This window comes from Streptomyces sp. CA-251247 (assembly GCF_050952975.1).
Taxonomy (GTDB): Bacteria; Actinomycetota; Actinomycetes; order Streptomycetales; family Streptomycetaceae; genus Streptomyces; species Streptomyces achmelvichensis.
The window spans coordinates 2,438,657-2,668,267 of sequence record NZ_CP191861.1 but is presented as its reverse complement, the minus strand read 5'-3'; the positions used below and the strand labels follow the sequence as shown (position 1 = coordinate 2,668,267).

The following is a 229,611-nucleotide window of genomic DNA, read 5'->3' as shown; positions in this document are numbered from 1 at the left end:
CACCGTCCCCAACCTGGCGGCCGCTTGGGTGCCTCCCCCCAAGGCCCGCCGCAGCAGAGGGTCCTCGCCCGCCGCCGAACCGTGCGCTCTTGGCTGCCGTGCTCTGCATGGGATTCCGCGCGTTCGCCGGCGCGCTTCGTTCCTTGGAGCCGCTCCCTCGCCGGGACGGGTCCGGACGCCTCCGGCGTCCTGGAGCGCCGCGCCCGCCGCCTGCGGCCGGCTTGTGCGCCCTCAGGGCCTGTCGCGCGCAGCGGTGTGCCTGCCCGCCCGCCCCGGGGTCGGTCGGCTCGCGGCCGACCTGTGACTCGCACCCGGCCCGCCCGGCCGTCAAGGCCTGGCGGCAGGCCCAAGCGCCCCGCCCCCGCGGGCTCGGTCCGCTCGCGGCCGAACATGCGCCACGACGCCCCGCCGGCCGCAGGCCAGAACACGCCCGCCCCCGCCCGCTTGACCTCAAGCAAGCTTGAGGTACCACCCTCGTGCCCATGGACCTCATCACGCAGCAGAACCCGCAGGCAGACCCGTACACGGACGCCTCCCGCGCCGTCCCCCTCCGGCTCGCCGTCATCCTCGCCAGCAACCGCCACGGGCGCTTCGGGCCCGTCATCGCCGAGTGGTTCCTGGGCAACGCCCGGCAGCGGGAGGACTTCGCCACCGAGCTCGTCGATCTCGGTGAGGTGGACCTCCCCACCGCCATCTCCCACGATCCCTCGCCCGCCGTCCGCGCCGAGCTCGCCAAGGTCTCGCCCGTCCTGGACGGCGCGGACGCCGTCGTCGTCCTCACCCCCGAGTACAACCACTCCTTCCCCGCGTCCCTGAAGGCGCTCGTCGACTGGCACTTCACCGAATGGCAGGCCAAGCCCGTCGGCTTCGTCTCGTACGGCGGCATGTCCGGCGGGCTGCGCGCCGTCGAGCAGCTGCGGCAGGTCTTCGCCGAGATGCACGCCGTGACCGTCCGCGACACGGTGTCCTTCCACAATGCCCGCGGCCACTTCGACGACGAGGGCCGGCACCGGGACCCGGCGGCCCCCGACGCCGCCGCCAAGGCGATGCTGGACCAGCTCGCGTGGTGGGGCCGCGCCCTGCGGACGGCCAAGTCGGCGCACCCGTACACGGGCTGACCCCGGCGGGTGGCGGGGCGCGGGCGGGGCTCCCGTACGGTGGGCCGGACCGGCCGGCAGGGGCCGTGAGGCCCCGCCCGTGAGTACCCCCGAAGCGATCGGAGTCCGCCTGTGGCCCTGGCACTCACCGTTCTGACCACCACCGACAGCGCGGCCAGGGCCGAGGAGCTGGCGCGCGGAGCCGTGGAGGCACGGCTCGCCGCCTGCGCGCAGATCTCCTCGCCCGTCACCTCCGTCTACCGCTGGCAGGACACGATCGAGACCGCGCAGGAGTGGCAGATCCTGTTCAAGACGTCCGAGGAGCGCTACCCGGAGCTGGAAGCGCATCTGCGGGCGGCCCACGACTACGAGACGCCGGAGATCATCGCCACGCCGGTGGTGGCCGGCAGCGCCGCCTACCTGTCGTGGATCGACGCGGAGACCTCGGCCCGATGAACGGCCAGGGCCTGCCCTTCTTCGTCTACGGCACCCTCCGGCCGGGGGAGTGCAACCACGACCTGTTCCTGCACGGCCGCACCGCCGCCGAGGAACCGGCACGGCTCCCCGGAGCGGAGCTCTACGACGGCCCCGGCTACCCGTACGCGGTCGAGTCGTCCCGCACCCGCGGTGACTCCGGCGTCGTGGGCGACCTGCTGACGGCCGCGCCGGGGGAGTACGCGGATCTGCTCACCGTGCTCGACCGGCTGGAGGAGTACGTCTCACCCGGCCACCCGCGCAATCTGTACGAACGGGTCGCACTCGACGTGCTGCGCCCGGACGGCACGGCGGTACGGGCATGGGTGTACGTGGCGGCCCCGGACGTGGCGGGCAGGCTCCGCGCGCACGGCACCGCCATCCCGGGCGGCGACTGGTGCGCCCGCCCGGTCGGCTGACCCGGGCCCCCGTCGGGGCGCCCGCCCGGTGGGCTGACCCCGGCTCCCGTCGGGGCGCCCGCCCGGTCGGCTGGCCCCGCCCCGTAGACACGGCCCGGCCGAAGGGAGCTACCCCGCTTCCAGTGCCCCGGGCCCGGCGTCCGCCCGCTCCACCCGTACCGCGCACACCTTGAACTCCGGCATCCGGGACGTCGGGTCGAGCGCCGGGTTCGTCACCGAGTTGACCCGGCCTTCGCCCGGCCAGTGGAAGGGCATGAACACGGTGTCCGGCCGGATCCCCGTGGTGATCCGCGCCGGCCCGACCGCCCGCCCCCGCCGTGAGACGACGGCGATCCGGTCGCCCTCGGCCGCCTCCAGGCGCTCGGCGAGCAGCGGATGCAGCTCCACGAAGGGCCCCGGGGCCGCCGCGTTGAGCTCGTCGACGCGCCGGGTCTGGGCCCCGGACTGGTACTGGGAGACGACCCGGCCGGTCGTCAGCAGCACCGGGTAGTCCTCGTCCGGTTCCTCAGCCGCGGCCCGGTGCGTGACCGGTACGAAGCGGGCCCGCCCGTCAGGCGTGGCGAACCGGTCGAGGAACAGCCGGGGCGTGCCCGGGTGCCGGATCTCCGCCGAGTCCTCCGGGCAGGGCCAGAACACCCCGTCCTCCTCCGCGATCCTGCGGTACGTGATGCCCGAGTAGTCCGCGGGTCCGCCCGCGGACGCCCGCCGCAGCTCCTCGAACACCTCCTCGGGGTCCGCCGGGAAGCCCTTCTCGTGACCGAGCAGCGCGGCCAGTCCGCCGAGGATCTCGAGATCGCTGCGGACACCCGGCGGCGCGGACACCGCGCGGCGGCGGAGCAGCACCCGGCCCTCCAGGTTCGTCGTCGTCCCCGTCTCCTCGGCCCACTGGGTCACCGGGAGCACCACATCGGCCAGCGCGGCCGTCTCGGAGAGCACCACGTCCGCGACCGCGAGGAAGTCCAGCGACCGGAGCCGCTCCTCCACATGGGCGGCCCGCGGCGCCGACACCACCGGGTTGGAGCCCATCACCAGCAGCGATCTCACCTCGGTGCCGAGCGCGTCGAGAAGCTCGTACGCGCTGCGGCCCGGCCCCGGGAGCGACTCGGGCGCCACACCCCACACCTCGGCCACATGCGCCCGGGCCGCCGGGTCGTCCAGCTTGCGGTAGCCGGGCAACTGGTCGGCCTTCTGGCCGTGTTCGCGGCCGCCCTGGCCGTTGCCCTGTCCGGTCAGACAGCCGTAGCCGGACAGCGGGCGCCCGGCCCGGCCCGTCGCGAGGCACAGATTGATCCAGGCGCTCACCGTGTCCGTGCCCTTGGACTGCTGCTCGGGGCCGCGGGCGGTGAGGACCATCGACGACGAGGCGTCGCAGAACAGGGAGGCCGCCGCGCGCAGTTGGGGCACACCCACTCCCGTGATCCGTTCCACCAGCTCCGGCCAGTACGCCATGGCCGCGGACCTGGCCTCCTCCCAGCCGGTCGTGCGGTCCGCGATGAACGCCTCGTCCGTGCGGCCCTCGGCCACCACCAGATGCAGCAGACCGAGTGCCAGCGCCAGATCCGTGCCGGGCCGGGGCGCGAGATGGAGGTCCGCCTGCTCGGCGGTGCGGGTGCGGCGCGGGTCGATGACGATCAACGTGCCGCCGTTCTCCCGCAGTTCGGTGAGGAAGCGCAGGGCCGGGGGCATGGTCTCGGCAAGATTGGAGCCGACGAGCACCACACAGCCCGTCCGGGGAATGTCCTCCATCGGGAACGGCAGCCCCCGGTCCAGTCCGAACGCCCGCTGATGCGCGGCAGCGGCCGACGACATGCAGAAGCGCCCGTTGTAGTCGATCTGCGAGGTGCCGAGCACCACCCGGGCGAACTTCCCGAGCGTGTACGCCTTCTCGTTGGTCAGCCCGCCGCCGCCGAACACCCCGACCGCGTCCCGGCCGTGGGCCGCCCTGGTCCGCAGCAGCCCTTCCGCGACCCGCTCCAGGGCCTCCTCCCAGCCGGCCGGCTCGAGTCTGCCGGTGGCAGCGGACCTGACCAGGGGTTCGGTCAGGCGTACCCGGGAGGAGAGCAGCGCGGGCGCGGTACGGCCCTTGCCGCACAGCGCGCCCCGGTTCACGGGGAAGTCCGGCCGCTCCACGACCTGCACCGTCTCCTCGCCCGGCCCGGGACCGCGCAGATTCATGCCGCACTGGAGGGCGCAGTACGGACAGTGCGTCGCGGTGAGCGGGGCGGCGGGGGCGGTGAGCTCGGGCATACGGCCAGCGTGCGCGGCCTCTGTTACGCCGGCCCTCGTGCCCCATTACGGCCGGGGTACGCGCCCCTCCGCCTGCCCTGCCGCGCCCTGTGAGGCGCCGCGATCCCGGGCGCCCTCGTCCGATCAGGCGCGGCGGCCCAGCAGTGCGAGCAGTCTGGCCTGGTGGCTGTGGGCCGGCGGCGGCTCGATCGGCGGAGCGAACAGCCCGGACGCCTCCAGCTCCGACGCGTAGGGACTCACCTCGTCGAGCGCGAAAGCCACCAGCGCCTCCGGCAGCTGCTCGGAGGCGCCGATCGCACGGGACAGGTCCCAGGTGTGCACGACCGCGTCCGTCGTCATCTGCGCGCAGTAGGCCACCGCGGGCGTCTCGCCGTAGGAGAGCTGCACCGTCCGCTCCAGCGCGCCGGGCTCCGCGAACGCCTCCCGGGCGGCGCGCGCCGCCGCGTCCCAGCTCCGGCGCGGATGCGCGCCGAGGACATCGCCGTCGTATGCCTCGCCCACCTCGTCGAGATCCGCTTCCTCGACCACCAGATGGGGCACCCACAACTGTTCCGCGGTCAGATGGTTCACGAGATCACGCACCGACCACTCGGTACAGGGTGTCGGATCGTCCCACTGCTCCTGGCGCACCGCGTGCACCCGGTCGGAGAAGAGCGCGAGCGCCTCGGTGTGCCGGCTGAGCAGGGTCGCCACGTCGTTTTCCATACCGATCACTGTCGCGCGCCGCGCATCCCGAAGCGAGCGGCCCGCCGCGTGTCACCCGGAGACGATCACCGTCCGGACGCGGCCAGCGCCTCGTGCACACCCTTCTCCTCGGCGCCCAGGAACCGCGGATCGGGCTCGACCGCCGCGTCCAGCGCCGCCTTGCCGGCCGCGGCCATCTCGCGGACCCCGCCGTAGTACCAGGTCGCGTCGTGCGGTTCGGAGACCCCGACGCCGTACGACTCGACCCCGGCCGAACGGCACAGCGCGACGGCCCGCCGGATGTGGAAGCCCTGCGTCACGAGCACCGCCCGGTCCACGCCGAAGATCTTCTTGGCGCGCACACAGGAGTCCCAGGTGTCGAACCCGGCGTAGTCGCTGACGATCCGCCCGTCCGGCACGCCCCGGGCGGTCAGATAGGTGCGCATGGCGTCCGGCTCGTCGTACTCCACCCGGCTGTTGTCCCCGGTGACCAGGACGACCCGCACCTTGCCCGCCCGGTACAACTCGGCGGCCGCGTCCAGCCGGTGCGCGAGATAGGGCGTGGGCCGGCCCTTCCACAGGCCCGCCCCGAAGACCACGGCCACATCCTGCGCGGGCACCTCCGCGACGGTCCTCACCCGGCTGTCGGCCACGGCGTGCATCCAGGTCGCCGGGGCGAGAGTGAGCACACAGCCGAGCATCGCGGCCTGCACGAGGCGCCGCCGTGAGCGGCGCGAGCGGGGCAGTGCGGGCAGGCGAGGTCTGAGTCGTGATCGCTTCACACCCGGTCAGACGCGGAACGGACCGGATCGGTTCGTTCGACCGAGGGCCGTCCTGCCGGGGCAGACGGGGCAGCCCTCGGTCCGGCACGCGGTCCTGACACCGGCCGCGGGGCGGCGGTGAGGCCGCGGTAAACACCTGTCACCGCCGTGCAACGGCCTCGCAATGTCGATCCGCCAGGATCTGTTCATGACGGAGCAGGTACAGGTACCAGACGGCCGGCCACTGCCCCTCGACACCACCGCTCAGCTGCTCTCACGGATCACCGACCAGCTGGGCACCCAACTCAGCCATGTGCGACTGAACGGAACCCGCAGCCCATGCCTCCGAACGAACGGCCCACCCTCGTCGCCGTCGCCCACGGCAGCCGCGAGCCCCGTGCCCTCCACACCGTCATCGAGCTCCTCGACCGCGTCCGCGAACTGCGCCCCGGCCTCGACGTACGGCTCGGCCACATCGAGCTGAACCAGCCGCTGCTCGACGACACCCTCGCCGGTCTCGCCCCCGCACCGCACGCCCGGGACGGCGCGGCCGTCCTCGTACCGCTGCTGCTCGGCCGCGGGTACCACATCAAGCACGACCTGCCGCAGGCGGCGGCCGCCGTCCCCGGTGCGGACATCCGCATCGCCGCCCCGCTCGGCCCGCACCCCCTGCTGGTGGAGGCGCTCTGCTCCCGGCTCGCCGACGCCGGCTGGCGGCCGGGCGACGGCGCCGGCCGCAGCGCCGGTGTCGTCCTGGCGGCCGCCGGCTCCCGCGACCCCGACTCGGCGGCCGACGCCCGCACCACGGCGGCGATGCTCAGCGAGCGCCTCGGCGGAGTGCCGGTCGTCGCCGCGTACGCCTCGGCCGCGTCCCCCACGGTCCCGGCGGCCGTCCGCGCGCTCACCGCCCGCGGCCGGCACCGCATCGCCGTCGCCTCCTACTTCGCGGCCCCCGGCCTGTTCGCCGCCCGCAGCGCCGCCGCCACACCCTGGATCGCCGCCGCCCCGCTCGGCGCGCACCCCGCGCTCGCCCGGCTGCTGCTCCAGCGCTACGACGACGCGCTGACGGTCCCGTACGCAGCTCAGCGGCGCGAACTCGCCTCCGCGTAGACCACCGGGTCGACCGTCGCCCGGCCGCTCCGGTTACCTTCGGTGCATGGCAGGCACCACCAGCACCACTCCGCCCGGGCCCGGCACGTACGACGGAAACGGCCTCCACGACGACGGCTACGACGACGCGGCCTCCGCGCGCTGGGCGCCCGAGCCCGACAAGCGTCCGGGGCGCACCGCGTTCCAGCGCGACCGCGCGCGTGTGCTGCACTCCTCCGCGCTGCGCCGTCTCGCCGGCAAGACCCAGGTCGTCACCCCGGGCACCCGCAACCAGGCGTGGGACGCCAGCCCGCGCACCCGGCTCACCCACTCGCTGGAGTGCGCCCAGGTCGGCCGCGAGCTGGGCGCCGCACTCGGCTGCGACCCCGACCTCGTCGAGGCCGCCTGCCTCGCCCACGACATGGGCCATCCGCCCTTCGGGCACAACGGCGAGCAGGCGCTCAACACGTTCGCCAAGGACTGCGGCGGGTTCGAGGGCAACGCCCAGTCGCTGCGTCTGCTGACCCGTATCGAGCCCAAGAGGTTCGTCCCCACCGACGGCGGCGGTGTCGTCAGCGTCGGTCTGAACCTCACGCGCGCCACGCTGGACGCCGCCACCAAGTACCCCTGGCCGCGCGGCGGTCACCCCACCGACCCCGCCTCGGTCAAGTTCGGTGTGTACGAGGACGACCTGCCCGTCTTCGAGTGGGTCCGCGAAGGAGCGCCGGACCACCGCAAGTGCTTCGAGGCCCAGGTCATGGACTGGGCCGACGACGTCGCCTACTCGGTGCACGACTTCGAGGACGGACTGCACGCCGGACACCTCGACCCCGGCCTCCTGCTCGCCGAACCGGAGCGCAGCGACATCTGGCAGGTGGCCATCGGCCGGTACGTGCCCTCCGACACCGACCCCGAGGAGCTCGCCGAGGCCCTGGACCGCCTCCTCGAACAGGAATGGTGGCCGCACCACTACGACGGTTCGGCCGTCGCGCAGGCCCGCCTCAAGGACGCCACCAGCCAGCTCATCGGCCGTTTCGCCCTCGCGGCCGAGGGCGCGACCCGCCAGGCGTACGGCACCGGCCGGCTCACCCGCTACGCCGCCGAACTCGTCGTCCCCCGCGAGGCACGCAACGAGTGCGCCGTTCTCAAGGCGGTCGCCGACCGCTATGTGATGCAGCGCGCCGAACAGGAGACGCTCCGCGCCGACCAGCGCATCGTGCTCGCCGAACTGGCCGAGGCCCTCACCGCCCGTGCACCCGACACCCTCGACCCGCAGTTCCGCGCCCTGTTCGCCGCGGCCGGCGACGACCGGGCCCGCGCCCGGGTCGTCGTCGACCAGCTCGCGTCACTCACCGACGCGACCGCCCGCAGTCTGCACGCGCAGCTCACGGCCCGCCGCTGAGCGGCCGGAGCGGCCCGCGCGGGATGTCCGGGATGACACGCCCGAAGGTCACCCCCTCTTCCGCCATCACGCTGCGTGCGGGACGCTCGCTGAAGGCTGCGCAGCGTACAAGCAAAAGGGAGGCATCAAGTGGTCGACGCACATCGGACGTTCGTCATCGTCGGTGGTGGTCTGGCCGGGGCCAAGGCCGCCGAGACCCTCCGTGCGGAGGGTTTCACCGGACGCGTGATCCTCATCGGTGACGAGCGCGACCACCCCTACGAGCGTCCGCCGCTCTCCAAGGGCTTTCTCTCCGGCAAGGAGGAGCGCGACAGCGTCTTCGTCCACGAGCCCGGCTGGTACGCGCAGGCCGATGTGGAGCTGCATCTCGGCCAGACCGTCGTCGCCGTCGACCGGGAGACCAAGTCGGTCCGGCTGGGCGACGGCACCGTCCTCCACTACGACAAGCTGCTGCTGGCCACCGGCTCCGAGCCGCGCCGGCTCGACATCCCCGGCACCGGGCTCGCCGGCGTCCACCATCTGCGCCGCCTCGCCCACGCCGACCGGCTGCGCCGGGTCCTCGCCGCACTCGGCCGCGACAACGGCCATCTGGTCATCGCGGGCGCCGGCTGGATCGGCCTGGAGGTCGCCGCCGCGGCCCGCGGCTACGGCGCCGAGGTCACCGTCGTCGAACCCGAGCCCACCCCGCTGCACCAGGTCATCGGCCCCGAACTCGGCCAGGTCTTCGCCGAACTGCACAAGGAGCACGGCGTCCGCTTCCACTTCGGCGCCCGCCTCACCGAGATCACCGGACAGGACGGTGTCGTCCTCGCGGCCCGCACCGACGACGGCGAGGAGCACCCGGCCCACGACGTGCTCGCCGCGATCGGCGCCGCGCCGCGCGCCGCCCTCGCCGAAGCCGCCGGCCTCGCCCTCGCCGACCGGGCACACGGCGGCGGCATCGCGGTCGACGCGCAGCTGCGCACCTCCGATCCGGACATCTACGCCGCGGGCGACGTCGCCGCCGCGCATCACCCGCTGCTCGGCTCCCGGCTGCGGGTCGAGCACTGGGCGAACGCCCTGAACGGCGGCCCGGCGGCCGCGCGCTCCATGCTCGGCCAGGACGTGAGCTACGACCGCATCCCCTACTTCTTCTCCGACCAGTACGACCTGGGCCTGGAGTACTCGGGCTGGGCACCGGCCGGCAGCTACGACCAGGTGGTGCTGCGCGGGGACGCCGGCAAACGGCAGTTCATCGCCTTCTGGCTGAAGGACCGCCGGGTGCTCGCCGGGATGAACGTCAATGTGTGGGACGTCACCGGACCCGTCCAGGACCTCATCCGCTCCGGTGTCCAGGTGGACCCGGACGCCCTCGGCGACCCGGGCGTCCCCCTCACCACGCTCACGGGATGACGGGAGCAGGCAGGAGTGTCACCACGCCACCGTAGACTTCACGCGTGGCAGGCAGGATCAACGATGACGACGTGAAGGCGGTGCGGGACGCCGTCCCGATCGACGCCGTCGTGTCCGAGTACCTCCAGCTGCGCAATGCGGGCGGCGGCAATCTCAAGGGCCTCTGCCCCTTCCACGACGAGAAGTCCCCCTCCTTCCAGGTCAGCCCGAGCAAGGGCCTGTTCCACTGCTTCGGCTGCCAGGAGGGCGGCGACACCATCGCCTTCGTGATGAAGATCGACCATCTCACCTTCTCGGAGACGGTCGAGCGGCTCGCCGCGACGGCGGGCATCACCCTGCGCTACGAGGAGGGCGGGTACAACCCGAGCCACCAGCGGGGCGAGCGGATCCGGCTGGTGGAGGCGCACAAGATCGCGGCGCAGTTCTACATCGAGCAGCTGGAGAACAGCCCCGAGGCGGAGACCGGCCGTGCCTTCCTCGCCGAACGCGGCTTCGACCAGGGCGCCGCCCAGCACTTCGGCGTCGGCTACAGCCCGCAGGGCTGGGACCACCTCACCCGCTTTCTGCGCGGCAAGGGCTTCAGCGACAAGGAGCTGATCCTCTCCGGCCTCTCCCAGGACGGCCGCCGCGGCCCCATCGACCGCTTCCGCGGCCGGCTGATGTGGCCCATCCGCGAGATCTCCGGCGACGTCGTGGGCTTCGGCGCCCGCAAGCTGTACGAGAGCGACAACGGCCCGAAGTACCTCAACACCCCCGAGACGGGGATCTACAAGAAGTCCCAGGTGCTGTACGGCATCGATCTGGCCAAGAAGGAGATCGCCAAGGCCAGCCGCGCGGTCGTCGTCGAGGGCTACACCGATGTGATGGCCTGCCATCTCGCGGGTGTGACCACCGCGATCGCGACCTGTGGCACGGCGTTCGGCGGCGACCACATCAAGATCCTGCGCCGGCTGCTGATGGACAATGCCACCGCCGAGGTGATCTTCACCTTCGACGGGGACGCGGCAGGTCAGAAGGCCGCGCTGCGCGCCTTCGAGGACGACCAGAAGTTCGCCGCCGAGACGTCGATCGCGATCACCCCGGGCGGGATGGACCCCTGCGAGCTGCGGCTCGCGCAGGGCGACGACGCGGTGCAGAAGCTGGTCGAGACCCGCACCCCGCTCTTCGAGTTCGCGATCCGCCAGGTCGTGCTGCGCCACAACCTGGAGACCCCGGCCGGCCGCGCCGCCGCGCTCGACGAGGCCGCGCCGATCGTCGCGGGCATCAAGAACGTCGCGATCCAGCACGAGTCGGCCGTGCAGCTCGCCGGCATCGTCGGCATTCTCGACACCCAGTTCGTCGTCAAGCGCGTGGCCCAGCTGGCCCGTTGGGCCCGTGACCGCGGCGGCCGCGGCCCGGCCCCCACGCGCCCCTCCGCCCGGCAGCAGGAGCCCCAGGCCCCCGCGGTCCCGTCCGGGCCGGCGCTCAACCTCCGCAGCCCGGCCCACCGCACCGAGCGGGAACTGCTCAAGCTGGCGCTCCAGCACCCGGGCCTGGTGTCCCCGGCGTTCGACGCGTACGGCGTGGACGAGTTCACCGCTCCTCCGTACGCGGCGGTCCGCCAGACCATCGCCGAGGCGGGCGGCGCGGACCAGGGCACGCAGGACAATTCCGGCTATATCGCCCGCGTCCGCGACGCCGCCGCCAACGACACGGTGCGTGCGCTGGTCACCGAACTGGCCGTCGAGGCCGTGCACTCGAAGATCGTCGACGAGACGTATGCGGGGGTCCAGCTCGTCTCGGTCCGGCTGCGCGCCGTGGACCGCCGCATCAGCGAGGTGCAGGGCACGCTCGCGCGCCTCGGCCAGCACGCCGACCCCGAGCAGCACACCGCCGTGGCGAACGAACTCTGGGTCCTGCAGCAGTACGCCCGCTCCTTGCGCAACCGCGGCGCCGACGCCCTCTAGGCCGTGGCCCCAGGGCCTGCCGCGGACCGGCCGGCGCAAGCCCTCGGACGCCGTCCCCGTAACCGCCCGGTCACGCACGGGACTCAAAAAGTCGTCGCACGCCCCTCGTGGCAGCTGTGTGTCGTACCCCACACTGGGGGCGGTGCCTGAGTCCTCGGAGCGCGGCCGGTCCACACCGAGTGGGCCGCACGACCCCGCGGATCCGCTCAACGTGTACGGGACGGAAAGCGGCCCGGCCGCCCCCGTCCCGCTGCCGTACGCCCCCGATCCGGCAGCGATCACCCTGGAGGTCGCCCCCGTGCAGACCCAGACCCTGACCGAGACCGAGGCTGCCGCCGACGTCTCCGCGCAGGTCCCCGCCCAGAGCCTGCCCGCACACCATCCCGAGGCCGTTCCCGAAACGGTCACGGAGACCGTCGTCGAGGACGCAGTGGAAGTACCCGACCCGCCCGAACCCGTCCGCGCCGCCCGAGCAGACTCCGGCGGGCCGTCCTCCGACCTGTTCCGCCAGTATCTGCGGGAGATCGGCAGGATCCCGCTGCTCACGGCGGTCGAGGAGGTGGAGCTCGCGCGGCGGGTCGAAGCGGGCCTGTTCGCCGAGGAGCGGCTCGCGGGCACCCCCGACATCGACGACTCCCAGCTCGCCGTCGACCTCGACAAACTGGTCGTGATGGGCCGGATGGCCAAGCGCCGGCTGATCGAGGCGAATCTGCGGCTCGTCGTCTCGGTCGCCAAGCGCTACGTCGGCCGCGGGCTGACCATGCTCGACCTGGTCCAGGAGGGAAACCTCGGCCTGATCAGGGCGGTCGAGAAGTTCGACTACGCCCGCGGCTACAAGTTCTCGACGTACGCGACCTGGTGGATCCGGCAGGCCATGTCCCGCGCGCTGGCCGACCAGGCCCGCACCATCCGCGTCCCGGTGCATGTCGTCGAACTGATCAACCGTGTCGTGCGGGTCCAGCGCCGGATGCTCCAGGAGCGCGGCTACGAACCCACCGCCGAAGAGGTCGCCGCCCAGCTCGACCTGGCGCCCGAGCGGGTCGGCGAGGTGCTGCGGCTCGCCCAGGAACCGGTCTCGCTGCACGCGCCGGTGGGGGAGGAGGACGACGTCGCCCTCGGCGACCTCATCGAGGACGGCGACGCCGCGTCCCCCGTGGAGTCCGCCGCGTTCCTGCTGCTGCGCGAACACCTCGAAGCGGTGCTCTCCACCCTCGGTGAGCGCGAACGCAAGGTCGTGCAGCTGAGGTACGGCCTGGTCGACGGCCGGCCGCGCACGCTCGAGGAGATCGGCCGGATCTTCGGCGTGACCCGCGAACGCATCCGCCAGATCGAGTCCAAGACCCTCAACAAACTGCGCGACCACGCCTTCGCCGACCAGCTCCGCGGCTACCTGGACTGACACCCCGGACCTCCGGGCAGCCGCGGGGCTCCCGCTCTCACTCCACCTCGACGACCGCCTGCGCGAACTGCGCCGAATACAGCCGCGCATAGGCGCCCTCTGCCGCCAACAGGCCGTCGTGCGTGCCCTGTTCGACGATCGACCCGTTCTCCATCACCAGGATCACGTCCGCGTCCCTGATGGTGGAGAGCCGGTGGGCGATCACAAAGCTCGTACGGCCGTGGGCGAGGCGCGCCATCGCCTTCTGGATCAGGACCTCCGTACGGGTGTCGACCGAACTCGTCGCCTCGTCGAGCACCAGGATCACCGGGTCGGACAGGAACGCCCGCGCGATGGTGATCAGCTGCTTCTCGCCCGCGCTCACACCCGCGCCCTCGGCCCCGTCGTCGCCGAGCACCGTGTCGTAGCCCTCGGGCAGCGTACGGATGAAGCGGTCGGCGTGCGCGGCGCGCGCGGCCTCCTCGATCTCCGTCCGCGTCACGTCCCGGGCGGCGCCGTAGGCGATGTTGTCCGCGATGGTGCCGCCGAACAGCCAGGTGTCCTGGAGCACCATGCCGATACCGGACCGCAGTTCCTCCCGCGACATGTCCGCTATGTCGACGCCGTCGAGGCTGATCCGCCCCGCCGTCACCTCGTAGAACCGCATCAGCAGATTGACCAGTGTGGTCTTGCCGGCGCCGGTCGGGCCGACGATCGCGACCGTGTGGCCCGGCTCCACCGTCAGCGACAGATCCTCGATGAGCGGCTTGTCCGGGTCGTAGCGGAAGGCGACCTTCTCCAGGGCGACCCGGCCGAGGCGCGGCTCCGGGCGTCCGGCGGACGGTGCGTCGGCCTCCTGCTCCTCGGCGTCCAGCAACTCGAAGATCCGCTCGGCGGACGCGACACCCGACTGGATCAGGTTCGCCATGGAGGCGACCTGGGTCAGCGGCATCGAGAACTGCCGGGAGTACTGGATGAAGGCCTGCACATCACCGATCGACAGGGCGCCGGACGCGACCCGCAGTCCGCCGACGACCGCCACGAGCACATAGTTGAGGTTCGAGACGAAGAACATCAGCGGCTGCATCACACCGCTGTTGAACTGCGCCTTGAAGCCGGCCTCGTACAGGGCGTCGTTCTGCTCGGCGAAGTCCCTGGCCGACTCCTCCTGCCGTCCGAAGACCTTCACCAGTGCGTGGCCGGTGTACATCTCCTCGATGTGGGCGTTGAGCGTGCCGGTGGACTTCCACTGCTGCACGAAGTGCGGCTGCGACCGCTTGCCCACCTTCGTCGCCACGAACACCGACACCGGGACGGTCACGAGGGCGACCAGCGCCAGCAGCGGCGAGATCCAGAACATCATCGCCAGCACACCGACGATGGTCAGCAGCGAGTTGACGAGCTGGCCCATCGACTGCTGAAGGGTCTGCGAGATGTTGTCGATGTCATTGGTGGCCCGGCTCAGCACCTCGCCGCGCTTGGCCCGGTCGAAGTACGACAGCGGCAGCCGGGACAGCTTGGCCTGGACGTCCTCACGCATCCGGTACACGGCCCGGTTGATCACCCGGATCGAGAGCCGGGTGGAGACCAGGGCCAGCAGCCCGGAGATCACGTACAGCGCGAGCGCCACCAGCAGCACATGACCGACAGCGGTGAAGTCGATGCCCTCACCGGGGGTGAAGTCCACCCCGGACAGCATGTCCGCGAGCCCGCCCTGGTCCTTGTCCCGCAGACCGTCGATCGCCTGGGACTTGGTGGTCCCCTCCGGCATGCCCCGGCCGACGACACCCGCGAAGACGAGGTCGGTCGCCCGGCCCAGCACCAGCGGCCCGACCACCGAGAACGCGACGCTCAGCACACCCGCCGCGAGCATCACCCACAGCAGCTTCCGATCGGGCGCGAGTCGCTTCAGCAGCCGCTTTCCCGAGCCCTTGAAGTTCATGGACCGCTCGACCGGGCCCATCATCATGCGTCCACCCGGCCCGCTCATGCGGCTTCAGCCTCCGTCAGCTGCGAGAGCACGATCTCCCGGTAGGTCTCGTTTCCTGCCATCAGCTCGCGGTGGGTCCCCGCCCCCACGACCTGCCCCTCGTCCAGGACCACGATCCGGTCCGCGTCACGGATGGTGGACACCCGCTGGGCGACGATGACGACCGTCGCCTCCGAGGTCTCGAGCGACAGCGCGGAGCGCAGCGCCGCGTCGGTCGCGTAGTCCAGCGCCGAGAACGAGTCGTCGAACAGATAGATCTCCGGGCGCTGCACCAGCGTCCGGGCGATCGCGAGCCGCTGGCGCTGACCGCCGGAGACGTTCGTGCCGCCCTGCGCGATCGGTGCGTCGAGCCCGCCCTCCAGTTCGCGCACGAAGTCGGCGGCCTGCGCGACCTCCAGTGCCTGCCACAGGTCCTCGTCGCCGGCGTCGGGCTTTCCGTACCGCAGGTTCGTCGCCACCGTGCCGGAGAAGAGGAACGGCTTCTGCGGTACGAGTCCCACGGTCCGGGCCATCAGTGCCGGTTCGAGTTCGCGGACGTCCACCCCGTCGACGAGCACCTCGCCGCCGGTCGCGTCGAACAGCCGCGGCACCAGCCCGAGCAGCGTCGACTTCCCACTGCCGGTGGAGCCGATGATCGCGGTCGTCTCGCCCGGCCGCGCCGACAGCGAGACATCACGCAGCACCGGCTCCTCGGCCCCGGGGTAGCGGAACTCGGCGCCGCGTACCTCCAGATACCCCCGCCGGTGCAGCTGCCGCACCGGCGCGGTGGGCGGCACCACACTCGACTCCGTCGCCAGGACCTCGTCGATCCGCTCGGCACAGACCTCGGCGCGCGGCACCATCATGAACATGAAGGTGGCCATCATCACGGCCATCACGATCTGCATGAGATATGCGAGGAACGCGGTCAGCGCGCCGATCTGGATGGCGCCGCTGTCGACGCGGTGCGCACCGAACCAGACCACGGCGACGGACGAGACGTTCACGACCGTCAGGACGGTCGGGAACATCAAGGCCATCAGCCGGCCGGTGGCCAGCGACACATCGGTCAGCTCCGTGTTCGCCCCGCGGAAGCGGTCCTTCTCGTAGCCGTCCCGGACGAAGGCGCGGATCACGCGGTTGCCGGTGATCTGCTCCCGCAGCACCCGGTTCACCGTGTCCAGCCGCTCCTGCATGGTGCGGAACAGCGGCCGCATCTTCTTGACGATCAGCGACACGGCGATACCGAGCACCGGCACCACCGCCAGCAGCACCGTGGACAGGGTCACGTCCTGGCCGAGCGCCAGCACGATGCCGCCGACGCACATGATGGGAGCCGACACCATCAGGGTGAACGCCATCAGGACCAGCATCTGCACCTGCTGGACGTCGTTGGTCGTCCGTGTGATCAGCGACGGTGCCCCGAAGCGCCCCACCTCGCGGGCGGAGAAGCTCTGCACCCGGTCGAAGACGGCCGCCCGCACGTCCCGTCCGAGGGCGGAAGCGGTCCGGGCCCCGTAGTAGACGGCACCGATGTTGCAGACGACCTGCACGAGGCTGATGCCGATCATGAGTGCGCCGAGCCGCAGAATGTAGCCCGTGTCACCCTTCACGACACCGTTGTCGATGATGTCGGCGTTGAGGGTGGGCAGATACAGAGTGGCGCTGGTCTGCAGCAACTGCAGCGCCACCAGCAGGGCGATGGGTCGTGTGTACGGACTCAGATGGGTCCGCAGCAGTCGTATCAGCACGCGCTGTCTCTCGGGCTCGGCAAGATCGGGGGTCACCCCATCTTGCGGCACTCCACCCCCCGAACCCCACGGGTTTGATTCAAAGCAGGGTCAAGATGTCGGGCCGAAGGCTCCGGGGTGCAACTGCTCCCGCGTCGCGCTGTACTGCTGGCGCACCGCCTGACCCACCGCCAGGTCGTCGCCCGGCTCGAAGAGCTGCGCCGCGGCGTCCTGCCAGACCGGCGGGGACGCGGGGGACAGCATCCCCTGCGAGGCCCCGAGCGCCCAGGCCGCCTGCCGTGCCGCGCCGAGCGCCGCGTAGTCGGCGGGCTGCGGCACGACCACCTGGGCGCCGAAGATCCCGGGGGCCGCGGACTGCACGGCCGGCAGCCCGGCGCTCGCACCCAGCAGAAAGACCCGGCGCACCTCGACGCCGCGGGCACGCAGGACGTCCATCGCGTCGGCGAGCGAGCAGAGCATGCCCTCGAAGGACGCCCGCGCCAGATGCTCGGGCCGCATCGACTCCCGGCGCAGACCGGTCAGGGTGCCCGCGGTGTGCGGCAGTTGGGGGGTCCGCTCGCCCTCCAGATACGGCAGCAGGACCAGCCCGGAGGAGCCGGGCGTGGACTTCATGGCCAGCGCGGAGAGTTCCTCGAGGCCGTCGAGCCCCAGCAGCTCGGCGGTGCCGCGCAGCGCCCGCACGGCGTTGGAGGTGTGCACCACCGGCAGATGCATACCGGTCGCGTCCGCGTACGACGTGATCATTCCGCTGGGGTCGGCCAGTGCCTCGTGGTGCACGGCCATCACGGAGCCGGAGGCCCCGAGCGAGACCACCGCGTCGCCGACGCCGACGCCGAGACCGAAGGCGGCGGCCATCGTCTCGCCGGTGCCGGCGGAGATCAGCAGACCCTCGGGAGTGGTGCCCGCGGCTTCGGCCGGGCCGAGCACCTCGGGGAGCGCGCACTGATGGCCGAGAGCCAGCTCCACCAGGTCGGGACGGTAGGAACCGGTGCCCGCCGACCAGTACCCGGTGCCGGAGGCGCCACCGCGGTCGGTGGTCCGGCGGACCGGCCGGCCGAGCAGCTGCCACACCAGCCAGTCGTGCGGCTGGAGCACCGCGGCCACCCGCTGGGCTGCCTCGGGTTCGGAGCGCGCCATCCAGCGCAGCTTCGCCACCGGGTGAGCGGCCTGCGGCACCGAGCCGACCGCCTCGGCCCAGGGCTGCCGTCCGCCGAGCGCGTCGATCAGATCCGCCGCGGCGACCTGCGCGCGCTTGTCGTTGCCGAGGAGCGCGGGCCGGACGAGTCCGCCCTGACGGTCCAGCGGGACCATGCCGTGCTGCTGCGCGGAGACGCCGATGGCCTGCACACCTTCGAGCAGGCCACCGGCCGCCGCCTCGCCGAGCGAGAGCAGCCACGCCTGCGGATCGGCCTCGGTGGCTTTGGGCTCCACCGGGTGCGGGGCATAGCCCTGCCGCAACACGGCACCCGTGTCCGCGTCACAGACGACGATGCGGGTGAATGCAGACGAACTGTCCAGACCGGCGACTATCCCCATGGGGAAAGATTCTGCCGCACATGTGGAGCGGCGGCGTCACGTGTTGGTCGTTCCCCATTCGTCCTCCCTGCCGGAGCTGCGCTCCCGCAGGGACCTGACCCGCTCGGAAACCGAGTCCGGCATCCGGTCCCCGACCTTGTCGCTCACCGCGTGGAAGGCCTTGCCGGCCACCTCGCGGCCGCCCAGCGCCGCTGACTCCGCGGCGTTGCGCACGGCGGGGTTCTGCGACAGCTGGCGCATGGACTTCTTCAGCTGCTCGTAGCGCTCACGGCCGGCACGTGTGCCGATCACATAGCCGACAGCCAGTCCGACGACGAACGTGACCTTGTACCGCATGTCTGCCACCCTTCCCTTACGTCGGTGCTGGGCGCCTACCCGTGATCGCCCCTGATCACCCGGGGGCATACCGATTGGCGGAGCACCCCCCTGCTTGCGCTAATGTATGTGTCGCAGCGAGCGCACGCCCTCCGGGACGCCCGGGTTGGGTACGTTCGGTGCACACGCAGCAATCCCCTGTAGCTCAATTGGCAGAGCAGCCGGCTGTTAACCGGCAGGTTACTGGTTCGAGTCCAGTCGGGGGAGCGCGATCCCCTGTAGCTCAATTGGCAGAGCATTCGGCTGTTAACCGGAGGGTTGCTGGTTCGAGTCCAGCCGGGGGAGCAGATACCGGAACAGGACCCCCTCGAGGGGTCCTTTTTCGTGTCCCCGGCGGCTGATCGACAGCTCCTGGAACCGGGCAGCACGCAGCACAGTCCTCATGATTGGGCGTTGCCGACCATCCGAGGCAGGAGATCGTATGAGCGGCTATGCTGCGGCAGACGGCGCGCACATTTGTGCGCGACGCGCCGTTAGGGGCGGTAGCTCAGCCGGTTAGAGCAGCGGACTCATAATCCGTCGGCCGTGGGTTCGAGTCCCACCCGCCCCACCGAACACCGCAGGTGCAGGAACGTTCTCACCTGCTGTCCTGCCGGTCGATCCCAGAGGATCTTTCCCCATCACGGGGCTAAGGTCGGCGGGTGAGCCGAACCGAGGAGCACGTCGAGGGTGCGGGGCCGTTCACCACCCGCCTGACCTGGCGCCTGTTGGACGGCGGCACCGCGGTCTGGGAATCGCGTCCGGCACGCAAGCGCGGTCTGCTCACCGTACGGGCCGCGGGCGAGCAGGAGGGCCGTTCCAGAAGAGCGGACCGTGTGTCCGTCGGCCGCTTGCGCAGGCTGAATGCCCTTGCCGCGGGTGCTTTCACCGTCGGTGGCGCCCTTTTCGCCCTCGGGGCGGGGATCGCCCAGTTCGGCCCGGCCGACGCGATGGGCGCCTGGGTCTACTTCGTCGGCGGGCTGTTCTTCACCACCGGCGGCTACGCCTCACTGCTCCAGGCGATCAACGCTCCCCGCCGGGACAGCCGGGCCGGTGCGCTGGCCGCACAGCGCTGGACATGGTGGAGCTACGAGCCCCAGCGGATCGATTGGCTCAGCACCTTCCTGCTCTTCGTGGGAACGCTCGTGTTCGATATCAACCTGCTGAACTCTCTGCTGCAAGGGCTCTCGGTCCACCAGGTGAACAGGCTGATCTGGGCCCCCGACATGGTCGGGTGCATCCTGTTCCTGATCTCGGGGCACCTTGCCCTGGCCGAGGTCTGCCATGGCCGGCTCGGCGTCCGTCCCCGGGACCTCGGGTGGTGGATCGTCGCCATCAACCAGTTCGGATCCGTCCTCTTCCTGGTGTCGGCGCTGGCTGCCTTCACGCATCCCTCGACGGGAAGCGTGGTGAACATCGTCGTCGCCAACTGGGGAACGCTCACGGGAGCGGCGTGCTTCTTCGTCGGAGGCGTGGTGCAGTTCTTCGAGCGTCCCTGACCGGCACAGCACCTGCGTGCCGGGCCTTCGGCCGTCGCGACTGTGTGGGTGGAACCACTCGCCCATGGGTCCGCACGTCCTGCCGGGCAGCTCACTGCCAGCTGTCGGAACCGGGATTCCCGCCCGCCGCCAGCGTCGCGAGCCGGTCCACGTAGTGCGCCCACCCCTCCTTGTGCGCGACGCATGCCTCGGGGGTGGGCAGGCCGCTGTGGACCAGGCGGAGCAGGGTGCCTTCGGGCACCGGTTCGAGCGTGATGTCGACCGTCGAGGAGCCGGGTGGGATGGACAGTGAGCCCTCGGTCCAGCCCCAGGTGAAGACGAGCCGTTCGGGCGGGTCGATCTCGACGAAGCGGCCCTCGGCGACGTTGTCGCCGGCGATGTTCGTCCGGTAGGCACCGCCCGGCTCGAAGCTGAACCGGCCGTCCTTGCCCATCCAGAGCAGCCACTTGTTCCGGTCGGTGAAGAAGGAGAACACCGTCTCGGGCCGGGCGGCGATGGGTCGTTCCAGGGTGACCACGTCAGTACTCACGGCCTCGCCCCTTCGGACGTGTCGGACATGTGCCGTCTTGACGCAGCGTAACGAGGCCTCGGCCCCCGGGCACCTTCGGACGGCCGGGGCGGTCACGCCTCCCCGCCCTTGGGGCGTCCTCCAGGAATGGTGGCATTTGCCAGAAAAAGGGAGATCATGCCTTGTGGGTGCAGGGTTCTGCTGCCCAATGTGGCGCACATGCAGTTCCGCACCATCGGCCGGGCGGCCCGTCATCGACGGCCGGGACCCGGCCGCGGTCTCGATCGAGGTCGCCCGGAGCGACGCCGCCGAGGTGGGCGTCCCCTCCGCGTCGGCTATCGGGCGACATCGCCGTCCGGGTCGGCATTCCGTGCACCCGGAAATGCCGGGCGGCCGTCCCCGGAACGTGGGGCCCGGCACGGCCCCGGAAATCACCGCGACAGGCAGCCATTTGCGCATTCTCGTCACTTCTTCTCGGGCCCCGGACCCGGTGGCGGAGATCACCCCCGGGCGGCCGCCGAACTCGGGGCCGGCGGACGGCACTTCCGTTTGAACAAGCGTCAAGGCGGCCGCGGCAGTCGTCGTCACTTTGTGACCCTCTCCGATCTGCCGAGCCACATCCCAACCGCCTTGAGTTCGCCCGAACGGCCAGTAGTACCAAGGCAGTTGGCGGGAAGCCGACGTGTTGTCGGTATTCGACAACTCGATGCTCGAACGAGAGGACCGCTGCACTCTTGTCGTCGGGGAAGCAGTCAACTCCGCGCAAGACCGGAGCAGTTCTTTTCATTGCCGTCGAGGCCTGAATGGCCGCGGTTCGGGAACTCTTGTTCAGCGCCCGGCGGTTGTGCCAAGGTGAGCTTCCTCACGTCCGAACATGGCAACTTTTGTTCAACCGTTCGAATGGACTGCGGTACAGACCAAGTAGGCGCGCACCACCTTTCACCAACCGGAATCCCCGGCCGATTACGGGCCGGGGACGGCACTGCTCAACCCCCCACCGCATTGCCCTGGATGGAAAGACGTCTCATGCAGAAGCCCCGCACTCAGGGTCCCGTCCCACCTGCCCGCACCGGTCTCGACCCCGGGGACTCCGACGAAGGCCTCGCGTCCGCGCTGCGTACCGGCGACGGCGATGCCGAGACCCGCACGGTGGCCGTGCTGCTCGCGAGGCACTGGCAACCCGTCTTCGACTACACCTCGATCGGCACCCCGTCGGCCAAAGCGGCGTCCATGCTGGCCACGGCGGCATTCACCAAGGTGCTCGACAATCTGCGGCACGCGCGTACGACCGCCGCTCTGCGGCCCCTTCTGCTGCTCACGGCACGGCAGACCGCCAAGGCGTGGGCGGCCGACGAGCGGGTCACCGCACTGCCCGAACTCCGGAATCCCGAGACGGGCCGCACCGTCCCGGTCGACATGTTCACTCTGGCCGAAAACCGGGCCCTGGTCGCCAGGTCTTTCCAGGCAATGCCCGGCCCCGCCCAATGTCTCCTGTGGCATGTCGAGGTGGAGGCCGAGGGCATATCCGTACCGGCTGGTTTGCTGGCAACAGATGCGCGTACCGCGGCCGGGCAGCTCGATCAGGCGCGGGAAATCTTCCGGGTGGGCATCCTGCGGTCCCATCTCGAACTCGCGCAGGACAAGGAATGCCGCCACTACAACCGGCTGCTCGATGTATCCCTGCGCCGCGGCGGCACTCTGATACCCGACATCCAGGCGCACCTGGCCACATGCCGGCACTGCCGATTCGCCGCCGAACAGCTCGACCACGGCGGCGGCCGGATCGCCCTTCTGCTGGCCGAGGGACTGCTCGGCTGGGCCGCCCAGCCCTATCTCGATTCCCGGCCCGCCCGGAACAACGCCCGCTACCAGGCCCGGGCGGCCGCCGTGCACGGCCCGGTACGCGGCCCCGGCCGGCACTCGCGCGGCGGACACGCCCGCACCCTGTTCCCCCTCACCTTCCGGGGCCGCCGGATCACCCTGCCGCAGCGCGGCCGGGGCGCCGTCCTCACCGGGCTCGGCGTCGTCGCCGGTCTTCTCGTCGTCGCGACCCTCGTCACCCAGCTGTGGGCGGACGACGGCAGCACCGCGGGTCCGCCGGCCCCGAGCGGCTCCGTCTCCGCGCCCCCCGCACCGGGAGGCCAGGCCCCGACCGCCCCCGGCCCGCAGCCGTCGACGACCTCGGCCGCCCACCCGACCGGGCCCTTCAGCACACGGCTGCGCAACACCGTGGCCGGGCTGTGCCTCGACATCCGCGACCGCCGCGCACAGTTCGGCACGGAGGCCACGATGGCCGCCTGCACCACCTCGGTCACCCAGCAGTGGGTCTACGAGAACGACGGCCTGCTGCGCAGCGGTGCGGCCCTCGAACTGTGCCTGAACTCCCACGAGCTCGACGGTGTGCTCGTGCTCGGCTCCTGTCCCGAGACCTCGGCGCCCGACGCGTCCGACGTCCGGTACGACCTGACCATCCAGGGCCATGTGGTCCCCCGCTGGAACGAGTCGCTTGCGGTCGTCCCGAGCTCCGCCGAGGCGGGGGCACCGGTCGTGGTCAAGGTCCGCGACGGTTCGGCGGCGCAGCAGTGGGCGACGGACAACGTTGCCGTCGGCACGCCCAGGATGCGCCCGAGCGCCGACGCCCCGAACACGCAGGAGGTCAACGGGCCCACGGGGCGCGGCCGTTCGTCCTCGCCCGCGGACGGCGAGCAGCACACCTCCGAAGGGCGGACGCGCCAGGACGTGCCGGACGCCGATCTGCGCAGTGTCAGCGACGACGGGGGAGCGGCGGCGCCGGACGGCACCGCCCAGGACGTGCCCCTCCCGGACCTGGAGCCCGCTCTCCATCAGGTGCCCGCCGCCGTGGGCGGCCTCGTCGAAGCGGTGGACCGCGACCTTCTCGAACCGGCCGGATCCCTCCTCCGTACGGAGGAGGCCACTCCTGCCGGCGGATGACGAGCGACGGGCCCCGGCCGGGCAGAGTGGTTCCCGCAGGTACCGGGGGAATGCGCGAGCCGGGGCCCCACCTCGGGGGCGGGGTCCCGGCTCGCGCATCCACACGGACTGATGACCCTCGCGCGACGGCCGCTGCGTGACGGCGGCCGGACGGCCAGAGCCGGTCCGGTCAGGAGAACGTGGGCATCTCACCCTTGGCGTTCTGAAGGTCGATGACCGAGAACACCGCGCCCTGCGGGTCCGCGACCGTCGCCGAGCGGCCGAAGGGGCTGTCCATCGGTTCGCTCAGCAGCCGTCCGCCGAGTTTGACCGCGGTGGTCACCGCCGTGTCGCAGTCGGACACGGCGAAGTAGACGTTCGCGAACGGCGGCAGTCCGTCGGACGCGTCCTCCTCCGTCTTCTGCCGCCCCGCCACCGGATCACCGCCGATGCTCCAGAGATGGAAGTCCACGTCGTCGACGTCCATGCGCTGGACCTCGAAGGGAAAGACGGACGGGAAGAAGGAGTCCGCCTTGCGCGCGTCACGGGTGTGGACGTCGACCCAGGCATAGGCGCCGGGCTCCCCGGTCTTCTCGAAGCCCTCATGGGCGGCCGCCTGCCAGGCGCTGAAGAACACTCCGCTCGGGTCCTGGGCGCTCACCATGGTGCCGAACCCGCCGACCTCCATGGGCTCCATCATCAGGGTGCCGCCGTACTCCCGGATCCTCGCGGCGGTCGCGGCCGCGTCCGGGGTGGCGAAGTAGAGGTTCCAGGCCGCGGGGCTGTCCATGCCCGGCATCTGCGGGGAGAGCGCGGCCACCGCCTTCCCGTCCGAGTAGGCCTGGGTGTAGTTGCCGTACTCCTCCTGGCCCTCGCCGAAGGTCCAGCCGAGGAGCTCGGCATAGAAGCTCTTCGCGGCCTCCAGATCGAGGAACATCGCGTCCGCCCAGCAGGGCGTGCCTTCCGGTCGTACGGCCATGGGGTCCCAGCCTCCCGGTCGAAGGGCGTGATGGCCCTCACGCTATTCGTCCCCGCGGACCCCCGCGCGCCGAACCGCGAACGGAACGCCTCCCCAAAAAATGTAAGGGGCCAGCCGGGCCGCGGTCATAGACTTCCCGCCATGCCGCAGACCAGCCCCGCCCCTTCCGTGCGCCCGCGAATACTCGCCGACCTCACCCCGCTGCGCACCTCCGTCCACTACCGGCGGCTCTGGTTCGGCAACACGATCTCCTGGATCGGACAGGGGATGACCACCCTCGCGATCTCGCTCCAGGTGTACGACATCACCCGCTCCACGTTCGCGGTGGGTCTGGTCGGACTGTGCTCGCTCGTGCCGCTGCTGGCCTTCGGGCTGTACGGCGGCGCGATCGCGGACACCGTGGACCGGCGCCGGCTCGGCCTCATCAGCGCGAGCGGTTCCGCGGTGCTGTCGGCGGCGCTGGCCGCCGCGGCCTTCGCGGACTTCCACCATGTCTGGTTCCTGTACGGCGTGGTCGCGTTCCAGTCCGTGTGCGCCGCCGTCAACTCCCCGGCGCGCAGCGCGATGATCCCCCGGCTGCTGCCGGTCGAGCAGTTGCCCGCGGCCAACGCCCTCACCTCGATGACCATGACGTCCGGGACACTCGTCGGCCCGATGCTCGGCGGGCTCGTCGTCGGGTTCGCCGGCTACCAGACCGCGTACGCCATCGACGCCGTCGCCTTCTCCGCGTCCCTGTACGCGATGTGGCGACTGCCGTCGATGCTGCCGGACCGTGCCGAGGGCGCGAAGAAGGCCTCCGTCCTGGAGGGGCTGCGGTTTCTGGCGACCCGGCCGAATCTGCGGATGACGTTCTTCTCCGACTTCTGCGCCATGATCCTGGCCCATCCGCGCGCGCTGTTCCCCGCCGTCGCCGTCATCTGGTACGACGGCGACGCCCGCACCGCCGGCCTGCTGGTCGCGGCCCCGGCCCTCGGCGCGGTGCTCGGCGGGGTGTTCTCCGGATGGCAGGGGCGGATCCGGCGGCAGGGGCTCGCGATCCTGCTGGCCGTCGGGGCCTGGGGCGCGGCCATCGCGGTCTTCGGGCTCACCCGCAATCTGTGGCTCGGGCTGCTCTTCCTCGGCCTCGCCGGTTTCGCGGACGCCATCTCGATGGCGTTCCGCAGCACCATGCTCCAGGCCGCCGTGCCCGACGAGTTGCGCGGCCGGCTCCAGGGTGTGTTCCTCGTGGTGGTCGTGGGCGGGCCGCGGCTCGGCGACTTCCTCGCGGGCAGCGCCGCGGATCTCACCTCGCCGTCGGTGACGGTGACCGGCGGCGGGATCGCCTGTGTGCTGGCCGTCTCGCTGCTGGCACTGCGCTGGCGCGGCTTCGCCCGGTACGACGCACGGGACCCCCAGCCGTAGGGCCACCCCGGCTTGAGAGCGGGGCTTCACTCCTGCGGGGCGACGATCCCGCGGACGACGCCGAGTTCGACCAGGTCCTGCGGGCGCAGCCGCAACTGGTCGGCGGTCCCGGGCACCTGCTCGGGCCGGCGCTTGAGGATCGCGGCGGCGAGCTCGGGTGCGATGACGGAGAAGTAACTGTCGGGCGTGGCCCAGGTGTTGCCGGGCGCGGCCAGCGCGAGGGCGCCGCCCGAACCGCCTTCACCGACGAGGAGGCTGGTGACCGGCGTCCGGGCGCCGGCGACCGCGGCGAACAGCTCGGCGATGGCGGCGCCCGCGCCGGAGCGCTCGGCCGCGGCGTCGTTGGCGGCGCCGGGTGTGTCGATGAGGGTGAGCACGGGGAGCCCGAGCCGGCCGGCCATGTGCACGATGCGTGCGGCGGTGCGGTAGCCGGCCGGAAGGGTGGCGGTGCCGCACTGCGCGACAAAGGCGACGGCCCGCCCGTCGTGCATCCCGACCCCGCAGAGCATCCCGGGGTCGACCCCGCCGCACCGGTCGCCGCTGAGGGTCCTGCGCCGGCCGAAGTACGCGTCGAGATAGGCCCGGGCGTGGGGCCGCCCCGGTGCGCGAGCCTGGGTGACGGCGTCCCATCCGGTGCGGGGGAGGGACGGCGCGCCGAGCGCGAAGGGGGGAGGCACGGGGCCGGACCCGGAGGCCGCGCCCTCCGCCTCTGCTCTCCCGCTGTCGCCGAGAGGTTCCACCGTGCCCGAGTGGTCCTCGCCTGCGCCGTCGAAGCGGGTGCCGCTGTCCCCGCCGGTCGCGTCGAAGCGGGTACGGGTGTCCCCGGCAGCCGCAGCCGCCCAGAACGACACCGCCTCCCGCAGGTCCTCCGGTGCCACGATCTCGTCGATCTGGCCCGCGGCCAGCTGTGCCTCCGCCGTATACGCCGACGGGTCCGCGTCCAAGGGCCGGACACGGGAGCCCGCGAAGCCGACCTGGGCCGACGGGAGGGCCAGGATCACATCCGCCCCCGCGCCCAGCGTCGCCCAGCCGCCGCCCGTCGTCGGGTCGCGCAGGACCGCGATCTGCGCCACTCCCGCGTCGCGCAGCCGCACCGACGCGGCCGCCACCCGCTGGAGCTGGGTCAGCGCGATCATGCCCTCCTGCATCCGGCTGCCGCCCGTCGCGATCAGCGACACCAGCGGCCGGCCCAGCTCGCGGGCCCTGTCGTACGCCGCCTCCAGCCGGTCGCCGGCCCGGCTGCTCAACGAGCCGCCGAGGAAGCCGAATTCGAAGGAGATCACCACACACGCACGGTCGCCCACCGTCGCGTCGCCGTACACCACGGACTCGGTCGACCCCGTGCGCCGGGCCGCCGCCGCGCGCTGGGCGCCGTACCCCTCCCAGCCGATCGGACCGTCCGGTGCGTGCTGCTGCTCGTCGAGCGCGCCCTGTCGTTCGACCGGCACCGTCTCGGTGAAGTCGTCGCATATCAGCGCGATCGCCGCCCGTGCGCTCAACCGGTCAGCCATGCAGCGCCCGCTTCATGATCTTGCCCATGTCGTTGCGCGGCAGCGCGTCGAGGAAGCGGACCGTCCGGGGCCTCTTGTGCGGAGCGAGCTGGGCCGCCACATGGTCCGCCAACTCGCCCTCGGTCGGCGGCGACTGGCTGTCCACCGGCACGATCCAGGCCACCACCCGCTCGCCCAGATCGGCGTCGGCCTCGCCGGTGACGGCGGCCTCGCGGACGCCCGGGTGCTCCAGCAGCGCGTTCTCGATCTCGCCGGCGCCGATCTTGTAGCCGCCGCTCTTGATCAGGTCCGTGGCCCTGCGGCCGACGATCCGCACATACCCGTCCGGGTCGCGCACCGCCATGTCCCCGGTGCGGAACCAGTCGCCGTCGAAGGCCGCCGCCGTGGCGTCCGGCCGGTTCAGATACTCCGTGAACAGGTTCTCCCCGCGCACCTGGATCTCGCCGATGGTGGCGCCGTCGTACGTCGTGACCGGCGTGCCGTCCTCCTCGACGAGCCGCAGTTCCACGCCCCGCAGCGGCACCCCGACGGAACCCGGCCGCGGCTCGCCGTCGACCCGGACGCTCGTGTTCATCAGGGTCTCGGTCATGCCGTACCGCTCGATCACCGGGCGCCCCGTCGCCGTACGGATGCGTGTCTGATCGTGCACGGGCAGCGCCGCCGAGCCGGACACCAGCAGCCGCGCGCCCGCCAGCGCCTTCGCCAACTCCCGGTCCTCGTCCAGTGATTCGGCCAGCCGGTGGTACATCGTCGGCACCCCGAACAGCATCGTGCCGCCGTCCGTCAGCTCACGGATGACGCCCTCCACCGAGAACCGGCCCAGGTGGCGCACCTGTCCGCCCCGGCGCAGCGGGCCGAGGATGCCGAGGATCAGCCCGTGCACATGGAACAGCGGCAGCCCGTGCACCAGCACATCGGCGTCCGTCCACTCCCAGGCGTCCTCCAGGGCGTCCAGGCTCGCCGCGATCGCCCGGCGCGGGAGCACGGCGCCCTTGGGCGCGCCGGTGGTCCCCGAGGTGTAGACGATCAGGGCCGGATCGGCCGGGGACGGCACCGCGGGCGGCGGGCCCGCGTCACCCGTCACCGGGATGTCGATGCGCTGCAACCGGTCCAGCCCGTCCGGCAGTTGCTCTCCCGCGGCCGCGAGGACGGCCGCCGGTTCGCTGTCCGCGAGGATGTGAGCCAGCTCGCGCTCTCCCGTCCTCGGGTTCAGCGGCACGACGGGCACCCCGGCCAGCAGTGCGGCCACCACTCCCACCGCCGTCTCCAGCGTCGGCGTGGCCCACAGCGCGAGCCGGGACGCCCCGCCGATCCGTACGGCGAGCGATCCCGCCGCGCCGAAGAGTTCCCCGTACGTCAGACCGCGGTCGCCGAAGTGCAGGGCGGGCCGGTCCGAACCGGCGGTCAGCGCCGGGAAGAGGTCAGTCACTCGTCGTCCTCCGTCTGATGCAGCGTGTCTGTGCCGCGCCGTGCCGCGTGCTGTCCTGACGTCCGCCGTCGCACGTGCCTGCGCACGGTCCGGTCCTCGCACACACCATTGTCCCCCGCCGGATCACGGCGCGGGCGGTGGGACGCCCCCCGGACCGCGCACGGCGCGGCCGGCCCGATGCGGGTGTCGCGGACTCCCGTACCCCGGATCCCTACCGGGGCGCCTGCCAGGTGACCGTCGTGCCGTGCCCGCCGTCATCGCCGTCCCGGCCGTTGTCGGGCCGCCCGTCGTCCGCCACCACCAGCCGCACCCCGGGCCGGCCGTCCGGCAGCAGCACGGTGGCGTCCACCTCCACGTCGATCGCGGTGACGTCCGGGCGCCGGTGCGCCGCCGCCAGGGCACCGCGCAGGGCGGCCAGCAGCTGCTGGTCCGCCGGCTCCCGTACGAGAGCGTCGACCGGGCCCCGGAACTGCACGGACGGCTGGAAGCCGAGGAGGGCGGACGCCCCCGAGGTCTCCCGCAGCACCCGGTCGCGGAAGCCGGCCGGAGCCTCGGCGGGCGGCTGCTGGAGTGCGAAGATCGTGGTCCGTACCTCCTGGATCGTGGAGTCCAGCTCGTCCACGGCCCGGCCGAGAAGTTCGTCGCTCTCGTCTCCCGGTGCGCGCCGCCGCGTCGACTCCAGCATCATCTCGGTGGCGAACAGCCGTTGCACGACCAGATCGTGCAGGTCCCGGGCGATACGGTCACGGTCCTCGTAGACCGCGAGCTGCCTGCGGTTGTGCTGGGCGTCCGCCAGGACCAGCGCCAGCGCGGCGTGCGAGGCGAACCGGGTCGCCAGCAGCTGTTCGGCCGCCGTGTAGGCAGGGCCGTGTCGCCGGCGCGGCAGCGCGAGGGTGCCGATCAGCCGGCCACCACTTTGCAACGGCAGCATCATCGACGGTCCGAACCGGCTGCGCACATGGGTGGTCATCCGTGGATCGGTCGCCGAGTCCTCGATGAACACCGGTTCGCCGCCGAGGAGTTGGACGAGCACCGGCGACCCGGGCGCGATGGTGGTGCCGACGATGTCACCGGGGTCGTCGGCCGTGGACGCGGCGACGATCTCCATACCGCCGTCCTCGGTGGGCTGGAGCACGACACCCGCGGAGGCGTCGGCGAGGACGCGGGCCTGTTCGGCGACCGTCTTCAGGGCGTCCTGGGCGCTCTCGCCGGTGAGCAGCGCGGTCGTGACGGCGGCCGCGCCCTCGATCCAGCGCTCCCGCTGCCGTGCGCTCTCGTACAGCCGGGCGTTGCCGATCGCGATACCCGCCTGTGCGGCGAGCATCCGCAGCAGCGCGACGTCGTCCTCGGTGAAGGAGCCGTCACGCCGGTCGGTCAGGCACAGGAGCCCGAAGTCCTGGGTGTGCACCCGGATCGGAAGCCTGAGATACGTGTACGTCCCGGGACGGCCGCCGGGAGCGCCGGGCGAGGGGGCCCCGTCGGGGTCGGCAGGGTTGTCGGGGCTGGGCAGCTGCGGATCCCGCATGAAGGCGCTGATGAGGCCGTCGTCCCCGGCCGGCAGGGGGCCGGGCCGGCCGCCGTCGGACGGGAGGCAGTCCTTGTCGTCCTCCGTCCGGGCGGCCGCGCCGGCGGTGTAGAGCTCGGTGATCGTCCCGCTCTCGGGGTCGAGGACCCCGAGAGCGCCGTGGCCCGCCCGGGTGAGACCGGCCGCGGAGTCGACGATGTGCTGGAGGGTCGTGTGCAGTTCGAGGTCGGTACCGACACTGAGCACGGCCTCCAGCAGCATCGTGAGACGCCGTGCAGGCTCCGCCTCGCCCACCGCGGGCCGCGCCCCTCGTCCCGCTCCCTGCCTCAGCCGGCCTCGGCCTCGGCCAGCGGGTTGAGGACCAGCGGCTGGACCTTGCCCTCCAGCATCGCGCCGAGGCCCAGTACGGCACAGATGTCGGGGCGTTCGGCGATCTGCACCGGCATACCGGTGGCCTCGTGCAGCATCTCGTCCAGGCCCGGCAGCAGCGCCGAACCGCCGACCATCATGATGCCCCGCTCCGCGAGGTCGGCGACCAGATCGGGCGGGCAGTCCCGCAGGACCTTGCCGATCCCGTCGAGCACCGAGGTCAGCGGGGTGTGGATGGCGTCCCGTACGGCGGCGGTGTCGACCCGCACGGAACGCGCGAGGCCGGTGGCCACGTCCCGCCCGTGGATCTCGGTCGACTTCGGCCCCTGAGGGGTGAGCCCGTTGCCGCGCAGGGCGAGTTGCAGGGGGCGTACCGACTGGCTCGGCAGCATCAGCTCGTGCTGGTGGCGCAGGTGCTGGATCACCGCGTAGTCGATGGCGTTGCCGCCCACGGGGATCCGCTCGGCGGTGACGATCGCGCCGAGCGAGAGCACGGCGATCTGGGTGGTCGCCGCGCCGCACACGATGATCATGCTCGCGGTCGGCTGCTCCACGGGCAGCCCGCAGCCGACGGCGGCTGCGATCAGGGTGTCGACGAGCTCCACCCGGCGGGCACCGAGGCCGACCAGGGTCTCGACCGCGGCGCGCTGCGCCAGCGGGTCGCTGTCGTGCGGTGTGCAGGCGGCGGCGCGCAGCCGCGGCTTGCGGCGCAGCTGACGGCGCAGCTTCTCGCCCAGAAGGTGACGGAGCATCCGCTGGGCCATCTCGATGTCGACGACCGTGCCGCCGGAGACGGGCCGCACGACGCGGATGTAGTCGGGCGTACGGCCCGTCATCTTCTCGGCGAGCGCGCCGACCGCGATCAGCGCGCCTGTACGGGTGTTCACGGCGGCGACGCTCGGCTCGTCGACGACGAGTCCGGCGCCCTTCACGAAGACCCTGGTCCGTGCGGCTCCCAGGTCGACGGCGACATGGCAACGGCGCAACTGCTCAAGACTGACGGTCACGGCAGATCCTCCCGAGTGCGGTTCGTGATGGCATCGTGCGGTCGCCGGGAGCAGTGCGCGCGCTGGGTGAGCCGGTCGGGGGTACGAAGCTGACGATCCGCCAGATCTGTGCGGCCATTCGGGGGGTGGGCGTTGCCGGGCGGGGCGGCATCGGCGCGCAGGCTAGAGCAAACGCTGAAGCAGCCCCCAGCAGAACTCCGCCACACATGTCTGTCCGTCAGGAAGCGTCAGCCGCAGCTGCCAGCGGGTCGGGGCCGATCCCTCCATCGGGCGGGCCGGGGAAAACGCGCGGGCCGCCTCGTCCACCGTGCACGACCAGGCCGTGAGGTCCTCCAGGGTCCGCAGCTCGGGGCCCGGGGCGCCGGGGGCGCGGACCAGCCACTCGTTCCACACCGCTCCGCCGTCCGCGGCCATCACCTCGAAGCGCAGGTCCGGCCAGAGCGGTACCGGCCACTGAATGGCGTCGCACTCCAGGTCGCCGATGCGGCGGCGTTCGGTGCGCTCGGCAGGTCCGAGCACCGAGCGATAGCGGGCGAGGGCACCCCGTCCGCGCGGTGAGCGCACCATCGCCTGCCAGCGGCGGTTCGCCTCACGCATGTCGGCGATCGACGCGCCCAGTTCCTGGCGCGCCGCCTCCACCAACTCCGGCTGGTGGTCGGCCATCCGGCGCAGAAGGACCAGTTGGAAGTCGTGAGGCCCGAAGGGTGCGGCTGCGGTCATGTCCGACATCCTGCCCCGCGGACCGGACACGACGCGTCGTCAACCGGGCGACCGGACGCGCCGCGGAAGTGAAGATTCCACACAAGATCCTCACAGTCTCATTCACCTCTGGCCCACCCTCGCCGCATAATCTGCGGGCGCCATGGATTACTGCTACCAGTGTCGACGGCACCTCAACGGCGCCCTGGCCTGTGCAGGCTGCGGCACGCCCGTCGAGGAGCTCAGGCATCGAAGCCCCAGCGCCCCCGCGGCCGACCACGTCCTCGAGTTGGACGAGGTGTCCGCGCCGGCGGGTCATCGGCGTTCGCGCCGCCAGGCCCCTCCGCGTCCGAAAACCTCGGGCCGACGGGGGCGCAAGCGGCGTGGCCGCAAGGTGCTCATCGGCGTCGTCGGACTGGTGCTCGCCGCCGGTGCGCTGAGCCTCGCCGAACTGGCCCTGGAGGACCCGGGCGACGACGGAGCGGCGACGGCCGTGAAGGAAGCGGACAGCGAGGAGACGGAGTTCGCGCCGCAGCCTCCGGAGGCGAACGAGACCCCGGAGGGTCCCGACGGCGTCACCGAGGCACCGGTCGAGACCTCGGCCACGTCCGCACGTCCCACCTCCACCGTCACCGTCGCGGGGACCGCCGGCACCGGCAGTCCGGCCGACGAGGATCCGGACGAGGGGAACGGCCCGCCGCCCTCGTCGCGCGCCGACGAGCCGTCCGATCCCGACGAGTCGCCCTCGTCCTCGGCACAGCCGAGCGAGTCGTCCGGCCCCGGCGGCGGGTCGCCCACGACTCCCGCGCCCGGCGCCCCCACGCCGTCGCCGACCCCCACGCCGACCTGCAACCGGTTCCTCTTCTGGTGCCTGTGAGCCGTGTTCCGGTCCCGGTGGGCTGTGTTCCGGTGGCTGTGACCCGTGCGCCGTCCGCGCGTCGAGGGTCCGGGCGCCGCCATTCTGCGCCCCGGGTTTGCGGGCCCCGCGACGCTGTATCCCGGGTTTCCGTGCCCCGGGTTCCCTGACCCGCGACTCTGCGTCCCGGGTTTCCGTGCCCCGCGACTTCGCGCCCCGAGACGTCGCGCCCCGGGATCCCGCCCGGCGCGCGCTCAGCCCGTCGCCGCGATGTCCTCGCCGAGCATCCGCCTGAGCAGGTCCCGCAGGACGGTCCGCTCCTCGTCCGTCAGTTGCGCCAGCGGCTCGCGGGCGAAGTCCAGGGACTCCCGCAGCCGCCGTGCCGTCTCCAGGCCGTCGTCGGTGGGCGCGGCGAGCTTGACCCGGCGGTCGTGCGCGTCCGGCCGGCGCTCCACCAGCCCGCGGCTCTCCAGCCGGTCCACGATGCCGGTGATGTTCGACGGCTCGCACTTCAGCTTCACGGCGATACGCCGCATCGGCATGGGCTCCAGCGTGAGCAGCCCGAGGACGCGCGCCTGCGCGCCGGTCAGCGAGTGCTGGGCTGCGACCTGCTCGTACTCCGTGTAGTACCGGGCCACGACGGAGCCGATGAGGTCGACGACCTCGACGGTCAGGGGGTCGGTACGTGGGGTGGCCATGGACACCAGGGTACCCGGTTACTTGACAACATGAAATATCGCTGCGCATGGTTGTTTCAGGTAGTGAAGCTTTTCTAGGAGGAACGCAGCATGTCCGCACTTCCGGAGACCAGCCGTGAATGGCACCTCGTCGCCCGCCCGCACGGCTGGCCCAAGGCGGAGGACTTCGCCCTGCGTGAGGTACCGGTGTCGGAGCCGGGCGAGGGCCGCGTCCTCGTCCGCAACCTGTACTTCTCGGTCGACCCGTACATGCGCGGCCGGATGAACGACGTGAAGTCGTACACCCCGCCCTTCCAGCTCGACCGGCCCATGGACGGCGGCGCGATCGGCGAGGTCATCGCCTCGAACGCCGAGGGCTTCGCCGTCGGCGACCACGTCCTGCACGGCCTCGGCTGGCGCGAGTACGCGGATGTCCCCGCGAAGCACGCCACCAAGGTCGACGGCTCCGTCGCCCCGCTCTCGGCCTACCTCGGCGTCCTCGGCATGCCGGGCCTCACCGCCTACGCCGGTCTCTTCGATGTCGCCTCCTTCAAGGAGGGCGACGCCGTCTTCGTCTCCGGCGCGGCCGGAGCCGTCGGCAGCCAGGTCGGCCAGATGGCCCGGATCAAGGGTGCCTCCCGCGTCATCGGCTCGGCGGGCTCCGACGAGAAGGTCAAGCTCCTCGTCGAGGAGTACGGCTTCGACGCCGCGTTCAACTACAAGAGCGGCCCCGTCGCCCAGCAGCTGAAGGAAGCCGCCCCCGACGGCATCGACGTCTACTTCGACAACGTCGGCGGCGAGCACCTCGAAGCCGCGCTGTCCTCGTTCAACGTGCACGGCCGCGCCACCATCTGCGGCATGATCGCCCAGTACAACAACACCGAGGCGGCCCCCGGCCCGCGCAACCTGGCCCTGGTCATCGGCAAGCGCCTGCGCCTCCAGGGCATGCTCGTCAACGACCACAACGACCTCGCGCCGCAGTTCGTGAAGGACGTCGCCGGCTGGATCGCCTCCGGTGAGCTCAAGTACAACGAGACCGTCGTCGAGGGCATCGAGCACGGCTACGACGCCTTCGTCGGACTGCTCCGCGGTGAGAACACCGGAAAGATGATCGTTTCCCTCACCCGCTAGTGCACCCGCTAGTGCGGTGACCGGCAATGTCTGCCGGTCCGGGCGAGACGCTAGTCTCGTGCTGAGCCGTCGCGGTCGTGGGCGCGAGTCGCGGCGAACCACAGGAGGAAACCTCTTCATGTCCATTCAGCAGTCCGACGTCCTGTACACCGCTGTCGCCACCGCGGAGAACGGCCGTGACGGCCGCGTCTCCACCGATGACGGCAAGCTCGACGTGGTCGTCAACCCGCCGAAGGAGATGGGCGGTTCCGGGGCCGGCACCAACCCGGAGCAGCTCTTCGCCGCCGGTTACAGCGCCTGCTTCCAGGGTGCGCTGGGCGTTGTCGCCCGTCAGGAGAACGCCGACATCACGGGCTCGACGGTCACCGCCGAGGTCGGCATCGGCAAGAACGACGAGGGCTTCGGGATCATCGTCAAGATCACGGCGTCGATCCCGAACGTCGACGCCGCCACGGCCAAGGCCCTGATCGAGAAGGCCCACCAGGTCTGCCCGTACTCCAAGGCGACCCGCGGCAACATCACGGTCGACCTCGCGGTCTGAGTCCTGCCTCAGGCACGTCAGGCCGCAGCAGTACGCACGGCCGAGGGCCGCACCCCGTTTCCGGGGTGCGGCCCTCGGTGCATGGTCAGCGGGTCAGCAGTGCCCGGCCGACCTGCGCGAACACACCCTTCGGGTGGTCACGGAACAACGGCTCCGTGCCGAACAGCACGACGGGCTTGCCCTTCGCCGTCGTACCGCTGACGACCGACGCCCGGCCCGCGGCTGCCTGCGGCCCGCCGCTGCCGTCCTCGGCCGCCCGCCAGTGGCCGGCCACCAGCGGATTGCCGGTGCCGTACGACTGCTCCGCCCGCACGCCGGCGCCGAGGCCGGTGAACCAGAGCGGGGAGTAGACGAAGGTGTGGGCCGGGGCGCCGCCGGTGATCGCGCCGCCCTTGTTGGACACCCGCACCACGCCGTTGGCGTCGCCGTTGCCCTCGACCGCCGTCGCCGGGATCAGTCCGGCGGCCGCGTTGAACGCCGCACCGGCCGACCCGAGGCCGACCACGCCGACACCGCTCCTGGCGAACGCCTCCCGCGCGGCCGGAGTCAGCCGGCCGTGGTCGAGGCCCGTCGACACGTACAGGACATCGGCGCGGGACCAGTCGAAGCCCGCGTTCAGGGTCGCGGTCGACACCGGCACCACGTCGAAGCCCATCTCGCGCAGCGCGAACTGCTCGCCTGCCGTCACGGCGGCCGCGACCCGGGTGCGGGCGAGCGGCGCGGCCCCGCGCTCCTTCGTCGCCGAGAAGACGACGCCGAACCGGTCGGCGAGCACGGCGGCCGCCTTGCGCGCCGACCCCGGCACGATCGCCGCACCGTCGGAGGTCCGGCGCACCGCGACCCCCTGGGCCAGCAGCGTGTTGAGGGCCGCGAGCTCCTTCGGGTCGTCCATCCGCAGCTTCAGATCACCGCGCGGCGCGACGTGCCCGGTCGGCGCGGCGGCAGTGACCGGACGCGAGACCAGGTGCAGATCACCCCGGGCGGCCTTCTCCACCGTCGCGCCCCACAGCAGCCCGAGGCTCCAGCCCGAGATGTCGTACATGGTGGAGACGTCGGCGCTGATGTCCCGCCCCTCGGCCAGGATCACATTGGCGATCCCGCGCTTCGGCTGCCGCAGATCGACGACGTACGACCCCGCCGGATAGCTACGGCCGGCCAGCCGGAACGGGCGGACGGCCCGCTCCACCCGGACGTCGTTGGCGACCAGATGGTCCACCAGACGGCCCGCGGCGACCGCCGAGCGCTGTCCGCGGCCCGCCGGGATCACATACGCCCGCGGGAACGTCGTCGTGTAGACGTCCTCCGGCCCGATACCGGGCACGCCGGGCACGGTCTCGGACGAGACCGGACGCTGGGCCTCGCCCGCCGCACCGCGCCGGAACGTCTCGATCTGGTCGGCGATCACCGAGGCGCGGTGGCTGTTCGTGTACTCCAGGGTCGCGCGCATCGCCGCACCCGCGATCGCCGTGTTGATCACTGCCCGGCGGCGCAGCTCGGCGACCGGCAGGCTGTCGTACTGGGCGTTGTTGACGGTCATCGGGAACTCGATGGTGTGCGAGGCGACCGCGCCCTGGAAGGGCATGTACTGCGGGGTGAAGATGGGCGGCCAGTCGTCCCAGCCCTCCTTCTCGTCCCGGAAGGGGATGACGGCGGGCTGCACGCCGTCGGCGGCGGGGGTGTAGCCGAGGCCGTTGACGGCCTTCTCCATGCCCAGCGCGTTGGCGTACGCGTTCTTCAGGAACAGGTCGTACTCGTAGTTCTCGCCGTGCGGCGGTGTCGTCGGCTCGATCAGCGTGCCGTTGACATAGCCGTGCAGGTCGAGCATCACGGCGGGCTGCTTGTCGATGGCGATCCGCCGGATCGCCCGCGCCTCCGGCTGGGTCGCGGTGATGAAGTCGCGGTTCAGGTCGAAGCCGTTGGCGTTGGCGCGGGTTCCCGCGATCCGGCCGTCCGGGTTGGCGGTCACGTTCAGATAGACACGGTTCTTCGCGAGCAGCCCGGCGGTCTTCGCGTCCTTGGCCTTCGCCAGCTCCTCGATGAGCTTCAGGGCCGCGTCCGTGCCCTCCCACTCATTGCCGTGGATGTTGTTGTTGATGAACAGGGGCGTCTTGTACGAGGCCTTGATGTGCTTGTCGCGGGCGGCCGCGGCCGGGCTGTTCTCGATCCGTTCCCGCATGCGTTCCTGGTCGCGGGCCTGCCCGGAGCTCTCCGGCGCGGTGACGGTCACCAGATAGAGCTCGTGCCCGCCGGCGGAGTGCCCGGCGACCTCCACGCTCACCCGGTTGCCCAGCTTCTGGAGGGCGTTGAGCCGCGGTGCGAGCGAGTGGTACGGGGCGAGCCCCAGCTTGATCGACTTGTCGGCGGGGTTGACGGGCGGCGCGTCGAGGACGGTGCGCCGCGGGTAGCCGGCGTCCTTCCGCAGCCCCGGCGTCGCGCGCTCCAGCGCTCGCAGCGCACCGGCTCCCACGGGTGTGGAGTCCCGCACGGTGTCCCGCCCGGCCCCTTCGCGTACGGGGTGCGGCCGCGGTTCGTCGCGCCCCGGTGCCGCGGACGCGGACAGCGGGCTGAGAAGTAAGGCTCCGAGGACGGCGGTACTGGTGGTGAACAGGACTGGTCTGAGGAGTGCCATGAACGGAGGGTCTACCGTGTCGCCGTGCCGGGGGCAACAGATGTCCGGAAGAAGATCGGCCGTTCGCCCTCTTCGTCGCGCCCCGACCGGCCGGCCTGTCCCTCCCGGCGGCCCGTTAGGCTGGGCGTATGCGTGATCTGGTGGTCGGCTTCGGCTATTTGATGAAGGGCCAGCGCTGGGTCGCCGGACACGGCCGCTGGTTCGGCTTCGGGCTGCTGCCCGGCCTGGTGACCCTGGTGCTGTACGTGGGCGCCCTCGTCGGCCTCGGCTACGGCGCCGACAATCTGGTGGGCTGGGCGACGCCGTTCGCCGACGGCTGGTCCTCGCCGTGGCTCGGGCTGCTGCGCGGCTTTCTGACCGCCCTCGTTTTCACCTTCGGCCTGTTCGTCGCGGTGATCACCTTCACGGCCGTGACCCTGCTGATCGGTCAGCCCTTCTACGAGTCGCTCTCCGAACAGGTCGACCGCAGCGAGGGCGGCCGGGTTCCCCGGTCAGGGCTGCCGCTCTGGCGCGAGCTGTGGATCTCCGCGCGCGATTCGCTGCGGGTCGTGGCGCGTGTGGTGTTCTACGGGATTCTGCTGTTCGCGGCCGGCTTCCTGCCGGTCGTCGGCCAGACCGTCGTCCCCGCGCTCGGCTTCGCGGTCTCCGGGTTCTTCCTCGCCGAGGAGCTCACCGCCGTGGCCCTCCAGCGCCGCGGCGTCGAACTGAAGGAGCGGCTCGTCCTGCTGCGGGGCCGCCGGATGATGGTCCTCGGCTTCGGCGTGCCGCTCACGCTGGCGTTCATCGTGCCGCTCGTCGCGGTGTTCCTGATGCCGGGCGCGGTGGCGGGCGCGACGCTGATGGTGCGCGACCTGGCGGGCACGGAGTCCGACGAGCCGTCACCGCAGGCCCCGGCGCCGTACAGCCTCGACAAGGACCGGGGCCTGAACGACGCCGGACGGGGCGGGTTCCGCGCCTGACGGCTGCGGGCCCTGAGGGTTCCGCGCCTGACCGCTGCGCGCCCTGAGAGTTCGGCTCCCGGCCCCCGTGGGCCCCTCAGGTCTTCGGCTGGGTGAAGCGGATGCTGTTGCCGAACGGGTCCCGCAGGCCGCAGTCGATGCCGTACGGGCGCTCGGTGGGTTCCTCGGTGAACTCGACGCCCTTGTCCCGCAGCGTCTTGTACGTCCCGCGGCAGTCGTCCGTGCTGAAGATGAGGGAGCCGCCCATAGCGCCCTTGGTCACCAGCTCGCGGACCTGCTGAGCCGTCTCCTCCGACATCGCCGGAGGGCCGGGCCGCTCCAGCAGGATCTGCCGCTCCGGGTGACCGGGGACGCTGACGGTCAGCCAGCGCATGAAGCCGAGGTCGACATCGGCGCCGACCTCCAGGCCGAGCGTGCCGACGTAGAAGTCGAGGGCCTCGTCCTGGTCGAGGACGTAGATCTGTGAGTGCGTGATGGCGTTGAACATGTCCCTCACGCTACGGGCCTCGGCGGACGAAAACTTATCCAGAACTGCTCGGTCCGGGGACGCACGGACCGGACTGCCGGGCAGGGCCGCCGCTCAGAGCACCGGCCGCGTCCACGCCTTCGTGAAGCACGTCGGTACGTCCGCTGCCGCGGCCACCTTGCGGTACGCCCTCGGCGGCCGGCCGACGATGTCACGGAACGTACGGCTGAAGGTCCCCGGGCTGCCGAAGCCGACCTCGAAGCAGATGTCCGTCACACTGCGGTCGGTCTCCCGCAGCAGGTACATCGCCCGCTCCACGCGGCGGCGCTGGAGGTAGCGGTGCGGCGTCTCGCCGAACGTGGCCCGGAAGGTGCGCGCGAAGTGCGCCGGGGACACATGGGCGATCCGGGCCAGGGCGGGGACGTCCAGCGGCTGCGCGTACGCGCGGTCCATCGCGTCCCGTGCCCGCAGCATGCGGCGGTTGGTCTCTTCCACGGCGCGGCTCACGGCGCCCTCACCCCGCTCACCACGGTCCGCGGCAGGGCACACGAGCCGGGCGGGATCGCTACGGCGTTCACGGGGCCACCGTCCGCAGCGACAGCTCGGCGAGCGCGAGCCCGGGAGCGCTCGACGCCGCCGTGGCCAGCAGTGCGCCGTCCGGGCCCCACACCGCGCTGTCGCCCGGGCACTCCCCGACGCCGCAGCGACCCACCGCGTTGGCGAGCACCACATACAGACCGTTGTCCCGCGCGCGGACGGGATAGACCGTCGCGAACGAGTCGTTGCCCGTCTCCAGCGCCGAACTCGCCACGTACACCTGGCAGTCGTCCGCCCGCGCCCGCTCGGCGAGCTCCGGGAAGCGGTTGTCGTAGCAGACCGCCGTCGCGAAGCCGATGCCGTCCAGGGTGAACCGGCCGTCCTCGGAGCCCGCGTCGAAGACGTCGTTCTCCGTGCCGTGCACATGCTGCTTGTCGTAGCGCGTGAGCAGCTCGCCGTCCGGCCCGAGGACGAGCGAGGTGATGGCGGGCCTGCCGCCGGCCGTCCGGACCGCGGCGTTGAGCACGGCGGCCGTGCCGCCCGTCCGGCACGCCTCCCGTACGGGGTCGAGCCGCGCGTCGTCCTCCGCGAGCACCAGCGCGGGGTCGGCGGCGATGAGATCCGGCTCGTACCCCGTCACCGCCAGCTCGGCGAAGACGACCAGCCGTGCGCCCTGTCCGGACGCCGCGTCGACGAGGTCCCGCACGGCGCGCACATTCGCGTCGATGTCACCGGGAGCGGAGCGGAACTGTGCGGCGGCAATCCTCATACGGTCATCATCACCGCCCGGCAGCGGCCCGCACCACGCCTTTCCCGCACCCGGGCAGCCCCCGCGCCCGCCCCGCCCCGGCAGCCGGGGCGGGCGAGGGACCGTGCCTCAGGAGGCGTCGGCCGCGACCCGGATGATCTCCCGCACCTGCGCGATGATCTCCAGCCGGTTCTTCACGAACACCGGGTCCGTGATCTCCGTCGTGTTGGCCGCGTCGAACTGCAGGACCGGGGTGTGCACATGCCCGCCGGGGATCTTCAGCCCCAGCCTGTCCCGCAGCAGCGTCGCCCGGTACGCGATCTCGTTCGAGAGGTAGTCGCCGCCGCCGCCCGCCCGCGCGGTCGAGCCCGGCGTCGGGCCGTCCGGCCGGGCCACGGGTGTCGTGGAGCCCGCCGGGATCTCGGTGACCGCCGTGTTGTCGAAGACCGGGAAGGGCCCGGTCTTCGCGGCCACGATCGCCGCGTACGGCAGGGTCGTCGTCGTCCACTGCGGCTGCGTCGCCGGATCGCTCACCGGCACCGTCTCGGTGCGCGAGACGTTCAGGTTGTCGCCGAAGCCTCCCCGCCACGCCCCGTTGGTCCGCTCGATGTCGATCCGGCCCACGCGTCCCTGGCTGACCGTGGTGAACAGGTCCGCCTGCGGCAGCTGCTTGCGCAGGGTGCGCTCGACCGTGCCGTCCGCGAAGTCCTGCCAGCGCACCGGGAAGACCGCCGTCTCGATACGGGCCGGTCCGTCCGCCGTACGGATCCACGTCCCGTCCAGCGCGAGCGCCGTGGCACCCGACGGGTTGCTGATCCGGATGTCCCGGTCGAGCGTGAAGGGGTCGAAGCCCGTCATCACGATGCGCTTGACGCCCTTGCCCGCCGGGAGGTTCATCGAGTCCTGACCGCGCGAGGCACGCTCCAGCCGGTCGACGAGCCGGTCGCGCTGCCCCGTGGTCAGCCCGAACCCGTCTTCCCACTGCCGCAGTTCACGCGTCATCGCGAGCCGCGCCCAGTACAGCGGCCGGTCGTCGTCCCGGCTCAGATCACCGCGTACCGGTCCACGCCCCTGCGCCCGGTCGACCGCGCGGTCCCAGAGCGAGGAGGCGTGCCGTACGACGGCCCGCTCGGCCTGCTGGTAGGTCCGCACGTGGCCCAGCGCCCCGGCGAACTCCGGTGCCACCGTGTCGAATCCGCTGCGCCGCAGAATCTCCTGGGGCACCGCCCGGTCGAGCCGGGCCTCCTCCACGGTGACCGGCGCCGGAGCGCCCGGTTCGGCGGCGACGAGCGGCGGGGCCGCCAGCGCGAAGGTCAGGGCGGCGGCGCCAACTACGGTCACACGCGCACGTATCCGGGACACGGCAATCCTTCCGTCGGGGGGTCGCGGAAATACCACCACAGGAGGGCTGCCCTGGCTACCGCCTCATTCCGGTCGCACCGGCCCCAACAGCCTCACGCCCTACCCCGGCCGGTCAGACCGGCGGACGCACCGCGGTGATGTTGCGGTACGCGATCTCGGCGAGCCGCCCCTGGCCGTTCTTGCTCGGGTGGAACCAGTCCCAGCGGCTCAACTGGTCGCCGCTGAACCGGTAGTCGAAGACCGCCCCGCCGTCGTAACGGCAGCGCCGGTCCTTGGCGCACACGTCCCGCAGCACGCCGTTGTACGCCTTGACCCGGTCCTGCACCTCGGTCCGCCGCTGCTGCGCCTGCACACTCTCGTCCTCGGCGTCGCCCAGCATCGTGGCGCAGATCCCCAGCTTCCAGATCTGCCGGCCCAGCGGATTGCCCCGCCCGGTCGACCACAGCCGCTTCAGGTCGGGCACGCTGGAGACATAGACCTGGGACTTGGGCGCGGTGCGCCGCAGTTCCCGCAGCGCGCCGGTGAAGGACGTACGGAACTCCTCGACCGGCGTCATGCTCGCGGTGGTGTCCGCGCAGGCATCGTTCGCGCCGACCATCACCGTCACCAGTTCCGGCTTCCTGGCCGCCGCCTGGGTCATCTGCGCGGGCAGATCGGAGACCTCCGCGCCGGAACGGGCGTAGTTCCAGGCGCGCTCGGCGACGGCGGGCGCGCCCATCAGCCGCAGCGCGAGGCTGTTCACCGTGGCGTCGGAGCCGGTCGCCCACGAGACCTCGGGGCAGTCGGAGAGCACCACACAGGCGTCGAAGCCCCGGGTGATGGAGTCGCCCACGGCGGCGATCGAGTCAGGGCTGCGGTCCCACACAGGGGTGGGTGAAGGCCGCCGTTTGGCGGGTGAACCGTTCGCCCGGTTGTCCGACGAGGAGTCACATCCCGTCAGGACGCCGGTCGCCAGGAGCGCGACGGCCGTCAATGCCGCGGCCGCCGTACGCACACGGCGGCCTCGTACGGTCTCGCGCATCCCCGTTTCCCCTCCGTATCACCCGTACATGGCGTCCTCGCGGGTGAAAGCTTGGTGCGTACGGCCCCCAGGACCGACATTACGTCACCCCTCGGCCACCCGCTCGCGGTAGCTTTTCCCCGTCGACCAGAGGCCGCGTGCCCATCGGCCCCGGTAAATTACATCACGTCACATGGTGTCCCTTTTGTGGAGATTAACTCCTGATGCTGTTTACTGAGGCCGCTGGGAATGGCGATCCTCGTCCCACTCTGGAGGTCCCGGTGACGACACGTGGCGTTCTGTACGTTCACTCAAGCCCCCGCGCACTGTGCCCGCACGTCGAATGGGCGGTCGCGGGTGTGCTCGGTGTACGGGTCCAGCTCGACTGGATCAGACAGCCCGCATCCCCCGGCACCTGGAGAGCCGAGTTCTCCTGGCAGGGCGAGGTGGGAACGGCATCCAAGCTGGCGTCCGCGCTGCGGGGCTGGCGGCTGCTGCGCTTCGAGGTGACGGCCGAGCCGTGCGCGAAGGCGGAGGGCGAGCGGTACAGCGCCACGCCCGACCTCGGCATCTTTCACGCCGTGACCGGGATGCACGGCGACATCCTGATCCCCGAGGACCGGCTGCGGGCGGCGCTCGCGCGATCCGTCCAGGGCGAGACGGATCTGGAGGCGGAGATCGCGAAGCTGCTGGGCAAGCCGTGGGACGACGAGCTGGAGCCGTTCCGGTATGCGGGTGAAGGTGCCCCGGTCCGCTGGCTGCACCAGGTGGTCTGAGCCCGCGGCGCACCCGTCCGCGCGGGAGGAAGCCCCTCGCGGCCGTCCGCACACGAGAACGTCCCGCGCGGCCGTCCGCACACGAGAGCGCCCCGCGCGGCCGTCAGCGCACGAGAACACTCCGCGCACGAGAACGACCGAGGCCCGGCCCCCGAGGGGGACCGGGCCTCTTGGCTGTGACGGGCGGTCAGACCGTACGGAACGCCAGGACCACGTTGTGGCCGCCGAAGCCGAACGAGTTGTTGATCGCCGCGATCGTGCCCTCCGGGAGCGCACGCGGCTCGCCGCGCACGATGTCCGCGTCCACCGCCTCGTCCAGGTCGTCGACGTTGATCGTCGGCGGGGCCGTGCGGTGGTACAGCGCCAGGACCGTCGCGACGGTCTCGATGCCGCCGGCGCCGCCCAGCAGGTGACCGGTCATCGACTTCGTGGCGGACACCGCCACATGGTCGAGGTCCGCGCCGAGGACCTGGCGCAGCGCCTTGACCTCGGCCACGTCGCCCTGGGGCGTCGAGGTGGCGTGCGCGTTCAGGTGCACGACCTCCGCGGGCTTGAGGTCCGTCGTCTCCAGCAGGTTGCGCATGGCGGCGGCGATACCGCGGCCCGTCGGCTCCGGCTGCGCGATGTGGTGGCTGTCCGCGGACAGACCCTGGCCCAGCACCTCGCAGTAGACCTTGGCGCCACGCTTCGCGGCGTGCTCCGCCGACTCGAGGATGACGACGCCGGCGCCCTCGCCGAGGACGAAGCCGTCACGGGCCGTGTCGTACGGACGCGACGCCTTCTCGGGCTCGTCGTTGTTCTTGGACATCGCCATCATGTTGGCGAACGCCGCGATCGGCAGCGGGTGGATCGCCGCCTCGGTGCCGCCGGCCACCACCACGTCGGCGCGGCCGGTGCGGATCATCTCCACGGCGTAGCCGATCGCCTCGGCGCCCGACGCACACGCGGACACCGGGGTGTGCACGCCCGCCTGGGCGTTCACCTCCAGGCCGACGTTGGCGGAGGGCCCGTTGGGCATGAGCATGGGCACGGTGTGCGGGGAGACGCGGCGTACGCCCTTCTCCTTGAGCACGTCGTACTGGTCCAGCAGAGTCGTTACGCCGCCGATGCCGGAGGCGATCACGGTGCCCAGCCGGGCGGGTTCGATGTTCTCGTCCTCGCCCGCCTGAGCGGTGAAGCCGGCGTCCGCCCATGCCTCGCGGGCCGCGATCACCGCGAACTGCGCGGAGCGGTCCAGCTTGCGGGCGAGCGGGCGCGGCAGGACCTCGCCGGGGTCGACCGCCGCGGGCGCGGCGATCCGGACCGGGAGTTCGGCGAAGCGTTCGCCTTCGAGCGGCTTCACTCCGGAGCGCCCGGCGAGCAGACCTTCCCAGGTCGATGCGCTGTCGCCACCCAACGGTGTGGTTGCGCCGATACCGGTGACGACCACGGTGCGATTGGTCGAGCTCACAGGAATTCTTTCTCCACGTGTAGGGGGTGCTGAATGTTCACGACGCCACGGTCAGGTGGCGACAGGCGCGTCTCAGGCTCAGGCCTGGTGCTTCGCGATGTAGTCCGCGGCGTCGCCGACGGTCTTCAGGTTCTTGACGTCGTCGTCCGGGATCTTGACGTCGAAGCGCTCTTCGGCGGCGACGACGACCTCGACCATGGACAGCGAGTCGACGTCCAGGTCATCGGTGAAGGACTTGTCCAGCTGGACGTCCTCGACCGGGATGCCGGCGATCTCGTTGACGATCTCCGCGAGACCGGAAACGATCTCGTCCTGAGTGGCGGCCATGTGGCGCTCCTTCGGTGTTAATCAGAGGGTTGATCTGGTGCCCGGAAGATCCGGATGCCTAGGGGAGGGTAACGACCGTGGCTGCGTAGACGAGACCCGCCCCGAAGCCGATGACGAGCGCCGTGTCGCCGCTCTTGGCCTGCCCGGTCGCCAGAAGCCGCTCCATGGCGAGCGGGATCGAGGCGGCCGAGGTGTTGCCGGTGGTCTCCACGTCACGGGCGACCGTGACGTGCTCCGGCAGCTTGAGGGTCTTCACCATCGAGTCGATGATCCGCATATTGGCCTGGTGCGGGATGAAGACGTCCAGGTCGGCCGAGGTGATCCCGGCGGCGTCCAGCGCCTGCTGGGCGACCTTCGCCATCTCGAACACGGCCCAGCGGAAGACCGCCTGGCCCTCCTGCGTGATGGCGGGGAACTTGATCTCGCCCTTGGAGTCGAGCGGCAGCTGCGACACGTCACCGTTATGGAAACGGTCCCACGGCACGGTCTGCTTGATCGTCCCGGCCTTGTCGCCCTCGGAACCCCAGACCGTCGGACCGATCTCCGGCTCCTCGGACGGGCCCACGACGACCGCGCCCGCGCCGTCACCGAACAGGAAGGCCGTCGCGCGGTCCTCCAGGTCGGTCAGGTCGCTGAGCCGCTCCACGCCGATCACCAGGACGTACCGGGCGGAGCCTTCGACGACCATGCCCTTGGCAAGCGTGAGGCCGTAGCCGAAGCCGGCGCAGCCCGCCGAGATGTCGAAGGCCGCGGCCTTCGCCGTGCCGAGCCGGTCGGCGATCTCGGTGGCGATGGCCGGGGTCTGGCTGAAGTGCGAGACGGTCGAGACGACCACCGCGCCGATCTGCTCGGCGGTGATCCCCGCGTCCGCGATCGCCTTGCCGGACGCCTCGATCGACATCGCGGCGACGGTCTCCTCGTCGGAGGCCCAGTGCCGGGTCGCGATGCCGGAGCGGGAGCGGATCCACTCGTCGGAGGAGTCGATCGTCTCGAGGATCACCTCGTTCGGCACGATCCGGGTGGGGCGGTAGCCGCCGACACCCATGATCCGCGCGTACGGGGCGCCCTTGCTGGGCTTGATCTTCGACATGCTCTACGGCTCCTTGTCAGGCTGCTGAGTGCTCGGCGACGAGCGTGCGGGCCGCGTCGAGATCGTCGGGGGTCTTGAGGGCGAGCGTCTGCACGCCCGGCAGCGCGCGCTTGGCCAGACCGGTGAGCGTGCCGCCGGGGCACACCTCGATCAGCGCCGTCACGCCGCGCTCCTTGAACGTCTCCATGCACCGGTCCCAGCGGACCGGGTTGGCCACCTGGCCGACCAGCCGCTCGACGACCTCGTCGCCCGAGCTGACGACCGCGCCGTCACGGTTGGAGACGTACGGCAGCTTCGGGTCGGACACCGTGAGGGCCTTCGCCGCCTCGGCGAGCTTGTCGACCGCGGGCGCCATGTGGAGCGTGTGGAACGCGCCGGCGACCTGGAGGGCCACCACGCGGCGGACGCCCTCGGGCTTGTCCGCCTCGAGCGCGGCGAGCTGCTCCATCGTTCCGGCGGCCACGATCTGACCGGCGCCGTTGACGTTGGCCGGGGTCAGGCCGAGGCTCTCCAGGTGCGGCACGGTGACCTCGGGGTCGCCGCCGAGCAGCGCCGACATACCGGTCTTCGTGATGGCCGCGGCATCCGCCATCGCCAGGCCACGCGTCCGTACGAAGCCGAGCGCGGCCACGTCGTCGAGGACACCGGCGAACACGGCAGCGGTGATCTCGCCGACGCTGTGGCCGGCGACGGCGTCGGGCGCCACGTCACCGAGCGCGGACGCCGACAGCAGACCGGCGGCGACCAGCAGCGGCTGGGCGACGGCGGTGTCGCGGATCTCGTCCGCGTCGGCCTTCGTGCCGTAGTGGACGAGGTCGAGTCCGATGGCGTCCGACCAGGCCGCGATGCGGTCGGCGGCGCCGGGGAGTTCGAGCCAGGGGGTCAGAAAGCCGGGCGTCTGAGCGCCTTGGCCGGGAGCGACGAGTACGAGCACCCTCACACTCTCTCTTGTATACGGCTCCGGACGCCCGTGGGGACAGGGACGAAGAACCGTCAGGGGAATTGTTGGTGTCCCACAAAAGTCTAGGACTGGGTATCCCCGTCGGCCAGACGCCCCAGGATGAGTGCGATCCGCAGTGTGAAAGCGGAGCGTACATCGGAGGGTGACCAGCCGGTGACGTCTGTCACACGTCGCAGCCGGTAGCGGACGGTGTTGGGGTGGACGAACAACATCCGCGCCGCGCCTTCGAGGCTACTCGCCTGCTCCAGATAGACACTCAGAGTTTCCAGAAGTGCCGAGCCCGCTTCTTCCAGTGGTCTGTAGATCTCCTCCACCAACTGCTCACGAGCGGCAGGGTCGGAGGCGATCGCGCGCTCCGGCAGGAGATCGTCCGCGAGCACCGGGCGCGGCGCGTCCTGCCAGGCGGAACACGCCTTGAGGCCCGCGGCGGCGGCCTGGGCGGACCGGGTCGCGGCCAGCAGGTCGGGCACGACGGGCCCCGCGACCACCGGACCGGCGGCATAAGGACCGATCAGGGCCTTGGCGACCTGCAACGGGTTGTCGCTGCCGCCCGCGATGACGACGAGCCGGTCACCGAGCACGCCGGTGAGGACCTGGAGCTTGGCGTGCCGGGCCGCCCGGCGGATGGCCTCCACCGTCAGTTCGCTGTCACCGTCCGGCGCGGTGCCGAGGATGACGCACACATGCTCGGGCGAGTTCCAGCCGAGCGCCGCCGCGCGGGAGACGGCGCCCTCGTCGGCCTCCCCGGACAGCACGGCGTTGACCACGAGGGACTCCAGCCGGGCGTCCCACGCGCCACGGGCCTCGGCGGCCTGCGCGTACACCTGGGCCGTCGCGAAGGCGATCTCGCGGGCGTAGACGAGCAGCGCCTCGCGCAGCACGGACTCGTCGCCCGGCGCGGCGACCTCCTCGATCGCCGTCTCCATGACCTCGATGGTGGTGCGCACCATCTCGACGGTCTGGCGCAGCGTGATGGCCCGGGTCAGCTCGCGCGGCGCGGTACCGAAGACGTCGGTGGAGATGGCCTGCGGGGTCTCCGGGTGCCGGAACCACTCGGTGAAGGCGGCGATACCGGCCTGGGCGACCAGGCCGATCCACGACCGGTTCTCGGGCGGCATCGCCCGGTACCACGGCAGCGTCTCGTCCATGCGTGCGATGGCGTCTCCGGCCAGCCGGCCGGAGGACTGCTCCAGCCGGCGCAGGGTCGCGGAGTGCGGATGAGGGGCGTTCGCTGCAGGTTCGGGCACGGGACAAGACTGCCTTATCAGGACGCGGGCGCTAAGTGGCGGGGTTCTTTGTCCTGCGCCGGAGCCCTCCGGGCCGGGGCTACCGTGGATCCGTGATTGACGTACGGCGCTCCGCCGACCGCTACCGCGGCGGCGCACCCGGATCGGGCATCGAATCCCTGCACGCCTTCTCCTTCGGGCGCCACTACGACCCCGACAACCTCCGCTTCGGCGCGATCCTCGCCTGCAACGAGGAGCGGCTGCGGCCCGGCGCAGGCTTCGACGAGCATCCGCACAGTCACACCGAGATCGTCACCTGGGTCGTCACGGGCGAGCTGACCCACCGCGACTCGCAGGGACACGCGACGGTCGTACGCCCCGGGGACGTGCAGCGGCTCAGCGCGGCGGGCGGGGTGCGGCACGTGGAGCGCAACGACGGCCACGAGGACCTGGTCTTCGTGCAGATGTGGCTCGCGCCGCTGGCACCGGGAGGCGATCCGTCGTACGAGATCGTCCACGGCATCGCCGACTCGACGCCGTACGCACTGCCCGAGGCGGGCGCGATGCTGCACGTCCGGCGACTGACCGCCGGTGAGCGCAGCGCGGTCCCGGACGCGGCGGCGGTGTACGTCCATGTGGTGCGCGGCGAAGTGCGGCTGGAGAAGGCGGAGTTGGGCCCCGGCGACTCGGCGCGGGTCACGGACGCCGAGGGCCTGGAGCTGACGGCGGGGGCGGGGGCGGCGGAGGTCCTCGTCTGGGAACTGGGCTGAGTGCGGGGCCGGCCCCTCAGTCCTGCCAGTAGAACAGCAGCGTGTCGACGTCGAGTGGGGCACGGTTGCCGAAGTAGTAGACGCACAGGTCGGTGACGCGGATCGCGCCGGTGGCCCCGTCGATCCAGCGGAACCCGGCCGATTCGAGAGCCTGACGGGCCGCGGGGTCGGTGTCGTGCCCGGTGGCGAACCGCCCGAGCGTACTGACGCAGACCTCCTTCCCGCCGCCGTACGCGATCACGTGATAGGTGCCGTCACCCTGCTGGTGGTGCTCGCCGCAGGACACCGGCTGACCGGGTGCGAGATGCGCCGCGGTGAGCGCGGCCGTCGCGCGGCGGAGCTGTTCGTCCACGTCGACGCGGGGCGGAGGCTCGGTGCACAGCGCCTCGACGCGCCAGCGCGGGTCGCTCTGTGTACGGCAGCCCGGTGCGTACGCGTGCACGATCGCGGAGCGCAGTTCCTCGTCCAGACCGGGGACCTCGACCCGGGGATGCCCGAGCGCCTCGTGGATCGCCCGCGTCTCGGCGGCGTCCTCGGTCAGGCGGTACAGCGCATACGCGGCCCACAGCTTCGCGTCGGTCGTCGGGGCCTCGTCGAGGTAGAGCCGCAGCCGGTCCGGGTCGTCGGCGAGCGACTGGGCGAGATGAGCGACAAGGCGGTCGGGGTCCGCGAGCGCGTCGGTCACGTCCTCACCGGCGCGGGCCCGCATACGGACCCGGAAGGCACGGTCCTCGGGCCGCGCGTCACCGAGGTCGTCCAGCACGGCACCGAGCCCGTACCGGGCGGTGAGTGCGTCGAGCCCGGCCTCGCCGAGGGCCTGGTTCCGCGGCCACGGGTCGGCCGCGAGCGTCGCCAGTTCCCGCACGGCCGTACGGTCGCCGAGCCTGCCGCGCGCGTGGAGGAACGCCTCGGGCATACCGAACGACTTCTCCGTCCGCCGGTCCTCGTGCCGCAGCCAGGGCAGGAGTTCGGCCCGGTCCGCGAGCACGTCCAGCAGCGCGCGGCGCACCTCGCTCACGTCACCGGAGTCCCGGACCCGCGCGAGCAGCGCGGGCACCCGCGCCTCGGGCACCCGCCCGTCCAGCGCGAGCGCGCACGGCCTGCGACGCCACCAGGGGTGCGCCCGGTCGGCCACGTACCGCGCGAGCGCGTCGGCGTCGAACTCGCGCAGGGCGGTGGCGTCTTCGCGTCCGGCCTGCGGGATCAGGGCCTCGATGTCTCGCATCCGGGGATGCTACGGGACCGTCACAGGCTGCTGATGAACGACCGCCAGGCGTCGGCGCCGAGGATCAGGACGGGGCCGGAGGGGTTCTTGCTGTCACGGACGGGGACGGCGGCGGTGGGGCAGTTGTCGGCGACCTCGACGCAGTCGCCGCCGGTGTTGCTGCTGTAACTGGACTTACGCCAAGCCGCGCTGCCGGTGACGGTGCACTCGACGCACTCACCGCCACTGGGGCCGCTGTAACTGGACTTACGCCACTGCACCTTGCTCGGGTGGGTCTCCATAGCGTTCCTCCATCACGCAGGCGATCAGTGCCGCCGAGTCCCCTACGGACAGGGCGGCGGCCTGCAAGTGAGCGTAATGGAGAGAGGCTTCCCTGATGCTTTCCGCGTTGGCTGTCATGTGGCCGGACATCATGTCCTCTGTGTAGAAGATGTCCGGGTGGTCATCGAAGCGTAGGACGGTGAACGATCCGGCGAGGCCCGGATGTTCACCGGCCGAGAGCGGCAGCACCTGGATGCGTATCCAGCGATGGGTGATGAACTCCAACAGACGCGCCAGTTGCCTGCGCATGACGTCGGTACCCCCTACCGGCCGGTGCAGCACCGCCTCGTCCAGAACGGCCCAGGCCAGCGGTGGCTGCTCCCGCTCCAGGATGCGCTGGCGTTCCATCCGCGCGGCCAGTAGACCGTCGAGGTCGTCCGGCTTGCTCGTGGCCAGCACCGCCCGCGCATACTTCTCCGTCTGCAACAGCCCGTACACCAACTGCGCCTGGTACGTGGAGATGTACGCCGCCTTCGCCTCCATCTCCGCATACGGCTGGAACCAGTTGGGCAGCTGGCTGCGCAGGACCAGACCGGCCAGGCGCGAGAACACCCCGTCCGTGCCGAGAGCCGCGTCCACCCGCTCGGAGAAGTCGCGGGTGGGGACCTTCTTCGTCGTCTCGATCTGGCCGATGAGCGAGCCCGTACAGAAGATGATCTCGCCCAACTGGCCCTGTTTGAGCCCGTGGGCCTCGCGCTGGCGGCGGAGCTCCCAGCCGTAGTAGTCGAGCGGGGATGCGCTGGGGTCGAGTGACTGGATGTTGGCCACGGGGGCACCTCCGGCCTGCAACGCCTCGCGGCGTTCGTTTCGGTTCGTAGCCGAGCGTAACCGCCGCATCGCACGCTGGTGACATGAATCACGTAACCGATCCGCAGGCGACCGAGGTTGCTGCCCGGTACCGCACCGACTTCGCCGTGGCCGAGCATTCGGCCCGGCATCTGCGGCGCATCCTGCGGTTCTACCTGGAAGGGTCAGGCCTGCTCGATGTGGCCGACGCGGCCGAGCTGGCGCTCACCGAGCTGATCGCGAACGTCGTACGGCATGTCCCCGGCCGCCGCTGCCGCACCTGCATCCTTCTGCGGGCCGACGGCGTCCGCGTGGAGGTGGCCGACGACTGTCCGAAGCTGCCCGCGCCGGCCGCACGCGACGAACTGGCCGACGGCGGGCGGGGGTTACTGCTCGTCGAAGCGGTCACCGACCGGTGGGGCGTGCAGCCGCACTCCGGCGGGCAGGGCAAGACCGTGTGGTTCGAGTGTCTGTCCTCGTCACCGGATGACCGGCCGGGACGGCTCAGCCGCGCAACTCCGCCAGGACCGCGTCCGTGAACGGCGGCCACGCCTCGATCGCCCACGGTCCGAAGGCGCGGTCCGTGAGCACCACGCACGCCGCCTGCGCGTCCGGATCGATCCACAGGAACGTGCCCGACTGGCCGAAGTGGCCGAAGGTGCGGGGTGAGGACGAACTGCCCGTCCAGTGCGGGGACTTGCCGTCGCGGATCTCGAAGCCGAGACCCCAGTCGTTCGGCTTCTGGTTCCCGTAGCCGGGCAGGATGCCCGACAGGCCCGGATGGACGACGCTCATCGCCTCCAGCACGGTCCGCGCGTCCAGCAGCCGGGGCGCCTGCACCTCGGCGGCGAAGCGCACCAGGTCGTCCACGGTCGACGTGCCGTCCTTCGCGGGGGAGCCGTCGAGCGTCGTCGCCCTCATCCCCAGCGGCTCCAGCACCGCCTGGCGCACATACTCCGGGAAGGGGATCTCGGTGGCCTTGGCGACATGGTCGGCGAGCTGCTCGAAGCCGGCGTTGGAGTAGATCCGGCGCGTGCCGGGCGCCGAGGTCTGCTTGTGCTCGTCGAAGGCGAGCCCGGAGGTGTGGGCGAGCAGATGGCGCACCGTGGACCCCTCGGGCCCCGCGGGCTCGTCGAGCTCGACCGCGCCCTCCTCGTACGCCACGAGTACCGCGTACGCGGCGAGCGGCTTGGTGACCGAGGCGAGCGGGAAGCGCTGTGCGACGGGGCCGTGCGAGCCGGCGACGGTTCCGTCCGCTCGGACGACGGCGGCAGCCGCGGTCGGTACGGGCCAGTTCTCGATCTTCGCCAGGCTCTGCATGCCTGCGAGCCTAGCCGCGTGTCGGCCGGGGCCGCCGGGCGGGCGTCACACCGACCGCCCGGCGACCGTTTCCGCGTCGCCGGGGGACAGCAGCAGACCGGAGGCCGCGATGAGCGCCACCACGCCGGACAGCACGAACAGCGCGGGCGAGGGACCCCAGGGCACCATCAGCGTGCCGGCCAGCCCACCCAGGAACATGCCCGCCACCGTGGCGACGGGCCGGGCGAACCGGATCTCCCGCCCTCCTGACGCCGTCGTGCCGGGTACCAGCAGGGTGCCGATCAGGGTCACCAGGGGGATCTGGATGAGCAGCGTCGTCATCCCGGTGATCGGGGCACGCACCACCCCGATGTTGCGCAGACCCATCGCCAGGGCGACCAGGCCGATCACGGCGTAGCGCTGCCCGGAGGACACGGAACCGTCCCCGGGCCAGCCGAGGGCCACCACCGCTGCCACGGCCAGCAGGACCGCTTCGGCCGCCAGCGTATGGGGGAACCAGAACGGGCGACGCCGGCGCAGCACCCTGATCAGCGCGCTGCCGCAGACCACACCGAGGACGAACGCGGCCAGCGACACGGTCGAGGGGACGGCCGACGGAATGTCGCTCGTGCCGCCCAGCGCGAAGGCCAGGAACAGCAGGTTCCCGGTCGCCAGCGCGGTGAAGACATGACCGAGGACCAGGAAACTGAGGGCGTCGACCGCGCCCGTCGTCACGGACAGCAGGGACAGGGCCCCGAGCACGGCCCGCTCACGGAAGTCCGTCAACGCGGACCGGGCCCGAGGAGCCGTCGCGGCATCGGATCATCGTGCACGGCTGGCTCCTGACGGTGTCTCCGGTCGCGCCCCGGCTCCTGTGCCGTGGCCTCCCGATCTTGCCCCGGCCGGGCCGTACCGCCGGGGACGACACCGTGTGCCCGTGTTCCGGCAGCCCTAAAGGGTGAGCCGCATCGCGGGATCGGGGGTCCGGGCGAAGCCCAGCGAGGTGTAGAGCGGCTCGCCCTCGGAGGAGGCCCGCAGATCGATCTTGCGTACGCCGCGCTTCTCGAACCAGGCCAGCAGGGCTTCCATGCAGGCGCGGGAGTGGCCACGCCGGCGCATGTCCGGGTCGGTGGCGACACTGAAGACGTAGCCGCTGACACCCTGCGGATTGCCGGGGCCGCCGAGCCGGTACTCGATGATGCCGACCGCGCAGGCCGCGAGCCCGCCCGGCCGGTCGACGACGAACGCCGTCAGATCGCCGTCCGGGTCGGCAAGCCTGGCCCGCAGGGTCGCGACGGCCGCGGGCTGCCAGCTGACATCGGGGTTCGGGCCGTGGCACGAGTCCTGCATGACTTTGCGGAGGCGGACCAGTTCCAGGGCGTCTTCGGGGGTTGCGCGACGGGCGGCAGTCATGGGCGGGACGCTAGTGCGGGTACTGGGAAAACTGCCATCGGATTCTGCTTGCTTGGAGTGCACTCGAAGGTTTTAGCGTGGAGGTATGACGCTGATCGAGAGCACTCCCGTACGGACGGATCTCTGCAAAGCGGCTCCCCGCGCGCATCCGCGCCCGGAGGGGCAGGACCGCTACACGATCAGCGAGGTCGCCGCCTTCACCGGACTCACCGCGCACACCCTGCGCTGGTACGAGCGGATCGGGCTGATGCCGCATGTCGACAGGTCGCACACCGGACAGCGGCGCTTCAGCAATCGCGACCTCGACTGGCTCGCCTTCGTCGGCAAGCTGCGGCTGACCGGAATGCCCGTCGCGGACATGGTCCGCTACGCCGAGATGGTGCGGGCCGGCGAGGACACCTTCGACGCCCGGCAGGAGCTGCTGGAGCAGACCCGGCGCGACGTTCTCGCGCGGATCGCGGAACTCCAGGACACCCTCGCCGTGCTGGACCACAAGATCGAGTTCTACGCGGGCGCCCACCGGGCGCCGGAGAGGGTCTGAACCCTGATGAGCACCACCAAGATCGAACAGGTTCGTCTCGGGACCCAGGGCCCGCTGGTCGGCGTGCAGGGCCTCGGCTGCATGGGCATGAGCGAGTTCTACGGCGACACCGACGAGACGGCCGCCCGCGAAACCCTGGAAGCGGCGCTGGAAGGAGGTGTCACGCTCTTCGACACGGCCGACGTGTACGGGCGGGGCGCCAACGAGGAGTTCCTCGCACCCTTCTTCGGCGCGCACCGCGACGAGATAACCCTCGCCACCAAGTTCGCCATCGAGCGGACCGACGACCCGCAGTACCGGGGTGTGCGCAACGACCCCGCCTACATCCGCCGGGCGGTCGACGCGAGCCTCTCGCGGCTGAAGACCGAGGTGATCGACCTGTACTACATGCACCGCCGTGACCCGGGTGTTCCGCTCGCCGAGTCCGTCGGCGCGATGGCCGAACTGGTCGCCGCGGGCAAGGTCAGGCACCTCGGGCTGAGCGAGGTCACCGGCCCCGAACTGCGCGAGGCGCACGCCGTGCACCCGATCGCGGCCCTCCAGTCGGAGTGGTCGCTGTTCAGCCGGGACGTGGAGCGCAGCGCGGTGGGCGCGGCGGCGGAGCTGGGTGTCGCGCTGGTGCCGTACTCCCCGCTCGGACGCGGATTCCTGACGGGTGCCTTCGCCGATGCCACGAAGGACCTGTCGCAGAGCGACTTCCGCCAGTACCAGCCCCGGTTCACCGGGGACAACGCCCGGAACAACGCGGCGCTGCTCGAACCGGTCCGCAAGATCGCCGAGGCGCACGACGCGACGCTCGGCCAGGTGGCCCTGGCCTGGGTTCAGCAGCAGTCCCGGGTGCACGGGCTGCCCGTGGTCCCGATCCCGGGCACCCGCAAGGCATCCCGGCTCCGGGAGAACCTCGGGGCGACGCGGCTGACGCTCACCGACGAGGAACTGGCGCTGCTGGAGCCGATCGCCGAGCAGGTGGCGGGCGACCGCTACCCGGACATGTCGTCGACGTCGGCGGCGCGGGAGGTCTAGGTCGTGTCCGCGAAGTCTTTCTAGGACCTGCGCCGGCGCCTCGCCTGCGCCGACTACGCGAGTCCCAGAGCGAACACGGCGAAGCCCGCCGCGAGCAGCCCCGCTGCCGCGCGGCGGGTTCTCGTCGTCTTCGTCCACGGCTGCTCGAATCGGCGCGCGTAGCGGCCGATGAGGACCAGCAGCCCGGCGAACAGGGGCAGCCACGCCAGCCGGGCGAGGATCCAGCCGAGCGAGTCCGGTGCGGTCGTCAGACCGGGCACGGCACCGGCGAACGCTCCCGGGACCGCCGCCGCCAGCATCGCCGTCTGGTGCCAGCACAGGATCGTCATCGCCGACAGGTTGACCACGACGACCGGGGCCCAGAGCGCCGGCCGCGTCAGCAGCCGGGCGATCCGGTCGCGCAGCAGGATCGCGGCGCCGCTCTGCGCCGAGGCCAGGGCGAGCACCAGCAACGACGGCGGATGGGAGTTGGTGCGACTCTCGCCCGGCACACCGACCATCGACGCCGGGTAGTCGAAGACGATCAGCAGCACGGCGAAGAGCGCCGCACCGCCGACGAGCAGGACCCGGGCGTGCCGGCGGCCGAGGCGCCCTTCGCCCCAGCTGACACCGAGCTGGTACGCGAAGAGCCAGCCCGGAAGGATGTTGAGGACGCTCAGCCAGGACGGCACGGCGTCGGCGTACGGCCCGTAGCGCAGGACGTCCACGACGGCGACACTCACGAGCAGCGGCGCCGCCGCCCACGCCCCGAGCCGGCGGGCGAGGCGCACGCAGCACGGCGTCAGCGCCGTCACCACGGTGTAGACGCCCACGAACCACAGGGGTTGGACGACCAGCGTCGAGCCGGTGCGCAGCGTCGTGCCGGGCACGCCGAGCGCGTACAGGACGGGGATCATCACGGCCCAGACGGCCGTGACTCCGAGCACCGGCCGCCCGAGGCGGGTGATGCGCTGCTTCAGCCACTGCGCGGTCGAGCCCGGGCGGCGGTGGTACGAGAGCACGGACGCGTAGCCGCCGACCAGGAAGAAGATCCCGAGCATCTGGAGCACCCAGCTGACCGGGGCGAAGAAGCCGAACGAGGCGAGCGGGCTGGCGTTGTGCAGGGCTCCGTCCGCGTCGAGGGTGAAGCCGCCGAGCAGCCAGTGTCCGGTCGGCACGGCGAGCAGGGCGAGCGCTCGCAGCCCGTCGACGGCACGGTCGCGGTGGGCGGGCGTGCGGGCCTCGATCTTCTCGGCGAGTCTCATCGGACATCTCCTTCGGGGCCTGTCGAGGCCGCGCGTTCGTGCCCTGCGGAGGCCGCGCGGCCGGTCGCGATGGCGGCGAAGTGCCGGAGCGAGTCGGTGCCGGGGGCGAAGTAGCCGGTGTGCCCCTCGGCCCGTTCGGCGGGAACCCGGCGTGCGCCGAAGGCGGGTGAGGCGGGGTCGTTGCCGTGGCCGAGCCCGAGGAGTTCGACGTGCGGGACCTTGGAGATCCAGTCGGAGGCGTCCTTGGCCGCCCACACCCGCGCGTCGGTGCGCAGTTCGCGGACGGAGCCGGCGCGCATCCCGGGGGAGCCGAGCACGACGATGTCGGCGACCTGCAGATCATGGGCGGCGAGACCGCAGACGACGGAGCCGTAGCTGTGGCAGAACAGGCTCGGCGGCGGTGCGTCGACCGCCGCCAGGCCGTCGGCGAAGCGGGTCAGGCGTACGGCGCCGGCCTCGGCCAGATCGCCGGTGGCGGCGTCCAGCCCGACACCGACGGGGGTGGTGTAGCCGGTCCACGCGATGACGGCGGTGCCGGGGTCCGTCGCCGCCCGGAGGGAGTTGGCCATCCCGGCGGGCGTGCCGTACGGGTCCTTGGCGCGGTCGAAGGTCCCGGCGTCCATGTCGGACCCCGGCACGATCACCGACACATGGCGGGCGTGCTCCAGGTCGCCGTAGACCTCGGCGACCTGGCCGCGGCCGCGGGGGTCGAAGGCGAGTATCTGCCGCCCGGGCTCCGCCAGTCGTGCGAGCGGAGTGCCGCGCAGGGCACGGGAGTTGGCCTCGTAGCGCAGGGCGACGGGTGCGCCGTCGAGATTGCCGACGACGAGCGGGTGGCGGTGGGCGAGACGCTGCCGGGCGGCGGGGTCCAACGTGCGGAAGAAGTCCGCTACTCGGGTGGGCTCGGCGGTGGCGGGGTCGGGCAGGGGGCGACCGAGGGAGCGGTCGGCGTTCCACTCGGCGGTACCGGGCGGCGGGCCGGTGACCGGCCGTTGCGCGCTCCCGGAGGCCCAGCCGGCGGTCCCGGAGACGACGGTCGTCGCCAACGCAACAGCCACCAGGGTTCGTTTGTAGCGGCGCATGCTCCCGCCCTTCCTCTTGCTCGTCCGTCTGCGTGACGGAGGGAAGGTAGGAAGGGAATGGGTGAGGGGGCGTCACCCCGGGGAGCCAGGTCGAAGGTGCTACCGGGGTATGAGCGGGCGGTGACCGGCCGCGGGAAGGTGCGTGCGAGGGATCATGAACGGGCCGCCGGAAGCAGGCTCAGGAACCGGCCGCCGGAAGGAATGCGGAAGCAATTACGGGAACAGGCGCACCCGCAGGCTCAGGAACCGGCCGCCCCGGGCCGGACCAGGCCCGATTCGTACGCGAAGATCACTGCCTGCGCCCTGTCCCGCAGCGCCAGCTTCGACAGGACCTTGCCGATGTGCGTCTTCACCGTCTGTTCCGCCAGCACCAGATGGGCCGCGATCTCCTGGTTGGACAGCCCGCGCGCGATCAGTTCCAGGACCTCTGTCTCGCGCGGGGTCAGGCCGTTCAGCCGCAGGGACGGGTCCTTCCGCGGCGCCTGCCGCTGGGAGGCGAACTCGGCGATCAGCCGGCGGGTGACCGAGGGAGCCAGCAGCGCCTCGCCCGCCGCCACCACCCGTACCGCCGCGATCAGATCCGCCGGGGGCGCGTCCTTCAGCAGGAATCCGGACGCACCCGCCCGCAGCGCCTCGTACACGTAGTCGTCCACGTCGAACGTGGTCAGCATCAGCACCTTGGGCACATGCACCACTCCCACCGGCGGGTGGAGGATCGCACGGGCCGCCGCCAGGCCGTCCATCTCCGGCATCCGGACGTCCATCAGCACCACGTCCGGGTGCGTGGAGCGCGCCACGTCCACCCCCGCCCGCCCGTCCGGCGCCTCGCCCACCACGTCGATGTCGGACTGCGCGGCCAGCAGCGCGGCGAAGCCCGCCCGCACCATGGCCTGGTCGTCGACGATGATCACGCGGATGGTCACGAAGGGTCCTCCGAGGTCGGGGGAGTGGCCAGCGGAAGCCGCGCGGCCACCCGGAATCCGCCGTCCGGCAGCGGACCGGTGTCCAGTGTTCCGCCGGTCAGCCGTACGCGTTCCCGCATGCCGACCAGACCGTGTCCGGTGCCGGTGGTCTCCAGCGGTGATGTGCGTTCCTCCGCCGGGAGGTTGACGACGAGCACGGTGAGGTCCGTGCCGTCGGATGTCACCGAGACCCGTGTCGGCGCCCCGGGCGCGTGCCGCACCACGTTGGCGAGTGCCTCCTGCACGATGCGGTACGCCGAGAGGTCGACCGCCTGCGGCACCGGATCGTCCGGCACTCCGAGGGCCAACTCCACCGGTACGCCCGCCCGTACGGTCGCCTCCACCAGCTGCTGCACCCGGTCGAGCCCCGGCTGCGGCGTCAGTTCGCTCTCCGTGCCCTCGCTGCGCAGCACCGTCAGCAGCCGGCGCATCTCCGTCAGCGACTCACGGGCGCCCGCGGCGATCGCTCCGAACTCCTCACGCGCCGCGTCGGGCAGGCCCTCGATGCGGTACGGCGCGGAATCGGCCTGCACCGTGATCAGCGACATGTGGTGGGCGACGACGTCGTGCAGCTCGCGCGCGATCCGCGCCCGCTCCTCCAGCACCGTGCGCTGCGCCCGTTCCGCCTCGCTGATGGTCTCCTGCACGACCAGCCGTCGCTGGGCGTCGCCGCGTTCGCGCAGCGCGCCCGTGACGACCAGCACCAAGCCGCTCAGGACGAACAGCAGCAGATGGATGCCGTCACTGCGGTCCTGCGAGATCAGTTCGAACAGCCACCCCACAGCGCCCGTCGCCAGCCAGACGGCCAGCAGCGTACGGCGCGGCTCCCGCAGTCCGAGGCAGGCCATCAGGACGAGATACCCGACGACCACCATCGGGGTCCACGGCCAGCTCCGGTCCACGGTCCCCGCCGCGCCCATCAGCGCGAAAGCCCCGGCCACATCCGCCGCGGCCACGATCCACCACGCCTGGAGCGGGCGGGTGAGAGCCAGCAGCAGCGGCACCGTCTGGGCGGTGGCCAGCGCTCCGGCGAGCGCTCCGTTCAGCCGGTAGTCGTTGACGAGCACACTGACCGTGACCGGCAGCAGACTCACGACGAACGCGAACACCACCACGTACGGCGTCAGCCGCAGCCACCGCTTCTCGACCGAGCCGAAGAGCGGGGCGGTGGACGACGACGGCGTACGGAGGTCGGCGGCGAGGAGGCGCAGATTGTCCTGGGCGCCGCGCAACGCCCGGGAGCGTCGCGAGGGGGAGGACCGGGGAGACTGGGACATGGCCTGATCAGCGTAGGCAGACCGGCCGGCCGATGGCGTCATACCCGGGGGCCGGGCGCGGTGTCATACCCCGGTATGACACCACCGCCCGCTCCGGCTCGCTCACAGCTCCGCCAGCAGCTGCGCCTTCTTGGAGCTGAATTCCTCGTCGGTCACCAGCCCTGCCAGATGCAGTTCGCCCAGGTGCCGGATCCGCTCGGCGATGTCCGCCGGGTCGCGACGGCACGCCTGCATCGCCATCGCGGGAGGCGAGCCGGAGTTCTGCACGGATTCGAGGACCGCCGCGGCGAACGGCAGGGACTCGTGCACCTGCCCTTTGTTGAGCCCGAACATCAGCGCGGCAGGGTCCTTGTCGAGCGCCGGCCGAACCGTGTCGTCGACCGGCGGATTCGTGTGCCGGACGAGCCGCAGATATCCGTCGAGGGCCTCGGGCGTGCGCCACTCGACCCCGCTCAGCTCGTCGACCGGGAAACTCTGGTCGCCCGCCTTCCACTTGGCGGACGACGCACCCGCCCACGACCAGCGGAAGTCGACACGGGAGCCGTCGAAGGAGGCCTTGCCGTCGTACGCCTTGAAGTTCAGGGGCGCGCTGGGCGCGGCCACGGCGTACCGGTCGACGGGACGGTCGGCGTCCGAGGGCAGCACGGCCCGCAACTCGTCGGCGTAGTACTCGGCGAGGGTCTCGCGGTCGGCCGGCAGCACCAGGCGGTACGGATCGCACGCTTCCTTCAACTGCCCGGCCGCTGCCTCCATCAGAGGATCGGCGCCGGGTCTGGGTGCCGCATGCAGCACCACCGTTCCCCGCTTGCCCGGGGAAAGTGTCACCGACGCCAACGCTTCGTGAGGGATACGGCGTTCGCGGAGCGTCTGGAAGAGCTTCGGCGCGCGGTGTCCCCGTTCGAAGCGGATGATCACGGAGTCGGTCTCGAACTCCCACGTGGCTTGAATTCCGGCCAGTTCGTCACCCATACGCCTCATCGTAGGCGGCGGGCGCCCGCACGTCTTCCCTCGGTGCAGAGCCCGGTTGACGAAGTTCTACGCGCGTCAGACCGCTTCTTCGCCATAGATACCACTGCGGCATGTGTCATCGGCGCTCGCACAGGTGACACCGTCGAACGAACCGACGCCGATCTCGGCGAAGTTGGTGATGCTCTCCGTACCCGGCTCGAAATAACCGGTGTGGCCGACAGCGTCCGCCGCCGACATCACGCGCGCCCCGAACTCCGGTGCCACCGGGTCCTCGCCGTGCCCCAGTCCGCCGACCGCCAGATGCGGCACGTCCTGGATCCAGTCGTCGCTGTCGCGCATCGCCCACACCCGGGCGCGGGTGTGCAGCGCCGCCGCGTTCTCGGCGCGCATGCCCGGGCTGCCGGCCACCGCGATGTCGGTGACGCGCTCGGGCAGTTGACGTGCGGCGACGCCGCAGACGACGGAGCCGTAGCTGTGGCAGAAGAGCGCGACGCGGGACGGGCCGGGCAGGGCTTCGGTCAGCGCCGTCAGCCGGACGGCACCGCTCTCCGCCAGCCGGCCTATGGCCGAGTCCACGCCGAGCCCGGCCGGGGTGGTGTAGTCGGCCCAGGCGATGACCGCCGTACGCGCCCGGGGCGAGGCCGCCCGCTCGGCGGCGTACAGCGACTTGGCCATGCCGACCGGCGCCGCGTACTTGCGGGCGGTCCGCTGGAAGGTGAGCAGATTGGTGTCCACACCGGGGACGACCACGGACACACGTTCGGCGCGGTTCAGATCACCGAACACCTCGGCGACCTTGCCGGGCCCGGACGGGTCGAAGGCAAGGATCTGCCGCTCGGGATCCATGAGGGACTCGAAGCGGTTCATCCGGCGGGTCGCCATGCGCCGGCCGTCCGCGGTGAGGTCGGCGGTGGCGACGCGCTTGCGTTCGAGCTCCAGTGCGCGCGCCAGGCCCTTGCGGTTCGCCCGATAACGCAGAGCGACCGGCGCACCGTTGAGATTGCCGACCACGTACGGGTATTCGTCGGCGAGCCGCGTGCGCTCCGCACCCCGCAGCGAGGCGAAGAAGGCCGTCAGCTTCTTCGGTGACGAGTCGGTGCCGGGCAGGGCCCGGGCTCCTATGCGCGCCTTGCCCCAGCCGCTGAGCTCGGCCTCGTAGATGTCACGAGGGCCGCCCTGGTGCCGTACGGCCGTCCAACCGGTGGTCGCCAGCATCAGGAACACAACCGTGAGCGCGAGGAAAGCGCGCACGGTGACGGGGGTGGGGGAGGAGTCGAAGGAAGTCACTGAGAGACACCCTAGGAGAAGCCGGCGGCGGCTCGCGAAGACCGTGAGGCAGATCACGTGTTCAGAACGTAATTACGGGGAAGAACCGTGACTTGAGCCACGCCGGGGAGCGCACTCCGGCGTGTCATCGGCCCACTTCGTCACCCCGTGTCGTCGCCGCGGCTCGTCACGCCGCGTTGTGACGCGCACGCGCCGGCCCGCCTCGTCACTCCGGCCGGTCACCCCGTGCCGTCGCCTCAGCGGCCCGCTGCGTCCGCCAGTCGTCCGCCAGCGCCAGCTTCAGATGGTCCAGATAGGTCGCCGTGAGGCTGCGGATCGCCTCCGGGCTCCAGTCCTCGCCCTGGCCCCACAGCCGCCCCGTGACGCGCATCACTCCGCTGAGCGCGGCCACCGCCACCCGGGGGCGCGGGTCGGCGTCGACGTCCAGTCCCTCGCGCTCGGCGATCAGTTGGGCGATCGTCTCCTCCAGGTCCGCCGACCGGCGCAGATGCACCGCCAGTAGCGCGGGAGTCGACTCGATCATGAGATAGCTGCGCATGTGGAGTTCGACCGGGACGATCTCCGCGATCGCCTCGCCGATTCTGTTCCAGCCGTCGAGCACGGCGTTGCGCATCGCCTCGAACGGGCCTTCCTGAGCGGGCCGTTCGCGTACCGCCTCGATGAAGTGGGCCTCGACCACTTCCTGGACGGCGAAGGCGACCTCCTCCTTGCTGGTGAAGTACCGGAAGAAGGTGCGCTGGGAGACGTCGACGGTGTCCGCGATCTCGTCGACGGTCGTCTGTTCGTACCCCTTCGTGGTGAACAGCTCCAGCGCGGCGCGCACCAGCGCGTCACGGGTGAGCTGCTTCTTGCGTGCGCGCAGTCCGGTCGGCTCGGCCGTCACTACCTGGGTCCTCTTTCCGACGCTTTCGACCAGCTCAGCCTACCTGTGAGCAACGTGACAGTTACCGACTTGTGAATTGGTTTGTCAACTGTCAGCGACTGACATTAGCCTCCCACGCATGACTAGTCAGACCACCGTCGAAAAGGCGCCGAAGGATCCGCAGGACCCCATACCGGCCCAGGTCAAGGGGCTCCGCGGCCACCCCTGGCTGACGCTGTTCGCCGTGGCCATCGGCGTGATGATGGTGGCGCTGGACGGCACCATCGTCGCGATCGCCAACCCCGCGATCCAGAAGGACCTCGGCGCCACCTTCGCCGACGTGCAGTGGATCACCAACGGCTATTTCCTCGCCCTCGCCGTGACGCTGATCACCGCGGGCAAGCTCGGTGACCGCTTCGGCCACCGGCAGACGTTCCTCATCGGTGTCGTCGGCTTCGCCGCGGCCTCGGCGGCCATCGGCCTCTCCGACAGCATCACCCTCGTGGTCACCTTCCGCGTGCTCCAGGGCCTGTTCGGCGCGCTCCTGATGCCCGCGGCGCTCGGACTGCTGCGCGCCACCTTCCCCGCCGAGAAGCTGAACATGGCGATCGGCATCTGGGGCATGGTCATCGGCGCGTCCACCGCGGGCGGCCCGATCCTCGGCGGTCTGCTGGTCGAACACGTGAGCTGGCAGTCGGTCTTCTTCATCAACGTCCCGGTCGGCGTCATCGCGCTCGTCCTCGGTGTGCTGATCCTCAAGGACCACCGCGCCGAGAACGCTCCGAAGTCCTTCGACATCCTCGGCATCCTGCTGCTGTCGACCGCGATGTTCTGCCTGGTCTGGGCGCTCATCAAGGCGCCCGCGTGGGGCTGGGGCGACGGCCGGACCTGGGGCTTCATCGCCGCGTCGGTGGTCTGCTTCGCGTTCTTCGCCTTCTGGGAGAACCGGGTCGCCGAGCCGCTGATCCCGCTGAAGCTGTTCCGCTCGGTCCCGCTCGCGGCCGGCACCGTCCTCATGGTGCTCATGGCCATCGCCTTCCTGGGCGGGCTGTTCTTCGTCACCTTCTTCCTCCAGAACGTGCACGGCATGAGCCCGGTCGACAGCGGACTCCACCTGCTGCCCCTCACCGGCATGATGATCGTCGGATCGCCGCTCGCCGGCGCCATGATCACCAAGACGGGCCCGCGCGTCCCGCTCGCGGGCGGCATGGTGCTCACCGCGGTCGCCATGTTCGGTATGTCGACCCTCGACACCGACACCGGCAGCCTGCCGATGTCCATCTGGTTCGCCCTTCTCGGTCTCGGCCTCGCGCCGGTCATGGTCGGTGCGACCGAGGTCATCGTGGGCAACGCCCCGATGGAGCTCTCCGGCGTCGCCGGCGGTCTCCAGCAGGCCGCCATGCAGATCGGCGGCAGCCTCGGTACGGCGGTGCTCGGCGCGGTCATGGCCTCCAAGGTCGACAGCGACCTGCCGGGCAACTGGGCCGACGCGCAGCTTCCGCCGCTCAGCCCGGCCCAGTTGGACCAGGCCGCCGAAGCCGTTCAGGTGGGTGTGCCGCCGGTCGCTCCGGGAACGCCTCCCGAGCTGGCCGAGAAGATCGTCGGGGTCGCCCACGACACCTTCATCTCGGGCATGGGCCTGGCCTGCCTGGTCGCCGCCGGTGTCGCGGCCGTCGCGGTGTTCGTCGCCCTGCTCACCAAGCGCGGTGCGAACGCCGACGCGGGTATGGGCGGCGCCCACATCTGACGCCGTCGCCGCCCTCGACGGGCGTCAACCTCGTGTGACCGACAGCCCCGCCGGACGCCTCCGGCGGGGCTGTCCCCTATCCGGATGATCTCGGCCCGATCCCCTTCCCGGGGCGTCTTCGTGTGCTCCAGGCTCCCGGTCAAGTGATCACTCACCACACGATCACTCACCGCACGGCCACTCACCACACGATCAGTCACCACACGATCAGTCACCACACGGGGGTTCACCGACATGCCTACGACACCACTGCTCGCCGCGGCCGCCCTGGCCGTCACCGCGCTCCTCCCGGGCCACGCCACGGCCGCCGGCCCGCCACGCCTCGCAGGCTGCGGCGCCGGACAGCTCTGCCTGTGGGCCAAGGCCGATTTCAAGGGGGCACGCCAGACGCACGAGCTCGCCGGCCTCGACGTCGACAGCTGTGTGCCGCTGCCGACCGGCACCGCCGCCGAGTCCCTGGCCAACCGCACGGGACGGCCGGTGACGACGTATCAGAGCCAGGAGTGCGCGGAGACGGGCGAGTTCGAGACCTACCCCGGTTCGGGCACCTGGCTGCCCCAGTCCCCGTACCGCGTCAGGGCGTTCAAGGTCTGGGAGCGATGAACCGGGGTACCCGGGCATGCGTAGTCCCGAATCGGCCGAACTCAGGGAGTGATGATGGCGGGCTTCGGACACACATCGCGCAGGCACCCTCGCTCACGCGGCCGGACGTGGTCGCGGAGCGGGCCGGACCGCGCGGCACTGGGAATCATCGGGCTGATCTGTGCGATCACAGGATTCTTCGTGCTGGGGATCGTCCTCGGCCCGATCGCCGTCGTCTGCGGCTGGCTCGCCATGGGCCGCAGCTGGAACGGCACGCAGCACATACCGGCGCTCGTCGCGCTGGTCCTCGGTGCCATTGACACCGTCCTGGCCATCGTCTGGCTGGCGGGAGCCGCGGCTCCCGGCGGCGGGATGTGGTGATCAGCCTCGCACCGCAGGCTTGTCGGGCGGACCGGCCGGGGTGGGCACAGTGCCCACCCCGGCTGCGCCTGTTCCCCCGCCCGTCGGCACGGTCGCGCCTGTCGCCACCGTCGCTGCTGTCGCCGATGATTTCGATGAATCCGATGATTCCGACAGCGCCGTCACCTGTGCGCGCAGCGCCTTCACCTCGGCCGTCAGCGCCTCCAGCAGAGCCGTCTGCCGGCGCTCCTCCGCGTCGTCCCGCTCGAAGCGGGAGATGAACCAGGCCGCGATGTTCGCCGTGACGACACCGAGCAGGGCGATACCGGAGATCATGAGCCCGACGGCGAGCAGCCGGCCGAGCCCCGTCGTCGGCGCGTGGTCCCCGTACCCGACCGTCGTCATGGTCGTGAACGACCACCACACCGCGTCGCCCAGCGTCTTGATGTTCCCGTCGGGCGCGTCCCGTTCGACGTGCAGCACGGCCAGTGAGCCGAACATCATGAGCCCGACCACCGCGCCCGCCACATAGGTCGTGAGCGTGATCTGCGGCGCCATCCGCGCACGCCGCCCCACCAGCAGCAGGGTGGAGACGACGCGGAGCAGGCGCAGCGGCCGCAGCAGCGGCAGCACCACCGCGAGCAGATCGAGCGGATGGCTGCGGACGAAGAGCCAGCGGCTCGGCGCGAGCGTGAGCCGCACCAGATAGTCGACGGCGAACGCGCCCCACACCACCCACTCGACGGCCGTGCAGAGCGTGTGCACCCAGCCGTCGGCGCCGGGCGCCACGATCGGCACCGCGTACGCGACGGCGAACGCCGCGGCGAGCACCAGCAGGGGCGTCTGCATGCGCTCTTCCCACCGGACCTGCGCTGTTCGCTGCTTCATCCGCGCATCGTAGACGGGAGGGGAAAATGTGTGCGGGGCGGCCGGATCAGCCCGGCCGCCCCGTACCCCTGCGACTGCTATGCGTCGCCGCCCGCGGGGCCCGGGTCGGCCGCCGCGACATCCAGCAGCTGGTAGCGGTCCACGGCCTGCTTCAGCACCGAGCGGTCGACCTTGCCCTCACGGGCCAGTTCGGTGAGGACACCCAGCACGATCGACTCGGCGTCGATGTGGAAGAACCGGCGGGCCGCGCCACGGGTGTCGGCGAAGCCGAAGCCGTCGGCGCCCAGCGACTGGTAGGTGCCCGGCACCCAGCGCGAGATCTGGTCGGGGACGGAACGCATCCAGTCCGACACCGCCACGAACGGCCCCTCGGAGCCCTGGAGTTTGCGCGTGACGTACGGGACGCGCTGCTCCTCCTCCGGGTGCAGGAGGTTGTGCCGCTCGACCTCGACGGCCTCGCGGCGCAGCTCGTTCCAGGACGTCGCCGACCAGACGTCCGCCTTGACGTCCCAGTCCTCCGCGAGAATCCGCTGTGCCTCGATCGCCCACGGCACGGCCACACCGGACGCCATGATCTGCGCCGGGATCCGGCCCTGCTCGGCGGACTTGAAGCGGTGGATGCCCTTGAGGATGCCCTCGACGTCGACGTTCTCCGGCTCGGCCGGGTGCTGGATCGGCTCGTTGTAGACGGTGAGGTAGTAGAAGACGTCCTCGCCGTGCGGGTGCTCCTCGTCGGAGCCGTACATCCGCCGCAGACCGTCCCGCACGATGTGCGCGATCTCGAAGCCGAAGGCCGGGTCGTAGGCGACACAGCCCGGGTTCGTCGACGCCAGCAGCTGCGAGTGGCCGTCCGCGTGCTGGAGGCCCTCACCGGTCAGCGTCGTGCGCCCGGCGGTGGCGCCGAGGACGAAGCCGCGTGCCAGCTGGTCGGCCATCTGCCAGAACTGGTCGCCGGTCCGCTGGAAGCCGAACATCGAGTAGAAGACGTACACCGGGATCAGCGGCTCGCCGTGCGTGGCGTAGGCCGAGCCGGCCGCGATCAGCGACGCCGTACAGCCGGCCTCGGAGATGCCGTCGTGCAGCATCTGACCGGTCGGCGACTCCTTGTACGCGAGCAGCAGCTCGCGGTCCACCGCCTCGTACTGCTGACCCAGCGGGTTGTAGATCTTCGCGCTCGGGAAGAAGGAGTCCATACCGAAGGTGCGGTACTCGTCGGGCGCGATCAGCACGAACCGCTTGCCGATCTCCTTGTCCCGCATGAGGTCCTTGAGCAGCCGGACGAACGCCATGGTGGTGGCGATGGACTGCTGGCCGGAGCCCTTCTTCACAGCCGCGTACGTCTTGTCGCCCGGGAGCTCCAGCGGCTTCGACCGCACGACACGGGTCGGCACATAGCCGCCGAGGCCCTGGCGCCGGTCGTGCATGTACTGGATCTCCTCCGAGTCACGGCCCGGGTGGTAGTACGGCGGTGCGCCGTTCTCCAACTGGTCGTCCGTGATCGGGATGTGCAGCCGGTCGCGGAAGCCCTTGAGGTCGTCGACCGTCAGCTTCTTCATCTGGTGGGTCGCGTTGCGGCCCTCGAAGTTCGGTCCGAGCGTCCAGCCCTTGACGGTCTGCGCGAGGACCACGGTCGGCTGGCCCTTGTGCGCCTTGGCCGCCGAGAAGGCCGCATAGACCTTCTTGTGGTCGTGACCGCCACGGCCCAGGTGCAGGATCTGGTCGTCGGTCATGTTCTCGACCATGGCGCGCAGCCGGTGATCGTGACCGAAGAAGTGGTCGCGGATGTACGCGCCGGTCTCGGTCGCGTACGTCTGGAACTGGCCGTCCGGCGTGGTGTTGAGCTGGTTGACCAGCACACCGTCGCGGTCCTGGGCGAGCAGCGGGTCCCAGGAGCGGTCCCACACCAGCTTGATGACGTTCCAGCCGGCGCCGCGGAACTGCGACTCCAGCTCCTGGATGATCTTGCCGTTGCCGCGGACCGGGCCGTCGAGGCGCTGGAGGTTGCAGTTGACCACGAAGGTGAGGTTGTCGAGGCCCTCGCGCGCGGCGATGGACAGCTGGCCGAGTGACTCGGGCTCGTCCATCTCGCCGTCACCGAGGAACGCCCACACGTGCGAGTCGGAGGTGTCGGCGATGCCGCGCGCCTCCATGTAGCGGTTCATCCGGGCCTGGTAGATCGCGCCGAGGGGGCCGAGGCCCATCGACACGGTCGGGAACTCCCAGAAGTCCGGCATCAGCCGCGGGTGGGGGTAGCTGGACAGACCGTTGGGCGCCTTGGACTTCTCCTGGCGGAAGGCGTCGAGCTGCGCCTCGCTCAGCCGGTCGAGCATGAACGCGCGGGCGTAGATGCCGGGGGAGGCATGGCCCTGGAAGAAGATCTGGTCTCCGCCCTTGCCGTCGTCCTTGCCGCGGAAGAAGTGGTTGAAGCCCACGTCGTACAAGGAGGCCGAGGAGGCGAAGGTCGCGATGTGGCCGCCGACCCCGATACCGGGGCGCTGGGCGCGGGAGACCATCACCGCGGCGTTCCAGCGGGTGGCGTTGAGGATCTTGCGCTCGATCTCCTCGTTGCCCGGGAAGAACGGCTCGTCCTTGGTGGCGATCGTGTTGATGTAGTCCGTGCTGCGCATCTCGGGCACGGCCACGCGCTTCTCGCGGGCCCGCTCGATCAGCCGGAGCATGAGGTAGCGGGCGCGCTCCCGGCCCCGCTCGTCGACGGCGGCGTCGAGGGAGTCCAGCCACTCCTGGGTCTCTTCGGGATCGAAGTCCGGGACCTGACTGGGAAGGCCGCCAATGATGATCGGGTTGCGATCTGATCCGGAAGCCACGCTATTCCTTCGCTGTTCGGTGAGTTCTGCCTCTACACAAGATGTCTGCGCGGTGTCGCACCGCCTCCATCGTGGACCGCGGGGCGGCAAACGTCATCTCTACTGAGGGGTAACCCCAGCGCTCGCTGACATCCTGACCGGAGCTCGCCGCCGGACAGGCTCGCAACCCGTCCGGAGCCCCGTTCGGGCCCGGTCAAATCGCAACCTTACGCTCAAGGCGGCAAAGCGTTCCGTTTGGCTGTTCGGTTCCGATTGGCCCAGCGAGTGGACGTATGGTGGCAAACATGGCGGAACGGGTGGGCGTCCGGTGCGGTCCCGGGCCGAGGGTGTCCGGACTTGCGTCGAGACGGGCGCAAACGTCACCGTTTCGGCGGTCTGGACGGCCGGGTACTTGCGCGATCCGCCCCGCCCGTGTGGACTACGGCCAAAGCCACGCGTACGCGCGCGGCTGCAGCACTTACCGAACATGATCAGGAGGCAAGCCGTGAGCGCGACCGCGGACCACGCGGAGGAGCGGACCAACCCGGCCACCAGGCTGGGGTTCGAGCCCGGACAGGTGGTCCAGGAGATCGGCTACGACGACGACGTCGAGATGGAGCTCCGAGAAGCCATTGAGTCCGTGATCGGCCAGGAACTCGTGGACGAGGACTATGACGACGTCGCCGACGTCGTCATCCTCTGGTTCCGCGACGAGGACGGCGATCTGACGGACGCACTGGTGGACGCCATCGGGCTCATCGAGGAGGGCGGTGCCGTGTGGCTCATGACTCCCAAGACCGGCCGTGACGGCTACGTCGAGCCCAGCGACATCAACGAAGCCGCCCAGACCGCGGGTCTCTCCCAGACCAAGAGCATCAGTGCCGGCAAGGACTGGACCGGCAGCAGGCTGGTGACTCCCAAGGCGGCCAAGTCGAAGCGCTGAACCTCCAGCATCAGGCCCCGGCCCCCTCCGACCACGTCGGAGGGGGCCTTCTGCGTACCCGTGCCGTGAGTAGGGTCCCGCCGGGGATGACGGGACAGCCCTTAGGGTGTGTGGACCCGTCACCCGAATGGGCTCAGCGAAGGGATCCACACGACATGGCGATCGAGGTCGGCACCGAGGCCCCGGAATTCGAGCTGAAGGACAACCACGGCCGCACCGTGACGCTCGCCGAATTCCGCGGCGAAAAGAACGTGGTGCTCCTCTTCTATCCGTTCGCCTTCACCGGGGTGTGCACCGGTGAGCTGTGCGCGCTGCGCGACGAACTGCCGTCGTTCGTCAACGACGACACCCAGCTGCTCGCGGTCTCCAACGACTCCATCCACACCCTGCGCGTCTTCGGCGAGCAGGAGGGCCTGGAATACCCCCTGCTGTCGGACTTCTGGCCGCACGGTGAGGTCTCGCGCGCGTACGGCGTCCTCGACGAGGAGAAGGGGTGCGCCGTGCGCGGAACCTTCATCATCGACAAGGAGGGTGTCGTCCGCTGGACCGTCGTCAACGGCCTGCCGGACGCCCGCGACCTGAACGCGTACGTCAAGGCGCTGCAAACCCTCTGACAAGCGCGGCCCCACCCGGCCGCACACCGATACACCCGGCGACCGACCACGCGAAAGTCTGTTTTGCACGGGAACCGGTCACTAGGATCCACTCGTTGATCCGACACCAACGCACGACGGGGGCGCTGCCCCTGATACCCAATGGAGGGACTCGTGGGAGTCAGCCTCAGCAAGGGCGGCAACGTCTCGCTGACCAAGGCCGCACCCAACCTGACGGCGGTCATCGTCGGTCTGGGCTGGGACGCTCGTACCACCACCGGTGGCGACTTCGACCTCGACGCCAGCGCCATCCTGACCAACACCGAGGGCAAGGTCGCCAGTGATTCGAACTTCGTCTTCTTCAACAACCTGAAGAGCCCCGACGGCTCCGTGGAGCACACCGGTGACAACCTCACCGGTGAGGGCGAGGGCGACGACGAGCAGATCAAGGTCAACCTCGCCTCGGTCCCGGCCGACGTCGACAAGATCGTGTTCCCGGTCTCGATCTACGAGGCCGAGAGCCGTCAGCAGTCCTTCGGCCAGGTGCGCAACGCGTTCATCCGCGTGGTCAACCAGGCGGACAACACCGAGCTCGCCCGGTACGACCTGAGCGAGGACGCGTCGACGGAGACCGCGATGGTCTTCGGCGAGCTGTACCGCAACGGCGCGGAGTGGAAGTTCCGTGCCATCGGCCAGGGGTACGCCTCGGGCCTGCGCGGCATCGCGCAGGACTTCGGCGTCAACGTCTGAGCAGGCCGCACTCCGTCCGGCGCCGCACTGCGAAGTGCGGCGCCGGACGCGCCTTGCACCACATCGTCAGCTGGGGAGGACCAGGATCATGGGCGTCACGCTCGCCAAGGGAGGCAATGTCTCCCTCTCCAAGGCCGCACCGAATCTCACGCAGGTGCTGGTGGGGCTCGGTTGGGACGCGCGCTCCACCACAGGAGCCGACTTCGACCTCGATGCGAGCGCGCTGCTCTGCAACGGCGGACGCGTTCTGGGCGACGAGTACTTCATCTTCTACAACAACCTCACGAGCCCCGACGGCTCCGTCGAGCACACCGGTGACAACCTCACGGGTGAGGGCGAGGGCGACGACGAATCGCTGCTGGTGAACCTTCCCCAGGTGCCGGCCAACGTCGACAAGATCATCTTCCCGGTCTCGATCCATGAGGCCGAAAATCGCGGCCAGACGTTCGGGCAGGTCAGCAACGCCTTCATCCGGGTGGTCAATCAGGCCGACGGCCAGGAGCTGGCGCGTTACGACCTCAGCGAGGACGCCTCCACCGAAACAGCGATGATCTTCGGCGAGCTGTACCGGTACGGCGGCGAGTGGAAGTTCAGGGCCGTAGGGCAGGGGTACGCGTCGGGTCTGCGGGGCATCGCTCTAGACTTCGGGGTCAACGTTTCGTAAAGCTGCGCACGGAGCAGGTAAAGCCTGTCCTTGGTGCGTGGGAGACCTCCCCCAAGGTTCGCCCGGGGGAACCCCCATTACACGATTGGGTACCAGTGGTTCTGAAAACCTTCGGCTGGTCGTTCGCGGTGACCGCGCTCGGCCTGGTCGCGGCGGTGCTCTACGGCGGGTGGACGGCCTTCGGTGTCGTAGCGATCCTGTCCGTCCTCGAGATCTCGCTGTCGTTCGACAATGCGGTGGTCAACGCCGGAATCCTGAAGAAGATGAGTGCCTTCTGGCAGAAGATCTTCCTCACCATCGGCATTCTCATCGCCGTCTTCGGCATGCGGCTCGTCTTCCCCGTCGTCATTGTCGCCGTCAGCGCCCAGCTCGGCCCCATCGAGGCGGTCGACCTCGCACTCAATGACAAGGACCAGTACCAGCAGCTGGTGACCGACGCACATCCGTCGATCGCCGCGTTCGGTGGCATGTTCCTGCTCATGATCTTCCTCGACTTCATTTTCGAGGACCGTGACATCAAGTGGCTCGGCTGGCTCGAGCGCCCGCTGGCCAAGCTCGGCAAGATCGACATGCTGTCGGTCTGCATCGCCCTGATCGTCCTGGCGATCAGCGCGGTGACCGTCGCGACCCACGCCCACCAGCACGGCGGCACCCACGTCGACAAGTCCTCGACGGTGCTGCTCGCCGGCGTCGCCGGTCTCATCACCTACCTCATCGTCGGCGGACTCTCCGGCTTCTTCGAGGACAGGCTCGAAGAGGAGGAGGAGCGCGAACACGAGGAAGAGGAAAAGGCCAAGGCGAGCGGCAAGAAGCCGTCCGCCGTGGTTCTCGCGGGCAAGGCCGCGTTCTTCATGTTCCTCTACCTCGAGGTCCTGGACGCGTCGTTCTCCTTCGACGGCGTCATCGGCGCCTTCGCCATCACCAACGACATCGTGCTCATGGCACTGGGCCTCGGCATCGGCGCCATGTACGTCCGGTCGCTGACCGTCTACCTGGTCCGCCAGGGCACGCTCGACGACTACGTCTACCTGGAGCACGGCGCGCACTACGCGATCGGCGCGCTCGCCGCGATCCTGCTCATCACCATCCAGTACGAGATCAACGAGATCATCACCGGTCTCATCGGCGTCGTCCTGATCGGCGCGTCCTTCTGGTCCTCGGTGCGCCGCAACAAGGCGCTCGCTGCCCAGGAGGAAAAGGGCGAGCCGGTCGACGCCGGGGTGTGACCCGGCGGAGATTGAGGAACGCTCTCCACGGGGCGGCTTCGAGGCACCGGCCTCGGCGCCGCCCCGTTGCGTGTCACGCAGCGGGGTACATCGATACGACTGGGGTGGGACGTATGGCCTTCTGGGACGGTCTGTGGCGGGGGAGGGCAGCGCAGTTCGACTCGGGCAGCGCCGCGTCCAACTCGATCGAACTCACCAAGCGGCACCCGTCGGTGTCACTCACCAAGCAGGGCGCCGCGACCGGCAATCTGCGCGTCAACCTGTCCTGGCGGATGCGCACGTCCGACATCGAGGGCCGGTCCCGGCAGAGCGGGCGCCTGCTGCGCCACCCCTTCAAGCTCTTCCAGCCCGACGTGGTCCAGGCCCACACCCAGGGCGTGGTCAATGTGGACCTCGATCTCGGCTGCCTCTACGAGCTGGTGGACGGCAGCAAGGGCGTGGTGCAGCCGCTGGGCAGCTTCTTCGGCGCCATCAACGAGGCGCCCTATGTGAAGCTCAGCGGCGACGACCGGTTCGGCTCCCCCTCGGGCGAGACCGTCTATGTGAACCTCGACCACCGTGAGTCCATCAAGCGGCTGCTGTTCTTCGTCTACATCTACGACCAGACGCCCGCCTTCGACCGCACGCACGCCCATGTGACGCTCTACCCGAGCAACGGGCCGCGGGTCGAGATAGAGCTCGACGAGCGGGCGCCGCAGGCCCGCTCCTGCGCGGTGTTCTCCATGGAGAACATCAAGGGCGAGCTGATCGTGCGCCGTGAGGTGAAGTTCGTCTACGGCTTCCAGGCGGAGCTCGACCGGCTGTACGGCTGGGGACTCCAGTGGGGGCGCGGCTACAAGACGCGGGTGTAGGCCCCGTCCGCACAGGGCCCTGTCCGCACCGGCCCCGTCCGCACAGGGCCCGCCGAGCGCCGCCGGTCTCGCGTTTCCGGGACGGTTCCGGGGCGCCCGCGTCAGGGACGGACGAACTGCGGCCCCATCGGAGGCAGCCGGAAGTTCGGATCCGGCGCGAAAGCGGCAGCGGGAGCCGGCTGCGGATAGCCGTACGCAGGCTGCGCCGGGCCCGACGACGGCTGCGGATAGCCGTAGACGGGCTGGGCGCCGGGGGGCTGCGGGAAGCCGTACGCGGGCGGGTGCGCCGGTGGTGCGGGATGGGCCGACGGGTCCGCGGCCGCCTCGGCCTCGTCCACCGAGATACCGAAATCGGTGGCCAGTCCGACGAGCCCGGTCGGGTAGCCCTGACCCACCGCGCGGAACTTCCACCGCTCCCCGCGCCGGTACAGCTCGCCGCAGATGATCGCGGTCTCCTCGCCGGTCTCCGGCTTCACATCGAAGACGGCGAGCGGCTCACCCTCGGCCAGGGAGGCGTCGTAGAGCAGTATCCGCAGATCGCGTACATGCTGGAAGGAGTCGCCGTCGGAGGAGGCGGCGAGCACCACCTGGTCGACCGACGCGTCGAGCGAGGAGAGATCCGCCTCGACCGTGTCCGTCAAATGCTCGGCGACGCGCTTCTTCGGCAGCCGCCGCACCAGTCCCGAGGGATGGCGCGGCTGGTTGTAGAAGACGAAGTCCTCGTCGGAGCGCACACGGGCGTCCGGGCCGAGCAGCAGGGCCGAGGCGTCCACGTCGGGGACGCCGGCGCCCGGCGTCCAGCGGAGCACGGCCCGTACGGCCGTGGCGTCGAGAGGGACGTTCGAGCCCTTCAGCATCGCGTGCGTCATGCCCGTCATCCTGCCCTCCCGTGGGCATCCCGGACAACGCGGGGCCCCTTGTCCTCCGGCGAGGACATGGGCATGGTGCAAGCGGGTTACCTGGAGTTCATGGTCTTGGGGAACTCTTGACACACATTCATACGTACTATTACCGGCCACGCCAGTTCGGCCGCCAGAGCAGTACGGGGGAAATAAATGCGTCATTTCGGGCACCTTCCGCCTGGCGTCCGCGACAGTCTGTTCCATCAGGAGCCGTGCGAATTCACCACCGCCGCTCCCGCTCGTACGCTCGCGGCCGCGCTGGGGGCGACGCTCTACAGCCCGGCCACCCGTCCGAACCTCGCCGACGACGTGATCAAGCTGGCGGGCAACGGAGTGGTCTCCATGGTCCTCTGCCTGGAGGATTCCATCGACGACGCCGATGTGCCGGCGGCGGAGGAGAACCTCGTCCGGCAGTTCGCCGCCCTCGACGAGCGCGGCGCCGAGCTCCCGCTCCTCTTCATCCGGGTCCGGGAACCCGGTCAGATCCCCGATCTGGCACAGCGCCTCGGCTCCTCCGTCCGGCATCTGTCCGGATTCGTACTTCCCAAGTTCACGGATGAACGGGGAGTGCCGTTCCTGGAGGCGCTCACCGACGCCGAGACGGCCACCGGACAGCGGCTCTTCGCGATGCCCGTCCTGGAATCCCCGGAACTTCTCCACCTGGAGACCCGCACCGAGACGCTGGCCGGGATCGCCCGCACCGTCGACAAGTACCGCGAGCGCGTCCTCGCGCTGCGGCTCGGCGTCACCGACTTCTGCTCGGCCTACGGGCTGCGCCGCGCACCCGCCATGACCGCCTACGACGTGCAGATCGTCGCCGCCGTCATCGCCGACGTGGTGAACGTCCTCGGAAGGGCCGACGGCACCGGTTTCACCGTGACCGGCCCGGTGTGGGAGTACTTCAGGCTCCAGGAGCGCATGTTCAAGCCCCAGCTGCGCCGCAGCCCCTTCATGGAAGGCCGGGCGGAAGAGCTGCGCACCGCGCTGATCGAGCACGACCTGGACGGACTGCTGCGCGAGATCGAGCTGGACCGGGCCAACGGCCTCCAGGGCAAGACCTGCATCCACCCCTCGCACGTCCTGCCCGTACACGCTCTGTCGGTTGTCAGTCACGAGGAGTTCAGCGACGCGCGGGACATCCTTCGCCCGGAGCGGGAAGGGGGCGGAGTGATGCGCTCCGCGTATACGAACAAGATGAACGAAGTGAAGCCGCACCGGGCCTGGGCCGAGCGCACGCTGCTGCGCGCCGAGGTCTTCGGGGTCGCCCGGGAAGAGGTCGGCTTCGTGGAACTGCTCGCGGCCGGGCTCGCCGGCTGAATGACGAGGAAAGAGAACGTCGACGTGGTCTGGTCGGGAACGTGGGTCGCGGAGCGGCTGGGCGTCGGGCTCCGAGGAGACGAGCAGCTGCCCGCCCTGCTGGGACTGGCCCTGCGCCGCAATCCCAAGCGGGCACATCTGCTCGTGTCGAACGTGCTGGGCAAGCACGTGCCGCAGGCGCCCTCCGTCGTGTACGACGCGGGGCACGGCCTCGGTGAGCGGGTGCGCAAGCTCCTCGGCGACGAGGAGGCGGCCCGGGCGGTCGTCCTCGGCTACGCGGAGACGGCGACCGGACTCGGTCACTCGGTGGCGGACGGGGTCGCTCTCGCGCCGTATCTGCACTCCACGCGGCGTCCGGTCGACGGTGTGGAGCGCGCCGGAGGCTTCGAGGAGTCCCACTCCCACGCCACCTCGCACCTGCTGCTGCCGGAGGATCCGGACCTGCTGGCGGGCGAGGGCCCGCTGATCCTGGTGGACGACGAGTTCTCCACGGGTAACACCGTCCTCAACACCATCCGTGACCTGCACGAACGCTATCCGCGCGACCGCTATGTGATCGTGGCGCTGGTCGACATGCGCGCGGAGCAGGACAGGGCCCGGCTGGAGTCCTTCGCGACGGAGATCGGGGCGCGCGTCGACCTCGTGTCGCTGGCCTCGGGGACGGTGAGCCTGCCGGAGGGCGTGCTGGAGAAGGGGCAGGCACTGGTCGCGCAGTACGAGCCCCCTACCGGTGAGGCGCCACAGACTCCCGAAGGGCCGGCCGGCCGGGTGCGGCGCGTCGAGCTGGAGTGGCCGGCGGGCGTGCCCGACGGCGGACGGCACGGCTTCACCCCCGAGCACCGCGACCGGCTGGACGCCGAGGCGCCGGCGATGGCGCACCGCATCGCGCAGGCCCTGGACCTCCCGTCGGCGACCGCGGCAGAGGACGGCGCCGCCGCGCGCCCGCGCCCCCGCATTCTCGTTCTCGGGTTCGAGGAGCTCATGTACGCGCCCCTGCGTCTCGGCACCGCCCTGGAGCGGATCGCCGACGCCGACGTGCGCTACTCCACCACCACCCGCTCGCCCGTTCTCGCCGTCGACGACCCCGGCTACGCGATCCGCACCCGGCTCGTGTTCCCCGCCCACGACGACCCGGCCGACGGCCCCGGGGAGCGGTACGCCTACAACGTCGCCGGCGGCGGCTTCGACGCGGTCGTCGCGGTCGTGGACTCCGTGGCCGACACCACCCGACTGCACGCCCCCGACGGCCTGCTCGCGCAGCTGGCCGCCCACACGCCGCACGTCGTGCTGGCCGTCGTTCCCTCGTACATCCCGCACATCCCGAACACCCCGCACACCCCCGGAAGGGCGTCCATGCTGCCCGAGCCCCTGCGCGGACCCGCGTTCTCCTCCTACGCCGCCGACGAGGTCGGCTGGCTGCTCCAGGACCTCTCGGACGCCGAACTGGAGGCTCCGACCGAGGAGCGCGAGGAGGCCATCCAGAGCGGGGGCGCGCACTACGCCGAGTCGCTGCCGGTGGAGTACCAGCCGAGCGCCGAGTACCAGCAGCTCTTCAAGGCCGCGCTGGACACCTCCGCGGCCCGCATCGCCCGCGCCGTCGGCACCGTCACCGAAACCGTCCTCGCCGAGGTCCCGCTGCGCCGTGGCCGGCGCGGGACGGACCCCCACCCGCGGCCGGTCCTGGTCTCGCTGGCCCGCGCCGGCACCCCCGTCGGGGTGCTGATGCGCCGCTGGGCCCAGCACCGGCACGGCATCGACCTGCCGCACTACGCCGTGTCCATCGTGCGGGGCCGCGGTATCGACGCCAACGCCCTGCGCTGGCTCCAGCAGCACCACGACCCCGCCGACGTCGTGTTCGTCGACGGCTGGACCGGCAAGGGCGCGATCACCCGCGAACTGGCCGCCGCGGTCGCCGAGTTCGAGGGCTTCGACCCAGAGATCGCCGTGCTGGCCGACCCGGGCGGCTGCGTGCGCACCTACGGCACCCGCGAGGACTTCCTCATACCCTCCGCATGCCTCAACTCCACGGTCTCCGGCCTGATATCGCGCACCGTCCTGCGCTCCGACCTGGTCGGCCCGGACGACTTCCACGGCGCGAAGTTCTACCGCGAACTCGCGGACGCCGACGTCTCGAACCACTTCCTCGACACCGTGGCCGCCCACTTCGACGAGGTCGCCGTCGCGGTCGACGCCGAGGCCAAGGAGCTGCTGGCCGCCGACCGCGCCCCGACCTGGGAGGGCTGGGCCGCCGTCGAGCGCATCAGCGAGGAGTACGGCATCCACGATGTGAACCTGGTCAAGCCCGGCGTGGGCGAGACGACCCGGGTACTGCTGCGGCGCGTCCCCTGGAAGATCCTCGCCAAGCGCGGCGCGGGCGCCGACCTGGACCACGTACGGCTGCTGGCCCAGCACCGCGGCGTACCGGTCGAGGAGGTCGACGAACTGCCGTACACCTGCGTCGGGTTGATCCACCCCCAGTACACGCGCGGCGCGACCGGCGCCGACGGCAAGGCGGTGACGACGCCGTGAGCACCGCGCCCACCCTCGTCGCCAGCGACCTCGACCGCACCCTCATCTACTCCAGCGCGGCACTCCAGCTCACGATGCCCGACGCGGACGCCCCCCGGCTGCTCTGTGTGGAGGTGTACGGCGGCAAACCCCTGTCGTACATCACCGAGACGGCCGCCGGGCTGCTGCCCCAACTCGCCGCGGCAGGCGTCTTCGTGCCGACCACGACCCGCACCCGCGAGCAGTACGGCCGGATCCATCTCCCCGGCCCCACGCCCGAGTTCGCCATCTGCGCCAACGGCGGACACATCCTCGTCGACGGCGTCTCCGACCCCGACTGGCAGCGGCAGGTGGCCGCCCGCCTCGGCGACGAGTGCGCCTCGCTGGACGAGGTCCGCGCCCACCTCGTCGCCGCCGCCGACCCGGCCTGGCTCCTCAAGGAACGCATCGCCGAGGACCTCTTCGCGTATCTCGTCGTCGAGCGCGCCCTGCTGCCCGACGGCTGGGTCAAGGAGCTCGCCGAATGGGCAGCGCCCCACGGCTGGGCCGTCTCCCTCCAGGGCCGCAAGATCTACGCCGTACCGCAGCCGCTCACCAAGAGCGCGGCGGTCCGTGAGGTCGCCCGGCGCACCGGCGCCGAGCAGATCCTCGCCGCCGGGGACTCCCTCCTCGACGCGGACCTGCTGCACGCCGCGGACCGCGGCTGGCGGCCCGGCCACGGCGAACTCGCCGACAGCGGCTGGCGCGCGGCGAACGTCGAAGTGCTGGAGGAGACGGGCATCGCGGCGGGCGAGGAGATCCTGCGGCGGCTGCTCGGCGGGATCGGCCCGGTGGCGTCGCTGCCGGCGGCCTGACCGGGGCGGGGGAGGTGGTGTTCCGCCGCCCCCGCCGCCCGGTCGGTCAGCGGCGCCGTACCCCGGTGCCCCGCTTGCGCAGGCGTACGCCGATGAAGGCCACCACCCCGAGCACCGCGGCCACCAGCACGACCGTCGAGTAGGTGGAGACATAGCCGGTCACGTCCTGCCAGTTCTCGCCGAGCAGGTAACCGGCAAGAATGAAGACGGTGTTCCAGATCGCGCTGCCCAGCGTCGTCAGCCCCAGGAACAGTGGCAACGACATCCGCTCCACGCCCGCCGGCACCGAGATCAGCGACCGGAAGATCGGGATCATCCTCCCGAAGAACACCGCCTTCGCACCGTGCCGCGCGAACCACGCCTCCGTCCGCTCGATGTCGGCCACCTTCAGCAACGGCAGCTTCGCGGCGATGGCGACCGTACGGTCCCTGCCGAGCAGCGCGCCGACCCCGTACAGCGCGAGCGCCCCGATCACCGAGCCCGCCGTCGTCCACAGGAGGGCCGCGATCAGGTTCATCTGCCCGGTGCTCGCCGAGAAGCCCGCCAGCGGCAGGATCACCTCGCTGGGCAGCGGAGGGAAGAGGTTCTCCAGGGCGATGGCGATGCCCGCCCCCGGGGCGCCCAGGGTGTCCATCAGGCCGTTGACCCAGCCCGGAGCGCTGCTTTCGATCGCGGTTTCCATGCGGGCCACGCTAGGGAGCCGAACCTGAAGAGAGACTGAAGGCCGCCGCACACCATCCTGCGGTTTTCCGCAGTGTGCGAGCCGTGCCGGACCGGCTAGCGTGACCGATCATGAGGGCGGTGGCGGTACGGGGAGCGTGGTGCGCGGCGGGGCTGGCCCTCGGGGCCGCGACCGCCGTCGCCGAACTGCTTCTCACGCTGCTGGCGGGCCTGTCCCTGCTGCTCGTCCTCGCCTGGCCGCGCGGCCGCCGCGCGGTGCTGCGACGGCTGGGAGCGATCGCCTCCAGGATCGCGGACACCGAGCGGCGCCGGCTGGGCCGCTTCCTCGGTGTGCGGATCTCCGACACGTACGACGACGGGCGCGCCCTGCGCTACGTCGTGGCCCGCTGGCCGCTGGGGCTGCTCGGCGGCCTCGTGCTGTTCTGCATGGCGACCGGCCTCCTCTATGTCGGATTCGGCCTGTTCGGCTGGTTCTTCCACGGCATCGAGTACCCCTGGGCGGTCGTCGCCACCGGTCTGGCCGGCCTGTTCCTCGTGTTCCTCACCGTCCAGGCCGTCTTCGGCACCGCCCTGCTGGAAGGGCAGCTGGCCGGGCGTCTCCTCGGCCCCAGCCACCAGGACGAGTTGGAGCGGCGCATCACCCAACTCGCCACCAGCCGAGCCGAGATGATGGACGCCGTCCACGACGAACGCCGCCGCATCGAGCGCGACCTCCACGACGGCGTCCAGCAACGCCTCGTCGCCCTCGGCATGCTCATCGGCCGCGCCCGGCGCAGCCGCGACACCGAACGCGCCGGCCAACTCCTGCTCCAGGCCCACGAGGAGAGCCGCCGCGCCCTGGCCGAGCTGCGCGAGGTCGCCTGGCGCATCTACCCGACCGTGCTGGACGAGGCGGGACTGCGCGCCGCTCTGGAGACCGTCGCGGAACGCACCCCGCTGCCCGTGCACCTGGACTACACCGTCGACGAACCTCCCGGCCGCCAGGTGCAGACCGTCGCCTACTTCGTCGTCTCCGAAGCCGTCACCAACGTGGTCAAGCACTCCGGCGCCACGCGTATCGCCGTCACCCTGCGACGTGAGCCCGGCGCACGGACGCTGTGCCTGCGCGTCGAGGACGACGGCTCGGGCGGCGCCGACCCGACGGGCGGCGGACTGCTCGGCCTCGCGGGCCGGGTCGCCGCGCTCGACGGACGGTTCGCGGTGCACAGCCCGGCCGGAGGACCCACCGAGATCACCGCGGAGCTGCCGTGCGCGTAATCCTGGCCGAGGACTCGACCCTCCTGCGGGAGGGTCTCGTACGGCTGCTCGCGGAGGAGGGCCACGAGGTCCTGGCGGCGGTCGGCGACGCGGAGCAACTGCTCGCGGCCGTCGAGGCCCACACGCCGGACGTGGTCGTCGCGGACGTCCGGATGCCTCCGACCCACACCGACGAGGGCCTGCGCGCCGCCCTGGAGATCCGCCGGCGGCGGCCGGAGGTGGGTGTTCTGGTGCTGTCGCAGTACGTGGAGAAGCGGTACGCGACCGAGCTCCTGACCCCGGACCCGGAGGGCCCTCGGGGCGCGGGTCAGGGTGCGGGCCGGCGTGCCGGTCATCAGGGCGCGGGCCATCAGGGCGTCGGCTACCTCCTCAAGGACCGGGTGGTCCAAGTGGACGAGTTCCTGGACGCGTTGGAGCGCGTGGGCCGGGGGCGGGCGGCCTTCGACCCCGAGGTGGTCCGCCAGCTCCTGGCCCGCAGCAGCCGTACGGACCCGCTCTCGCGGCTGACGGCGAGGGAGCGTGACGTGCTGGGGGAGATGGCGCAGGGGCACACCAACGCGTCGATCGCCGCGCATCTCCATGTGTCGCAGAGCGCGGTGGAGAAACACATCAACGCGATCTTCGACAAGCTCGGCCTGACGGGCACGACGGGCTACTCACGTCGGGTGCTGGCGGTGCTGAGGTATCTGGGTTCGTGAGGGTCGGGCCGGTGGGTGTGGTGCCGGTACCGGTGCTCGCGTGCCCGGGTGCTCGTGGTGGTGAAGCCGGTGCGCCGGGTGCTGAGGGCGTGCGGGGCGCCCGCGGGGTGTTTGTCCGCGGGCGCGTCCGGGGCGGGCGTCCGTCAGCCGCAGCAGCCGCCACCGCAGCAGCCGCCGCCTCCGCCACCACCGCTGGGAGCGGGTGCGGGGGAGGACTTCGTACCGCCGACGGCGACGGTGGACAGCAGCTTCACGGTGTCCTCGTGGCCGGCCGGGCAGCTCGCCGGATCGGCGGAGCGGGCCATCGGCCGGCTGACCTCGAAGGTGTCGCCGCAGCTGCGGCAGCGGTATTCGTAACGGGGCATGGCCTCAGGCTACGCGGTCGGCCGCGGGCCGGGCGGGTCCCTCCGGGACTCGGAGGCTCCGGGAGCGGAGTCCTGCGCGCCGCCGTGCGTACCGGTGGTGCTGGTGGTGCCGGGAGTACCGATGGCCCCCGGTCCCTGCCGGGTGCCGGTGGTGAGGCCGGCCGGCTCCCGCTCCGACCCGGACCCCTGCACCGCCTTGGCCTCGGCCCGGCGGCTTGCCTTGAGCTCCCGCGCGGCCTCGTCGGGATGGCGGGCGCGCCAGTACGGGTTGTCGTGCGGCAACGTCGAACTGACTCTGCCGTACATCCCGAACGTCATCAGCATCAGCCCCACCACAAAGCTGAACAGCACGTTCTGGATCTCGAACGCGAGCGGGTTGAAGTTGGTGTCCAGCAGGGCGAGATTGACGAAGCCGCTCGCGACGAAGAGCACGCCGAGGACCATGTTCAGCGTCGAGGCGACATTGCCGCCGATGACCATGCCGACGAGGAGCAGCACTCCCACACAGATGGAGAGGACGCTCAGCGCGCCGTTCGTGCTCAGACCGGCGACCTTGTCACCGTCGGTGTCGAAGAAACCGATCTTGTCGATCAGCCCGAGGATGCCGAAGGCGATCAGGATCAGCCCCATCAGTCCCGCACCGACGCGGTAGACGCGGCTGAGGCGGTGGTCGACGGGAAGGTGATCGTCGAACCGGAGGCCCTTGCCTCCGGCGGTGTTCCGGCTTCTGCCGTGCAGCACGTGAGCGGCCATGTCCGGCCTCCTTGGGGACGTACTCGTCCTTCCAGCATCCGCCTGCGGCCGGACGGCTTCAACTCAGTGGGCCGGGAGGCGGGGGCGGGGCGGGCCTGCCGTGGCGCCCGCCCGGGACGGGGCTGAGGCTGGGGCGGTCCGGGGCCGGGTCCGGTCGGGGGTACCGCGGGCGCGGTCGGGTACGAGGGCGCACTGGGCCGGTCGGGGGACGGGGAGCCGGGGGGGGGCGAGGCCGGTACGGGGACGCACGCGGGCCGGCCGGTACAGGGACTACTCGCGGCCCGGCCGGGGCGCAGGGCCCCGTTCGCCGGTCAGCCGTGGTGGGCGCCCCGGTCCTCCCTGATCTGGTCGACCACGCGTGACGCCGTACGCCGTACCGCTTCCGTCTCCATCAGGAAGTGCCAGTAGTCGGGGTGACGCCCTTCGAGGCCGGTGACGGCCCGGTCCAGCCGGGCGACCGCGTCGTCCAGCGGACGCGCATGACGGGGATCGGGGGTGTTGCGCCCGGCCATCGCGAGCCGCTGGGCATCGCGGATGGCGAAGCGTGTGCGGTCGATCTCGTGCTGCGGGTCCTTGGACACGGCGTTCAGCCGCTGGAGCCGGTCACCGGCCGCCGAGACCGCCTCATCGGTGCTGTTCAACAGCGCGCGGACCGTGCTGAGGAGGGCGGTCGCGTCCGGCCAGCGCTGCTCCTCGCGCGCCTTCGCCGCCTCGCGGAGTTTCTCCTCGGCCTGCCGCACACTGTTCGCGGCCTGGTCGGGCACCGGCTGAAGGTCCTGCCAGCAGGCGGCGGAGAAACGGCGCCGCAGCTCGCTGAGGACCGGATCGACGGTGCCGGCACGGTTGGTGAGGGCCTGGGCGCGCGTACGCAGCGACACCAGACGCTTGTCGATCTCCGCGGCGCGCTCGGGCAGCCGCTCGGCCTCCGCCCGTACGGCCTCGGCGTCGCGCATCACCCGGTCGGCCCGCTGGAGGGTCTCGGCGACGCCGTGGCGCCCGGCGCCTTGGTTGAGCATGGTCAGCTCGGGGGCGAGGGCGGCGAGGCGGGCGGCCAGATCCTCCGCTCGCAGACCGGAGCCGCGCACCGAATCGAGAGCATTGCTCGCAGAAAGGAGCGCCTGTCGCGCCCGCTCCACGGCGGGGGCGAGCCGGGCCAACTGCGTCTCGGCCTTGTCGAGCAGCGGCCCGAGACCCGCGGCGAACCGGTCGAGATCGCCCTTGACCCGTACGAGCTCCTCCTTCGCCCGGTTCAGCTCGGTGCGTGCCTGCGAGGCGACGGAGGGATCGAGATCGTCCCGGTCGAGGTCATGGGCGTCGACCGCGGTGATGTAGAGCTGGCTCACCTCGTCGATCCGCCGCCCGAGGGCGGCGAAGTCGTCCACCGTACGACGGGCCCCGGGCGAACTGTCCACGGCCGTGATCGTCTCGATGGAGATCCGCAGATCGCGCTGCGCGGTGTCCAGCTCGTAGAAAGCGGCGGCTGCGGCGTCCTTCGCGGCCTGCGCGTCGGCCCGCTGACTCTCCCCGCGCCCGCCGAACCAGCGTCGCGTACCCCCGCCGGCGAACGATCCCGACATCACACCCGACAGGGCCACCGCCACCATCGGCACAGGCAGCAGCACCAGGGCGAGGACATCCCGGACGGCACTCGCTTTCGCTCTTTCGTGCGGCTGCGCGTGTGTCGCCGTCACATCCCTCTCCCGTGCCGTGTCGCCGTACCCGGTTCATTCTCCCACCAGGTAGTGACGAACACACGGGTCGGTTAGTTCGCGCTTCGCACCGTCACTTTGCCGTTGTCGCTGCGAGCCTTCACGACATGGGAGCTGCCGGCGTCGGTGGGCACGTCGACATCGACCCTGCCGTTGTCACTCTTGGCGGTCACGGCGTACGGCGCCCCGGAGCGCGGCAGCTCGACGACGATCTGCCCGTTGTCACTGACGGTCTCCACCGTGTCCGGCACGGCGGCGAGCCCGAGCTCCACCCTCCCGTTCTCCGACCGCGCCTTCACGGTCCGCGCGGTGACGCCCTGCGCGACGACCTTGCCGTTGTCGCTCACGAGATCCAGCGCCCCACCGGAGTCCCGCACCTCGACGGCACCGTTGTCGGACCGGATGGTGAGCGGCGTACGGAACCCGCGGGCGGTGACACCCCCGTTGTCGTCCTCCACGGTCACCGCGACATCCCTCGGCACCTTCACGGTGTGCCGGGCCTCGCAGTCACTCGCGACGGCAGCGCACTTGACCCGCAGGGTGAGCCGGTCCCCCTTCATCTTCCACGAAGCCTCGGGCCCGCTCCCGAGGAAGACCCACCCGTCGACCTGCCGGGTGACCTCGACGTCCTTCACATCGGCGGCGACGAGGTCGATACGGGAGTCGTCGCTGTCGACGGTGAGGGTCTTGCCGGCGAGGGGAAACTTCTTGCTCTCGACGGGAGCGTCCTCGGCCTCGGCACCCCCGCACCCCGCGAGGACGACGACCAACCCCGCGACCCCACCCCCGACGACGGCGGCCCGGAGACGGCGCTGCGCGGAGGAGCGCGCGGTGGTGACGCGGGTACCGGTGTGAGCGGCCATGGTGATCATTCCCCCTGTGGATGCGGTGTGGTGCGGCGCGGTGCGGCGCGGTGTGGTGCGGCGCGGTGCGGTGTGGTGTGGCGCGGTCTTGTGCGGTGCGGTGCGGTCTAGTGCGGCGCGGCGGTGCGTTCGACTGCGCCGACGCGCTCTCACGGTATGAGCGAGGGTGCGCCCCGTACGATCCGGCCGACCACCGGGTCGGGGGTGGGGGTAGCCCCCGGGGGGGCTCGGAGCGGGGCGGAGGCCTTGGCGGGCGGGAATCGGGTTTGCGGGGCGGGCCAGTGGGCCATGTACCCTGTTCACTCATCCACGGGTGCGTAGCTCAGGGGTAGAGCGCTGCTCTTACAAAGCAGATGTCGGCGGTTCGAAACCGTCCGCGCCCACCAGCAGGAAGCACGACAAAGGCCCAGGTCACCGGTACTGAACCGGGAGCCTGGGTCTTCCTCGTTCCTCAGCCACGGGGGCGGATGATGGGCGTCGTGCCAGATTCGTGCCAGATCGAGTCCACGACGAGTCCACATCACCCGTCCCGATCTTGGGCCTTCCTGATCTGACGGTCGACGTGGTCGGCGATGGCATGGTCACGGCCGTTCACCAGGTGCTGGTAGATCAGCGCGGCCCGCACTGAGGAGTGCCCCATTCGCTGCATAAGTTCACGCGTCGTGGCACCGCCGGTCGCGGCGAGGGTGTTCCCTGTGTGGCGAAGATCGTGGAAGTGCACGTCCCCCAGGCCGGTCGCCTTCAGCGCACGCAGCCACAGGCGACGGAAGTTGTTCCGGCGCAGCTGCCCGCCCCGTGCCCCGGTGAACACCAGCCCGGTACGACCCGACTCGGCGTAGGCGCCGAGATGGGCGGACAGGTCTGACGTCAGCGAGGCCGGGAAAGCCACGGTACGCACGCTGGCCGCGCTCTTGGGCCCCTTGACCACGATGCCGTCCGACCTTGTCTCGGCCAGAGCACGCCGCACAGCGACGGTTCGCCGTTCGAGGTCGACGTCATGGCGCTGGAGGCCGGCCAGTTCTCCAAAACGGAGGCCGGTGAAGGCGGCCAGGAGGATGAACACCTGGAAACGGGGCGGCACAGCGGTCGCGAGCTGAAAGACCTCGGAGACGTCGAGGAACGGGCGCTCCGCTGTCTTGGCCGCTCCCGCACCCTTGATTCGGCACGGGTTGCGCTGGATCACCTCGTCGTCCACCGCGGTGTTCATGATGGCTCGGAGGATCTGATACGCCTTGGCGATTGTCGGCTCACCGACACCGGATTCGAGCAACCCGGCACGCCAGCGGCGGATCTGCGGTGTCGTGATCTCACTCAGCACCACGTTCTCGAACGTCGGCAGGATGTGGAGCCGCAGCGCGCTGCCGTTGCGTTCGCGGGTAGTCGACGCGTAGTCGCGCTCTTTGAACCAGGCAGCGGCGTACACCCCGAACAGAACCTTCTCGTCCGGGTTCTTCCATCGGCCGTCGAGGATCTCCGCTTCCTTGCGGACGAGCCACCGGTTGGCATCGGTCTGCGACGGGAACGTCTCGGGTGCCGATCGCAGCAGTCCGTCAGGGGCCTGGTAGCGGGCCAGAAATCGTCCCGACGGCAGCTTGCGCACCGCACCGCACCGAAGCGCCGCCGCTTCCCCTTGTTGTTCGCCATCAGGCCACCGCCCCGAACCGGCGGCGAGTTGTGATCGGCTGGACTGTGTTGGCAGCCACGAACTCGGCCAACGCCCGCTCAGGAACGCGGACATGGCGCCCTACCTTGACGAAGACGATCCGACGCTCGGCGATGAGCCGCCGCGGGAACCGAGCGGTCGTTCCGAGGCGCTTCGCAACCTCGTCGACCGTGAGTAGGTGGTCGGTCATGCGCATTCCCCTTCCGTGGTGTCGGTGAGTGAGGCGGCGAGCCATTCCTCGCTGCGGGTGAGTCCGGTTCCGGCGAAGGCCCAGTGGGCGAGGACGAGGGTGGTGTCGTCGTCGTGGGGTTCGGCGGGCACGGCCTGGTCGTCGTGGGCGATGGCGGCTTGGAGGCGGCGCCATTCGGCTCGGGCCTGGCGGAGTGCGCCGAGGGTGGTGGAGTAGCGGCGGGTTTTGGTGGAGAAGTGGCCGCGGAAGCCGAGCATGTGGGCCCAGGCGCGTAGCCGGAGGTCTGCGAGGTCTTTGCGGGCGCCGAGGGTCCAGGCGGTGCGGATGAGTCGGCGGGCGTGTTCGGGGATGGACTTGCGGCCGAGTTCGGCGAGGAACCTGATGGGGCGGTCGAGGGTGCCGGTCGCGGTCTCTGCTCCTTTGGTTGCGTACTTGGCGATGTAGGCGGCGACGGCGCGTTCGGTGAGTTCGGTGCCGCCGTCGAGGTCGGCCGAGCGGATGGGGCGGATGTCGAGCTGGGTGCCGAAGGCGAACGTGTGGGCGCGGCCGTCGACGACCGGGCCGGGGGCCTCAGCGGCGGTGGCGGCGGCGTGGATGGCGTCGGCGAGGAGGTCGGTGGTGGCCCAGGCGGGGGGTGGGGTGTCGCCTCCTTCGGGGCCGTCGAGGCGGATGACGGCGTGGAAGTGGATGGCGCCGCGGCGCTGGTATTCGGCGACCTTGGCGAAGGAGACGCGGGCGAAGTCTTTGAAGTCCCGTTGTGAGAGGCCGGCGCGCTTGGCGACTTCGCGGCGCAGGTAGATGGAGAAGCGGGCCCAGATCCTGGAGGCGTGCGCGTTCCACAGCACGGCCGTCTCGTAGTCGTACGTCTCGGGGTTGAGCGGGCTGCCCAGCTCGGGTGCCTCGGCGGGGTGCGTGGTGCCGCAGCGGCAGCGTCCTTGGGTGGGGCGGTTGTGGACGGGGCCGAAGCTGGGGGCGGTGAGGGTGGCGAAGACGCGGGGGTGGGTGGCGACGCGTTCGGGGGTGCCTTTGCCGCCGTGGAGTCCTGCGGTGATGAGTTGGTAGGTGTCGCGGCGGTAGGTCTCGGCGCAGGAGGGGCAGCGGGTGGTGCGGCGGTTGTTGCAGCGGACCAGGAGGTTCCCGGCGGGCAGGTCCCGGGCGTGGAGTTCGTGCAGGATCTCGCCGGTGCCCGTGTGGATGTCGGTGCGGTGGCCGTCGAGGCGGATCGGGGTGGCACAGCCGCCCAGGCCCCGGAGCTGGTTCATGAGGGCGGGCAGGGTGCCGAGCGAGGCGAGGTGGGCGAGGTCGCGGATAGGGCCGGGTGAGGGTGCGGTGGTGGTCAGGGGGAGAGTCCGGGCAGGTCAGGAGACTGCCCGAGTCGCGGCAAGCTTACGGGCCCCGATCTCTCGCCCCATGGCAGCTCCTGCCCAAAGCCGCTCCACCGACCTGGTGCACGCTAGGCTCAGCAGCTGGGGTCACGCCGAATCCGGGGGTATGTATGAGCCAAGTTTCGCGGTTACTTGAGTGTCCACAGTGCGAGGAAATGTCTCTTTTTGACGAATGGGTCATACGTCGCGACGGGGCACCAGACCAAGCTGGCCGCCCAGCTGACTTCAAGCTCTGGGGTTGCCTAGCGTGCGGACAGCCCCAACTCTGGAACGAGCCCGAAGACCAACGATTGTGGCCCAAGGTCACCGCACTGGCTGAGGGCATCCCAGCATCGATAGCGCGCGAGATGGTGGAAGCGCGTGCATGCTTCGATGCCGACCTGTACACGGCAGCTGCCGTCATGGTCCGTCGTACGCTGGAAGGCATGTGCATCGAGCAGGGCACGCAGAAGAAAGCCCTCTTCCAGGCGCTCCAGGAACTCCGCGATAACGGGAAGATCGAGGGCCGCCTCTTCGACTGGGCACAGGCGTTGCGAGTGCTAGGCAACCAAGGCGCGCACTTCAGCGAGGAATCGGTGAGCCGCGAAGACGCAGCGGATGCGTTGTCTCTTGCCGAGGCTCTACTGAACTACATCTACGTCTTCACAGCCAAGTACGAGGAATTTCAGAACCGTAGGCAGGCGCGAGCAAACTGAGTTCTGACATCCACAGCTGACATCAACGACGCCAGACAGAGGCGTACGTCAGCGCCTTTGTCCGGCTGCCGCGCCAGTCGACGGCAGCAGCCGGAGCAGACTCGGATCGAACTTACAAGGCAGCTGTCTGCGGGGGCGCGTGCCAGATCGAGCGGTCACCCACGGTCAATTGGAGTGTGCGGCGGTGCAGGCAAACTGGGCGTCCTGGGGCAGGGAAGCTCGCGACTCATCAGAACCATGCCTGGCCTCTGCTCACTAGAGTCAGGGGCCTTGGCGAGTCAGGGGGAGCATCGTGACCTTAGCTGTAGGCATCTTCGATCTGTTCACCTATGGGATACCCGGAGCACTGCATCTATCGTTGATCGTTTACGTGCTCGCCCGCTTGAACATCATCGATGTCACAAGTCTGGCCTCGGCACCGTCAGTGCTACAGGTGCTCGGAGTCGCTATTGCCAGTTACCTGTTGGGGCATCTCGCCTACCCTCTGAGTGCACTCCTGGACAAGGTGGCACCGCGTTGGAACTGGAGTGTCGAGAACGCTCGTCTTGACTTCGTGGCCAGAGTGCCCGAGGCCCGAGACCGAGCCTTCGTGCGCACTGATGCATCTCTGCTGTTGGCTGCGGTGGAACTCCACAACAAGGAGGCAGCGGGCGAGATCACTCGGCTGCAAGGCCTCGCGTTGATGCTGCGGAACTCGGCCCTCGCCCTGATGTTCGCGCTCGTCGTCGCGGTGATCGAGCTCGCCATGGGAGCCCATCGTGTGCTGGCAGGAGGCTGTGCGGCACTGCTACTCGTGAGCCTGACTGCCGCAATTAGACAAGGGCGCCGTGTGCGGCACTGGGACCGCCTGAAGACGTTGGAGATCTGTTTCTGGATCCCAGACATCGACGAAAAAATTCGACTCCAACCACCGGTGATCACAGGCGCGCACCCGCGCCCTTAAACCGGTTCCGTGCGCGTGCGTGCCAGATCCGTGCCAGATCGAGCGGTCAGTCACGGTCGATCGGGGTGTGTGGCGGCGCAGGGGCCGTTAGCAGACCCCGCGTCCCCGTTTAGCGGTTGAACGGCAAGGACTTCCCGCGAGCGGTACCAGGCTTACAAAGCACATGTCGGCGGTTCGAAACCGTCCGCGCCCACCAGTGCAAAGGCCCCCAACCGATCATGGTTGGGGGCCTTTGACATCTACTTCTGACATCAACGCGGGTGGTCACTCACCGCCGGCCGCCTCTTGAGCAGCCGGTCCATGTGACTGACAGCCTCGCACTGCGTGTCTTGGACAACGTGCGTGTACACGTTCATGGTCACAGCAATCTGGCTGTGCCCGAGAATCTCCATCACGACGCGGGGAGCGACCCCGGCCGCACGGCTTTAGGCAGCCACCATGGGGCGAGCCTCGAAGATCGGGGCCCACATCGGGCTATTGCGGGCAGGTCCAGAGACTGCCCGATTCGCGACCAGCGTACGGGCCCCGATCTCTCGCCCCATGGCAGCTCCAGCCCAAAGCCGCTCCCGCCGACCTCATCGGGCCCGTGTGCGATCGTCACGCCTCCCATGTACGTTGAGCCGTCAGCCGAGGGGGGACGCTCGCGAGGGAGCGCCCCGCAACGCGTGGCTGCGGGGCGCCGATCCACTTTCACAACGGGCCCTAGTGGGGTTTAGTCGACCGTCTGCCCGTTGTGCGCGCCGCCCCTGCAGGTCGGGAGCGGGGCCGTCGACCGATCGATCGTTCCGCCGCCGTCCGTGCACTCACCCGGGGTGACGCTGGCCGGGATGACGCTGGCCGGGGTGACGCTGCCGGCGGTGGCGGTCGCGGTGGCGGCGCCTGTGAGGCCGAGTCCGGCGAGGGCTGCCGTGGCGAAGACTGTGGCGATGATTCGTCGAATGCGCATTTGGTTCGCCTTTCACAGATTGCCTCGGTTGGGGCACTAACCAGCTTGATCTTCACCCATATGGGTGGCACTTCATGTTGGGCCATTCGGGTGACAGTGTTGTCGGGTGCGGGGTCGGTGACGCGACCCGTCAGAGCGGATGGAAGCCCGTGCCACATCCGTGCCAGAAGGAGCGGATCCCAGCGGTCAAGAGCAGTCAAGCGCGACGCCTCGCGATTAATCACCAGAGACCGTTTGCGCTGGCCAGCGTCAACCCCCTCCGTGACGGCCCGGTGATTCCCAAGCTCAGAGCCGGGTGATCAGTACGGCCGCGGGATCTTGTGGGCTTCCAGCGCAGCGGTGTATCGCGCCAGCAGGTCATCGAGGTTGGCCAGCAGAAGTCCGGCTGTTTCCCGAGCCCCGGCGAGGTCGTCCTGGTCGCAGGACTCAACGACTTCGGCAACTTCGCTGCGGATGATGGAGAGAGAGTCACCCTGGATCAAGACGCCAGGGAACCGACGGGGTGGCAGGCGCACCACAGCGTTGTTCCCACCGTCGGTGAACAGCTCAGCTTCGACGCGCTCCATGCGGCCGTTCAACCTGACATCACCATCTGACATCAACGACGGTGTACAGGAGCAGCATCGGGCGGTTGTGGGCAGCGCCGTCGTCGAGGGTACGCCCCGGTGTGACGGCGGTCTGGGCGAACTTACAAAGCAGATGTCGGCGGTTCGAAACCGTCCGCGCCCACCAGTGCAAAGGCCCCGACCGATCATGGTCGGGGCCTTTGCCGTGCCACGTTCCCTGTCACGTGACATCCACGGCTGACATCAGCGAGCCGGCCGGTGCGATGCCACGGTCTGGCCCGGCCCACGTGTCTATCGGGGCGGGCCGAATGGCGGGGCACTTCCATCAGCCCCGGTCAGGCTGAGGGCCGCCTATTGAATGCGGCGAGCGTCGCCTTTTTCGTCGAGGCGTCCTGGAACACCAGCTCCCAGGGACCGGTGTTGATGTCGAACTCCTTACCGAAGCCGACCCACTTGCCCGTCATGCGCCGATCTGTCGGCTCGACGAGCAGCTGAATCGCACCGTGGTAGCGGGCACCCCGGTAAAAGCCGTCGGTCGCGGTCTGCTCAGTCCAGGTTCCCGTGGCGACGTGACCGTCGATCTCCAGGTCCATCGTCAACAGACTGTCGGACGACCCCGGCAAGCTGTGCACGGTGAGCCGGTTGCCATGCTGCAGCACGACGACATGGTGCTGACCGATGAGCGCCGAGTCGCGGCCGGAGCTGAAGTACTCGTACCGGCTGAGCCACACGCCGCTGTAGTTGCGATGCGCGCCTTGCGGCTCCGTATGCGGCGTGACCGCCGGGGTGATGTTCGCGGATGCTTCGACGTCGTGGCCACCGCGGCCGTCCTCGGAAACCAGCGCAGTGGACATGGTGCCGGAGAAGCCGAGGGATTAGATCGGCAGTCCTGTCACGGACTCCAGAGCACGGGCGTATACGGCTCGCGGCGCGGTGGTGATGCCGGACTCCCGGCGTTGTACGAGTCGCTTGTTGGCATCGTTGGGCCGGCCTGCGCGGGTGCCGGCATCTCGCACGGCGCGGGCAAAGTCGTCCTGGGGCATGAGCAGACCGAGGCGGACCGCTCGCAATGCGCTGTTCGGTGTGGCCATACAAGAGGCGGTAGCTTCAACTCCCCTTCAATGACGCCGAAATGATGCCCCCGCCCCTTGATGACGCACGACCCCGAACTGGGTAGGACACCGACCAAAGCCGCTCCGTAGGTTGCTCGGCGGTCCGAGGCTTAAACGGGGTAATCGAGTGAAATGGGCGTTTCTCGGGTCGCTTGCTGGCCAACGGGTCGTTGCCAGTCAGTACGTTCCCCTCGTCGGCTCCTCCACTCGCTTCCGGAGCCTGACCGCAACGGACCCTCACGGACTGGAGAAACCGTAGATGAAAAGACACGGGTTGAGGCGGCGGATGTCGGCCCTCGGCACGGTATTGGGGCTGGGCGTCGCGTTGCCGTTTGCCCTAGCCGCACCCGCCCACGCTCAATCGAATTTGAGCGTCGCCAAGAGCCACGAAGGGAACTTCGCGCGGGGAGAGCAAGGCGTCTACACCATCACGCTGACCAGCACAGGCGTGACTGGCATTCTGGACGTCACGGACAATCTTCCCGCGGGTGTCACGGCCACGGCCCTTGGAGGCCTTCTCGGGCCATTTTGCGACATCACCAACGGCGGTACGACGGTCCACTGCGGGGACGGCCTCAACTTCATCGGCGCTCTCAGTGCCCCACTCGACGTCACCGTCGACATCGCCGCCGACGCACCGTGCTCTGTCACCAACACCGTCACGGTCATCGAGACCGAGTCCGAGGAGCAAGGCGGAGAAACTTTCACCCACTCGGCCAGCGACCCGACGACGATCACCGGCGGTGACTGCGACGGAGGGGACGGTGGCGGCGGGGGATCGATCCTGCCGATCAACCTCAATGGCGTCATCCCGATGTTCAACAACATCACCACGAACAGCAACATCGGCAGCCCTGGTGCGAGCAACAACAGCCATCAGGTCTTCGGGCTGAACGCGCCCTGAGCTGTGGCGCCACACCCCGGACTCGTCTTGAGATGATTCGCTGTCACGCAGGCGCGAAGCCCCAGCCGCATGGACGCCGGCTGGGGCTTCCCCTTGCGGGCCTATGCAGCGTGGATACCGTGCTCGGTCCAGTCGATCTCGTCGGAGCACATCCGGCCCGTGTCAGACGCATGCCAGACGTTGCGGGGAGCCGCGGGGAACGCCAGACACCCGGGCAGCTGCGAGCCCGGCGCCAACGTGCTCCCTACGCAGGCCAGAGGTACGACCAGCTCCAAAGAACCTGAGCTGCCCAAGCTGAGGGCGGGCCTCGACGCTCCCCTTGTGATCGACATCGAGCTTCCGATGGCCTTGGTTGCTCTACAGCTCGGCGTGTATGCAGCCCGGTTGAGGTGATCGAGCACGTTCGCGATTCCCCGAATCGAACTCGAAGCCCTGCGAACCGCGGTGCGGAGGCACCTCAAGCCCTTAGTTCTGACATCACCAGGTGACATCAACGACGACGGATATGGGCAGCCCCACACAGTCATATACGAGGCGTGGACGCCATGACGAGATCTTCATACGGTCGCGGCGATCGAACTCCTAAAGCGAGTGTCGAACAAATTGGGTCGTCGCGTGTTGGATGGATTCCTTTCGTCGGTCAGCAGAGCGGGGTTGTGGGTAGCGGCTCATATGCCTGGAGCTGATCGTGGACGTTGTCGGCGAGCGCATCGGGCTGCGGCCCGTCGTCGTCAGAAGGGTTCGCAGAATGCGGGTCGTGCATTCTGCTCTTCCTTGCGGGGTCAACAACCTCGCCGTCCAGTCGCTCCGCCGTCGACGAAGGACCACTCGGCCGATTGGTTGCGTTATGCGTGTGATCCGCCACGCTGAGTAACATAACGCTGGCATGCTCAGCTCCGACACGCCACCGATCTAGGAGTCATCATGGCTACCGCCCGTTTCTCGTTCCGGACGGAGCACAAGTCGACCTACGTCATGAATCCGGAGCCCAGGCATAGCAAGGAGTTCATCTTCGAGCTCACCGATGACAAGCTGATCAAGCACGCCCGTGCTCTCCTCGCCGGGACGGCCAGCCACGAGGGCCACGTGGGCGGCAGGATCGTGCACAAGAAGGCCGACTACAACCCTGCCTTCAGCTTCCACCTGGACCCGAGCACGATCTACTTCTTCGACACGGAGATCGAGGTTCGCGACGCAGAGCCGGAATACGTCGAGGACCACATCGACGACGCAGGCGGCGCGTTCCTGCCGGGCAAGCAGTGGGCCCCGTGGGCATCGAGGATCATCCGCGAGATCAAGATCTGACTCGACCACGGTCGCGCACGGCACCACGAATATCGCAGTGACAGCGTGAACACCAAACGCCCGGCCGGAACACCACCGGCCGGGCGTTCTCGTCACCCACACAACCGCCGCCTACGTCGGCCATAGCTGACCGATCCGGCTAGAGCTACGGATCCGAAGTTCCCGTGCCACAAACGCGCCAGATGAGGCGGGGACTCACGGGGAACTGCGGCTGCCAGCAGGGGCCACAGCGGGTAGACGTCGAACTCGGTACCCACAGGTCAGACCCCAACTCACCCCTCCTCGCTCCTTAATGCGGGTGTCGCAGGAAATCTGCGGGCCAGCTCTCACGACGGCCAGCCGGAGGGCAGGGTTGGGGGCGAGAGAGGATGTCCTCATGCGTTACTTCAATCAGGCGGGCTGGCTCGCCATTTTCAACGGCACAGAGTCGTTGATCGGGCGCAGCGTGGCTGTGGAGGAATGGGACGAGACCACCGGCACGGCCCTTGTCGTCGACCCGCAGAGGGGCGCGCTGCGCCCTGTCACGGACTACCCGGACTTCTCCCACCTGGAGCGGGCCGACCAGGTCTTGGCCGCCGTGCCCGGAGAGGCTGGCGCGCCTACTGGAAGGACGAAGGCCTCGAGGGAACACCGCTGACCGAGCAGGTGCTCACATGGCTGATCACAGCAAAGGGCCGGGCTGCCCCGATTACCGTTGATGCCACAGGCCAGGTGGACGAGGCCGGAGACGCAGACCGACTGATCCCTCCCGGAGAAGACTGACGAAGGGCATGCTCTTCTCCGCTCATGCCAGTGCAGCGAGGGGGATATGGCTCGTCCTCTCCTCGCAGCCGTGCCAGATGCGTGCCAGATCGAGCCGTCAGTCACGGTCAATTGGGGTGTGCGGCGGTGCAGGCAAGCGCCGACAGGCTCAGCGCTGTTGTAGGCCCGTTGACCAGCCAAGACTGGCCTGTGATCGGCGCCAGGCTTACAAAGCAGATGTCGGCGGTTCGAAACCGTCCGCGCCCACCAGTGCAAAGGCCCCCAACCGATCATGGTTGGGGGCCTTTGACATCTAGTTCTGACATCGACGCGGGTGGTCACTCACTGCCGGCCGGGACCGCCGGTGAGGCAGTGAGTAAAAACCTTCTCTACGGGTTCAAGGCGGCTCGCTCCGCTCGCCGCGCGCTCCCCGGCGTCACCGCCGGGGACGATGCCCCTGTCTCCGCCCCGCTCCGTCCCCGGCTACGCCGGTCGCGCGGCTAGAGCGAGACGACTTGGCCGAGGTGAGAACAAGGCCGGCGGGGGCTGAGGCGGTCGGCTCCGCGGCTTTAGGCAGCCACCATGGGGCGAGCCTCGAAGATCGGGGCCCACATCGGGCTATTGCGGGCAGGTCCAGAGACTGCCCGAGTCGCGGGAAGCTTACGGGCCCCGATCTCTCGCCCCATGGCAGCTCCCGCCCAAAGCCGCTCCGTAAGTTGTTCGGCGGTCCGGGAGAGTCGGGTGTGGCTCTAAAACCGCTTGCCCACAGATGGCTCCGGTGGAGTGGCCGCCCGACACTCCGGGACGCCTTGGCCGCTGATTGAGATGTGCGATCGGTCGCTGCTTACGGAGCTGACGGCGGGGTGTTCCTCGGACCGACGTCATGCTGCCTGGAGCCGAGGAGACACACATGATCGAGCAACTGACCCGCATCTGGGTCGGTATCGATGCGGGCAAGGCCCATCATTGGCTGGTTGCGGTCGACGGCACCGGCGCGTGTTCTACCTGTCCGCCCAGACCAGCATCATCCGCGAAGGCCCCAACCGCGACTACTACTTGAAGAAGCGCGGCGAAGGCTGCAAACACGTCCAAGCCGTGATCGCCCTCGCCCGCCGACGCGTCAACGTGCTCTGGGCCCTGCTCCGAGACGGAAGGCTCTTCACCCCAGCTCCACCGGCCACCGCTGCAGCAGCTTGACTCGACTCCACCAATCTCACTGGGCCGCCGACGCCCAACGCCTCTAACCTGCTGTCCTCCATACCCGTCCACCAGCTCGGAGCCCACTTTGGAACCGATAGAGCTCCTAGCCGCTCTTCGGCGCGGAACGACTCTGGTAGCTGACTGTCCTCCCACGGAGCCGACGTGGCAGGCCTGGGTCGCTATGAGTCCCGGAATCCACCTCGAAGATCGTCTCGGGGTGCGGAATCCTCACCTCGACCTCATCTGGGTCGTCCGCGAGTGGCACCCCGATTACATCGCCAACGATCTCTGCTGGGCAGAAGGCGACGGCATGCACACGCTCCAGCGCACCACCTCGCGCGGAGAGGACGAGCTGAGGTCAGCAGCGGCACCGTACGGCGGGATCACAGCCTTCGACTACCCCTGGCGAACCCTCTATCCGGGATGACAGTAGTCGAGGCGATCACCTCAGCTGAGTGCCAGAAGCGCGCCCGATCAGTCGGGGACGCAGGGAGACAGGCGCGCGAAGGCCCTTGACTGAGCCATTAAGACTCCACCAACCGCGTGGTCAATCGCTGATGCAGTCGCAGCAGCGATCGCCGTAGATGCGTGCGGTGTGCAGCTCCTGAACGGTACTGGTTGGAATGCGGGCCACGGCTACGCACACATTCTCAGGATGGTTGGGCGGCGCCTTGGAGGTGACCTCTACCTGGGCTTGGTAGTCGAGGGGGGCCTTCGCCATCACATCGAAGACGTAGCAGTCGTCGACGACCGAATAGCCATCGGCCCAGACGTGGATCAGTCCGCCGTCTGTCAGACGTACGTGCCACAGGGACGGGACATCGAGCAGCTTCACAGCGTGAAGGCTAGGCCACCTCGATCCGTGCCCCTCACGTGCCCGATCGAACGGGGAATCACGGGGAACACCGGGCAGCCACGGGTCACCGAAACGTCAACGGCCCCCAACCTGAAAGCCAGGTCAGAGGCCGTTTGAACTGCGCGGTGGGTGTGGGATTTGAACCCACGGTGACTTGCGCCACGACGGTTTTCAAGATCGCTCAAGGGTTGACTCACCCATTGAGACTCCACCGACCTCGTGACAAGGCACCAGCACAGCGGATATACGCAGGCGCTGAAATCTCGGCGGCTACCTGCCAAACTTCCAATCCCTGCCGAGGTTGGCAGCGTGCACGGCGGCGATGATCATCGTGATAGCGAGTACACCCCCCACCCAGTTCTTCGGGTTACCGAGCACCGACCCCAGGATTGCTGATCCGTAGATGATCGCCGCGTAGACCGCAGGCACGGCCATGCTCACGACACGCTTCTTGGCCGCAATGAAGAACAGCGGCGGTGCCAAGAGGCCGGCCGACAACACGACTACGACGACCCAGATCACCTTGTGTAGCGTGCTCGTGTACATGCGGGCCTGGATGGGTGCGTTCAGATGCGAGCTGCTCATGGTCCCCCCTCGTTCCAGACAGGTACCCCAGTGTGACCCACGCCACTTCATGAGTGTGGCGATTCGCAGGACCCGCGGAACGCAATTTCAGCGTCTTCCCGCCCCCTCTGGTCGTCCCAAGAACCTGCCCGGGCTCCTGGGGCCGCCACAGGTCGACGGCAGTGTCCAGGTCAGCGGGCTCGGCCTGCCAGCCAGCAGCCAGGGGCAAGCACTTGGGGTGGCGCCGTTCGAGGCGCCCGTTGTCGAGGAGTTCGAATCCCTGAGAGCGGTCACGAAGCTCGTCTGCCTGTTCTTCATGGCAGACCCGGAGAACGGCATCCACGCCATCCACGGGGGAAGTGCGCACCTCGTGTCGGCGGGGACCGCGTGCCAGATCCGTGCCAGATCGAGCAGTCAGCCACGGTCAATTGGGGTGCGAGGCGGTGCAGGCAAGCGCGGACAGACTCAGCGCTGATGTACGCCTGTTGACCAGCCAGGACCGCTCCTTGATCGGCGCCAGGCTTACAAAGCAGATGTCAGGGGTCGTAGGGGCGAGTCGTCAGCTGAGCTTTAGGCCGGCTGCGGCCCCTCGCTGTCAGCGGGCGTTCTTGCGGCAGGACCCTGCTCCTCGGCGCGATTGCGCCCGCCCGTCACGGCTGAACGGTAGGCGTGCCACCGGCCACTCAGCTCGCGTGCGTCGAAATCGGCCTACGCAATTCAGGCTCCAAGTGGCCCACCGCGGCCGGCGCCACCTGCTCACGGAGGAGCCGGAAAGCGGTATAGACCGACCTCTGGGTCCGGTGGGCCGTCCATGCCTAAATCTCGACGCATGGTCTCGCGGAGGTTGGCGTTCGTGCGCCAGAGCTCGGCCCTGGAACGCAGGTAGGCATCGTTCCTCACGTCAGGGATTTCGATGAGCACATCTCTCATGGTCGTGAGTGCATCGCAGGTGCTCACCGCCAATTGAATGATCTCGGCTGGCGCAGTCAACGACAGGCTTTGACGGAGTCTCCATACGCCTGAGCCATCTAGCGCCTGGTGGAGGAGACCGTAACGGACCTCAGCCGACGACGCTTCACCTTGGAGGATCACGGACCTCATGTCGGAGTGACTCTGGCTGAGAGCCATGAGGAACTCGGAGTACACGCCTCTGCGGGTCTGCGCGGTCTCCTTCTCGTTGTCACGACGCCACCGGATCCGCTCGGCGATCAATGCAGAACTCACACCGACGATGGCACCGGCCAAGGTGCTCAACGGAGATATCCAATCCACCCCCAGAAGCTAGCCCAGTTGGCTGGCCTGCCGACGGGGTCGTGCCGGATCCGTGCCAGAGTGACCGGTCAGCTACGGTCAAGCGGCGTATCTGGGAGTGCAGTCTCCCGGCTCCTCCACAGCGTCGACTACGCCCAGTTGTGCGAGCGAGGCAGCGGCCGGTTCGTTCACCACGTCCCCATCCCGGACAGTGAGGAGTCAGCGTCCAGTCCCGAGGCGCCCATGAGCGCACGCTCGCTGCCATGACTCGGGCGGGGTTCACGATCGACCTCGATCTGTGGCCCGAGACCGCCGACTTGGGTGAGTGCTCCCAATGCCACACCGGCGCCAGCGACAGTCCGCGAAGTTGCCGCCATGCCAACAGACGACTTCAGAGGCGGCGAGTCACCTCTCTCCGAGGTCCATCTCATGGCTTCCGTTCGGCTGCATGGTTCGGTTTCTCATTCTCAGTGCAGTTGCTCGGCCAGTCCGACGATGATGCCCTCAGGGCCGCGGACGTAGCAGAGTAGATAGCTGTCCTCGAACCGGGCGATCTCGCCGACGAGTTCGGCGCCGTGAGGGCGCAGGCGGGCAACGGTGTCCTCGAGGTCGTCGACGGCGAACATGACGCGGTGCGTGCCCAGAATGTTGTGCGGCTGGTTGCGCGGCCCGGCGCTGATCACCGCGGGGCTGCGGTACTTCGCCAGCTCGAGCCGGCTGTGGCCGTCCGGGGTCCGGACCATCGCGATGTCACAGCGGACGCCGTCGAGTCCGGTGCACTGGTCGGCGACGGGGCCCTCGACCACCGCCCTGCCCTCCAGCTCCATGCCGAGTTCCACGAAGAACGCGATGGCGGCATCCATGTCCTCGACGACGATGCCGACGTTGTCCATCCGCTGAATCGCCATGCTGGTTTCTCCCTCTTCCTCGTGCGGCCGGTGGTGGCCGCTGATGTCCCTGGGACGGAGCCGGTGGCACGTTCTCGACATCCGCAGGCCGCCGAACTCCGAAGAGATCTGGATCGCGCCTCAGGTGAGATTCATCCGTATGTACCGACCCACCGTCGGCACGATGAGAATGGCTCTCACGAAGGCCCGCACCGTGGTTGCCGCGCTGTGCGAGGTGAAGATCAGAGCAGCCGTGCTCAGCCAGATACCCGGCAGGAATGGCCGTAGCCGGTGGACGTTGGCGTCTCCTGCCGACGGTCACACCATTCAGGGCCTGGTTGCCGGACGGCTGCTCTACGTCCGCGCTGCGCGCTGCGGGCTGAGAAGCTACATCCGCGAGAACGTCCGAGGGGGGCCACCACATGACGCCGCAGGGAACCATCACGGTAGAGCGCATGGACGGCTCGGCCGCAGCACAGGCTGTGGACGCATTCAGGCTGATCTACGCCGACGTGTTCGCGGAACCGCCGTACAACGAGACCGCTGACGACGTTGCAGCCACCTTCCGGCGCTTTCGTTCCCAGACCCGCAAGCGTACTTTTCGCGCCGCCCTGGCCCGTACCGAGGGCGGCGAGCCGGTCGGCATGGCCTACGGGTACCCGGTCGAGCCTGACACCGGGTGGTGGGACGAACTGACCGAGCCCGTGCCCGACGACATACGGCGCGAGGACGGTCACCGCACCTTCGGCCTCATGGAACTTGCCCTACGCGCACCCTGCCGCGGGCAGGGTGTCGCGCGGCGTCTGCACGAGACCCTGTTCGAAGTCATCGAGGCCGAACGGGTGCTGCTGAACGTCCACCCGGACAGCAAGGCAGCGTCGGCCGCCTACCAGGCGTGGGGCTACCGCAAGATCGGCGAGGCGCGCCCGTGGGCGGGCCCGGACCTCTATGAGGTCATGCTGCTCGACCTGCGCGCACAAGCGAACGCGCATCGAGGGGGATGAAACGGCCTGGCTTCACTCGTCCCCTGCGGGAGCCAGCGGCCCGTCCCGTTCGACCAACAAGCCATCAGAGCTCATCGTGTAGAACCGGGGCGGCCCCATCGCTTCCACGGCCCTCCGCAGCTCCGCTTCCCTCTCGGCGCGGTCGGGGCCGTTCGGCTCCCTCACTCGGAAACCATGGAGCTCGATGTTCTCGGCGTCGACGTCTCCGGGCTCCGGCATGCCTTCCTGGATGAAGCCGCAGAGTGCACGCAGCGCGTCTTCACCGAGTTCCAGAGGATGAAAGGGCAGGGCGTACGGCTCCTCTTCCTCACCCGGCCACGGAATCACGTCGGCCGGACGGTCCCCTGCCCAGTAGGGAAGTTCGAAGGGGAGCGGTTCCCCGATGTTCTCGATGATCCCGGCTTCCGGCGACAGGCTCAGAGAGCGGATGAGACGCCCGTCCTCCCATACAGCGAACGCCAGCCAGTCGACCACGCTGTGCATGGCGTGCAGGACCAACCGTCGGCCGGCACTCGCCGCGATGAGATGCCGGGGGAGCTGCGACGGGTAATCGATCATCACGCGCCGATCGCAAACGATCTCCACGCCGGGCCAGCTCGCCGCATAGGCCGTTCCATCAGGCGGATACACGCCGTCATACAGGTCCGAGCCATCGCTCTCCTCGATCTCGCAGCCCGGATGAAGACGCCGCATCATGACGGACGTCCGTGCCACGTCCGCCGCTCCCACCTGCCGCAGCAGGCCGGGCACATCGCCGTCGGCGTACAGGAGCAGACCGGTCTTGGCTCCCAAGGCCCCTCCCCAAACGCGATGCTCAATGCGTCGCCGCACCGTATCCCCCCTCTCTGACACAGGAGCAGAGTCATCAGCGCGGCCACTCCGGGCCGTCTCCTGAGGTCCTCAGGCGAACGGCGACATGCCGCGGCTCTCCAGGTGGGCCAGCGTGACCTCAAGGCATACGTCGGCGAAGCCACGGGGAGGTGCCCCTGCGAAGTTCCCCGTGCCACAACCGCGCCGGAACGGACGGGACTCACGGGGCACGGCGGCTGCTGACGGAGGCACAGCCGGCAGACGCCGAGGTCGGCATCGGGCAGGTCAGACCGCAACTCGCCCCAACTCGCTCCCAAGTGGGTGTCGCGGGTTCCAACGTTGCCGGAGATACCCTCGGCGGGACAGCATCTCGCCGGGGGGACCGGGTATGGACACACCCACACCGCGTCGCGCCGGAGACTTCCTGGTCTTCGGCGTCGCGTTGACCGCCGCCGTCTTCGTCACCGTGTGGTGGGGCTTCATCGGGTTGAGCACTGAAAACTTCGGGAGCGACTGCCTCTACTACTTCGGGGAAACCGGGCCGCAAGCCGACCACTGTCACCGAGTGAACGACCGCGCGGAAGCATGGCTCCCCTGGCTGGTGTCCGTCGCGTGGACCGGGGCAGTGCTGAGTCTCTTCCTGCCGCGCAGGTTTCCTCCCGGCCGGCGCACGGCCGCCGCCACCGTTGTTGTCTCGCTGGTCGTCGCCGTGGTGCTCGGAGTCCATGCCATGGCCGTCTCGACGCCGTAAAGACAGTCGCTCGCCTCCACGTCATGTGGGCGCACCCAGGAACGACGTCGGACGCCGGAGCGCCGTGAGCGACCGCGACCCGATCGAGAACAGTGACGTCCAGTCGTGGCCGATCTCTGAGCGGCCCCACCTCATTCCGACCGAGCAGATCCATCCGCCCATCCTGGAGGTACCGGCGTGACCGACAACCGGCCGATCGCGACGGCGGTCATCACGCCGACTCCGCCCGCCCCCGCAGCGGCTCAGTGCACCGCAACCTCGCCCGCGTGCACCGCCCGCATCGCCCGCTCCACCGTTTCCTCGTTCTCGCCGACCGGGGCCACGTAGTCGAGGATGCCGCGCGCCGCGTCCTCCCCGATCGTGCGGGTGATCACCCACGTCGCAAGGTACTGGGATGCCAGGCAGCCGCCCGCCGTGGCGATGTTGCCCTCGGCGTGGAACGGGGTGTCCAGCACGGTGACGTCGAGGGCCTCGACAAAGGGCCGGGTCTTGATGTCCGTGCAGACCGGCATGCCGTTCAGCAGGCCCAGCCGGGCGAGCACCAGCGCGCCGGAGCACTGGGCGCCGATCAGCTGGCGGGAGGGGTCGAGCTGCAAGCGGGAGAGCATCCGGTCGTCGGCCGCCACCTCGCGTGCCTTCACGCCGCTGCCGATCAGTACGACCTCGGCCTCGGTGACGAAGTCCATCGGGCGCTGCCCGGTCACCTCGACGCCGTTCATCGACGTGACCACCGGCGTCGGTGTCGTGATGAACGCTTCCAGGCCGTCCTTGCGGCATCGGTTGATCAGCGCGGAAGCGATGAAGCTGTCGAGTTCGTTGAACCCGTCGAAGGTGACCACTGCTACCTGCATCACAACTCCTTGAAGTACGGCACCAGCTCCGCAGTCTTCCCGGCACGCCGTTCCGGTGCGAGGGCCAATCGGCGGCCGGTGGCCTGCGTGCCTGCGCCAGGCGTTTCGAGTTCGGCGTCCGAGTGTCCTTACCGGCCCGCCGATCCGTCGATGGCGCCCAAGGCGTCTCCGAGGTCCCGTTCGGTGGTACCCCGGGTCTGGAAGCCCTGCTTGAACAACTCGGCCACGCGTTGCTGCGCCGTCTCGCTCCGGACGAGTTGCTGGAACAGCGCTGCGTCCGCGCGTACGTCGGCAGGGGCCGGAAGGCTGATGTCGTTGATCGCCGACTTGGCCGCGATCAGCGCATCGCGGGGGAAGCCGGCCATGCGCGTGGCCATGCCTGCCACGAAATCGTCCAGTTCGGCATCAGGAACGGCTCGGTTGATCCATCCGTAGCGTTCGGCGAGGTCCGCGTCGAAGTCCGACGACGTCAGTACGGCCTCGAGTGCTCGGCCCCGGCCCAGCAGACGAGTGAGGTGCTGGATCGAGCCCGCGCCGGGGGGAGCTCCGACCGCCACTTCCAGCTGGCCCAGGACGGCGTTCTCCCGGGAGGCGAAGCGCATGTCGCAGGCGAGGAGGAACTCGCTGCCCGCTCCCCGGGCGCGGCCGCGCAGCTTGCCGATGGTGACGACCGGAAGCAGGCTCAGCTTGCGGAACAGCATTCCCAGGGAGGCGTCTCCGGGGCCTCCCGCCTTCGCGGCCTCGGCGGTGTACTCGGCGACCTTCGTCATGTCGACGTGCGGGAAGAAGTATTCGGCGTCCGCGCTCTCGAAGATCACCACGCGTGGGGCGTCCGGTTGCGCCAGGTCGTCGAGCAGCGTGACCAGGTCCCGCACCACCTCGGGTCCGATGAGGTTCATCGGCGGTGCGTTGAAGGCGGCGGTCAGGACGTTTCCGTCCACGCTGGTGTCGATGGTTTCGTACGAGGCGGTCATGGGGGTCTTCCTGTCGTCGCTCGTCACGACCCGGCGGCAAGCCCGGCGGCTGTCAGCCGGTGATCATTGCCCTGGTGCCCTGGTGCCCTGGTGCCCGTCGCCGTGCGGTCCGCGGCGGCGCCCTCCTGCCATGCTACGTCGCGGGGTGCGGCCACGACCTGGGGCGACGGCTCCGGCGGGAAGCCCCGGGAGCCCCGGACCGCGGCGGGCCTCAGCCACGTTTGCGGCATCCCGAGTGGCATGTGAGGGTTGATGGTGGTATGGCCGAAAAAGCCTGGATCTGCACCTCCAGAGCTACCGGGGACCCTGGGGTCCGCTCCGTGTAGCGGGCCGGGTCTCGTCCCTCACCGTCCGTGCAGGAGACGCAATGAAGACCGCAGTGCAGTTCCCCAGCAACAACCTCATGCTCGCGGGGAACCTCTACACACCCGACGACTACGCCGAGGGAGAGCGCCGGCCCGCCGTCGTCGTCTCGCACCCCTACGGCGGCGTCAAGGAACAGACCGCCGGCCTCTACGCCCAACGCCTCGCCGACCAGGGGTTCGTGAGCCTCGCGTTCGACGCGAGCTACCAGGGCGAGAGCGAGGGCGAACCGCGGTTCCTGGAGAACCCGTTCGCCCGCGCCGAGGACATCAAGAGCGCTGTGACGTTCCTGTCCGTCTGCGACGAGGTCGATCCCGGGCGCATCGGTGCGCTGGGGATCTGTGCCTCGGGCGGCTACGTCCCCTACGCGGCCCAGACCGAGCACCGCATCAAGGCCGTGGCCACCGTCAGCGCCGCCGACATGGGTGGGCTGTTCCGTGAGGGTCTCGGCGGCGGTCAGAGCGAGGACGTCATCCGCGGCATGCTCGACCAGGCCGGCGAGGACCGCACCAACGAGGCCCTGGGGAAGGAACCTCACCTGGAATCCATCGTCCCCAACACGCCGGAGGAGGCGAAGGACGCGCCCGCGCTGTACCGCGAGGGCAGCGACTACTACCGCACCCCCCGGGCCCAGCACCCCAACTCACCCAACCGCTGGGTCTTCCGCAGTGTCGACCAGATCGCCCAGTACTCCTCGTACGACCTGATCCACCTCATCTCCCCGCGTCCGCTCCTCATGATCGCCGGGACCGAGGCGGACACGGCCTACTTCAGCCGGGAGGCCATCGGGAAGGCCGGGGAGCCGAAGGAGCTCTTCTGGATCGACGGTGCCACGCACATCGACCTCTACGACAAGGAGGAGTACGTGCCCACCGCCGTCGCGAAACTGACCGACTTCTTCACGCAGCGGCTCACCAAGGCCTGACGGTCTGGTCTGTCGCGCCCGGCCGCGAGGGTCGTCCGGTGCACGACGAGGGTTCCGTCGCCGATGGACGGAACCCTCGGTTCGTTGCGGTACCCGCGATCGCCCGGGTCGGCCGTGCCGGACGGGGGGTCAGGCCGCCGCGAGGTTCTCCTTGAAGAAGCCGGTCAGCTTCGCGACCGCCGTCGGCACGTACGCGTCCCGGTCGTAGAGGTCGATGTGCGTCGCCCCCTCCACCCAGAACAGTTCCTTGGGCTCGCGGGCCCTCCCGATCGCCTCACGGCTGAAGTACGCGGTGTCCGCCTCGGTGCCCGCGATCATCAGCAGGGGACGAGGAGAGATCAGATCGACCAGGTCGAAAGAGGAGTACTGGGCGATCTGGTCGATGCTGCGGAACAGGTACCGGTTGGGGGAGTTGGGGTGCTGTGCGCGCGGTGTGCGGTAGTAGTCCTGGCCCTCCTGATAGAGGGTCGGCCAGCCGGCTGCCTCTTCCGGGGTCTCCGGGACGACGGGGTCGAGCCGGTAGGTGCCCTCCGTGGCCTCGGCGGTACGGGCGTCCGCGGCGGCCGCGAGCATGTCCTGAAGGACCTGCTCGTCCTGACCGCCGCCCAGTCCTTCACGGAACAGCGCGCCGATGTCCGCCGCGCTGACCGTCGCCACCGCCTTGATCCGGTGGTCGGTCGTGGCCGCGAACGGGACGTAGCCGCCCGAGGCGCAGATGCCGAGCGCGCCGATGCGGTGCGGGTCGGCCTGGTCGAGCGTGGCGAGGAAGGTCACCGCGCTCCTGATGTCCTCGGCGCGGGCGAACGGGTTCTCCAGGCCGCGCGGTTCTCCCGTGCTGTCGCCCTGGTGCGCGGCGTCGAAGGCCAGCGTGACGAAGCCTTCCTCGGCGAGCTTCCGCGCGTACAGGCCGGCGGTCTGCTCCTTCACACCGCCGAAGGGGTGCGAGACGACGACAGCGGGGCGCCGGTCGCCCTCGACGTGGTCGTCGGGGAGGTAGAGGTGTCCGGCAATGGCCAGCCCGTTGCTCTGGAATTCCACAGGGATGGGAAGCATGGGTGTTTCTCTTTCTGGATTCGCGAGTTTCGTGTGGGTGAGGTGATGGGTGAAGCCGTACGGCCGGTTACGTCATTCACGGTCACACGGGGTCAGGAGAGGAACAAGAGTGGCCTTTTTCCTGGGAACGATCCTTCCCAGGGAACGATTTCTCCCCCTCACGGACAGGCCGTGGGCTGCGACACTGGAAGGCATGGGTACCGCAGACGCGCAGCGCAACGAGCTCGGCGAATTCCTCAGAACCCGGCGCGCCGAACTCACGCCCGCGGATGTCGGACTGCCCGACTCCGGAGCGCTGAGGCGAGTGCCGGGACTGCGCCGGGAAGAGGTGGCCCAGCTGGCCGCCATCAGTACCGACTACTACACGCGGGTGGAACAGGGGCGGCTCAAGGCCTCGGAGCCGGTCGTGGCCGCGCTGGCCCGGGCGCTGCGGTTGAACGAGGACCAGACCGTGTACCTCCGCGGGCTGGCGACGAAGCGCGGGGGCCGGGCCCCGAGGCGGCCTGCGCAGCGCGTCCGTCCGCAGTTGCAGCGGCTGCTGGATCTGCTCTCCGAAGCTCCTGCCCTCGTCCTCGGCCGGCACATGGACGTTCTGGCGTGGAATTCGCTGGCCGCCGCCCTCGTCACGGATTTCTCCGCGCTGCCCCAGGCCGAGCGGAATTATCTGCGCCTCGCATTCCTCGACCCGGATGTCCGTCGCCTTTTCACCGACTGGGAAAGCACGGCGCGCACCTGCGTGGCGTATCTCAGAATGGACGCGATGCAGTATCCGGATGATCCCCGGCTCGCCGCGCTCGTGGGGGAGCTGTCGGTGAAGGACCCCGATTTCCGCGTCTGGTGGGCGACTCACGATGTCGCACACAAGGCGTGCGGGACCAAGGCGCTCGATCACCCGGTGGCCGGTGCGCTGACGCTCGACTGGGAGATTCTCGGCTGCACGACCGACCCGGATCAACAGCTCATGGTGATGACGGCGGCGCCCGGCTCGTCGTCCGAGGAGGGCTTGCGGTTCCTCGCGTCGTGGAGGGGGGCGGAGGCGACGCAGTGATCGCGGGAGCGACGCGCGCGTTCTCGTTCCGCGTGATGCACTGGAGGAACAGGAGGTGCGTCGTGTCAGGTCGAGCCGGCAAACCCCGCAACATCTTCCTCGTGTGGCTGGTCTGGCCACTGATCACCCTGGGTATCTACCACTTCGTCTGGTACTACAAGGTGAATCGCGAGGCCCGCGACTTCGACGAGCGGATCGAGGTCGATCCGATGCTGTCGGTTCTGGCCGTCACCGTCGGCTGGCTGGTGATCGTTCCGCCCTTCGTGTCGGTCTACAACACCGGGCTGCGCATTGCCCGCATGCAGAAGTCGGCCGGGCTGCAGCCCACCTGCAATCCGTGGATCGGGCTGATCCTCGGGATCCTTGCCGGTCTGCACTCGCTCTACTACCAGCACGAGCTGAACCAGATCTGGGCCCATTACGGGAACCCGGCGGAGGGCGAGCAGGTGGCGCTGGCCGTGTGACCGCCGTCCGAGCGTGCGTCGGGCCGCGACGTGTGTGTCCATGTGCCCATGTGCGCGCGTCACTTGATCCTCCTGCGCTCCCGAAGGCGCTGTCTGCTCAGCCACTTCCCGGTGGCCGAGGTCACCAGCACTCCGTCGTCCGCCCGGTCCGGGCCGCGGAGAGCCTGGCCGGAGGACAGCGCATAGCCTGGCGCCCCCGCACAACCGGCGTCGGTCACTGGAGCGAGCATGTTCGATCTGAAGCAGGAGTTGCACCGCAAGCTGAAGGCAGGCAGGGCCGGGTTGTTGGGGAAGTTGGAGGGGCTGAGCGAGTACGACCTGCGGCGGCCCCTGACGCCCACCGGGACCAATCTGCTCGGGCTCGTCAAGCACTTGGCCGGTGTGGAGTACGGGTACCTCGGGGAGTCGTTCAAGCGGCCGGCGCCCGAGACCATGGCGTGGATCGAGGACGGGTCCATCTGGGAGGGCGCCGACATGTGGGCGGCCGCCGGCGAGTCCAGTGAGTATCTGATCGGGCTCTACGAGCGGGCCTGCGCGCACGGCGACCGGACCGTCGAGGAGCTCGGGCTGGACGCTCCCGGGTGGGTGGCGCACTGGCCCGAGGAGCGGCGCGAGACGACCTTGGGCGTTCTGCTCGTGCGGATGGTGGCCGAGACCGCACAGCATGCGGGGCACGCCGACGTCGTCCGCGAGCTCATCGACGGGCGGGGCGGCTCCGATCACGACGAGATCGGCGACGAGGCGTGGTGGCGTGAGTACGTCGCCGGCATCCAGAGCGCGGCCGACTCCTTCGCGGACAAAGACGGGGAGTAGGCGGGCGCCTTGTGTACACGCCGGCCGGACCGTTCGTACGTCCGGTACTCGACCGGATCACCCCCGCTCCCGGCCGGCGGCAGTTACGTTGAAGGCGTGATCGAGACCTGGAATCCCACCGATGCCGGCGTGCTGCGGCTTCCCTCCGGGCGGTACGTGCGGGGGCGTGGGCTGCGGAAAGGACTGCCCGGTGGGGGTGTTCCCGACTTCGGGGTGTATCTGCTCGGGAAGCCGCCGGCCCAAGTCGACTGGGACTTCACGTGGTTGAAGTGGCCCGACTTCCGGCTGCCCAGTGATCGCGGCGCGGCCCGCGAGGTGCTGCGGGATGCGTGGGAGCGGGCGGGGCGGGAGCGGGTGGAGATCGCCTGTGGGGGTGGGCGGGGGCGGACCGGGACCGCGCTCGCCTGTCTCGCCGTCCTCGACGGGGTGCCCGCCGAGGATGCCGTGCGGTACGTGCGGCAGAACTACGACTCCCACGCCGTGGAGACACCCTGGCAGCGGCGCTACGTCCGTCGCTTCACCGGGCCGCAGAGCGGGAACCGATCATGAGCGGCATGGCCGCTGTCGGACCCGCGAGGCACACTGGGACACATGTGCCGCAGCATCAAGACTCTCCGTCCGCCCGTCCTCCCCGAAGAGGCCACCGAGGACGACATCCACGCCGCCGCCCTCCAGTACGTGCGGAAGGTGTCCGGCTTCCGGGCGCCCGCCGCGCACAACCAGGAGGTGTTCGACCGGGCCGTCGAAGCGATCGCGGAAGCGACCGGCCGACTGCTCGACGGGCTCGAGATCCGCGGCGGCGGTGGCGCCGCTAAGCGGTCTCAGGCGACGGCGTCGGACGCCGCATGACGTAGGCCGCCAGTGCGCCCGCGCCCGCCAGCGCGAACACGGACACGGCCGCGCCGACCCAGGTCGCGCCGAGCCACTGGCCGCCGAAGTAGCCGAGGCCCACGCTGTAGCCCGCCCAGGCCACGCCCGCGAGCGCCGACCAGGGCAGGAATTCCTTCACCTTGCGGTGGGCCGCGCCCGCGCCCAGGGAGACGACCGAGCGGCCGGCCGGGGCGAAACGGGCGATCACGACGAGCGTGCCGCCGCCTCGGCTCAGGGCCGTACCGAGCCTCGCCTGCGCACTGGTGAGGCGGCGGGACTTGGCGATCGCACGGTCGAAGCGGTCGCCGCCGCGCCAGGCCAGGCGGTAGGCGACGAGGTCGCCCAGCACGGAGGCAGTGGCCGCGCACAGGACCAGGACGAGAAGCGAGGGGACCTCGCGGGGGACCTGGCCGGCCGCGTTCGCCACGGACGTGGCGGTCGCGGTGGTTCCGGCGGCAGCGGCGGTCGCCGCGGTGATCACCAGGACCCCGCTCGGCAGGACGGGCAGGAAGACGTCGAGGAGGACGGACAGGGCCACCACGGCATAAATCCATGGGCTGCCGGTCAGCGACCCCATGCTCTCGAGCACCTTGACTCCCCGGTTTCGTGAACAACGCCGCGACGTCGCAGGGGAGCGGCAGGGGCGGCAGTAACAGCTGTACAGCGTACGCCTGACGTTCACCCCGAGATCGGTTGGGGGGTACTGATGTTGTGATCATCACGTCTGCCCGGAATGGGGAATTACGCCGCTCCTGCCGGGGTTGGGCGGAGCCCTCGCCTCCGCTCCTCCCGGGATTCGGCGAGCCGCGCCTCCTCGTGGCGCGGGCTCCTCCGCGGAGCGTCCGGCTCTGCTGGTGCGGAGCCCTCGCCTCCTCACGCCTGAGCGCCCGCGTCCCCTTCGTGCGGACGCGGGCGCTCGGTGGTCTGCGGGATCGGGATCAGGCGGAGACCGCGGTCCGCTGCTCGCCCTCCGCGCCGCGGTTCGCGCCGCGCGCCGTGAAGAGCTTGTCCGCCGCCAGCGCGCCCGGGCCGGTGAAGATCAGGAGCAGGAAGGCCCAGCAGAACAGCACCGGCTCGCCACCGCTGTTCTCCAGAGGGAACAGGCCCTCCGGCTGGTGCACCGAGAAGTACGCGTACGCCATCGCACCGGAGCAGAGGAACGCGGCGCTGCGGGTCCCGATGCCGAGGAGCACCAGGGTGCCGCCGACCAGCTCGATCACGGCGGCGGGCCCCTTCGGCCAAGTGCCGGCCGCGATCGTCTCGCCGTCGGTTATGACGCCGAAGAGCGTGTTGGCGCCGTGGCAGGCGAAGAGCAGGCCCACGACGATGCGGAACAGGCCGAGGGCGTAGGGCTGGTACTGGTTCAGCCGGGAGGTCAACTGGGTGTTGGCCATGGGGACTCCTGCGGTGTGGGGGACGAGAGGTGGAGCTCGCCTACAAGTTAGGCTGACCTAATCAATGCTTGCAAGTTCAACATTCGGCCGGACTTCGTTTCTCACGCGAACTTCACGTCGGGGCAACATGCGCAATGCCGCCCGGGCCACGGCATCCGCGTCGGCGAGCGTCACCGAGTCCACACCGGGGCGGGCGCCGGCCGCCGTCACCCAGTGCACACCCTCCGTCGGCACACCGATGGCGAACCGCCTCGGGTGCGCCCGTCCCCGCCGGTCCACCAGGCGGTACGGACGCCGGGTGACGTCCAGTCCGCCCGTCTCGTAGCCGTCGACCGCGTGCGGCCGGCACTGGCCCGTCATCATCAGCCGGTTCAGCAACGCGTCGCTGGTGCGCCGGAGATCGGGCTCCGGCAGCCGCGCCTCGATGAGCGTCGTCGCCGTCACCGCCGAGCCCGGGACGTCGGGGGAGTACGCCGTGAAGTGCCTGTCCTCCGTGCCCATGGCCGTCCGTGGACCGATCACCTCCAGCACGCCCGCCTCCACGAGAGCGGTCATCTCCTCGATGCGCCGGCGCGGCGGCCCGATGGAGAGAAAGGCGTTCAACGGCGTGTACCAGCGGTCCAGATGATCGCGGCGGGAGGTGCCGGAGAGGCCCGCGTGGTCCACGATCAGGCGCAGTTCGTTGCGCAGATCCCGCAGGACGTCGAGCGCGGCCTTCACCGGACCGGCCACGTTGCCGAGGGCCGCCTGCTCCGCGTCCCGCCGCAGATGGGCCAGCAGCCAGGCGCGGTGCTCGCGCGGAGAGGCGAACCGTTCACCCGCGTACGGGCGGGACAGCCGCTCCCACGACCAGCGGCCGGCGGCCGGGACGCCGAACTCGTCCAGTACGGCGGCCTCTTCGGCGCTCCCGTACGGCGCGGCGAGGAAACGCCTCCGGAAGCCGGGGGCCCCGTCGAGCAGCGCCTCGTAGTGGACCGTCTCCACCTCCTTGGCCACCAGCGGCCATATCTCGGTGAGGAAGTCCGGTGCACTGCCTGCCGCCGCACGGTCGCGGAAGGCGGCGATCACCTCGGCCGTGAGAACGAGCGGTTCATGACGGCCGGAAGGGCCCTTGGCGTTGTCTCCGCGTGCCTGGTACGGCACCCCGCGCCGTGATCCCGCGTAGAGCCGCGGCTCACGGCCCGAGGCCCGGTAGACGAGCGTTCCGGACGCGTCGCGGACGAACGCGCCGCCCCGGCCGGTCGTCAACAGGGCCATGTGGTCGAAGAAGTTGAGGCCGAGGCCGCGCAGCAGCACCCGCTCGCCGGGTTCGATGCCGGAGAGGTCGATGTCGGCCGGGTTGGCGGGGGCGACATAGCGCAGATGCGGGTGCCGGGACGCGTACTCGGCGAGATGCGCCTGCGTCTGCCGTCCGACGACCGGCAGATGGCCCTGGGCGAGCACCACCGCGCTCAGCCCGGTGAGCGTCGTGCCGTCGTCCAGGGCCAGGGTCTGCGGCGGGTCCGGCTCCTCACTGTGCCGGTCGTCCGCCAGTGCCACCGCGCGTGCCCGGTGCACCCGGACCGTCACGGACTCCGGTGCGCCCGCGACCGCACGCCGGAACGCCCACTCCAGATAGCGGCCGTAGCAGGCGCGCGTGGGGTAGTCGTCGGGGCCGAGGTCCTCGTCGGTATGGGCGGCCGCCCACTCGAACAGGCTCGGCCCCGGGCGTATCGGGCCCTCGCAGCCGACGCTGGTGTCCGTGAACACGGTCACCTGGGAGGCGACCGTGTTCATCAGGAGCTCCGCCGGCTGGTCCGTGCGCCAGACGCGCCCGGCGCCCGGGGGCGCGGGGTCGACGAGATGGACGGTCAGCGGTGTCCCCGGCCTCAGTTCCGGGACCGAGGCGCAGAGTCTCTCCAGGACCGAGGTGCCCCGGGGGCCCGCGCCGACGATCGCGACGGCGTGGGCACGGACGAGGGCACGAGGGTGCGAAGCGGTGGACCATACGTCGCGTACGTCGGACAAAGCGGAAACTCCCCGGCATTGAGGCGCGCTCGGAAGCGGAGCGTCCGCCACATCATGCCGGGGGTCCGCCGTGAGTCGAACCCCTGGGGGAAGGATCACCCTGTGGTGTGCGAGGGATCACGGGCGGTGGTCAGCTCCCGTTCGTCGACGGTCACCAGCCGCGCATCCGCCCCGCCGTCGCCCATCTGGGCCTGGTCCAGGCGCAGATGGGCCGCGCGGCCACGCAGTTGCAGCGTCATCAGCTGATTGCCGAACCATGGTCCGCCCGTGCGGTCCCAGTGGACCGGCGGACGGCCCGTCCGGCCGTGGCGGGCCAGCGCGTGACCGAGCCGCCGTCCGAACCGGCTCCAGCCGAAGCGGAATCCGAACCTCATCGACCGGGGCACGGAGTTGTGCACGGGTGAACAGGTCAGCTGCACCACATGGGCGTCCGGGCCGGGCTTGCCGCGCCAGTCGGGTTCGGCGACATAGGCATGGTGCACATCGCCGGACAGCACACAGATCGTCGCGGGAGCACCCTCGCCGGTGCCGGTCTCGGCGAACAGCCGCACGAGCTCCTCGAAGGAGTCGGGGAAGGCCGCCCAGTGCTCCAGGTCGGCCGCACGGCGCAGCTTCTCGCCGAGCCGCGCCCAGCGCTCGCCCCGCTCGCCGCGGCACAGCGCCGCGTTCCAGCTCTCGGCGTCGTGGATCAGCGGAGGCAGCAGCCACGGCAGCGAGGTGCCGACGAGGAGATGGTCGTACGAACCCTTGCGGTCCAGCGCCTGTTCCCGTACCCAGCCGGCCTCGCCCTGGTCCAGCATCGCGCGGCTCTTCTCCTCCAGGACCCGGGCGGCGCGGCTGTCGACCATCAGCAGTCTGGTCCGGCCGAAGTCGCGGCGGTAACTCCAGCGCACACAGGCCGGATCGAGGTCCGCCTTCGTGGCGAAGGCCCGCAACTCCTCGGTGCCGTCGGGCACGGAACGCACGGCCGCGTACGTCTCGTCCCTCTCCAGCTCGGCGGGCGTGAGATTGCCGAGGTGCTGATAGACCCAGTACGACATCAGGCCGCTGGTGACGCGCTTCTGCCACCAGTCGGTGGCGCGCATGTCGGACACCCAGGCGGCGCTGGTGTTCCAGTCGTCGATCAGGTCGTGGTCGTCGAAGATCATGCAGTTCGGGACGGTGGACAGCAGCCAGCGCACATCGGGGTCGAGCCAGGATTCGTCGTAGAGGTGCGTGTACTCCTCGTAGTCCGCGACCTCGGCGCCGGGCGCCTGGTCGAGATCGCGCCGCTTCGCCAGCCACTCCCTGGTGCTCTCGGAGGTCTCGTCCGCGTACACCTGGTCACCGAGGAGCAGCAGGACGTCGGGGCGCTCGGAGGGCGGGGCGGCGGCGAGCCTGGCGGCCAGGGTGTCGAGGGCGTCGGGGCCCACGGGGTCGTGGTCCTCGGCCGCCGGGGCCGCCCAGCGGCAGGAGCCGAAGGAGACGGTCACGGCCGTGGAGCCGGCCTCGGGGCTGGTGATGGTGCTCGGCGGGAAGGCCGAGTGCTCCAGCGGCCAGACGCGGTCGCCGTCGAGCAGTACCTCGTACTCCGTGGTCGTGCCCGGGGTGAGGCCGGTCACCAGCACCAGGGCGTAGAAGTGGTCGGCGACCCGGAACGTGGGCGCGGAGCCGCCGGCACCGTCCGCGCAGCGGACCTCGGCCGTGCAGGCCCGGTCGGCCTCGACCCAGACGGTCGCCGTGCCGCCCGCCTCCCAGTCGACGAACCGCAGCAACGGTCCCAAACGCAGCCCTGCCATGTGTCCTCCTCCGTCGCCCCGTACCGTACGGAACGACGGAGGGGTAAGGACAGGTTCCGGCGAGGATCCGCGCCGGACGGTCAGCCGCTGGTCAGCAGCCGTTCAGCACGGACTGCAGTGCGCTCTTCTCGGCGGAGTCGACGCTCATGGCGTAGTACTGCTTCACCTGCACCCACATCCGGGCGTACGTGCAGCGGTACGCGGTGCGCGAGGGCATCCACTCGGCGGGGTCCTGATCGCCCTTGGACTGGTTGACGTTGTCGGTGACGGCGATCAGCTGCGGACGGGTGAGGTCGTTGGCGAACGACCCCCGGCGGGACGTGGTCCAGCTGTTCGCACCGGAGCGCCAGGCCTCCGCGAGCGGAACGATGTGGTCGATGTCGACGTCGGCGGCCGCGGACCAGGTGGCGCCGTCGTACTCCGAGTACCAGCTGCCGCTGGTGGCGGCACAGCTGGAGTCCTGCACGACGTTCTTGCCGTCGCGCTTCAGGACGACCTCACGGGTGTTGCAGGCGCCCGACTGGGTGCTCCAGTGCGGGAACAGATCGCGGCTGTAGCCGCTGGAGGAACCTTCCGCCCGCACCGTGAGCTGGCCGAGGTAGGTGCGTGCGGTGGCGGCGCTGACCGGAGTGGGCGGGGCGGCCTGGGCGGTGGGGGCGGTAGCCAGGAGACCGGTGACGGCGAGGGCGGAGGTGGCGACGAGTACGGATATACGGCGTCCTTGACGCGCGTAGATACCGGGCATGCGAACTCCTCTGTCGTGGGGGGTACTTGGCCGGTGGGCGTGGCCATGCTGGCGGCACCGGGTTGCCGTGGGGTGGGCGCCGGGTTACAGACTGACGACATGGGCACGTCACATCAAGAGTTCTGACGAACCGGCACCTGCCCACCGACGGCGTAGGGTTGCTGCGTGCTGCTGCCGGTGAACGTCACATTCGGGGCGGTTCTGGCCGTACTGCTCGCCGTGGCGGCGACGGTCGCGGCCGTCGCCCGTCTCGGCCGGGCCCGGGAGATCGCGGTCGCGGGAGTACGGGCGGCCGTCCAACTCGCCGCCGTTTCCCTGGTCATCGGGTGGGTCGTCCGGTCCCTGCCGCTGCTGTTCGCCTTCGTGCTGCTGATGTACGCCGTCGCCGTACGGACCGCCGGGCGGCGCATCACGGCCAACCGGACCTGGTGGTGGGCCGCACTCCCGATCGCCGCGGGTGTCTTCCCCGTCGTCGCCGCGCTGCTGCTCACCGGGCTGGTGCCGGTCAAGGGCATCGCGCTGATCCCCGTGACCGGGATTCTCATCGGCGGGGCGCTCACCGTGACCGTGCTCAGCGGGCGGCGCGCGCTGGACGAGCTGAGGCTGCGGCGCGGCGAGGTGGAGGCGGGGATGGCGCTCGGGCTGCTGGAGCGCGACGCCCGGCTGGAGGTGGCCCGCCCGGCCGCGTCGGACGCGCTGCTGCCGGGGCTCGATCAGACGAGGACGGTGGGGCTCGTCACGCTCCCGGGCGCGTTCGTCGGCATGCTGCTCGGCGGGGCGTCACCGCTGCTGGCGGGTGCGGTGCAGTTGTTCGTGCTGGTCGGGCTGATGGCTGTGCAGGCGGTGGCGGTGGCGGTGCTGCTGGAGCTGGTGGCGAGGGGGGTGTTGCACCGTGAAGAGGAGTGAGGGGCTTGAGGTGGGGGACGGTGCGGGTGGATTGGTGCGGGTGGTTTGGTGCGGGGCTCCGCCCCGGGCCCCGCGCCTCAATCGCCGGCGGGGCTGAATTCTGCGGGCCCGGTGCGTTGGTGGCGGGCGGTTTGTGGTGGCCCTTCGCCTCAATCGCCGGCGGGGCTGATGTTGCCTCGTGGGGCGGCGGGGCTGATGTTGCCTCGTGCGGCGGCCGGGCCCGCTCCGGTCGAGTCGTCGCTCAGGAAGTGAAGCTCAGCGCTATCAGGCCGTTCAGCGTCCATTCCACGGCGATTCCGCGCAGGTCCTCCACCCAGACGTCCGGGGACAGCGACTTCGCCCTCGGGCCCACGCCCACCACGCGCATGCCCGCCGCGCGGGCCGCCTCGATGCCCGCTTCGGAATCTTCGAACGCCACGCAGTCCGCCGCGACGAAACCCAGTTCCGCCGCGCCCTTCAGGAAGCCCTCCGGGTCCGGCTTGCTCGCGCCGACGCGTTCCGCGGTGACGCGGACCGGGGGCATCGGGAGGTCCGCCGCCGTCATGCGGGCCCGAGCCAGGGGCTCGTCCGCCGAGGTCACCAGGGCGTGCGGGAGGCCGGTCAGTGCGGCGAGGAACGCGGGGGCGCCGGGGACCGGGATCACGCCGTCCGTGTCCGCCGTCTCCTGGGCGAGCATCACGCGGTTGTCCGCGTGGTTCTGCTCCATCGGCCGGTCCGGCAGCAGGACCGCCATCGTGGCGTAGCCCTGGCGGCCGTGGACGACCTTGAGCGCCTCGTCCGGATCCAGGCCGTGCTCGGTCGCCCAGCGGCGCCAGCAGCGCTCCACCACGGCGTCCGAGTTGACGAGGGTGCCGTCCATGTCCAGCAGGAGGGCGCGGGCGGTCAGGGCGGGCGTCGTGCTGGCCGGCATCGGCGTGCTCCAGGGCGGAGGGCGGCGAGGAAAGGGACATCAAGCGGCTCCGCCCGCCGGTCAGGGAGTACGGGCGGAGCCACTTTGTTCCTTCACGATACAAAAAGCGGGCCGGTTACGCCACTCGTTCCGGTTCGGCAGGCCATAACGGGACGCACCCACCACGATGGGGAGGAGAGTGGGGGGAGCGGACACGGGGGAGGGTGCGGCACCGAGGAGACCGAGGAGGGCGCATGGCGCAGGAAGTGGGCACCCCGGCCGTGAGCCCGGCCCCCGGGGAGGGGCAGAACCGGCGGAGCGTCATGGTCGCCATCGGAGCGCTGCTGTTCGGCATGCTGCTCGCCGCGCTCGACCAGACCATCGTCTCCACCGCGCTGCCGACCATCGCCAGCGAACTCGGCGGGCTGGACCATCTGTCCTGGGTGGTCACCGCCTATCTGCTGGCCTCGACCGCGGCCACCCCCCTGTGGGGCAAGCTCGGCGACCAGTACGGCCGCAAAAAGCTCTTCCAGGCCGCGATCGTCATCTTCCTGATCGGCTCCGCGCTGTGCGGCATCGCGCAGAACATGCCGCAGCTCATCGGCTTCCGCGCCCTCCAGGGCCTCGGCGGTGGCGGGCTGATCGTGCTGTCCATGGCGATCGTGGGGGACATCGTCTCGCCCCGGGAACGCGGCAAGTACCAGGGCCTCTTCGGCGGTGTCTTCGGTGCGACGAGCATCCTCGGCCCCCTGCTCGGCGGCTTCTTCACCGAACACCTCACCTGGCGCTGGGTCTTCTACATCAACCTGCCCATCGGCATCGTCGCGCTGCTCGTGATCGCCGCCGTCCTGCACATCCCCGCGCGCTCCACCCGGCACACGATCGACTACCTCGGCACCCTGCTCATCGCGGCCGTCGCCACCTGTCTGATCCTCGTCGCCTCGCTCGGCGGCACGACCTGGCCCTGGGACTCCCCCCAGATCATCGTCCTCACGGTGGTCGGGCTGCTGCTGCTCTACGTCTTCGTGCGGGTCGAGCGGCGGGCGGCCGAACCCGTGATCCCGCTGAAGCTCTTCCACATCCGCACCTTCACCCTCGTCGCGATCATCAGCTTCGTCGTCGGGTTCGCGATGTTCGGCGCGATGACCTTCCTGCCGACGTTCCTCCAGGTCGTCCAGGGCGTCAGCCCGACCCTGTCCGGGGTGCATCTGCTGCCGATGGTGCTGGGCATGCTGCTCACCTCCACCGCGTCCGGCCAGATCGTCAGCCGCACGGGCCGCTGGAAGGTCTTCCCGATCGCCGGCACGGGGATCACCGCCCTCGGCCTCGTGCTGCTCCACCGGCTCACCGAGACCAGTTCCACCTGGGAGATGAGCGCGTACTTCTTCGTCTTCGGCTCCGGGCTCGGCCTGGTGATGCAGGTGCTCGTGCTGGTCGTGCAGAACTCGGTCAGCTACGCGGACCTCGGCGTCGCCACTTCGGGCGCGACCTTCTTCCGCTCCATCGGCGCATCGTTCGGCGTCGCCATCTTCGGGACGATCTTCAACAGCCGGCTGGCGAGCATGCTCACCGAAGCGTTCGCCGGAAAACCGATGCCGCCGGGCGCGGGGCCGTCGGAGCTGGCCGCCGACCCCCGTGCCATCGGCGAACTGCCGCCCGCGCTGCGCCCGTCGGTACTCCATGCGTACTCCACAGCCATCACGGACGTCTTCCTCTTCGCCGTGCCCGTGGTGCTCGTCGCGTTCGTCGTCGCCTGGTTCCTCAAGGAGGACCCGCTGCGCGCCTCGGTCACCGCGCCCGACCCCAGCCAGACGGTCGCGTCGAACCCGGTGCAGCGCTCCTCCCTCGAAGAGGCCGCCCGTGCGCTGTCGGTCCTCGGCTCCCGCGAGGGACGGCGGCACATCTACGAGAAGATCACCGTGAAGGCGGGGTACGACCTCACCCCCGCGGCCAGTTGGCTGCTGCTGCGCATCCGCCGCCACGGGACGGTGGAGCCGGGCCTGCTCGCCGATGCCACGCCCGTGCCGCTGCGGACCATCACCGACGCCGCCCGACTGCTGGAGGAACGTCACCTCGCCCGTCGTGAGGGGCTCCAGCTGCTGCTGACCGAGGAGGGTCTGGAGAGTGCCGTACGGCTCGCCAAGGCCCGTGAGGAGTCGCTCTCCGAGCTGCTCGGCGACTGGTGGGGCCCCGAGCGGCCGACGGATCTGGTGCAGCTGGTCGAGGAGCTGAACGCCGAGCTGTGCGGCTCGGACGGCGAACGGCCCTACAGCCCGCCGCCGAAGGGCGATCACGCCCCCTGAGGCCGCGGCCGGGCGGCGGCGACGCGGCCCGGGGCCGTCAGGCAGCCGCCGCGCGCAGCTCCTTGCCGTACCAGATCTGCATGTAGGGACCGGTGCAGTACGCCGGGATCTCGGCGTAGCCGTGCCGTACGTACAGCGCACGCGCCGCCGTGAGATCGAGACGGGTGTTGAGGACCATGCGCCGGGCGCCGAGCGTGCGGGCCTCGTCCTCCAGCAGCTCCATCAGTATCCCGGCGCCCTTCCGGCCGCGGAAGGCCGGGCGCACGAAGACGCGGGTGAGCTCGGCGCGCCCGTCGTCCAGCAGCAGCACCCCGCCGCAGGACGCGGCCTCGCCGCCGTACCGGCCGACGACGAACGTCCCCGTGGGAGGGGTGAGCAGTTCGACGCCGTCGCCGGCCAGTCCCTCGTCGATCTCCCCGTCGGTCGCGGGCCGCTGCCAGTAACTGCTCGCCACATCGGCGTAGTACTCACGGCGCAGGCCGGTCGCGGCGGGTGAGTCGAAGGCCTCGCGGGCCAGGGTCCAGGACGTCATGACGTTCTCTGTACCGCAGGTGCCGGAGCCCCGGCCAGCGATTTCCGGGTGCGGTCAGGCCTGGGGAGCGGCCGACTGGACGACCTCGAAGGACCACAGCGTGGAGCCGGTGGCCGCGGGCTTCGGACGCTCGCCGCCCTCACCCTGCGGACCGCCCTGACCCTGCGGACCGCCGCCCTGCCCGCCGCCGTGGGCCGCCTTCATCGAGCCCTCCATCCAGGCCTGGAACGACGCCTCGTCGCGCCAGCGCGTGTACACGAGGTACTGGTCGGTCCCTTCGAGAGGCCGCAGCAGCTCGAACCACTCGAAACCGTCCGCACCCTCCACCGAACCGGCCCGGGAGGCGAAGCGCTTCTCGAGCACTTCGCGCTGCTCGGCGGGGACGGTCAGCACATTGATCTTCACCACACTGGCCACAGGACATCCTTCGCATAGGGGGATCTCGACCGTACCTCCGCGCCCTGCTCTCAGCGGAGGCGGTCCGGCCCGAGGAAGTCCAGGGGCGCCGCGGTCTCCACTCCGCGGACGAGATCGGCGAGGGCATCGCCGATGCCGGTGGCGTACTGGAGGCCGTACGCGCCGCCGCCGCCGGCGACGACGACGCGCGGGTCCCCGTCGGGACGGCCGAGCACGAACTGCCCGTCGGCGGCCCGGGTCGTCGTCCGCACCGAGACCCTGGCCGGCAGCCGCCGCAGGCCCGGAAGCTTCGCCGGCAGCATGCGCGCCAGGTCGGACCAGTCGTCGTACGCCACGCCGCGGTCGATCTCGTCCGGGTCCAGTGGCTTGGCCGTCACCTCGCGGTCCTCCAGGCTCAGCCGGATGTCGTGACCACCTTCCGACCCGCTGCCGCGCAGCACCCGGCCGTCGTCGAGTTCGCGGACGAAGGCGGGGAACTCCTCCAGCGTGAAAGTGCCGTCGTCCTCGAGCGGGCGGAACCAGGTCTCCGGCATCCGTACCGTCTCCAGCGGCAGGCCGGGCACCAGCTCCCCGAGCCAGGCGCCGGCCGTCACCACGACCTGCCGGACACGCACGCTGCGCTGGGCGGTGTGCAGCAGGACGCCGCCCGCGACGGGTTCGACGGAGGTGATCCGGGTGTCCGCGAAGACACGGGCACCCGCGGCCCGGGCGAGAGCGACCGCGGCGCGCACCGCGTTCTCGGCCCGCAACAGCCCCGCGGTCGGCTCCCACACGCCGATGTGGTGGTCGGGCACTCCGGTGTGGCGTGGGTACTGGAAGCGCAGCGCACGCGCCGTGAAGGTCCGGACATCGATGTCGTGCTCGCGGGCGGCGCGCAGTGCGCCGCCCGCCACCAGCCCGTCCTCCGGGCCCACCAGTAGCCCGCCACAGGGCACGAACAGCCGTTCTCGCGAGGCCTCTTCGAGCTCTGCCCACAGCGCGTGCGAGCGCCGGGCGAGCGGCACGAGCGCCGGGTTCTCGGAGCAGGACAACCGGAACATCCCCGCGCCGTACGACGATCCGGGCGCACGGCCCGGCGTGAACCGGTCGAAGCCGATGACGTCGACGCCCCGGCCGGCCAGCCTCCACAGCGCCGAAGCGCCCCAGGCGCCGAGTCCCACGACCGCCGCATCCGCATCCCACTGAGTCATGTCACCTGCACCTGCCCTGTCGTCACGGTCCCTGGGTGCAGCCCACCACGCCCCTCCCGCGCGGGCCTGAGTAACCGGTACTCACCTTGCTCCGGCCACTCAGCTTTCGGCCGCCGGAGGTCCGCGGAGCCGCCGAGGATCCGGAGCGCGGGCGCGCCGACCGCCGGACGGCGGCAGGGGTTTGAGTACCTGAGTACTCACGATGCGGGACCCCCGTCCGTGGTGACCTCGACACTGCCGCGCGGTGCAGGCCGCGACGACGGGTGGAGGTTGTGATGCAGTTCCGTGTACTGGGGCCCCCTGAGATCTATGACGACGTCAGGCAGCGGAGCGTCCAGTTGAACAGTCCCAAGCAGCGCGTGCTCCTCGGGGTGCTGCTGGTCCGACTGGGGTCTGCCGTTCCCACGGAAGCGCTGATCAACGAGTTGTGGGGCCGCAACGCCCCGGACAAGGCGATCAACGCCCTCCAGGCGCACGTCTCCCGGCTGCGGCAGCAGCTGATCGAGGTCGAGCCGGCCCGGGCGAACACCCCCCGTCTCGTCGCGCGCGGCTCCGGCTATCTGTTGCAGGCGCGCCCCGACGAACTCGACAGCGTGCAGTTCCGGCTCCAGGCGGCCCGTGCCCAGCGGCAGCTGGAGACCGATCCGCACGCCGCTGCCGCCCTGCTCCGCAAGGCGCTCAGGCTGTGGCGCGGCCCGGCGCTGGACGGCGGCTCCCACGGTCCCCTGTGCGCGGGCGTCGCGGCCCGGCTGGAGGAGGAGCGGCTGCTCGCCCTGGAGGACCTCTGCGACGCCTCGATCCGGATCGGCCACCACCGCCAGGTGGTCGGCCAGCTCGAAGAGCTGGTGGTGGCACACCCGCTGCGCGAGCGCTTCCGCGACCAGCTGGTCCTGTCCCTCCAGCGCTGCGGCCGGCAGGGCGAGGCACGGGCGGTGCGGGACACCGTACGGCGGCGCCGCGCCCCCGAGACCGCTGCCGGTCCGGTGGCCGTACGGGGCCTGTCCGTACGCCAGATCCACGAGGCGGGCCACCGCCGGCACGGGCACGTAGCCGGCGAACACCCGGTGGGCGAGGACAGCGTCGCCGACACCGAGCACTACCGGGAGGGCGGCGGCAGCGACCTCGAACTGCTGCGACTGCGACGCCGGGTGGACCAGCTGACGTCGGAACAGCACTCGCTCCGTTCGGAACTGGACCGGCTCATGGCGATGGTCGAGGGCGGTTCGGGACAGCGAAGGGACTCCGCCTGACCGAACGGCGATCCGGCGCGCGACCGGGTGCATCGGGCGTGTGATCCGGGCGCGGCGACCTTGCGTGCGACCCGGCGCGGTGACCGGCAGAACGGCTCCGCCGGTCCGTTCGCCCTGCCGGTTGTCAGCCTGTCAATTGTCTGTCAGATGTGCCCATTCGGCGCCCGGAACGGGTGGTCCGCCCACCTAAACTGCGAATCGCCGATGAGCGGAATTGCGAATTCTGAGAGGAGATTTCCATGGCCGTACTGCATACCACCCACCGGGGCGCCGGAACACCCGACCACCTGTGGAAGGTACTGCTGGACATCGAGGCATTCCCTTCGTACATGGAGGGGGTCAACGAGGTCGAGATCACCGAGGAGGACGGCGACCGCCGTACCAGCAGCTGGGTGGTCGAACTCAAGGGTTCCGAAATGGAATGGGACCAGGAGGACGTCATCGACGCCGGTCGGCGGCGGGTGGAATTCCGCCAGACCGACGGTGACCTCGCGAACTACGAGGGATATTGGCAGATCGTCGAGGACGCCGAAGGGGTCGGCCTCGAATTGAAGGTGGAGTTCGACATCGGTCTGCCGATGGTCGCCGAAATGATTCATCCCGCTGTGGCCAAGGCACTCGAGGGCTATCAGCAGGGCATCGTCGAGCAGAGCTCGTAGGAGGATCAGTCATGAGTGACCTTGGCTCGGTCGATGCGAAGGAAACATTCCGGCGGGTGAAGCGGCACTTCTCGCCCGCTCTTTCGGTGGCCGGCAAGTTCAGCGGGCAGGGCGCGGTCGAGGCCTCGTCCGACGGCTGCCGGGTGACGCTCTCGGACGGCCGGTCGGTCCTGGACTTCGGCTCGTACGCGGTCGCCCTGCTCGGGCACCGCAACCCGGCGGTCCTGGACGCGGTCCGCGCCCAGCTGGACGTCATGCCCGCGTCGACCAGGACGGTCCAGAGCGCGGCGGCCCCGCTGGCCGCCGAGAAGCTGACCGAGTACTTCTCAGGGGCCCTGAACCGGGTCTACTTCGGATGCGGCGGCGCCGACGCCGTCGAGGTCGCGCTGAAGCTCGCCCGGATGGCCACCGGCCGCACCACGGTCGTCGCCGTCGAGGGCGCCTTCCACGGAAAGACCCTCGGCGCGCTCTCCCTGACACACAACGAGCGGTTCCGCGCGGGCCTCGAACCCCTGCTGCACTCGGTCGTGCACATCGACCCGGACGACCCCCGGGCCATGGCACGCGTCATCGCCGAACAGGACGTCTCCGCGCTCTTCTTCGAGCCCGTACAGGCCGAGAACGGTGTCCGGCTGCTGGACGAGGACGTCCTCGCGAGCTGGTGCCGCGACGCGCAGGAACACGGGGCCTTCGTCATCTCCGACGAGATCCAGGTGGGCCTGAGGCGCTGCGGAGCCAAGTCGGTCGCGCTGGAGGCCGGGCTGCCGGTGGACGCCGTCCTGCTCGGCAAGCCGCTCGGCGGCGGTGTCGTACCGGTGTCGGCGGCCGTCGGCAACGACCGGCTCTTCGAGCCCCTGCTCTCCGACCCGATGCGGCACACCGCCACCTTCAGCGGCCACCCGCTGGGCACCGGCGTGATCCCCACGGCCCTCGCGACCATCGAGCAGCACGCGGCCGACGGCGAGCGCATCGCCGCGGCGATGGCCGCCGGTCTGGCGGAGATCCGGGAGCAGCAGGGCGACGTGGTGGTCGAGACCCGCGGCCGCGGTCTGCTGTGGGGCATCGACTTCACCACGGCCGAGGTCTCCGGCAATGTGCTGGCCGGCCTCGCCCAGAGCGGGCTGGTCGTGTCCCCCTGCATCAGCCGTCCGACGACGGTACGGCTCCTGCCGCCGATCGTCGCGACGGACGAGGACGTCAAAGAGGCCCTGTCGCTGCTCAGCGGAGCGATAGCCCAGGCGGCGGCCTCCTCCTAGGCCTGCCCTGGCCGCCGCACCGAACCGGAGACCAGGTCCCGGGGAAGGAACAAAGAGAGCTGATGACTTCGCTCACGCAATCAGGAGTCACCGACGAGTTCGCGCAGGATGTCGTGCTGGCCGACGACATCACCGGCTTCGCGGCGAAGGACCCGAGCACGATTTCCGAGGTGTTCCTCACCGGCGCGACCGGGTTCCTCGGGGCGTTCCTGCTGAAGGAGCTGCTGGCACGCGGCCTGACCGTGCACTGCCTGGTGCGGGCCGCCGACGCCGACGCCGGACTGGAGCGGCTGAAGGCCACCCTCGGCACCTACGAGGTGCTCGACGAGGTCGACCTGGCCCGCGTCCGGGTCGTGACCGGTGACGTGACGCGGCCCCGCCTCGGGGTGCCCGAGAAGGAGTACGCGGAACTGGCCGGGCGCATCGGCGCGATCTACCATTCCGCCGCCAAGGTCAACTTCCTGACCCTCTACAAGTGGCTGCGCAAGTCGACGATCGACGCCACCCACGAGATCCTCCGGCTGGCCTGCGCCGCCGAGGCCACGCTGCACCATGTGTCGACCATCGGCGTCTTCGAGCCCCGGGCAGCCCTGGGCCCGCGTACGGAGACCGACGTCACCGGCCCGCCCGAGACGCTCGCGCTCGGCTACACCAAGAGCAAGTGGGTGGCCGAGCAGCTGGTGCGGGAGGCCGGCCGCAGGGGCGTGCCCCTGACCGTCCACCGGCCGGGCCAGGTGTGGGGCGACACCCGCAGCGGTGCGTGCCAGCCCAACGACTTCGTCTGGCGGTTCATCAAGGGGTCCGTGCAGGCCGGCGTCTACCCGCGGAAGTTCGGCCTCGACATGAACATGGTGCCGGTCGACTACGTGAGTTCCGCGATGGTCGCCGTCTCCCGCGACCCGCGGTCCCTCGGCCGGACCTTCCACGAGGTGAGCACCGGCTCGCTGGATTCCGGCGCCATTCTCGAACTCGTCCGCGGTGTGGGATATGAGCTGAAGGAAGTCAGCATCCTCAGGTGGATGAAGGCCGTTTCCGCCGACGTCAACAACTCCATGTTCCCGCTGATGCGCATGCTCGTGGACCTGGAGAAGTTCGAGGTCGCCGAATTCTCCGACGCGGCCACGCGCGAGTTCCTCAGCGGCTCCGGGGTCACCTGCCCGGACATCGACGAGAAGGTGTTCGCCTCCTACGTCGCGTACTTCGTCCGGCACGGTGTTCTGCCGGACCCGATGGCGTGACGGGCTGACAGCGCGGCAACAAAGGACGGTGGCCCGCGAGGAATTCCTCGCGGGCCACCGTCCTTTCGCTGTGTCAGCTAGGACGCCGTGCGGTCGGCCAGCCGGAGCTTGCCGGGCTTGCGGGTGCGCCGGCCCCCGTGGTCCGCGTCGGACGCCGCCGTACGCTCCGGCTCGTGCGCCCTGATCAGTTGCATGGGCGACATGCGAACACTGTCGGACTGCGCCGCCGCCTGCTCCAGACCCCGGCGCAGCGCGTTGCGGGCCGTGATCCCCAGCTTGTGGTAGATCCGGTGCAGATGGTTCTCGACCGTCCGCACCGACACCACCAGCCGGTGGGCGATGTCGCGGTTGGACATCCCGGTCGCGGCGAGCGCGGCCACCTCCCGCTCGCGAGGGGTGAGCGGGGCGATGTCGCTGTCCCTGCGGGTCTCGGTCACCATCCACGGCGGCAGGGTCCCGGCGCAGGCGCGGAGCAGGTCCTGGCTGGCCGCCGAGGCCTCCCGGCCCTTGCGGCGCTGACCCGCGGCCCGGTGGGCACGGGCGGCCTGGGCCGCCGCCTCCGCGGCGAGCGGCAGCGCGTCCATGTCCCGGAACTGCCGGGAGACCTTGGTGAGCGCGTTGCCGTCGGCATCGGCGAGGGCCTGGATGTGATCGGCCATCACCCGCACCACGCCGCCGGTGCACTGCGCCGCGAGCTGCTGGGCCCGGGCCCGGAAGCGGTAGGAGGCGTTCTCCTTGATGCGGGCGGCCAGGTGCAGGGCCATGACCGCGGTGACGGCCCGTCCGCCGGCCGCGGCGCGCTCGGCCAGTTCGAGGGCGCAGGAGGCCGCACCGGACCGGTCCCCGGTGTGCGCGAGCACCAGCGCCCGGTCGTAGGCGATCTCGTCGTCGGCGATCGGGTGCGAGACCGCCTCGCCCTGCATCGACCGTGCCTCGACCAGCGTGCGCAGCGCTTCGGCGTGCTGACCGGACTCGGCGAGCGCACCGGCCAGTTGGGCCAGCGGCCAGGCCCGGGTGGCCGGCCACTCGTGACCCGTCTCGACGGCGATGGCCTGCCGCAGCAGTGCCACCGCCCGCTCCGGTTCGCCGAGCAGCCGCAGCAGCCGGGACCGGGCGACGACGGTCTGCAGCAGGACGGGCCAGCGGTCCGCGGAGTCGTACCGGCGCGGCGCGTCCAGGGTGTCGGCCGCGTCCTTGAGGTTGCCGGCGAGCCATGAGCAGCGGGCCGCGAGGGCGTCCAGCAGGACCACGGCGTCGGTGTCCCAGTCGAACGAGACGTCGCGGTACCGGTTCAGCATCTCCAGGGCGCCTGCCGGATCGCCCAGTTCGGTCCGCGCGAAGGCCACGACGGGCACCAGCGTCTGGATGACCGCGATGCCCGCGTCACCGGCGCGCAGCACCGTTTCTCCGATGTCGACGGCGTCCTGGAGCTGGTCGGACATGACGGCGATCATGGCGCGGCTGCCGTGCAGTATCCCGGCGTGCTCGGGGCCGATGGTCGCGACGGCGCCGTCCAGCACCGCGCCGGCGGCCTGGACGCGCTGTAAACGCCAGGCCAGATTGATGACCCGGGTGTGCACGGCGGTGATGAACTCGGCCTGCGGGACCTCCACTCCGGAGCCGAGCGCCGTGCGCAGCACCGCCTCGGCCTCCTGGTGGCAGCCCTTGCCGATGAGGACCCTGCCGAGCAGCAGGGCGGCCCGGACGCAGTCCGTGGGGCTGTCCGAGCGCTGTGCCGCGTACGACACCACCCGGCACAGCACCGCTCCGTACTCCGCCGAGTCCGGGACCGGGCCGTAGGGCGCCGAGTCCTCGGTCGGGGTGTCGCGCAGGGCCAGCAGGCACAGCCGCTCCGCGAGGGCGAAGTTCCGCCGACGGATCGCGGTGCGCGCGGCGGTCAGCAACTGCTCGCGTTCCGGGACGAGTCCGGCCTCGATCCGCAGGGAGACGATGCGCAGGACGTCCTCGGGCCGGCGTGCGCCCGTGCGTTCCACGGCGTCGGCGACCTGCCGGCGCAGTCGCTGCGCGGTGAGGCCGGACATCCGGGAGGCGACGACGACCCGGCTGAGCGGCACCGACAACCGCAGGTCTACGCGCGTACCGTTGCGTTCGACGGTCACGATGCCGCGCAGGTCCAACGACTCGGCGGCGTGTGCGAGCCCCGACGCCGCGGCGATGTCGATCTCCAGCGGCTCGGCGACGGCGAGCATGTTGACCAGTTCGAGCTCGTCGTGGCTGAGGTCGCGCAGCCCGAGCCGTATCACCTCGGACAGTCTGCGGCCGGGGCGTTCGGTCAGGCCCTCCCACACCCAGGTGCCGTTGACGCAGCGCAGGGACTCGTCCTCGACCGCGTGGTCGATGAGTTCGCGCAGCATCAGCGCATTGCCGTGGGTGGCGGCCCACAGCCGCTCCAGCGTGGTGGCGTCGGTGTGGCCGCCGAGGCGGGCCCGCAGGACGTCACCCAGCGCCGCGCTGTCGAACGGCGCCACCTCGACGTGGTCGATCAGCCGGTCGACCCAGAGCTTGTCGATACCGGCCGGCGCCGGTGCGTCCTTGCGGCTGGTGGCGAGCACGCTGAGCCGCCCCGCGGCGACCAGGCGGTGCAGACGGTGACCCGATGCGGCGTCGACGAGATGGGCGTCGTCGATGCCGACGACCGGGCGGTCGGCCGCGGTGCCGTCCAGAGTCGACGGCTCCACCGACTCCAGACATTCGCCGAGCGAGGCGTAACCCTTTGCGCGTGCACCGCTGTTCCAGCTGGCCCCGCCGACCGAGAGGACGGTTCGGCCCTCGTCGGAAGCGCGCTCGAGCGCAGTGGCGAGCAGCAGGCTCTTGCCCACCCCGGGACCGCCGACGAGAATCGCCCCGCTACCGCGCGCAAGGGAGTTTTCGACAGCGTGCAGCTCGGTTTCTCTTGCAGTTATCGGCCAGTGAAATACAACATCTGTTGACATCTGTTCTCAAGCCCCCGCAGGAAGAATGTCAGCACCCTTCGATGAATGTCCCGCAGCCCTCAGGTGTCCAGATGTGACAACTGATTGAACAGCTTGTAACCGGAAGGAAACACGTCTGGCGGAAACGCGTCCACTACCGGTCCGGCTTGAATTGGACGCTGTTTTCGCGCCGTTCGAACCTGATGGGCCAACAGGACGGTTGTAAGTATAGACCGGCACGTCGGAAGCCGGGCTGGAATGAATCTGACGCAGCCGGAAACGTTCAAATTGCCTGATGGCCCTGGTATTCGGCTTCCGTTGGGGAGGTCGAGCGGCAACATGAACCGGCAATTCTGACTTCCGCCGGCGGGCACTGCCGGTCCGTTCCTGGAATGCCTTCCCTTCACTTATGTCGGATCTGCTTCGGATATTTCCGCCCGATGTGCTCCGCGAGCCGTGTCCGGACAGCACTCGTCCCCGGTGCGGGGGCATCCGGGGACGAGTGGTTCGGGGGAGGCGTGGCCGAAAAGTTCGTCGTCAGGACGGCTGTCGGGCCACCCGCCAGCGCTGGGCCCGGCTGCGCTGCGCCCAGAAGTCCGCGTACCGGCCGTCCGCCGCCACGAGTTCGGCGTGGGTGCCGCGCTCCACGATCCGTCCCTCGTCCAGCAGCAGGATCTGACCGGCGGCGGCCACGGTCTGCAAACGGTGCGCGATGACCAGGAGGGTCCGGCCCGCGGTGAGGTGGCCGAGTGCTTCCTGCACCGCCTGCTCGTTTTCCGGGTCGAGTGACGCGGTCGCCTCGTCCAGCAGCACGATCGGGGCGTCCTTCAGGATCGCGCGGGCGATCGAGACCCGCTGGCGCTCACCGCCGGAGAGCAGCGCGCCGCCCTCGCCGACCTTGGTGTCCCAGCCGTCGGGGAGCCGCTGCACGATCTCTTCCACCCGGGCCTGCCGGGCGACTTCACGGACCTCTTCGTCCGTCGCGTCGGGCCGGCCCACCCGGATGTTGTCCATGATCGTGCCCTCGAAGAGGTACACGTCCTGGAACACCACGGAGATCTTGGACATCAGGACCTCGGGCTCGATGTCCCGGACGTCCACGCCGCCCACCCGCACCACACCGGAGTCCACGTCCCAGAACCGGGGGATCAGCTTGCTGACGGTCGTCTTGCCGGATCCGGAGGGACCGACCAGCGCCGTCATCGTGCCTTCCGGCAGGGTCAGCGAGACCCCGGACAGCACGCGGGTGCCGTCGTAGCTGAAGTCGACGTTCTCGAACTCGACGTCGTGGCCCGCCGGCAGCCGCGGGTCGTCCGGCTGCGGAAGGCAGGGCTCCGCGAGCAGGTCGGCGACGCGGTCCAGGGCCGACCGGGCGGTGCGCAGGGTGGAGCCGAGGACCGCCGTCTCCGCGATGGGCTCGGTGAACCGGGCCGCGAGGACGAGGATCGCCAGCAGCTTGGCCACGTCCAGCCCGCCGTCGAGCACCAGATAGGTGCCGGTCACCAGGATGACGGTGAACGCGGCCTGGATCACGAGGGCGAAGCTGATCAGACCGGGGACGCCGGTGACGAGCACCCGGCGGGACGCCTCGTACTGCGTGTGCAGCGCGGCGTCCAGCCCGCGGGTGCCGGAGCTCGCGCCGTCCCGGCCGAACACCCGCAGCACGGGCTGGAGCTGGGCGAACTCGACCACCCGGCCGCCGGTCACCGCGTGCGCCGCGGTGCGGGCCTCGTCCGCCTTGCGGTTCAGCCCGGCGCTCCACCGGTAGACGCCGACGATCAGCGGGACCGTGAGGGTCGCCGCGAGGGCGAGCCGCCAGTCGAAGACGTACATGACGAGGACGACGGTCGCCGGGGTGACGAAGCTCGTCACGAGCGGCCGCAGCAGGTGCGCCGGTACGCCCATCACGTCCATGACGCTCTTGGTGGCGAGCTGGCCCAGCTGGCCCACCCGCTCGGGGGCGAACCAGCCCAGCGGCAGCGAGGCCACCTGGTCGCCGATCCGGTTGTGCAGCGTCCTGGAGAGCGTGGCGCCGGCCTGGAAGCCGGTGCGCAGCGAGTCGTAGTAGGCGACGCAGTAGAGGAGGCAGACCCCGAGCAGGGTCCACAGCCACGGCCAGACGGAGTCGGGGTCGGAGCCGAGGAGCGCTTCGAGGACGGGGACGAGCAGGGCGAAGGCGATGCCCTGGAGGACCGCGCAGACCACCAGGGCGGTGATCATCCGGCGTACGGGACGGTTGTGCTCGGGTCCCACGACGTCGAGCAGTTGGCGGATCATCGGCTGGTACCTCCCGCCGGGACGGCGCTGACAGTGGTGGCCGGGGTCGGCCGGTGCGGCTGCCAGGCGGAGTTGCGTTCATGGGCGTGCCACATACGGGCGTACCGGCCTTCGCGGGCGACGAGTTCGGTGTGTGTGCCCCGTTCGACGATCTTTCCGTCCTCCAGCACGGCGATCTGGTCCGCGTCGACCACCGTGGAGAGCCGGTGGGCGATCAGCAGCACGATCTTGCCCCGCGTCAGCTCGGACAACGCGTCCTGGACGGCGGCCTCGGACTGCGGGTCGGCGTAGGCCGCCGCCTCGTCGAGGACGATCACCGGGGTGTCGGCCAGCAGGGCGCGGGCGATCGAGACGCGCTGCGCCTGACCGCCGGAGAAGCGGGCGTCCTCGCCGACCACCGAGTCGTAGCCGCGGGGCAGGGCCTCGATCACGTCGTGGACGCAGGCGGCGCGGGCCGCGTCCGCCACCTCGGCGGCGGTGGCGTCGGGCCTGGCCATACGGATGTTGTCGGCGACGGTGCCCTGGGTGAGCCGGACGTCCTGGAAGACGAACGCCACCCGGCGGTACAGGTCGTCCAGCGCCAGCTCCCGGATGTCGACCCCGCCGATGCTCAGCGAGCCGCCGGTGACGTCGCCGAACCGGGGGAGCAGGGTGGCCAGGGTGCTCTTGCCGGACCCCGAGGGGCCGACGAGTGCGGTGACCGTGCCCGGAGCCAGCTCCAGATCGACACCGGCCACGGCTTCCTTCTTGCCGTCGTAGCTGAACCTCACGTTCTGGTAGCTGACGTGGTTGCCGGAAGGGGTGCGCGGGCTCTCGGCCACCGGCAGCTCCTCGGCGTTCATCACCTCGCTGACGCGCTCGGCGGCGGCCTTGGCGAACCGCAGTTCGTAGCTCGCGTAGAACAGGGCGAGCACGGGCGCGGTGAGGCCGATGCCGAGCAGCGCGAACGGCAGCAGGTCGACGCCGGCGAGCCGGCCGTCGGTCACGAAGATCGCGCCGCCGGTGATGACCGCCACCAGTACGGCGATGGGGGACAGCACGATCTCGGCGGCGGCCTTGGAGTTGAGCGTGGAGCGGACCCAGGAGAGGAAGAACGCGGCGAAGTCGTCGGCCGCGTCACGGAACTTCTGGTGGGCCCGACGGCTCTGGCCGAAGGTCTTGACGACGGAGATGCCCTGGACGAACTCGACGGCGCTGCCGTTGATCGCGCCCATCGCCCGGTCGTAGTCGGGCAGATGCTTGGCCATCCCGGCCATCGTGATGCTGTAGAGGCCGAGACCGATGACGAGCGGCGCGATCGTCACGAGCGTCATCTGCCAGTCGACCCAGAAGAGATACGCCAGCGACGCGGCCGGGACGACGGTCGCCGAGGTCATCTCCAGCATGGAGTGGGCGATCATGTGGTGCATCGCGTCCACGTCGTCCTGCACGGCCTTCTTCACCGTGCCGGAGTTGCGCTCGGAGAACCAGCCCAGCGGGACCCGGGCGAGCCGGGCCACCAGGCCGCGGCGGATGTGCAACTGGAGCTCGTTGTCCGCGAAGTGGGTGAGCGCGCCCGCCGCCAGCATGAAGATCAGCCGGACCAGCAGGGCGCCGGCGCCGATCGCGGTGATGGTCCACGCCTGGTCCGAGCGGTCGGGTTCGTTGTCCAACAGCACCCGTCCGAGTTCGGCGATGGCGATGAAGGGGACGACGCCGGCGATCGCCGAGACGGCCTGGGCGGCCACTGCCAGCCGCAGCCTTCCCTTGATCGGGCGCAGGATCTCGCCGAGTGCGGCCTTTTCCGCGGCCATCCGGTCCTCCGTGACCTCAGTTAGACGGTGTCTAATAGATGGATCGACTGTACCCGACGCCCGAGTCGGTGCGTCAAGTGCAGAGTTGGTGGTGGTGCCGGGTGAAGTGCCGCCGCCGACTGCGGCACTTCACCCGGTCGAGGGGGCGAACGTGTCAGCCCGCGACGGGGACACGCTCCTTGGAGGCGTCGTCGAGGGCTGCGTCGCCCTCCTTGATGCCGTAGCGCGCATACAGCTTCTGGAGCGGGCCGGGAGCCCACCAACTGGCGCGGCCCATCAGCTTCATGACGGCCGGCACCAGCAGGATCCGGACCACGGCCACGTCGAGCAGGATGGCGATCACCATGCCCACACCGAACAGGGTCATGGTCAGCACGCCACTGGTGGCCATCGCCGCGAGCGGGACGCACATCAGCAGTGCGGCGCTGGCGATCAGCTTGCCGATGCTCTGGAGGCCCGTTGCCACCGCGGCGGTCGGGTCGCCGAGCGTGTCGTACTGCTCCCGGATCCGGGACACGAGGAACACCTCGTAGTCCATGGACAGTCCGAAGATCAGCGCGAACAGCATGATCGGCATATTGGGTTCGATGTTGCCCGTCGGGTCGAAGCCGATCAGGTCGGCCAGGTGCCCGTCCTGGAAGATCCAGACGAGGATGCCGAACGTGGCCGACAAGGACAGCAGGTTCATCGCGATCGCCTTCAGCGGCAGCAGCACCGAACCGAAGGCCAGGAACAGCAGGATGTAGGTCGCGACCGCGATGTAGAGCAGCATCCACGGCAGCGTGTCCGCGAGCGCGTCCAGTGTGTCGTCGAACACCGCGGTCTCACCGCCGAAGTACGCGGTGGCGCCGTCCGGCACCGGGATCTCGCGCAGATCGTTCACCAGGTCGCGGGCCTCGGGTGAGACGGCCACTCCGTCGAAGGTGACGGAGACACGGGCCGAGGTGCCCTCGGCGCCGCTGATCTGGGCGCCCTTGGCCCCGGGCACCTTGGCGAGCTTGTCGGCGTACGCCTGGAGCGCCGCGCCCTGCTCCGGCGACTGTGCGGGGCCGGAGAGCTTCAGCAGCGAGTCGATGGACTTGATGCCGTCGCCCTCGAAGTCCTTCTCCATGATGTTGTGGACCTGCCGGCCCTCGGCCGTGTTCGGCAGCTGGCGGGCGTCGTTGGCGCCGAACTCGATCCGCAGGAAGGGAACGGCCAGGGCGAGCAGGACGCCCAGCGTGACGACCGCGACGGCGACCGGACGGCGCATCAGGCCGTGGGCCAGCCGGAACCAGGCGCCCTCGTCCGAGGCCTTGGGGGCCGCGGTCCGCTTCTTGCGGCGCAGGGAGAGGGAGTTGACCTTCGGGCCCATGACGGCCAGCGCGGCGGGCAGGGCGATGATCGAGAAGAAGACGGACAGGACGACCGCGGCCACACCGCCGTACGCCATGGACTTGAGGAAGGCGAACGGGAAGAAGGTCATGCCGAACAGGGCGACCGCGACCGTGATGCCGGAGACCACGACGGTCCGTCCGGCGGTGGCGACCGTCCGCGCGAGGGCGTCGGCGCCGGTGCGGCCGGCCTGCAGCTCCTCGCGGTAGCGGCTCACGATCAGCAGGCCGTAGTCGATGGCGACCGCCAGGCCCAGGATCGTCACGAGGCTCATCGCGAACACCGAGACATCGGTGAACTGGGCGATGACCCTCAGGACCGCCATGGAGCCGATGATGGAGAGTCCGCCGACGAGCAGTGGCAGGCTCGCCGCGGCCAGTCCGCCGAAGACGACCACCAGCAGCAGGAAGAGGATGGGGAACGAGAAGCCCTCGGCGGCGCCGAGATCCTTGCCGATCTCCTCGCCGGCCTGGTGGCCGGTGGGGACGGGGCCGCCGCGCAGGGTCTCGAACCCGGCGACGTCCAGCTTGTCCTTGATCTTCTTGTAGGACTCTTCCTTGGTGTTGTCATCGCTGCCGTGCAGGTTCATCGCGACGTACGTCGCGTGCCGGTCCCGGCTCACCTGTGAGGGCATCTTGGTCATCCAGAAGTGCGCCGACCCGGTGACCACCTCGCGTGGCAGCGACGAGATCTTGCCGACGACGGCCTTCTGGAACGCCGGGTCGTCGACCGTCTTGTCATCGCTGCGGTAGACGACGACCGCATCCGGTGCGCGCTGCGGGAACGCCTTCTCGGCAAGGAGGGCCGCCTGGCGGCTCTCCGACTTCGGGTCCTCGAATCCGCCGGGTTTCATGTCGCCGAAGACGCCGACGCCGTACACCCCGGAGAGCACGGCGAACACCAGTGTGAGGATCAGCAGGGGCTTGCGCCCCCGGTGGATGAACCGCCCCAACCCCTCGAACATCCCAACTCCCTAGATCGTTTCGCACGTTCCGCTTGCCATGCTTCGAAGCTACGGCAACAGTAACAGCGTTATCAATGGCTGTCCCGGCGAAGAGGGGTGCATCGAGGTGGGAGTGGATCGGTGCTAGCAGGGTCTGACCTGCGATGATGGCCGTCTTAGACAGTGTGCAAGATTTTTGGGCGATGTCAGCGCCGTGTCAGCGGGGGAGGTCTTGGGTTGCCGTCCACCGGCTTGTAAAACGGTGTTGCGATACCTTTGACGCATGGCCCGGCTCAAGACTCATGACGAAGCACTCCGTCTCAAGCTCATCAACCGCGCTGCCGCCACGGTCTTCGACCGGGGCACCGCGGCCCTGAGCCTGCGGCGGCTCGCCGCCGATGTGAAGACGTCGACCACAGCGGTGTATTCGCTGTTCGGAAACAAGGCCGGGCTGCTCGACAGCCTGTACCGGGAGGCCGCCAGGCTGTTCGTCGCGCGCCTGGCCACGGTCGACTCGTCCGACGACCCCGCGGCCGACGTCATCCGGCTCGGCAAGGCCTATCGCGAGTACGCACTGGCGAACCCTCACCTGTACGCGATCATGTTCGCCGACCGCACGGTCGACTACGAACCGACGTTGGAGCGCAGGAACGAGGTCGGCGAGACCATCCAGCCGCTCGTCGACGCGGTGGTGAGAGGACAGGCGGCCGGCCAGTTCAAGGACGGCTCGCCCGATGTGATCGCCCTGTCCTGCTGGGGCGCGGCCCATGGCCTCGTGTCCCTGGAGCTGTCCGGGAACGAGCCGCCGGGGCTGGACATCGGCGACGCCTACGAGGCCACCCTGCGCGCCGTCGTCAGCGGCTGGCGCCGCGGCTGAGACGGCACAGGGCCGTCCCGCCGCGGCGCCGGCGGCCCGCTGCCCGCCCGGCGTCACACACCCGCCGGGCCGGCGCACATCAGTCCGTGAGGCCGACGTCCTCCGCCAGGAGCACACCGACCCCCGCGCGCAGCCCCGTCCACTGCCCCGGCACGGCACCGGACCGCAGCTCGTCGACCCGCTGGGCCCCCGGGCTCAGCACCAGCCGCCCGATCGTCAGGAAGCCCGCCGACGTACGGACCGCACGGCGGTCCGTCTCGCGCACGATCGTCTCGATCGCCGCCGGGGCGAGGGTGGGCTCCGGCGGGAACGGCACGGTCCACAGATCGGCCGGCAGGACCGGATCGAGAGCCAGCAGCCCCTCGTCGCCGTGCTCCGGCCGGGCCTCGCGGAACACCACGTCGGCCCAGCTCAGCCTGCCCGCACCCGTCGGCCGCCCGAGCGATGACCGCTCGGTGCGCACCGGGGGATGCCCGGCGGGCTCGGGACCGTAGACGAGGGTGACGCTCGCGATGCCGGCACCGGCGGTGTCGCGGACGGTGACGTCCACGCACCACTCGCCGTCCCGGTGACCGCCGCGGGCCTCGCGGTGCAGGGTCAGGGAACCGCCGGTGAACCGCAGCCCCTCCAGCCGTACGCGCAGCCCGCACAACTCCCGCAGATGCAGCAGCGGCCAGCCCTCCGGGACCACCCAGTCGCCGGCCGCGACCGCGTGCTCCACGACCACGCCGACCGGGACCGCCGGGGCGCCGTCGACCCGTACCTCCGACAGACACGGATGCCGATCGGCGTCCCATGTCCGGGTGGTGCGCAGGGACCGGAAGATCTCGTACTCCTCCACCTCGCCGAGGTGATGGTCGAGCGCGTGCAACCGCGGCAGATCCGGGTGGCCCGTCAGCATGCCGAAGCCGCGCAGCTGACCCGGCGCCAGTACGGCCCCGATCCGGCCCAGGAACACGGCCTCGTCGGTGTGGCCGGAGGCGAGTTCCGCCACCCAGCGCCGGGCGCCCTCGCCGGGGTCGAGCGTGGAGACGTAGCGGACGGCGGCGGAGTAGTTCGCGATGACCCCGAGCCGCTCCCAGGTCGGCCAGCACAGGGTCTGCACCGGCAGTCCGAGATTGTCACGCGCCCAGAAGCCGAGCCGGGCGAGCGCCTCGTTGCCCGCGGCGTAGTCGATCTGGCCGACCATCCCGCCCATCCGGCCCGCGAGCGATCCGACATTGCTCAACAGGCGTAGCCGGGCGCGCCGTTCGGGACGCGCGAGGACCGCCGCCACCAGATTCGCGAAGCCGGTGACCTTCACGTCGACCGTACGCACCACGGACTCGGCCGATTTGCGGTCGAAGCGGGCGGGGTCGTCGATGCCGGCGTTGTGGACCACGAACTGCGGGCCGTCGCCGAGCGCGGCGAAGGCCTGCTCGACCTGCCCCGCGTCCGTGCAGTCGCAGCGCAGATAGTCGATGCGCAGCCCGTCGGCCGCCGCCTGCGAGAGATTGCGGTGCACCGTACGGTTCTCGTCCGCGCGGCGGATGTCGCCCCGGGCGGCGGCGAGGTCCTGCGGGGTGCGCGCGCCGGACATCCGGCGGCGGCGCCAGGCGGTGAACTCCTCGTCGTCGAGGGCGTTCACCTCGCTCGCCTCCGGGCGCTCTCCGCGGCCCGTGACGACGACACGACAGCCGAAGGACTCGGCGAACGCGCGGGCCGCCGCGAATCCGACACCGCGCGCACCGCCGGTGATCAGCACGGTGTCACCGGGGCCCGGCGGACTCCCGCCGGGCGTGCACGCGGGGGCGGGACGGCCCGCCAGCACATGACGCACACCGTCGCGGTACCCGACCTCGAACTGATCCGGCCGTACGTACTCCCGCTCGACCGCGTCCGCGATCGCGCCGGCGTCCGCGCGGTCCAGATCGACCACGACGATGCCGGCGGCGGGCAGTTCACGCGGCAGGCACTTCGCGAGACCGGCCCAGATGCCGCCCAGCGGCTGCGGCACCTCGCCGTCGCCGTGGCCCGAGAGCCCGCCGAGCCGGGTCAGGGCGAGATAGACATGGCGCCCGAAGCGCGGCTCGTCGGCCCAGCGCCGGTAGGCGGCGCGGATCGCCTCGGTGGTGCGGGTGAGCGCCGACTGCCAGCCGGTGTCGCCCAGTTCGTACGTCTCGCCCATCACATTGAGATCGACGATGCCGTCCCAGCCCTCCGCGCGCAGCGGCGTGCCGGGATCGGACCGCACGACCAGGGCGCCGCGCTCGCCGAGTTCGGTGGACACGGCGGCCACCAGCGCGGCCGACTCGCCGACGAGCAGCAGTCGGCGGCCGGCCAGCGGACGGTCCGGCGCGGGGCCGGTGTGCGGAACGGGGACCGGCTCCCAGACGAACCGGTCGACCGGACGCACGAAGGCGTCCGGGTCGAACGAGGAGAGGTGCGGCCGGACCGCCGGCCACTGATCCGTGGCCGGGGCGGCGGTCGTCCGCGCCGTGGCGGGCGCGGACCCGGTGGCCGTCCGGGCCGTCACCGGCCCGGGGCTGGTGGTCGTCATCGGTGGCGCTCCTCGGCCTTCACCTGGATGCCGCCCTTGGGGAACAGCGTGATGAACGCACCCTCGCGGGCCGCGTCACGGGTGAGCGAGAGCCGGAACCTGCCGGACACCGCCGCCACCGTCTGCTGGAGCAGCGCAAGACCCATCCGCTTGCCGATGCACTGACGCCGTCCGCCGCCGAAGGGCAGGTACGCCGAACGGTCCTGGGCCGGCGACGCACCCGGCCGGAACCGCTCCGGGTCGAAGCGCTCCGGGTCCTCCCACTGCTCGGGGTTGTAGTGCGCCCCGTACACGGAGACGAGCAGAGGCGTCCCCGCCGGGATGTGATGGCCGGCGAGGACGTCGTCGCCGATCGCCTCACGGGTGAACTGCCAGACCGGGGGATGCATCCGCAGTCCCTCGTCGACGACCATGCCCGCGTAGCCGAGCTCGGAAAGGTCCTGCGCGGTGGGCATACGGCCGCGCAGCACCCGGTCCGTCTCCTCCTCCAGCCGCTCCCGCACACCCGCGTCCCGTGCGACCTCGTAGAGCGTCCAGGACAGCGAGAGCGCCGTCGTCTCGACGCCGGCCAGGAACAGCGTGACGAGGTCGGCCCAGAGCGCGTCCTCGGGAAGGTCCGACTCCCGGATGAGCGTGGCCACTTCGCCGCCCACGCCGAGATCGACGTTCTGCGCGGCCTCGGCGACGACCCTCTCGAGGGTGCGCCGGGCGCGCGCGACACGGCGGCGGTAGGGGGTCGGGACGAACGACGGGATCGCCTTGTCCAGCGAGCCGACGTTCTTGAAGATCGCCTCCAGGGCGACCGAGACGGCCTGCGCGAACTCTCCGCCGTCCTGGGACAGATCCTTGCCCACCAGCGCCAGACCCATCACCCGGCAGGTCAGCTTCATGGACTCGGTGAAGAGGTCGAACGACCGTCCCGCACGGGCGTGTTCGGCCCAGCGGTCGAGCAGGTCGGCGACGGCCTCGTCGCTCTGCGCCCCGCGGGCGGCGATCGCGTTCGGGGTGAAAGCGGGGTTGACGACCTTGCGGTGGCCGCGCCAGTCGCCGTCGTCGAGGGTGAGCAGCCCCTGGCCCATGAACAGTTCGAACGCCTCGTAGTACGCGCCGCGCGCATAGTTGTCGGCGTTGCCCTGGAGCACCCGGCGGATGGCGTCCGGCGCGGAGAGCTGCACGGTCGGATTGTGCGGCAGGATCGGCAGCTTCACCACGGTGCCGTGGTTCTGCTGGGCGCGCAGCGAGTACCCCGGAGGGTCGGACGCGTACGCCACGGTGGAGATGACGGGCGAGGACAGCGGGAAGCTCGTCGGTCCCTCGACCTGCTTCGCGCGGGCACCGGTCACGGGGCAGACGCCCTCGGGTGCCGGCGGTGCGGCGGTCGTCCGTTCGTGTGCCTCGGTCACGATGTTGCCTCCTCGGCAGGGCGCCGGCGTTCGCGGTACTCGCCGGTCGACTGGTTCACATGGCCGAGTACGACACCGGTCATGTCCTTGATCTGCAGGACGACGTCTCCGGCCGCGGTGACCGCCACGGCCCGGTTGTCCTCCTCGCTCTCCAGGTCGAGACGCGAGGGCAGTGAGTAGAGCTCGACCCGGGTGCCCGCCGCGGCGAGCGTGGCATCGGTGTGGCCGCCGTAGAGATCGATGCGGCGGATGGTGCGGGGGACGGCCAACGGGGTCCAGTCGCCGTCGCTGCGGTCGAGCACGGAGACCCGCGCCAGGCCGTCGAGCAGTACGGAGGGCACGACGAGTCCGGAGAACCAGCGCTCGATGCCGGGCCGGTCGGGCGTGTAGCGGGCGCGCCTGCCGTGCGGATGGGTGCGGGTGTCACCGGTGGAGACGAACACCCCGCTCAGCAGGACGGCCGGATTGGGCAGGTGGTACGGGTCGGCCATGCGCTCGGCGCCCTGGTCGTCCCAGTGGTCCCAGCGCGGCGCCGCGACCGGTTCGTCCCGCAGCCGTACGCGCGCGGAGAAGTGACGGCGGTCCTTGACCAGCAGCCGCCCGTTCGGGGCCAGGACGTCGCCCGTCACCTCGATGTCGACGACGCTCTCCGTCGGACCGTGGGAGACGAGACGTGCGGTGATGCGTTTGGTCTCGTCGCGGCCCGGCCGGTAGACGCGCAGGAACGAGTCGAGCCGGATGTCCTCCAGGACGGCCGGCACACGGCCGGGCACCAGGTGCATGGCGGCCTGCGCGGCGAGTTCGGGAACGAAGGTGCCGGGCAGGGTGGGGTAGCCGTTGACCACATGGTCGTGGAGATAGGCGTCCCGCTCCTGGTTGAAGGTGCGGACCACGGTGAGCCCGTCGGTGCTCCGGTCGACGATGTCGTCGACGAAGAAGTCCGGCAGGGCGGGAGCCGTGGCGGCCGCGGGCACGGCGGGTACCGGTCCGGTCCGGCAGAACTCCAGATAGCCGGGCACGGCCGCCTCGATGGCGGCCCGCTCGGGTTCGCCGAACAGCACGGTGACCGGGTTCTGTTCGGCCTGGTCGAGCTCGTGCAGGAAGTGGTCGATCCCCTCCGGGGTGGGCATGGCGGTGAACTGCGCGCTCTTCGCGAGGAAGGTACGCATGATCGGCGTCGACCCGAGGCCCACGTCCCGCCACAGCGTCCAGCCGATGGTGAACTCGCGCAGCCCCCGGGACACGCTGTGCAGGGCCGCGGTGTTGAAGTAGTCGTTCGCCGCGCCGTAGTCGGTCTCCCCGGTCTGGCCGGTGAAGCCGACGAACGAGCCGAAGTTGCACCAGCGGCGCGGCTGCCGGTCGCCGAACGCGGCCTTGAGGTTCGCGTAACTGCGGACCTTCAGATCGCGGACGGTACGGAAGTCGTCCAGGCTCTTCTGGTCCACCGACGCGGCGCGGTTGGTGCCGGCGATGTCGAGCAGCAGATCGACGCCGTCCGCCTCGGCCGCCGTGATCCGCCCGACGACCGTGTCCACGGCGTCGCGGTCACGGAGATCGCAGACGTGGTACGAGACCCTGTCCGGACCGCAGATGTCCTCCAGGGCGCGCAGATTGGCCTGCACCTCGACGGCGGCGGACAGCCGGTCGAAGGCGGCGTTCGCCTCCTTCACGGTGAGCCGGTCCTGCCCGGTGCTGCGCGCGCGGATGAAGTCCTTGCGGGTCAGCCGGGCATCCTCCGACGTCACCGAGTCGAGCCGGGTGGAGCCGATGACATGGAGCCGGGGCCGGTCGCGGCGCGCCAGGGCGGTGAGCAGCTCGGCGCCGATACCGCGACCGCCGCCCGCCGCGACGACGGTGTACCCGTTCGGGGCGGCGGAAGCCCGGACGGCCCCCCGCTCCGGGACGGCCTGCCACAGGAGCCGGGTCCCGCCCGCGAACGAGACGACGGGCAGCATCTGTGCGGCCAGGGTCTCGGCGGCGGCGTCCGTCTCGGCCGCCGACAGCTCGGTGGCGTCGTGGACCACGGCCACCACCGAGGAGGCGGGCCATTCGAGCGCCAGGCTCTTGACGAACCCGGTGAACAGACCGGTGCAGGGATGCGGCACACGGGACGCGTCGATGCCGCCGAGGACGACGACGGCGAACGACTCGGGCCTGTCGGGCAGTTCGGCGCAGGCCTTGGCCGTACGGAACACCGCGTCGTGCAGTCGGAGCAGCCGCTCGGAGGGCCCGGCGAGCGGATCCTCCTGCGACAGATCGACCAGGACGCGCACATGCCGGGGCCGCGCACGCAGCACGGCGGTCTCGACGCTCTCGTCCTGGAGCGGTGTCAGCACGGTGCTGTCGGGGTGCAGTTCGCGTGCGCCCAGGGTGGTGTGACGGTCGGTCAGCACAACGGTGGCGGGCGGGAAGAGCGGCGGCACGGGTCCGCCGCCGGGCGCGGGACGGGCCGCGGGGGCGAGCCGGAGGACGTGCCGGTCGAGGAGGTGGGGTGCGGCCGGGGGTGCCTGCTCGGCGGATGCCGGCTCGGGCGGTGCGGCCGGCTCGGGTCCGGTGGTCGGGCGTGGTGCCGGTTCGTTGGTCGGACGGGGGGCCTGCTCGGCGTTCGTACGCGGTGCCGGTTCGGTGGTCGGACGGGGGGCCTGCTCGGCGTTCGTACGCCCTGGTTCGGTCGCAGGGCGCGGCGCGTCCGGGTGGCGCAGGCGCAGCCGGTGGACCGGGCCGCCCTCCTGGACGGCGCGTTCGATCACGGCGGTCCCGCCCGACGGTGTCCGGACGGGGCCGGACGCCGTGAGGAACGCGATCAGTTCGCGGGCGCCCTCGGCGCCCAGCAGGGTCGTGGAACCCTGGCGCGGGGCGGTCACGCTGCCACGCTCCTTTCCATGACGGCCAGCACGGGCAGGCCGGCCTCCTCGGCGAGGGACCTGCGGGTCACGACGAAGAGGAAGGCGCCCTCGGCGGCCCGACGGCCCGCGGTGTCGTTCCACCCGGGCAGTGCCGTTCCGTTGACGCCCGCCACGAGCGCGACGTCGATCTCCTGGAAGTCCAGGTACGAGCCGGCCACGTCGAACGCCTCCAGGAGCGATGCCTCGCCCGCGTCGACCGTGATGTTGAGTCCCCGCAGGTCGAAGTAGTTGGACAGCCGGGCCGCGATGACATTGGGCATCTCGCCGGGGAACGAGTCCTCGGTCGGTGCGGCGATCAGCCCGGTCGCCCGTTCCTCCAGGCGCTGAAGGAATTTGGCCGTCGTGGCCGGCTCACCCGCCCCGGCCACCGCGTGACCGATCTCGTCGAGATAGGCGCGGGTCTTGTAGAGCAGGGCGTTGCGGGTCGCGCCGGTGTGGCCGACCACCACGCCGGTGGTCCGGTGGTGGCGCAGGCACAGCTCGCGTACCCGCTCGTCGAGCCGCTGCATGCAGCGGACCATCATCAGCTGGGTACGGTCGGTGGTCCGCGCGGTGGGCGGCGGCATCCGCAGTTCCTGGAACGGCGGTACGGGGTACGCCGGCCCGAACGACGGCTCGAAGTCCTCGCCGGACCCGCCCATCGCCCAAGCCGCGACCTCGTCGGCCTCGGGACTGCCCGGCATCTGGGACGACCAGCCGACCACGACCAGATCCTCGCCGAGCGGCGCGGGAAGCGCCGCCGGGTGCCCGGAGCGGGTGCTCCGGTGATCCTCGGAGATGATCATGTGGGCGTTGGTGCCGCCGAAGCCGAAGCCCGACACCGCGGCACGGCGGGGGCGGTGGGCGTCGGCCGGCCAGGGCACCGGCTGCTCCGGCACCGTGAGGCCGTCCCCCTGTCCGGCGAGCGCGTCCGGCAGCCGCTCGAAGCGGTACTGCGCGGGGATCGTGTCGTGGCGCAGGGCCAGCAGGGTGTGGATCACCGACACGACACCGGCGGCCCAACCGCAGTGCCCGACCAGGGACTTGTTGGAGGTCACCAGCGTGCTGCGGCTGCCCGAGTAGCGCTGGGCGAGGCTGGTGAACTCGGCCTCGTCGCCCGCCGGGGTGCCGGTGGCGTGGGCGACGATCCAGTCCACGTCGTCCGGGCCGAGGCCGCTGCGGCCGAACGCCCGCTCCACGGCGAGCTCCTGGCCCGCGGGAGCCGGTGCGTAGATGGCCTTCCCGCGGCCGTCGGCGGACAGACCGATCGCGGAGACGATGCCCAGGACCTGGTCGCCGTCGGCGCGGGCGCGCGAGAGCCGTTTGAGCACGACGAGCCCGGCGCCGTCCGAGAACAGCGCACCGTCCGCGCCGGCGTCCAGCGCCCGTACGGCACCGCCCGCGGAGAGCCCGTTGAGCTTGGCGAACAGGATCGAGCCGCTCGGAGCCAGCGCGAAGGAACCGCCGCACACGGCGATGTCGCTCTGCCCGGAGAGCAGGTCGCGCACGCCGAGGTCCATCGCGTAGAGCGAGGACGAGCAGGCAGTGTCCACCATGTGCAGCCGGGTGCCGGACGGCAGGATGCCGTCCATGGCGTCCTGGCCGACGCGGTGGGGGAGATACGCGGCGGAGGGGTCGTCGCCGCGGCTGAACCGACGCCGCAGGGCGTCCCCGACGGGCCCGTCGAGGGCGTCGTCGCCGTCTTCGGCCAGCGTGTCCAGCGCGGACCGCAGAACGAAGGCCTCCTCCAGGTGCTGGCTGCCGTCGGGGGTGTAGCCGACGCAGAAGGAGAAGCGGTCCGCCGATGTCCGGCGTACGCCGTCGAGGGCCTGGTGGAGGCTGTGCCGCAGCCAGAGCGCGGTGTGGTCGAGCCCGGCGTCGGCGAGGCCCTCCGCCCGGAGGTTCTCGTGCGGCTGGAATCCGGTGATGAAGCCCGAGCGCCGCTGGTAGGTCTTGTCGGGCGCGCGGCGGTCGTCGTGGTGGAACCGTGCGATGTCCCACCGGTCGGCGGGGGCGTCGACGAAGAGTTCCGCGCCGTCGATCAGGAGCCGCCAGAACTCCTCCGGGGAGGACGCTCCGGGGATGGCCATGCCCATGCCGACGACGGCGATGGGATCGTCGGCGAGGTCGGCGAGGTCGGCGGGGTCGGCGAGGTCGGCGGGGTCGGACACGTCGGCTGCGTCGGACGGTCCGGCGGAGTCGGCTGGTGCGGCCGCGTCCGGGAGGAGCACATCACCGCAGACGGCGGTCTCCCCGGCGGGCAGGAACTCCTCGTCGTCGAGTTCGGGCACGGTGGTGGGGCGGGTGGTGGCCGCGCGGCGGGCAGGAGTGGGGTCGGCTGCCGTGCGGCTCGTGACCCGACCGGCGGGAGCCTCCGCCGGAGACAGCGACGCTTCCCCGGCCGTCACCGTGTCCGAACTTCCCTGCACCGCCGACACCTTCGCGCCGTCCACCGGCGGCGACACCGTCTCCGTCTCCGACGGGGAAGCCTCCTCCGCCGGCTCCCGCGTCGGAGACATCGCGGAGCGCAGCAGCGTCAGCCCGCCGTCCGCCAGGACCGTCTGGCCGGTCACCCAGCCCGAGCGTTCCGAGCTGAGGAACAGCACGACCTCCGCGAGGTCCTCCGGGCGGCCGAGGCGCGCCAGGGGCGTCGCCGCGACCGTGTTGGCCCGGACATCCGCGAAGGCCGGGAACATCTGGCCGACCGGGTTGTCGATGAGGCCGCACGAGGCCGCGTTCACCCGGATCCGGTCCTCGGCGAGTTCCGCGGCGAGGTAGCGGGTCAGGGCCTCCAGCGCGGCCTTCGACACGCCGACCGGCAGGTAGTTGGCGGGTGTGGTCGTCGCTCCCAGCGAGGAGACGTTGACGATCGCGCCACCCCGCCCGCCGGACGCGGCGAGCAGCGGGCGCGCGTAACGGGCGCACCACAGGGGGCCCTTGACGTTGGTGGTGTATGTGCGGTCGAGCAGTTCCTCGGTGATCTCGTCGAAGGGGACGAAGGATCCCGCGGCCGCGTTGTTGACCAGGATGTCGAGCCGGCCGTGTTCGTCGCCGATCTCCGCGAACATCCGCTCGACCTGCGCGGGGCGGGCCACGGAGGCCCGCACCACGCGTACGTCGAGACCGCGGCCGACGAGGGCACGTGCCTGTTCCTTGGCGGAGTCGTACGAGTGGAAGCAGTTCAGCAGGACGGTCGCGCCGCGCTCGGCGAGCCGTTCCACGACGACCCGGCCGACGCTTCCCGCGCCGCCGGTGACCAGGGCGATCCGTCCGGCGAACTCGCCGTCGGTCACAGGGTGTCGGTCATTCACCGGACCGCCGCGCTTCCCGCGAAGGCGCCGTCCGCGGCACCGGCGGCCACGAAGTCGACCACCTTGCCGAACGTGTCGTAGTCGGCGACCCGCAGCCCGGCGGGCGGCATGCCCAGTCCGAAGCGGTCACCGAGCCTGCTGAGCAGTTCGGTCTGCTTGACCGAGTCGACACCGAGGTCCGCCTCCAGCAGTACGTCGTCCGTGAAGACCTCCTCGGGGTACTCCATGGCCTCGGCGTACAACGCCCGTACCTGTCCTGCCAGTTCGGCGCGTTCGATGGTGACCGGCGCCCCGGTTGCGCTCGGTGCGGCCCCCGGTTCGGCGGTGACGGCGGCCGGCGGGGCCGACGGCCGGGCTCCGCTCAGGGCCGGGCGCAGCACACCGGCCGCGCGGGTGAGCCCCTCGTCGTCGTCCCGCCCGGCCAGCGGCGCCACCACGTGCGCGCCCGGCAGGGACTGCTCGACCAGGGCCGTCAGCACACGGCCCGCGCCCGCCTCGACGAACACCCGGGCTCCCGCCGCGTGCAGGGCCGAGATCGACGTGCCGAACTCGACCGGCGTCACCAGGTGCAGGGCCAGCAGCTCGGCCAGATCGTCCCCGTCGCGGTAGAACCGGCCCAGAATCGGCGAGTACACCGGGACCTCGAGCGGACGGCTGGTGAAGGAGGCGATCCGCTCGGTGAGCCGGCGGCGCGCCTGGCCCAGCAGCGGGTTGTGGAACGGGTGCGGTGAGCGCAGCTGCGTCGCCGTGATGCCGATCCGGCCGGCGATCGCCGCGGCCGTGTCGATCAGATCGGCGGGACCGGAGAGGACGGACTGGTTCGCGCTGTTGTCGACCGCGAGGACGAGATCCGGGTGGCCGATCAGCGCCACCACCTGCTCGGCGCGTCCCCGTCCGCAGCCGAGGGCGAGCATCTTCCCGTCGCTGCGGTCGTGTTCGCGGACGACCGATATGCGCTCGCAGAGCACCGCGGCCGCGTCGGCCAGGTCCCAGGCGCCCGCGCAGGTCAGTGCCGCGATCTCACCGAGGCTGTGGCCGAGGTGGACCGACGCGGGGGCACCGCGCTCGGCGAGGAGCCGGTGGGTGGCGACGGAGGCGGTGAAGACAGCCAGCTGGAGGGTGTCCGGGGCGGTCTCCAGCAGGGTGGCGGGGCTGGGCGGAGAGGGCTGGAAGACCGTCGGCGACACCGCGCGGCCGAGCCGGTCCTTGGCGACGGCGTCGACCTCTTCGAAGGTGGAGCGCACGGCGTCGTCGCCACGCTCCCAGAGTCCCTTGAGGGTGCCTGGGCGGTACGCGCCCTGCCCGGGGAAGAGGGCGACAGTCATGTCCAGTTCTCGGTTCATCGGTCTTCCCATCGTCGTTTCTCGGGCCGGAGGCGGCCCTCAGGTGCTGGTCAGCCAGGTCTGGTGGAGCGCCCCGGGGTGCGCGCCCTCGATCGCGAGGGCGAGGAGGTGCCGGGAGGTCGGGCGGAGGAGTTCGAAGGACCAGCCGGCGGACGGGCCGGTCTGTTCGGTGTCGTGCACGGTGATCCGGCGCCCGGCGGCCGGTCCGCGCGAAGCGAAGGAGAAACCCGCGAGGCTCCGGTGCAGTCCGGTGCCCTGTGCTTTGAGATAGGCCTCTTTGAGGACCCAGAGGTCGCCCACCCGGGCGACCAGGTCCGCGGGGTCGAGCGCGGCGAGCTCCAGGAGTTCGTCGGCGGCGAAGAACCTGCTGATGTAGTGCGCCGACTCGGCGGAGGCCGTCGTCCCCTCCACATCGACGCCGCACGACCGGCCGTGGGTGACGGCGCAGACGATCAGGCCTTCGGTGTGGGAGAGGCTGAACCGCACACCGTCGGTGTCCGGTTCGGTCTCGGGGCGCCCGTACCGTCCGGTCGTGAACCGCCAGCTGTCGAGCGGACGGCCGGTGCGGTCGCTGAGCGCGTACCGGCTCAGCAGCCGGCGGCCCAGGAACCGCTGCCGGGCGGCGGGTGTCACCAGCCGTGCCCCGCGGGCCCGTTCCTCCTCGGTGAGGAGCCGGTCGCCGCCGAGGCCGGCGGCGAATGTGGTGACGGCGTGTTCGGGCAGCAGCCACAGATAGGTGGCCCCGGTGCCGGTGGCCGTCCCCGTATCGGGGGTCCGTTCGGCGACGGTGGTCGTGTCAGCCATGCCGGAGCCCCTCTCCGGGGCGTCCGGCCGCCGGTGTCCGCCGGCCGCCCGGGCGGCCGGGGAGGGTGTCGGCGAGCCGGAAGGCGAGGTCGAGCGCCTGCTCCCGGTTGAGCCGGGGGTCGCACAGCGACCGGTAGCGGTCGGGCAGATCGTCGAAGGTGAGGCCCGGGGCGCCGCCGACGCATTCGGTCACGTCGTCGCCGGTCAGCTCCAGGTGGACGCCGCCGGGGTGCACACCCAGGCCGCTCGTCACCTCGAAGAACCCGGACAGTTCGTCGAGCACGTCGTCGAACCGGCGGGTCTTGCGCCCGCACGGCGCGCCGATCGTGTTGCCGTGCATGGGGTCGGACATCCAGCCGACGGGGATGCCCTCGGCCGTCACCTTGGCGATCAGGTCGGGCAGGACGTCACGGATGCGCTCGGCGCCCATCCGCACGATGAGGGTGAGCCGGCCCGGATCGCGTTCGGGGTCCAGCTTGTCGATGAGTTGCAGCAGTTCGTCGGTGCCGATGCCCGGGCCGACCTTCACCGCGATCGGATTGCTGATGCCGGCGAAGTACGCGACATGGGCTCCGTCGAGCTGCCGGGTGCGCTCGCCGATCCACAGCAGATGGCCCGAGACCGCGTACCGCTTGCCGGTGTCGACGTCCGTCCTCGTCAGGGCGGACTCGTAGTCCAGGAGCAGACCCTCGTGCGAGGTGAACAGATCGCCGGGGGTGTGCACACCGTCGGCCGGGACGAGCCCGCCCGCCTGCTCGATCCCGGCGACGAGTTCCTCGTACCGCTCGCGGGACGGCGATCCGGCCGCGAACTCCCGCAGGCCGTCGCCTGCTTCGGCCGCCCCCATCCGCTCGCGCATGCCGAACGCCCGCACGAGATTGAGGGTGGCGGCGGAGGCGTTGTAGATGCGGACGAGGCGCTGGGGGTCGGGGGTGCGGGCCGCCGCGGTGAAGGCGGAGCCGTTCACGGCGTCGCCCCGGTAGACGGGCAGTTCGAGCCCGTCCCTCGTCTCGGTGGAGGCCGAGCGCGGCTTGGCGTACTGGCCCGCCAGGCGGCCGACCGTGACCACCGGAAGTGCCATGGCGTGGCCGAGCACCGTGGCCAGTTGCCGCAGTGTGGCGACGGTACGGCCGATGGAGGCGGCGTCGGCCGCGTCGAGGGACTCGGCGCAGTCGCCTCCCTGGACGAGGAACGCCTCGCCACGGGCGACGGCGGCCAGCCGGCGCTTGAGGAGGTCGCATTCGCGCGGGAAGACGAGGGGCAGACTGCGGCCCAGGGTCTGAACGGCCGAGTCGAGTGCGGACGCGTCCGGCCATTGCGGCTGCTGGCGGGCCGGCAGGGAGCGCCAACTCGGCGCGGACTGCACGGAAGGGACGCCGACCAGGGGAGTGGTCACGCCGTGAGCTCCACTCTGTGAGGCACCGGAGCGAGCGCGCCGGTGACCAGGTTGTCCAGGATGGCCGAGCCGTGACGGGTCATCACGGACTCGGGGTGGAACTGCACCGACGTGAACCCGGGCCCGCGCAGGGCGTGCACCTCGCCGGTGGCAGGGTCGCGTGCGACGTCGACGTAGTCCGCGACCAGCGGGCTCTCCAGCAGATCGCTGTCGGTGTGTGCGGCGAAGGTGTTGTAGTAGTAGACCTGCTCCTCGGTGCCGAACAGATCGACCGTCCGCCGTACGCCCTGGTTGGGGAAGTCCAGCTTCCGCAGCGGCAGCCCGAGCAGTCCGCACAGGACCTGGTGGCTCAGGCACACCGACACGAACGGCACCCGCAGATTGAGCAGGGAGCCGGTCACCGCCCGCAGATAGGCGATCTTGCGGTGGTTCTCCTCGCGGGGGTCGCCCGGCCCGGGGCCCAGCACCACGAGGTCGTACCCGGTCAGCCGGTGCGGTTCGTCGAACCGGCGGACGGTGACGTCGAATCCGAGCGAGCGGAGCTGGAGGGCGCCCATGGCGGTGAAGGTGTCCTCGGCGTCCAGGATCAGCAGCCGGCCGCGGTCGGCCGGGCGGGGCGCTGCGGGCGCGAGCCAGAAGTCCGACAGCGGCCGGTTGCGTTCGGCGAGCGCCGCTCTGATCTGCGGATGCTCGTTGTGCCCGGCGGGACGCCTGCGCCGGGCGATCCGGTGCAGCGCGTCGAGCAGCCCGGCCGCCTTCGCCGCGGTCTCCGCCGCCTCCTTCGCGGGCTCGGAGTCGCGTACGAGCGTCGCGCCGACGCCGATCCGCATCCGCCCCTGCGCGTCGACGTCCGCCGTGCGGATCATGATCGCGGAGTCCATCCGCCGCGCACCGGCCGCGTCGCGGCCGATGAGGGCGGCGACGCCCGCGTAGTAACCGCGGCCCGCGGGCTCGATCTTGGCGATCACCTGGCAGGCGCTCTGCACGGGGCTGCCGGTGACGGTGGGCGCGAGGAGCGTCTCGTGCAGGATCTCCCGCACGTCGCGGTCGCTGCGGCCGACGATGCGGTACTCGGTGTGGGCGAGGTGGGCCATCTCCTTGAGCCGCGGCCCCACCACGCGCACGTCGTCGCAGACCCGGCTCATCATCTTCAGTTCCTCGTCGAGGACCATGTAGAGCTCGTTGGTCTCCTTGCTGTCGGCGAGGAACTCCAGCAGCCCGGACGTGCTCGCCCCGCCGTCGGGATAGCGGTAGGTCCCGCTGATCGGGTTCATCACGGCGACCCCGCCGTCGAGGCTCACATGGCGCTCGGGGCTGGCGCCGATGAAGGTCCGCTCGCCGGTGTGGACGAGGAAGGTCCAGTACGCGCCGGGTTCGCCGCGCAGCAGCCGGCCCCAGAACGCCAGCGCGGTGCGCACCGACCAGTCGGGGATCTCGGTGAGGTAGGTGCGCTTGAGGACGAAGTTGGCGCCGGAGCCGTGACCGATCTCCTCGGCGAGCACCCGGCGCACCAGGTCTCCGTACGCCTCGTCGTCGAGGTCGAAGGTGCCCTCGTCCGCGGCGAGTTCGATCGGCCAGGCCAGTACCTGGTCGAGCACCTCGTCCACGGGCAGCCGCGACTGCTCACGGATGTTCATCGCCAGCAGCGGCTCGCCGTCGTCGTGATGGTCGTAGCCGCGCTCGCCGATCACCCGGTACGGCAGCAGCACGAGCGTCTCGTGACGGTCGGGCGCGCCGTCGTCGACGACCGGCAGGCCGGCCGTCGTGCCGGCCTCGGTGAAGTCGCCGAGCAGCAGGTCGACCGTATCGGGCCGGTCGCTCTCGGGGCGGTGCAGCACGGCGAACGCTCGTCCGCCCGCAGCCAGTTCGTCGAGGGAGGTCATGAGGCGTCTCCTACGGACACGGTGGACGCCGTCGCGAGCGCGTCGTGCACCGCCGCGGCCGGCACGGTCATGGCGCACCGGGTCGCCGCGTACTGAAGGGCCATCCGGTGGAACTCGGGCGTGAAGTCGGCGATCGCGTCGGCCACGACGAAGGGCTGGATGGTGTGGGCGAAGGCGTCGCAGGCGGTGAGCAGGATGCCGACGTGGGCGTAGATGCCGCAGATGACGAGTTGGTCGCGGCCCTGCGCGGACATCAGTTCGAGCAGACCGCTGTTGTGGAACGCGCTGGCCCGCCATTTGGTGAGCACGGTGTCCCGCTCGCCGGGGGCGATGACGTCGGGGATGCCCCGGTCCGCGGGCTCCGCGGACATGCCCGGCCCCCAGAAGTCCTGCAGCAGGCCCCGCTCATCGGGGGTCATACCGCCGGGCTGGGCCGAGTAGACGACGGGGACACCGGCACGCTCACAGCTCTCGCGCAGCGCGGCGACGGCGTCGAGCAGCTCCGCCCGCAGCCCGCCCTCGGCGAACGGTGCGAGGAAGTAGTGCTGCATGTCGTGCACCAGCAGCACGGCCCGGCGGGGGTCGACGGTCCACGCCGCGGTGTTGGCGGGCAGTTCGGCGGGCCGCGGCATGGGATAGGAGTCGATCGGCGCAATCGCCACTGGTCGTGTCCTCTTCTCGCGGGGGATTCTCGCGGGGGTCTGCTCGCGGGTCCGCTCAGGCACCGAGCGCGGCGCCGCCGTCTACGGTCAGGTCGTGCATGGTGATGTGGGCGGCCCGCTCGGAGAGCAGGAACAGCACCGCGTCGGCGATGTGGGCGGGTTCGGCGATCCGGCCGAGGGGGATGCCGACGCGGTACGCGGCGGGCACACCGTCGACCGACGCACGCTCGGCGGCGTCGCCCTGGAGGGCGGTCAGCATCGGGGTGCGGGTCGAGCCGGGCGCGACGACGTTGCACCGGATGCCGTGTCCGGCCAGCTCCAGGCCCAGGCACTTGGTGAACATCGCGGAGGCCGCCTTGGAGGCCGCGTAGGCGGACATCGACATCCGGGGCGTCGCCGCCGCGTTGGAGGCGACCGTCACGATCGCCCCGCGCCGGCGGGGCACCATCACCCGGGCGACCGCCCGGCTGGTGTGGAACACCCCGCCCGCGTTGACGGCGAAGGTCGTGTCCCACTCCTCGTCGCTGAGCTCGGCCGCCGGACCGCTGCGCAGTACCCCGGCGGCGTTGACGAGGTACTCGATCGGCCCGAGCTCGACCTCGACCTTGGCGACCGCGGTGTCCACGTCGGCGCTGTCGGTCACGTCCGTCGCGACCGCGAGCACCCGGGCGCCGGTCGCGTCGAGTTCGGCCGCCAGCTCCCACAGTGCCGGTACGTCGCGGTCGATCAGCGCGACCGGCAACTCGGCGTCCACCAGTGCGCGGACGACCTCCGCCCCGATCCCGCCGGCTGCGCCCGTCACCATGGCGACCCCGGACAGCGGCCCGGTCATCGGGTCCACCGCCCGAGCACACGCCCGACCACCTCGTCGGGCACCCGCAGGGCGCGGGTGGTGAACGAACCGAGCGCGGCCAGGTAGCGCTCCTGGAGACCGGCCTCGTCGACCTCGACACCCCGGCCGCCGGACAGCAGCGTGCGGCCGCCCACGATCACGGTGTCCACATCGGCCGAACCGGCCAGCCACAGGAAGCTCTCCAGCGGCCGCGGGTTCAGCAGGTAGCGCCAGTCGTCGGTACGGACGAGCACCAGGTCGGCCTGCTTGCCCGTCTCCAGGCTGCCCACGGCGTCGTCCCAGCGCAGCCCCTTGGCCGCGATCCGGGTGCCCATCGCCAGCGCGTCGCTGGGCAGCACCTCGGTCTGGTCGGCGCTCATCTCGTTGTACATCTGCCAGGCCGCACGCATCGTCTCGGCGATGCCGGCGCTCGGCATCGAGGAACCGTCCGTCGACAGGGAGACGTCCAGCCCCTGCCGGCGCAGCGCCGGGACGACACCGGTCTCGGTGAGCGACGACTCGCCGGACGGGCCGTACTTGCCGGGGGAGTGGCTGATGTGGGCGCGGCCGGCGAGCAGCAGCTTCTGCTCGTCCTCGTCCAGGAAGGCGCAGTGGCCCGCCATCAACCGCTCGTCGACCAGGCCCAGTTCGGCCAGCCGGCGCACACCGGTCTCGCCGTAGTACCTGCGCATCAGGTCGACCTCGTTGCGCAGCGCCCCGACGTGGGTCGCGAAACCGGTGTCGTGGCGGGCGACGAGTTCGGCCATGCCACGCGCCAGTTCATCGGTCATGTTGGTGACGTACGCGACGCTCGGACGGCACCGCAGCCGGCCCGAGGTGTCCTCGGACGCCAGCCGCAGCAGCGACTCCACGTCCGCCAGGATGCCGTCGGCGTCCCGGGTGCGCACGAAGCGGTCCTGGTCGGGGGCGCAGACCGCGTCGCTCGCCCAGGTGCTCGCGGAGAAGCGGATACCGACGCGCTGTGCGGCGGCGACCATCGAGTGCGGGCGGTTGAGCGAACCCATGTCGCCGAGGGTGGTGACACCGCCGCGCAGCTGCGTCCACATCGAGTACTCGGCGATGGCCTGCGCCTCGTCGGGCGTCATCTGCTCGATGAGGCCGTCGAACCGGTCGAAGGTGGCGGATATCTGGTGCATGTCGCCGCCGCCGCCCATGAACGCGACCTCGTCGTCACGGTCGGAGACCGGCCGCAGCGCGCCGCGCATCGGGAAGCGCATGGCGAACATCTCGTGCCAGTGCGCGTTGACGAATCCGGGGAGCACCATCATCCCGCGGACGTCGCGCGTCTTCAGCCCGGTCTTCCGCGCGGGGTCGAGTGCGGCCACGGCCCGCTCGACCTCGTCGGCCGCTCCCACCGCGGCGATCGTCCCGTCCACGATCAGGACGGCGCCGTTCGCGTGCACGCTCTCCTCGGCGTCCGCCGTGTAGACGGTGCCGCCGGTGATCAACTGGGCGCTCATGAGGCCACCTCGGGCTCGGCCGCGGCGGGTACGGCGCCGGCGGCGAAGTGCGCGAGCCAGCCGTTCAGCGTCGGTGCGGCGACGAGTGCGTCGAACTCGACCGGGACCTTGTTCCTGCGCCAGCGGCTGACGAGCCGCATGATCTCCAGCGAACTCAGGCCGAGGACGACCAGGTTGGCGTCCGCCTCGATCGCCGCCGGCTCGATGCCGAGCAGCGGAGCGATCACCTCACGCAGATCCTGCTCGGTCGGGGTGCGGGTGTCGGTGTTGTCCACGTCAGCCTTCCTGCTCGGACGCGGCTGTTGCGGCCAGCGCCTTCTTGTCGACTTTGCCGAGGGGGGTGAGCGGCAGCTCGGTCACGTACCGGACGGCGTCGGGCAGCTTGTAGTCGGCGACGCCGCGGGCGTGGACCGCCTGCTTGAGCGCGGCGAGCGTCATCTGCGGCCCCTCCGCGACGACGTAGGCGCAGATCCGCTCGCCGAGGAACTCGTCGGGTACGCCGATCACCGCAGCGGCGGCCACCCCGTCGAGCGCCAGGAGATGGTCCTCGACCTCGCCCGCGGAGATCTTGTCGCCGCCGCGGATGATCATTTCCTTGATCCGGCCCTCGATCACCAGGTCACCGTCCTCGGTGAGCCGGGCGAGGTCGCCGGTGCGGTAGAAGCCGTCCTCGGTGAACGCGCGCTTGTTGTACTCGGGCACGCCGTAGTACCCGCGCAGCGTGTACGGACCGCGGGTGATCAGCTCGCCGATACCGCCGGCGGGCAGCCGGTCACCGTTCTCGTCCACGATGAGCAGCTCGTCCGCGTCCGAGATCGGCCTGCCCTGGGTGGTGAGCACCGCCTCGGCCGGATCGTCCGGCCTGCTGAAGGTGAGCAGGCCCTCGGCCATGCCGAACACCTGCTGGAGCGAGCAGCCCAGCGTGGGCGCGATGCGTTCGGTGAACTCGCGCAGCATGCGGGCGCCGCCGACCTGGACCAGCCGCAGGCTGCTCAGGTCGTCCTCGCTCCACTCGGCGGCCTCCAGCCACAGCTGCATGATCGAGGGCACCATCGAGGTGACGGTGACCGTGTGCTGCTCGATCAGGGGGAAGCAGTCCAGCGGGTTGGGGGTGTCGGCGAGCACCGTGGTGCCGCCGGACATCAGCGTGCCGATCACGCCGGGGCAGCCGTAGGCGAAGTTGAACTCGATCGGCAGCACCGCCAGATAGGTGTCGGTGGGCGTCAGTTCGCACACCTCCGCCGCGCGCTGCGCCTGGTACGCGTAGTCGTCGTGGGTGCGCGGGATCAGCTTCGGCAGTGCCGTGGTCCCGCCGGAGAGCAGGAAGAACGCCACGTCGGACGCGTCGGGCTCCGGCAGGGGCCCGGCGTCGGGGGTGGCGAGTTCGAGCTCGGACACCGAGACGAAGCCGTCGGTCTTCGCGCCGAGCACGAACAGGGTGCGCAGGGTGTCGCTGCCGGCCTGCACCTGCCGTGCGAGGCCACGGTGGTCGAACCCGCGGTGGGTCTCGGGGAGGACGTAGCCGGTGGCGCCGCTCAGCTCCACGAGATGGCTGATCTCGGTCGCGCGGTGCGCGGGCAGCGAGAAGACGAGCTTCGCGCCGATCCGCATCAGGGCGAACGAGATCGCCACGAACTCCGGCACGTTGGGCAGCTGCACCACGATCCGGTCGTCGGCGCGCACCCCGTGCTCGAGGAAGCCGGCGGCCAGCCGGTCGGCCCAGCGGTCGAGTTCGGTGTAGCTGATCCGCCGGCCGCCGTGCACGAGCGCGGTGGCGGAGCCGTACTGCTGCGCGGCGTCGCGCAGCACCGTGCCGAGCGTCTCGCCGCGCCAGATGCCCTGCTCGCGGTAGCGCTGAGCGACATCGGACGGCCAGGGAGTGCATCCGGCAAGCATGGGTGGCTCTCCTACTCGGCTTCGGGTGCGGATTCGGTGATGCGGACGACGGCGGCGCCCGCCTCCATGCCGGTGCTCGCGCCGATCAGCAGGACGTTGTCGCCCGGGCCGACCTGGCCGGAGCGCCAGAGGTGTTCGAGGCCGAGGAACAGGTCGGCGGCGCCGGTGTGGCCGACGGTGCTGACGTAGTCCCAGACGTCCTTGTCCTCGGGGACGTCCAGCGGCAGCAGGAACATCGCCTCCAGTGCCGGCCGGCCGAAGCCGACGTGGCAGACCCGGTCGATCTGGTCGAACGTGAGGCCCGCCTCCTTGAGCGTGCGCTCGGCGATCTCGGCGACGCGGTCGCCGAAGTTCTTGATGGGCGGCGCCTGTCCGGCGGCCCACTGCTCACGCACCTTCTCCGCGCGCTCGGCGAAGTTCAGTCCGCGGCCGCGGGTGACACCGGGCGGGAAGAGCTCCTCACCGGCGCGGTGCAGGATCTCCATCGAGGAGTCGGACAGCGAGCCGAGGGCGAGCATCTCGGCGAAGCCGCCGCGCCGCGAGAGGACGACGGCCGAGCCGGCGTCGGCGAGCACGAAGAGACCGGAGGCGCGCCAGCGCTCCACCCCCGGTGTCGAGTAGTTGTCGCCGGTGGTGATGAGGGCGGCCTCGTGCGTCGGGTTGGCCGCGAGCCGGTTGGCCGCCACCTCCACCGAGGCGAGCATGCCGAGGCAGCCCTGCTTGATCTCGACGGCCGGCACCGGGCGGTCGACGGTGTTGTTCAGGATGTAGTGCACGGCCGACCAGCCGTCAGGACCCTGGTGGTGCGTGTAGCTGTGCAGCAGGATGCCGATGTCGTCGGGGCCGTGGCCGGACTCGGCCAGCGCGGCGCGGGCCGCGTCGATCGCCATGTCGGGCGCGGGGGTCGACTCGCTGACGGCCGCGGACCGCATGCCCGACGCCTGCCGGGCAGCCTCGTCGTACAGACCTTCCGCGACCGCGCGCTCGGCCGGGTACAGGGGAGGCAGATGACTGCCGATCCCGGCGAGATACAGGTTCTCGGTCCTCATCGCGCCGACTCCTTCGTGGGTGGGTGGCCTTGGCGGCAAGCACAACAGCTGCGATCCCGGCCCTCATGAGTAGGCGGTACTCATCCACCTCCTCTTAGACACTGTCTATCCGGCACCGGCCTGTGCAGCGGCGATACACGCTCCGCGGGCCGGTGGCGGTGGCCGAATTGAGTAGCGACTACTCGGGCCCCTCCGTGTGGCGCGGTGCTGTGCTGAGCGCGTAGCCGCCGCGTGCCACAGCCCGCGGCCCCCTGGGCACAGACGAGGGAGATCCGATGTCGTGGTCGCGTCCGGAACCGGGCGACTGGTCAAGTCCAGCCGAACTCGCGCAGTTGCAGCGGGCGGAGCTGCCGAGGGTGCTCGCCCAGGCGATGCGCTCGCCGTTCTACGCCGCCCGCTACCGGGGCCGCAGCGCACCGGCCGGTGCGGAGGACTTCGCCGGCATCGAACTGACCACCAAGCAGGACCTGCGCGACCAGTACCCGTTCGGGATGCTCGCGGTGGACCGCGAGAAGCTGGCCACCTACCACGAGTCCAGCGGCACGGCCGGGGACCCGACCGCCTCGTACTACACGGACGACGACTGGGCCGACCTGGCCGAGCGGTACGCACGTAAGTGGGTCGGCATCCGTCCGTCGGACACCTTCCTCGTCCGCACCCCCTACGGCCTGGTCATCACCGCACACCTCGCCCAGGCCGCAGGCCGGCTGCGCGGTGCCACCATCGTGCCCGGCGACGCCCGTTCGCTCGCCACCCCGCTGCCGCGCATGGTGCGGGTGATGCGCGCCCTGGACGTCTCGCTGACCTGGTGCAACCCCACCGAGATCATGATGCTGGCGGCGGCCGCCAAGGCCGCGGGCCTCCGCCCCGACAAGGACTTCCCCGCCCTGCGGGCGATGTTCACCGCCGCCGAGCCCCTCACCGAGGTGCGCCGCCGCCGGATCAGCGAGATCTGGGGCGGCATCCCCGTCGTCGAGGAGTACGGCTCCACCGAGACCGGCACCATCGCCGGCCAGTGCCCGGACGGCTCCCTGCACCTGTGGGCCGACCGCGCCGTCTTCGAGGTGTGGGACCCGGCCACCGGCGAACTCTCCGACTCCGGACGCGGCCAGCTCGTGGTGACCCCGCTCTACCGCGAGGCCATGCCGCTGCTGCGCTACAACCTCGCCGACGACGTCGAGGTGTCCACCGCCGACTGCACCTGCGGCTGGCTGCTGCCGACCGTCCGGGTGCTCGGCCGTTCCGGCACCGGCTACACCGTCGGCTCCGCGACGGTCACCCAACAGCGCCTGGAGGAGCTGGTGTTCAGCCTGCCCTTCGAGTACGACGTGATGTTCTGGCGCGCGATGGCCCACCCGGACGTGCTGCGGGTGGAGTTCGAGGCCCCCGACGCGACCCGCGAGCGGGCCGTCAAGGAACTGACCGGACTCATCGACCGCGAGCTCGGCGTACCGCACCGCATCACCGGCCTTCCCCTCGGCACGCTGGTCCCCTCCGAGGCGCTCACCGCACAGCGCGACATCCTCAAGGCCCGCTATCTGTTCGGTGAGGGCGAGGACTGGGACAAGGCGGTCATGTACGCATGAGCCGCTCCGAGCTGCGCGCATCCGACGGCCCGTCCGCACCCCGCCGGCCCCGGCCGGCCCTCTCCCGTCCTCCCGTCGTCCACAGCGGACGACGCCCGACCCGTAAGCGGTGACCCATGGTGAGTGAGATGTCCCCCCTGCCGCCGAGCCCCGAGGACCGGATCGCCATCGTCGGCATCGGCTGCCGCTTCCCCGGTGGCGTCGACTCCCCGCAGGCGCTCTGGGAGTTGCTGATGGACGCGGGCGACGCGTCCGGACCGATACCCGAGGACCGGTGGGCGCCGCAGCGCGCCCAGTCCCGGGAGAACGCCGCCGTCCTGTCGAGGGTGATCTCCAACGGCGCCTTCGTCGACGACATCAGCGGCTTCGACGCCGCCTTCTTCGGCATGTCCGCCACCGAGGCACGTCAGCTCGACCCGCAGCAGCGCATGGCGCTGGAGGTGGCCTGGGAGGCGCTGGAGCACGCCGGCATCCCCGCGTCGAGCCTCGCGGGCAGCGACACCGGCGTCTTCGTCGGCGTCGGCACCGACGACTACGGCCGCCGCCTCCTGGAGGACCTGCCGGGCGTCGAGGCCTGGACCGGTATCGGGTCCTCGCTGTGCGGAGTGCCCAACCGGATCTCGTACACGCTCGACCTCCGCGGCCCGAGCGTCGCCGTGGACACCGCCTGCTCCTCCTCACTGGTCGCACTCCACCAGGCGTGCGCCAGTCTGCGCAGCGGAGAGGTTCCCGTGGCGCTCGCCGGCGGCGTCATGCTGATGGCGGGCCCCGGCCTGACGACCGTCCTCGACATCGCCGGGGCGATCTCCCCGGACGGCCGCTCCAAGGCCTTCGACGAGGCCGCGAACGGCTACGGCCGCGGGGAGGGCTGCGGCATCGTCGTCCTCAAGCGCCTCGCCGACGCCCGGCGCGACGGCGACCGCGTCATCGCGCTCGTCCGCGGCAGCGCCGTGCACCAGGACGGCCGCACCGACGGGATCATGGCGCCCAGTCCGACTGCTCAGGCGCATCTGCTGCGCCGGGCGTACGCGGCGGCCGGCGTCGCACCCGGCGAGGTCGACTACGTCGAGGCGCACGGCACCGGTACCAAGGTCGGCGACCCGATCGAGGCCGCCGCGCTCGCCGAGGTCGTGGGCGACCGTGCTCCCGGGCAGGGCCCCTGCCTGATCGGATCGGTGAAGACCAACATCGGTCACTGCGAGGCGGCCGCCGGCGTCGCGGGTCTCATCAAGACCGCGCTCGCCATGCAGCACGGCGTCATCCCGCCGACCCTGACCGTCGACGGGCCGCGCAAGGACATCCCGTGGGCCGAGTCGGGTCTGAGCCTGGTCGCCGAGGCGACACCGTGGCCGGCGGTGAACCGGCCGCGGCTGGCGGGTGTGGCCAGTTACGGCTACGGCGGCACGATCGCGCACGCCGTCCTGGAGCAGGCACCGGTGGACGCCACTCAGGAGGCGGACGCCTCGGCGGACACGGCCGGGGGGACGGGCGCGGCTCCCGGACACGCGGGCGTCACCCTCTACCCCGTCTCCTCCGCCAACGAGCCCGGGCTCGCCGCGCAGGCCGCGCGTCTCGCCGACGGCCTCGGCGCGCACGACCTCGCCGACATCGGGCACACCCTCGCCCGGCGCCGGGCACACCTCGCCGGACGCGGTGTCGTCGTCGCGGCGGACAAGGACGAACTCACCGCCGGTCTGCGGGCGTTGGCCGAAGGCGAGACCCACCCGGCCGTCGTCACCGGCGACGCGTCGGGCCCGTCCCGCGCGCCGGTCTGGGTGTTCTCCGGCCACGGCGCCCAGTGGTCGGGCATGGGCCGCGAACTGCTCGACGACGAGCCGGTGTTCGCCGCGGCCATCGACCGCCTCGGCCCCATCTACGCCGAGGAGCTCGGCCTCACCCCGCGCGAGGTGCTCACCAGCGGGGAGCTCGGCTCCGTCGACATCATCCAGTCCATGCTCTTCGCCATGCAGATCGGCCTCGCCGAGGTCTGGCGGCGCTACGGGGTCGTCCCCGGCGCGATCATCGGCCACTCCGTCGGCGAGATCGCCGCGGCCGTCGTCGCCGGTGTGCTGTCCGAGTCCGACGGCGCCCGGCTGGTGTGCCGCCGTTCCGCTCTGCTGCGCAAGGTGGCCGGCAACGGTGCCATGATCATGGTGGACCGGCCGTTCGACGAGGTGCGCGACACCATCGGCACCGACGACTCGCCGTGCGACACCATCGGCACCGACGGCTCGCTGTGCGCCGCCATCGCCGCCTCTCCCACCTCGACCGTCGTCGCCGGAGACATCACCGCCGTCGACGAGGCCGCCGAGCAGTGGGCCGCGCTCGGCTGGACCGTCCGCCGGGTCGACTCCGACGTCGCCTTCCACAGCTCGCACATGGACGAGATCAGCGCCGATCTCGCCGTCGCCGTCGCGGACATCGAGGCCAAGGCCGCGGACGTACCGCTCTACCTCACCGCTCTCGACGACCCGCGGTCCACCCGCAGGCAGGACGCGACCTACTGGGCGGCGAACCTGCGCAACCCCGTCCGGTTCGTCGACGCCGTACAGGCCGCCGTCGAGGACGGGCACCGGACCTTCCTGGAGATCTCCGCTCACCCCGTGGTCAGTCACTCGGTCACGGAGACCACGGCCAACGTGCCGGGCGCGCTGGTCGTACCGACCCTGCGCCGCAACAAGACCGAACGCACCACGCTGCTCACCTCGCTGGCCCGTCTGCACTGCGCGAACGTGCCGGTCGACTGGTCGGTCCTCCAGCCCGCCGGACACCGTGCCGATCTGCCGACGACGGCCTGGCAGCACGAGCGGCACTGGGTCGACGCCCGGGGACTCACCGAGTCGCCCGTCGACACCCTGCTGGGCACCGAGACCGCGGTGCACGCCTCCCGGCTGCGGATCTGGCAGACCACGCTGGACCTGCGCACCCGTCCCTATCCGCGCCGGCACCCCGTCCTCGGCACCGAGATCGTCCCGGCCGCCGTGCTCGTGAACACCTTCCTCTCCGCCGGCCGCACCGACGTTCTGACCGACCTGCGGCTGCGCCAGCCGGTCGTCGTGCCGCAGCAGGAGACCCGGGAGGTGCAGATCGTCCGCGACGACACCGGTCTGCGGCTGGTCTCCCGCAAGCTCGGCGCGCCCGACACGGCCTGGTCCACACACACCCTGGCCACCGTCGGCGGGGGAGAGCCCGCGGCGCCGGCCTCTGACGCGGACGCCCCCGAGGTGCTCGACCCCGGCCATGTCATCGAGCGGCTCGCCGAACTCGGTGTCGCCGACATGGGATACCCGTGGCAGATCGAGGAACTGCGCCGCGGCGAAGGTACGTTGACGGCCGTCGCGACCGCCGAACTCGACCGCAGCTGGGCGGCCGTCCTGGACGCCGCCCTGTCGATGGCGTCGGTCATCTTCTCCGGCCCCGGCGTGCTGCGCATGCCCGCGCACATCGACCAGGTGACCCGCTCCGGTCCGCCGCCGCGCAGAGCCGCCATCACCGTGCGTCTCGACCCCGCCCGGCCCACGACCGTGCACGTGGAGATCCGCGGCACCGTCGACGGCGAGGAGGACGACTCCGTCCTCACCCTGCGCGGTCTGCACTACGGGGAGCTCGACGGCGACCTCTCCGGAGAGGAGCAGAGCACCAGCGGCCGGTTCGACCTGGAGTGGCAGCAGTTCCCGGTCGACACCGAGGTGCACACCGCGCTGCCCGACCACACGGTTCTGGTGCTCGGCCCGACCGATCTCGCCCGCTCCCTGGTCCCGGCGTGCGCCGCGCACGGTGCCACGGTGAGCGTGGACGCGACCGCGGTCACCGACGCCGACCATGTGCTGTTCGCCCCGGCCGCCGCCGAACCGGCCGACATCGCGGTCGAGTTCGCCCGCATCGTCGCCGAGATCGCCTCCCTGCCCGGCCGCAAGCCGCTGCTGTGGTGCCTGACCGCGGGCGTACGGGACGCGGCCTCGATCGGCGACCTGGCGGGCTCACCGCTGTGGGGCATGGGCCGGGTGGTGGCCGGCGAACACCCCGAGTTCTGGGGCGGTGTCGTCGACCTGCCGGCGGGCCCGCCCGACGAGGTGAGCGCCGCGCTGCTGCTCAATCTGCTCCATCTGCGGCCCTCGGAGCCGGTGTTGTCGGTCGCCGACGGCGCGGTCCACGTGCCCCGTCTGGTCCCCGCGTCGCCGGTGCCGGACGCCGAGCCGTTCAGCTGCCGCGCCGACGGTACGTATCTGATCACCGGCGGCCTCGGTGTGCTGGGCCTCGAACTGGCCGAGCACCTCGCCCAGCGTGGTGCCCGCCGCATCGTCCTCCTCGGCCGTACCGCGGTGCCGCCGCGCGCCGCGTGGTCCGACGACGACCGGCGGGTCGGCGCGCTGCGCAGGCTGGAGTCCGCCGGGGTCACGGTGAGCACCGTCGCCGTGGACATCACCGACCTGGAGGCGACCCGGGCCGCGCTCGACGCGCTCGGGCTCCCGCCGGTGCGGGGCGTCGTCCACGCCGCGGGCACCGTGCACAGCGCGATGATGCACCGCCTGGAGGCGAGCGCGCTGCGCGAGGTGATGCGGCCCAAGGCGGAGGGCGCGCTGGTCCTGCACGAGCTGTTCCCGCCGGGTTCGACGGACTTCTTCGTCCTCTTCTCCTCGGCGGGCCCGCTCCTCGGCCTGCCGGGCCAGGGCGCGTACGCCGCGGCCAACGCCTACCTCGACGCCCTCGCCGCCCACCGGCGGACCGGCGGCGCGCAGGAGTCCGTGAGTATCGCCTGGACCAGCTGGCGGGGGATGGGCATGGCGACCTCGGCCGAGGCGACCGACGTCGAACTGGCCGCCCGCGGCACCGCCGACATCGCCCCGGACCAGGCGCTGCGGGCCTTCGACCAGACCGCGGCCGGCGCACCGGGCGCGCTGGTCACCGTCATCAGCCTGCTGCGCGGCCACAAGGGCCCGCGCCCCGCCCTGCTGGCGGAACTGGCGGGCGACGACGCCTCGCGGCCCACGGAGGTACCCGACTGGGTGGGCCTCACGGGCGACGAACTGGCGGCGTACCTGCTCGACGACGTACGCCGCCGGGTCGCGGCGGTCCTCGGCATGCAGCCGGCGGCGGTCGGCGTCCACCGCCCCCTGACGGAGGCGGGAGTCGACTCCCTGCTGGCGGCGGCGGTACGGGTGGCGCTGGAGCGGGACCTGGGAGTGGCACTCCCGGCGACGCTGCTGTGGAACTACCCGACGGTGAGCGAGATAGCGGGCTTCCTGGCAGGCATCCTGACGGAATCCTCCACGACGGCGCATCAGCCGACGTCGTAACGCCCCGAAGCCGAGTGGCGGGCCGGTCACCCAGACCGCCCCGCCACTCACGCATGCCCCCGAACGTCCACCAGGTCGTGCGGGGCAACCATCTCAGCCCGTCCGGCGCTTGAGGACACGGCCGCAGCCCAGGCGGCACGGGCGGCGCGAGCGGCCGAATTACGTCCCCGCCCCCGATGCGTGCAGGGCGTGCATGTCAGCCCGTCCGGCGTTTGAGGACACGGCCGCAGGCCGTGCGGCACAGACGGCGGGACGGCCGAATTACGTCCCCGCCCCGATGCGTGCAGGGCGTGCATGTCAGCCCGTCCGGCGTTTGAGGACACGGCCGCAGGCCGTGCGGGACGGGCGGCGGGACGGCCGAATTACGTCCCCGCCCCCGATGCGTGCAGGGCGTGCATGTCAGCCCGTCCGGCGTTTGAGGACACGGCCGCAGGCCGTGCGGCACAGACGGCGGGACGGCCGAATTACGTCCCCGCCCCGATGCGTGCAGGGCGTGCATGTCAGCCCGTCCGGCGCTTGAGGACACGGCCGCAGCCCAGGCGGCACGGGCGGCGCGAGCGGTCGAACCACGCCCCGTCACCCACGCCCGCGCCCGGACGTGCGGGGCAACCTCCCAGCCCGTCCGGCGCTTGAGGACACAGGGCCCCCCACCGCTCACCCCTTCAGCAACGCCTCCGCCCCGTCCAGCGACCTCTCCACCGTCAGCCGGAAGAACGCCAGGTCCTGCGCCTCCGCGTCCTCGCTCCGGGCCACCGCCTGCGCGCCCGCCGCCGCGAGGCCCGGCCGGGTCGGGTCCGCCGCGAACGCGGCCATCGTGCGGCCCATGTCCGCGCGTGCGCTCGGGAAGAAGCTGTCGCGGTCGTCCTCCACCGCCACCAGCATGAACGCGCTGTTGAGCAGATAGCGGTAGATCTCCGTCGCGTGGTCGCCGAACCCCGCGAGCAGGAGCACCTTGATACCGGTGTCGATCGTCGGCAGCGCGGACGGCACATTCGGCCCCACCACGACCAGCCGCCGCGCCACCCCCGGGTACTGCTTCAGGACCGCGCGCCCGTCGAAGGTGAGCGAGCTGAACCAGTCGCGCCACGGAACATCCGGATCCGGTACCGGTATACGGCCGATCACCTGGTCCGTGACCGCCATGACGACCGCCTCCCGGTCGCCCACGTGATGGGCGACCACACCGGGCCAGACGTCCAGCTTGGTCGCGATCTGCCGGATCGACCAGCCGTCGAGGCCGCGTTCCGCGGTCAGTTCGACGGCCGCGTCGATGATCTTCTCCGCCGTGATCGGCGGCAGGCCCGCCGAGGCGCGTGAGCGACGGCGCGGCGCTGACTCAGACATGACGAGAAACCTAACGCTGAGGGGAAGTGGCCGGAGCGACTTGACGCCCGGCGACCCGCAGGGCATAGAGTCAGCCTAACCTATTAGCCACTGTCTAAGAGGTGCCCGAACAGACCTGCCCGCTGCCGATACCGCCGCTCACGGCGCTGGTCGAGGCGTGCCCCGCTCGCTCGGGCCGCCGGCCGACCCGACCTGCCGACCGGCGCAATTGTCCGCATTTCGGCTCGCTCCCTGAGAGGCTCCGCGTCATGCGCAAATGGATGCCGCTGCTGGCGGTTTGCTTAGGCACCTTCATGCTGTTGATCGATGTGACCATCGTCAGCGTGGCGCTGCCCCAGATGACCGACTCGCTCGACGCGTCGTTCTCCGCCCTGCAATGGGTGGTCGACATCTACGTACTGGTGCTCGCCGCACTGCTGATGGCGATCGGTTCGCTGTCCGACCTCACCGGCGCCCGCCGGGTCTACCTCGCCGGCCTGGCCGTGTTCGCCGTGGCGTCCCTCGCCTGCGGGCTCGCGGACAGCAGCGGCATGCTGATCGTCGCGCGCGGTGTCCAGGGCCTCGGTGCGGCCGCGATGTTCGCCACTAACACCGCACTGCTGGCGAGCAATTACCGCGGCAAGGACCGGGGCATCGCCTTCGGTCTGTGGGGTGCCGTCAACGGTGCCGCCGCCGCGGCCGGTCCGATACTCGGCGGTCTGCTCACCGAGCATCTGAACTGGCGGTGGATCTTCCTGGTCAACCTGCCCGTCGCGGCCATCGCCCTGATCGTCGGCCACAAGCACCTGACGGGCTCGTCGATCAGGACCGACCGCCGGGTCGACATCCCGGGCACGGTCGCCTTCACCCTGGCCTCCACCCTGTTGATCTTCGCCCTGATCCGTGCCGGCGAGGACGGCTGGGGCGCCGACATCACGCTCGCGCTGTTCGGCGGCACGGTGGTCGCGTTGATCGCCTTCGTCCTGGTCGAACGCGGCCGGCGCGATCCCATGCTCGACCTGAAGCTGCTGCGGACACCGTCGTTCGGCGGGCTGATGGCCGGCGCGGTGGTCTTCAGTGCGGCCGCCTTCGCCAATCTGGTGTTCGTCTCCGTCTGGGCGCAGTCGGTGCTGGAACTCAGCCCGGTGAAGGCCGGTCTGATCCTGATGCCGCTCAGCGGAATGTCCTTCGTGGCGGCGGGCCTTGCGGGCCGCTTCCTCGCAAACGTCGCGCCCCAGTGGCCGATCGGGGCCGGTCTGCTGCTGATCGGTGCCGGCACGCTGCTGGAGATGCTGCTCACCGGCACCTCCGGCTGGACGGCGCTGCTGCCCGGCATGCTGCTGACGGGTATCGGTGTCGGTATCGCCTCGCCGATCCTCGCGTCGGCCGCACTGGCCGCCGCGCCGGCGAGCCGGGCGGGCATGGCGGGCGGAGCGGCGAACACGTTCCGGCAGCTGGGCTTCGCCGTCGGTATTCCGGTGGTCGGAGCCATTCTGTCCGGCGCGATCGGGCGGGAGCTGGCCGGCAACGGCTCGTTCACCGACTCCGACGCGGCGGCCGAACTGGTCACCGGCGGCAGGTCGGCGAGTGTGGTCGCCGAACTGCCCGCCCAGGCGCAGGCCGCGGGCGCGCGGGCCGTGGAGGACGCGTACGCCGCGGGACTGGACCAGGTCTTCCTGGTGAGCGGGCTCGCCGCGCTGCTCGCCGGGGTGCTGGTCCTGCTCCTGGTGCGCCGCTCTCCCGAACACCACGACACCGCGGTGCCGGACGACGGCGACCGCCCGAAGACGGCCGCGGAGGGTTCGCTCCGAGCCGTGTGAGAACCGCTTTCCGGGGCACGCGGCCAACCGCGCGCGGGCCCCGGAAAACGGATGACCGTCCGGTCGGTAGGCCGGCCTTGACGAATTCCTAAATCGGAATGATCGCTTCCGTGAATTTTTCGCAATAGAGTGATTGTGAGCGGAACGTAAGTCAGAGCTATTGGCGCCGGTTTTGTCTATACCTGCTTGAAGGGTGGGGGGATGGTTGAGGATTGTACGGGGTTCCGGACTGCGTGCCGCGCGCATCAAGGCAGGATTAACACAGGACGAGGTGGCCAGACGCGCCGCCATCAGCGTACGAACAGTCCGTCACATTGAACGCGGGCACGTGAAGAATCCGCGGCACGAGACCCTGGCCCGTATGGCCGAGGTCGTCGGATATGAGGCCGCGGTTCCCGACGACGCCCCCGATATCGACACCCCTGCCGAACCGCCGGCATTCGCCCAGGAGATACGGCTGCTCGGACCGCTCACCGTCCTGAGCGCCGACGAGCCCGTGTCCATGCCGCTCAAACAGCGCGCCCTGCTCGGCCTGCTCGCCGTGCAGCCCGACCAGACCGTCAGCCACGAAGAGATCGCCGACGTCCTGTGGAACGGTGAAGCGCCGCCCGCCTACCCGCAGTTGGTGCACACCTACGTCGCCCGGCTGCGCCGCATCATCGAGCCCGGCCCCGGCCGCGGCGGCACGACCCGCAGGATCAGCACCGTCCGCGGGGGATACGTCTTCAACAGCGGCGGAGTGCGACTGGACCTCTCCCGGTTCGAGGAGCGCGCCGCCCTGGCCGCCCGGACCGCGATGGACGACCCGTCCGCCGCGCTCGACCTCTACCGGCAGGCCCTGCGCTGCTGGCAGGGCCGGCTGCTCCAGGACCTGCCGCAGCTCTGGCACCACCCCTCCGTGGTCAGGGTGGCCCAGCGTCACATCGACGTGGCCATCGAGTTCGCCGATCTGGCGCTGCGGCTGAACCGGTCCGCGTTCGCCGTCGAGTACCTCAGAGTCGCCTCGTACGAAGAACCGCTGCACGAATCGCTGCAGGCCCGCATCATGCTGGCGCTCGCCGGTTCCGGCCGCCGCGCGGCGGCCCTGCGCCTGTTCACCGACCTGAGGATGCGGCTCAAGAAGGAACTCGGCGTGGAACCGAGCGAGGAGATCTGGCAGGCGCGCAACAGCATCCTCGTCCAGGACGGCGCCGAGAACCGCCCCGAGGCCGCCGGCCCCGCACCGGGCGAGCAGTACGGCCCGCCCGACCACTCCTGGAACGGACCGCTGCCGCCCCGCACCCCGCCGCCCTCCTCCGCCCGTCCCCGCAGCCTCGCCCCGCCCGCCCAGCTTCCCCCGGTGATCGCCCCCTTCACCGGGAGACAGCAGCAACTGGCGGTCCTCGACGGCCTGCTGGCACAGGAGCACAAGGGATACGCGGCGGTCGGCATCGCGGCCATCCACGGTCCCTCCGAGATCGGGAAGACCGCACTGGCCGTCCGGTGGGCCCACCAGCGCCACGACGAGTTCCCCGACGGGCAGTTGTACGCCGACCTTCAGGGCAGCGCGGACCCGGCGGAGCGGCCGGTGAACCCGAGCACCGTGCTCACCCGGTTCCTGCGCTCCCTCGGCGTGCCCGACGAGTGGATTCCGGACAACCCTGAGGAGGCGTCCGCCCTCTTCCGCAGCCTGCTCGCCGGCCGCCGCTTCCTCGTCGTGCTGGACGACGCGGCGGACGCGGCGCAGGTCCGCTGCCTGCTGCCCGGGACACCGGGCAACGTCGTGCTCGTCACCAGCCGGGCACCCCTCATCGACCTGGTGACGCGTGAGGGCGCCATGACCATGGCACTCGACGTCCTGTCCGCCGCGGAGGCGTACGAGCTGATCGAGACGTATCTCGGTCCGGAACGCACGGCGGCGGAACCCGAGGCCACCCAGGAACTGGCCGCCGTCTGCGGGCAATATCCGCTGGAGCTGCGCATGGCCGTCGCCCGGCTCGCCGCGACGCCGCACGTCTCCATCCGCACACTCGTCTCCGAACTCGCGCGCGGCGGCGAGGCCGACAACCTCTACCCGCTGCGTACCCACCGGGCGTCGAGGCCGGGCCGTACAAACAAAGCCGCTGACAGCCGGTGGCAACGGCTGACATGAGCGCTGACAGCCTTACGTCAGGCTGACAGGAAATTCCGTCCCGTCCACTCCGAAGGAATCATCGCAGCTCAGCGCGGGAATTCCGTGGCCCGCAGGTTGACAGGCCGATTAGACGCACGTAAATCGGCGTTTGCGGCAGCGGAGTTCGGTTGCCCCGGCAGGGGTGCCCACCTAAGGTCACGATCGCGGGCTGGTCCCGATTAGCGGCCGGTCCGGCCAATGCTGATGATTCTTTGGCGCCTCGATGTGCGAGGCGCCCTTACGGGGAAAAGCCGAACATTCCCCGAAGGCATGCAAAAAGCCGTTTGGAGAGGATGGGAAATGGCGAACGTGACGGCCGAAGAAGCCCAGAAGTGGCTGATCGAGGAGATCGCCCAGCGCCTGGGTGTGGCGCCGACAGAGGTTCCGCCCGACCAGTACTTCGACGAGCTCGACCTCGACAGCACCCAGGCGCTGATCATCGCCGGTGAGATGGAGAACTGGCTGGGCTTCGAGCTCGGAACGACGGCGCTCTGGTACCACCCCACCATCGAGGCGCTCGCCGCCCACATCGCCGAGGAGAGCGAGAAGCGCATCGCCGCGGCGTAGCGCCACGGCGCACCGGACGGCCACTGCCGGCCGGTGCGGCCAGGCGAGCGAGACCCGCCGGTTCCGTACCGCTGGTGCCCGGCAAGGCCCGACGAGGCACCGAGAACGTGCCGTTCGGCCGGAGCGGAACCCCGCCACCGACGGCCTTGCCTCCCACATCGCACCAGGCGACCCCGGTACGGCGTCGGCCGCCCGCCCGCCGCCGCGACAGTCGCCGATCCGGTCCGCCGCCCCGAGCGGCCGCCGACCGCCCCGGTCCCACACGGACCGGGAGCCGGGGCGCCGAGACCGAAGTCCCTGTTCGCCCAGATCCAGAGAGACTTGCCGTGAACTCTTCGCAGGAATCCGACCTCGACCGTCGGCTCGCCCGGGACCCCATCGCCATCGTCGGCCTCTCCGCGCTCTACCCCAAGTCCAGCAATCTCACGGACTTCTGGGCGAACGTCGTCTCGGCCGCCGACTGCATCGACGACGTGCCCGCCGGACACTGGGACGTCGACGAGCACTACGACCCCGACCCCTCGGTGCCCGACAAGACGTACTCCAAGCGCGGCGGCTTCATCCCCGACGTCCCGTTCAACCCGCTGGAGTTCGGCCTCCCGCCGAACACCCTCGAGGTGACCGACGTCCTCCAGCTGCTCAGCCTGGTGGTCGCCCGGGACCTGCTGAAGGACGCCGGGGCCGACCAGGCTGGTCAATCGTGGTATGACGCCTCCCGCACCGGGGTCGTCCTCGGCATCACCGGCGCCAACCAGCTCACCCAGCCGCTGACCGCGCGGCTCCAGAGCCCGGTGCTCAAGGAGGTCGTCCGCAGCTGCGGTCTCTCCGACAAGGACGCCGAGGAGATCGTCGCCAAGTTCCGCCTCGCGTACGCCCCGTGGGAGGAGAACTCCTTCCCCGGCATGCTCGGCAACGTCGTCGCCGGACGGGTCGCCAACCGGCTCGACCTCGGCGGCATCAACATGACGATCGACGCCGCCTGCGCCAGCTCCCTCGGCGCGGTCAGGACCGCGGTGAGCGAGCTGCTCGAAGGCCGCTCCGACACGATGCTGGTGGGCGGCTGCGACGCCGAGAACACCATCTTCATGTACCTGTGCTTCAGCAAGACGCCCGCGCTGTCCAAGTCCGGGCGCATCCGTCCGTTCGACAAGGACGCCGACGGCACCCTCATCGGCGAGGGCATCGGCATGCTCGCCCTGCGCCGCCTCGCCGACGCCGAGCGCGACGGCAATCAGATCTACGCGGTCCTGCGCGGCATGGGCACCTCCAGCGACGGCCGGTTCAAGTCCATCTACGCCCCGCGCAAGGAAGGCCAGATGGTCGCCCTGCGCCGCGCGTACGAGGACGCCGACTGCACACCTTCCAGCATCGAGCTCTTCGAGGCGCACGGCACCGGCACCGCCGTCGGCGACGCGACCGAGCTGAGCGCGCTGTCCGCGGTGGTCTCCGACGGCAACGACAGCCGGCAGTACGCGGCCGTCGGCAGCGTCAAGTCCCAGATCGGGCACACCAAGGCGGCCGCGGGAGCGGCCGGCCTGATCAAGCTGGCGCTCTCCCTGCACCACAAGGTCCTGCCGCCGACCATCAACGTCGACGAGCCGAACCCCGCCATCGACTTCGCCTCCGGGCCGTTCTACGTCAACACCGAGGCACGGCCCTGGATCCGCGACCCCGAGCGCCCCAAGCGCCGTGCCGCCATCTCCTCGTTCGGCTTCGGCGGCACCAACTTCCACATGGTGCTGGAGGAGCACGGCGACGGAGACGACCTGCGGGTCTCCTACCCCGTCGCCCGCGTGCACCTGTGGCACGCGCCCGACACCGCCGCCCTCACCGAGCTGCTCGCCGACGGCGCGCCCGCGACCGGCGGCCCGGCCCCCGCGGGCCACGCCCGTGTCGCGCTGGCCGCGCGCGGCGAGGACGAGCTGACGTCCCTGCGCGGCCTGGCCCTCGGCGAACTGCGCGCCCGGCCCGACGCCGACGCCTGGTCACACCCCAAGGGAGTCCACTACCGCAGAAGCGCCGCTCCGGCCGGCAAGGTCGGCGCGCTTTTCGCCGGCCAGGGCAGCCAGTACGTCAACCTCGGCCAGAGCGCCGTGATGGCGCTGCCGCCGCTGCGAGCCGCCTTCGACCGGGCCAATGTGCACTTCGAGGGCGCGGCGCCGCTGTCCCGCGTCGCGTTCCCGCCGCCGCTGTTCGGCGCCGATGTGCGCGCCGCGCAGGAGACGGCCCTCCAGGCCACCGCGTACGCGCAGCCCGCGATCGGCGCCCTGTCCGCCGGCCAGTTCCGCTATCTGTCCGAACTCGGCTTCGGAGCCGAAGGGTTCCTCGGCCACAGCTTCGGCGAGCTGACCGCGCTGTGGGCCTCCGGCGCCCTCGACGACGACGCCTTCTTCGCCCTCGCCCGGGCCCGCGGCAAGGCCATGGCCCCGCCGCCGGAGTCCGGCTTCGACGCCGGCGCGATGGCCGCTGTCTCCGCCCCCGAGGAGCGGGTCGCCGAACTCCTCGCCGACCGCCCCAGCCTGGTCGTCTGCAACCGCAACGCGACCGACCAGATCGTGGTCGGCGGCGCCACCGACGAGGTGGAGCGCCTGGTCGCCGCGGCCAAGGACGCCGGTTTGCGGGCAAGCCGGCTGCCGGTGTCCGCCGCGTTCCACACCCCCTTCGTCGGCCACGCTGTCGACGCCTTCCGCGGTGACGTGGCGCGCGTCGAGGTCCGCCGGCCGAACGGCACCGTGTACGCCAACACGCGCGGCGCGGCCTACGGCGACGACATCGACGCCAACCGCACGGTCCTCGCCGAACAGCTCATCAACCCGGTCGACTTCGCCGCCCGCGTCGAGGAGATGTACGCCGCCGGGTTCCGCGTCTTCGTGGAGTTCGGCCCCAAGAGCGTCCTCACCCAGCTCGTCCGCCGCATCCTCGGCGACCGTGAGCACACCGTTGTGAGCCTCGACGCCGGCCCCGGACGGGACGCGGACGTCGCCCTGAAGCAGGCCGTCGCCCAGCTCGCCGTCCTCGGACTGCCGCTCGCCACCACCGACCGCTATGTCGCCGAGACCGTCGCCGACGCGCCCGCCAAGGGCATGTCGATCCTGTTGAACGGCATCAACTACGTCTCTCCGGAGCGCAGGGCGGCCTACCGCGACGCGATCGACAACGGCTACCGGATCGCCGTCCCGGCGACACCCGCGGTACCGGCTCCCGCCGCCGCCCCGACCCCGTCACCGGTGGCCGCAACGCCCCGACCGGCCCCGGTGACGGTCCAGCCCCCGGCCCCCATGCCCGCCGCACGGCCGGCTGCCGCGTCCGTCCCCGCCGCACGTACGGCAGCCGCCTCCGCACCGGTCCCGGCCCCGGCCGCGACCGCCACGGCGGTGCTGCCCGCGCCCGCGGCTGCGGTGGCGCCCATCCCCGCCCCTGCTCCCACCGTCATGGAGACAGCCCACGTGGACAGTGATCGCCTGGCCGGTCTGGTGGCCGACCACCTCGCCCTGCACGACGACTACCTCAACGGCCAGTTGCAGAGCGCCGAACGCCTCACCGGTCTGCTGGAACGCGCCGCCGACCAGGGACAGCTCGGCCAGGTCCTGGCCGGGGTGAACGCCGTCAAGGAGCACGGCCTCGACATCGGCCGCAGCCACCTGCGCGCCAACGAGATCCTGCGCGACCTGGCCGGCCTGGAACTCGGCACCGCGCCCGCCCCGGCGGCCCGCAGCACGGTGGAGCAGACCGCGCCGGCCGTGGCCGCCCCGGTGGCGCAGCCGGTGGCCGCCGTACCGGTCCCGGCCGCACTCGCCGCCGCCCCGGCCCCCGCCCGGCCCGTGGCCCCCGCACCGCAGGCGCTGCCCGCGGCCCCGGTGGTCACCGCGCCCGCCATCGCCGCCCCGCCCGCCCCCGTCGCACCGGTCGCGGCCACCCCGGCTGCGGCCGGCCTGGATGCGGCGACGGTGGAGGCGGCTCTGCTGGAGGTGGTGGGTCAGAAGACCGGCTATCCGGCGGACATGCTGGAGCTGGACATGGACATCGAGGCCGACTTGGGCATTGATTCCATCAAGCGTGTCGAGATCATGGGCGTGTTGCAGGAGCGGTTCGAGGGCGGGATATCGGCTGGTCCCGAGCAGTTGGCGGAGCTTCGTACGCTGCGTCACATCGTGGAGTTCATGAGCGCCAGTGCCGCGTCTCAGGCTGCGGCTCCCACCACCCCGGCTGCGTCCGGCCTGGATGCGGCGACGGTGGAGGCGGCTCTGCTGGAGGTGGTCGGTCAGAAGACCGGCTATCCGGCGGACATGCTGGAGCTGGACATGGACATCGAGGCCGACTTGGGCATCGATTCCATCAAGCGTGTCGAGATCATGGGCGTGTTGCAGGAGCGGTTCGAGGGCGGGATATCGGCTGGTCCCGAGCAGTTGGCGGAGCTTCGTACGCTGCGTCACATCGTGGAGTTCATGAGCGCCAGTGCCGCGCCCCAGGCTGCCGCGCCCGCCGCCGCGGCGGCACCTGCCCCGGCCGGTCCGGATGCCGCGACCGTGGAAGCGGTGCTGCTGGAGGTGGTCGGTCAGAAGACCGGCTATCCGGCGGACATGCTGGAGCTGGACATGGACATCGAGGCCGACTTGGGCATCGATTCCATCAAGCGTGTCGAGATCATGGGCGTCCTTCAGGAGCGGTTCGGCGAGTCCATCTCCGCCGGTCCCGAGCAGCTCGCCGAGCTCCGTACGCTGCGCCACATCGTCGACTTCATGAGCGCCAGTGCCGCACCTCAGGCCGCCGCTCCCGCAGCCGCGGCCCCCGCCGGTCCGGACGCGGCCCGTGTCGAGTCCGTCCTGCTGGAGGTGGTCGGTCAGAAGACCGGTTACCCGGCGGACATGCTGGAGCTGGACATGGACATCGAGGCCGATCTGGGCATTGATTCCATCAAGCGTGTCGAGATCATGGGCGTGCTCCAGGAGCGGTTCGGCGAGTCCATCTCCGCCGGTCCCGAGCAGCTCGCCGAGCTCCGTACGCTGCGCCACATCGTCGACTTCATGAGCGGCGGCGCCTCCGAAACGGCTCCCGCCGCCCCGCAGGCAGCAGCCGCCGCCGGCGACGAGCCCGCGGCCGCCAAGCCCGGCGGCGGCATCGGCCGCGCGCAGGCCGCGCTCGTCGATCTGCCCACCCCCGACCGGCTCGTCGGCGCGTACGCCGAGGGCTCGGGCGCGCTCGTCGTCGACGACGGCGCCGAGCTCGCACCGGCACTCGTGAACCGGCTCATCGAGTCGGGCCGCCATGTGCACGTCCTGCGTCTGCCGGGTGTCGCCGAGCGCATCAGCGGCGTCAAGGACCATGCTCTGTCCGGCTGGGGCGTGACCGAACTGGCCGAGCAGATGGAGGAGATCCTCGCCGACCGGATCAGCCTGGTGCTCGACCTCTCCGCCGCGCGCGGCGCCGACTGGTCCGAGGGCGTACGCCGCCTCGCCCACACGCTGCTCGCCGCCAAGCACGCCGTCCAGCCGCTGACCACCGCGGCCGCCTCCGGCCGTGCCGCCTTCGTCACCGTCACCCGGCTCGACGGCGCCTTCGGCCTCGGCGGAGTCCCCGAGGAACTCGCCCCCGCCGGCGGGTCCGCGGGTCTCGTCAAGACCCTGGCGGTGGAGGCCCCGGAGCTGTTCTGCCGCGCCGTCGACATCGCCCCCGCGCTGAGCCCGGACGCCGGAGCCGCGCTGCTGCTCGCCGAGGTCGAGGACGCGGTCACCGACACCGTCCAGATCGGCCTCGACGGCGCCCGCCGCGTCGGTCTCACCCTCGCCGAGCAGTCGCTGACCGCCTCCGACACCGAGACCGCGCCGCAGCTCACCTCCGAGGACCTGCTCGTCGTCACCGGTGGCGGCCGCGGGATCACCGCCGCCTGCGTCGTCGAACTGGCCAAGCGCCACCGGCCCGGACTGCTGCTCCTCGGCCGCACCCCGCTGGAGGAGGAGCCCGCCTGGGCGCAGGGTGTCGACGCGCCCGCTCTCAAGGCCGCTGCCGCCTCCCACCTGAAGTCCGCGGGGGAGAAGCCCACCCCCAAGCGGGTCGAGCAGCTCTACCAGGCCGTCGTCGGCGCCCGCGAGATCCGCGGGACCCTCGCCGACGTCGAAGCCGCCGGCAGCCGCGCCGAGTACCTCGCCGTGGACATCACCGACCCGCAGGCGACCGCCGCCGCGCTCGCCCCGCACAAGGCCCGCATCACGGGTCTGGTGCACGGCGCCGGCGTCCTCGCCGACCAGCTCATCGCCAACAAGAAGGCGTCCGAGGTCGAGCGGGTCTTCGCACCCAAGCTGACCGGACTGCGCGCCGTGACCGCGGCGCTCGACCCCGAGACCCTGCGGCACGTCGTCCTCTTCTCCTCGGTCGCCGGATTCTTCGGCAACCGCGGCCAGTCGGACTACGCCATGGCCAACGAGGTCCTCAACGCCTGGGCGTCCTCCTGGAAGCAGCGCCACCCCGCCGCCCGCGTCACCTCCCTCAACTGGGGTGCCTGGGACAGCGGAATGGTCTCCCCGGAGGTCAAGGCCGTCTTCCAGGAGCGCGGCATCACCCTGATCCCGGTGGACACCGGAGCCCGGATGTTCACCGAGCAGTTCGCCCCGGAGCGCGCCGGTGACGTCGTCACCGTGCTCGGCCCGACGACGCCCCTGTCGGAGCCGGAGCGGACCGCCACCACGGCCACCATCACCGTCGAACGCCCGCTGGCGGCGCTGGAGAACGAGCAGATCCTCACCGACCACGTCATCGGCGAATCCCCGGTTCTCCCGGCGGTCGTCGCCCTCGGCTGGGCGATCGGCGCCGTGGAGCGCGCCGGCGGCACCGAGGTGCGCCAGGTGCACGACTTCTCGGTGCACAAGGGCATCGTCTTCGACGCCGACCGGCCGGAGCGCATCAGCCTGGCGATGACCCCCGACGGCGACAGCGTCCGTACGGCGATCCACGCCGTCGACGCGCAGGGCGCCGCACGACCGCACTACGCGGCCGTCGTCTCCCCGCAGGCCCCGCCCGCCGCGGCCACGGTCGGCGCACTGCCCGCGCTCGGCACCGGCCGCGACGCCGCCGAGCTCTACAGCGACGGCACGCTCTTCCACGGCCCGTCCCTCCGGGGCGTACGCCGGGTGCTCGCCGAGGACGCGTCGGTGAACCGGCTGGTCCTGGAGTGCGCACTGACCGAACACCGCCCGGCCGGTGGCGCGTTCGCGGGCTCCCGCTTCGCCCCCGGCACCGCCGACCTGCTGCTCCAGGCGGGCCTTGTCTGGGTGCGGCTGTTCCGCGGCACCGCGGGGCTGCCCCTGTCCGTCGGCCGCGTGGACCTGCACCACCCGCTGCCCGACGGCGAGCCCTTCGTGATCGTGGTCGAGCCCGCCGCCACCGGCGGCAACGGCTCCGGTGCCTCGCTCACCGTCACCGCCTGCACTCCCGACGGACGGGTGCTCACCCGCTTCGACGGCGTATCCGTGGTCTCGGCCCCCCAGTTGGCGGCCAAGTTCATCAGCGGCTGATTCCGCTTCGTACCCGACGCAAGCGATCGGGTCGGCCCGGACGGCGCACACCCGTGCCCGTCCGGGCCGGCCCCGCCCCTCAGAAGGGACCCGAAAGCTCTCATGAGCAAGTACGCCATCGTTGGCCTCTCCTGCCTGTTCCCGGGAGCGGAGACACCTGCCGAGTTCCGGCAGAACCTCCGCGCCGGGGCGGACAGCCGCCGGGAAGGGGGCGAGCAGGTCTTCGGACCCGCCCTCGACGCCAGGGACACCGACCCGCAGCACGGCATCTACTGCACGCGCGGCGGCTTCATCACCGACTTCGCCTTCGACCCGTCCGGCTACCTGCTCGACGCCGGTCACCTCTCCGGGCTCGACCGGATCTTCCACTGGTCCCTGCACGTGGCCAGGGAGGCACTGCGGGACAGCGGTCAGCTGGAGCGCCCCGAGATCCTCGGACGCACCGGGCTGATCCTCGGCAACTACTCGTTCCCCACCCCGACCTCCGCCGGGGTCAGCGTCCCGCTGGTCCAGGAGGCCGTCCTGGAGGGGCTGCGCCGGGCCGGGCACCCGGCACTCGGCGCACTCGCCGACCAGGACCGGCGCATCGACCACGCCGGTCTGCGGCCCGAGGACCTCCGCGTCAGCGGCTCACCGGCGTCGGTCGCGGCGAGCGCGCTCGGGCTCGGCGGTCCCCGCTACGCCCTGGACGCCGCCTGCTCCTCCGCGCTGTACGCACTCAAGCTGGCCTGCGACCACCTCGCCGCCGGCCAGGCCGATCTGGTGCTGGCGGGCGGCGTCTGCGCGCCCGACCCGACCCTGATCCACCTGTCGTTCTCCGATCTCCAGGCCTACCCCCGCGACGGGTTCAGCCAGCCCTTCGACGACCGGTCCGGCGGTATCCTCACCGGCCAGGGCGCGGGCATGGTCGCCGTCAAGCGGCTGGCGGACGCGCTGCGCGACGGCGACCGCATCCACGCCGTCGTGGACGGCATCGGCCTGACCAACGACGGCAGCGGACGCCATCTGCTGGTGCCGCAGGGCGGCGGTCAACTCCAGTCGTACGAGCTGGCGTACGCCCAGGCCGGGGTCGACCCGGCGACCGTCGACTACCTGGAGTGCCATGCCACCGGCACCCCCATCGGTGACGCCACCGAGGCCGAGTCCGTCGCCGAGTTCTTCGGCAACGCCGGCCGGGTGCCGCTGATCGGATCCGTGAAGGGCAACATCGGCCACCTGCTCACCGTCGCCGGACTGAGCAGCATGCTCAAGGTCGTCCTGGCGATGGGCGACGGCCACATCCCGCCGACCATCGGCGTGGAGCGGCCCGTCACCTCCAAGGACGGCCGCGTCGGCGACGCGACCCTCGTCCGCACCGGCCGTGAATGGCCGAGCGGTGCCGGGCCGCGCCGGGCAGCGGTCTCCGCGTTCGGCTTCGGCGGCACCAACGCCCACGTGGTGCTGTCCGAGCCGGCCACGGCTGCCGCAGAGACCGGGACGGACGACGCCGCGGCCGTGCCCGCACTCGACATCGTCGGACTCGGCGCCCACTTCGGCGCCCTGGACTCCCTCGACGCCTTCGAGCGTGCCGTCCACGACGGCAGCGACGCCCTGGTACCGCTGCCCGAACGCCGCTGGCGCGGGCTGGACCAGACCCGCGGCGGCTCCCTGGAGGATGCCACCGGCGTCTCGCCCGACGCGCTGCCGAGCGGCGCGTTCGTCGACGGCCTGGGCATCGACCCGGTCGACCTCAAGATCCCGCCGGCGGACCTGCGGACGTACAACCTCCAGCACGCGCTGGCGACCAAGGTGGCCGACGAGGCCCTGCGGGACGCCGGCTACAGCCGTGATGTGCCCAAGGGCAGCAGCGCGCCCGAGCCCCGCCGGATCGCGGTGGTCGTGGGCATGGAGATCGAACCCATGACCCATCTGCGGCTCACCCGCCGCACGCTCGGCGCCTTCGTCCGCGAGGAGTTCGCGCGGGCCGGGGTTTCCGTCGACGAGGAGCAGCTCGCCGCGCTGAGCGCGGTGGGCCGGGACGCGGTGGTCGACCCCATCGTCGCCAACGAGGTCCTCAGCTTCATCGGCAACGTCATGGCCAGCCGCATCTCCTCGCTGTGGAACCTGACCGGCCCCTCCTTCACCGTCTCCTCCGACGGCTCGGGGACCGCCGAGGCCCTGGAGGTCGCGCGGCTGCTGCTGCTCGACCCCACCATCGAGGCGGTCCTCGTCGGAGCGGTCGATCTCGCGGGCTCGGCGGAGAACCTGCTGCTGCGTCCCGATGTCGTCGCCGAGGCCGGACTGACCTTCGGCGAGGGCGTCCGGGGCCGCCGTATCGGCGAGGGGGCGGGCGCGGTCGTCGTCACCCGGCCCGGTGAGCGGGAGCGGCCCGCGTACGCGCGTCTGGACGCCGTCGCCATCCGGCACGCCGTGCCCGTGGACGGCGCGGTGCCCGAGGCGGATGCCGCGGCTCTCGCGGCAGCGGCCGGCGAAGCACTCACCGCCGCCGGCGTCACGGCCGGCGACATCGGCTACCTGGAGGCCCACGCGGGCGGCACCGAACTCCAGGACCGTGCCGAGATCGCCGCGCTGGCCGCCGTCTACCCGGCCGCCGGCGCCGACGTGGCCCTCGGCAGCGCCAAGGCCCAGATCGGCGACGCCGGCTGCGCCGCCACCATGGCCGGGCTCATCCGGTCCGTGCTGTGTCTGCACCACGGCTATCTGCCCGGCACCCGCGGCTGGACCCGCCCGGCCGGTGACCTGGCCGAGGACTTCACCGCTTCCGCGCTCTACGTCCCGGACGCCTCCCGGCCCTGGATGCGGCGGACCAAGGGCGCCCGCAGGTACGCGGCCGTCAGCTTCATCGGGGCCTCCGGCGCGCACGGTCACCTCGTGCTCTCCGCCGACGCCACCCGCGGCGGGGTCACGCGGTCCGACTGGCAGCGGGCCGGCGGACCCGTCGTCCTGGCGCTCTCCGCCGACTCGTTCGACGCACTGCACGCCACGATCGAGCACCACCTGGAACTGCTGGCCGTCGCCGACCCGTACGCCCTCGCCCGCGAGGCGGCCCGGGAACTGCCCGGCAGGAAGCTGCGTGCGGTGCTCGTCGGACGGGACCGCGCCGAACTGCGGGCCCAACTGGAGCTCGCGGTACGGGACCTGGCCGACGTGCACGCCAAGGGAGGGGAGTGGGCCACACCGGCCGGCAGCTACTTCACCGCGCGGCCCATCGGACCGGACGGCAGGGTCGCGCTGGTCTACCCGGGCGCGTTCAACTCCTATCCGGGCCTCGGCCAGGACTTCTTCCGGGCCTTCCCGAGCCTGCTCGACCGGTTCGAGGAGCAGGCGGACGAGCCCGAGCGGCAGCTGCGCGCGACCTCGCTCTACCCGCGCAGCAAGGCCGCCGTGGGGCGGCGCGAGCTGATGGCGCTGGAGGCGGGGCTCGGCGACGACGTGCCGTTCATGCTCGCCACCGGCACCAACTTCGCGATCCTGCACACCGATCTGGTCCGCGACCTCCTCGGCGTCAGGGCACACGGCGCGTTCGGCTACAGCCTCGGCGAATCGAGCATGCTGTTCGCGACCGGCGGATGGCAGCTCGGCGGCCGTCGCGACGACCTGATCAGCAACACACCGATCTTCCAGGACCGGCTGTGCGGCCCGCGGCGTACCGTGCGCGAGCTGTGGGACGTGCCCGCCGACGCCGCGGACGAGTCGCTGTGGGCCAGCCATGTGCTGCTCACCGACGCGGACTCGGTATGCGCGGTGCTGCCCCGGTACGACCGCGTCTACCTCACCCACATCAACACCCCGGCCGAACTGGTCATCGCCGGTGACCCGGTCCAGTGCCGCGCTCTGGTGAAGGAACTCGGCTGCCCGGCCGCCCGCTCGCCGGTCAACGTGGTCATGCACTGCCCGGTCGTGGATGCCGAACTGGACGGTCTGGCGGGACTGAACGACTACCCGACGGGCTCGTTCGGCGAGCTGGAACTGTTCAGCGCCTACGACTACGAGGTGCTGCCCGCGCTGGACCGCGCAGAGATCGCCCGGCGCATCGCCTGGACGCTGCGTTCCACGATCGACTTCGCCCGTCTGGTGCGCGACGCGCACGACCGGGGCTTCCGCTACTTCATCGAGGTCGGCCCCGGCTCGACCTGTTCGCGGTGGGTCCGTGACACGCTCGGCGACGCCGAGCACGTCTCGGTGTCGGTGGACCGCCGCGGTGTGCCGGCGACGAAGTCGGTGGCCCAACTGGTGGCCCGGCTCGTCGGCAACGGCCTGGAGCTGGATCTGACGCCGCTGCTGGGCACCCCCGAGGCCACCGTCCGTTCGGCCCGTTCGACCCGCTTCCGGGTGGGTGGCGGCGACCCGGTCCCGGCCCGTGTGGCCCGCGGGATCGCGGCCACGGCGCCCGGCGCTTCGGCTGCCGCGTCCGCCGGAGCCGCTGCCGCGCAGCGGGCGCCGTCCGCCGCCGCGCACACCGCACCGGTTCCGGTCGCGTCGACCGCTGCCGCGCATCCCGGTGCCGCGACGCCGGGCGCCGGCTCGCCCCTCGCCGCCACCGCGTCCGTGCGCACCTCCACGGCCCCGGCCGCCCTCTCCGCGCCCGGCACCCCGGCGCCCACGGCCGGCACCACGCACTCCGGTGCCGCCCTTTCCGTTCCGCCCGCCGCCGCGACCGCCCCCGGCGCTCCCGCCGGGCCCGGTACGCCGCGTCCCGCCGTACCGTCCGCCCCCGTTCCGTCCGTACCGCCGGAGGACCCCGTCATGCCTGCCGATCCGACTCTCGCTGACGCGGAGGTCATCGCCTTCGACGGCACCCCGATCTCCTTCCTTCCCTGGGCGCCCGCGCCCGGGGAGACGGAGGCCCTGCCGGCCGTCGAAGCCGTGCCCGCGCCCGCCGCACCCGCCCCCGTCGTCAGCGTCCCGCCGTCCGGCGCCACGGCGGCGACGACGGCCGCGGCGTCCGCCGCGACCACCGAATCGCCGACTCCCGCCGCCGACCTGGTCCGTGAGATCCGGCAGCAGATGGTCGCCACCCATTCGGTGGTGATGGAGACCCAGCGCATCCTCCAAGGGGCCACGCTCTCCCGGGTGGAGGCGCTGCTCGACGGGGCCACTGCCCCGGCCGACGGCACGACTTCCGTGCCCCCGGCCGCCGCCCTGCCGGCCGTCGCACCCGCTCCCCGGACCGAGCCCGCGGCCCTGCCGCCCGCCCCCGCCCCGGCCCCTGCCGCCGCGGAGGGCGAGATCCCGGCCGCCGCCGAGGAGCGCGAGGTCAAGGAGGGCGTGATCTGGGACGAGGCGGACCTCCTGGAGTTCGCCGTCGGTTCCGTGGCCAAGGTCTTCGGGCCCGAGTTCGGCGTCATCGACGGGTACGCCAAGCGGGTGCGGCTGCCCGCACCGCCGTACCACTTCGTCACCCGCGTCACCGAACTCAGCGGCACCACGGGCGAGTTCAAGCCCGCGACCATCACCACGGAGTACGACGTCCCCGAGGACGCCTGGTACGCCGTCGACGGAGGCGTCCCGCCGGCCGTGACCGTCGAGGCCGGCCAGTGCGACCTGCTGCTCGTCAGCTACCTCGGCATCGACTTCCGCAACAAGGGCGAGCGCGTCTACCGGCTCCTCGACAGCACGCTGATCTTCCGCGGCAACCTGCCCCAGGTCGGCCAGACGCTGCGCTACGACATCTCCATCGACCGCTTCGTGCACCAGGGCGACACCACGCTCTTCTTCTTCAGCTACCAGTGCTACGCCGACGGGGAGCTGATCCTCGAACTCCACGACGCCTGCGCCGGGTTCTTCAGCAAGCAGGAGCTCGACACCCCGCTCGGTGTCGTCATGACCGACAAGGAGAAGGCGGCGCGCGCGGCACTGCCCCGGGGGTACTTCAAGCCCCTCGCGTACACCGAGAAGAACCATCTGACCCCCGAGGACCTGGAGGTGCTGGCCCAGGGCCGCCCCGGCGACGTCTTCGGCCCGGACCACGCCCAGGACCCCGGGATCAACCCCGCGATCCGGCTCCCCGACGCCAAGCTGCGCATGGTCGACGAGGTCACCATCGACCGCAAGGGCGGCCCGCGCGGTCTCGGCACGCTCAGCGCGACCAAGCGGCTCACGCCGGACGCCTGGTACTTCACCTGCCACTTCCCGGACGACCACGTCCTGGCCGGCTCGCTGGTCGCCGAGGGCGCGGTGCAGCTGCTCCAGATCTATCTGATGCACCAGGGCATGCATCTGACGCTGCCGGACGCGCGCTTCCAGTGCGTGACCGACGTCCCGATCGAGGTGCAGGTCCGCGGCCAGATCACCCAGGCCCACGAGGAGATCCGCTACGAGGTCGAGGTCATGGAGCTCACGCTCCTGCCGCGCGCCACGGTCATCGCCGACGTCCTCATCTACCTGGGCGACAAGCCGGTCATCCGGATGAAGGGCCTCGGTCTCCAGGTCCGTGAGAAGGACGGCTCGCCCTACCGTCCCGAGGCGGGCGGCATCCCGCAGTTCCTCGGCCGCCGCAACAGGAACGGCGAAGCCGCCATGATCAACGAGATGCACCTGGCGCACGCGGCCAAGGGGCATCTGGACATCGCGATGGGCCCGGAGTTCGAGGTCTACCGCGACAGCCGCGCGCCCTACATCCCCAACGGCGACTTCCAGTTCGTCGACCGCGTGATGTCCCTCAAGGGCACCCGGGGCGATCTGCGCAGCCCCGGCTCGGAGATGGTCACCGAGTACGACTCCCCGGCGGACGCCTGGTACTACGAGCAGAACTCCTACCCGCACATGCCGAACGCGGTCTACATGGAGACCTCGCTCCAGGCCGCGATCTTCCTCGGCTACTACCTCGGCGCCACGCTCGAACGCCCCGAGGAGCAGTACGCGATCCGCAACCTCGACGGCAAGGCCACCCTGGTCAAGGACATCGACCTGCGGGGCAAGACCATCCGCCACCACTCCAAGCTGCTGATGACGAGCGCGGTCTCCGGTGCGGTGCTCCAGAACTTCAGCTACGAACTCTCCGCCGACGGCGAGGTGTTCTACGTCGGTGAGTCGCTGTTCGGCTACTTCAGCGACGCGGCCCTCGCCAACCAGGTCGGACTCGACAACGGCACGTACGTCGCGCCCTGGATCGAGACCGAGAAGCCGGACCCCTCGCGGGTCCGCCGTATCGAACTCCCCGAGGGCGCACCGGCGTTCAGCGACCCCACCGGGGGTCATCTGCACCTGCCGGGCGGGCAGTTCGCGCTCGTGGACCGGGTCGACCTCGTCACCGACGGAGGCCGGCACGGCCAGGGCTATCTGCACGGCCACCGCGCCATCCGCCCCGACGAGTGGTACTTCGACTGCCACTTCCACCGCGACCCGGTGATGCCCGGATCGCTGGGCGTCGAGGCGATCCTCCAGGCCATGCGGCTGTTCGTCATCGAGCAGAACCTCGCCGAGGGCATGGAGCAGCCCCGCTTCGCGATGGCCACCGACGTGGAGACGGCCTGGAAGTACCGCGGCCAGATCCTGCGGCACGACAAGGAGCTCCGGTTCGACGTGCACATCAAGGAGGTCCGGCGCGAGGCGGACCGTCTGCTGGTCATCGCCGACGCGGATCTGTCGAAGCCGGGCCTGCGCATCTACGAACTCACCGACGTGGCCATCGAGGTCCGTCCCGTCGGGGCCTGACGGCCCGCACCCGCGCTCAGCCCAAGGAGCTTCGTTTCCCCATGAATATTCGCGACACCCCTCTCCGGTGGTCCGGAGAGCGGTACCCCAGCACGGACCCGGCGGGGATCTACAACGCCCTGGCCGATCTCGACCAGCCCTGTTTCATCGTCGTCACCCCGGCAGGGATCGGTGCCGTCTCCGGTGGTGCCGTGACCTCCGGTTCCGACACCGCCGGGCTGCCGCTGCTCGCCGCCGCCCAGCCGCTGCCGCCGCAGCGGCTGGGGTCGGCCGCCTTTCTCGCCGCGCACGGCGTGCACCAGCCGTACATGGCCGGTGCCATGGCCGGCGGCATCGCGTCGGCCGACATGGTCGTCGCCCTCGCCCGGGAGGGCTTCCTCGCCTCCTACGGCGCGGCCGGGCTGCTGCCCGGCACGATCGAGAAGGCCCTCGGCCGGTTCGCCGCCGAGATCCCGGGACTGCCGTACGCGGTCAACCTCATCCACAGCCCCAGCGAGGACCGTCTGGAGCGGGAGGCCGTCGAGCTGTTCCTGCGGCACGGCGTGCGGTGCGTGGAGGCGTCCGCCTACATGGACCTCACCCCGCACGTCGTGCGCTACCGGCTCGCGGGGCTGTACCGCGAGGCGGACGGCACGGTCGTCGCCGCCAACCGGCTGATCGCCAAGATCTCCCGGTCCGAGACGGCCGAGCGGTTCATGCGACCCGCCCCGGCCACCCTCGTCAGCGCCCTGCTGGACCAGGGGCTGATCACCCACGACCAGGCCGCGCTCGCCCACCATGTGCCGCTGGCCGACGACATCACGGTGGAAGCCGACTCGGGCGGGCACACCGACCGCCGGCCGCTGCCCGCCCTGCTGCCGACGATCCTGCGGCTGCGCGACACGGTCCAGCGGGAGCACCGGTACACCGTGCCGATCCGGGTCGGGGCCGGCGGCGGTCTCGGCACCCCCGTCGCGGTGGCCGCCGCCTTCGCCATGGGCGCGGCCTATGTCGTGACCGGGTCGGTGAACCAGTCATGCCTGGAGTCCGGTGCGTCCACGGCCTCCAAGGCGATGCTCGCCGAGGCGGGTATCGCCGACTGCGAGATGGCGCCCGCGGCGGACATGTTCGAGATGGGCGTGGACCTCCAGGTGCTGAAGAAGGGCACCCTCTTCCCGATGCGGGCCAAGAAGCTCTACCAGCTCTACCAGGCCCACGACGGTATCGAGTCCATCCCCGCCGCCGACCGCGCCAAGCTCGAACAGCAGCTCTTCCGGCGCCCGTTGGAGGACGTGTGGCAGGAGTGCGTCGGCTACTTCGAGCGGCGCGACCCGGAGCAGCTCGCCCGCGCGGCCGGCAACCCCAAGCGCCGGATGGCGCTCGTCTTCCGCTGGTACCTGGGCATGTCCTCGCGCTGGGCGGTCACCGGTGACACGGACCGGGCGATGGACTACCAGATCTGGTGCGGCCCGGCGATGGGCAGCTTCAACGACTGGGTGACCGGCAGCTATCTGAAGACACCGGGCAACCGCAGGGTCGCCGACGTCGCCCACCATCTGATGCTCGGCGCCGCGTTCCACACCCGGCTGGCCCAGCTGCGCAGCTCCGGGGTGCACATCCCCGCCACGGCCGGCGACTACCGCCCGGTCCCGCTGGAGACCCCGGCCCACGACTCCCCGGCGGGCATGCGATGAGCCCGCTGACCTCCGAGCAGCTGGAGGAGCTGCTCGGCGATCCCGGGGACGACACCAATCCGCACGGCTTCACGGCGGCCGTCGAACGCGACGAGCGGGACGAGTTCCCCACCGCACTGTGCGACGCGCTCGTCGGCGCCGGGTTCCATCTGAACTACCTGCCCAAGGAGTGGGGCGGCACGTTCGAGTCCTTCGACCGCAGCCTCACTCTGGTCCGCTCCGCGGCCCGCCGGGACGTCAACATCATGCCCGGCACGATGTTCAGCATCATCGCCGCGACCTGCCTCCAGCTGCACGGCACCCCCGAGCAGCAGCGACGGGCCGCGGAGATCCTCTGCCGGGGCGGCGCGGTGGCCTTCGCGCTCACCGAGGCCGAGCACGGCAGCGATCTGCTGTCCGGCGACGTACGCCTGACGGACGGAGTGCTGGACGGCGAGAAGTGGATGGTCGGCCTCGGCATGCGCTGCGAGGCGGTCTATGTGGTCGCCCGCACCGGCGGCCGCGGTCCCGCCGCCTTCTCGGCGGTGCTGCTGGACCTGGCGGAGGTGCCCGAGGGGCAGTTGGAGCGGGTTCCCGCCGTACGAACCGGCGGGATGCGCGGCATCGACCTCGCCCGGATGCGCTTCACCGGGCTGCGCGTGCCGGATGGCGCGCTCGTCGGCCGGCTGGGCGAGGGCCTGGAGGCCGCGGTCAAGGCGCAGCAGGCCGTACGGCTGATGAGCATGGCCGGCAGTCTCGGCATCGCCGACAGCGCCGTACGCCTCGCGCTGGACTTCGCCTCCGTCCGCAAGGTCGGCCGCGCGGTCCTCACCGAGTCGCCGCACCCCCGGCGCGACCTGGCGGTCGCCGCGGCCGCGCTGCTGGCGGCGGACGTGGTGGCCCTGACCGCGGCGCGCGGCGTCCATGTCCTGCCCGAGGTGTTCAGCGTCTGGGCGCCGGCCGCCAAGCACGTCGTGGCCGAGTCCTGCGACGAACTGATCCGCCGCTGCGGCACGGTGCTCGCGACCCGCTCGGTCCTGCGCGAGGGCGAACGCGGCGCCGGACTCTTCCAGAAGCTCCAGCGGGACTCCGGCGTGGTCCGTGTGATCGACTCCAGCACGCTCGCCAATCTGCGCTCGTACGCGGGGCAGTTGCCCACCCTCACCGAAGGCGGAGCCGCGCCCGATCCCGAAGCGCTGGCCGCGGTCTACACCCTCGGCGCGGACCTGCCGGCGTACGAGACGGACCGGCTCGACATGTTCGCCCGGGGCGCCGACCCGGTCCTCGCCGGACTCCCGGACGCCGCCGTGGCGGTGGCCGAGCTGGTCGAGGACGAACAGACCGGCGCCCTGCTGCGGCAGGTGGCGCAGGCCGTGTCCGGGCTCGGTGAGCTGACGCGCGCGGCTCAGCAGCGCGGCGCCGACCCCAACGCCCTGGTGGACGCCGCAGAACGGTACGCCTGGCTGCACGCCGCCGCGTCCTGCGTCCACCTGTGGCACGCCAACCGCGACCGGTCGCTGTACGGCACGACCCCCGGCTCCGCCGGCTGGCTGGGCGCCACGCTCGGCTACCTCCTCGCCCGTGCCGACGGTGTCGACCCCCGTCGGCACGGGGCCGTCCTGACACCGGCGCTCGACGCCGTCGCGGCGCTGCGGGAGACCGACCAGCTGTTCACCGCCCTGCCCGTGCGGCTGGCGCCGACCCGATAGGAGCCTTCATGTCCCAGGCCGATCTGACCGCACTGGCCGCAGAGCTCGAGAAGTACCTCGGCGACCCGTTCGACGACGGCAGCCGGATGTCCTTCCGCCGCGTGATGGACCACGACGAGCACGAGGAGTACCCCTACGGCTTCGTCAGCCAGCTGCGCCGCTGGAGCGTCCACGAGTACTCGCTGCCCGCCGAACAGGGCGGCCGTGCGGGCAACGTGGAGACCGGGTTCAACCTGATGCGTCTCGTGGCCCGCCGCGACGCCTCCACCGCCACCTCCCTGGTGATCACCAACCTCAGCTTCATGCCGCTGTGGATCGCGGGCACCGAGGAGCAGAAGCGCACGGCGATCGAGCGGATGAAGCGGGGCGGCGGCCTGTCCTGGGGGCTGTCGGAGCGCGAACACGGCAGTGACCTGATCGCCAACGAGATGTTCGCCGAGAAGGTCGACGGCGGCTGGGAACTCACCGGCGAGAAGTGGCTGATCGGCAACGCCACCGTCGCCGACACGATGATCGTGTACGCCCGTACCGGCAAGCGCAACGGCCCCGCGGCGTACTCCATCTTCATCGTCGACAAGTGGGAGCTCGCCCCGGACACCGCCGAGGAACTGCCCGTCGAGAAGCTGCACGGGCTGCGCGCGCTCGACCTCAGCGGGCTGCGCCTCCAGCGGGCCTTCGTCCCCGACTCCGCACTGGTCGGGAACGAGGGCCAGGGCCTGGAGATCGCCCTCAAGGCCACCCAGGTGGCGCGCAGTGTGATCGGCAGCCTGCCGCTGTCGGCCGTCGACACCGGTCTGCGGCTGACCCTGGACTTCACCGAGGGCCGGGTGATCTTCGGCGGCACGGTCAGCGACGTCCCCTACAGCCGCCGTCAGCTGACCGAGGCGTTCGCGGACCTGATGATCGCGGACGCGATGAGCCTGGGCGCGGTGCGCTGCCTCCAGGCCGCGCCGGAGCAGCTCAGCGTGTGGTCGTCGGCCGTCAAGTACCTGGTGCCGACGCTGCTGGAGAGAACCATGTCCCAGCTCAACACGGTCCTCGGAGCCCGCTTCTTCCTGCGCGACCACCCGCACTACGGCCCCTACCAGAAGATGCTGCGCGATCTGCTGGTCGCCAACATCGCCGACGGGAACACCGTGGTGAACCTCCGCAACCTGGGCCAGCAGCTGGACGGACTGCTGACCACGGCCCGTGAGGCCTCACCCGAGATCCGCAACGCCGCGGCGGTGCGCGCCGAGACCCTCTTCGGCATGGACCGCGAACTGCCCGTGTACGAGCCCTGGAAGCAGGAGCTGTTCAGCCGCGGCATGGACGACGCCGTACTGGCCGCGCCCGACGGTCTGCGCCGGCTGCGGGCCCTGGCGGAGAAGGCCGAGGGCACCGAGCGGGACCGCCTGGAGCGTGCGGCCGACGTGGCCGAGGAACTGCTCGACCGGGCGGGCCCGCTGGCCGACAGTGCGACCGCGCTCAAGGCCGACCTGGGGCGGGCGTACGGACAGTCGGCCGAGCTGTTCGAACTGTCCAAGGAGTACTGCCTGTTGCACGCCACCGCGGCATGCGTGCTCACCTTCGTCCACTCGCACGGTGCGCTGGAGAGCCCGCTGCCGAGCGGCGCGCTCCTGCTGCTCCAGCTGGAACGGCTGCGGCGGCATCTGTACCCGCACGAATCGATCACGGACCAGTCCGTCGTCGACGAGGTGATGGAGGTGCTGCGCCGGCTCCACCGGGAGGACCGGCTGTTCTCGCACTGGCAGTTCCAGCTCGCCAAGCGCGCCGGTGATCTCTCCGCCGCCCGCCTCTGAGCGGCCGGGAGCGCCGCCGATGCAACCCGACCCGACGTTCCTGTGGCTGCTGCCCGAGCGCGCGGTGGACGACTTCGCCATCGCCCTCGGCGGCACCCGGCTGCTCACGGAGACTGAACGGGCCGCGCTCGGCCGGCGGCTCACCGACGGTGCACGGCGCCGGTACCTCGGGGCGCGGCTGCTGTGCCGCTACGCGCTCAGCGCCCGCACCGGCCGACCGGTGGACCGGTGGCGCTTCCGGCTCGGCGAGCACGGACGGCCCGAGGCCGAACCGGACCCGCAGGGCGTGCGGTTCAACCTCTCGCACACCGAGGGGCTCATCGCCTGTGTCGTCACCCAGGGCCGCGGGTGCGGGGTCGACGTCGGTCCCACCCCTTCGCCGGCCGAGCTGGTGACGCAGCTGGGCCGGCGGCTCGCCCCGGCCGAACGCGCCGAGCTCGCCGCCGCGCCGCCGGGCGTGCGTGGCGCGCTCGCCGGTGAGCTGTGGGTGCTGAAGGAGGCCTATCTCAAGGCCCTGGGCACCGGGCTGTCCCGGAGCCTCGGCGGGTTCTCCTTCGGCCCCCGCGCCGACGGCCGTATCGCCGTCCACGACCCGCAGCAGCCGGCGGGCACCGACTCCCGGTGGTGGTTCGACCTGCTCTATCCCGGCCCCGGACACGTGGTGGCCGTCGCCACCGAGGACGGGCACCCCGGGGCCCTGCGCCGCACCGACCTCTCCGACCTCTCGCTCTCCGACATCTCATGCGTATGAGACCGACCCTGAAGGACATCTCCATGTCGCAGCCCACCAGTCCGCGTGTCGCCATCGTCGGAGCCGGTGTCGCCGGTCTCTCCGCCGCCTACCACCTGCGCAACCGCGCCCGGATCACCGTCTTCGAGCGGGAGGACCGCCTCGGCGGCCACGCCAACACCGTCGAGGTGGAGGAGAACGGCACAACCCTCGGCATCGACACCGCGTTCGTCGTCTTCAACCGGCCCGCCTACACCAACCTCTGCGAGTTCTTCGAGGAGCTGGGCGTCGACGCGGTCGAGCACCGCGGCGCCTTCAACTTCTTCGACCTGGACACCGGCCTGGAGTACGGCACCAAGGAGCTCGACATGAGCGAGGAGGAGGTGGCCGAGCGCTACTCCGAGGAGTTCCTGACCATCTGGCGGGAGGCCCGGCGCTTCCACACCGAGGGCCGCAAGGACTTCGTGCGCAAGAAGGCCGACATCCCGCTCGGCGAGTACCTCGACCGCGGCGGCTACAGCCAGGCGTTCCGCCACTCGTACGTGATCCTGCTCTGCTCGGCGGTCTGGTCGATCCCCGCCGAGCTGATCTGGGAGATGCCCGCCAGCACCGCGATCGCGTTCTTCATGGGCCACGACGAGGGCGGCCTCGGCGGCCGCGAGGTGGACTGGCGGACGGTGGGCGGCGGTTCGATCTCCTACGTACGCAAGGCGATCGCCGCGATCGGCCCGGAGATCCGCACCGGCGAGCCGGTCACGGCGATCCACCAGGACGACGACGGCGCGGTGGTCACGACGGCGCGGGGCAGCGAGCGCTTCGACTACGTGGTGGTCGGCGCGCACGCCGACGAGGCGCTGGCCCTGCTGGACAACCCGACCGAGCGCCAGACGGAGGTGTTGTCGAAGGTCGCGTACAACGGCTCGACGGTCATCCTGCACACCGACCCGTCGGTGGTCCCGGCCGACCGCGACCGCTGGGAGGCCTGGAACTACGGCAAGGTCGAGGTGGACGGCCGGCCGAGGACGTATGTCGCCTACTACATGAACAAGCTGCACGGATTCACCGCGGAGAAGGACTATTTCGTCACGCTCGACTACCCGGGCGAGGTGGACCCGGAGACGGTCATCGCGGAATTCCCGTACACGCACCCGATCATCGACGTCGATGTCCGCGAGATGCAGAAGGACATCTACAACGTCAACGAGGGGACGCGGGTGAAGCTGTGCGGTTCCTATTTCCACGCCAAGCGCCACGGCGTGGACCAGATCGGCTCGCACGAGGCGGGCTACTCGTCGGGAATGGAGATCGCGGCGCAGCTCATCAGCGAGCTCTGACCGGGCAGACGAGAACGCCCCGGAGAATCCGAGAGGGATTCTCCGGGGCGTTCTCGCGTCTTCTCACACACCGCCCGTGTGCAGCGCCTGGCCGCTGAGGAGTTCGGTCAGGAAGCCCATGACCGAGCGTGCCGCCGGGTCCTCCTGTTCGATGCGCTTCACCGTGAAACGCGGCCGCGTGAACTCGCGGGCACCGGTCGGCGGGGGTTCCGCTTCCAGGCGGGTGCGGGCGTCGGAGGTCTCCGCCTCGGCGCCGTACAGCACGGGGGACTGCACGCTGATCTGCTCCAGGCGCGCGGACAGCAGTGGCGTGTGGCCGTGTTCCGCGGTGAGCCGGTGCCGGGCGCGGGTGTAGACGCCGATCGCCTCGCCGCCGCGGCCGGAGCGGCACAGCGCCAGCATCAGCTGGTCGTGGAAACGCTCGCGCAGCGGATGGGCGGCGGTGACCTCCTCCAGCTCCGGAATGATGCGCCGGTGCCGGCCCGTACGCAGCGCGGAGTCGAAGAGGATCTCCAGCGCCTGCTGCCGTTCCTCCTCCAGGCGGGCGACCAGTGCGGCACAGACCGGGCCGTGCGGACCGCCCTCCAGTGCCGTTCCGCGCCAGAGACCGAGGGCGCCGCGCAGGGTCGCGTACGCGCTCTGCGGATCGATCCGGTACATCCGCTGGGCCTGATCCACCGCGAGGCAGAACTGACCGCTGTCCATCTCCGTGCGGCGGGCCTGGAGCAGGTACCCACAGGCGTGGGCGACCAGACGCGGTGTCGTGGCCCGTTCCGGTTCCGCTTCCGTGAGCGCCTTGCGCAGTCCCGACACATGGGCGTTGAGCGTGTTGCGGGCCTTCTTCGGTGGCAGCGCGCCCCAGAGTTCGCGGACCAGCCGTTCCCGCGGGACCGGGGAATTCGCGCGGGCGAGCAGTGCGCCCAGCAGCATGCGCTGCTTGGGACTCGTCAGCGGAATGCGCCGGTGCCGTTTCTCGTCGTACAACTCGGGCGCGCCCAGAATTCTGAACTGCATGCTGTTGCCTCCCCGTGCGCGGTGCACGGTATTCACCGTGCTGCATTCAGCACACGAGGAGACCATTCGTACGACCGGGCGGCTTGAGTTGCGGCTACTCACTTACCCGCTCCCACCCCGGTGTTCCGCGCCGTGTGCGGAGCGGGAGTTCACCACCGGGGTGAGTACCGATCACTCATGTGTCCGTCGCACACACGTGATGGCATGGACGGCACACGTGGGTCCGGTCGATTCCGGGAACGCGGCGGACCGTTCGGGTCAGCCGCGGTGCCGGATCGTCGACTCGGCCTCCTGGGCGAGCCGGCGCAGGGCCAGCAGCGCGGGTTCCAGCAGGAAGGTCAGCAGCATGGCCCGCTCGGCCTTCTCCAGGGGATCGTCCGGTCCCTGGAGCTGGTCGAGATCGAGCACGGCCGTCTTCTCGGCGAGTTCGGCGTACGGGACGAGATCGTGCCAGTCGTAGTCCATGCCGAGGGAGCGCAGGGTGTGGAGCGTCTGGGTGATGACCTGGCGGGCCGGATTGTGCTCGCTGACCTTCCAGCCCATCTCGGAGACGAGGGCCGTCACACCGGAGTGGTCCTCCTCCTCACCGCCCTCGTCCTTTCCGCCGCCGGCCGGCCACACGCCGAAGACGAGACCCAGCAGCTCATGGGTGTCGGAGTTGCCCTCGGAGATGGTGTCGAGGACGTCCTTGGCGGCGCTGACCGTCAGACCCCGGACGCCGATGAGGGCCCGGATCAGCCGGAGGCGGCGCACATGCGACTCGCCGTACTCCGCCTGGGTTGCGGCTGTGGCGCGTCCGGGCGGCAGCAGCCCTTCGCGCAGGTAGTACTTGATGGTCGCGGTGGACACCCCGCTGCGGCGGCTCAACTCGGAAATTCTCACCCTGATCCCGCTTCCCACTGGCAATTGGGCAGCACTACTGTCTAATATAGATACTGCCACTCACCAACTGTGGATGCGAGGATACCGTGCCGACTCTTCCCTGGGCGACGCCGAACCCGGCCCGGCCCGACACCACCGCCTTCGTCATGGCCTCGCGTCTCGACGTGAGGTCTGCCAAGGACGTTCCGCGCTTCTTCCTGAAGTCGCTCTCCGCCTGGGGCCAGGTGCGCAAGGCGCCGGGAGCCCTCGGAGCCTCCCTGGAGGCCCAGCTCCTGAAGGGTGTGTTCTTCACCCTCTCCGCGTGGGAGGACAAGGAAGCCCTCTACACCTACGCGCGGACCGAGCCCCACAAGAGCATCATGACCGGACTGCGCTCCGTCATGAGCGAGTCCACGTTCACCTTCTGGGAGGTCCCGGTGGCGGAGCTGCCGATCTCCTGGAAGGACGCCAAGCGGCGCATCGAGGACCAGGCGCGCACCGACGCCGCGAGCGGCGGCAGCGCCCCGCGCTGACCCACCGACTCCCGGCCCGGGGCCTCCCCCGTCCCCGGGCCGGGGCAATGCCCGGCCGCCGACGGGCCCGTCAGGAGACGACGCGCGCCAGCAGGAAGCCGTCGTACCCCTTGGTGCCCACCGTCTGGACCGCCGTGGCGTCCAGCCGCGGCTCGTTCGCCACCAGTTCGTACATACGCCGGGTGCCGACGATCGCGGGGTCGGTGCTGTTCTCGTCCACCAGGGCACCACTGCGTACGGCGTTGTCGACGATGATCACGCTGCCGGGGCGGGACAGCGTCAGGGCCCACTCCACGTACTGCGGATTGTTCTTCTTGTCCGCGTCGATGAAGATCAGGTCGAACGGGCCCGCGCCCGGCTCCTTCGCCAGCAGCGGCAGCGTCTCCAGCGCCGCCCCCGTCCGCACCTCGGCGATCTTGTCCAGGCCCGCGCGGGCCAGGTTGGTCCTCGCCACCTCCGCATGCTCGGCGCTGTACTCCAGCGAGATCAGCCTGCCGCCCTCGGGCAGCGCCCTGGCCAGCCAGATCGTGCTGTAGCCGCCGAGCGTGCCGATCTCCAGCACCGTGCGCGCGCCCTGGAGCCGGGCCAGCAGATGCAGCAGCTTGCCCTGGTTCCCGGCGACGGCGATGGCGGGGAGCCCGGCACTCGCGCTCTGGGCGAGGGCCGCGGCGAGGGCCTCGTCGTCGGGGGCGAGGAGGTCGGTGATGTAGCGGTCGACGGCGTCCCACTGCTCCTGAGTCATACGTCCAACCTATTCCAGGCCGGGGGCGTTCCCGTCCGGACGCGGCTCTCAGGACAGCGGCGGCGGCGCGTGGACGGGCGGCGGCGGGAGCACCGGCCTGCGGCGATGGGCCCGTACCCGCAGAAGGACGATCACGGTCACCAGCGCGAGCCCGCCGCCGACGGTCAGCAGCCAGACGGGAAAACCGCCGACGGTCAGCAACTCGTCCTCGTACACCACCCGCCGGAAGGGCGTGTCCTGCTCCGCGGCCCGCAGGACGTGGTCGCCGTTGATCCGGTCCGGCCGCGGGAACTCCTGCTCCAGCGCGGTCAGAAACCTTTCTCCGCCGCCCGTGAACGCGTCCAGCGCCGCGCTCCGGTCCGCGGCGCCGGCGAACAGCACCTCCGGCTCGTCACCGCCGATCGCGCTCTGCGGCTCCATCCGGTGCGCGGCCAGCACGAACAGCCCGAGCGACTGCGGGTTCTTCGCCAGCCGGGACAGCCGCATCGGATAGACCGGCCGGTCGCTGGCGAACCGCAGCGTCAACGGGTCCAGCGTGCCGCGCAGCACGGCGTCCTCGGCATCCGGTGCCAGCCGGACCGCCACGTACTCCCACTTCTGCCGTACATACGGGCGCAGCTCGGTCTCCAGACCGTCCGGCAGCTCGAACCCATTGGTTTTCAGCCAGCTTCGCAGCGCCTCCGGGTCGGTCGCCGTCAACCGGGCGACATCGAAGTCGCCGAGCCTCTCGCGTCCGACGACCCCCACCCCGGGAGCGCCGGAGCCGGGCGCCGGCGCACCGGCCGAGTCGCCTGCCGAACCGTCCGAGAGGGGCCAGTCGCCCTCGCGCGGCCAGAAGTAGTGGCGCGTCCTCTCCTCCGGCTCGATCGCCCGCTCCAGCTCGTCGAACAGCGCCTGATCACCGAGTTCGACGGTGGCGCGGGTGGGTACGGGCATGATCCACGCGGCCTCGGGGGCGTCCCCGTCGACGGTGAACCGCATCTGGATCCGCTCGACGCGCCCGTCCCAGCTCACGACCGACGTCTCCCGGTCGACGGCCATCCGCGATCCCCGGTCCGGGATCATGGCGCCGCAGCCGCAGGCGTACGCCGGAGCGATCAACGATCCGAGCTGGAGCGCGAAGAGCGCCAGCACCACCAGGACAACGCGCTGCCGCAGCACACCCGCTGAGGCGCCGCGCGTCCGAACCCGCAGGTGTGCGCGCCGGTGTTCTTGTATGTTCCCCCGCATACCTCCTCCGACGACGGCCCGGGGCCCGTGGTTCCGGGGCCGGTTGACGAGATATTCGGTCAAAACGGGGTGACACTCAGGCAAAGAGGGGGTTGCCTGAGTCTCCTTCATGGGGCAGTGCAAGGCTCTACGGACCAGAATCACCGACGCAGGGGAGGCGCGGCGCGACGTGGCGAACGCGGAGCACAGCGTGCGCGGAAGTGCGACGACGGACTCGAGGATGGGCGCGGCGAGGGCGGCACTGTGGCTCGTGGCCGCGGTCCTCGCCATACGGCAGGCGACGGCGGTACTGCGCCTGCCACCGGGGGAACGGCTCATCGACCTGGAGACCTGGATAGGTGAGAACGGGGTCCTGCACGTCAAGGGCTCCCTCTACGACACCGACCGGTTCACCGGCACCCCGTTCGCCGGGCTGGTGCTCAAGCCGCTGACCCGCTCCGCCGAGCAGAGCCTCGGTGTGGCCTGGACCTTCGGGACCCTGCTGCTCGTCGTCGGGATAGGCCTGGTCGTCGCCCGCGCGCTGCCGGGGCCCGTCTCGCGCCGCAGCGGTCTGCTGGCGGCGCCCATCGCCATCAGCCTGTTGATGCTGTCGCTGCCGGTGCGCAACAGCTTCTACCTCGGGCAGACGAGCATCATCCCGGTCCTGCTCGTCCTCGTCGGCTGTTTCGTCGCCCGCGGGGAGAGATCGTCCGGTGTACTGATCGGCATCGGCGCGGCCCTGCAGCCCACCGCCCTGCTCTTCGCGCCCCTGCTGTGGTTCACCGGACGCAAACAGGCCGCCGTCACCTCGGCGGGGACCTTCGCCGCGTTGTCGGCGCTCGCCTGGGCCGCGCTGCCCGGCGACTCCTGGACGTACTGGGTCCACCATGTGGCCGGTGCCGGCCTGGGCGCCCGCCCCGACAGCCTCGCCAACCAGTCCCTGCACGGGGCCCTGTTGCGCTTCGGCCTCGAAGGCCCGCTCGAGATCACGCTGTACGCCGCCCTGGCCGCCGCGGTCGTCTGGTTCGGCCTGCGCCGCGCGGTGCGGTACGCCCGGGACGGACAGCTCCTTCTCGCGGTCGCCCTCACCGGCTGTGTCGCCGTCGCCGTCTCACCCACCGCCTGGCAGCACCAACTCCTGTGGGTGCTGCTCGCCGTGGTCGGCCGGGTCGGCAGACGGGCGTCCGACCGGATGCTCTGGCCGGTTCTCGTCATTCTGGCGATGACGCTGCCCGGCAAGATGCTGCTGCCCAACATGGCCGTGATGCACCCGGTGCGCGACAACGCCCTGCTGGTCGCGGCGCTCGCCGCCGCCGTCGCGGTGCCGTTCCTGCCGCGCACCTCGCCGTACTTCCGCCGCCCGGTCCCCACGGAGTACGTCTCCCCGGTCCCGTCGCGCTGGAGCCGGATCCCGCTGCTGCCGTTCTGGCGGCGCGTCCTGGCCCGCCCGAACCTGCTCCTCGAACTGCTGGTGATCCGGGTCGGCTACTCCGCCTACTCGCACATCCGCACCGCGGCCACCGGCGGTGTCGGCGCGGCCGAGGAGCACGGCCGGCAGGTCGTCGCCATCGAGCAGGCGCTGCACATCGACATCGAGCTGTGGGCCAACAAGGCCACGGCGAACGCGGAGTGGGCCGAGTCCTTCTTCAACTTCTACTACACGTCGTTCCACTTCGTGGTGCCGCTCAGCATCCTCGCCATCCTCTACGTCCGCCGCCCGGGCGACTACCGCTGGGCGCGCTCCTCGCTCGCCTTCGCCACGGTCCTTGCCCTGCTGGGCTTCTGGCTCTACCCGCTGGCCCCGCCGCGGCTGATGCCGGGCATGGGCTTCATCGACACGGTGCACGGTCCGCAGGACCTCGCGAACCCCGACTACGGGGCGATGACCGCGGTCACCAACCAGTACGCGGCGATGCCGTCGCTGCACTTCGGCTGGTCGCTCTGGTGCGGCCTGGTGGTCGTCCTGCTCGCACCGAAACTGTGGATGAAGCTGCTGGGCCTGCTGCACCCGCTGTTCACGGCCGGCGCGATCGTGGCCACGGCGAACCACTGGATCCTGGACGCGGTGGGCGGCGCGGCGGTCGTCGGCGCGGGCTTCGGCCTGACGTACGTGCTCTCGGGACGCCGGAAGGTGCTGCCGTCGACGGCAACGGCGACGTCGGGACCCGCGGAGGCGGGGACACGGCTCGGCAAGGAACGCGCGGAGGAACCGGCGGACACCACGGAGGCGTCCGCGGTTCCGGCCGCACCGAAGTGACGCGCGGCCCGGAGCGATGTCCACGGCCGACGTGACGCGCAGCCCCGAGTGACGTGCGGGCCCGGGGCGACGGGAGGCAGGGGCGGGGCGTGGGTGAGGGGCCCCCGCCTCCCGCGTGCGGTGGGCAGATCCCGGGCGCCGGTGCACGGCCCCCGGGCGCCGGTCAGCCGTGGACGACCTGGAGTTCCTTGATCCCGTTCAGCCAGGCCGAGCGCAGCCTCCGGGGGTCGCCCGCCAGACGCAGGTCCGGCAGCACGTCCGCTATGGCGTTGAAGATCAGGTTGATCTCCATCACCGCCAGCGACTTGCCGAGGCAGAAGTGCGGGCCCCCGCCGCCGAAGCCGAGGTGCGGGTTGGGGTCGCGGGTGATGTCGAACCGTTCGGGGGCGTCGAAGACCTCGGGGTCGTTGTTGGCGGACGAGTAGAAGATCCCGACCCGGTCGCCCTTCCTGATCTGCTGCCCGCCGAGTGTGAGGTCCTGGGTCGCGGTGCGCTGGAAGGAGACGACGGGGGTCGCCCAGCGCACGATCTCCTCGGCCGCCGTCTCGGGGCGCTCGCGCTTGTAGAGCTCCCACTGGTCGGGATGCGTGAGGAAGGCGTGCATGCCGTGGCTGATGGCATTGCGTGTGGTCTCGTTTCCGGCCACCGCCAGCAGGATCACGAAGAAGCCGAACTCGTCGTTGGAGAGGTTGCCCTCGTCCTCCGCGGCGACCAGCGCGCTGACGATGTCCTTGGCCGGGCACTCCTTGCGAGCCGCGGCGAGGTTCATCGAGTACGAGACGATCTCCATCGCCGCCTCGGCGCCGATCTCCTCGGTGATGGCGTACTCCGGATCGTCGTACGCCGCCATCTTGTTGGACCAGTCGAAGATCTTGGCCCGGTCCTCCTGGGGTACGCCGATGAGTTCGGCGATCGCCTGGAGCGGGAGTTCCACCGCGATTTCGGTGACGAAGTCGAAGCTGCCGTCGCTCTTCGCGCCCGCCCGCGCGTTCTCCACGATGCCGCGGGCCCGTGAGCGCAGGGCGTCCTGGAGGGACCGCACGGCGCGGGGGGTGAAGCCGCGCTGGACGATCTGGCGCACCCGGGTGTGTTCCGGCGGGTCCATGTTGAGCATGATCAGCTTCTGGACCTCGATCTGGTCCCGGCTGATCGATTCGTTGAAGCGGATGACCGCGGTGTTGGTGTGGGACGAGAACAGTTCCGGGTGGGTCGAGACATGCTTCACGTCGGCGTGCCGGGTGACCGCCCAGTACCCCTCGTCCTGGAAACCGGAGATGCCGGCCGGCTGTGCGCACCACCAGACCGGTGCGGTCTGCCGCATCTGGGCGAACTCGGGATGCGGGACGCGGGCTTGGAGCAGATCGGGGTCGGTGAAGTCGAACCCTGCGGGCAGATGGGGGCAGTCCTTCGGCAGCTTCAACGTCAACTCCAGGGTCTCGCGGCGGGGTCCGGCGGCGGTGCCCAGGGCACCAATCTCTGACGACCCATCAGAATTGACCGAAAGCTAGTAACGAGTTCTACAAGTCGCAAGGGCCGCGACGGGAACTGTTGCGCGCCAAGTCCGCAGCGGGGGCGTGCAAGGCCCTTGCGTACCGGGGGTAGCACTCATAAGACTTCTCAGAGAACTAGAACGCGTACTAGTTCTCGTGCGACGGCGCCGGGACGCCCCGCACATGTGGAGGAGAGGACGAGCTCATGGCCGCGGAACCCGTCATCGTCGAAGCCGTACGCACTCCCATCGGCAAGCGCGGAGGCGCGCTCGCCAATCTGCATCCCGCCTATCTCCTGGGCGAGACCTATCGTGAACTGCTCGGCCGTACCGGCATCCAGGCCGACTGCGTCGAGCAGATCGTCGGCGGCACGGTCACCCATGCCGGCGAACAGTCCATGAACCCCGCGCGCACCGCGTGGCTGACCATGGGGCTGCCCTACGAGACGGCGGCGACGACCGTGGACTGCCAGTGCGGATCCTCGCAGCAGGCCAGCCACATGGTCGCCAACATGATCGCGGCGGGCGTCATCGACGTCGGCATCAGCTGCGGTGTCGAGGCGATGTCGCGTGTGCCGCTGGGCAGCGGCTCCAAGCACGGCCCGGGCAAGCCGTTCCCCGACGAGTCGAACGTCGATCTGCCCAACCAGTTCGAGGCCGCCGAGCGCATCGCCCGCCACCGCGGGCTGTCCCGCGAACGCGTCGACTCGCTCGGGCTGCTGTCGCAGGAACGCGCCCAGGAGGCCTGGGCCGAGGAGCGCTTCAAGCGTGAGACCTTCGCCGTCCAGGTGCCGACGACCGAGGAGGAGCAGGCGGCGGGGCAGGGCATGTGGCGGCTCGTCGACCGTGACGAAGGGCTGCGCGACACGAGCATGGAGGCGCTGGCCCGGCTGAAGCCGGTCATGCCGACGGCCGTGCACACCGCGGGCAACTCCTCGCAGATATCGGACGGCTCGGCGGCCATCATGTGGGCGTCGAAGCGGATGGCGAGGGCGCTCAAGCTGAAGCCGCGCGCCCGGATCGTCGCGCAGGCGCTCGTCGGCGCGGACCCCCACTTCCACCTCGACGGCCCGATCGACGCGACCCGCGCGGTCCTGGGCAAGGCGGGAATGTCCCTGCGGGACATCGACCTGGTGGAGGTCAACGAGGCGTTCGCGTCGGTGGTGCTGAGCTGGGCGCAGGTCTTCGAGCAGGACCTGGACAAGGTCAACGTCAACGGCGGAGGCATCGCACTCGGCCACCCGGTGGGCGCCACGGGCGCGCGGCTGATCACCACGGCGCTGCACGAACTGGAACGGCGTGACCGGGAGTTCGCGCTGATCACGATGTGTGCGGGTGGCGCGCTGTCGACGGCGACGATCATCCAGCGGCTGTAGCGGGCGGGACGGTCACCCGGGCGGGGTCCCTGCCGGGCCCCGGCCCGGGTCCGGGGCCGGGCCCGGATCTGCCGGACCCTCGGACGCGACCGGACCTCCGGACGCGACCGGTCCCGCACCCCCGGACGCGGCCGCCCCCGCCGGCCCGACCGCACCCTCGAACGCGACCGCACCCTCGAACGCGACCGGCGCCTCGAACGCCGCCCGCCGCGTGGCGCGCCGCAGTGCCTTGAGGACGGTCGAGCCGATCGTGAGCGTCAGGACGACCGTCAGGGCCGCCCGCCCGAGGTCCCAGCCGAACGACGTCGCCGCGCAATAGGCCAGAAAGCGCACCAGGTTGTCGTGGACCGGATCGCCCGGCCTGAAGGAGATCCCCGACGACATCCCGCCGATGTACGTCCAGCCCTGGAGGTTCATGATCGTGCCGTAGGCGAACGCCGCGACCGCGCCGTACGCGCCGAGCATCAGCACCTCGGCACGGCCGCGCAGCCTTCCGGCTCCCGGCAGCAGCCCCGCGCCCATCGTGAACCAGCCCATCGACAGCATCTGGAACGGCATCCAGGGGCCGACCCCGCCGGTGAGCAGCGCGGACGCGAACATCGTGACCGAGCCCAGGACGAAGCCGAAGCCCGGCCCCAGCACTCTGCCGCTGAGAACCATCAGGAAGAACATGGGCTCCAGGCCCGCGGTCCCGGCGCCGAGCGGCCGCAGCGCCGCCCCGACCGCGGCGAGCACACCGAGCATGGCCACGGCCTTGGCGTCCATGCCGCTGTCCGCGATCGTCGCGACGACGACGGCCACGAGCAGCGGGAGCAGTGCGGCGAACAGCCAGGGCGCGTCCGCGGAGTGGGCGAGCCCGGACCCGGGGTCGGCGAGCAGCGGCCAGCCGAAGGCGACGACTCCGACCGCACTCACCAGCGCGAGCGCGAGGACGGAACGGGGGCCGAGGCGCACCGGACGTGCTGTCGTCATCGCAGCGCTTCCCGGACCTCGGAGACGGTCAGCCAGGGCTGGGGGGCCAGGATCTTGGCGACCTGCGGTGCGAAGGCGGGTGACGAGACGACGACGTCGGCCGTCGGCCCGTCGGCGACGATCTCGCCGTCGGCCAGGATCACCACCCGGTGGGCCAGTTCCGCCGCCAGCTCCACGTCGTGCGTGGCCAGCACGATGCCGTGCCCCTTGCGAGCGAGACCCTGGAGCACGACGACGAGCCGGGCCTTCGCCGCGTAGTCCAGACCGCGGGTCGGCTCGTCGAGGAGCAGCAGCGGCGGACGCCCGGTGAGCACGACGGCCAGCGCGAGCGCGAGCCGCTGTCCTTCGGAGAGATCGCGCGGATGTGTGGCGTCCCGCACGCCGGGCAGCAGCTCGCCGACCAGCGCCCGGCAGGAGCCCGGCTCGGCACCCGCGTCGGCGTCGGCGGCCGCGCACTCGGCGGCGACGGTGTCCGCGTACAGCAGGTCGCGCGGCTCCTGCGGCACGAGCCCGACCTGTCGGACGAGCTCGCGGGGGCTGGTCCGGTGCGGGGTGAGACCGCCGACCAGGACGCTGCCCGAGGCGGGTTCGACCATGCCGACGAAGGCGGAGAGGAGGGTCGACTTCCCGGCGCCGTTGCGCCCCATCAGCGCGACGGTCTCGCCGGCGCCGAGCGTGATGCCGATCCCGCGCAGCGCCTCCATATGCCCGCGGCGCACGCCGAGCCGCGTGGTGACGGCGAGGTGCTCCGGCAACTCTGCCTGCGCCGAGCCCCTCTCCCGGCCCCCGGACGCGCCCCGGAGGGGCATGAACGTCCGGCGCCCGGAAGGCCGGTCGGTGGCGGAAGACCGGTCCGTACCGGAAGCCCCGTCCGGGACCGAAGCGCGGTCCGCACCCCGATCGCCCTCTTCCGGTCCGGTCCTGGTGGGGGAGAGGCCCGCCAGACGCTCCCGGATGCCCGACGCCCGGCGCCGGGCATCCCGTACGGACAGCGGCAGCGGGTCCCAGCCCGCCAGCCGTCCCAGGCCCACCACGGGCGGGTACACCGGCGACGCCGCCATCACCTCAGCAGGTTCACCGACCACGGGAGCCACCCCCGGCCCGGGGAGCAGGACGACCTGGTCCGCGTACTGCACCACCCGCTCCAGCCGGTGTTCCGCCATCAGCACCGTGGTGCCGAGGTCGTGCACCAGCCGCTGGAGAACCGCCAGCACCTCTTCCGCCGCGGCCGGGTCCAGCGCGGACGTCGGCTCGTCGAGGACCAGCACGCGCGGGTGCGGGGTGAGCACCGAGCCGATCGCGACCCGTTGCTGCTGGCCCCCGGAGAGCGTGGCGATCGGCCGGTCGCGCAGCTCCGCCAGGCCGAGCAGATCGAGCGTGTCCTCGACCCTCCTGCGCATCACCTCGGGCGCGAGACCGAGCGACTCCATGCCGTACGCCAGCTCGTCCTCGACCGTGTCGGTGACGAAGTGGGCCAGCGGGTCCTGGCCCACCGTGCCGACGAGGTCGGCCAGTTCGCGCGGCTTGTGGGTGCGGGTGTCACGGCCGCCGACGGTGACGCGACCGCGCAGCGTGCCGCCGGTGAAGTGGGGCACCAGGCCGGACACGGCGCCCAGCAGTGTCGACTTGCCGACCCCCGACGGGCCGACGAGGAGCACCAACTCCCCTTCGGGAACCGTCAGATCGACGCCGCTGATCGCGGGCGCCGCGGCGTCACCGTAGGTCACCGACACGTTGTCGAAGCGGATCACGGGGTCGACTCCTTGGATGTGTCGGGGACGGGCGCGACGAACGCCGGCAGCAGTCCGATCAGCGTGCCGACCGCGGGCCACAGCGGCAGGGTGGGCGCGGTCAGCGGCACGACACCGGGGTGCAGCGCCTGGGGGTCCCAGCTGCCCGCGCGGATCATCAACGCCGCGACGGCCGCGCCCGATCCGGCCACCAGCCAGGACCGCGGTCCGAACCGGTCGGGGCGGTAGCGGCTGCGGACGGAGCGCCGGCCGCCGAGCCACAGTCCGGCCATCGCGGCGCCGAGCCCGCCGACGAGGACGGGCAGTCCGTACGCGGCGCCTTCCGCGGCCAGCAGCCCGTACGTGCCCGCGCAGACCCCGAGGAGCCCGCCGAGCGTGAGCACGGTGGTCGTACGGCGGACGGCGGGCGGGACCTGCGCGCTGCGCCCGTACCCCCGCGCGTCCATCGACGCGGCGACCGCGACCGAACGCTCCAGCGCACCCTCCAGGACGGGCAGGCCGATCTGCACGATCGCCCTGATCCCGCCGGTGGGGCGGCCGCGCAGCCGGCGGGCGGTGCGCAGCCGGACGACGTCGGACACCATGTTCGGCGCGAAGGTCATCGCGACGACGACGGCGACACCGGCCTCGTACAGCGCGGCCGGCAGCGACTTGAGCAGCCGGGCCGGATTGGCGAGGGCGTTGGCCGCGCCGACGCAGATGAGGAGAGTGGCGAGCTTCGCGCCGTCATACAGCGCGAACACGATCTGCTCGGCCGAGACCCGGCCGCCGATCCGGATGCCGCGGACCCAGTCGGGAAGCGGGACTTCGGGGAGCGTGAGCAACACGTGCGTACCGGGGATGGGGGAGCCGAGCACCACGGAGAACAGGACACGGACGGCGATGACGACGAGGCCGAGCTTGACGAACGCGCCGTAGGACCGGGCCCAGGGCGCATCCGTGCGCCGGGCGGCGACGACGTATCCGGCCACGCCCACGAGCAGCCCGAGGAGCAGGGGGTTCGTGGTCCGTGACGCGGCGGTGGCGAGCCCGAGGGCCCACAGCCACCAGGCACCGGCGTGCAGGGAGTTGCCGCGGTGCGCCTCGGGCGCGCGCAGCCGGTGCCACGGGGAACGGTGTCCCTGTACTCCCGCCCTTTCCGCCGGTTCGCGCCGCACGCCGGTGTCCGTCCTCATCCGCGTCGGCGCCGGGACTGCCACACCGCCGCGGCTGCCAGCAGCCCGATCGCCGCCAGGCCCGCGACCAGTCCGAGCGACGGACCGCCGTCCGAGCCGGCCGAACCGTCGGAGGCACCTGCGGTCGCGGAGCCGGCCGGTGAGGAGGAGGCGGCCGGAGCCGCGATCTGCTCGCCGCAGCCCGACACCGGATAGCCCGAGATCCCGCACAGCAGCGCCTGGTTGTTGTACCGCAGGGGCTTCGCCACGGACGCCAGCGCCTCCGCCGTCGTCGCATCGGGCGCCACCCGGGCGCACGCGGCCCGCAGCGCGGGCGGCGCCTCGCCCTTCGGTGCGTCCTGCGGGGTGCCGGGGTCGATGACCAGCGCGATCCGCTTCGTGCCCGCCTTCGGAGCCGTGCCCGCGCAGATCGCCGCGAAGTCCGGCGCCTTCCGCGGTCGCGCCGAGTCCGAGCTGTCCTCGCTCACGGAGAACCGGAAGCCGTTGACCGCGCCGTCGCCGGGACGCGCCGTCGCCGGCCCCTCGGTGGCGTACGCCCAGGTCCCGTCACCGGAGCCCTGCCAGAACGACCAGTAGCGGTAGCCCGCCGCCTGGGCGGGCCCCGCGCCCAGCACCGTCAGCGCGGCGCCGAGAGCGAGGACCAGGGCGAGCAGTCGCGCCCGCATCACTTCTTCTTGCGGCGGCCGCTGAACAGGATGCCCACGCCGACGCTCGCCACGAAGAACGCTCCGACGATCCACCACACGCCGATGCCGGAGTCGTCCTTGCCGTCCTTCTCGGACGCCTCGGAGGTCTCGGACTTCTCGGCGCCGGACGCCTGGGGAGCGGGTCCGGTCGCGTTCAGCTGCTGCACGAGGTCGGCGCCGCCGAACTTCTGCGGGTCCGCGCCGAAGGCGTGGGCGGCGAGGATCAGCTGCGCGTACGCCGCCGGGCCCGACGCCTTCGCCCAGGCCGCCGAGTTCTTCTCCAGCCACGTCATCGTGTCGGCCGCCTGGGCGGAGTGGCCGGCGGCGGACAGGGCCGTCACCGCGTCCGCCGTGTTGCCGAAGTCGGGCTGCGGGGCCGGGTTCTCGGCCCCGGGCATCGGCGCCGAGTCGAGGTGACCGGTCTTCTTCAGCGCGCTCACGAGGTAGGCGGCACCGTTCTGCGCGGCCTGCTCCGGCGTGGCCCCGGCGGCGCACGCGGCGGGGGCCACCGGCTTCGGGCCCTCGACCGCGAGGCCCTTGCCGAGCGCGCCCAGCACGCCGGCCGCCGTGGAGTCGGCGACTATCCCGGGCTGCTTCACCTGGAACACGAACGCGCCGGCGTCCTTGCCCGTGCAGGGCTTCGCGAAGGTCAGCAGAGCGTCGTACGGCGACTTCCCGCTCTTCGCCTTCACCGCGGCCGGCTTCTCGCCCACCGACGCGAGCGCCCCGATCACGACGGAGGTGGAGTTGGCGTCACTCGCCCCGCCGGGGTTGTAGCCCCAGCCGCCGTCCGCGTTCTGCACCGACTTCAGCCACGCGACGGACTTCTTCACCGTGGCGTCCTGGCCGCCGAGGGCAGCGAGGGCCTGGACGGCGGCCGCGGTGGCGTTGGAGTCCAGCGGGAGCTTGGCGTCGCACGGCTTGGTGGCGTCCGCGCGGTACGAGGGGAACGCGCCGGTGTCGCACTGCTGGCCGGTCAGCCAGTCGACCGCCTTCGTGGCGGGCTTCACGTCCACCGTGTCCTGCGCGAGAAGGGCCAGCGACTGACGCCAGACGCCGTCGTAGGCCGGGTCGGTCGTGCCGTACAGACCGGAGGGCAGCACGGTGGACGGCGACGGCTTGGGGGTGGGAGCCGCGAAGGCGGCCGGTGCGGCGGCCGCGACGACGGCCATGCCGAGAACGGCGGATGCGGCAACCGCTGCGGTGGTGCGGCGAACGGGGGTCATGGCGGGCGGGCCTCTCCTGCGGGAGAGCCGGGCACGGGCACACGCGGGCACCAGGGCTCCGGCTCCGTATTCCTCGACGGTGCCGGCCACCGGCGGTTGCCGGGGCACGAGCCGGTCACGGCCGCGTACGGGGCAGTCCGGCTCACCGCCGGCGACGGCGGTTCACGGTTGCGGGTCAGCGCCGGATTTGCACCGGCTTCCCCCCGTACGGGTGTGATGACGACTCGCTCACTGTACCGGCCGGTCACCAGGGCCCCTCCGGGCGGATCCCGCCCACGGCGGTGGGAGCCTGCCGGGGGATCGGGGGCGGGTCTCTCCGGAACGAGCGGCCGGTCCGCGGGAAGGGGCAGCGGGATGAGCCGGCGGTCCGCCGGGGGACGGGCGGCCGGTCAGAGAGCGACGTACGTCGTGGGCGTACCGGACAGCACCTCCGCGCGCCCGAGCTTGACCAGTCTGCGCAGATGCGCCTCGGCCTCCGAGACGGCGATGTTCCGCGAGCCGTAGGGGATCTCCTCCCACGGCCGGTTCCACTCCATCCGCTCGGCGGTCTGCCACGGCGTGAGCGGCTGGGCCAGCAGGTCGAGCAGCCCGGTGAGGCGTTCCTCGTGATGGCCGAGCAACTCCCGCACGCGGCCGGGGGCGTCGGCGAACGCGTGCTGGTGCGCCGGCAGCACCTCGGCGGGCGCGAGCCGGCCGATGCGCTCCAGGGAGTCGAGGTAGTCGCCCAGCGGGTCGGTGACGGTGGCGTCGTCGGGGTCCTCGTAGAGACCGATGTGCGGGGTGATCCCGGGCAGCAGATGGTCCCCGGAGAACAGCCGCCCGTGTCCCGGCAGCCCGGCAGGGTGGTCCTCCTCCAGATGCAGACAGACATGGCCGGGTGTGTGTCCGGGTGTCCAGATCGCCCGCAGGTGCCGGTCCTCGAGGTTCAGCAGCTCGCCCGGAACGATCTCCCGGTCGGGCAGTGCGGCCCGCAGCCCCGGCAGCGTCCGCATCCGCCCCTGCTCCCTCGCGGCCCGCAGGGGCGCGACGTGCTCGTCCGGCGCACCGGCCCGGCAGAGCTTGTCGGCGAGACAGTCGAGCCACCGCGCGGGCTCGGCCTCCCGGGTCCGGCGTACGACGTCCGCGTCCGCCGCGTGCATCGCGATCCAGGCCCCGGACGCCTCGCGGACCTGTCCGGAGAGGCCGTGGTGATCGGGGTGGTGGTGGGTGACGACCACCCCGTGGATGTCGCCGATCCGCACCCCGAGCGAGTCCAGCCCCGCTGCGAGGGCGTCCCAGGAGGAGGGGTCGTCCCACCCGGTGTCGACGAGGACGGGCCCGCGGCCGGTGTCGAGGAGATGGACGAGTGTGTGCCCGAGAGGGTTGTCCGGGATGGGCACCTCGATGGACCAGACGCCGCCGCGGTGGTCGATCACCTGGGGCATGGGGGCCTCGTCTCTGTCCGGCGGCAGGGCCACGCCCTCTCACTATAACTAGAACGGGTTCCAATGGTCGCCCAAGTCGACGGTTTCCCGCGGGGTTGGGGGCGCGTCTACCCCGGGATCGAGGGTGTCCTGCCGCCGAAGGGCTTCTTCGTCATCGCCATTGCTCCCCATAACTAGAACTGATATCAGTTCTGAAACAGTGTCAGAAACAGCCCGGGTGCCAGGAGGCAGCAGCCATGACCGAGCTCGTGGAACACGGAAAGCTGTTCATCGGCGGCGAGTTGGCCGACCCTGCCGGAGGCGGGACCATCGAGGTCGTCTCACCCCACACCGAGCAGGTCATCGGCCGCGTCCCGCACGCCTCGCGCGCCGACGTCGACCGCGCCGTGGCCGTCGCGCGCAAGGCCTTCGACGAGGGCCCCTGGCCGCGGGCGACGCTGGAGGAGCGCATCGCCGTCGTGAGCCGGATCAAGGATGCGATCGCCGTACGGCACGAGGAGATCGCCCGCTCCATCAGCTCGCAGAACGGCTCCCCGTACTCCTGGAGCGTCCTCGCCCAGGCGCTCGGCGCCATGATGGTCTGGGACTCGGCGATCGCCGTCGCGAGGGACTTCCCCTACGAGGAGACACGGGCCGGAGCTCTCGGGCCGATCCTCGTGACGCGCGAGCCCGTCGGCGTGGTGGCGGCCGTCGTGCCGTGGAACGTCCCGCAGTTCACCGCCGCCGCCAAGCTGGGCCCGGCGCTGCTCGCCGGATGCACCGTCGTGCTCAAGCCGTCTCCCGAGTCGCCGCTCGACTCCTACATCCTCGCCGAGATGGCCCAGGAGGCCGGCCTGCCGGAGGGCGTGCTGTCGATCCTGCCCGCCGACCGCGAGGTCAGTGAGTACCTGGTCGGGCACCCCGGCATCGACAAGGTCTCCTTCACCGGATCCGTCGCGGCCGGCAAGCGCGTCATGGAGGTCGCGGCACGTCATCTCACCCGCGTCACCCTGGAGCTCGGCGGCAAGTCGGCGGCCGTGATCCTCCCCGACGCCGACCTCGACACCACGATCGCCGGGATCGTGCCCGCCGCCTGGATGAACAACGGCCAGGCCTGCGTGGCCCAGACCCGCATCCTCGCGCCGCGCAGCCGCTACGACGAGATCGCCGAGGCGCTCACGGCCGCGGCCGCCGCGCTGGTGGTCGGCGACCCCCTCGACCCGGCCACCCAGGTCGGCCCGCTGGTCGCCCGGCGCCAGCAGCAGCGCTCCCTCGACTACATCCGGATCGGCCAGGAGGAAGGCGCCAAGATCCTCACCGGTGGCGGCCGCCCGGCGGCGCAGGAGAAGGGCTGGTACGTGGAGCCGACGCTGTTCGGCGGCGTCGACAACTCCATGCGGATCGCCCGCGAAGAGATCTTCGGCCCGGTGATCTGCCTGCTGCCCTACGGCGACGAGACGGAGGCGGCGAAGATCGCCAACGACTCCGACTACGGGCTGAGCGGCAGCGTGTGGACGTCCGACGTCGCACGCGGCATCGACTTCGCCCGCCAGGTCAGGACGGGCACGTACAACGTCAACACCTTCAGCCTCGACATGCTCGGCCCGTTCGGCGGCTACAAGGACTCGGGCGTGGGCCGGGAGTTCGGCCCCGAGGGGCTCAGCGAGTACCTGGAGCACAAGATGATCCACCTGCCGGCCGGGCACGGGGGCATCTGATGGGGGACCGCTGGCACGTCGAGGTCGACCGGGGCGTCTGCATCGGCTCGGGCCTGTGCGTCGGCAACGCCCCGGAGGGCTTCCGCCTCGACTCGGCGCGTCAGTCGCACGCCCAGGACTCCGACACCGACGCGAACGAGCGGATCCTGGCGGCCGCCGAGTGCTGCCCGGTCGAGGCGATCGCGATCACGCTCCTGGACAGCGGGGAGCCGGTCTTCCCTCCGGAGGACTAGCCAGCGCGGCCGGGCCCGCCGGCGGGGTCCTCGGCCGGCCGCCCCGCGTGATCAGTGACCGCGCCGCGGGTCCGTCAGGTCGATCAGTCTGCACACCGTCTCGATGTCGATCTTGACCTGGGCGATCGAGGCCCGGCCCGACAGCCAGGTGATCAGTGCCGAGTGCCAGGTGTGCTCGATCACCCGGACCGCCGAGAGCTGCTCCGGGGTCGGGTTCTCGAGGCCCATCGCGTCCAGGATGATCGCCGTCGTCTGGCGCGAGACCGTGTCGACCTCGGGGCTGACGCTGCGGTCCGCGAAGGTCAGCGCCCGCACCATCGCGTCCGCGAGGTGCGGCTCGCGCTGGAGGGCGCGGAAGGCCCGCATCAGGGTCTCCGCGACCCGGTCGGCGGCGTTCTCGCCGGCCGGCGGGCGTTTGCGCAGCGTCGTGTGCATGTGCTGGAGCTGGTCCTGCATCGTGGCGACCAGCAGATGGATCTTGGAGGGGAAGTAGCGGTACAGCGTGCCGAGAGCCACCCCCGCGGCCTCGGCGACCTCGCGCATCTGCACCGCGTCGAAGCCGCCACGGCTGGCGAGCTGGGCGCTGGCGTGCAGGATGCGACGGCGGCGCGCCTCCTGGCGCTCCGTCAGGGGAGGCGACGCCGGCCCCGCCGGCTTGGCTTCGGCTGTCATAGGTCCCGTTCCACGCGCGACTCCGGACCGCACAGCATGGCAGCGGTCCCGTCGTGGCGCGAATCACCTGATCCGGCTCTTACGGCGGTACTACCAGCCGGTAGATTCGAAGCTCCTCGAACGATCAAGTCTGAAACTTGTTCTAGATTAGCGCGAGCGGTTACGCTCCGGCGAAAACGCATGAGAAGGGGGCCGTGAGTGACCGCTGAGGCCATCGAGGCCGGCCCTCGTCCAGGGCCGTCCGGCGGCGGTGACACACCGCTGCGCATCGCGCTCCTCACCTACAAGGGCAACCCCTTCTGCGGCGGCCAGGGCGTCTATGTGCGCCACCTCTCGCGCGAGCTCGCCCGTCTCGGGCACAGCGTCGAGGTGATCGGTGCCCAGCCCTACCCCGTGCTCGACGAGGGCGTGCCGCTCACCGAGCTCCCGAGTCTCGACCTGTACCGCAGCCCGGACCCGTTCCGTACGCCCCGCCGCGGCGAGTACCGCGACTGGATCGACGCCCTCGAGGTCGCCACCATGTGGACCGGCGGCTTCCCCGAACCGCTCACCTTCTCGCTGCGCGCCCGCCGTCATCTGCTCGCGCGCCGGGGCGAGTTCGACGTCGTGCACGACAACCAGACGCTCGGCTACGGGCTGCTGGGGGACCTCGGCGCACCGCTCGTCACCACCATCCACCACCCGATCACGGTGGACCGGCAGCTGGAGCTGGACGCCGCGGACGGCCGCCGGCGGCGTCTCTCCGTACGCCGCTGGTACGGCTTCACCCGCATGCAGAAGCGCGTCGCGCGCCGGCTGCCGTCCGTCCTCACCGTCTCCGGCACCTCGCAGCAGGAGATCGTCGAGCACCTCGGCGTGCGCCGTGACCGCATCGAGGTCGTCCACATCGGCGCCGACACCGACCTTTTCTCGCCGAATCCCGCCGTGGCCGAGGTGCCCGGGCGCATCGTGACCACCTCCAGCGCCGACGTACCCCTCAAGGGCCTCGTCCACCTGGTGGAGGCGCTGGCCAAGCTCCGTACCGAGCACCCCGCGGCCCATCTCGTGGTCGTCGGCAAGCGCGCCGAGGACGGGCCGGTCGCCCAGCTGATCGAGCGGTACGGACTCCAGGACGCCGTGGAGTTCGTCAAGGGCATCACGGACGCCGAACTCGTCGACCTCGTGCGCAGCGCGCAGGTCGCCTGTGTGCCGTCGCTGTACGAGGGCTTCTCACTGCCCGCCGCCGAGGCGATGGCCACCGGGACACCGCTGGTCGCCACCACGGGCGGTGCGATCCCCGAGGTCGCGGGCCCCGACGGCGAGAGCTGTCTCGCGGTGCCGCCCGGCGACGCGGGCGCGCTGGCGGCGGCGCTGGGCAGGCTGCTCGGCGACCCCGAGCTGAGAGCGCGTCTCGGTGCCGGCGGCCGGGCGCGGGTGCTGTCCCGTTTCACCTGGGCCAGAGCGGCACAGGGCACGGCCGAGCGCTACCGCGAGGCCATCGCCATGGGCCGTTCCACGGCCAAGGAACCAGGCCGCCCCGCGGCCCCAGTGGTGGGGAGCAACCACTCATGCTGACCGTCGACTTCTCCCGCTTCCCGCTCGCCGCGGGCGACCGGGTCCTGGACCTCGGATGCGGTGCCGGCCGGCATGCGTTCGAGTGCTACCGGCGGGGCGCGCAGGTCGTGGCGCTCGACCAGAACGGCGAGGAGATCCGCGAGGTCGCCAAGTGGTTCGCCGCCATGAAGGAGGCCGGCGAGGCCCCTCAGGGCGCGACGGCCACCGCCATGGAGGGCGACGCGCTCAACCTCCCCTTTCCCGACGAGTCGTTCGACGTCGTGATCATCTCCGAGGTGATGGAGCACATCCCCGACGACAAGGGCGTGCTCGCGGAGATGGTGCGGGTGCTCAAGCCCGGCGGACGCATCGCGATCACGGTTCCGCGCTACGGCCCCGAGAAGATCTGCTGGGCCCTCAGCGACGCCTACCACGAGGTCGAGGGCGGGCACATCCGCATCTACCGGGCCGACGAACTGCTCGACAGGATCAGGGAGGCCGGGCTCGTGCCGTACGGCACCCACCACGCGCACGCCCTGCACAGCCCCTACTGGTGGCTCAAGTGCGCGTTCGGCGTCGACAACGACAAGGCCCTGCCGGTCAAGGCGTACCACCAGCTGCTCGTCTGGGACATCATGAAGAAGCCGCTGGCCACCCGGCTCGCCGAACAGGCGCTGAACCCGCTGATCGGCAAGAGTTTCGTGGCCTACGCGACCAAGCCGCACCACCCGGAGGTCGGGGCGTGACTGTGCCCAGGCGCAGCCACGGCCGTACCGAACACCTGATCCTGCCCGGGGTGCTCACCGCCGAACAGGCCGCCGAGACCGTTGCCGGGATCGTCGCCGTGCAGCGCGAGGACGGGGCGATTCCCTGGTTCCGCGGGCACCACCTGGACCCGTGGGACCACACCGAGGCCGCGATGGCGCTGGACGCGGCGGGCGAGCACGAGGCCGCCTTGCTCGCCTACGACTGGCTGCTGCGGCACCAGAACGAGGACGGCTCCTGGTACGCGGCGTACCACGACGGGGACGCGTCCTTGGCGACCGACCGCGGCCGGGAGACCAACTTCGTCGCCTACGTCGCCGTCGGCGTCTGGCACCACTTCCTGGCCACCGGCGACGAGGCGTTCCTCGACCGGATGTGGCCGTGCGTCCAGGCGGCGATCGAGTTCGTCCTGCGACTCCAGCAGCCCGGCGGGCAGATCGGCTGGAAGCGCGAGGCCGCCGAGGAGGGCGGCGCGGCGGTCACCGACGCGCTGCTGACCGGCAGTTCGTCCGTGCACCACGCACTGCGCTGCGCCCTGGCGATCGCCGAGGAGCGCGAGGAGCCGCAGCCGGACTGGGAGCTGGCGGCGGGCGCCCTGGCGCACGCCATCCGCTGTCACCCCGAGCGCTTCCTCGACAAGAGCCACTACTCGATGGACTGGTACTACCCCGTGCTCGGCGGCGCGCTGACCGGACTGGAGGCGTCGGAGCGCATCGAGAAGCACTGGGACGACTTCGTCGTACCGGGTCTCGGTGTGCGCTGTGTGCTGCCGAACCCGTGGGTGACCGGCGGCGAGAGCTGCGAACTCGCCCTGGCCCTGTGGGTCATGGGCGAGTCCGACCGTGCGCTGGAGATCCTTCAGGCCATCGGCCATCTGCGGGCCGAGGGCGGTATGTACTGGACGGGGTACGTCTTCGAGGGCAGCCCGGCCGTGTGGCCGGAGGAACTCACCACCTGGACGGCGGGCTCCCTGCTCCTCGCGGTGGCCGCGCTCGGGGGGGACGAGGCGACCACCGCGGTCTTCGGAGGCGAGCGCCTGCCGCGGGGGCTGGCTCCCGACTGCTGCCCGGCGTAGGGCCTGTTGCCCGGGGCCCTGCGCCGTACGGCGGGGGTGCTAGGTCGTGTCCGCAAAGTCTCGTCTGGTTCGCGACGCCCTGCACGCACCCTCGCCGCGTTGCCGATACGCCCGAGTAGCTCCGCTACGAGGGCGCACCGGCGCCTTGCGATCGCACGCACCGGACGCCGCGACCCCCGCCCTCCGGGCGGACGACGATACTTTGCGGACACTCCCTAGTGGCGGCGCAGCCTGCCGGCCACGGCATGGCCGACGAAGAGGTAGACCACGGCTGCGAGGCCGTATCCGGCGACGACGCGTGCCCACGCCTCGTCGAAGGTGAACAGGTCGTAGGACCAGCCGGCGAGCCAGTGGGCCACGTCCTGGACGAAGTTGACCAGGTCGTTGGCGCGGTTGGCGTCCAGCAGGTACATCAGGATCCACAGGCCCAGGATGAAGGCCATGACATCCGCGACGATCGCTATGACCGTCCCGGCCTGGTTGCTTCCAGTGCGATGACGAGGACTCATAGCCCTCGGATTGCCGCTTGTGCCCGTGTGAAACCCACTGTTCTCGAACACGTGGCGCAGTAGGTCCCCACAGGGCGGCAGAAGCCGTTGCTACAGGGCGAGTTCGGCGAGAACACGCATGGTGTGCGGATCCGGGGCGGTCACGAGCAGATCGGTGACCGGCCCCGACCGCCATGCCTCCAGGCGTTCCGCGATCCGTGCGCGCGGCCCCACGAGCGAGATCTCGTCGGCGAAGGCGTCCGGTACCGCGTGCACCGCCTCCTCGCGCCGTCCCTCCGCGAACAGCCGCTGGACCTCACGGGCCTCCCCCTCGTAGCCCATGCGCGCCATGAGATCGGCGTGGAAGTTGCGGGCCGCGTGGCCCATGCCGCCGATGTAGAAGCCGAGCATCATCTTGACCGGCAGCAGGCCCTCGGCGAGGTCGTCGCAGACCTGCGCGCGCGCCATCGGCGCGATGACGAAGCCGTCGGGCAGGTCCGTGAGCGAGGCCTTGTACACGTCGGTGCGCAGCGGGGACCAGTACAGCGGCAGCCAGCCGTCGGCGATGCGGGTGGTCTGCGCGATGTTCTTCGGCCCCTCGGCCCCGAGCAGCAGGGGCAGCGAGGCGCGCAGCGGATGCGTGATGGGCTTCAGCGGTTTGCCGAGACCGGTGGCGCCGTCGCCGCGGTACGGGTGCGTGTGGAAGCGCCCGTCGAGTTCAACGGGTCCCTCGCGCCGCAGGACCTGGCGGATCACATCGATGTACTCGCGGGTCGCGGTGAGCGGGCTGCTCGGGAACGGGCGGCCGTACCACCCCTCGACGACCTGCGGTCCCGACAGGCCGAGGCCGAGCATCATCCGTCCGCCGGACAGGTGGTCCAGGGTGAGCGCGTGCATCGCGGTCGCGGTGGGGGTGCGGGCGGCCATCTGCGCCACCGCCGTGCCGAGCCGGATGCGCGAGGTGTGCGCGGCGATCCAGGTGAGCGGGGTGAAGGCGTCGGAGCCCCAGGCCTCGGACGTCCACACCGAGTCGTAGCCGAGGCGCTCGGCCTCGCGGGCGAGTTCGAGATGGCCGGGGTCGGGGCCGCGGCCCCAGTAGCCGAGAGCAAGTCCGAGTCGCATGCCAGACACCCTCCGGAGCCTCGTCCCACAACTTCTGACGGTGCGTCAGAATACGCCGACGGCCCCCCGCCCGGGAAGGGCGGGGGGCCGTCGGTCGGGCCAACGGGCGGATCAGCCGCGCTGGATGCCCGAGGTGTCCTGGAGCACGCCGCGGCGGCCGTCCTGCGTCTGGGCGATCAGGCCGGGACCGCGCTGCTCGACCGCGAGGTACCAGGTGCCGGGCGCGAGCTCGGCGATCGGGGTCGGCGAACCGTCCTCGCCGTACAGCGGACGGGCCACCGGCACCGCGAACCAGAACGGCGTGAACTCGGCACCGGACTTCTGCGGCGCGGCCGGACCGGGCTGGGGCTGCCCCGCCTGCGGCTGACCGGGCTGCGGCTGACCGCCGTAGGGCTGCTGGGGCTGACCGGGCTGGCCGGGCTGCACGCCGTACGGCTGCTGCTGGGCGCCCGGGTAGCCGTAACCACCCTGCGGCTGACCGCCGTAGGGGGCGGGGGCGGGACGCGGGGCACCGAGGAGCGGGGCCCGGAAGGCGGGCACGATCAGCGAGCACACGGCGCCGGCCGCGAGAGCGAGAGCGGCGATGAAGCCGAGGATCAGGCCGACGCCCGCGTCCACGCTCTCGCCGAAGTCCAGCGGGCCCGCCGGGTCGAAGATCGCGCCGATCGCGGTCCACGCGGTGAAGACCGCCAGCGCGACGCCGACCTGGCCGAGGTCGAGCCCGATGACCTTCGGCGGCTGGGGCAGCGCGTGCGAGAGAGCGATCAGCGCCGCCGCGATGATGCCGGCCAGGTAGACACCCAGGAGCAGGGTTCCGTTGTCCCAGGCGGTCGGCACGTCGTCACAGTTGTTGCCCGAGCAGTCGAATGTGTCGAGGAACGAGGCGATGAACAGCAACACCGCTGCTCCGATCACCACGCCGTCGCCTCGAGTGAGGGAGCGGATGTTCACGTGAAAAGTCCTTCGTCGGTCGTCTCATCGGGGCGGTCGTCGCTGCCGCCGGTTCGGCGGTGTGCACAACGCGGAGCTCGGGGGTGACTCCCCATCGTAGGGATGAATCTATCGTCTGGCCGATCCGGTCGTCTGCCCGGTATCGGGACTTACCTCGTGAGGTAGCTGCCGATGCCGTCCGCGATTCCCTGCGCCGCCTTCTGACGCCAGCCGGAGCTTGTCAGAAGTGCCGCGTCCTGTGCGTCACGCATATTGCCGCATTCGATGAACACTTTGGGCACGGTGGACAGATTGAGACCGCCGAGATCCTTCCGCACGTCCAACGCCGTACCGTCACCGACATAGTTGGAGGGTGCGCTTCCGGTCGCCCGGACGAACTTCCCGGCGATGCGCTCGCCGAGGTCGCGGGACGGGCCGACGATCGCGGTGGTGTCCGCGCCACCCGCGCTGACCAGGGCGGGAAGGATCACATGGAAGCCGCGGTTGCCCGCGGCCGAGCCGTCGGCGTGGACGGAGACGACCGCGTCCGCCTTCGCCTTGTTGCCGATCCTGGCCCGCTCGTCGACGCAGGGACCGAACGCCCGGTCGTTGTCATGGGTGAATTCGACCGTTGCGCCCTGCTTTTCCAGCAGAGTGCGAAGACGTTGTGAAACATCACGCGTGAATGCGGCTTCGGTGTAGCCGTCATTGGTGGACGTACCCGTTGTGTCGCATTCCTTGCGATTGGTTCCGATGTCCACGAGCTTGTTGATCTCGGACGTGTGCTTGAAGTTGCCGGGATTGTGTCCCGGGTCGACGACGACGACCTTTCCGGCGAGCGGACCGGCCGCACCGCCCTTCGGCGGCGCGGAGGGGGTGGGGGCGGGCGCCGATGTGGTCGGCGGGGTCGGCGAGGGGGTGTCGGAGGCGTCCGGCCCCGGCTTGCCCGCCGTGGTCTGCCCGCTCGGCAGCGGCAGCACCTTCGGCGGCTCGCTGTCGTCCGGACCGCTCATCGCCAGCCAGACCAGCCAGCCCGCCAGGGCGCTCGGCACCAGAGCGGCGATCACGATGGTGAGGGTGCCACGGGCGCGGCGCGGACGCGGGGAGTGCTGGTTCTCGTCGTACGACACGTTCGCGATGCTAGCCGGGCCGGTCAGCTTCCCGGTCCGGTACGCCGCAGGACGCGCAGGGAGTCGGTCACCGAGACCTCGGTGAACGCGCCGGACGCGAGGGCCCGCAGATACACGCGGTACGGGGCCTGGCCGCCGTCCGCGGGGTCCGGGAACACGTCGTGGATCACCAGCAGACCGCCGTCGGCCACATGGGGCGCCCAGCCCTCGTAGTCGCCGCCGGCGTGCTCGTCGGTGTGGCCGCCGTCGATGAAGACGAGGCCGAGCGGGGTGTTCCAGATACGGGCCGCCTGGGGTGAGCGGCCGACGAGGGCGACGACGTGGTCCTCCAGGCCCGCGCGGAAGAGCGTGCGGCGGAAGGCGGGCAGCGTGTCCATCCGCCCCACCTCGGGGTCGACCAGCTCCGGGTCGTGGTACTCCCACCCCGGCTGCTGCTCCTCGCTGCCCCGGTGGTGGTCGACGGTGACCGCTGTCGTGCCGGCCTCACGGGCGACATCGGCGAGCAGGATCGTCGAGCGCCCGCAGTACGTGCCCACCTCCAGGAGCGGCAGGCCGAGTGCGGCGGCCTCGGTCGCGGCCGCGTGCAGCGCGAGGCCCTCGTTCAGGGGCATGAAGCCCGTGGCGGCCTCGAAGGCGGCGAGGGTCTTCGGCGCGGGAGCGGCGGCCATGGGCGGATTCCTCCAGGTCGTACGGGTGTCCGGGGCTGCCCATGGTGCCGTATGTCCTGTCCGGCTGAAACTTGCCGGAGTCGGCGGCAGATCCGCGATTCGCGATCTTGGGTGGTCGGGCACGTGCCGTCCGACTCGCCACAGATTGCATGATGCGGCGGCTCGTCGGACTCCGAAGCGATGCGAGACCGCCTTGCTTGAGGTGTTCGGGCGAGGCCCAGCTGTTCTCCGGAGCCGCCGGCGCGAGCAGGTGCGCAGTACCCAACGTGAGTACCTGGCCCACGGGCAAGAGGCTGACGTCCTCAAGGACGCCCTCACCCAGCCGCTCAGTTGGACTTCACGGGCATCGACGGCAACCGCCTGACACGCCACACGACCAACCGGCGAAGGCTCCTGAACGGTCGAGGTTAGGCTCGCTGAAGTGGCCTGTGAGGTACGGGCGTTGATGTACAGGAGGATGGGCGAGCTGATGAACGGACCTGATCTCCGGGTGACCAATGAGAGATTGACGGACCTCGCCAATGACCTCGACGACATGCAGCAGTACCTGAACAAGCAGGTCAAGCGTATGGACGAGATCGTCGACGTCATCGAGTCAGGCTGGCGCGGTCCCGCGGCCAAGGCCTACCGAGCCCTCCACCGGGGGGCCGCGGAGGATGCTGTACGCATCCGTGAGGTCCTGAAGGTGCTCGAACAGGCAGTTCGTCTGAGCCGGGACGGGTTCACGCAACAGGAGTTGGACACCATGGAGCGCTTTCGGCGGATCCAGACCTCGGTCGATGTGGCCGCGGAGGCGAATGCCCTCTCCACGCCGAACACCGCGGGGCAAGCGCCGTCGAAGCCACAGAGCCCTATCAGCGACTTGTGATATCAGGGGGACATATGTCGTCGGATGACGATCACATAGCCGTCGACTTCGCGACCTTGCGGAATCTTTCCGTCGACCTCAGGGACATACTCCAAAGGCTGAACGAAAAGTTGGACCTACTGTATCCGCGGGTGGAAAAGGTCGTTCTGACCTGGGAAGGCGAGGCGCGACAGGCATTTGTCGACGAGCTCGACAAATGGGATCTGTCCGCGCAGGATCTGGAGGCCGCGCAGGCTTGGCTCCAAGAGGTTGTGGTCAATGGCCACATCAATTACGCGGCAGCGCACCAGGCTGTACTGCGTGGCTGGGGGGCGTCCTGATGGCAGGGCCGCCACCGCCGTCCCCGTCGCAGAGTGGGACCTTCGATATCAAGCCGACGCACGTCTACCACGCCTCCGACCTGGTACGGGACGGCCAGTACGCGCACGACCGGCGAGGGGTGACGCTGGTCGACGCGCTGAACAAGTACACCCAGTCGGCCGGTACCGGCAGCGGCGCGGACTCGTTCGCCGACGCCTATAAGCAGGTGGTGGGGAAGTTCCTGGAAGCCTGGGGAAAGGGAGTGGTGAGCATCGGCGGAGCCGCGGTCGGGCTGACCGTCACCGCGAACAACTACGGCCAGGCGGACTGGGACGCGCGTGGCCGGAAAGGTCAGCAGCCGGTGAGGAAGCCGGAGCCCGTCGTCATCAACAAGACCCCGCCATACGGGCCCGTCAACGACATCAAGTGGACGGGCACCGGCGAGGACGCCGACTCATGGGCGATCTCGGGCGTCATGGGAGAGTTCCCGGACTTCCTGGCGGACGTCATCAGGCCGGCGGTCGAGCACGGACTTCGTCTCGGTAAGGTTCACGAGATCACTCCTGGCGCCAAAGCGGAGGACCTGCGGGGAATGGCCGTGGCATGGCGGGCCGTTGCCCAGGACGCGAGGAAATCTGCCGACGAGTTGACTGATTCCATCGCCTATCTTACGGATCCGCAGGGAAACAGTGAGTGGCAGGGCGCGATGAGAGCCTTCTGTCAGACGATCTGGGGCACCACTGAATGGGGTCGCACCCGCGACGAGGACGGCTTGCGGGCGCCCCGGGGCCGCAGCTGGAAGACCAGCCGCGGAACCGCCCCTGCTGGGCGGCGGCCCATCATCGAAGTGCTGGAAAAGACCGCGAACGCAGTTCAGGAGATTCTCGACCATCTGGCCGATGTTGCTGACAAGACCCGCGGGATGACGACGAAGTACGGCAAGGAGGCTGGTGAGGCGACGTTCAAAGACCTGACGACCGGCCTCGACCTGTGGGAGCTGACCAGGCTCGCGGCGACGATGGCGTTCGCTGAGATCGTCATCACCTTCCGGTCCCACATGGACAAGACCGGGATGAACGCGGAGGTCGAGAACTATCATCGCGAGTTCAACGAAGCCGCCGCGAAGCTGAACAATCTCAAGCCGGAGCTGGATGTGGCCTTGCGTAGCGCGCCAACGTTCCAAGCAGAGCAAGCACGGGCTCAGGCCTTCGGCGCCAGGTCACTCAACGAGTTCAAGAAGGAACATCGTTGGCAGCGTGACGAGAACCAGACTCCGTACGTCTACTCCCTGGACCTGGCGACGAACGAAGAGCTCAGCGGCGGCCACACCATCGACAAGCATGTGGGCAAGACAGACAGCCAGTTGCTCCAGCGCCTGGAGGATCAAGCCAACGGGGCGGGCAGGCCCAGCATTCCTGCGGCGTCGAGCTTCCCGGATCTGGAGTCGGCACAGAGATATACGCAGCACTGCATTCGTTCCAACACTACAAAAATTCAAGACTGGTTGAAGAATCCGCCGCCGTCTCCCCTCACGGACGTTTTTGTGGTCGATTCGGTGCCGAATCTGGGGCCGATGCCGGGACCGCCTGTGACTGGACGGATATCTGGGGTCGTGAACCATCAGCCCACACCAGTCACGGACGCTCACGGGGTGTCCACGCGGCTCAAGTATGACCCGGACCTCGATCCACCTTTCGTCGTCGTGACGTCGATGCCTGCATAGAGGAGTGAATGATGACGGATACTGGTGCGGAGGCGTGGGCAGAGGCGCTCCTGCTCTTCGAGCGCTTTACCTTTGTCGCTGTCTCGCGGCGCGAGCACGAGGAGTGGTGGTATGACGTCGCGTCGATCATGAGGGGTGAAGCGCAGGACCCCCGTGGATGGCAGTCGCTCGACCCGCACGAGGGTCAGGACGAGCGCTGGGAAGACCCGATATTCCCCTTCATGCCTCCTCCGGCAACCGAGACGGACGTGGAACTATGGCGAAAGCGAGTCAAGGAAATCCCACGCACTTCGGTGGAGAGACTGCTGGTCACACTCGCAAGTGCATGGCTGGATGTCACACGAGAATGGGAATTCAGCCGCCGCAGGCCGGAGATGGAGCGGAGAGCCCGTGTCCTTCTTTCGCGCTTTCCGCCGGGAACCCGTTTCTTTGCGAACACCGGATGGGAGAGCGAGAACCCCGACTTTTATGTCTGCGGGGCAACTGGCGTCAACCCGTTCACCCAGTACAACGCGGACGCCGGCCTGATCGCTGTCTCTGATACCGAAGTCGGCCTCGTCTGGTCGTTCGACGCCACCTGAACCGCCCCCCGAACCGAGGACGCCGTGCTCACTCGATCCGCCACCTACCCCGACAGGGAAACCGCTCAATGGGCGACCCAGCAGGTCGTTACCGGCAACGAACAGACCATCCACCGTTGGCTGGCGCAGGGCACCCGACCCCGCCTCGCCATTGAGGCCGCATGGCCGTCCCGTTCCGAGCCGGTCGGCCGGGTACTGCTGCAGGCCATGGCGCTTGCTGGGCGGGAGCCTGTTGACGTGCGGGCCGCGCGGGTGGTGCTCAAGCGCGAGCCGACCAGTCCGCACGGGTTCGTTGTGCACGCCACCTTCCCGATCTACCTGTAGAGGGCAAATGCAGTGTCCATGAAGCCGCTCGAATTCGACCGCCGCTATGGCGAGTTGGACCAAGTGATCAGTGCGTACGTGGGCGAGCCGGCTGATGATGATCCTGACAGGCCGAGCCGCGCTCTTCAGGCGTATCTGCGCCACACCTGGCACTCACGACCCTGGGCCCTGTCCGTCGCGGAGCAGCAGATCCGAGACTATGCGCGCAATCCCCCCGGCCGGTTGCGGCTGCGCCTTGGCGAGTTCTACTCGGTCCCGGATGTCGGCCATCCCGAGTCCGCGATCCAGGTCTGGCTGCTCGTGCTCGCCGACCACATCAAGCGCAGCATTGAGGAAGGGGAGGTCCCACCCCCGTCGGCGACACCCCAGACGCACTGGGAATGGCACGCCCGCTTTCCCGAACTGGCGCAGTTCCTGGGCGGCTGGTTCTCGCAGGACATGCCGGACGAGTTCGCCGACCACGACGCGGCCGTCCAGGACTACGACACGGCGACGGACCGCACCCTCGTTGCGCGCCTCGTCGGCGAACTGCACGAGCTGCTCGCCCTGCGCCTCAAGGAGGCCGATTACGCCTTGGCCGTAGGTGAGCTGGGGATGGAGGTCGATCCGCCGACGCCATACACACCGGGCGCTTGGCTCGCGCTGGTGGCGGACCGGCTCGGCGGCTTCCGGGCGGACTACGGGCAGCCGGGGGTCGATGGCTGAGTGGGTGCCCATAGGGAGTGGTACTTCGCTGGCCGACAGGAACCCCCCGTATCTGACCTACCGTCAGATTGAAACGTGTTCTAGTCTGCCGCTCATGGGCATCGGAATCACGCACGAAGAACGGGAGTTGGCCGCCTCCGTGCGCGGCTGGCTGGCGCGCGCCGTGCCTCCCGGGGAGGTGCGCAAGCTGCTCGACGCGCACTCCGGCGGACTCGGCAGGCCCGGGCACTGGGACGGTGCGGCGGGTCAGGGGCTCCTCGGTGTGCATCTGCCCGAGGAGCACGGCGGTGGCGGCGGCTCCCTCGTCGACCTGGCCGTCGTCCTGGAGGAGACCGGCCGCGGCCTGCTCCCCGGGCCGTTCGTGATGAACGCACTCGCCGCCGAAGTGCTCAGCCGCGCGGGCCGGCACGACCTCGTCCGCGCGCTCGCCGACGGCCGCCGCATCGCCTCCGTCGCTCTCGGCACCGGCACCCTCACCGCCGTCCCGGCAGGCGACGGAGCGCTGCGGCTCGACGGCTGCGCCCCGCCCGTCCTCGCGGGGGCGCAGGCCGATCTCCTGCTGCTCGCCGCGGAGTCGGGGCACGGCACGGTGTGGACGGCGGTGGACGCGCAGGCCCTCGCCGTACGCGCCCACGACAGCGCCGACCCGACACGGCCGACCGCCGAGGTGGCGGCGCACCACGTCCTCGTCCCCGGGCAGCGCGTCCTGGACGTCCCCGGGCCGCTCGTCGGCGACCTGGCGGCCGTGCTGCTCGCGGCCGAGGCCTGCGGAGTGGCCTCCCGCGCCCTGGAGACCGCCACCGAGCACGCAGGCGTGCGCGAACAGTTCGGCCGGCCCATCGGGCAGTTCCAGGGGATCAAGCACCTGTGCGCCGACATGCTCATCCGCCTCGAACAGGCACGGGCCCTCACCTGGGACGCGGCCCGCGCCTCCCGGGACGAGCCCGAGGCACTCGGGCTGGTCGCCGCGCTCGCCGCCGCCACCGCGCTGGACGCCGCGTACACCTGCGCCAAGGACTGCATCCAGATCCTCGGCGGCATCGGCTTCACCTGGGAGCACGACGCGCATCTGTATCTGCGCCGCGCACTCGTGGCACGCCAGCTGCTCGGGCCGGGCGACACCCACCGGCAGCGGGCCGTACGCCTGGCCGCCGGCGGAGTACGGCGCGCACTGCGCCTCGAACTGCCCGGAGAGGCACGGGCCCACCGCGACGACGTACGCGAGGCCGTCGAGGCGGTCCGTGGACTCTCCCCGTCCGCCGCCCGCCGCGCCCTCGCCCCCACCGGCCTCGCCGCCCCGCATCTGCCACCGCCGTACGGACGGGGCGCGGGACCGGTGCAGCAGCTCGCCGTGCAGCAGGAACTGGCCGACGCGGGCGTGGCGATCAGCGGACTGTCCATCGCGGCCTGGGTGGTTCCGTCGCTGATCGCGTACGGCACCGACGCCCAGAAGGAGCGTTATCTGCTGCCGACCCTGCGCGGCGACCTCCGGTGGTGCCAGCTCTTCAGCGAACCGGGTGCCGGATCCGACCTGGCGTCGCTGCGGACGAAGGCCGAGCGGGTCGACGGCGGCTGGCGGATCACCGGCCAGAAGGTGTGGACGAGTGCCGCGGGCCGGGCCGACCACGGCATCCTGCTGGCGCGTACGGACCCCACGGCGCCCAAGCACCGGGGCCTCACCTATTTCGTCGTCGACATGAAGCACACCGACGGCATCGACATCCGGCCGCTGAAGGAGATCACCGGCGACTCCCTCTTCAACGAGGTGTGGTTCGACGGTGCGTTGCTGCCGGACGACGCCGTCGTCGGTGCCGTGGACGACGGCTGGCGGGTCGCGCGCAACACCCTCGGCAACGAACGTGTCCACATGGCGGACCAGCTCACCTTCGGCACCGGCCTCGAAGCCCTGCTGGCCCGCGCATCCGGCCTCGACGACGCGTACCGCGCCCGCGTCGGGGCGCTGGCCGCCGAGGCGCACGCACTCGGCTGCCTCGCCCTGCGGACGACGATGCGGCAGGTGTCCGGACTCGAACCGGGCGCGGGCGCCTCCGTACGCAAACTCGTCCAGACCCTGCACCAGCAGAAGACCGCCGAACTG

186 protein-coding genes, 5 tRNA genes and 3 pseudogenes (1 of these 194 running past the window's edge) are annotated in these 229,611 nt (G+C 70.9%); 87 read left to right on the top strand and 107 right to left on the bottom strand.

The features are described from left to right. The first annotated feature begins 482 nt into the window (after positions 1-482). From ACQPWZ_RS11715 to ACQPWZ_RS11705, 3 genes are all read left to right on the top strand, one after another. Positions 483-1,118 carry an NADPH-dependent FMN reductase gene (locus ACQPWZ_RS11715; RefSeq protein WP_340472992.1) on the top strand — a complete coding sequence of 212 codons (636 nt, stop codon included), beginning with the start codon at positions 483-485 and terminating at the stop codon, positions 1,116-1,118. A gap of 111 nt (positions 1,119-1,229) precedes the next feature. Beyond that, positions 1,230-1,553, top strand: coding sequence for a divalent-cation tolerance protein CutA (cutA, locus tag ACQPWZ_RS11710; protein WP_340472991.1), 324 nt, complete (start codon positions 1,230-1,232; stop codon positions 1,551-1,553). Next, complete coding sequence (locus ACQPWZ_RS11705) at positions 1,550-1,990, top strand: gamma-glutamylcyclotransferase family protein (protein WP_433571292.1); 441 nt, start codon at positions 1,550-1,552, stop codon at positions 1,988-1,990. Before cutA ends, ACQPWZ_RS11705 begins: the two co-directional genes overlap by 4 nt. Before the next feature lie 108 nt (positions 1,991-2,098). On the opposite strand, the gene ACQPWZ_RS11700 is transcribed toward ACQPWZ_RS11705, so the two are convergent. The 3 genes from ACQPWZ_RS11700 to ACQPWZ_RS11690 all read right to left on the bottom strand — a co-directional run bounded on the left by ACQPWZ_RS11700 (position 2,099) and on the right by ACQPWZ_RS11690 (position 5,703). Further along, positions 2,099-4,237, bottom strand: coding sequence for a molybdopterin oxidoreductase family protein (locus ACQPWZ_RS11700; protein ID WP_340472990.1), 2,139 nt, complete (start codon positions 4,235-4,237; stop codon positions 2,099-2,101). A gap of 123 nt (positions 4,238-4,360) precedes the next feature. Then, positions 4,361-4,942, bottom strand: coding sequence for a TIGR03086 family metal-binding protein (locus ACQPWZ_RS11695; RefSeq protein WP_433571291.1), 582 nt, complete (start codon positions 4,940-4,942; stop codon positions 4,361-4,363). A 65-nt stretch (positions 4,943-5,007) separates the two neighbouring features. Further along, on the bottom strand, positions 5,008-5,703 hold the full coding sequence (locus ACQPWZ_RS11690; protein ID WP_433571290.1) for a SanA/YdcF family protein: 696 nt from the start codon (positions 5,701-5,703) through the stop codon (positions 5,008-5,010). Positions 5,704-6,021: 318 nt separating this feature from the next. Between ACQPWZ_RS11690 and ACQPWZ_RS11685 the strand changes: the two genes are divergently transcribed. From ACQPWZ_RS11685 to ACQPWZ_RS11665, 5 genes are all read left to right on the top strand, one after another. Next, positions 6,022-6,792, top strand: coding sequence for a sirohydrochlorin chelatase (locus tag ACQPWZ_RS11685; RefSeq protein ID WP_433571289.1), 771 nt, complete (start codon positions 6,022-6,024; stop codon positions 6,790-6,792). A 46-nt stretch (positions 6,793-6,838) separates the two neighbouring features. Continuing rightward, positions 6,839-8,173, top strand: coding sequence for a deoxyguanosinetriphosphate triphosphohydrolase (locus tag ACQPWZ_RS11680; protein ID WP_356701616.1), 1,335 nt, complete (start codon positions 6,839-6,841; stop codon positions 8,171-8,173). A 129-nt stretch (positions 8,174-8,302) separates the two neighbouring features. Then, on the top strand, positions 8,303-9,565 hold the full coding sequence (locus ACQPWZ_RS11675) for an NAD(P)/FAD-dependent oxidoreductase (RefSeq protein ID WP_405569499.1): 1,263 nt from the start codon (positions 8,303-8,305) through the stop codon (positions 9,563-9,565). Positions 9,566-9,609: 44 nt separating this feature from the next. After that, positions 9,610-11,511, top strand: a complete 1,902-nt coding sequence (dnaG, locus tag ACQPWZ_RS11670) for a DNA primase (protein ID WP_433571288.1) — start codon at positions 9,610-9,612, stop codon at positions 11,509-11,511. 142 nt (positions 11,512-11,653) lie between these two features. Beyond that, entirely contained in the window at positions 11,654-12,910 is a 1,257-nt protein-coding gene (locus ACQPWZ_RS11665) for an RNA polymerase sigma factor (RefSeq protein WP_383234332.1), read from the top strand. Positions 12,911-12,947: 37 nt separating this feature from the next. Here the strand turns inward: ACQPWZ_RS11665 and ACQPWZ_RS11660 are convergent, their stop codons facing one another. From ACQPWZ_RS11660 to ACQPWZ_RS11645, 4 genes are all read right to left on the bottom strand, one after another. After that, positions 12,948-14,879 (bottom strand): ABC transporter ATP-binding protein, encoded by a 1,932-nt coding sequence (locus ACQPWZ_RS11660; protein ID WP_340472983.1) that lies wholly within the window; start codon positions 14,877-14,879, stop codon positions 12,948-12,950. Then, positions 14,876-16,609 (bottom strand): ABC transporter ATP-binding protein, encoded by a 1,734-nt coding sequence (locus ACQPWZ_RS11655; protein ID WP_340477832.1) that lies wholly within the window; start codon positions 16,607-16,609, stop codon positions 14,876-14,878. The genes ACQPWZ_RS11660 and ACQPWZ_RS11655 overlap by 4 nt, the downstream gene beginning before the upstream one ends. A gap of 90 nt (positions 16,610-16,699) precedes the next feature. After that, complete coding sequence (locus ACQPWZ_RS11650) at positions 16,700-18,145, bottom strand: FGGY family carbohydrate kinase (protein ID WP_340472982.1); 1,446 nt, start codon at positions 18,143-18,145, stop codon at positions 16,700-16,702. A gap of 36 nt (positions 18,146-18,181) precedes the next feature. Next, on the bottom strand, positions 18,182-18,481 hold the full coding sequence (locus tag ACQPWZ_RS11645) for a YtxH domain-containing protein (RefSeq protein ID WP_327684383.1): 300 nt from the start codon (positions 18,479-18,481) through the stop codon (positions 18,182-18,184). A gap of 173 nt (positions 18,482-18,654) precedes the next feature. Between ACQPWZ_RS11645 and ACQPWZ_RS11640 the strand changes: the two genes are divergently transcribed. From ACQPWZ_RS11640 to ACQPWZ_RS11625, 4 genes are all read left to right on the top strand, one after another. Next, positions 18,655-18,727 (top strand) — tRNA-Asn (locus ACQPWZ_RS11640). Positions 18,728-18,732: 5 nt separating this feature from the next. Continuing rightward, positions 18,733-18,805 (top strand) — tRNA-Asn (locus ACQPWZ_RS11635). A gap of 191 nt (positions 18,806-18,996) precedes the next feature. Next, positions 18,997-19,070, top strand: a tRNA-Ile gene (locus tag ACQPWZ_RS11630). Positions 19,071-19,161: 91 nt separating this feature from the next. Beyond that, positions 19,162-19,998, top strand: a complete 837-nt coding sequence (locus ACQPWZ_RS11625; RefSeq protein ID WP_433571287.1) for a hypothetical protein — start codon at positions 19,162-19,164, stop codon at positions 19,996-19,998. A gap of 91 nt (positions 19,999-20,089) precedes the next feature. On the opposite strand, the gene ACQPWZ_RS11620 is transcribed toward ACQPWZ_RS11625, so the two are convergent. Further along, positions 20,090-20,527 carry an SRPBCC family protein gene (locus ACQPWZ_RS11620; RefSeq protein WP_356705913.1) on the bottom strand — a complete coding sequence of 146 codons (438 nt, stop codon included), beginning with the start codon at positions 20,525-20,527 and terminating at the stop codon, positions 20,090-20,092. A gap of 1,005 nt (positions 20,528-21,532) precedes the next feature. Between ACQPWZ_RS11620 and ACQPWZ_RS11615 the strand changes: the two genes are divergently transcribed. Beyond that, on the top strand, positions 21,533-23,458 hold the full coding sequence (locus ACQPWZ_RS11615; protein ID WP_433571286.1) for an RICIN domain-containing protein: 1,926 nt from the start codon (positions 21,533-21,535) through the stop codon (positions 23,456-23,458). A gap of 169 nt (positions 23,459-23,627) precedes the next feature. Here the strand turns inward: ACQPWZ_RS11615 and ACQPWZ_RS11610 are convergent, their stop codons facing one another. Then, positions 23,628-24,416: a VOC family protein gene (locus ACQPWZ_RS11610; RefSeq protein WP_433571285.1), complete on the bottom strand. Its 789-nt coding sequence runs from the start codon at positions 24,414-24,416 to the stop codon at positions 23,628-23,630. A gap of 141 nt (positions 24,417-24,557) precedes the next feature. Here ACQPWZ_RS11610 and ACQPWZ_RS11605 point away from each other — a divergent pair, with 141 nt between their 5' ends. Next, positions 24,558-25,817 (top strand): MFS transporter, encoded by a 1,260-nt coding sequence (locus ACQPWZ_RS11605; protein ID WP_383243494.1) that lies wholly within the window; start codon positions 24,558-24,560, stop codon positions 25,815-25,817. Positions 25,818-25,843: 26 nt separating this feature from the next. On the opposite strand, the gene ACQPWZ_RS11600 is transcribed toward ACQPWZ_RS11605, so the two are convergent. From ACQPWZ_RS11600 to ACQPWZ_RS11580, 5 genes are all read right to left on the bottom strand, one after another. Further along, positions 25,844-27,328 carry a carboxyl transferase domain-containing protein gene (locus ACQPWZ_RS11600; RefSeq protein WP_433571284.1) on the bottom strand — a complete coding sequence of 495 codons (1,485 nt, stop codon included), beginning with the start codon at positions 27,326-27,328 and terminating at the stop codon, positions 25,844-25,846. Further along, on the bottom strand, positions 27,321-28,757 hold the full coding sequence (locus ACQPWZ_RS11595) for an acyl-CoA synthetase (protein WP_356705918.1): 1,437 nt from the start codon (positions 28,755-28,757) through the stop codon (positions 27,321-27,323). The genes ACQPWZ_RS11600 and ACQPWZ_RS11595 overlap by 8 nt, the downstream gene beginning before the upstream one ends. A 211-nt stretch (positions 28,758-28,968) precedes the next feature. Next, on the bottom strand, positions 28,969-30,543 hold the full coding sequence (locus ACQPWZ_RS11590) for a GAF domain-containing protein (RefSeq protein WP_433573806.1): 1,575 nt from the start codon (positions 30,541-30,543) through the stop codon (positions 28,969-28,971). A 65-nt stretch (positions 30,544-30,608) separates the two neighbouring features. Beyond that, positions 30,609-31,658, bottom strand: a complete 1,050-nt coding sequence (locus tag ACQPWZ_RS11585; RefSeq protein WP_405569475.1) for a rod shape-determining protein — start codon at positions 31,656-31,658, stop codon at positions 30,609-30,611. Positions 31,659-31,820: 162 nt separating this feature from the next. Next, positions 31,821-32,387, bottom strand: a complete 567-nt coding sequence (locus ACQPWZ_RS11580) for a hypothetical protein (RefSeq protein WP_340472973.1) — start codon at positions 32,385-32,387, stop codon at positions 31,821-31,823. 133 nt (positions 32,388-32,520) lie between these two features. On the opposite strand from ACQPWZ_RS11580, the gene ACQPWZ_RS11575 reads away from it, so the two are divergent. Continuing rightward, positions 32,521-33,234: an SCO2400 family protein gene (locus ACQPWZ_RS11575; protein WP_433571283.1), complete on the top strand. Its 714-nt coding sequence runs from the start codon at positions 32,521-32,523 to the stop codon at positions 33,232-33,234. A 233-nt stretch (positions 33,235-33,467) separates the two neighbouring features. On the opposite strand, the gene ACQPWZ_RS11570 is transcribed toward ACQPWZ_RS11575, so the two are convergent. Beyond that, positions 33,468-33,911, bottom strand: a complete 444-nt coding sequence (locus tag ACQPWZ_RS11570) for a MarR family winged helix-turn-helix transcriptional regulator (RefSeq protein WP_433571282.1) — start codon at positions 33,909-33,911, stop codon at positions 33,468-33,470. Positions 33,912-34,001: 90 nt separating this feature from the next. Between ACQPWZ_RS11570 and ACQPWZ_RS11565 the strand changes: the two genes are divergently transcribed. Continuing rightward, a complete protein-coding gene (locus ACQPWZ_RS11565; RefSeq protein ID WP_340472970.1) occupies positions 34,002-35,021 on the top strand; it encodes an NADP-dependent oxidoreductase in 1,020 nt (339 codons plus the stop codon). A gap of 118 nt (positions 35,022-35,139) precedes the next feature. Beyond that, complete coding sequence (locus ACQPWZ_RS11560; protein ID WP_313946481.1) at positions 35,140-35,562, top strand: organic hydroperoxide resistance protein; 423 nt, start codon at positions 35,140-35,142, stop codon at positions 35,560-35,562. An 85-nt stretch (positions 35,563-35,647) separates the two neighbouring features. On the opposite strand, the gene ACQPWZ_RS11555 is transcribed toward ACQPWZ_RS11560, so the two are convergent. Further along, entirely contained in the window at positions 35,648-38,191 is a 2,544-nt protein-coding gene (locus ACQPWZ_RS11555; protein WP_433571281.1) for a M14 family zinc carboxypeptidase, read from the bottom strand. A gap of 128 nt (positions 38,192-38,319) precedes the next feature. On the opposite strand from ACQPWZ_RS11555, the gene ACQPWZ_RS11550 reads away from it, so the two are divergent. Further along, complete coding sequence (locus ACQPWZ_RS11550; protein WP_340472967.1) at positions 38,320-39,150, top strand: EI24 domain-containing protein; 831 nt, start codon at positions 38,320-38,322, stop codon at positions 39,148-39,150. Between the two features lie 76 nt (positions 39,151-39,226). Here ACQPWZ_RS11550 and ACQPWZ_RS11545 read toward each other — a convergent pair whose 3' ends face one another. The 5 genes from ACQPWZ_RS11545 to ACQPWZ_RS11525 all read right to left on the bottom strand — a co-directional run bounded on the left by ACQPWZ_RS11545 (position 39,227) and on the right by ACQPWZ_RS11525 (position 43,284). Then, on the bottom strand, positions 39,227-39,637 hold the full coding sequence (locus ACQPWZ_RS11545) for a VOC family protein (protein ID WP_383242422.1): 411 nt from the start codon (positions 39,635-39,637) through the stop codon (positions 39,227-39,229). Between the two features lie 93 nt (positions 39,638-39,730). Further along, positions 39,731-40,123 (bottom strand): AraC family transcriptional regulator, encoded by a 393-nt coding sequence (locus tag ACQPWZ_RS11540; RefSeq protein ID WP_356705925.1) that lies wholly within the window; start codon positions 40,121-40,123, stop codon positions 39,731-39,733. Positions 40,124-40,190: 67 nt separating this feature from the next. Beyond that, positions 40,191-40,922: a carbon-nitrogen hydrolase family protein gene (locus ACQPWZ_RS11535; protein WP_433571280.1), complete on the bottom strand. Its 732-nt coding sequence runs from the start codon at positions 40,920-40,922 to the stop codon at positions 40,191-40,193. A gap of 108 nt (positions 40,923-41,030) precedes the next feature. Continuing rightward, positions 41,031-42,242, bottom strand: a complete 1,212-nt coding sequence (locus tag ACQPWZ_RS11530; protein ID WP_433571279.1) for a pyroglutamyl peptidase — start codon at positions 42,240-42,242, stop codon at positions 41,031-41,033. A gap of 133 nt (positions 42,243-42,375) precedes the next feature. Next, a complete protein-coding gene (locus tag ACQPWZ_RS11525) occupies positions 42,376-43,284 on the bottom strand; it encodes an SGNH/GDSL hydrolase family protein (protein WP_340472962.1) in 909 nt (302 codons plus the stop codon). 260 nt (positions 43,285-43,544) lie between these two features. On the opposite strand from ACQPWZ_RS11525, the gene ACQPWZ_RS11520 reads away from it, so the two are divergent. Then, positions 43,545-44,039 carry a DUF3145 domain-containing protein gene (locus tag ACQPWZ_RS11520; RefSeq protein ID WP_340472961.1) on the top strand — a complete coding sequence of 165 codons (495 nt, stop codon included), beginning with the start codon at positions 43,545-43,547 and terminating at the stop codon, positions 44,037-44,039. A 187-nt stretch (positions 44,040-44,226) separates the two neighbouring features. Here ACQPWZ_RS11520 and fabF read toward each other — a convergent pair whose 3' ends face one another. From fabF to ACQPWZ_RS11495, 5 genes are all read right to left on the bottom strand, one after another. Further along, positions 44,227-45,489 carry a beta-ketoacyl-ACP synthase II gene (fabF, locus tag ACQPWZ_RS11515; RefSeq protein WP_327684411.1) on the bottom strand — a complete coding sequence of 421 codons (1,263 nt, stop codon included), beginning with the start codon at positions 45,487-45,489 and terminating at the stop codon, positions 44,227-44,229. A 78-nt stretch (positions 45,490-45,567) separates the two neighbouring features. Then, positions 45,568-45,816 (bottom strand): acyl carrier protein, encoded by a 249-nt coding sequence (locus tag ACQPWZ_RS11510; RefSeq protein WP_313946491.1) that lies wholly within the window; start codon positions 45,814-45,816, stop codon positions 45,568-45,570. Positions 45,817-45,874: 58 nt separating this feature from the next. Continuing rightward, positions 45,875-46,906 (bottom strand): ketoacyl-ACP synthase III, encoded by a 1,032-nt coding sequence (locus ACQPWZ_RS11505; protein WP_340472960.1) that lies wholly within the window; start codon positions 46,904-46,906, stop codon positions 45,875-45,877. Between the two features lie 16 nt (positions 46,907-46,922). Continuing rightward, positions 46,923-47,840 (bottom strand): ACP S-malonyltransferase, encoded by a 918-nt coding sequence (locus ACQPWZ_RS11500; RefSeq protein WP_433573805.1) that lies wholly within the window; start codon positions 47,838-47,840, stop codon positions 46,923-46,925. Between the two features lie 89 nt (positions 47,841-47,929). Then, entirely contained in the window at positions 47,930-49,114 is a 1,185-nt protein-coding gene (locus tag ACQPWZ_RS11495; protein WP_313946493.1) for a PucR family transcriptional regulator, read from the bottom strand. 92 nt (positions 49,115-49,206) lie between these two features. On the opposite strand from ACQPWZ_RS11495, the gene ACQPWZ_RS11490 reads away from it, so the two are divergent. Beyond that, complete coding sequence (locus ACQPWZ_RS11490) at positions 49,207-49,863, top strand: pirin family protein (RefSeq protein ID WP_340472958.1); 657 nt, start codon at positions 49,207-49,209, stop codon at positions 49,861-49,863. A 16-nt stretch (positions 49,864-49,879) separates the two neighbouring features. Here ACQPWZ_RS11490 and ACQPWZ_RS11485 read toward each other — a convergent pair whose 3' ends face one another. Genes ACQPWZ_RS11485 through ACQPWZ_RS11475 form a run of 3 tightly spaced genes read right to left on the bottom strand, consistent with a single transcriptional unit; the run spans position 49,880 to position 52,177 of the window. Further along, positions 49,880-51,088: a hypothetical protein gene (locus ACQPWZ_RS11485; RefSeq protein ID WP_433571278.1), complete on the bottom strand. Its 1,209-nt coding sequence runs from the start codon at positions 51,086-51,088 to the stop codon at positions 49,880-49,882. 20 nt (positions 51,089-51,108) lie between these two features. Beyond that, complete coding sequence (locus ACQPWZ_RS11480) at positions 51,109-51,369, bottom strand: DUF397 domain-containing protein (RefSeq protein WP_433571277.1); 261 nt, start codon at positions 51,367-51,369, stop codon at positions 51,109-51,111. Next, positions 51,335-52,177: a helix-turn-helix domain-containing protein gene (locus ACQPWZ_RS11475; RefSeq protein ID WP_433571276.1), complete on the bottom strand. Its 843-nt coding sequence runs from the start codon at positions 52,175-52,177 to the stop codon at positions 51,335-51,337. Before ACQPWZ_RS11475 ends, ACQPWZ_RS11480 begins: the two co-directional genes overlap by 35 nt. Before the next feature lie 83 nt (positions 52,178-52,260). Between ACQPWZ_RS11475 and ACQPWZ_RS11470 the strand changes: the two genes are divergently transcribed. Further along, positions 52,261-52,734, top strand: a complete 474-nt coding sequence (locus ACQPWZ_RS11470) for an ATP-binding protein (protein ID WP_433571275.1) — start codon at positions 52,261-52,263, stop codon at positions 52,732-52,734. On the opposite strand, the gene ACQPWZ_RS11465 is transcribed toward ACQPWZ_RS11470, so the two are convergent. The 3 genes from ACQPWZ_RS11465 to ACQPWZ_RS11455 all read right to left on the bottom strand — a co-directional run bounded on the left by ACQPWZ_RS11465 (position 52,700) and on the right by ACQPWZ_RS11455 (position 54,907). Continuing rightward, positions 52,700-53,515 (bottom strand): serine hydrolase domain-containing protein, encoded by an 816-nt coding sequence (locus ACQPWZ_RS11465; protein ID WP_340472953.1) that lies wholly within the window; start codon positions 53,513-53,515, stop codon positions 52,700-52,702. The two genes, ACQPWZ_RS11470 and ACQPWZ_RS11465, sit on opposite strands and share 35 nt — an antisense overlap. A gap of 45 nt (positions 53,516-53,560) precedes the next feature. Beyond that, positions 53,561-54,280 carry a YoaK family protein gene (locus ACQPWZ_RS11460; RefSeq protein ID WP_433571274.1) on the bottom strand — a complete coding sequence of 240 codons (720 nt, stop codon included), beginning with the start codon at positions 54,278-54,280 and terminating at the stop codon, positions 53,561-53,563. A 165-nt stretch (positions 54,281-54,445) separates the two neighbouring features. Further along, positions 54,446-54,907: a GNAT family N-acetyltransferase gene (locus tag ACQPWZ_RS11455; protein WP_340472951.1), complete on the bottom strand. Its 462-nt coding sequence runs from the start codon at positions 54,905-54,907 to the stop codon at positions 54,446-54,448. Positions 54,908-54,992: 85 nt separating this feature from the next. Here ACQPWZ_RS11455 and ACQPWZ_RS11450 point away from each other — a divergent pair, with 85 nt between their 5' ends. Together ACQPWZ_RS11450 and ACQPWZ_RS11445 are read left to right on the top strand one after the other, a co-directional pair. Continuing rightward, positions 54,993-55,448, top strand: coding sequence for a MerR family transcriptional regulator (locus ACQPWZ_RS11450; protein WP_340472950.1), 456 nt, complete (start codon positions 54,993-54,995; stop codon positions 55,446-55,448). Positions 55,449-55,454: 6 nt separating this feature from the next. Beyond that, positions 55,455-56,471, top strand: a complete 1,017-nt coding sequence (locus tag ACQPWZ_RS11445; RefSeq protein WP_433571273.1) for an aldo/keto reductase — start codon at positions 55,455-55,457, stop codon at positions 56,469-56,471. A gap of 53 nt (positions 56,472-56,524) precedes the next feature. Here the strand turns inward: ACQPWZ_RS11445 and ACQPWZ_RS11440 are convergent, their stop codons facing one another. The 7 genes from ACQPWZ_RS11440 to ACQPWZ_RS11410 all read right to left on the bottom strand — a co-directional run bounded on the left by ACQPWZ_RS11440 (position 56,525) and on the right by ACQPWZ_RS11410 (position 64,175). After that, positions 56,525-57,715: an acyltransferase family protein gene (locus tag ACQPWZ_RS11440; protein WP_433571272.1), complete on the bottom strand. Its 1,191-nt coding sequence runs from the start codon at positions 57,713-57,715 to the stop codon at positions 56,525-56,527. Beyond that, positions 57,712-58,797 carry an alpha/beta hydrolase gene (locus tag ACQPWZ_RS11435; protein ID WP_433571271.1) on the bottom strand — a complete coding sequence of 362 codons (1,086 nt, stop codon included), beginning with the start codon at positions 58,795-58,797 and terminating at the stop codon, positions 57,712-57,714. The genes ACQPWZ_RS11440 and ACQPWZ_RS11435 overlap by 4 nt, the downstream gene beginning before the upstream one ends. Before the next feature lie 239 nt (positions 58,798-59,036). Further along, entirely contained in the window at positions 59,037-59,720 is a 684-nt protein-coding gene (locus tag ACQPWZ_RS11430; RefSeq protein ID WP_433571270.1) for a response regulator, read from the bottom strand. Continuing rightward, positions 59,717-61,036: a sensor histidine kinase gene (locus tag ACQPWZ_RS11425; protein ID WP_433571269.1), complete on the bottom strand. Its 1,320-nt coding sequence runs from the start codon at positions 61,034-61,036 to the stop codon at positions 59,717-59,719. Before ACQPWZ_RS11425 ends, ACQPWZ_RS11430 begins: the two co-directional genes overlap by 4 nt. 102 nt (positions 61,037-61,138) lie before the next feature. Then, positions 61,139-62,005, bottom strand: coding sequence for a DUF4429 domain-containing protein (locus ACQPWZ_RS11420; protein WP_340472944.1), 867 nt, complete (start codon positions 62,003-62,005; stop codon positions 61,139-61,141). A gap of 75 nt (positions 62,006-62,080) precedes the next feature. Continuing rightward, positions 62,081-63,292: an alpha/beta hydrolase gene (locus ACQPWZ_RS11415; protein ID WP_433571268.1), complete on the bottom strand. Its 1,212-nt coding sequence runs from the start codon at positions 63,290-63,292 to the stop codon at positions 62,081-62,083. Between the two features lie 205 nt (positions 63,293-63,497). Then, positions 63,498-64,175 carry a TetR family transcriptional regulator gene (locus ACQPWZ_RS11410; protein ID WP_433571267.1) on the bottom strand — a complete coding sequence of 226 codons (678 nt, stop codon included), beginning with the start codon at positions 64,173-64,175 and terminating at the stop codon, positions 63,498-63,500. A 118-nt stretch (positions 64,176-64,293) separates the two neighbouring features. Between ACQPWZ_RS11410 and ACQPWZ_RS11405 the strand changes: the two genes are divergently transcribed. From ACQPWZ_RS11405 to ACQPWZ_RS11395, 3 genes are all read left to right on the top strand, one after another. Continuing rightward, positions 64,294-65,901, top strand: a complete 1,608-nt coding sequence (locus tag ACQPWZ_RS11405; protein ID WP_433571266.1) for an MFS transporter — start codon at positions 64,294-64,296, stop codon at positions 65,899-65,901. Between the two features lie 234 nt (positions 65,902-66,135). Further along, positions 66,136-66,504 carry a peptidase inhibitor family I36 protein gene (locus ACQPWZ_RS11400; RefSeq protein WP_433571265.1) on the top strand — a complete coding sequence of 123 codons (369 nt, stop codon included), beginning with the start codon at positions 66,136-66,138 and terminating at the stop codon, positions 66,502-66,504. A gap of 51 nt (positions 66,505-66,555) precedes the next feature. After that, positions 66,556-66,864 carry a small hydrophobic protein gene (locus ACQPWZ_RS11395; RefSeq protein ID WP_340472939.1) on the top strand — a complete coding sequence of 103 codons (309 nt, stop codon included), beginning with the start codon at positions 66,556-66,558 and terminating at the stop codon, positions 66,862-66,864. Here the strand turns inward: ACQPWZ_RS11395 and ACQPWZ_RS11390 are convergent, their stop codons facing one another. Continuing rightward, positions 66,865-67,731, bottom strand: coding sequence for a potassium channel family protein (locus ACQPWZ_RS11390; protein ID WP_405569426.1), 867 nt, complete (start codon positions 67,729-67,731; stop codon positions 66,865-66,867). It abuts the gene before it with no gap. A gap of 77 nt (positions 67,732-67,808) precedes the next feature. Further along, positions 67,809-70,556 carry a pyruvate dehydrogenase (acetyl-transferring), homodimeric type gene (gene aceE, locus ACQPWZ_RS11385; protein ID WP_340472937.1) on the bottom strand — a complete coding sequence of 916 codons (2,748 nt, stop codon included), beginning with the start codon at positions 70,554-70,556 and terminating at the stop codon, positions 67,809-67,811. A gap of 484 nt (positions 70,557-71,040) precedes the next feature. On the opposite strand from aceE, the gene ACQPWZ_RS11380 reads away from it, so the two are divergent. From ACQPWZ_RS11380 to ACQPWZ_RS11355, 6 genes are all read left to right on the top strand, one after another. After that, positions 71,041-71,478 carry a DUF3052 domain-containing protein gene (locus ACQPWZ_RS11380; protein WP_313946516.1) on the top strand — a complete coding sequence of 146 codons (438 nt, stop codon included), beginning with the start codon at positions 71,041-71,043 and terminating at the stop codon, positions 71,476-71,478. Between the two features lie 155 nt (positions 71,479-71,633). Next, positions 71,634-72,092: a peroxiredoxin gene (locus ACQPWZ_RS11375; protein WP_433571264.1), complete on the top strand. Its 459-nt coding sequence runs from the start codon at positions 71,634-71,636 to the stop codon at positions 72,090-72,092. Between the two features lie 153 nt (positions 72,093-72,245). Then, complete coding sequence (locus ACQPWZ_RS11370; protein WP_340472935.1) at positions 72,246-72,821, top strand: TerD family protein; 576 nt, start codon at positions 72,246-72,248, stop codon at positions 72,819-72,821. Between the two features lie 88 nt (positions 72,822-72,909). After that, positions 72,910-73,485 (top strand): TerD family protein, encoded by a 576-nt coding sequence (locus tag ACQPWZ_RS11365; RefSeq protein WP_340472934.1) that lies wholly within the window; start codon positions 72,910-72,912, stop codon positions 73,483-73,485. A 95-nt stretch (positions 73,486-73,580) separates the two neighbouring features. Beyond that, positions 73,581-74,711 carry a DUF475 domain-containing protein gene (locus ACQPWZ_RS11360; protein ID WP_313946520.1) on the top strand — a complete coding sequence of 377 codons (1,131 nt, stop codon included), beginning with the start codon at positions 73,581-73,583 and terminating at the stop codon, positions 74,709-74,711. Between the two features lie 113 nt (positions 74,712-74,824). Next, positions 74,825-75,562 carry a TerD family protein gene (locus tag ACQPWZ_RS11355; protein ID WP_313946521.1) on the top strand — a complete coding sequence of 246 codons (738 nt, stop codon included), beginning with the start codon at positions 74,825-74,827 and terminating at the stop codon, positions 75,560-75,562. Positions 75,563-75,663: 101 nt separating this feature from the next. Here ACQPWZ_RS11355 and ACQPWZ_RS11350 read toward each other — a convergent pair whose 3' ends face one another. Next, positions 75,664-76,440 (bottom strand): TerD family protein, encoded by a 777-nt coding sequence (locus tag ACQPWZ_RS11350; RefSeq protein WP_405569420.1) that lies wholly within the window; start codon positions 76,438-76,440, stop codon positions 75,664-75,666. 177 nt (positions 76,441-76,617) lie between these two features. On the opposite strand from ACQPWZ_RS11350, the gene ACQPWZ_RS11345 reads away from it, so the two are divergent. Genes ACQPWZ_RS11345 through ACQPWZ_RS11335 form a run of 3 tightly spaced genes read left to right on the top strand, consistent with a single transcriptional unit; the run spans position 76,618 to position 81,143 of the window. Next, on the top strand, positions 76,618-77,781 hold the full coding sequence (locus ACQPWZ_RS11345; RefSeq protein WP_340472932.1) for an HpcH/HpaI aldolase/citrate lyase family protein: 1,164 nt from the start codon (positions 76,618-76,620) through the stop codon (positions 77,779-77,781). After that, on the top strand, positions 77,782-80,310 hold the full coding sequence (locus tag ACQPWZ_RS11340; RefSeq protein ID WP_433571263.1) for a phosphoribosyltransferase: 2,529 nt from the start codon (positions 77,782-77,784) through the stop codon (positions 80,308-80,310). It abuts the gene before it with no gap. Next, positions 80,307-81,143 carry an HAD family hydrolase gene (locus tag ACQPWZ_RS11335; RefSeq protein ID WP_405569416.1) on the top strand — a complete coding sequence of 279 codons (837 nt, stop codon included), beginning with the start codon at positions 80,307-80,309 and terminating at the stop codon, positions 81,141-81,143. The genes ACQPWZ_RS11340 and ACQPWZ_RS11335 overlap by 4 nt, the downstream gene beginning before the upstream one ends. A 46-nt stretch (positions 81,144-81,189) precedes the next feature. Here ACQPWZ_RS11335 and ACQPWZ_RS11330 read toward each other — a convergent pair whose 3' ends face one another. Further along, on the bottom strand, positions 81,190-81,825 hold the full coding sequence (locus tag ACQPWZ_RS11330) for a DedA family protein (protein ID WP_340472929.1): 636 nt from the start codon (positions 81,823-81,825) through the stop codon (positions 81,190-81,192). A 110-nt stretch (positions 81,826-81,935) separates the two neighbouring features. Here ACQPWZ_RS11330 and ACQPWZ_RS11325 point away from each other — a divergent pair, with 110 nt between their 5' ends. Together ACQPWZ_RS11325 and ACQPWZ_RS11320 are read left to right on the top strand one after the other, a co-directional pair. Further along, a complete protein-coding gene (locus tag ACQPWZ_RS11325; RefSeq protein ID WP_433571262.1) occupies positions 81,936-83,081 on the top strand; it encodes a sensor histidine kinase in 1,146 nt (381 codons plus the stop codon). Next, positions 83,072-83,779 carry a response regulator gene (locus ACQPWZ_RS11320; RefSeq protein ID WP_433571261.1) on the top strand — a complete coding sequence of 236 codons (708 nt, stop codon included), beginning with the start codon at positions 83,072-83,074 and terminating at the stop codon, positions 83,777-83,779. The genes ACQPWZ_RS11325 and ACQPWZ_RS11320 overlap by 10 nt, the downstream gene beginning before the upstream one ends. Before the next feature lie 143 nt (positions 83,780-83,922). Here ACQPWZ_RS11320 and ACQPWZ_RS11315 read toward each other — a convergent pair whose 3' ends face one another. The 4 genes from ACQPWZ_RS11315 to ACQPWZ_RS11300 all read right to left on the bottom strand — a co-directional run bounded on the left by ACQPWZ_RS11315 (position 83,923) and on the right by ACQPWZ_RS11300 (position 87,469). After that, positions 83,923-84,144 (bottom strand): FmdB family zinc ribbon protein, encoded by a 222-nt coding sequence (locus ACQPWZ_RS11315; protein ID WP_313946529.1) that lies wholly within the window; start codon positions 84,142-84,144, stop codon positions 83,923-83,925. A gap of 9 nt (positions 84,145-84,153) precedes the next feature. Further along, entirely contained in the window at positions 84,154-84,897 is a 744-nt protein-coding gene (locus ACQPWZ_RS11310) for a DUF4383 domain-containing protein (RefSeq protein WP_433571260.1), read from the bottom strand. 311 nt (positions 84,898-85,208) lie between these two features. Further along, positions 85,209-86,588 carry a hypothetical protein gene (locus tag ACQPWZ_RS11305; RefSeq protein ID WP_433571259.1) on the bottom strand — a complete coding sequence of 460 codons (1,380 nt, stop codon included), beginning with the start codon at positions 86,586-86,588 and terminating at the stop codon, positions 85,209-85,211. A 71-nt stretch (positions 86,589-86,659) separates the two neighbouring features. Continuing rightward, a complete protein-coding gene (locus ACQPWZ_RS11300; protein WP_433571258.1) occupies positions 86,660-87,469 on the bottom strand; it encodes a DUF4097 family beta strand repeat-containing protein in 810 nt (269 codons plus the stop codon). Positions 87,470-87,780: 311 nt separating this feature from the next. Here ACQPWZ_RS11300 and ACQPWZ_RS11295 point away from each other — a divergent pair. Further along, positions 87,781-87,855, top strand: a tRNA-Val gene (locus ACQPWZ_RS11295). Positions 87,856-87,989: 134 nt separating this feature from the next. On the opposite strand, the gene ACQPWZ_RS11290 is transcribed toward ACQPWZ_RS11295, so the two are convergent. From ACQPWZ_RS11290 to ACQPWZ_RS11280, 3 genes are read right to left on the bottom strand one after another with little or no spacing between them, the layout of a single operon-like run. After that, entirely contained in the window at positions 87,990-89,207 is a 1,218-nt protein-coding gene (locus ACQPWZ_RS11290; protein ID WP_433571257.1) for a tyrosine-type recombinase/integrase, read from the bottom strand. Further along, positions 89,113-89,322: an excisionase family DNA-binding protein gene (locus tag ACQPWZ_RS11285; RefSeq protein ID WP_433571256.1), complete on the bottom strand. Its 210-nt coding sequence runs from the start codon at positions 89,320-89,322 to the stop codon at positions 89,113-89,115. Before ACQPWZ_RS11285 ends, ACQPWZ_RS11290 begins: the two co-directional genes overlap by 95 nt. After that, complete coding sequence (locus tag ACQPWZ_RS11280; protein ID WP_433571255.1) at positions 89,319-90,584, bottom strand: replication initiator; 1,266 nt, start codon at positions 90,582-90,584, stop codon at positions 89,319-89,321. The genes ACQPWZ_RS11285 and ACQPWZ_RS11280 overlap by 4 nt, the downstream gene beginning before the upstream one ends. A gap of 278 nt (positions 90,585-90,862) precedes the next feature. Between ACQPWZ_RS11280 and ACQPWZ_RS11275 the strand changes: the two genes are divergently transcribed. Together ACQPWZ_RS11275 and ACQPWZ_RS11270 are read left to right on the top strand one after the other, a co-directional pair. Then, a complete protein-coding gene (locus ACQPWZ_RS11275; protein ID WP_433571254.1) occupies positions 90,863-91,402 on the top strand; it encodes a DUF4145 domain-containing protein in 540 nt (179 codons plus the stop codon). 292 nt (positions 91,403-91,694) lie between these two features. Then, positions 91,695-92,345 (top strand): hypothetical protein, encoded by a 651-nt coding sequence (locus ACQPWZ_RS11270; protein WP_340472918.1) that lies wholly within the window; start codon positions 91,695-91,697, stop codon positions 92,343-92,345. Between the two features lie 251 nt (positions 92,346-92,596). On the opposite strand, the pseudogene ACQPWZ_RS11265 reads toward ACQPWZ_RS11270, so the two are convergent. The 4 genes and pseudogenes from ACQPWZ_RS11265 to ACQPWZ_RS11250 form a co-directional block, all read right to left on the bottom strand. Continuing rightward, positions 92,597-92,764: pseudogene (locus ACQPWZ_RS11265) on the bottom strand (tyrosine-type recombinase/integrase); the annotation flags it as partial. 293 nt (positions 92,765-93,057) lie between these two features. After that, positions 93,058-93,291: a hypothetical protein gene (locus tag ACQPWZ_RS11260; RefSeq protein WP_405569354.1), complete on the bottom strand. Its 234-nt coding sequence runs from the start codon at positions 93,289-93,291 to the stop codon at positions 93,058-93,060. A gap of 299 nt (positions 93,292-93,590) precedes the next feature. Next, the gene (locus ACQPWZ_RS11255; protein ID WP_340472916.1) at positions 93,591-93,857 is read right to left on the bottom strand and encodes a DUF6959 family protein; all 267 of its coding nucleotides are present in this window, start codon (positions 93,855-93,857) and stop codon (positions 93,591-93,593) included. 335 nt (positions 93,858-94,192) lie between these two features. Then, positions 94,193-94,948 (bottom strand): annotated as a pseudogene (locus ACQPWZ_RS11250) (XRE family transcriptional regulator). A 307-nt stretch (positions 94,949-95,255) separates the two neighbouring features. On the opposite strand from ACQPWZ_RS11250, the gene ACQPWZ_RS11245 reads away from it, so the two are divergent. The 5 genes and pseudogenes from ACQPWZ_RS11245 (at position 95,256) to ACQPWZ_RS11225 (ending at position 99,546) form a co-directional block, all read left to right on the top strand. Further along, positions 95,256-95,873 carry a hypothetical protein gene (locus ACQPWZ_RS11245; RefSeq protein WP_405569351.1) on the top strand — a complete coding sequence of 206 codons (618 nt, stop codon included), beginning with the start codon at positions 95,256-95,258 and terminating at the stop codon, positions 95,871-95,873. Positions 95,874-96,797: 924 nt separating this feature from the next. Further along, positions 96,798-97,178 carry a calmodulin gene (locus tag ACQPWZ_RS11240; RefSeq protein ID WP_433571253.1) on the top strand — a complete coding sequence of 127 codons (381 nt, stop codon included), beginning with the start codon at positions 96,798-96,800 and terminating at the stop codon, positions 97,176-97,178. A gap of 376 nt (positions 97,179-97,554) precedes the next feature. Beyond that, positions 97,555-97,815, top strand: coding sequence for a hypothetical protein (locus ACQPWZ_RS11235; RefSeq protein ID WP_433571252.1), 261 nt, complete (start codon positions 97,555-97,557; stop codon positions 97,813-97,815). Between the two features lie 1,085 nt (positions 97,816-98,900). Beyond that, positions 98,901-99,116 (top strand): annotated as a pseudogene (locus tag ACQPWZ_RS11230) (IS110 family transposase); the annotation flags it as partial. Positions 99,117-99,336: 220 nt separating this feature from the next. Continuing rightward, positions 99,337-99,546 carry a hypothetical protein gene (locus tag ACQPWZ_RS11225; RefSeq protein ID WP_433571251.1) on the top strand — a complete coding sequence of 70 codons (210 nt, stop codon included), beginning with the start codon at positions 99,337-99,339 and terminating at the stop codon, positions 99,544-99,546. Positions 99,547-99,666: 120 nt separating this feature from the next. Here ACQPWZ_RS11225 and ACQPWZ_RS11220 read toward each other — a convergent pair whose 3' ends face one another. From ACQPWZ_RS11220 to ACQPWZ_RS11205, 4 genes are all read right to left on the bottom strand, one after another. After that, positions 99,667-99,954, bottom strand: a complete 288-nt coding sequence (locus tag ACQPWZ_RS11220; RefSeq protein WP_433571250.1) for a hypothetical protein — start codon at positions 99,952-99,954, stop codon at positions 99,667-99,669. Positions 99,955-100,098: 144 nt separating this feature from the next. Continuing rightward, a tRNA-Ser gene (locus tag ACQPWZ_RS11215) sits at positions 100,099-100,188 on the bottom strand. 57 nt (positions 100,189-100,245) lie between these two features. Beyond that, positions 100,246-100,560, bottom strand: a complete 315-nt coding sequence (locus tag ACQPWZ_RS11210; RefSeq protein ID WP_433571249.1) for a hypothetical protein — start codon at positions 100,558-100,560, stop codon at positions 100,246-100,248. Positions 100,561-102,257: 1,697 nt separating this feature from the next. Next, entirely contained in the window at positions 102,258-102,698 is a 441-nt protein-coding gene (locus ACQPWZ_RS11205) for a VOC family protein (RefSeq protein ID WP_433571248.1), read from the bottom strand. Between the two features lie 401 nt (positions 102,699-103,099). Between ACQPWZ_RS11205 and ACQPWZ_RS11200 the strand changes: the two genes are divergently transcribed. Continuing rightward, complete coding sequence (locus tag ACQPWZ_RS11200; RefSeq protein WP_433571247.1) at positions 103,100-103,681, top strand: GNAT family N-acetyltransferase; 582 nt, start codon at positions 103,100-103,102, stop codon at positions 103,679-103,681. Between the two features lie 12 nt (positions 103,682-103,693). Here the strand turns inward: ACQPWZ_RS11200 and ACQPWZ_RS11195 are convergent, their stop codons facing one another. Then, positions 103,694-104,473 carry a DUF6928 family protein gene (locus tag ACQPWZ_RS11195; RefSeq protein WP_433571246.1) on the bottom strand — a complete coding sequence of 260 codons (780 nt, stop codon included), beginning with the start codon at positions 104,471-104,473 and terminating at the stop codon, positions 103,694-103,696. A gap of 406 nt (positions 104,474-104,879) precedes the next feature. Here ACQPWZ_RS11195 and ACQPWZ_RS11190 point away from each other — a divergent pair, with 406 nt between their 5' ends. Beyond that, a complete protein-coding gene (locus ACQPWZ_RS11190) occupies positions 104,880-105,242 on the top strand; it encodes a hypothetical protein (protein WP_340472912.1) in 363 nt (120 codons plus the stop codon). A gap of 242 nt (positions 105,243-105,484) precedes the next feature. Here ACQPWZ_RS11190 and ACQPWZ_RS11185 read toward each other — a convergent pair whose 3' ends face one another. Both ACQPWZ_RS11185 and ACQPWZ_RS11180 read right to left on the bottom strand, forming a co-directional pair. Further along, on the bottom strand, positions 105,485-106,093 hold the full coding sequence (locus ACQPWZ_RS11185) for a DJ-1/PfpI family protein (RefSeq protein ID WP_340472911.1): 609 nt from the start codon (positions 106,091-106,093) through the stop codon (positions 105,485-105,487). A 128-nt stretch (positions 106,094-106,221) separates the two neighbouring features. Next, positions 106,222-107,067, bottom strand: coding sequence for an enoyl-CoA hydratase/isomerase family protein (locus ACQPWZ_RS11180; RefSeq protein WP_433571245.1), 846 nt, complete (start codon positions 107,065-107,067; stop codon positions 106,222-106,224). Positions 107,068-107,434: 367 nt separating this feature from the next. On the opposite strand from ACQPWZ_RS11180, the gene ACQPWZ_RS11175 reads away from it, so the two are divergent. Beyond that, the gene (locus tag ACQPWZ_RS11175) at positions 107,435-108,355 is read left to right on the top strand and encodes an alpha/beta hydrolase (protein ID WP_433571244.1); all 921 of its coding nucleotides are present in this window, start codon (positions 107,435-107,437) and stop codon (positions 108,353-108,355) included. A gap of 129 nt (positions 108,356-108,484) precedes the next feature. Here ACQPWZ_RS11175 and ACQPWZ_RS11170 read toward each other — a convergent pair whose 3' ends face one another. Continuing rightward, positions 108,485-109,408, bottom strand: a complete 924-nt coding sequence (locus ACQPWZ_RS11170) for an alpha/beta hydrolase (protein WP_433571243.1) — start codon at positions 109,406-109,408, stop codon at positions 108,485-108,487. Positions 109,409-109,601: 193 nt separating this feature from the next. On the opposite strand from ACQPWZ_RS11170, the gene ACQPWZ_RS11165 reads away from it, so the two are divergent. The 5 genes from ACQPWZ_RS11165 (at position 109,602) to ACQPWZ_RS11145 (ending at position 112,582) form a co-directional block, all read left to right on the top strand. Beyond that, on the top strand, positions 109,602-110,456 hold the full coding sequence (locus ACQPWZ_RS11165; protein WP_340477828.1) for a helix-turn-helix domain-containing protein: 855 nt from the start codon (positions 109,602-109,604) through the stop codon (positions 110,454-110,456). A gap of 62 nt (positions 110,457-110,518) precedes the next feature. Beyond that, positions 110,519-110,920 carry a DUF4234 domain-containing protein gene (locus ACQPWZ_RS11160; protein ID WP_433571242.1) on the top strand — a complete coding sequence of 134 codons (402 nt, stop codon included), beginning with the start codon at positions 110,519-110,521 and terminating at the stop codon, positions 110,918-110,920. A gap of 228 nt (positions 110,921-111,148) precedes the next feature. Beyond that, on the top strand, positions 111,149-111,733 hold the full coding sequence (locus ACQPWZ_RS11155; protein ID WP_433571241.1) for a DinB family protein: 585 nt from the start codon (positions 111,149-111,151) through the stop codon (positions 111,731-111,733). Between the two features lie 96 nt (positions 111,734-111,829). After that, the gene (locus ACQPWZ_RS11150) at positions 111,830-112,282 is read left to right on the top strand and encodes a protein-tyrosine phosphatase family protein (RefSeq protein WP_383233014.1); all 453 of its coding nucleotides are present in this window, start codon (positions 111,830-111,832) and stop codon (positions 112,280-112,282) included. 42 nt (positions 112,283-112,324) lie between these two features. Continuing rightward, on the top strand, positions 112,325-112,582 hold the full coding sequence (locus tag ACQPWZ_RS11145; protein ID WP_405569335.1) for a DUF2277 domain-containing protein: 258 nt from the start codon (positions 112,325-112,327) through the stop codon (positions 112,580-112,582). Here the strand turns inward: ACQPWZ_RS11145 and ACQPWZ_RS11140 are convergent. The 5 genes from ACQPWZ_RS11140 to ACQPWZ_RS11120 form a co-directional block, all read right to left on the bottom strand. Next, a complete protein-coding gene (locus tag ACQPWZ_RS11140) occupies positions 112,545-113,192 on the bottom strand; it encodes a DedA family protein (RefSeq protein ID WP_405569332.1) in 648 nt (215 codons plus the stop codon). The genes ACQPWZ_RS11145 and ACQPWZ_RS11140 overlap by 38 nt on opposite strands. Before the next feature lie 349 nt (positions 113,193-113,541). After that, on the bottom strand, positions 113,542-113,997 hold the full coding sequence (locus tag ACQPWZ_RS11135; RefSeq protein ID WP_340472902.1) for a DoxX family protein: 456 nt from the start codon (positions 113,995-113,997) through the stop codon (positions 113,542-113,544). A 57-nt stretch (positions 113,998-114,054) separates the two neighbouring features. Then, a complete protein-coding gene (locus ACQPWZ_RS11130; protein WP_433573804.1) occupies positions 114,055-115,932 on the bottom strand; it encodes an FAD/NAD(P)-binding protein in 1,878 nt (625 codons plus the stop codon). Positions 115,933-116,099: 167 nt separating this feature from the next. Next, positions 116,100-117,782, bottom strand: coding sequence for an alkaline phosphatase D family protein (locus tag ACQPWZ_RS11125; protein ID WP_433571240.1), 1,683 nt, complete (start codon positions 117,780-117,782; stop codon positions 116,100-116,102). 91 nt (positions 117,783-117,873) lie between these two features. After that, positions 117,874-118,527, bottom strand: a complete 654-nt coding sequence (locus ACQPWZ_RS11120) for an HNH endonuclease family protein (protein ID WP_340472900.1) — start codon at positions 118,525-118,527, stop codon at positions 117,874-117,876. A 165-nt stretch (positions 118,528-118,692) separates the two neighbouring features. Here ACQPWZ_RS11120 and ACQPWZ_RS11115 point away from each other — a divergent pair, with 165 nt between their 5' ends. Further along, a complete protein-coding gene (locus tag ACQPWZ_RS11115; RefSeq protein WP_405569323.1) occupies positions 118,693-119,433 on the top strand; it encodes an ABC transporter permease in 741 nt (246 codons plus the stop codon). Between the two features lie 241 nt (positions 119,434-119,674). Here ACQPWZ_RS11115 and ACQPWZ_RS11110 read toward each other — a convergent pair whose 3' ends face one another. Beyond that, positions 119,675-120,343, bottom strand: coding sequence for an HAD-IA family hydrolase (locus ACQPWZ_RS11110; RefSeq protein ID WP_356705970.1), 669 nt, complete (start codon positions 120,341-120,343; stop codon positions 119,675-119,677). Between the two features lie 233 nt (positions 120,344-120,576). On the opposite strand from ACQPWZ_RS11110, the gene ACQPWZ_RS11105 reads away from it, so the two are divergent. Beyond that, positions 120,577-122,625 carry an MFS transporter gene (locus ACQPWZ_RS11105; protein WP_433571239.1) on the top strand — a complete coding sequence of 683 codons (2,049 nt, stop codon included), beginning with the start codon at positions 120,577-120,579 and terminating at the stop codon, positions 122,623-122,625. A 37-nt stretch (positions 122,626-122,662) separates the two neighbouring features. Here ACQPWZ_RS11105 and ACQPWZ_RS11100 read toward each other — a convergent pair whose 3' ends face one another. From ACQPWZ_RS11100 to ACQPWZ_RS11090, 3 genes are read right to left on the bottom strand one after another with little or no spacing between them, the layout of a single operon-like run. Next, positions 122,663-123,157 (bottom strand): GNAT family N-acetyltransferase, encoded by a 495-nt coding sequence (locus ACQPWZ_RS11100; protein WP_433571238.1) that lies wholly within the window; start codon positions 123,155-123,157, stop codon positions 122,663-122,665. Between the two features lie 54 nt (positions 123,158-123,211). Next, the gene (locus tag ACQPWZ_RS11095) at positions 123,212-123,574 is read right to left on the bottom strand and encodes an antibiotic biosynthesis monooxygenase family protein (RefSeq protein WP_340472895.1); all 363 of its coding nucleotides are present in this window, start codon (positions 123,572-123,574) and stop codon (positions 123,212-123,214) included. A 50-nt stretch (positions 123,575-123,624) separates the two neighbouring features. Further along, positions 123,625-124,764, bottom strand: coding sequence for an FAD-dependent oxidoreductase (locus tag ACQPWZ_RS11090; RefSeq protein ID WP_405569317.1), 1,140 nt, complete (start codon positions 124,762-124,764; stop codon positions 123,625-123,627). Between the two features lie 338 nt (positions 124,765-125,102). On the opposite strand from ACQPWZ_RS11090, the gene ACQPWZ_RS11085 reads away from it, so the two are divergent. From ACQPWZ_RS11085 to ACQPWZ_RS11070, 4 genes are all read left to right on the top strand, one after another. Then, a complete protein-coding gene (locus ACQPWZ_RS11085; protein ID WP_383237361.1) occupies positions 125,103-126,014 on the top strand; it encodes an AfsR/SARP family transcriptional regulator in 912 nt (303 codons plus the stop codon). 239 nt (positions 126,015-126,253) lie between these two features. Beyond that, complete coding sequence (locus ACQPWZ_RS11080) at positions 126,254-126,673, top strand: type II toxin-antitoxin system RatA family toxin (protein ID WP_327684477.1); 420 nt, start codon at positions 126,254-126,256, stop codon at positions 126,671-126,673. Between the two features lie 11 nt (positions 126,674-126,684). Continuing rightward, on the top strand, positions 126,685-127,929 hold the full coding sequence (locus ACQPWZ_RS11075; RefSeq protein ID WP_433571237.1) for an aspartate aminotransferase family protein: 1,245 nt from the start codon (positions 126,685-126,687) through the stop codon (positions 127,927-127,929). 62 nt (positions 127,930-127,991) lie between these two features. Next, positions 127,992-129,167: a thioester reductase domain-containing protein gene (locus tag ACQPWZ_RS11070; RefSeq protein ID WP_383237358.1), complete on the top strand. Its 1,176-nt coding sequence runs from the start codon at positions 127,992-127,994 to the stop codon at positions 129,165-129,167. Positions 129,168-129,244: 77 nt separating this feature from the next. Here the strand turns inward: ACQPWZ_RS11070 and ACQPWZ_RS11065 are convergent, their stop codons facing one another. From ACQPWZ_RS11065 to ACQPWZ_RS11050, 4 genes are all read right to left on the bottom strand, one after another. Beyond that, the gene (locus ACQPWZ_RS11065) at positions 129,245-132,007 is read right to left on the bottom strand and encodes a helix-turn-helix transcriptional regulator (protein WP_433571236.1); all 2,763 of its coding nucleotides are present in this window, start codon (positions 132,005-132,007) and stop codon (positions 129,245-129,247) included. A gap of 630 nt (positions 132,008-132,637) precedes the next feature. Further along, on the bottom strand, positions 132,638-134,377 hold the full coding sequence (locus ACQPWZ_RS11060; protein WP_433571235.1) for an ABC transporter ATP-binding protein: 1,740 nt from the start codon (positions 134,375-134,377) through the stop codon (positions 132,638-132,640). Further along, positions 134,374-136,170, bottom strand: coding sequence for an ABC transporter ATP-binding protein (locus tag ACQPWZ_RS11055; RefSeq protein ID WP_356703633.1), 1,797 nt, complete (start codon positions 136,168-136,170; stop codon positions 134,374-134,376). Before ACQPWZ_RS11055 ends, ACQPWZ_RS11060 begins: the two co-directional genes overlap by 4 nt. A 154-nt stretch (positions 136,171-136,324) precedes the next feature. Then, positions 136,325-138,508, bottom strand: coding sequence for an MMPL family transporter (locus ACQPWZ_RS11050; RefSeq protein WP_433571234.1), 2,184 nt, complete (start codon positions 138,506-138,508; stop codon positions 136,325-136,327). Between the two features lie 262 nt (positions 138,509-138,770). Here ACQPWZ_RS11050 and ACQPWZ_RS11045 point away from each other — a divergent pair, with 262 nt between their 5' ends. Beyond that, positions 138,771-139,364, top strand: a complete 594-nt coding sequence (locus ACQPWZ_RS11045; RefSeq protein WP_340472885.1) for a TetR/AcrR family transcriptional regulator — start codon at positions 138,771-138,773, stop codon at positions 139,362-139,364. 79 nt (positions 139,365-139,443) lie between these two features. On the opposite strand, the gene ACQPWZ_RS11040 is transcribed toward ACQPWZ_RS11045, so the two are convergent. From ACQPWZ_RS11040 to ACQPWZ_RS10975, 14 genes are read right to left on the bottom strand one after another with little or no spacing between them, the layout of a single operon-like run. Next, positions 139,444-141,903 (bottom strand): SDR family NAD(P)-dependent oxidoreductase, encoded by a 2,460-nt coding sequence (locus ACQPWZ_RS11040; protein WP_433571233.1) that lies wholly within the window; start codon positions 141,901-141,903, stop codon positions 139,444-139,446. Next, positions 141,900-143,306: a cytochrome P450 gene (locus ACQPWZ_RS11035; protein WP_433571232.1), complete on the bottom strand. Its 1,407-nt coding sequence runs from the start codon at positions 143,304-143,306 to the stop codon at positions 141,900-141,902. The genes ACQPWZ_RS11040 and ACQPWZ_RS11035 overlap by 4 nt, the downstream gene beginning before the upstream one ends. Continuing rightward, entirely contained in the window at positions 143,303-146,170 is a 2,868-nt protein-coding gene (locus ACQPWZ_RS11030) for a KR domain-containing protein (RefSeq protein WP_433571231.1), read from the bottom strand. Before ACQPWZ_RS11030 ends, ACQPWZ_RS11035 begins: the two co-directional genes overlap by 4 nt. Continuing rightward, positions 146,167-149,484 (bottom strand): SDR family oxidoreductase, encoded by a 3,318-nt coding sequence (locus ACQPWZ_RS11025; protein ID WP_433571230.1) that lies wholly within the window; start codon positions 149,482-149,484, stop codon positions 146,167-146,169. The genes ACQPWZ_RS11030 and ACQPWZ_RS11025 overlap by 4 nt, the downstream gene beginning before the upstream one ends. Before the next feature lie 14 nt (positions 149,485-149,498). After that, complete coding sequence (locus ACQPWZ_RS11020) at positions 149,499-150,845, bottom strand: acyltransferase domain-containing protein (RefSeq protein ID WP_433571229.1); 1,347 nt, start codon at positions 150,843-150,845, stop codon at positions 149,499-149,501. Positions 150,846-150,884: 39 nt separating this feature from the next. Then, the gene (locus tag ACQPWZ_RS11015) at positions 150,885-151,649 is read right to left on the bottom strand and encodes a 4'-phosphopantetheinyl transferase family protein (protein WP_405569288.1); all 765 of its coding nucleotides are present in this window, start codon (positions 151,647-151,649) and stop codon (positions 150,885-150,887) included. After that, positions 151,642-153,045: a 3-deoxy-7-phosphoheptulonate synthase class II gene (locus ACQPWZ_RS11010; protein ID WP_340472878.1), complete on the bottom strand. Its 1,404-nt coding sequence runs from the start codon at positions 153,043-153,045 to the stop codon at positions 151,642-151,644. Before ACQPWZ_RS11010 ends, ACQPWZ_RS11015 begins: the two co-directional genes overlap by 8 nt. Beyond that, entirely contained in the window at positions 153,042-154,928 is a 1,887-nt protein-coding gene (locus tag ACQPWZ_RS11005) for an anthranilate synthase family protein (RefSeq protein ID WP_433571228.1), read from the bottom strand. Before ACQPWZ_RS11005 ends, ACQPWZ_RS11010 begins: the two co-directional genes overlap by 4 nt. Beyond that, positions 154,925-155,590: an isochorismatase family protein gene (locus ACQPWZ_RS11000; protein ID WP_340472876.1), complete on the bottom strand. Its 666-nt coding sequence runs from the start codon at positions 155,588-155,590 to the stop codon at positions 154,925-154,927. The genes ACQPWZ_RS11005 and ACQPWZ_RS11000 overlap by 4 nt, the downstream gene beginning before the upstream one ends. 55 nt (positions 155,591-155,645) lie before the next feature. Next, complete coding sequence (locus ACQPWZ_RS10995; protein WP_356703623.1) at positions 155,646-156,422, bottom strand: 2,3-dihydro-2,3-dihydroxybenzoate dehydrogenase; 777 nt, start codon at positions 156,420-156,422, stop codon at positions 155,646-155,648. Then, the gene (locus tag ACQPWZ_RS10990) at positions 156,419-157,903 is read right to left on the bottom strand and encodes an amidohydrolase family protein (RefSeq protein ID WP_433571227.1); all 1,485 of its coding nucleotides are present in this window, start codon (positions 157,901-157,903) and stop codon (positions 156,419-156,421) included. Before ACQPWZ_RS10990 ends, ACQPWZ_RS10995 begins: the two co-directional genes overlap by 4 nt. Beyond that, positions 157,900-158,178 carry a phosphopantetheine-binding protein gene (locus ACQPWZ_RS10985; RefSeq protein WP_356703621.1) on the bottom strand — a complete coding sequence of 93 codons (279 nt, stop codon included), beginning with the start codon at positions 158,176-158,178 and terminating at the stop codon, positions 157,900-157,902. Before ACQPWZ_RS10985 ends, ACQPWZ_RS10990 begins: the two co-directional genes overlap by 4 nt. A gap of 1 nt (position 158,179) precedes the next feature. Next, the gene (locus tag ACQPWZ_RS10980; RefSeq protein ID WP_433571226.1) at positions 158,180-159,799 is read right to left on the bottom strand and encodes a (2,3-dihydroxybenzoyl)adenylate synthase; all 1,620 of its coding nucleotides are present in this window, start codon (positions 159,797-159,799) and stop codon (positions 158,180-158,182) included. An 11-nt stretch (positions 159,800-159,810) separates the two neighbouring features. After that, positions 159,811-160,848 carry a ketoacyl-ACP synthase III family protein gene (locus tag ACQPWZ_RS10975; RefSeq protein WP_327684497.1) on the bottom strand — a complete coding sequence of 346 codons (1,038 nt, stop codon included), beginning with the start codon at positions 160,846-160,848 and terminating at the stop codon, positions 159,811-159,813. A gap of 275 nt (positions 160,849-161,123) precedes the next feature. Here ACQPWZ_RS10975 and ACQPWZ_RS10970 point away from each other — a divergent pair, with 275 nt between their 5' ends. Continuing rightward, the gene (locus tag ACQPWZ_RS10970; protein WP_340472871.1) at positions 161,124-162,434 is read left to right on the top strand and encodes a phenylacetate--CoA ligase family protein; all 1,311 of its coding nucleotides are present in this window, start codon (positions 161,124-161,126) and stop codon (positions 162,432-162,434) included. A gap of 128 nt (positions 162,435-162,562) precedes the next feature. Further along, positions 162,563-167,731 (top strand): type I polyketide synthase, encoded by a 5,169-nt coding sequence (locus ACQPWZ_RS10965; protein ID WP_433571225.1) that lies wholly within the window; start codon positions 162,563-162,565, stop codon positions 167,729-167,731. A gap of 654 nt (positions 167,732-168,385) precedes the next feature. Here the strand turns inward: ACQPWZ_RS10965 and ACQPWZ_RS10960 are convergent. Beyond that, on the bottom strand, positions 168,386-169,075 hold the full coding sequence (locus tag ACQPWZ_RS10960) for a TetR/AcrR family transcriptional regulator (RefSeq protein WP_340472869.1): 690 nt from the start codon (positions 169,073-169,075) through the stop codon (positions 168,386-168,388). A 248-nt stretch (positions 169,076-169,323) separates the two neighbouring features. On the opposite strand from ACQPWZ_RS10960, the gene ACQPWZ_RS10955 reads away from it, so the two are divergent. The 10 genes from ACQPWZ_RS10955 (at position 169,324) to ACQPWZ_RS10910 (ending at position 195,984) form a co-directional block, all read left to right on the top strand. Then, positions 169,324-170,874 carry an MFS transporter gene (locus ACQPWZ_RS10955; RefSeq protein ID WP_405569271.1) on the top strand — a complete coding sequence of 517 codons (1,551 nt, stop codon included), beginning with the start codon at positions 169,324-169,326 and terminating at the stop codon, positions 170,872-170,874. A gap of 193 nt (positions 170,875-171,067) precedes the next feature. Next, a complete protein-coding gene (locus tag ACQPWZ_RS10950) occupies positions 171,068-173,005 on the top strand; it encodes a BTAD domain-containing putative transcriptional regulator (protein ID WP_405569268.1) in 1,938 nt (645 codons plus the stop codon). Positions 173,006-173,326: 321 nt separating this feature from the next. Next, positions 173,327-173,593 (top strand): acyl carrier protein, encoded by a 267-nt coding sequence (locus ACQPWZ_RS10945; RefSeq protein ID WP_340472866.1) that lies wholly within the window; start codon positions 173,327-173,329, stop codon positions 173,591-173,593. 326 nt (positions 173,594-173,919) lie between these two features. Beyond that, positions 173,920-181,101 (top strand): SDR family NAD(P)-dependent oxidoreductase, encoded by a 7,182-nt coding sequence (locus ACQPWZ_RS10940; RefSeq protein WP_433571224.1) that lies wholly within the window; start codon positions 173,920-173,922, stop codon positions 181,099-181,101. 102 nt (positions 181,102-181,203) lie between these two features. Beyond that, entirely contained in the window at positions 181,204-188,757 is a 7,554-nt protein-coding gene (locus ACQPWZ_RS10935) for a beta-ketoacyl synthase N-terminal-like domain-containing protein (protein WP_433571223.1), read from the top strand. A 41-nt stretch (positions 188,758-188,798) separates the two neighbouring features. Then, a complete protein-coding gene (locus ACQPWZ_RS10930; RefSeq protein WP_433571222.1) occupies positions 188,799-190,430 on the top strand; it encodes a PfaD family polyunsaturated fatty acid/polyketide biosynthesis protein in 1,632 nt (543 codons plus the stop codon). Beyond that, complete coding sequence (locus ACQPWZ_RS10925) at positions 190,427-192,118, top strand: acyl-CoA dehydrogenase family protein (RefSeq protein WP_433571221.1); 1,692 nt, start codon at positions 190,427-190,429, stop codon at positions 192,116-192,118. Before ACQPWZ_RS10930 ends, ACQPWZ_RS10925 begins: the two co-directional genes overlap by 4 nt. An 8-nt stretch (positions 192,119-192,126) precedes the next feature. Then, complete coding sequence (locus tag ACQPWZ_RS10920; RefSeq protein WP_340472861.1) at positions 192,127-193,920, top strand: acyl-CoA dehydrogenase family protein; 1,794 nt, start codon at positions 192,127-192,129, stop codon at positions 193,918-193,920. A gap of 19 nt (positions 193,921-193,939) precedes the next feature. After that, positions 193,940-194,671 (top strand): 4'-phosphopantetheinyl transferase family protein, encoded by a 732-nt coding sequence (locus tag ACQPWZ_RS10915; RefSeq protein ID WP_433571220.1) that lies wholly within the window; start codon positions 193,940-193,942, stop codon positions 194,669-194,671. A 23-nt stretch (positions 194,672-194,694) separates the two neighbouring features. After that, on the top strand, positions 194,695-195,984 hold the full coding sequence (locus tag ACQPWZ_RS10910) for an NAD(P)/FAD-dependent oxidoreductase (RefSeq protein ID WP_433571219.1): 1,290 nt from the start codon (positions 194,695-194,697) through the stop codon (positions 195,982-195,984). A gap of 63 nt (positions 195,985-196,047) precedes the next feature. On the opposite strand, the gene ACQPWZ_RS10905 is transcribed toward ACQPWZ_RS10910, so the two are convergent. After that, positions 196,048-196,998, bottom strand: a complete 951-nt coding sequence (locus ACQPWZ_RS10905; RefSeq protein ID WP_433571218.1) for an AfsR/SARP family transcriptional regulator — start codon at positions 196,996-196,998, stop codon at positions 196,048-196,050. 258 nt (positions 196,999-197,256) lie between these two features. After that, on the bottom strand, positions 197,257-197,880 hold the full coding sequence (locus ACQPWZ_RS10900; RefSeq protein WP_340472856.1) for a MerR family transcriptional regulator: 624 nt from the start codon (positions 197,878-197,880) through the stop codon (positions 197,257-197,259). An 86-nt stretch (positions 197,881-197,966) separates the two neighbouring features. Here ACQPWZ_RS10900 and ACQPWZ_RS10895 point away from each other — a divergent pair, with 86 nt between their 5' ends. Next, positions 197,967-198,392, top strand: coding sequence for a DUF3291 domain-containing protein (locus ACQPWZ_RS10895; RefSeq protein ID WP_327684512.1), 426 nt, complete (start codon positions 197,967-197,969; stop codon positions 198,390-198,392). 70 nt (positions 198,393-198,462) lie between these two features. Here ACQPWZ_RS10895 and ACQPWZ_RS10890 read toward each other — a convergent pair whose 3' ends face one another. Together ACQPWZ_RS10890 and ACQPWZ_RS10885 are read right to left on the bottom strand one after the other, a co-directional pair. Then, positions 198,463-199,134 (bottom strand): O-methyltransferase, encoded by a 672-nt coding sequence (locus ACQPWZ_RS10890; RefSeq protein WP_433571217.1) that lies wholly within the window; start codon positions 199,132-199,134, stop codon positions 198,463-198,465. A gap of 48 nt (positions 199,135-199,182) precedes the next feature. Further along, positions 199,183-200,364, bottom strand: coding sequence for a DUF2330 domain-containing protein (locus ACQPWZ_RS10885; RefSeq protein WP_433571216.1), 1,182 nt, complete (start codon positions 200,362-200,364; stop codon positions 199,183-199,185). A gap of 220 nt (positions 200,365-200,584) precedes the next feature. Here ACQPWZ_RS10885 and ACQPWZ_RS10880 point away from each other — a divergent pair, with 220 nt between their 5' ends. Continuing rightward, on the top strand, positions 200,585-202,600 hold the full coding sequence (locus ACQPWZ_RS10880; protein ID WP_433573803.1) for a bifunctional glycosyltransferase 87/phosphatase PAP2 family protein: 2,016 nt from the start codon (positions 200,585-200,587) through the stop codon (positions 202,598-202,600). Between the two features lie 163 nt (positions 202,601-202,763). On the opposite strand, the gene ACQPWZ_RS10875 is transcribed toward ACQPWZ_RS10880, so the two are convergent. Beyond that, complete coding sequence (locus ACQPWZ_RS10875) at positions 202,764-204,020, bottom strand: cytochrome P450 (RefSeq protein WP_383243074.1); 1,257 nt, start codon at positions 204,018-204,020, stop codon at positions 202,764-202,766. Positions 204,021-204,295: 275 nt separating this feature from the next. Between ACQPWZ_RS10875 and ACQPWZ_RS10870 the strand changes: the two genes are divergently transcribed. Continuing rightward, positions 204,296-205,465: a steroid 3-ketoacyl-CoA thiolase gene (locus tag ACQPWZ_RS10870; RefSeq protein WP_313946608.1), complete on the top strand. Its 1,170-nt coding sequence runs from the start codon at positions 204,296-204,298 to the stop codon at positions 205,463-205,465. Positions 205,466-205,477: 12 nt separating this feature from the next. Here the strand turns inward: ACQPWZ_RS10870 and ACQPWZ_RS10865 are convergent, their stop codons facing one another. The 6 genes from ACQPWZ_RS10865 to ACQPWZ_RS10840 all read right to left on the bottom strand — a co-directional run bounded on the left by ACQPWZ_RS10865 (position 205,478) and on the right by ACQPWZ_RS10840 (position 212,699). Beyond that, positions 205,478-206,437 (bottom strand): ECF transporter S component, encoded by a 960-nt coding sequence (locus tag ACQPWZ_RS10865; protein WP_433571215.1) that lies wholly within the window; start codon positions 206,435-206,437, stop codon positions 205,478-205,480. Then, positions 206,434-208,188 (bottom strand): ABC transporter ATP-binding protein, encoded by a 1,755-nt coding sequence (locus ACQPWZ_RS10860; protein ID WP_433571214.1) that lies wholly within the window; start codon positions 208,186-208,188, stop codon positions 206,434-206,436. The genes ACQPWZ_RS10865 and ACQPWZ_RS10860 overlap by 4 nt, the downstream gene beginning before the upstream one ends. Continuing rightward, complete coding sequence (locus ACQPWZ_RS10855) at positions 208,185-209,363, bottom strand: energy-coupling factor transporter transmembrane component T (RefSeq protein ID WP_433571213.1); 1,179 nt, start codon at positions 209,361-209,363, stop codon at positions 208,185-208,187. Before ACQPWZ_RS10855 ends, ACQPWZ_RS10860 begins: the two co-directional genes overlap by 4 nt. Then, complete coding sequence (locus tag ACQPWZ_RS10850) at positions 209,360-210,028, bottom strand: SCO2322 family protein (protein ID WP_433571212.1); 669 nt, start codon at positions 210,026-210,028, stop codon at positions 209,360-209,362. Before ACQPWZ_RS10850 ends, ACQPWZ_RS10855 begins: the two co-directional genes overlap by 4 nt. Further along, complete coding sequence (locus ACQPWZ_RS10845) at positions 210,028-211,275, bottom strand: prenyltransferase/squalene oxidase repeat-containing protein (protein ID WP_433571211.1); 1,248 nt, start codon at positions 211,273-211,275, stop codon at positions 210,028-210,030. The genes ACQPWZ_RS10850 and ACQPWZ_RS10845 overlap by 1 nt, the downstream gene beginning before the upstream one ends. Before the next feature lie 389 nt (positions 211,276-211,664). Beyond that, positions 211,665-212,699 carry an MBL fold metallo-hydrolase gene (locus ACQPWZ_RS10840; protein WP_433571210.1) on the bottom strand — a complete coding sequence of 345 codons (1,035 nt, stop codon included), beginning with the start codon at positions 212,697-212,699 and terminating at the stop codon, positions 211,665-211,667. Between the two features lie 236 nt (positions 212,700-212,935). On the opposite strand from ACQPWZ_RS10840, the gene ACQPWZ_RS10835 reads away from it, so the two are divergent. Together ACQPWZ_RS10835 and ACQPWZ_RS10830 are read left to right on the top strand one after the other, a co-directional pair. Continuing rightward, positions 212,936-214,396, top strand: a complete 1,461-nt coding sequence (locus ACQPWZ_RS10835; protein WP_405569223.1) for an aldehyde dehydrogenase — start codon at positions 212,936-212,938, stop codon at positions 214,394-214,396. After that, complete coding sequence (locus ACQPWZ_RS10830) at positions 214,396-214,629, top strand: ferredoxin (RefSeq protein ID WP_356703599.1); 234 nt, start codon at positions 214,396-214,398, stop codon at positions 214,627-214,629. The genes ACQPWZ_RS10835 and ACQPWZ_RS10830 overlap by 1 nt, the downstream gene beginning before the upstream one ends. A gap of 51 nt (positions 214,630-214,680) precedes the next feature. Here ACQPWZ_RS10830 and ACQPWZ_RS10825 read toward each other — a convergent pair whose 3' ends face one another. Then, the gene (locus ACQPWZ_RS10825) at positions 214,681-215,301 is read right to left on the bottom strand and encodes a TetR family transcriptional regulator (RefSeq protein WP_313946617.1); all 621 of its coding nucleotides are present in this window, start codon (positions 215,299-215,301) and stop codon (positions 214,681-214,683) included. Positions 215,302-215,499: 198 nt separating this feature from the next. Between ACQPWZ_RS10825 and ACQPWZ_RS10820 the strand changes: the two genes are divergently transcribed. Genes ACQPWZ_RS10820 through ACQPWZ_RS10810 form a run of 3 tightly spaced genes read left to right on the top strand, consistent with a single transcriptional unit; the run spans position 215,500 to position 218,674 of the window. Next, positions 215,500-216,855: a glycosyltransferase family 4 protein gene (locus tag ACQPWZ_RS10820; protein WP_340472843.1), complete on the top strand. Its 1,356-nt coding sequence runs from the start codon at positions 215,500-215,502 to the stop codon at positions 216,853-216,855. After that, positions 216,849-217,580 (top strand): class I SAM-dependent methyltransferase, encoded by a 732-nt coding sequence (locus ACQPWZ_RS10815; RefSeq protein WP_340472842.1) that lies wholly within the window; start codon positions 216,849-216,851, stop codon positions 217,578-217,580. Before ACQPWZ_RS10820 ends, ACQPWZ_RS10815 begins: the two co-directional genes overlap by 7 nt. Next, positions 217,577-218,674 carry a prenyltransferase/squalene oxidase repeat-containing protein gene (locus ACQPWZ_RS10810; protein WP_356703598.1) on the top strand — a complete coding sequence of 366 codons (1,098 nt, stop codon included), beginning with the start codon at positions 217,577-217,579 and terminating at the stop codon, positions 218,672-218,674. Before ACQPWZ_RS10815 ends, ACQPWZ_RS10810 begins: the two co-directional genes overlap by 4 nt. A gap of 215 nt (positions 218,675-218,889) precedes the next feature. Here ACQPWZ_RS10810 and ACQPWZ_RS10805 read toward each other — a convergent pair whose 3' ends face one another. From ACQPWZ_RS10805 to ACQPWZ_RS10785, 5 genes are all read right to left on the bottom strand, one after another. Then, positions 218,890-219,183, bottom strand: a complete 294-nt coding sequence (locus ACQPWZ_RS10805) for a hypothetical protein (RefSeq protein WP_313946621.1) — start codon at positions 219,181-219,183, stop codon at positions 218,890-218,892. A 90-nt stretch (positions 219,184-219,273) separates the two neighbouring features. Next, positions 219,274-220,284 carry an LLM class F420-dependent oxidoreductase gene (locus ACQPWZ_RS10800; protein WP_405569214.1) on the bottom strand — a complete coding sequence of 337 codons (1,011 nt, stop codon included), beginning with the start codon at positions 220,282-220,284 and terminating at the stop codon, positions 219,274-219,276. 111 nt (positions 220,285-220,395) lie between these two features. Further along, positions 220,396-221,235 (bottom strand): hypothetical protein, encoded by an 840-nt coding sequence (locus tag ACQPWZ_RS10795; protein ID WP_356703596.1) that lies wholly within the window; start codon positions 221,233-221,235, stop codon positions 220,396-220,398. Positions 221,236-221,384: 149 nt separating this feature from the next. After that, entirely contained in the window at positions 221,385-222,344 is a 960-nt protein-coding gene (locus tag ACQPWZ_RS10790) for an N-acetylmuramoyl-L-alanine amidase (RefSeq protein WP_405569210.1), read from the bottom strand. 23 nt (positions 222,345-222,367) lie between these two features. Further along, entirely contained in the window at positions 222,368-223,012 is a 645-nt protein-coding gene (locus ACQPWZ_RS10785; protein WP_433571209.1) for a class I SAM-dependent methyltransferase, read from the bottom strand. Positions 223,013-223,469: 457 nt separating this feature from the next. On the opposite strand from ACQPWZ_RS10785, the gene ACQPWZ_RS10780 reads away from it, so the two are divergent. From ACQPWZ_RS10780 to ACQPWZ_RS10750, 7 genes are all read left to right on the top strand, one after another. Next, positions 223,470-223,880 carry a WXG100 family type VII secretion target gene (locus tag ACQPWZ_RS10780; protein ID WP_433573802.1) on the top strand — a complete coding sequence of 137 codons (411 nt, stop codon included), beginning with the start codon at positions 223,470-223,472 and terminating at the stop codon, positions 223,878-223,880. A gap of 14 nt (positions 223,881-223,894) precedes the next feature. Continuing rightward, the gene (locus ACQPWZ_RS10775; protein ID WP_433571208.1) at positions 223,895-224,200 is read left to right on the top strand and encodes a WXG100 family type VII secretion target; all 306 of its coding nucleotides are present in this window, start codon (positions 223,895-223,897) and stop codon (positions 224,198-224,200) included. Beyond that, on the top strand, positions 224,200-225,903 hold the full coding sequence (locus ACQPWZ_RS10770; protein WP_433571207.1) for an RNase A-like domain-containing protein: 1,704 nt from the start codon (positions 224,200-224,202) through the stop codon (positions 225,901-225,903). Before ACQPWZ_RS10775 ends, ACQPWZ_RS10770 begins: the two co-directional genes overlap by 1 nt. 11 nt (positions 225,904-225,914) lie before the next feature. Next, positions 225,915-226,484: a hypothetical protein gene (locus ACQPWZ_RS10765; protein WP_433571206.1), complete on the top strand. Its 570-nt coding sequence runs from the start codon at positions 225,915-225,917 to the stop codon at positions 226,482-226,484. A gap of 24 nt (positions 226,485-226,508) precedes the next feature. Continuing rightward, positions 226,509-226,808 carry an RNase A-like domain-containing protein gene (locus tag ACQPWZ_RS10760; protein WP_433571205.1) on the top strand — a complete coding sequence of 100 codons (300 nt, stop codon included), beginning with the start codon at positions 226,509-226,511 and terminating at the stop codon, positions 226,806-226,808. Between the two features lie 12 nt (positions 226,809-226,820). Beyond that, on the top strand, positions 226,821-227,513 hold the full coding sequence (locus tag ACQPWZ_RS10755; RefSeq protein WP_433571204.1) for a contact-dependent growth inhibition system immunity protein: 693 nt from the start codon (positions 226,821-226,823) through the stop codon (positions 227,511-227,513). A gap of 94 nt (positions 227,514-227,607) precedes the next feature. After that, positions 227,608-229,611, top strand: the 5' portion of a protein-coding gene (locus tag ACQPWZ_RS10750; RefSeq protein ID WP_433571203.1) for an acyl-CoA dehydrogenase. The gene runs 162 nt beyond the window's last position; the window shows 2,004 of its 2,166 coding nt (coding positions 1-2,004); the start codon lies at positions 227,608-227,610; its stop codon lies beyond the right edge, outside the window.

Excerpts from the sequence above, each read along its gene's own strand:
- ACQPWZ_RS11715 (WP_340472992.1), top strand. The coding sequence starts at position 483 with ATGGACCTCATCACGCAGCAGAACCCGCAGGCAGACCCGTACACGGAC.
- ACQPWZ_RS11705 (WP_433571292.1), top strand. The coding sequence starts at position 1,550 with ATGAACGGCCAGGGCCTGCCCTTCTTCGTCTACGGCACCCTCCGGCCG.
- ACQPWZ_RS11700 (WP_340472990.1), bottom strand. The coding sequence starts at position 4,237 with ATGCCCGAGCTCACCGCCCCCGCCGCCCCGCTCACCGCGACGCACTGT.
- ACQPWZ_RS11695 (WP_433571291.1), bottom strand. The coding sequence starts at position 4,942 with ATGGAAAACGACGTGGCGACCCTGCTCAGCCGGCACACCGAGGCGCTC.
- ACQPWZ_RS11685 (WP_433571289.1), top strand. The coding sequence starts at position 6,022 with ATGCCTCCGAACGAACGGCCCACCCTCGTCGCCGTCGCCCACGGCAGC.
- ACQPWZ_RS11680 (WP_356701616.1), top strand. The coding sequence starts at position 6,839 with ATGGCAGGCACCACCAGCACCACTCCGCCCGGGCCCGGCACGTACGAC.
- ACQPWZ_RS11660 (WP_340472983.1), bottom strand. The coding sequence starts at position 14,879 with ATGAGCGGGCCGGGTGGACGCATGATGATGGGCCCGGTCGAGCGGTCC.
- ACQPWZ_RS11650 (WP_340472982.1), bottom strand. The coding sequence starts at position 18,145 with ATGGGGATAGTCGCCGGTCTGGACAGTTCGTCTGCATTCACCCGCATC.
- ACQPWZ_RS11645 (WP_327684383.1), bottom strand. The coding sequence starts at position 18,481 with ATGCGGTACAAGGTCACGTTCGTCGTCGGACTGGCTGTCGGCTATGTG.
- ACQPWZ_RS11615 (WP_433571286.1), top strand. The coding sequence starts at position 21,533 with ATGCAGAAGCCCCGCACTCAGGGTCCCGTCCCACCTGCCCGCACCGGT.
- ACQPWZ_RS11610 (WP_433571285.1), bottom strand. The coding sequence starts at position 24,416 with ATGGCCGTACGACCGGAAGGCACGCCCTGCTGGGCGGACGCGATGTTC.
- ACQPWZ_RS11605 (WP_383243494.1), top strand. The coding sequence starts at position 24,558 with ATGCCGCAGACCAGCCCCGCCCCTTCCGTGCGCCCGCGAATACTCGCC.
- ACQPWZ_RS11600 (WP_433571284.1), bottom strand. The coding sequence starts at position 27,328 with ATGGCTGACCGGTTGAGCGCACGGGCGGCGATCGCGCTGATATGCGAC.
- ACQPWZ_RS11590 (WP_433573806.1), bottom strand. The coding sequence starts at position 30,543 with ATGCTGCTGGAGGCCGTGCTCAGTGTCGGTACCGACCTCGAACTGCAC.
- ACQPWZ_RS11580 (WP_340472973.1), bottom strand. The coding sequence starts at position 32,387 with ATGTCGGACATGACCGCAGCCGCACCCTTCGGGCCTCACGACTTCCAA.
- ACQPWZ_RS11575 (WP_433571283.1), top strand. The coding sequence starts at position 32,521 with ATGGATTACTGCTACCAGTGTCGACGGCACCTCAACGGCGCCCTGGCC.
- ACQPWZ_RS11570 (WP_433571282.1), bottom strand. The coding sequence starts at position 33,911 with ATGGCCACCCCACGTACCGACCCCCTGACCGTCGAGGTCGTCGACCTC.
- ACQPWZ_RS11565 (WP_340472970.1), top strand. The coding sequence starts at position 34,002 with ATGTCCGCACTTCCGGAGACCAGCCGTGAATGGCACCTCGTCGCCCGC.
- ACQPWZ_RS11560 (WP_313946481.1), top strand. The coding sequence starts at position 35,140 with ATGTCCATTCAGCAGTCCGACGTCCTGTACACCGCTGTCGCCACCGCG.
- ACQPWZ_RS11555 (WP_433571281.1), bottom strand. The coding sequence starts at position 38,191 with ATGGCACTCCTCAGACCAGTCCTGTTCACCACCAGTACCGCCGTCCTC.
- ACQPWZ_RS11550 (WP_340472967.1), top strand. The coding sequence starts at position 38,320 with ATGCGTGATCTGGTGGTCGGCTTCGGCTATTTGATGAAGGGCCAGCGC.
- ACQPWZ_RS11545 (WP_383242422.1), bottom strand. The coding sequence starts at position 39,637 with ATGTTCAACGCCATCACGCACTCACAGATCTACGTCCTCGACCAGGAC.
- ACQPWZ_RS11535 (WP_433571280.1), bottom strand. The coding sequence starts at position 40,922 with ATGAGGATTGCCGCCGCACAGTTCCGCTCCGCTCCCGGTGACATCGAC.
- ACQPWZ_RS11525 (WP_340472962.1), bottom strand. The coding sequence starts at position 43,284 with ATGCGCGAGACCGTACGAGGCCGCCGTGTGCGTACGGCGGCCGCGGCA.
- ACQPWZ_RS11510 (WP_313946491.1), bottom strand. The coding sequence starts at position 45,816 with ATGGCCGCCACTCAGGACGAGATCGTTTCCGGTCTCGCGGAGATCGTC.
- ACQPWZ_RS11505 (WP_340472960.1), bottom strand. The coding sequence starts at position 46,906 with ATGTCGAAGATCAAGCCCAGCAAGGGCGCCCCGTACGCGCGGATCATG.
- ACQPWZ_RS11485 (WP_433571278.1), bottom strand. The coding sequence starts at position 51,088 with ATGCGAGACATCGAGGCCCTGATCCCGCAGGCCGGACGCGAAGACGCC.
- ACQPWZ_RS11480 (WP_433571277.1), bottom strand. The coding sequence starts at position 51,369 with ATGGAGACCCACCCGAGCAAGGTGCAGTGGCGTAAGTCCAGTTACAGC.
- ACQPWZ_RS11470 (WP_433571275.1), top strand. The coding sequence starts at position 52,261 with ATGAATCACGTAACCGATCCGCAGGCGACCGAGGTTGCTGCCCGGTAC.
- ACQPWZ_RS11465 (WP_340472953.1), bottom strand. The coding sequence starts at position 53,515 with ATGCAGAGCCTGGCGAAGATCGAGAACTGGCCCGTACCGACCGCGGCT.
- ACQPWZ_RS11455 (WP_340472951.1), bottom strand. The coding sequence starts at position 54,907 with ATGACTGCCGCCCGTCGCGCAACCCCCGAAGACGCCCTGGAACTGGTC.
- ACQPWZ_RS11450 (WP_340472950.1), top strand. The coding sequence starts at position 54,993 with ATGACGCTGATCGAGAGCACTCCCGTACGGACGGATCTCTGCAAAGCG.
- ACQPWZ_RS11445 (WP_433571273.1), top strand. The coding sequence starts at position 55,455 with ATGAGCACCACCAAGATCGAACAGGTTCGTCTCGGGACCCAGGGCCCG.
- ACQPWZ_RS11440 (WP_433571272.1), bottom strand. The coding sequence starts at position 57,715 with ATGAGACTCGCCGAGAAGATCGAGGCCCGCACGCCCGCCCACCGCGAC.
- ACQPWZ_RS11435 (WP_433571271.1), bottom strand. The coding sequence starts at position 58,797 with ATGCGCCGCTACAAACGAACCCTGGTGGCTGTTGCGTTGGCGACGACC.
- ACQPWZ_RS11425 (WP_433571269.1), bottom strand. The coding sequence starts at position 61,036 with ATGTCCCAGTCTCCCCGGTCCTCCCCCTCGCGACGCTCCCGGGCGTTG.
- ACQPWZ_RS11420 (WP_340472944.1), bottom strand. The coding sequence starts at position 62,005 with ATGGGTGACGAACTGGCCGGAATTCAAGCCACGTGGGAGTTCGAGACC.
- ACQPWZ_RS11405 (WP_433571266.1), top strand. The coding sequence starts at position 64,294 with ATGACTAGTCAGACCACCGTCGAAAAGGCGCCGAAGGATCCGCAGGAC.
- ACQPWZ_RS11400 (WP_433571265.1), top strand. The coding sequence starts at position 66,136 with ATGCCTACGACACCACTGCTCGCCGCGGCCGCCCTGGCCGTCACCGCG.
- ACQPWZ_RS11395 (WP_340472939.1), top strand. The coding sequence starts at position 66,556 with ATGATGGCGGGCTTCGGACACACATCGCGCAGGCACCCTCGCTCACGC.
- ACQPWZ_RS11390 (WP_405569426.1), bottom strand. The coding sequence starts at position 67,731 with ATGAAGCAGCGAACAGCGCAGGTCCGGTGGGAAGAGCGCATGCAGACG.
- ACQPWZ_RS11375 (WP_433571264.1), top strand. The coding sequence starts at position 71,634 with ATGGCGATCGAGGTCGGCACCGAGGCCCCGGAATTCGAGCTGAAGGAC.
- ACQPWZ_RS11365 (WP_340472934.1), top strand. The coding sequence starts at position 72,910 with ATGGGCGTCACGCTCGCCAAGGGAGGCAATGTCTCCCTCTCCAAGGCC.
- ACQPWZ_RS11355 (WP_313946521.1), top strand. The coding sequence starts at position 74,825 with ATGGCCTTCTGGGACGGTCTGTGGCGGGGGAGGGCAGCGCAGTTCGAC.
- ACQPWZ_RS11350 (WP_405569420.1), bottom strand. The coding sequence starts at position 76,440 with ATGACGGGCATGACGCACGCGATGCTGAAGGGCTCGAACGTCCCTCTC.
- ACQPWZ_RS11345 (WP_340472932.1), top strand. The coding sequence starts at position 76,618 with ATGCGTCATTTCGGGCACCTTCCGCCTGGCGTCCGCGACAGTCTGTTC.
- ACQPWZ_RS11340 (WP_433571263.1), top strand. The coding sequence starts at position 77,782 with ATGACGAGGAAAGAGAACGTCGACGTGGTCTGGTCGGGAACGTGGGTC.
- ACQPWZ_RS11330 (WP_340472929.1), bottom strand. The coding sequence starts at position 81,825 with ATGGAAACCGCGATCGAAAGCAGCGCTCCGGGCTGGGTCAACGGCCTG.
- ACQPWZ_RS11325 (WP_433571262.1), top strand. The coding sequence starts at position 81,936 with ATGAGGGCGGTGGCGGTACGGGGAGCGTGGTGCGCGGCGGGGCTGGCC.
- ACQPWZ_RS11315 (WP_313946529.1), bottom strand. The coding sequence starts at position 84,144 with ATGCCCCGTTACGAATACCGCTGCCGCAGCTGCGGCGACACCTTCGAG.
- ACQPWZ_RS11310 (WP_433571260.1), bottom strand. The coding sequence starts at position 84,897 with ATGGCCGCTCACGTGCTGCACGGCAGAAGCCGGAACACCGCCGGAGGC.
- ACQPWZ_RS11300 (WP_433571258.1), bottom strand. The coding sequence starts at position 87,469 with ATGGCCGCTCACACCGGTACCCGCGTCACCACCGCGCGCTCCTCCGCG.
- ACQPWZ_RS11290 (WP_433571257.1), bottom strand. The coding sequence starts at position 89,207 with ATGTCCGCGTTCCTGAGCGGGCGTTGGCCGAGTTCGTGGCTGCCAACA.
- ACQPWZ_RS11285 (WP_433571256.1), bottom strand. The coding sequence starts at position 89,322 with ATGACCGACCACCTACTCACGGTCGACGAGGTTGCGAAGCGCCTCGGA.
- ACQPWZ_RS11280 (WP_433571255.1), bottom strand. The coding sequence starts at position 90,584 with ATGAACCAGCTCCGGGGCCTGGGCGGCTGTGCCACCCCGATCCGCCTC.
- ACQPWZ_RS11275 (WP_433571254.1), top strand. The coding sequence starts at position 90,863 with ATGTCTCTTTTTGACGAATGGGTCATACGTCGCGACGGGGCACCAGAC.
- ACQPWZ_RS11260 (WP_405569354.1), bottom strand. The coding sequence starts at position 93,291 with ATGCGCATTCGACGAATCATCGCCACAGTCTTCGCCACGGCAGCCCTC.
- ACQPWZ_RS11255 (WP_340472916.1), bottom strand. The coding sequence starts at position 93,857 with ATGGAGCGCGTCGAAGCTGAGCTGTTCACCGACGGTGGGAACAACGCT.
- ACQPWZ_RS11245 (WP_405569351.1), top strand. The coding sequence starts at position 95,256 with ATGTCGGCCCTCGGCACGGTATTGGGGCTGGGCGTCGCGTTGCCGTTT.
- ACQPWZ_RS11240 (WP_433571253.1), top strand. The coding sequence starts at position 96,798 with ATGGCTACCGCCCGTTTCTCGTTCCGGACGGAGCACAAGTCGACCTAC.
- ACQPWZ_RS11235 (WP_433571252.1), top strand. The coding sequence starts at position 97,555 with ATGCGTTACTTCAATCAGGCGGGCTGGCTCGCCATTTTCAACGGCACA.
- ACQPWZ_RS11210 (WP_433571249.1), bottom strand. The coding sequence starts at position 100,560 with ATGAGCAGCTCGCATCTGAACGCACCCATCCAGGCCCGCATGTACACG.
- ACQPWZ_RS11205 (WP_433571248.1), bottom strand. The coding sequence starts at position 102,698 with ATGGCGATTCAGCGGATGGACAACGTCGGCATCGTCGTCGAGGACATG.
- ACQPWZ_RS11200 (WP_433571247.1), top strand. The coding sequence starts at position 103,100 with ATGACGCCGCAGGGAACCATCACGGTAGAGCGCATGGACGGCTCGGCC.
- ACQPWZ_RS11190 (WP_340472912.1), top strand. The coding sequence starts at position 104,880 with ATGGACACACCCACACCGCGTCGCGCCGGAGACTTCCTGGTCTTCGGC.
- ACQPWZ_RS11185 (WP_340472911.1), bottom strand. The coding sequence starts at position 106,093 with ATGCAGGTAGCAGTGGTCACCTTCGACGGGTTCAACGAACTCGACAGC.
- ACQPWZ_RS11180 (WP_433571245.1), bottom strand. The coding sequence starts at position 107,067 with ATGACCGCCTCGTACGAAACCATCGACACCAGCGTGGACGGAAACGTC.
- ACQPWZ_RS11175 (WP_433571244.1), top strand. The coding sequence starts at position 107,435 with ATGAAGACCGCAGTGCAGTTCCCCAGCAACAACCTCATGCTCGCGGGG.
- ACQPWZ_RS11170 (WP_433571243.1), bottom strand. The coding sequence starts at position 109,408 with ATGCTTCCCATCCCTGTGGAATTCCAGAGCAACGGGCTGGCCATTGCC.
- ACQPWZ_RS11165 (WP_340477828.1), top strand. The coding sequence starts at position 109,602 with ATGGGTACCGCAGACGCGCAGCGCAACGAGCTCGGCGAATTCCTCAGA.
- ACQPWZ_RS11155 (WP_433571241.1), top strand. The coding sequence starts at position 111,149 with ATGTTCGATCTGAAGCAGGAGTTGCACCGCAAGCTGAAGGCAGGCAGG.
- ACQPWZ_RS11145 (WP_405569335.1), top strand. The coding sequence starts at position 112,325 with ATGTGCCGCAGCATCAAGACTCTCCGTCCGCCCGTCCTCCCCGAAGAG.
- ACQPWZ_RS11135 (WP_340472902.1), bottom strand. The coding sequence starts at position 113,997 with ATGGCCAACACCCAGTTGACCTCCCGGCTGAACCAGTACCAGCCCTAC.
- ACQPWZ_RS11125 (WP_433571240.1), bottom strand. The coding sequence starts at position 117,782 with ATGGCAGGGCTGCGTTTGGGACCGTTGCTGCGGTTCGTCGACTGGGAG.
- ACQPWZ_RS11120 (WP_340472900.1), bottom strand. The coding sequence starts at position 118,527 with ATGCCCGGTATCTACGCGCGTCAAGGACGCCGTATATCCGTACTCGTC.
- ACQPWZ_RS11110 (WP_356705970.1), bottom strand. The coding sequence starts at position 120,343 with ATGCCGGCCAGCACGACGCCCGCCCTGACCGCCCGCGCCCTCCTGCTG.
- ACQPWZ_RS11105 (WP_433571239.1), top strand. The coding sequence starts at position 120,577 with ATGGCGCAGGAAGTGGGCACCCCGGCCGTGAGCCCGGCCCCCGGGGAG.
- ACQPWZ_RS11100 (WP_433571238.1), bottom strand. The coding sequence starts at position 123,157 with ATGACGTCCTGGACCCTGGCCCGCGAGGCCTTCGACTCACCCGCCGCG.
- ACQPWZ_RS11090 (WP_405569317.1), bottom strand. The coding sequence starts at position 124,764 with ATGACTCAGTGGGATGCGGATGCGGCGGTCGTGGGACTCGGCGCCTGG.
- ACQPWZ_RS11080 (WP_327684477.1), top strand. The coding sequence starts at position 126,254 with ATGGCCGTACTGCATACCACCCACCGGGGCGCCGGAACACCCGACCAC.
- ACQPWZ_RS11075 (WP_433571237.1), top strand. The coding sequence starts at position 126,685 with ATGAGTGACCTTGGCTCGGTCGATGCGAAGGAAACATTCCGGCGGGTG.
- ACQPWZ_RS11070 (WP_383237358.1), top strand. The coding sequence starts at position 127,992 with ATGACTTCGCTCACGCAATCAGGAGTCACCGACGAGTTCGCGCAGGAT.
- ACQPWZ_RS11060 (WP_433571235.1), bottom strand. The coding sequence starts at position 134,377 with ATGATCCGCCAACTGCTCGACGTCGTGGGACCCGAGCACAACCGTCCC.
- ACQPWZ_RS11055 (WP_356703633.1), bottom strand. The coding sequence starts at position 136,170 with ATGGCCGCGGAAAAGGCCGCACTCGGCGAGATCCTGCGCCCGATCAAG.
- ACQPWZ_RS11050 (WP_433571234.1), bottom strand. The coding sequence starts at position 138,508 with ATGTTCGAGGGGTTGGGGCGGTTCATCCACCGGGGGCGCAAGCCCCTG.
- ACQPWZ_RS11045 (WP_340472885.1), top strand. The coding sequence starts at position 138,771 with ATGGCCCGGCTCAAGACTCATGACGAAGCACTCCGTCTCAAGCTCATC.
- ACQPWZ_RS11040 (WP_433571233.1), bottom strand. The coding sequence starts at position 141,903 with ATGACGACCACCAGCCCCGGGCCGGTGACGGCCCGGACGGCCACCGGG.
- ACQPWZ_RS11020 (WP_433571229.1), bottom strand. The coding sequence starts at position 150,845 with ATGAACCGAGAACTGGACATGACTGTCGCCCTCTTCCCCGGGCAGGGC.
- ACQPWZ_RS11015 (WP_405569288.1), bottom strand. The coding sequence starts at position 151,649 with ATGGCTGACACGACCACCGTCGCCGAACGGACCCCCGATACGGGGACG.
- ACQPWZ_RS11005 (WP_433571228.1), bottom strand. The coding sequence starts at position 154,928 with ATGACCTCCCTCGACGAACTGGCTGCGGGCGGACGAGCGTTCGCCGTG.
- ACQPWZ_RS10995 (WP_356703623.1), bottom strand. The coding sequence starts at position 156,422 with ATGACCGGGCCGCTGTCCGGGGTCGCCATGGTGACGGGCGCAGCCGGC.
- ACQPWZ_RS10990 (WP_433571227.1), bottom strand. The coding sequence starts at position 157,903 with ATGAGCGCCCAGTTGATCACCGGCGGCACCGTCTACACGGCGGACGCC.
- ACQPWZ_RS10980 (WP_433571226.1), bottom strand. The coding sequence starts at position 159,799 with ATGCTTGCCGGATGCACTCCCTGGCCGTCCGATGTCGCTCAGCGCTAC.
- ACQPWZ_RS10975 (WP_327684497.1), bottom strand. The coding sequence starts at position 160,848 with ATGAGGACCGAGAACCTGTATCTCGCCGGGATCGGCAGTCATCTGCCT.
- ACQPWZ_RS10970 (WP_340472871.1), top strand. The coding sequence starts at position 161,124 with ATGTCGTGGTCGCGTCCGGAACCGGGCGACTGGTCAAGTCCAGCCGAA.
- ACQPWZ_RS10965 (WP_433571225.1), top strand. The coding sequence starts at position 162,563 with ATGTCCCCCCTGCCGCCGAGCCCCGAGGACCGGATCGCCATCGTCGGC.
- ACQPWZ_RS10960 (WP_340472869.1), bottom strand. The coding sequence starts at position 169,075 with ATGTCTGAGTCAGCGCCGCGCCGTCGCTCACGCGCCTCGGCGGGCCTG.
- ACQPWZ_RS10955 (WP_405569271.1), top strand. The coding sequence starts at position 169,324 with ATGCGCAAATGGATGCCGCTGCTGGCGGTTTGCTTAGGCACCTTCATG.
- ACQPWZ_RS10945 (WP_340472866.1), top strand. The coding sequence starts at position 173,327 with ATGGCGAACGTGACGGCCGAAGAAGCCCAGAAGTGGCTGATCGAGGAG.
- ACQPWZ_RS10935 (WP_433571223.1), top strand. The coding sequence starts at position 181,204 with ATGAGCAAGTACGCCATCGTTGGCCTCTCCTGCCTGTTCCCGGGAGCG.
- ACQPWZ_RS10930 (WP_433571222.1), top strand. The coding sequence starts at position 188,799 with ATGAATATTCGCGACACCCCTCTCCGGTGGTCCGGAGAGCGGTACCCC.
- ACQPWZ_RS10925 (WP_433571221.1), top strand. The coding sequence starts at position 190,427 with ATGAGCCCGCTGACCTCCGAGCAGCTGGAGGAGCTGCTCGGCGATCCC.
- ACQPWZ_RS10920 (WP_340472861.1), top strand. The coding sequence starts at position 192,127 with ATGTCCCAGGCCGATCTGACCGCACTGGCCGCAGAGCTCGAGAAGTAC.
- ACQPWZ_RS10915 (WP_433571220.1), top strand. The coding sequence starts at position 193,940 with ATGCAACCCGACCCGACGTTCCTGTGGCTGCTGCCCGAGCGCGCGGTG.
- ACQPWZ_RS10910 (WP_433571219.1), top strand. The coding sequence starts at position 194,695 with ATGTCGCAGCCCACCAGTCCGCGTGTCGCCATCGTCGGAGCCGGTGTC.
- ACQPWZ_RS10905 (WP_433571218.1), bottom strand. The coding sequence starts at position 196,998 with ATGCAGTTCAGAATTCTGGGCGCGCCCGAGTTGTACGACGAGAAACGG.
- ACQPWZ_RS10890 (WP_433571217.1), bottom strand. The coding sequence starts at position 199,134 with ATGACTCAGGAGCAGTGGGACGCCGTCGACCGCTACATCACCGACCTC.
- ACQPWZ_RS10885 (WP_433571216.1), bottom strand. The coding sequence starts at position 200,364 with ATGCGGGGGAACATACAAGAACACCGGCGCGCACACCTGCGGGTTCGG.
- ACQPWZ_RS10880 (WP_433573803.1), top strand. The coding sequence starts at position 200,585 with ATGGGCGCGGCGAGGGCGGCACTGTGGCTCGTGGCCGCGGTCCTCGCC.
- ACQPWZ_RS10870 (WP_313946608.1), top strand. The coding sequence starts at position 204,296 with ATGGCCGCGGAACCCGTCATCGTCGAAGCCGTACGCACTCCCATCGGC.
- ACQPWZ_RS10865 (WP_433571215.1), bottom strand. The coding sequence starts at position 206,437 with ATGACGACAGCACGTCCGGTGCGCCTCGGCCCCCGTTCCGTCCTCGCG.
- ACQPWZ_RS10855 (WP_433571213.1), bottom strand. The coding sequence starts at position 209,363 with ATGAGGACGGACACCGGCGTGCGGCGCGAACCGGCGGAAAGGGCGGGA.
- ACQPWZ_RS10850 (WP_433571212.1), bottom strand. The coding sequence starts at position 210,028 with ATGCGGGCGCGACTGCTCGCCCTGGTCCTCGCTCTCGGCGCCGCGCTG.
- ACQPWZ_RS10845 (WP_433571211.1), bottom strand. The coding sequence starts at position 211,275 with ATGACCCCCGTTCGCCGCACCACCGCAGCGGTTGCCGCATCCGCCGTT.
- ACQPWZ_RS10840 (WP_433571210.1), bottom strand. The coding sequence starts at position 212,699 with ATGCCCCAGGTGATCGACCACCGCGGCGGCGTCTGGTCCATCGAGGTG.
- ACQPWZ_RS10835 (WP_405569223.1), top strand. The coding sequence starts at position 212,936 with ATGACCGAGCTCGTGGAACACGGAAAGCTGTTCATCGGCGGCGAGTTG.
- ACQPWZ_RS10830 (WP_356703599.1), top strand. The coding sequence starts at position 214,396 with ATGGGGGACCGCTGGCACGTCGAGGTCGACCGGGGCGTCTGCATCGGC.
- ACQPWZ_RS10825 (WP_313946617.1), bottom strand. The coding sequence starts at position 215,301 with ATGACAGCCGAAGCCAAGCCGGCGGGGCCGGCGTCGCCTCCCCTGACG.
- ACQPWZ_RS10815 (WP_340472842.1), top strand. The coding sequence starts at position 216,849 with ATGCTGACCGTCGACTTCTCCCGCTTCCCGCTCGCCGCGGGCGACCGG.
- ACQPWZ_RS10805 (WP_313946621.1), bottom strand. The coding sequence starts at position 219,183 with ATGAGTCCTCGTCATCGCACTGGAAGCAACCAGGCCGGGACGGTCATA.
- ACQPWZ_RS10800 (WP_405569214.1), bottom strand. The coding sequence starts at position 220,284 with ATGCGACTCGGACTTGCTCTCGGCTACTGGGGCCGCGGCCCCGACCCC.
- ACQPWZ_RS10785 (WP_433571209.1), bottom strand. The coding sequence starts at position 223,012 with ATGGCCGCCGCTCCCGCGCCGAAGACCCTCGCCGCCTTCGAGGCCGCC.
- ACQPWZ_RS10780 (WP_433573802.1), top strand. The coding sequence starts at position 223,470 with ATGGGCGAGCTGATGAACGGACCTGATCTCCGGGTGACCAATGAGAGA.
- ACQPWZ_RS10775 (WP_433571208.1), top strand. The coding sequence starts at position 223,895 with ATGTCGTCGGATGACGATCACATAGCCGTCGACTTCGCGACCTTGCGG.
- ACQPWZ_RS10770 (WP_433571207.1), top strand. The coding sequence starts at position 224,200 with ATGGCAGGGCCGCCACCGCCGTCCCCGTCGCAGAGTGGGACCTTCGAT.
- ACQPWZ_RS10765 (WP_433571206.1), top strand. The coding sequence starts at position 225,915 with ATGACGGATACTGGTGCGGAGGCGTGGGCAGAGGCGCTCCTGCTCTTC.